This window comes from Methylophaga sp. UBA678 (assembly GCF_002299105.1).
GTDB lineage: Bacteria > Pseudomonadota > Gammaproteobacteria > Nitrosococcales > Methylophagaceae > Methylophaga > Methylophaga marina.
On the sequence record NZ_DBNG01000006.1, the window covers coordinates 1 to 215563 of the forward strand.

Sequence of the window (215563 nt, forward strand, 5' to 3'; positions counted from 1 at the left end):
TCCAGCTCCAGCTCCAGCTCCAGAAGTTAAAAACAACGAAACGTTATGGGTGTTACAGCTCGCCAGTTTCGGTGTTCGTGATAATGCTGACGCTTTATCAAAAGAACTTGAGTCTATGGGCTACAATCCTTTGATTGAAATACTCAAAACAGACGATAAACCTATCTATCGTGTTCGGTTACAACCTGTTTCAGACCGCGATAAATTAGAAGAAACGGCTAAAATATTGAACAAAAAGTTGAAGTTATCTACGCAGATTTTGCAATATTAACAAGTGTTTTCAGCGAACTATCCAACCATGAAATATAACTGTAAAACTTCTGGGTTGTTGATAGTTAATCTGTTAAAATTTCTCGTTTAGATCGCAGCTGATTGCGGGGTAACTATGGTTTGGGTTGACTATCTGATAATTGGTCTGATTTTTATGTCAGCCGCTATCAGTATTGTCCGAGGCTTCATGAAAGAAGTACTCTCATTGGCTAGCTGGATTCTAGCTTTTTGGGTAGCCATACTTTTTTACTCAAACCTCTCAACATTGTTAGCTGAATATATATCAACGCCTTCAATAAGATTGTTTCTTGCTTTTTTCGTTTTATTTGCTGTGACGCTCATACTCGGTGCGATGGTTAACCATCTAATATCACAAGTTGTCGAAAAAACTGGACTAACGGGGACAGACCGCGCCCTCGGTATCATTTTTGGACTAATACGTGGTGTGGCGTTAGTGACTATTTTGGTTTTAGCTGCTGGCGCAACCCCTATGCCGGCAGATTCTTGGTGGCAAAACTCGATATTATTAGAACATTTTATCAAGTTAGCAGTGTGGGTACGTGATCTGTTACCAGCAGATATCGCCCAGCATATCAACTACAATTAACTTCCTGACAGGGCAAATTATGTGCGGAATTATTGGTATTGTTGGTCATTCTGAGGTTAACCAGGCCTTATATGATGGATTGACCGTATTACAGCATCGTGGACAAGATGCTGCTGGAATAATGACTTGTGACGATGATGGCAAGTTTTTTCTTCGTAAGGATAATGGTCTCGTCAAGGATGTCTTTCATACACGCCATATGATTCGCCTAAAAGGAAAGATGGGTATTGGTCATATCCGCTATCCTACAGCTGGCTGTTCGACATCAGCTGAATCGCAGCCGTTTTATGTCAACTCTCCATTTGGTATTGCCCTTGCCCATAACGGTAACCTTACCAATACAAAAGTTCTGAAAGATGAATTATTTCAGACAGATCGTCGACATTTGAATACGGATTCTGATTCAGAAGTTTTGCTCAATGTATTAGCTCATGAGTTACAAAACAGCTCAAAATTAACACCTCAACCGCAAGATATTTTTAATGCGGTCGCACAGGTTCATCGTCGTTGCAGAGGCGCTTATGCTGCTGTTGCCATGATCTCAGGGGTTGGCGTCATGGCATTTCGTGACCCATATGGCATTCGACCAGCGGTCATCGGTAAACGCGAAACAGAGCAGGGTACAGAGTATGTTGTTGCCTCAGAAAGTGTTGCCGTTGATATTCTCGACTATGAATTAGTCCGTGATATTGAACCGGGTGAATGTGTCTTTATTGATACAAAAGGTAACTTCTATTCTCAGCAATGTGCTGAAAATCCAGTGAAATCACCTTGTATTTTTGAGTACGTTTATTTTGCTCGTCCTGACTCGATGATGGATGGCATTTCTGTGCATAAAAGTCGCATGCGCATGGGTACAAAACTCGCGCAAAAAATTAAACGTGAATTTCCTGAACACGATATTGATGTCGTTATTCCGATACCTGATACCAGTCGAAGTGCCGCTTTACAGCTTTCTTATGATTTGGGCGTCGTGTATCGAGAGGGCTTTATTAAAAATCGCTATATCGGTCGCACATTTATTATGCCTGGCCAAACCATGCGTAAGAAGTCAGTTCGTCAAAAATTAAATGCTATTGATTTAGAGTTCAGGGGCAAAAATGTTCTCTTAGTAGATGACTCTATCGTTCGTGGTACGACATCACAGCAAATTGTTCAGATGGCAAGAGATGCAGGCGCTAATAAAGTGTATTTAGCTTCTGCCGCGCCACCTGTTCGTTTCCCGAACGTTTACGGTATTGATATGCCATCAGCAAATGAATTTGTGGCTCATGATAGAAATGTTGAAGAAATATCAAAACAATTAGGTGTCGACTGGCTCATCTATCAAGATCTTCATGACTTGGTAGCGGCGATCAATAAAAAGTCGGACGTAGAGCGTTTTGATACATCATGTTTTGATGGTGAATACATTACAGGGGATATTGATGCGAACTACTTATATTACATCGATGCCATGAGAAACGATCTAAACAAACAAAACTCTGACAAAAGTAATGCTGTGATTGAGTTACACAATAATTGAATATGATTAGGCCAACAATGCATCCACTTTGCTGTTTTTCGATATTTCTTATATAATCCCGTCGATTATGCGCCAGCAATTACCAAAAGAAATTGATCCGTTTCGATTTGCTCATAATGGACGGGAACTTGAAGGTGAAATTGAACTGACAGAACTGTCACGTTTGAAGCCATCTTTATTTAGTGACTCAGGTACAGTCAAAATCAAAATGCGATTTGATATTGACCAAACCGGCACACCCTACATGCAAGGTAACTTTGTGACGACACTATCACTCACCTGTGAGCGGTGTATGGAAGAGTTACTCTACCCTGTAGAAGTCAATACGCTGTTAGGTTTGGTAAAGCATGAACGTCTTGTTAGCCGATTATCAGAGCAGTATGAGCCTTGGATAATTGACGAAACAGAGTTTGTGAACCCTGCTGACGTGGTTGAAGATGAATTAATCTTGGCACTTCCCCTGGTGCCTAAACATGATTTTGATTGTCTGCCGAAAGAAGTCTGGCAATCTGGGGATGAAGAGATAGAGGAGACACCTGAAAAACAGGCATCTCCGTTTGCAGTGTTATCTGCATTGAAATCAAAAAAATAATTTTGAATTTTTAAAAGGCTTAGGAGTTTTAGTCATGGCTGTTCAACAAAACAAAAAAAGTGCATCACGTCGTGGAATGCGTCGTTCACATGATGCGTTAACAGAAACAACATTATCTGTTGATTCTACATCAGGTGAGTTACACCGTCGTCATCACGTATCAGCTGATGGCTACTACCGTGGTCGTAAAGTCGTTGCGGATAAAAGCGAATAAGGCATAAACACAATTGAGCCTGACGATATCAATTGATGCAATGGGCGGGGATCACGGACCTCAAGTCGTGATCCCCGCTGCCATATCAGCATTAAAAAAACATCCAGATGTCACATTAATTCTTGTTGGTGATGAAGAAACTATTCATTCAAACCTTCAAAAGAATGGTGCTGATAACGAACCAAGATTAATTGTCCATCATGCTTCTCAGCAGGTAGAGATGGATGAATTACCCTCCCAAGCACTGCGCGGAAAGAAAGATTCCTCAATGCGAGTGGCTATTAACTTAGTCAAAGAAGGTCAAGCCGCTGCTTGTGTCAGTGCCGGTAATACTGGTGCCTTGATGGCTACAGCCAGATTTGTTTTAAAAACATTACCAGGTATCGAAAGACCCGCTATTGTTTCAGCTTTGCCAACGATGAAAGGGCATACCTATGTTCTGGATCTAGGGGCTAATGTTGATTCAAGTGCTGCACACCTGGTTCAGTTTGCTTTAATGGGCTCTGTTCTTGCTGAATTGGTTGATGGTAAAGAAAAACCAAAGGTTGGCTTACTTAATATCGGTTCAGAAGAAATCAAAGGTAATGAACGGGTAAAAGAAGCCTCTCGGCTGCTAGAGCAAACAGACCTGAACTACATCGGTTACGTTGAAGGTGATGGTTTATACCATGGTGAAGCAGATGTGCTTGTTTGTGACGGTTTTGTCGGCAATGTGGCGTTGAAAACGAGTGAAGGCGTTGTTCATATGATTCGTCATTACTTGCGACAATCATTTACCCGAAACTGGTTGACGAAATTGGCCGGATTAATTGCCTCGCCAGTATTAAAACATTTCCGTAACGAGTTAGATCCGCGTGCATACAACGGTGCGAATTTAATTGGCTTACAAGGTATCGTGATTAAAAGTCATGGTAGCGCAGATGAGTTTGCGTTCGCAAATGCCATTAACATTGCCATTGTAGAAGCCGCCCAGGACGTACCTAAAAATATAACAAAACACTTGGAAGTGTTACTGGAAGGACAAGTATTGTGATGTATTCTCGTATAGCGGGTACAGGCAGCTATCTGCCAGAAAAAGTACTCAGCAATCATGATCTTGAGTCAATGGTAGAAACCAGTGATCAATGGATTAAAGAACGGACGGGAATCAAAGAACGTCACATTGCTGCAGAGAATGAAACAACCACAGACCTAGCTTATCAAGCGTCTTTAAAAGCAATTGAAGCGGCTGGAATCAACAATGATGACATTGATCTGATCATTGTGGCGACGACGACACCGACACAAATATTTCCAAGTACTGCCTCATTATTACAAGCCAAACTTAACATCGCTGGCTGTCCTGCCTTTGATATTCAAGCTGTATGTACCGGTTTTGTTTATGCGCTGACTGTGGCCGATAAATTCATCAAATCTGGCGGTGTTAAGAATGTGCTTGTTGTTGGTGCTGAAACTATTTCACGCATCATCGATTGGACTGACAGAAATACATGTGTGCTGTTTGGTGATGGGGCAGGAGCGGTAGTGCTTCAAGCCTCAGAACAGCCTGGTATTATTTCAACACATATCCATTCAGATGGCAGTTTCAATCGTTTGTTACAAGTCCCAACGGGTCCCGGTTCAGTAGTGACTGATGAATCTCCATATATCGATATGCAGGGTAATGAAGTATTCAAGGTTGCCGTCAAAACGCTCAGTAGTATTGTTGATGAAACGCTTGAGGCTAATCAGCTTGATAAAAGCGATATCGATTGGTTAATTCCCCATCAAGCTAATATTCGAATTATCGCGGCTACAGCACGAAAGCTACAGATGTCTATGGATCACGTTGTGGTTACTGTAGATAAACATGGTAATACTTCAGCGGCATCAATACCGTTGGCGCTTGATGTAGCGGTGCGTGATGGTCGCATAAAACGTGGTGAGACTTTATTGTTTGAAGCCTTTGGTGGCGGATTCACATGGGGTTCAGCCCTTATTCAGTACTGATATTCAGGGGTAATGAATGAAATCAGCTTTTGTTTTTCCCGGTCAGGGATCTCAATCAATCGGTATGTTATCTGAGATAGCTACTGAACATGACATCGTTAAAGAAACATTCCAGCAAGCATCTGATGCACTTAATTATGATCTATGGGATTTAGTTTCAAATGGTCCTGAAGAATCGTTAAACCAGACAGACCGTACTCAACCTGCCATGTTAACAGCAGGTATTGCCATGTGGCGTGTATGGCAATCAGTTTCTGCTATCAAGCCAGATTATTTTGCTGGTCACAGTCTTGGTGAATATACAGCACTTGTCGCTGCAGAAGCTATCGATTTTAGTGATGCTGTCAAATTGGTTGAATTACGTGGTCAATATATGCAGCAAGCTGTCCCTGCTGGTGAAGGTGCTATGGCTGCGATTCTTGGTCTGTCAGATGATATCGTACGTGATGTCTGCAGCGAAGCATCCATTATCGGTGTTGTTGAGGCTGTCAATTTTAACTCGCCTGGTCAGGTTGTCATTGCTGGTTCGACAGCTGCGGTAAAAAAAGCCACTGAGATAGCAACAGAGAAAGGTGCAAAGCGCGCCTTAATACTGCCTGTAAGCGTGCCATCACACTGTGCATTAATGCGCCCGGCGGCTGAGCAATTAGCTCAAAAACTTGATGAAATTTCAATCCATATGCCAACAACGCCTGTTATCCACAATGCCAGCGTAACTGCAGCAGAAGATGTGGTGTCTGTTAAATCGCTTTTAGCTCAGCAGTTATACAGTCCTGTCCGTTGGGTGGAAACAGTGCAGTGGTTTGCAGCAGAAAATGTGAGTCAACTTGTTGAGTGTGGTCCTGGAAAAGTCTTAGCAGGCTTAACAAAGCGTATCGATAAATCAGTTAACGCAGTGCCATTATTTGATTTGACCACGCTTGAGAAAGCACAACAAGTATTAGGAGAATAAAATGAGCTTAGATGGAAAAATTGCTCTGGTCACTGGAGCTACACGCGGCATTGGTAAGGCGATTGCGATCAGTTTGGGAGAGCAAGGTGCAACTGTTATCGGTACAGCAACATCTGAAAATGGTGCCGCGACTATTTCAGACTTTCTAAAAGAAGCCAACATTCAAGGTCGTGGTATCGTTCTTAATGTCACCGATGCTGATGCTATTGATAATGTTGTCTCGACGATTGAGTCTGAGTTTGGTGCGCCGGAAATTCTGGTTAATAATGCTGGCATCACACGCGACAACTTATTAATGCGTATGAAAGATGATGAGTGGGATGACATCATTAATACAAACCTCACTCCGATTTATAAGCTTAGTAAACGTTGCCTAAGAGCGATGACTAAAGCGCGCTGGGGTAGAATTATTACGATCACGTCTGTAGTGGGTGCAATGGGCAATGCTGGACAGACTAACTATGCAGCGGCAAAAGCTGGTGTAATCGGCTTCAGCAAGTCTCTAGCTCGCGAAGTGGGTGCCCGCGGCATTACGGTCAATACTGTTGCTCCTGGCTTTATCGATACCGATATGACAAGTTCTTTGCCAGAAGCTCACAAGACTGCGTTACTTGAGCAAGTCCCATTAAAGAGATTGGGTTTACCTGAGGAGATTGCCGCTGCGGTGAGTTATCTTGCCAGTACCCATGCTGGATATGTGACGGGAGAAACATTGCACGTTAATGGCGGCATGTATATGAGCTAATAGTCTGTAACTGACTATTAATTAAGTAATTTAATTATGAGTCAAGTTATATGAATGCCATTTAGCTTGTCTCAATGGTGCAGGCACTATAAAATGCCTGCACATTGTTTGATGTATTAACCACCAAAGGAAATATTAGTTATGAGTGATATCGAAGCTCGCGTAAAAGAAATTGTTGTTGAACAATTAGGTGTCAACGCTGATGAAGTAACTGCGGATGCTTCATTTATCGACGACCTGGGCGCAGACTCTCTGGATACAGTAGAGTTGGTTATGGCTTTGGAAGAAGCTTTCGAATGTGAAATCCCAGACGAAGAAGCTGAGAAAATCACTACAGTTAAAGAAGCCGTTTCTTATATTAACGCACATCAGTCTTAATATAACTAAAAGCGCTTATGATAGCCGTCTAGTGTGTGAGAACATGCTAGGCGGCTATGTCATGTATACCTGTAGGTTTAAGGGGAAAACCTGATGTCGAAAAGACGCGTTGTCGTTACTGGTCTTGGAGCTGTCACGCCAGTCGGGCTGACAGTAAAAGAAAGCTGGGAAAATATTGTTGCAGGAAAAAGTGGTGTAGCACCACTGACGTTGTTTGATGTTTCAGAGTTTACTGTTCGCTTTGGTGCGAGCGTGAAAAATTTTGACGTCACATCAGTCATTCCTAAAAAAGACGCCAAAAAAATGGATACCTTCATTCATTACGGTATCGCAGCAGCCAAAGAAGCTATTGAAGACGCTGGACTGGTTATTACCGATGAAAATGCAGAAAGAATTGGTGTTGCTATTGGTTCAGGTATTGGCGGCTTACCCGGTATCGAAGCAGGTTACGACAGTTATTTGAATGGTGGACCTCGTAAAATCTCACCTTTCTTTGTACCGAGTAATATCATTAATATGATATCAGGCAATTTATCCATCATGTATGGAATGAAAGGGCCTAATACGGCTATCGTAACAGCTTGCTCAACGGGTACACACTGTATCTCTGCTGCGGGACGCATGATTCAATATGGTGATGCGGATGTCATGATTGCCGGTGGCGCAGAAATGGCCACATCGAAAACCGGTCTTGGTGGCTTCGCCGCAGCACGTGCATTGTCAACGCGAAATGATGATCCTGCAGCGGCTAGTCGTCCGTGGGATAAAGACCGTGATGGTTTTGTATTAGGTGATGGTGCGGGTGTCATTGTCCTGGAAGAGTATGAACATGCAGTGAAGCGTGGTGCCACTATCTATGCTGAACTTGTTGGTTCAGGCATGAGCAGTGACGCGTATCATATGACATCACCTTCTGAAGGCGGAGAAGGCGCTGCACGCTGTATGGTCAATGCGATCAAGGATGCAGGTTTAAATCCTGAAGCAATCGATTATATCAATGCACATGGCACATCGACTCCTGCAGGTGATGCCGCTGAGACACAAGCCATCAAAAAAGCATTAGGTGATGCGGCAAACAACGTAGCGATAAGTTCAACTAAATCGATGATTGGCCACCTATTGGGTGCTGCAGGTGGCGTAGAAGCGGTATTTAGCTTACTTGCAATACGTGACCAAGTTGCACCACCAACAATTAACCTTGATAATCAGGATGAAAGTTGTGACCTCGATTACGTACCTAACACTGCACGACAAATGAAAATTGATGTCGCCATGTCTAACTCATTTGGTTTTGGCGGTACGAACGGTACTGTAATATTCAAAAAGTTAAGTTAAGTTGAGTGAACCGGTGATTCTGATAAATGGTCAACCGGCAACAACGCTTTCAGTAGCAGACCGTGGCCTTCAATACGGCGACGGTCTGTTTGAAACTATCCCTTTTCGACATGGAAAACTAGAATACCTCGATGCCCATATTGAACGTTTACTTCGTGGGTGCAGTCGCTTACAAATCGACTTCACTGATTTAGCGTTACTTCAGCATGAGTTAGTCACACTTTGTGCGCAGACAGCACAAGATGCTGTGATAAAAATCATGATTACTCGTGGTAGCGGTGGGCGCGGCTATAAACCGCCTCTGGATGCATTGCCCCAGCGTATTATTGCTAGTCATCCTTTACCAGACTATCCCGCTCATTATTCCGAAGGCGTCACAGTTCAACTCTGTTCAATACGACTTTCTTCGAATCCACTATTGGCTGGCATAAAGCATTTGAACCGCCTTGAACAAGTGCTAGCGCGTAATGAATGGTCTACTGACGTGATTGCAGAAGGCTTGATGTTAGACTACCAAGACCGGCTTGTTGAAGGGACAATGAGTAATCTGTTTCTGGTCAAAGATGAACATTTATTGACACCGAACCTGAATGAGAGCGGGATAGAAGGGATTATGCGTCAGCGAGTAATAGAACTTGCCTCAGTTTTAAATATACCCACTGAAATAACGACCTTAAACATGGATGATTTGTACCAAGCGGATGAAGTCTTCCTCACAAACAGTTTGATTAACATATGGCCAGTCACTGCACTGAGCGGAACCAACAAAACATGGTCTCACGGCGCTATAACACAACGTTTGCAAAAGGCACTGAGCACTACTGACAATTGATATGAAGAATACGATTTTATTAAAAACTCTCATGCCGGCGTTGTTAGCTGCTGTCATCTGTACCTATATTGTTATCCAATACAACCGTTTTATGACCACACCGCTTTCCATTGCTGAGCCGGTAGCATTTGTTGTTGAACCGGGTAGTAATCTTAAGCGTGTCAGTCAGCAATTATACGAGCAAAATATTACTTCAATCACGCCGATACACTTGCGAATTTATGGAAGAGTCAATGACTTAGCCAGCAAAATTAAAGCAGGTGAATATGAGTTGTCCCCGAGTGATACCTTGCCAGAAGTCATGAATAAACTCGTCTCTGGCAAAGTGATAATGAACTCACTGACCATCGTTGAGGGAATGACAGCACAGTCACTTATTGATGTAGTAGCCGCTCATCCAAAAATCAAACACACCATAGAAAAGGCGGAACTAAGTGAGGTCATGAAAGCCTTAGGCAAACCAGATGTAGAAGGTGAGGGCTGGTTTCTTCCTGAAACATATCATTTTCCTACTGGTACCACCGATATTGAATTTTTGAAACGTGCATACGAACAGATGCAGACGGTCTTAAAACAAGCATGGGAATATCGCGCTAAGGACCTTCCATATGAATCACCTTATGAGGTGTTGATCATGGCGTCTATTATCGAAAAAGAAACCGCCGTGGCTGATGAGCGACCAGAAATTGCTGGTGTATTTGTGCGCAGACTAGAAAAAGGCATGCGGCTACAAACAGATCCAACTGTGATTTATGGCATCAGGAAAAACTTTGATGGTAATTTACGTAAGAAAGATCTGAGAACTGACACTCCTTACAATACCTACACACGTAGTGGTTTACCACCGACCCCTATTTGTTTACCAAGTAGAGAATCAATCAACGCTGCACTTCATCCAGCTAAAGGTAACAGCTTATACTTTGTAGCAACGGGTATAGATGGCAGACATATCTTTTCATCCAATCTGGCCGACCACAATAAAGCGGTAAGAAAGTATCAATTGAATAAACAATGATCGGTAAATTTATCAGTATTGAAGGTATTGAAGGTGCTGGCAAGTCAACGCAAATCCAGTTTATCAAAACCTATTTAGAGCGGTTCAATCAAACTGTCGTCGTCACACGCGAACCCGGTGGTACACCACTGGCTGAAGAAATTCGTGAGTTATTACTCAAACCACGAGAAGAGCGGATGAGTGATGATACAGAATTATTACTTATGTTTGCTGCACGTGCTCAGCATATTAATCAGGTCATTCTTCCTGCTGTATCAGAAGGAAAGTGGGTCGTATGTGACCGCTTTGTTGATGCCACGTTTGCATATCAGGGGGCGGGACGAGGTATTCATGAAGAACGCATTGCCGCTCTGTCTGAGTGGACGCTGGCAGGTCTGAAAACCGATTTAACGTTACTCTTTGATTTGCCTGTCGATGTGGGGCAGCAACGTGTTAACCAGAGATTGTTGCAGAAAGATCGGTTTGAGCAAGAAAAAACTGACTTTTTTGAGAAAATTCGTCATTGTTATCTTGAACGTGCAGCCGCTGAGCCTGAACGTATTCAGATTATCGATGCAGAGAAGTCTATTACGGCTATTGAACAGCAAGTTTCTAACATACTTGATAAATTACTGAAAAAAGTATGAAAACAGAGCTATATCCCTGGCATCAGCTTGCTTGGCAACATATTGTTTCACTTTATCAGTCTAAACGAATGCCTCATGCTCTTTTGCTAAACGGAATCTATGGACTAGACAATGATGTGCTTGCCAACAAGCTGACTAAAAGTCTGTTATGTCTAAATCCGACGGAGGACTTTGAGAGCTGCAATACTTGTCATAGCTGTCAGTTATTTTCAGCAGAAAGTCATCCAGATCATACTGTTCTAAAGCCAGAGGAGGCCGGTAAGCAGATAAAAGTCGATCAAATCCGGCAGCTGAAAGATTTACAGTCCTTAATGCCTAAGGTTTCTCCAGCTAAAACTGTTATTATCCAGCAAGCAGATCGTATGAATACCAATGCTTTTAACAGTTTGTTAAAGCTGCTTGAGGAACCGCAGGATAATACCATCCTAATTCTGGTGGCCAGCTCGCTCCACAGACTTCCAATAACGATAAAAAGCCGTTGTCAAACGATTACTATATCACGACCAGAATATGCTCTGGCTGCTGAATGGTTACAGAGCCAATCCGACTGGAATCAGCAGGAGATTGAGACTGTGCTGAAACTGGCTCATGGTGGGCCAGTAGCTGCACTAGATATAGGTGAAGAAGGGATTGAGCAGAGCAAACAGGTTTTTCGAGGTATGGCAGCATTAATGCGTGCTGAAGCCAATCCTGTGCAACTCGCCTCTCAATGGCAAGCGTTTGATCTGATTTCTGTGTTACATCAATTACAAGCCATGATACAAACCAAACTGGCTTCACTGTTAGATGGAAAAGAGCAGCTAGAATCCCATCTCCTCAAGCATTATTGGGCTATTTCAGATTGCATCATCCATACAATGAAGTTACTATCCTCTCAGAATAACCTAAATAAAACCTTACTTTTAGAAGATTTGATGGTGTCGATTATGCAACATGCACGTCAGATTCAGCAGCATCAACAATAAACAGGTAATACAATGGCTTCTAATCCAAGAAAAGGCATTTTGTCACTGAAAATTACCGATCAGAATATGCTGTATCACTCTTATATGCCTTATGTAAAAAATGGTGGTTTGTTTATTCCCACAACCAAAAGCTATCAGCTCGGTGAAGAGGTATTTATTCTTTTGTCACTGATGGATGAGGCAGAAAAGTTACCGGTGGCGGGAACTATCGTCTGGATAACACCACGTGGTGCTCAAGGTAATCAGGCAGCCGGTATTGGTGTCCATTTCAGTGATATTGACGGGAGTGCTGCTGTTGTCAGAGGTAAGATTGAAAACTATTTAGTCGATAAGCTTAAATCAGATAAAGCCACTTATACCATGTAAGCCTGTTCTTAACGGCTTCCATTCCCCTATTTCAAGTTGTTATTGTTTATGTATATTGATTCACATTGTCACCTCAATTTGCTTGCCGATGAAGAGGGCGGCATAGATGCTATGGTTTCCGAGGCAGAAAGTCAGGGAATAGATCATATTCTCTGTATCGCTATCGATAAAAAAAGCTCGCTGGATGTAAAAAACATTGCTGATCGTTACCCTAATGTCAGTGCCAGTGTCGGCATTCATCCTAATGTCGAAGCAGATGAGCAATATTCTGTGGAATCATTGGTAGAAGAAGCTACTCATCCTAAAGTCATTGCTATCGGTGAAACCGGTCTCGACTATTTCCGTAGTGAAGGTGATCTTGCCTGGCAACGTGATCGTTTTCGTGTGCATATTGAAGCGGGTAAACAAACGAAGAAACCTTTAATCATTCACACGCGTGAAGCACGCGAAGATACGATGACGATACTTGAAAATGAGAATGCACGAGATGCCGGCGGCATTATTCACTGTTTCACTGAAAATTGGGAAACGGCTCAGCGAGCACTGGATATTGGTTTTTATATTTCGCTATCAGGCATTGTGACATTTAAAAGTGCGAAAGAGTTACAGGAAGTCGCTAAAAAATTGCCATTAGACAGAGTATTGATAGAGACTGACGCACCGTATCTGGCACCAGTGCCACACCGCGGGAAAACCAATAAGCCAGTTTTTGTAAAACATGTGGCCGAGTTTTTAGCTGAGTTACGTGGTGATACGGTTGAAAATATTGCTGCTGTCACCAGTCAGAATTTTAGGTGCTTGTTTCCTACAGTGGCAGCTTAAGAGTATGAGACAGATAAATAGAAAATGGACATTTCTTCTATTAATCATCGCGCTTGTATTCCTTCAAGCTTGTTCAGATGAAAAACAGAAATTTGAACTCGCCGATTCCGATGTCATATTAGCGTTTGGTGATAGCCTGACGTTTGGCACTGGCGCTAACCCTGAACAAAGTTATCCTGCTCAACTTGCTAAGCTTACCGGTCGAACTGTTATTAACGCTGGTGTGCCCGGTGAGATAAGTGAAAAGGCACTGGAGCGACTACCTGAATTGTTAAATAAACATCATCCTCAACTGGTGATTTTATGTCATGGTGGCAATGACTTATTGAGAAAACTGAATGTAGGCGAACTGGAATCAAACCTGGGCAAGATGGTTGATCTCATCCAGCAAAGCGGCGCTAAGGTGCTTTTAGTCTCGGTGCCTAAACCGGGATTATTGATGCAAGCTTCACCTGTCTACCAACGTATAGCTGAAGCTAAGGACGTTGCCATTGAAGACGGCATCATCGCAAAAGTTGAAGGTGAAATAGAATGGAAATCAGATCCGATTCATCCTAATGCCATCGGTTATAAAAAGATTGCAGAGCAACTCGCTCTGTGGATTGATTAATCCGGAACGGTAACAATCTTATTACGCCCAGCGCCTTTCGCCTCATAGAGTGCTTCGTCTGCTTGTTTAATAAGATTAGCAACCTTGGAGTGCTGACTTGGCTGGTGAATACAAACGCCGATGCTCGTTGTCACATCGATAGCTTGATTGAATTCCATATCCATATTTTCAACAGTAGATCGGATTCGTTCAAAGAGTAGCTCACTTTCATCACGTTTCTTTAAACAGGCAGCGATAAGAAATTCTTCTCCACCATAGCGGCACAATACATCATATGGACGCAAAGTTTGCTGAACGTGTTTACTAAACTGTTTAAGGACTTTATCGCCTTCCGGGTGGCCGTAGAAGTCGTTAATGTGTTTGAAATGATCAATATCAAGTAAAGCCACAGCCAGTAATTCGTTCTTTCTAATACACCGTTCTATCTCAATATCTACCGCAACAATGCCTGCTCGACGGTTCATCACACCCGTCAGTTCATCATAATAAGCAAGCTTCTCAAGCATTTTGTTTGTATTGATTAAGCGATCCTGCACGCGCAGAATGCGCTCGGCTACAGCATATTTGGCTTTTAAAAATAAGCCATCGATGGGTTTGGTGATAAAGTCATCCGCGCCTGCAGCCAAGGCTTCAATAATCTGCTCTTTTTTATTGTTTGAAGAAACAATAATAACGTAAGGAGGGGAGTCGATCAGGTTTTGACGAATTAGGCTGGTAATCTCAACGCCATTAATACCTGGCATATTCCAGTCGAGAAAGATTAATTCAGGTGCTTCAGTTTGATTGATGACAGCCATGGCCTCGTGACCGTCTTTGGTAACGTGTAACTCACAGCCATAACCTTTAAGTAGGGAAGAGAGTGTGAGACGACTCACTTCATCATCATCAGCAATTAATACTTTCATCAATTAGACCTTGTGGTTGTCAGTTACAAGATGGCTATATATCTAAGTGGTATTGTGGTTGAGGTAATCAGTCATGGTCAACTGGATATCTGATATATCGTTCTTTAACAATGACATCTCACTTTCAATTCTTTCGATATCAGTCGCATTAGCAGCTTCTTCAATGGCAATACAATCATCTACAACTCTTAAAGCACCTACTGCAGATGCACTGCCTTTTAATTTGTGTGCATGGGCTTTTATGGATACGAAGTCTTTCTGTGATCGTGACGACTCCAGTACAGACATCGCTTTTTCAACATTATCTAAAAACATCTGCATCATCTTTTGTAGTAGGGCTTCATCATTCAGTAATCTGTTGTAAGCACCTTCACGGTCCCATAGTGCGTGTGTGGTTTCTCTCTCCATATTGTTACCTATATGACATTATTGTTGTGTTAAATGATGGTTATATTATTTTTTAATTATTGTTTAACTTAAATGTAACATTGTTCGCTTTATTCTGTATCGGCTAGAGCAAAATACCGCTCAAATACACGCTCTATATCTTCTACACTGACCGGTTTAAGAAGATAATCATTCATGCCCGAGTCAATGGCTTCTTGCTTATCTGTCGTTGAAGCATTAGCTGTTAGTGCCACAATCCAGGGATTATTATTGTTGAAGTGTTTTCTGATGCGTTTGGTCGCTTCAACACCATCACAATCCGGCATCTGCCAATCCATAAAGATGAGATCGTAGTGATGTTCATTTTGCAGATGAATGGCTTCAATCCCGTTTTCTGCTAATGCGGCATCCCCACCCAGTTTTTTGATAATCATTTGCATCATAAAGCGGTTCATTTCAAGATCGTCAACGACAAGAATAGATAGCTGAGAAATTTTGTTTTCAATAGCAAGATGGGGCGTTTCACTCACTGTCTGGTTTTTTTCTACCAACGATAGGGGTAAATCGAGCGTGAAAGAGGAGCCTTTATTGATGCTGCTTTGCACATGAATATCACCGTTCATCAACACGGCTAGACTTTTAGATATAGCCAGTCCTAAGCCTGTTCCGCCATATTTACGGTTTGTCGTCTGGTCCAGTTGATTGAAGTGTTCAAATAACCCTGTCATCTGTTTAGCACTCATCCCTACGCCAGTATCCGTGACTTTTATGATTAACCGTTGCTGTCCAAAATTTTCAATAGCATCGATATCGACTTTAATACTTCCTGATTGAGTAAACTTGACAGCATTGTTGAGCAAATTAAGCACAATCTGTTTCAGACGGATCTCATCGGTCATGATGAGTTGTTCCATAAGAACCGGTGCGATATTCACCGTAATAGGTAAATCTTTTTGCTCGGCCAGTGGGGTAGTAATACGTACACAATCCTCAATAGTGCTGGCTAGATTAACGGCTTGATAGTCAAGCTCTAACTTCCCGGCTGATATTTTTGAAAAGTCCAGTATGTCGCCAATGATAGAGGAGAGTTGTTTGGAGCTGATTGATAATGATTCAACCAGTTGACGTTGTTCTGTATCTAACGCTGTTTTATTTAACAAACTCGTCAAACCGATAACACCATTTAACGGTGAACGAAGCTCATGACTTACCATGGCTAAAAAAGCATCTTTAGCTGTTTCACGTTGTTTGGCGGAGCGATTTCTTTGACGCATGTATACCGCCACAAGTAAGGTAATCGTCAATAGCGTGCCAAGTGCAGCAAAGTTAAGCACTCTAGCAATGGGGTAAGTGCTGGTATTTTTGACTGCAAGCAGCCAACTACCGGAACGAAAATGGATAGGCGATATATGATCGGGCTTATCAAAAATAGCCGCTTGTCCCCAGAATACTTCGCCATCTTCACCCAAGCCATGCCTGCCTTTTAGCGCCAATTCAAAGCCATTCATGTCTGAGTCGAGTAAGCCCGCTTCATTGAGTAAGCTTTCCGTTGTAAAAAGAATCGTTGCCAAGCCCCAAAAGTCATTCCTTGGTTTAAGGCTTTTGTCAGCTAACAGGTGATGATCAATAAGCCTATCGGATGATGAGTTTGGCGATAATTCGCTAAAGATGGCCTTGCGGGCGATGATAGCGCTACCGCCTTGAATCAGGTTTATTGGTCCGGTTATGACTTGTTCGTATAAATAAATAGCACTGATGATCTGCTCTCTCCGAGCATCATCTTTAAATAAATCATAGCCTAATGCTTTTTTGTTATTTTCAGGCCCAGTTAAATAACGAATAACACCTTGTGGTGCCAGTTGTAGGCTCAAAAAACCATCTACGGATTGGTGAAGCTGATTGGCAAAACGATCGAAGCGCTTTTGGAATTGTTGCTCATCTTCTTTCACTTGCAGATTATAGTGTGCATTTTCAATCACAAATGCGTTTAAGGATTCCAGGCTCGATAAACGTTCTGATAATGTACTTTGTAATGATGATGCGTGTTTTGCGATAAAGGCACTGGCGATTTGTTCTCTTTGTACATCAATTTCATGCATTTCTTGCAGCATTAAATACGCAGTGGCCATGCTGCCTATCAAAAAAATTAATAGGTAACTGCGATAGACGTATATCCAAGCATAAAGTTGTTTCATTTTCTGCCTTAGCCTAGAAGGGAAGTAAAAGCATAACTTGTGGAACAGACTCAATCACACCATCCAGTCCGAATTTATTGTACCAGTACGAATACTCGATACCTGCATAGAATTGTTTGTCATGTTGCCAGTAATGACCGACATCAATGAGTAGTTGAGGTTGAGCCAACAGACTGGCATGCCCGCCTGTCGCTTCAGCACTTTGCCAGTCAATAAAGCCTTTAAATAAAAAGCGATGTTGAGCAATATCAAAAGTCATTCCCCAAATTGGAGAAACTTGTATGCCAGTGGTTTCAAGATGATCAGCCTTAAAAGCCATAACATCTAATTTGAGATAATCAAATACAGATGTTTTAAACTTGACACCGGCACCCAGTAGATAAGCCTTGAACGGGACTGATTTGGGTAAATTACCTGCATTGATACCAGCAACAATAGAGATATCATCCAATAGAGTGAAAGGGAGTGGCCGTGCTGTTAAGGCCTTCCAGGTAAGACGGGGATAAAACTCTGCATAGAATTCAGTACTTGTATCAGAACGATTAAAGACATTGGTGAAAAAATAACTCTCTCCGAACTGCCACGATGACGCATGTTCAATTGTTATTGACTCTCTTGATGAGGGGCCCAGTTCATATTGATTGCCATATAAAAACTGAATATTGCTGGCACGCCACTTAGGTCTGTCTTCGGCGAATGATATCGATGATGATAATAAAAAAACGATCAAGTACAAATAGCGGTGTGACATGTGCGTCTCGAGTCAATTATTAAACTGTTTATCGACTCGATGCAGACTTTATTGAACCTAGTTATGAGCCTGATGCCGTTTGTAATATCAGATCAAGCATGATAGGAGAGGAGCCTACGTGAGGTGTGACCTCAATAATGATGTCTGGGTGCGCCGCTTTGACATCTGCAATGATCTCTGGAATGTCTTCCGTGACATGTTTGCCCGAGTTTAGAAAATAAGGTGAAACAACAATCTGTTTAGCGCCTGATTTTACACAGTGTTCTATACCCTCAGGGATAAGGGGATAAGCCAACTCCAAAAAAGCAGATTCGACCATATCAAAGTCATGTTGTCCGTGTTCTCTTATTTGTGTAGCAATCTTTTTCACTTCATCATTTGATGCTTGTCGACGGCTGCCATGAGCAATAATGAGTAACGCTTTCATGCTTTTCCTTCTTTATTATTTAGGCCGTTATTATCGGGTATCTGACTAAAAATTTGTGTGAAGAAATTAAATCATTTCTTTTTAGTCTCAATGAGGGTGATAAGTCACTTAATGTGAGGATATGATGAAATTGAACGTCGCGCTGATGTTACTAGCTGTATGGTTTGCCCCCCTGGTCATGGCTGAAGATGAAGCTCATAAAGAGTGTCTGCAAATTTCAAGTTTAACCGGAGACTATTTCGCTCAACGATTAGAGGGTAAAACGAAAGCAGAGATGCAACAGGCAACGCCCTCCGAGTTTAAGCATACGGCGTTTTTGAGAAAGATTGAACTGGCGATAAACCTAGCTTTTACTTTCCCTGAATCGCAGTCAGAAGAGCAGATTGAGAAAGCCGTTTATGAAAACTGTCTGGAACACCGGAATAATTAATAGTACATCTCATATGAACGATGCTTTTCACATCGCGTGACCAGCGTTCTACCCAAACGGAATTGTGAGCCTTCGTCACCGCAAATCATGCAGCATTTAGTTGACCGCATTTGCGCTTGTTTGATGATGTGATTGATATCACGAGTGCCATTGATGACATCACATAGAATTTTGCCTTGATGTTCCTCGATGAAGACTATTCTTGGTAGAAACATGCGTTGCCGGTGTTTTTTATTGATCTCTTGAGCCACATCCTCGATAGCGGCACAGAGATTAAAAACCAGTTCGAACCAGCCTGATGGCACATTGATTTCATGTTGACGACCCAGAGTAATTGGGCAACGAAGTTTTAAGCGGGCTTTTTGTGCGTTTTTCATGGTTGATCTATCACAACATATTACTCATCGACACATAGACACGCGAAAGATGAAAAAAGATTCAGCGTTGACTGGTACAAAGAAAGATTGGCTGCCTGTGTGAACAGGCAGCCTGATGAATTAACCAATACGACGGTATTTGATACGTTCAGGTTGATGGTCTTTGCCAAAACGTTTCGCATAATCCTCAGCATACTCACTATAGTTCCCCTCAAAGAAGACAACCGAAGAGTCACCCTCATAGGCAATGATGTGTGTACATATTCTGTCAAGGAACCAACGATCATGCGATATCACGACGGCAGAACCAGGGAATGCAAGAATGGCTTCTTCTAGGGCACGAAGTGTTTCTACATCAAGATCATTGGTGGGCTCGTCAAGCAATAACACATTACCGCCAGACTTAAGCAGTTTTGCCATATGCAGACGGTTACGTTCACCACCCGATAAATCTTTAACAAACTTCTGCTGATCTGAGCCTTTGAAGTTGAAACGGCCGCAGTAAGCGCGAGAGGGGGTTTGATAATTTCCGACGGTAATCACATCAGCACCATCAGAAATCTCTTCAAACACGGTTTTTTTACCATCCAGCTCACGTGACTGATTCACATACGCTAACTCAACGGTACTGCCAATTTCGATTTCCCCGGAGTCCGGTTGTTCTTCACCAGAAATCATGCGGAAGAGGGTCGATTTACCCGCCCCGTTAGGACCGATAATACCGACAATGGCACCTGCTGGAATCGATAAGCTCAGGTTTTCAAAGAGCAGCTTCTCACCGTAAGATTTTGTCACGTTGTTGAGTTCAATGACTTTATCACCCAGGCGTGGACCGGGTGGAATATAAATTTCCTGTGTTTCATTGCGTTTCTGGAATTCACGTGAATTCATTTCTTCAAATGATTTCAGACGGGCTTTTGATTTAGTCTGACGACCTTTTGCCCCTTGTTTGACCCATTCCAGTTCTGCCTTAATGGCTTTTTGGTGAGACGCTTCTTCTTTAGCTTCTTGTTGCAAGCGCTGGTCTTTTTGCTCCAACCATGAAGAGTAGTTGCCTTCATATGGAATGCCACGACCACGGTCAAGCTCCAAAATCCAGCCTGCTGCATTATCCAGGAAGTAGCGATCATGGGTGATGGCGACCACGGTGCCAGGGTATTCCTGTAAGAACCGCTCAATCCAGGCAATGGATTCCGCATCTAAATGGTTGGTTGGCTCATCAAGAAGCAGCATATCAGGATGGTCGAGCAATAAGCGGCATAAAGCAACACGACGACGTTCACCACCGGATAAGACCGAAACAGGCGTATCCCATGGTGGGAGACGTAAGGCGTCAGCTGCACGTTCCAAAGCATTTTCAAGATTATGTCCATCTTTTGCCTGAATCAGATTTTCTAATTCAGCCTGTTTCTTGGCTAAGGCATCAAAGTCGGCATCAGGATCGGCATAGGCGGCATAAATAGCATCAAGTTCATCGAGCGCACTTTTCACATCGGAGACAGCTTCCTCAACCACTTCGCGCACGGTTTTGCTGTCATCCAGTTCGGGTTCCTGAGGTAAGTAACCGATATTCAAGTCAGGCATTGGACGTGCTTCACCAATGTAATCTTGATCGATGCCCGCCATAATACGAAGCAGACTTGATTTACCTGAACCGTTCAGGCCAAGCACCCCGATTTTTGCGCCAGGGAAAAAGGATAAAGAAATATCTTTAAGTATTTCTCGTTTTGGCGGAACAATTTTGCCCACCCGATTCATACTATATACGTACTGAGCCATGGTTAATCTTCCAAGAATTTGACGTGATAAGAAGCCGAAAATTCTACCTATTTCGACCTTAAATTGCGAGAGGCGTCACGGTTAGAAACGTTGATAAATCGACTCATACAACGACTTTTCAAATTTCATCACGGGCCAGCGTGACTGTTTTTCATCCGCAGGGTGAAAATTAGTGACGATTTGAACGAATAGCAAGTCCCGGTTACTTTTTGTGCGAATCTTACCCGCTAAATTATATGTACCATAGAGCGTACCGGTCTTGGCTTGTATTTGGCCTTTTAAGGGCGGTTTATTCACACTGCTTCTGAAAGCCAGTGTGCCACTCTCACCTGAGACTGGGAGATCACTAATTAGTCCAAGTTCAGGATGTTTGAATATATAAGACACCACTTGTATCAGTTGTGAAGCTGACAACCTGTTATTTCTGGACAGACCAGAACCATCCACTAACATGGCATGGCTGAGATCAATATTCGCCTGTTGTTTGAGTATGTGCTGCAGTGCCGCAATACCATTTTCGTAGCTACCAGATTGTTTATAAAACTGATGACCAATCGTTTTTAAGATATTGTCAGCAATAAGATTATCTGATCGCTTGAGCATTTGTCTGACAAGTGAATCAAGCGGTGCTGATTGATGTTCCGTGATGACGGCGCCATTTTTGTTGTCATCGCGGATGATTTTTCCTTTTAACTGAATACCGGCTTTATTTAACGCTTCTTCAATAGAAGATTTGGCATAGGCTGTGGTGTTTTGCAAAGCAAACTTCAACTTCACAGGTAGTGATGCTTCATTGATACAGCCACCGATTTGATAGTGATTCTGTTCATCAGCGAGTAATTTCATCTGACAGTAATCATCATCACTCACGTTTGTTTTGATGATTTGTAGCGATGAGGTATCGATATTGATGGGCTTTTTGGCTGACAGTAATACTCTTGCTTTGCTTGCGCCAGGTTTGACATATAAATTGCCCATGGCACAGTTTTTATCAATGGAAATACTGCTGGAAGGGGCGCTATAACATACACCAAGATTATCCCAGGGAAGCCCGATGGCCCGTTCGTAATCATCAAAAGCGGCACCATTAATATAAAGATTACCTTTGATAATCGACTGATTTGCTCGCAGGGTTTTAAATAATCCATCCAGGTCATCTGAGCTAAAGTTAGGATCGCCACTGAAGCGTATGATGACATCCTCTTTATTCCGCTCAAGTCGTGTTACAAAACGAAAGTCATCTTTCAGATAGAGTTTTGCGGCGAGGGCAGTGACTAACTTTTGTAAACTCGCTGGGGGCTGTAACTGATCTTCACGCTGAGCAATCAGGGTTTTACCGGTTTTCATATCAATTAATTGGAAAGCGACGTCCGTTGCCTTAGGTGTGTTCTTATTTGCTAAACCATCCACGGTTAAAGTTGTCGCCTGTATACTCATGCTGCTAAGCATAAAAAGCAGAAAAATGATGTTGACTAAATGGGTAAGCATGCTTGTTTCCTGATAAGAACGCTGAGTCACTAGGGTGTTGATGCTATTGGTATTGAAGCAGACCTTCAATACATAAGGCATTAAAATTTGAAACGGTAACCAACACCCTGAACGGTAATGATAAATTTAGGCTGCATAGGGTCGTCATTCAACTTCTGCCGAAGATGCCCCACTAAAATCCGCAAATAATGGGTTTCGGTCATAAAATGTTCTCCCCAAATTTGCTTGAGTAATTGTTGATGCGTCAGTATTCGCCCTGGTGTCGCTATCAGCTCATACAATAGGGCAAACTCTTTGCGTGATAGATGAATACTGTGGTCATCCAACCAGACTTCTCGAGTTTGCGTGTTCACTGCTAAATTATCAACATGGATAATCGCATGGGGGCTTGGCTGATTATCATGAATCCGTATCAATGCCCGTACTCTGGCCATGAGCTCACTGATACCAAAAGGTTTGGTCACATAATCGTTGGCACCTGAATCAAGTGCCCGTACTTTTTCATCTTCACTCGCTCTTACAGACAACACAATTATCGGAGCTTGAGTTTGTTTTCTCAATATCCGGATAACATCCTGACCATCTCTATCGGGTAGTCCCAGATCAAGGATAATGAGATCACAATGCTGCGACTCAGAGAAGGCAATCGCTTCTTTAGCAGTAACCGCCAAAGAAACATCATAGGTTTGGGCCTCTAGACTGATTCGTAAAAACTGCCTGATCTGTGGTTCATCTTCGATAATCAGAATTTTTTTTGATGACATGCTCATTCTTGAGGTCCGTACACAACAGGATGTTTCGGTAAGGTGATATGCATGATGGTGCCACCAGATGAATTATCTATTACCTCAATATTGCCACCATGAGCAGCAATCATACCTTTCGAAATCGCCAGACCAAGTCCTGTGCCTGTTTTGGTTTCAGAATCACCATGCGTCACGCTATAAAACATATCGAATATTTTTACTTTTTCATGATCAGCAATGCCCGGTCCATTATCACTAATATCAATGTCGAGACAGGTTGTGGTGAGCTTAACGGAAATATCAATATCACCGTCTGCTGGTGTCACTCTGGCAGCATTATCAATGATGTTGACAAGTGCTTGTTCTATTAATAAACCATGTACCCATATGATGGGAATATTATCTTGCACTGAGATATTCAAATGGCATGAATCTAATGCATCACGTAGTCGGTATAGCGCGCTCGCAATGATATCTCGGATATCAACCCAATCTCTATTCAGCGTGACTTTGCCCTGACCAAAACGTGTCATATCTAATAAATTCTGAATATGACGATCCAGACGCTGTGATTCATCCAGGACGGTGAGAAGCAGCTGTTGTTGATCATCAGCTGACAGTTTTTCCTGATACTCAAGCAGACTCGATGCCGAACCAATAATAGATGAAAGTGGTGTCCGTAAGTCATGTGATACAGAAGACAATAGTGCAGAGCGTAACTGTTCTGTTTCTGAAAGCCGCCTGCTTGTTTCCAGATCTTCAGCAAGCAGAATGCGTTGAAGCGCCAATGCTGCGAGATTCGAAAAAGTCTGCAGCGCCGCTGACTGCACCTCAGTTAAAGGCGATGGCACGTAGATAAGTGCCCGTGTTTTATTCTCTGTCCTAAGGGCAATAACTTCCCCATCTATTAGTTCGCTATTTTCTGGGTTCTCCCAGATTGTTTCAAATAGGCTGATGGAGTGAGATGGGGGTGTGGATGGCGTAAAAACGAGTTCTTGCTGGTTTTTTTCAATCAGGTAGAACGACGAGGATAACGTGTGTTGAAAAGCCTGCTGCAGCGTGTCTAATACAAGGCCTGTATTCATAGCTGATGTCATTTTCTGGCTGAATGAAAAAAAGCGATGCTGCCTCTCTAGTGCCTGTTTCGATTCAGCAATGGCCAGCCGCATTTTTGATGCTAAATTTCCGGTTATCAAGCTGACAAAGATAAATAACACTAAGGTCGCCACATCATGACGATGGGTGATATCCAGTGTGTAATAAGGCTCAGTAAAAAAGAAGTTAAAGATCGTAAAACTTAAAGCGCTGGCATAAATGGCGGGACCAAGCGCCGTTTTGGCGGATATAAATACAATCCCAGCCATAAACAGCATTAACAGGCTGGTGTGAAGAAATAGGGGAGTCAGCAACGCAGTGACAAGACTGATACCAGTCATGATGAGCGTCGCCAGTAAATACCCTTTTAAGGGAGAGATGGCCTTAGTCAATGTTAGCAGAGGCGTCATTTTTGCTCATGGATTTTTATATTATTTTTACAATCTTGTTATATCAGCGCGGCATAATTCCGTTAAGTTTTTTCAATTATGACAGGTAAAACGATTTGTTAACGGTATTTAGTTATTTATCACATTCTGTTTTTCGTCTGTGACACCCTCACAACAATAAGGATAATCGAGACATGCATTGGCGAGCGATACTGAGGTTATTTGGCATATTGTTGATGTTTTACAGTCTGAACTTTGTGCCTTCTATTCTTGTTTCGCTTTTTTATCAGGATGGTGAACTGAATGTCTTCTTGCTATCCATGTTATCTGTCATCGTTATCGGACTGGTGTTGTGGCAGCTGAACCGAAATCAGCGACAAGAGCTTTCGGTTCGGGATGGTTTTCTCGTGGTGACGCTGTTTTGGATTCTATTAGGATTGGTCGGTGCCTTACCGTTTCTTTTTGGTTTGCATCTGGATTTGACCGATGCCGTATTTGAATCAATATCCGGCTTTACCACAACCGGCGCAACGGTTATTACTGGCCTGGATCAATTACCCCAGTCAATTTTGTATCACAGACAGCAAATACAATGGCTTGGTGGTATGGGGATTATTGTACTTGCTGTAGCGATTATGCCGTTACTCGGTGTCGGTGGCATGCAGCTTTATCGAGCTGAAACATCTGGGGTTGCAAAGGATGAAAAACTCACCCCCAGAATTGCTGAAACAGCACGTTCTTTATGGATTATTTACCTGATACTGACAAGCCTGTGTGGTATTGCTTATTACTTTGCTGGCATGACGGCTTTTGATGCGGTTGGACACGCTTTTACGACGGTAGCAACAGGTGGTTTTTCAACCCATGATGACAGTCTCGGTTTTTATAACAGCCCACTTATTGAACTCATCGCGATTGTATTTATGCTGGCAGGTGGTGTTAACTTTGCTGTTCATTTCATTGTTTTCAGAAAAAAATTACTGTCTCCTTATGCTAAAGATCCTGAAGTCAGAACCTATGGTTTAGTGTTTTTATTTGCCAGCTTATTTGTTGCAGCAAGTCTTTACCTGTCAAATGCTTATGGCTCTGTTGCAGAGTCTCTGCGTTATGCGGTTTTCCAGGTTGCCTCGGTACTGACCAGTACCGGATTTGGCACTGCTACCTTTGCCAGCTGGCCATTGCATATTCCATTGATTATGGTGATTTTGTCATTTACTGGTGGCTGTGCCGGTTCGACAGCGGGGGGCGTAAAAGTGATGCGGGTAATGTTATTAGCCAAACTGGGCTTAAGACAGTTATTCCATCTCGCCCACCCCCGCGCCGTTGTCGTTGTCAAACAAGGTGAAAGAGCCGTCTCAGAAGAAGTGTTGTATTCAGTCTGGGGCTTTTATGTGTTGTATATCGTCACATCGCTATTCCTGACCGTCGCGATGATGGCGGCAGGATTAGACCTGGAAAGTGCATTTGGGGCCGTGGTCGCTACCATTAATCTACTGGGGCCAGGTTTAGGTGAGGTGGCGGTTAATTTTGTCAGCGTGAATGATGTAGTGAAATGGTTAGGTGTGTTTGGCATGTTAGCCGGAAGATTAGAAATATTCACACTATTAATATTGTTGATTCCCGCTTATTGGCGTCATTGATAGCTGTTGAGGAAAGCCGATGAAAATTATCATTTTAGGGGCAGGTCAGGTAGGTGGTTCGACTGCTGAGAGTTTGGTCAACGAGGGAAATGATGTCACCGTCGTCGACACAGACAGTTACTTACTGGAACGCATTCAGGATCGATTAGATATTCGTGCTGTGAATGGTCATGCATCCTCGCCTGAGACGTTGATCGCGGCGGGTATTGAGGATGCCGATATGCTGATTGCGGTGACACAAAATGATGAAGTCAATATGGTCGCGTGTCAGGTCGCCAATGCCTTATTCAAAACACCTAAAAAGCTGGCAAGAATAAGAGCTTCGGATTATGTTGAGTATCCCGCCTTATTCTCACCTGACGCCTTTGCAACCGATGTCATTATAAGTCCAGAACAACTGGTTACGGCTTATATACAACGACTAATTGAACAGCCTGAAGTGTTACAGGTTGTTGAATTTTTTGATGGCATGGCCCAACTTGTGGCGGTGGAAGTCAGTGAACAAAGCCCCATGGCTGGCAAGCCTATCAGTAAATTACTCGACATCCTTCCCGATATCAAAATGCGTGTCGCGGCGATATTCAGAGATAATCAAGCCATTCAAGCAACAGGCAGAGAGGCTTTGCAACCCGGTGATGAAATTTTCTTTTTAGCACTCACTCAGCATATTTCGAAACTGGTCAAAGTATTTCGTCATGCCTATAAAACGTATGAACGCATACTCATTGCCGGCGGCGGTAATATAGGGCGTCAACTGGCCAAACGGATAGAGACCAACCATAAGGTCAAAATTATTGAAATGGACCCAAAACGTGCTCGCTTTATTGCCGAGGGCTTGAAGAAGTCCGTTGTTCTGCATGGCGATGCGGGTGACGCTAACCTATTGCAGGAAGAGAATATCAGCAAAACAGATGTGTTCTGTGCTGTGACGAATGATGATGAAGTGAATATTCTTTCTTCTATGCTTGCCAAGCGAATGGGCGCAAGAAAAGTCATCTCGATAATTGGTAAAGCCAGCCATGTGGAACTGGTCAGAGGCACCAGCATTGATTTAGCTATTTCGCCGGCTCAGATCACGATAGGCAGTTTGTTAACGCACATTCGTAAAGGGGATGTCGTGACCGTGCATTCACTTCGACAAGGGGCGGCTGAAGCCATCGAGGTGATAGCACATGGTGACTTGACGACATCGAAAGTCGTTGGCCGTCATATTGAGCAAATAAAATTGCCAGCAAGCGCCTCGGTTGCGGCGATTTTAAGAAATGAGCACGTTTTATTTTCAGATAAATCACTTGTGATTGAGCCTGACGACCATCTGATTATTTTTATCTCCAATCAACGTGACATTATGGCTGTGGAGAAGTTGTTTCAAGTCGATTTCAACTATCCGATGTGAGCAATTATTTTTTTATACCGATTAATTCACAGTTTTCGTTGTTTAGGAGTAATTCCTAATAAAGCGAGCCCATTCATACGGTAGACTCTTCTGAAAACTCAGGATTGCTAAGCGCGATGCAAAGCAATGCTGACGTCTGAATGACTCTGAACAAATTTTATATTGCGCTATCAAATTGTATGTATCTAGTGTCATGTGAATACAGTATTCATAATTCATATCAATCATTTAAATGTGTTTTTTTATTCTCATTTTAGAAGTTCGAAATGCTATGGATATTTAGGTTTTTACTATTATTTGCAATTAATAAAAAAATCTGTTTTTAATAGTTTAGCCCGATTAAACAGTCGGCCATCATTATTGCTTTTGTTAATAACGATACTAATAAAAATGAGGAAAAGGATGCCATTAGGTTCAGAGTCTGGTTCATATATCTCGGCCAGAATTAGTGAGTATAAAATGCCCCCACTGAGAGATATGCTGGTGATGGGGAAGGATGCACCGATCGGCTGTATTGCCATGAAAAGAGCGTTAGATCTTCTGGTAAAAACACCCTACGAACACATTGAAGTAGATGATGAAGTGATAGGCGATATTCTCATTCGTCAATCATTGTTAAGAAGAATCAGTAAGGAGCAGCTGATGGATTTTGTGTTAACCCATACGAAATCGCTATTAGGTTCAGACGAGGTTCTCCATATGGAGCTTGATATTGATGTGCACCTATCAAGAGTAAAATGAATACGTTATTTGTCAGGGATTGTGTACAGACTGATTTGGTTCAGTATGTACTTGATGAAGAACGACCTCGGAAAATTGATAAAAACACGATTTTTGCTGTTTTTAATGACAATCCCAAAGACGGCAAATTTTGTGGTTTAGTCACATTACAAGAAGTCTCTAAACACCCTAACTGGATATTTGCCGATCTCTGTAAATCCAGCTCGCCTATTTTTGTTACCCCCGAAACACCTATAGAACAAAGTCTGGCTATGCTGGATATCAATGGGCAGGAATTATTGCCCGTACTCGATCAGGAACGCTTTGCCGGGGTTATCACACGCACAGCGATTTTTGAACGTATCGCCAGTCGTAAACAACATCTTCTCACACAGTCTCATACGTCACTTGAACAAATTGAGCAAGAACATCAACAACTCCTTTCCTGGTCTAAACGATTGGAAGAGCTGCATGATCGTTCTCGAGACTTATTAGCTTGTCTTGCAACAATTTCGGCAGAGCCAGAAGCAAAATATCAAGGCATCAACGCGCTAGCAAAGTTAGTGCAATGCCATTCCGCATCCGTACAGCTGATTGATAAGCATTATTCCATCACGGATTCAGTCGGTATTGGTTTCACAGATGAACAATTGTCGATACTTCATCACTGTTTAACGTTACACAAAAACACACTCCCAGAAACACCTCAGTTACTGAATGATTTATGCCTTGAATGCAAAGAAGGATCTCATAGCCTATCTTCGGTATTAATGGTGCCCATACGACGTGATGCACATACTTTTGGATATATTCTGCTAAGTGAAAAATTGTCAGGTCAGCAATTTGATAAAAATGATGAACTGTTTGCTTTAAGTTTTGCTCACACTCTGTCGCTTGCGTTGGATAACGCACAAAAACTGAAACAGGTAGAAAAAGTTAGACATGACTTGGATTATTTAGCCCATTTTGATGCCTTAACCGGCTTACCTAATCGTGCATTACTCACAGATAGACTCCAGCAGGCAGTTAAGCTTGCAGCTCAAAAAAAGGTGTCACAAGCATTACTGTTTATCGATCTCGATGATTTTAAACGCGTTAATGATTCACTCGGTCATATGGTGGGTGATGCACTTCTCGCTGAGGTGGCGAAACGACTTCCTGAGAGTCTCAGTAAAAACGATACTTTGACACGTTTTGCTGGTGATGAATTTGTCGTATTGATGACCTATATCAACGAACCTGTTGATGCAGCTAATATTGCTGAAAAGATCATCAGTAGTTTTCACCAGCCATTTGTGATCGATGAGCATGAAGTCTTTGTTTCTATCAGTATTGGCATCGCTTTCTTCAATGAAGGGATAGACAGCGTCGACCAAGCCTTGTCCGACGCGGATAATGCCTTACGCCATGCAAAGGCATTGGGTAAAAACCAGTATCATTTCTTCAGTGATGAAATGAATAATTCAGTACAAAATCATTTTGAGCTGGAAAACCGACTTCGACGTGCGATTGCTGACAATGAATTGCAGTTATATTATCAGCCCAAGATTGATATTGTGAATGGCGACACAGTGGGATTTGAAGCATTGCTGCGCTGGCATAATGCTGAGCATGGCGATATTTCACCTTCCATTTTTATTCCTATCGCTGAAAAAAGTGGTCTCATTGTTTCGATTGGCGAGTGGGTCATTGACCAAGCTTGTAAACAAGCAAAACAATGGCTGGATTCCGGTTTTCCTGCGCATATTTCAGTCAACCTCTCCGCAAGGCAATTTCTACACACTGGCAAACCAAACAAGCTTTTTGAGCTAATTGAAGCAAGTTTGAATCGATATCAGCTCCCAGCTGAATACCTTGAAGTCGAAATCACAGAAAACCTGATGATGCATCATCTGAATGAAAGTTTTGCCATATTAGAAAAACTCAAAAATATTGGTGTAAAAATATTCATCGATGACTTCGGAACGGGATACTCATCACTAAGCTATATCAAAAAATTTCCGATACATGCTTTAAAAATAGATAAATCCTTTATTGACGATTTGGTCAATGATGAGAACGATGCCGCCATAGTGACAGCCATCATTGCAATGGCTAAACAATTAAAGCTGGAAGTCGTCGTAGAAGGGGTAGAAACAGAAGAACAACTTGCCTTTTTCAGAGATAACGACTATGCGGTGACTGTGCAGGGCTACTATTTTTGTGCGCCGCTTCCTGCTAATGAAATCCGTTATATCTACCAATAACTGAATCCATCGACTCATACCTTTCTTTGTTAATGTCTTGATACCTGATTCAACGTATGATGTTTGTTCATATTTCTACTAGCAGGAGTCCTTATGATTGTTACATTTAAAACAAAAGCTTATGCTGATATCACCCTGTTTGGTAATGTGGCTGTTCATTTATTAAAACTGATGGGACATAGTGGAACTGTTCCAGGTGCTATCCAGGCAGAAGACGTTCATGACTATAAACAACGTCTAGAGCAAGCAGTGAACAATGCCAAATTAAGCGATGAAGACAATACTGAGAGTGAGGACGATGACAATCCTCCAGTGTCTATATCAAAACGTGCTCTGCCATTAATTGAATTGTTCGACGCAGCTGCAAAAGCCAATGCTGATATCATGTGGGAATAATGTTAAGCCCCAATTTTGCGCAAATAGACTTGTTATTCTTGTCTAAAACGTCCTGATTGTAGGTATATATAAAAATAATAATCCATACAAACACTTGTTTTGTATGTTTTTATTGCATACAAAATAAGTGAGGCATAGCATTTACTCCAAATTGTACGGTTAGCGTCAATGGAGAAAGCTATGTCCACCTGGTCAGCAAGAATAGATTCAAATGCTCGCGTTAAATACATCGGTATAGTTGATGCGATAGAAACAGACATCAAAAACCGTATTCTCAAACCGGGTGACAGATTACCCGCACAACGCCAAATGGCTGATGCACTCTCTGTCGATCTCACTACGGTAACAAGAGCCATTAATGAAGCAGCCAGAAGGGGATTAGTTGAAACCCAAAGAGGCAATGGCTGTTTTATTGCTCAAACCACTTTTTCTCATTACAACTCATCACAGCTTATTGAAGGTAAAACCCTGGATTTAAGCATGAACAACCCGCCTATACCTAATGAGCTGAATCTCGAGAAGAGCATTGCCGAAGCCATCAGCGAACTTAGTCTGTCAGGTATTTCTGCCTCACACCACCTGTGTTACCAGGAAACAGCTGGCCATCCGGATGACCGGCTTGCCGGCCAGCAATGGTTGTCACCGAAACTGACAGGGCTCAATAGCGATCAACTTCTGATTTCAAGCGGTGCTCACAGTGCTTTGTTTTGTTTATTAAGCTATCTCAAACGCAAAGGAGCAAAAACGATAGCCGCTCCTGAGTTTTCTTATCCTGGATTGAGAGCGATGGCAGATCAGTTGCAACTGGACGTCATCGGTATCAGCATGGATGAGCAGGGGATCATTCCAGAACAGTTTCAACTGCAATGCGAAAAACAATCAATCGATGTTTTATATGTTATTCCAAATATTGATAATCCCACCACGGCGACCTTGTCTGTAAAGCGAAGAGAGTCTTTAGCAGCGTTAGCAGATCAGTTCAACGTCACCATTATCGAAGACGATCCTTACTATCATTTTCTCGATGAGAAATTGCCGTCGCTATATAACCTTGCCAGACATCGCACTTGGCATGTTGCCACGATCTCTAAATGCCTTAGCCCATCGTTACGTGTTGCTTATATTGCATCACCGAATATTAATGATGCATTAGGTCTCACCGAAGAAATGCGAATCAGTCATTTAATGGCACCACCACTGATGACTGCCGTTGTCTCGCATTGGATAACACACCACAAAATCAATGAGATTACCCAGGCGATTAAGGCTGAAAATATCATAAGGCAATCATTAGCCAAGTCAATTTTCCAGCAAAGCGATGTATGGTCACATCCTGCTTCACCACACCTGTGGCTAAAGCTGCCTCATGGCTACAAAGCATTAGATTTTGCTGAACAAGCGAGCCGAATCGGCGTTTCTATTGTGCCTTCAACAGCATTTGTCATGTCTCGGAGCCATAGTCAGGCCGTACGCATTTCGCTTGGTGCCAGTAGTGATTTTGAGTCATTAAAACAAGGGTTAACCTTATTGTCGGATTTGTACCGGCCAGGCTTAATTCGTTCAAAAACCATCGTATAACTATGAAAAAACACCTCGTTTTCAGCATTTAGCCACAGAGGAGATCCTGTGATGAGCAAACTATCAGAAATACCTATTAAAGTTGAAGTTTATGATGCCTTATCCGACTGGGAGGTACATACAGGGGAAGGTGAGAATGTCGTTGCCAGGCGCATGAAAGGACGGTTTCGCACCTTAAAAAACTTTGGCATGTCGGTGTGGTTGATTTACTTTTTGGGGCCTTATCTACGTTGGGATGGTCATCAAGCTGTATTGCTGGACATTCCTGAGCAGCAATTTCATTTATTTGCTTTGACCCTATATCCACAAGATATATGGGTGTTGTCGTTAACACTGCTGTTCTTTGCCATATTGTTAGCGGCGGCAACCAGCATTGCAGGACGAGTCTTTTGTGGCTATTTTTGTTTCCAAACAGTCTGGACAGATATATTTACTTTTATTGAAGGGCAGTTTGAAGGAAAAACACCACAAAAACAGCGTAAGTTTAACAGTGAGCCTTGGACAGCATCTAAAGCCTTCAGAAAAGTCGGTAAGCACGGTGTTTGGTTAGCAATTGCCATACTGACAGGTATTACGTTTTCAGCCTGGTTTACAGATGCCTATCAATTGTGGGGTGATATCTTCTCTCTTCAAGCGCCCACGCCAGTCTGGGTGGCCATGGGTATCTTTACCTTTTTCACATATTGGTTCGCGGGGTTTATGCGTGAACAAGTGTGTTTTTGGTTGTGTCCCTATGCGCGTTTACAGGGTGTGATGTATGACCAGGAAACTGTATTACCTGCTTATGATGCGGTACGTGGGGAACCCAGAGGTAAGTTATCCCGTTCAGGTACACAAGATGCCAATAAAGGCTCATGTATCGACTGCAAACTCTGCGTGGCAGTGTGTCCGACGGGTATCGATATTCGTAAAGGTCAGCAAGAGGGCTGTATCACCTGTGGTTTATGTATCGATGCTTGTGACAGCATTATGGACAAAATCAATGAGCCCAGAGGCCTGATTCGTTACGCATCTCATAAAGAACTACATCAAGGTAAAGCTGAAGTTAGCCTATGGAAACGTCCGCGAGTGATTGTTTACAGTTTGATTATGGCTTTTTCAATTATGGGTGTGGGCTATGGCTTTACCCACTTTGAACCCACCGAGTTTAATGTGGTGCATGAGAGAAGACCGTTATATATCCAAATGAGTAACGGTGATATTCAAAATAAATACACCTTAAAGCTACTAAATAAAACAGATCAGCCACTCGTTGTGAACTATCACATTGAGGGTTTGCCATCAGCCAGTGTAGATGGTTTAGAACGGGGCATTACGATACAGCCAGGTAAAATCGTCCCTGTCACAGCCTTAGTAAGATTACCTTCGGATACGACCTCATCTGGCCTGCGTGAATTTCACTTTGTCGCCACGAGTGAGGGGAATTCAGCCATCAGTAACCGTTATAAAGCGGTGTTTATTGCCCCTTAATTTAGGTTAGATATCACAAAAGGTTAGTTATGTACCAGTATGATTCTTATGATAAAGCGCTCGTCTTAGAGCGTGTCAGACAATTCCGCGATCAAGTGAATAGATATATCAATGGCGAATTGTCTGATGAAGAGTTTATGCCGCTGAGATTACAGAATGGTTTGTACTTACAAAAGCATGCTTACATGCTACGCGTGGCGATTCCCTACGGCACTTTGTCTGCAAATCAACTACGCACACTCGCGGACATAGCCGATCAGTTTGATAAGGGGTATGGCCATTTCACTACGCGTCAAAACATTCAGTTCAACTGGATAACGCTAGAGCAAGTGCCAGATATCCTGCAGAAGCTGGCTGATGTGGAAATGCACGCTATTCAGACTTCAGGCAACTGTGTCAGAAATGTCACGACCGAAGCTTTTGCTGGAGTTTCAGCAGATGAAGTCGTTGATCCGCGTCCATATGCAGAAATTATTCGTCAGTGGTCGACGATTAATCCTGAATTTCTGTTTTTACCACGCAAATTTAAAATTGCTGTGTCTTCTTCAACCGAAGACCGTGCCGCAGTAAGAACACATGATATAGGTCTATATCTTTATCGTGATGCTGATGATGAGCAAATCAAAGTTAAAGTGATGGCCGGAGGTGGGCTAGGTCGTACACTCATCATCAGTGAATTATTAAAATCCGATCTGCCGTGGCAGGAAATGCTGACCTATCTGGAAGCTGTATTACGGGTATATAACCGTCATGGCCGACGTGATAATAAATATAAAGCCCGCATCAAGATTTTAGTAAAGAGTCTTGGCATAGAGGCTTTTGCTGCTGAAGTGGAAAAGGAATGGCAGAACCTGAAAGGGGGACCAGCTCAGTTAACGGAAGATGAGTTTCAGCGTGTTGCCAAACAATTTGGCATTGAATCTTATGTGACAACAGATAGCAAAGAATATGTAAACCTACTGAGCCAAAATAATGCCTTTGCCAATTGGATTAAACGTAATACACATGAACATAAACACCCAGATTATGCTTCAGTCGTGATTTCAACCAAACCCGGACCTGCAACCCCGCCAGGCGACGTAACATCTCATCAAATGCGTGCTGTTGCTGATATGGCTGAACAATATGGCTTTGCAGAAATTCGGGTCACCCATGAGCAGAATCTGGTATTACCTTCAATCAAAAAAGCCGAACTCTTTGTTTTATGGACTGCTCTTCAGTCAGAAAATCTCTCTGCACCCAATATCGGCCTGCTGACGGACATGATTACCTGCCCAGGTGCCGATTACTGCTCGCTGGCAAATGCAAAATCTATCCCCATTGCTGCGGCAATACAGCAACGCTTTTCAGATTTAGATTATCTACATGATATTGGCTCACTGAGTTTGAATATATCTGGATGCATGAATGCCTGTGCCCATCACCATATTGGAAATATTGGCATTTTGGGTGTCGATAAGAATGGTGTGGAGTGGTATCAAATTACCATTGGCGGTGATCAAGGCAAAAATGCACGTTTGGGCAAAGTCATTGGGCCATCATTTCTGGCGGATGATGTGCCCGATGTTATCGATACGCTTATCAATGTCTTTCTTCAATACAGAGAGCAGGATGAGAACTTCAGTGACACAGTTGATCGTATTGGGATACCACCTTTCAAAGAACGTGTTTATCAAACAGCGGAGATAAATTGATGAAAAACATTATTTGCCTTCGTGATACTGAGCAGCCACTGATTATCGAGCATGATAATTGGATTTTGATCAAAGAATTGGAAGATATCGATCAACATTCCCAGCATGAAAAACTGATCTTACCGTTTAGCGTGTGGGTCGAACCTATTGAACATGAGCCAGCCAACAGAGTAAAAGCCGTGTGGCTGCAGAATGATGCCGATATTTATACCTTATCGCCCTGGCTGGAACAGCTGGAGCTTATTGCACTCGATTTTCCTAAATTTACTGATGGTCGGGCCTATAGTCAGGCAGTAGAGTTACGAACACGACTGAAGTGGAAGGGAGAATTACGTGCGACAGGTGATGTATTACGAGATCAACTGAGCCATATGCATCGTTGTGGTTTCGATAGCTTTGCTATCAGGGAGGATAAAGATGTTTTTGATGCCATAAAAGGCATTTCTGGCATTAGTACGATGTACTCAGGTTCAGTGTTAAATCCAGAGCCTTTATTTAGACGACGCCAGGATATTCGCTGAATAGGGCAAAACACAGAGAGATATAAAATGGAAACAAAACCCTATAATTACAATATTGTGAAGTTTTTTACGATCATGGCGTGCATTTATCTGGTGATCGGCACTGGTGTAGGTGTATGGATCGCCTCTGAGCTTGCCTGGCCTGTTTTGAATTTTGATAATCCTTACCTGAGTTTTGGACGGCTGCGGCCTGTTCATACTAATACGGTGATTTTTGCCTTTGCCGGCAGCACATTAATGGCGACAGCCTATTATGTTGTTCAACGCACCTGCAGTGTCGCTTTATGGAGTAATAAACTGGCCTGGTTCACTTTCTGGGGCTGGAATGTTGTCATTATCGGCATGTTTATCACGCTGCCATTGGGTTATACCCAGTCAAAAGAATATGCTGAGATGGAGTGGCCTCTGGACGTATTAATCACAGTTGTCTGGTTGGCTTTTACTTTTAACTTTATTATGACTATCGCCATCCGTCGTATCTCACACATCTATGTGGCTAACTGGTTTTATCTGGCGATGATGATTGCGATTATTTATTTACATGTCGTCAATAGTCTGTCTATTCCAGTGGAACTATGGAAATCCTATTCTATTTTTGCGGGTGTTCAGGATGCGATGATTCAATGGTGGTGGGGTCACAATGCCGTTGGCTTTTTCCTGACAGCAGGCTTTCTTGCCATCATGTATTACTTTGTACCTAAACAGGCTAATCGTCCGATTTATTCTTATCGTTTGTCGGTTATTCATTTCTGGGCGTTGGTGTTTGGTTACGTCTGGTTAGGGGCTCACCATCTTCAATACACCGCGTTACCTGACTGGACTGGATCACTCGGTGCGGCTATTTCCCTTGCCATGATTATTCCTTCATGGGGTGGGGCGATTAACGGCATGTTTACCTTAAGTGGTGCCTGGGACAAACTGCGTACAGACTATATTTTACGGTTCCTGATTGTGTCATTGGCTTTTTATGCAATGTCGACATTTGAAGGCCCGGTTATGTCATCTAAAACGGTTAATGCCTTATCTCACTATACAGACTGGACGATTGGGCACGTTCATGCGGGAGCACTGGGTTGGGTTGCCATGGTATCTATCGGTGCTATCTATCATATGGTCGAAAAACTTTGGCGTGTGCCTTTGTATTCAACCAAACTGGTAAACACCCATTTCTGGATGGCGACCATCGGTACCGTTATCTACATCACGGCCATGTGGGTGTCAGGCATTATGCAAGGTTTGATGTGGCGTGCTTATGATGATTACGGCAATTTAGCGTATACCTTTGTGGAATCAGTCGCACAGATGCATCCTTATTATGCCATGCGTGCTGTGGGTGGTTTGGTCTTTTTCCTTGGCGCTGTTGTAATGCTGTTCAATGTGACCGTTACTATTCGACAAGCGGTGAAGCAAAACAACGCTGTTACTCAATCGGCAATGTCATAAGCTAAAAGGAGTACGAAATGAAATGGTTTATCAGTGAGTTTTTTGCGATGGATATCGCTGCAATGACCGCTTCAGATTGGCTGGCAACGATCATGAGTGTTCTATTAAGTGTGGCGATAGGTATAACGTATTACCGTGTTTTCCATCCCAGATATAAAGAATCACTCGAATCTCACCGGGATCACTTAATGCACGAAGATAGCTAGAACAGCCCAGCCCCACAAATCTAGTCGATTAGTTGACATAAATAAATTGGTCGGGTTGATATGATTTAGTGAATAACACTTTTTCCAAAGTATCTATTCTTTTTAATAAGTCATCACCACTTTATCAAGTGATACTATGCACGCTATTCATTCACTCTGATGATATACATGACACAGTTATCGATAGAATTACAGTTTCAACGAATAAAAGTGATTACAGCGGGTATCTGTGCAGTCATTCTAGCGGTGGGCATAGCACGATTTTCATATACACCGTTTCTTCCTTTAATGCTCAATCAGACAGACTTATCGCTGGTGAATAGTGGCTGGCTGGCGACATTTAACTATATTGGTTACTTGTTGGGTGTGGTATTAGTCTCGTTCACGAATAACCTTGCGTTTAAGTATCGTTTTTATCAGTGGTGTTTGGTGATTGCGGTGTTATCCACCATAGCCATGGGGATGACAACAGAATTGTATGGCTGGGTGATATTACGATTTATTGCGGGTATCAGTGGTACGGCTGGCGTCATATTGTCATCGGGATTTGTGCTCAGTTGGCTTAAACATCATCGATTTAAGCCAGAACTAGGTCTGCATTTTATGGGATTGGGTCTTGGCATTGCCATACCCGGTTCAGCAGTGGTGTTAATGAATCATTTTTTGCCATGGGATAGCCAATGGATTGTGATGGGGCTGTTTGGCATTCTCTTTTTTATTCCTGCCTGGTTCTGGATACCTCAGCCACAGCTGACGCAACATAAAACGAGCCAACCACTTATAGAGCCTCCCCGTAGCTGGATGATAAAGCTGATCCTGGCTTATGCCTGTGCCGGAGTAGGGTACGTTGTGAGTGCCACGTTTATTGTCGCGATACTTGAAGAAATGCCACAACTGAGCGGTAAGGGTGACTGGATATGGGTGATTCTTGGTCTTGCTGCAGCACCAGCCTGTTTCTTGTGGGATAAAGTGGCGAATAAGTTTGGAGAGTTAAACACTTTATTGCTGACCTATGCCTTACAGATGGTCGCAGTCATTATGCCGGTATTGTCTGATTCGCTGATCACTAACTTGATAGCAGCGGCCATATTTGGCGGTACATTCACTGGCATTGTGAGTCTGATGCTGACCTTTATTGGTCATAAATTCCCATTGAATCCGGCTAAAGCTATGGCCCGACTCACTATTTGTTATGGTACAGCACAGATCATTGCACCAGCAGCAGCCGGATATCTGGCCAGTTACTATGGTAATTATCACGTGGCATTGTGGGCAACGGGGTTAGTCATGCTGGTTGGCATGGGATTCCTGATAGCGGTAAAACAAGACAAGTTTACTCGTGTTTAGTCCGTCAGAAGTATCCAAGCAAGCCTGATTTTCCGGCTCTGATTATGTGTGTTAATTCATATTAATAACAAACACATATTGTGACTTTGGCAAACTTTAACTACACTCAGGCTTTCGCGATGGAAAGCACTCACAAAAGTACATTCAATTTTTTACTATAAATTTATGTCGTCCACTTGTGAGTGTTTTCCACCCTTTATGCTTACCCACAAACTCATTCATAAACTAAGCTAACAACACTTTAAGCTTTAGACGACCATTGATTGGAGCTGAATATCTTTACTCGGTGGTTGGCCAAAAAAACGACTGTATTCCCGGCTAAATTGTGACACACTGGAATAGCCTACATGCATACACGCCGTACTCACATCCATCATTTTCGACAGCATTAGATGTTTCGCTTCATAAAGACGTAACTCTTTTTGAAACTGCAACGGACTCATTGACGTTATCGCTTTAAAGTGATGATGAAACGATGAAATGCTCATATTGACCCGTTCAGCCAGCTCATCAACTTTCATTGGTTCAGAAAAATGCTCACGTAGCCAGGAAATCGCTGCAGAGACTTTTTGTAAATGGGAATCTGTAGTTGCAATCTGTACCACCAGTTTGCCGATATGGCTTTGTAACAAACGAATATAAATTTCTTCCATGACTAAAGGCACTAGTAGAGCTGATTGCTCATTTTGTGCCGATAAGCCAATCAATCGCGTTACGGCTTCAACAATGTAAGGACAAGCTTGTCCAATAAAAATAGGTTTGCTTGCAGTCGTTTTTGGTAGACCGTACGGAAAAACTTTTAATGCCGTTTCAGCCAGTTTTTGCTGATCAATATCGATGATAAGACACAAATAAGGTTCATCCTTACTGGCCTGAATAATCCTCGAAGAGACCGGCACTTCAGTTGAGTAAACAGCCATTCTGGAATCGTCATACTCATATACATCACTTCCGATAATGGCACGTTTTGCACCTTGAGCAATAATGCAAATACCGGGCTGGCTATTACCCCGTACAGCGACCTCGTCAATGTGTGATACGCGAAAAACACGGACACCTGTAATCGGCAAATCAAACAGGCCATCGTTTGGAGCATAGCGACTTAGCAGTTCAGCCAAAGGTTTTGTATTCATATGAGTTGTCAGAAAATGGAAAGGGCAGCCAGAAACTGACTGCCCGAATAAGCTAAGCGTCTAATGATGCCATATCTATGACAAAGCGGTATCTCACGTCAGAACGTTCCATGCGATCAAATGCTGTATTAATTTCATCCATTTTGATCATTTCACATTCTGGCAAAATATTCATTCGACCACAGAAATCCAGCATTTCCTGTGTTTCTTTAATACCACCAATTAATGAGCCGGCAATACGACGACGGCCGAAAACCATGGGTGCTGTATTGGGTCCTTCAATTGGCCCAATCTGACCGACCATAACCAGTGTCGCGTCATTATCTAATAAAGGAATGTATGGATTCAGATCATGGCTGACGGGAACAGTATCAATAATGACATCAAAACCAGAAGCTGCGGCAGCCATGGCGTCTTCATCTTTTGATACCAGAAAGTTATGCGCACCTAGTTCTCTGGCATCGACTTCCTTTTTAGGTGACGTACTAATCACCGTCACATCTGCCCCTAAACCTACGGCAATTTTAATGGCCATATGACCCAAACCACCCATGCCAACTACGCCAACACGACTGCCTGGACCGACATTCCATTCTCTTAGAGGAGAATAGGTGGTAATTCCGGCACATAATAGAGGCGCTGCTTTAGCCAAATCCAGATTTTCAGGCAGTCGTAATACAAACTCTTCTCGTACAACGATGTGTTTGGCGTAACCACCTTGCGTCATTTCGTTGCTAATGCGATCAGGTGAGCCATAGGTCAGTGTGAACGTATTACGGCAATACTGCTCATGATCATTATGACATTCATCGCATTCCAGGCAACTATCCACCATACAGCCGACAGCCACGTTGTCACCGATATTATATTTAGTGACATTTTTACCAATTGCAGTAACACGACCGACTATTTCATGACCGGGCACAACGGGATAAGAAGAGCCACCCCAATCATTTCTGGCGACGTGCAAGTCAGAGTGACAAACGCCACAATAAAGAATTTCCATTGCTACATCATTATCACGCAATTCTCTTCGTTCAAAATGGAATGGAGCAAGAGGGGTATCTGAAGAATGAGCGGCATAACCAACAGTTTTCATAGATGAAACTCCCGTGAGTAAAAGATTTAAAGGTGAGAATACTATAGGAGGAAAAACAATATGAGACTTGCCTGATTCTACAGCCTTTATGTGTATTACTACACGATTATGATGATTTTTCTCGTATATCAATAGTGACTTAACCTCAGTCAGAACGTTCCATCTATGTCTTGTTAAGTACCTATATCACGCCATCATTTTTAGTAATCAGAACCCGTGGAGGCACATGAGCATGTTTTGCCATTAGAAGCCGGGTAACTTAAGCTTGGATGGTGAATATATTGTTAGGGTGAAGAGCGCTATCGCGATATGAGACAAGTTAGTGTTCTGGACGATATGGTCATGTTATTAGATCACATCAATTATCAGAGGGAGCACGTTTTACACAAACGTTATCAGTAGTCGAGATTAGAGAATTTTGATACAGCGTTGTCTGATATTATTCAAAGTCAGGAAGTTTTACGATACCGAGGCTAACAAATAACAAGGGTTCTAATCGGGGGATAGCGACAATGAAAATAGAGAGCGACACATTTCGAGTTCATGCGGGAGATAAGGTGAACTTGAAAAAATGGCCTACTGACATTAATGCTATCTATGACTCTAAAAAAGACTACAAAAAACAATTAAAATCACATGTGACGCAGTTAAGTGAATTACAACGGCGACTTTATGCCTCCAACCGTTATTCCGTATTAATCATCTTTCAAGCGATGGACTCAGCCGGTAAAGATGGCACCATTCGTCATATTATGTCAGGTATTAATCCCCAGGGCTGCCAGGTTTTCAGCTTTAAGCATCCCAGCTATTCAGAGCTGCAACATGATTTTTTATGGCGCACTAACCAATGTTTACCTGAACGTGGCCGTATCGGCATATTTAACCGTTCCTATTATGAAGAGGTATTAGTGGTTCGCGTCCATCCTGAGATCCTGCATAGTCAAAACCTGCCCGATAAATTGCTGAAAGATGAGGCGATATGGCAACAGCGCTACAACTCCATTAATGATTTGGAAAATCATTTATTCCAAAACGGCACGCGGGTAATTAAGTTTTTCTTGCACTTGTCTAAAGAAGAACAGCGTAAGCGTTTTATTGCACGGATCGACAAGCCAGAAAAAAATTGGAAGTTCACCTCAGCCGATATGAATGAACGAGGCTATTGGGATGAGTATATGACGGCTTATGAAAAATGTTTAACTGAGACCAGTAGTGAGAAAGCGCCTTGGTATGTGATTCCGGCAGACGATAAAAAAATGCACGGTTAATTACCTCGCAAATCATTCTTGATACGTTTGAATCATTAAAAATGGAATATCCGCAAGTCAGTAATGAACACCGCGCTGAGTTACAAGCCTGTAAAAAACAATTGTTAAAAGAGAAATAAGGCCATTAGCTGTTTTTAACAAATGACACTAAAGGAGCGGCTAAGACAGAGAGTAGGCATGATAGGCTATTCAAAACCTATCATGCTAAAAGTATCTTTTTATTCAGTCGCTATGTACCAATTACACCGCCATCGTTTTTAGTGATTAGCACAGTTGTTGAGCGTGGGCGTGTTTGTCCATCAGAAGCAGGATAGCTTATGCCCGGATGTTGAATATTCACCCACATGGCTTTGTAATCAGGGCTCCAGGTAATCCCGGTCAATTCACAGCCTCTCGGGCCAACCAAAAAGCGTTTGATTTCTTGTGTTTGTGGATTAGCACATAAGACTTGGTTACAGCCCATATTAGCCATCACCGGATCGTCATCATCGTAGTCCGTCATAATCCATAAACGTCCATCACGATCAAAACCTAAGCCATCAGGCGATGAAAAAATATCCCCTTGAATATTACCGACTAAATGATCGGGTATCTTGTTGCCATTGGCGTCTGTAGAGCCCGGTTTTTCACCAGCCAATACAAATAATGACCAGTTAAATGCGGTTGCTGCCGGATCAGCTTGATCTTCCATGATTTTAATAATTTGGCCATGACGGTTATCGGGACGAGGGTTAGCCGCATTGATCTCAAATGCTTTACCTCGTTTATAGTTATTGGTTAAGGAGATATAAACATCCAGATTGTGTGGGTTCACTGTTGCCCACTCAGGTCTGTCCATTGGCGTTGCACCTAATATATCAGCTGCTGCACGGGCATTAACCAGCACTTCGGCCTGACTGAGGAAGCCATTTTCAGCGGTTAATCCTTCATTGCCATGAATTAATGGTAACCAACGTCCTGTGCCATCGTCATTAAACCGACCAACATAGAGTGTGCCTTCATCCAGTAGGTCGCGATTCTTGTGCATATCCGCTTTATCAAAACGTTGTGAAGGCACAAATTTATACACATATTCACCACGAGTATCATCGCCAGAATAGAAGGCCAGTTGGCCATTGTCAGCCATAGCTGGTGCGACACATTCGCGACAGAAACGTCCAAATGCCGTGCGTTTTACAGGTTTACTCTGTGGATCAAAGGGATCAATTTCCACCACCCAGCCAAAACGATTAGGTTCATTCACATAGCCTTGATGGGGTAAAGCGTCATTTGGCGTAGCGTCGAATCGCGCATCAATCGTGCTCCAGCCATAATAGTTATCTTCTTTACCTGTCGAGATGCCATAACGTTTATGTGAAACACGTGACTGATAATCCTTTTTGTCATGATTTACAAAATAGTTATGCCAGTTTTCTTCACATGCCAAATAAGTACCCCAAGGCGTGAAACCATTCGAACAATTATTTAAAGTGCCAATAATTTCCATCGCACTTGGATCAGAAGCCGTTTTAAATAAGGCATGACCCGCTAAAGGGCCGCTGACCTTCATTGGCGTTAATGTTGATATACGACGGTTATATAGGGAAGGGTAGACGCGTTGCCATTCACCGAGACTATCTTTTTTGACTTCGATAACACTGACGCCATGCGCCGCTTGTTCTTTTTTAACATCATCAAGCAAGCGTTTGTCTTGGACATCATAGCTCAGTCCGTTTTGGTGAAGTGTTGGGTTAATGTATTCATGGTTGATGACCATCAAGCCACGATTATTATCGTTGGGGAAGGCAAAGAAATGCATGCCATCGTGATTGTCACCCGCCTGCTTTAGCTGTTCCTGCCAGGTATTACTGGCATCGGCTTTCCATTTTGTTGCGCCTGTTTCAACAGGATCACCCCAAGAAAAGAAAGCCTTGGCCTGATAACCCTCTGATACTACAACCTGATCGAATAAGGCATCGGTGCGTGGCTGAATGGCTTGAAAACCAATATAAGGCACGGGAGGGTGAGCATGATCGCCAGCGAAGGCCAAACGACTGGAAAGGTTCAGCCCTAGAAAACCTAAAGCAGCCGCATTTAAACTGCCTCTTAATACATCACGTCGTGACATCGCGATTGAATTCAGGCTTTTCTCTTCAGAGTGATTAATAACCTCATCATCGTATGACGCCAGACGTTGATGAAAATCAGATGATGTTGGGTGTGTCATATGCGTTTATCTTCCATTAGTGAATACGGTATTCAAAAGTATTACGGACATCGGGCACTTTTACGGCTTTGCCATTGACCATGCGTGGCGTATAACGAAAAGTCTTAGCGGCGGCTAATGATGGCCGTTTGAATAAGGGATGGCAATCATTCATCACCTCAGGCGATTCAACCTGTCCTTGAGTGTTAACGGTATAACGAACCGTGCAATCACCTTCCAACCCTTTTCGTAAAGCGCCTCTTGGATAATCGGGTGTCTGTTTTTCTATCGGTTTATAGTGTTCTACAGAAAATGTGTCAGTTTCTACCTTATTCGTACTTATTTGTGTTTTTTGAGGTGAATTCGTACTTGTATTGGTGGCGACCACGGGTTTGTTCGTCGGAGGTTTTATTGGCTTTTCTTGAGTCAGCGGTTTACTCACCGGTTTCTCAGGCTTTTTCTCAACGGGTTTTATGACCTTCTCAACCTTCTTTTGCACTGGCTTTTTCGGCATAACTTTCTTTACCGGTTTTTCAACACGTTTGAATGCAAGATCATTTTCTACCACCGCCTTTTTAACGGGGGGCTCTGGCTTAATAACAGGCTCAGGCTCGATGGGCGGTGGCGTCTTTTCAATCACTTTTTCTTCAATGACCTTTTTCTGTTTCGGCAGTTCAAACATTTGAATATTGACTGTTTTTACCGCTGGCGCCATCTGGACTGCAGGCGTCCATGAGTGAAGCAATAAAGCGGCTATGGCTAAATGAAACACCGCCACTTCCACTAAAGCAGATTTGTTGAGTTTGGACGCAGAAAATGGTTCACTCAAGTAATTGTGTTGACGCATTGCTAATTCAGGCATCTGGTGACTCCGTAATCAGACCTACATCAGCAATGCCCACTTTTTGTAGCGCAGCGATGGCTTTTACTACGGAAGCATAGTCTGTGCTTTTATCACCACGGATAAAAAATAATAACGCCTCGTGTTGTTGTTTGATTTGTTCTATTTTCTCGACCATGTCATCTAAACTGACTGCCTGATCCGAACGAGATTGAATATCGACTTCAGGGCCGACATTCCAGTAGTAACTCCCATCAGACACGACGGATAAGGTCAGAATCGTCTTTTGACTGTCTGTCGGCAGCGCTTCAGATGCGATTTTAGGTAACTCCAGTTTGACACCTTGTACCAAAAGGGGAGCCGTCACCATAAAAATGACCAACAACACAAGCATCACGTCGATATAAGGCACCACATTCATTTCTGCCTTTAAGGCATGTTTAGCAACTGGTTTTCTTAGCATGACAACCTCACGCTGCCTTGGCTAGAGGCGCACGATGCATCACACGCTGTAAACGTGTGATGAACTCATTACCAAAATGATAATAAAGTGTACTTATAGCACCAGCGCGTTTACTCAGCTGGTTATAGGCGATAACCGCTGGAATAGCTGCAAACAAGCCGATAGCGGTAGCAATAAGGGCTTCAGCAATGCCCGGTGCTACGGTATTTAGTGTCGCTTGTTCTACCTGAGATAAGCCAATAAACGAGTTCATAATTCCCCAGACAGTACCGAATAAACCGATATAGGGACTGACTGAACCAATGGTTGCTAAGACAGAAAGTCCTTTTTCCAACTCAGCTTCCTGCTCACCAATATTGACCAACATGGCTCGTTCAATATTTTCCACTTTTTCATCTTGCGCCATGGTGCCGATATGTTGATATTTTTCATACTCTTGCCAGCCAGTCTGAAAAATCGCAGGAATGGCTTTATGTAAAGTCACATCCGTTTTGGCTGCTGGCAACGTGGTCATATCAGTTGTTTGTCTGAATAGTTGCTGAAACTGTTTATTTTGTTTCTCCAAACGACTGAGTACATTTGAACGCCAAAGAATCAGATACCAGCTCACCATCGATGCCAATACCAGAATTAACATGACGATTTTGACTAATATACTGGCATCACTTACCAGCCCCCAAATGGTCATTTCATGCATTGCTGTTTCCATGATTGACTCCTTATTTACTGATGTCTGTCAGGCCAAGCTGATCAGCAATGGCTGACCATGGCACATATTTGAAGTTCTGGTTTGCCCGAGGCATACGGTTACGACCATCTTGCACAACCAACATGCCTTGTTGCCATGGTTGGCCAAGGTTGATGCTAGTCACATCAAGGCCGTCTGTTTCCGATACGCCATCAATGCCTGCAGCCGTATTAAAACCAATACGAAACACACCACGGTAGGCAAAAGGAGGCAGGGCATCCAAAATCACATAACTGTTATTACCTTGACTGGATATCACTAAAAAGTTCTGCTGTTGTGTCTGATACAAACTGATGCCTTCAATATCTTCTTTGAGGTGCTCTCCAACTGGCATGACCTGTGTCATCACAGTCGGTTCATTAGCTCTGGCATCCAATGTCCAGACCGCTCTGTTTTCTTCACCAATAAATAGTCGATCGTGTTTATCATCTGCTACACAGCCTTCAGGTTGAGTAGCCACTCTAAACTCACGTACTAGTTCACCAGCGATATTGCCTTGCTTATCCTGCATCAGATATTGAAAAAAACGACCATCTTTATCATTAACAATGGTATAGATATCACCTTGTTTATTTTTATACATACACAGACCATAAATATCCTGTGCACGGGTAGTCACTTCACCTATTTCGCTGACTTTTCTGCTGTCGAGATCGATGGCAAATACATGAAGTGAGTTGTTATCTCGGTTGCTGGCAATCGCTAAATCAACTTGTTTACCGTTGAAGTGAAAGCCGTGACGAACATCGACATTGTTGAGTCTCCCCACTGCTAAAAAGGACTGTGTTTTACCATCTAGGTCGTAGACGCCCAGACCACCTTGCTTATCTGTACCCAATATCAGACTTTGTTCAGGATCTCGTTGATTCACCCAGATAGCAGGATCATCGGCGGCATCACCTAAACTGGGTACAGGGTCTGTTTGTTTTAAAGGTGTAACAAGTGGTATCGCTTCTGGTGACGACGTCTTTTTATGTGGCCAAGGCAGAGTATAAGAAGCCGTGCCCATATCGTGTTTGATAATAATATCTAACTTTTCGCCATCCATTCTGGCACTGATGGCTTCAGGTTCGATCAACTGCTTTAATGGAAAGCTTGTCTCAAGCTGCCATTGTTCTTGATGTTCTACATAAACAGATAAGCTAGATGATTCAGCATCAAGGACTAATAAACCACCTGGCACAATTGCCATACCTGCAGCGCTGTCTTTTAATTGGCCAAATGGCTCAACAAGCGCAACAGGATAGCGGCTGAGGTCGGCCTCAGGATGAGCATCATAAGCCCATATACCAACGCTTTCTTCGTTAATATAGAAACGTGAAAGAGCATCATCAACCTGGCAGTATTCACTTTCTGGTGGCGTGCTTATGTGGCGAATTAATTGAGGGAGAGCAATGGGAGAGGAGGCATCAGCCACCAGCCATTGCTCTCCTTGTCCCTGCTCACCAACCAGAAACAAGAACCCATTTTGTGCCTCATCTTGATATAAACAGACACTTTCAATTTTAAAATCAGGTTGCGGGAGATAGGTGCTAGCAACCCAATCTCGTGAAGTGTTATCAAACAATGCCACCATGGCCTGCTGTCTATCCAGATCAACGCTTGCCAATAACAGGCCTTGCTTTACCTGACGATGGTCAACGCTACCAAAGTTACCTTTAAGCAGGCTCATGGTTTTGCCATCTACAGATTCAAGTGCAATGCCTTTCTGTGAATAAGCAACAAGACGGTCAGCATGATTTATGACTGTTTTGTTAAGCAGTTGTGTTGACTCAATATGGCGGTTATGTTGATGATCAACTGTGTGTAGTGTCTTATCAGCCAATGCTGATAGCGGTAAAAAGGCCATCAGGCACGAGGCTAATAAGGTCGGTTTTAGTAGTAATTTATTCATGTTATATATCTATATATTTCAATATGTTTTAGAAGTTAGTTAATGTGAAACCAAGTTTAATGCTTGGCCCATATTCTTCATATTGAGCGTTGTAAGCACTGCTGCCGGTATAGACGTAATACTCTTCATCAGTAAGGTTTTTTGCTTCCAAAGTAATCTGAGCATTTTTGGTTACAAAGTAGCTGGTGCTAAAGTCGAGGAAGAGCTGTGAGTCGACATATTGATCATGTTCTTTATCATCAATACCTGCGACTTCTGATAGATAAGAAGACTTGTAGTTAGCCGATAAACGCATGCTGAGTTTGTCGTTTTCCCAACCAACCATCAGGTTGGCGACTTGATTGGATTGACCTGGTAAATCGATATCACGTTTTTGTCCTAAACCTTCGATTTCAGCATCGGATTGACTGAATGTGGCATTTGCCCCCAGTAACAAGCCATTCCAAGGGGCGGGCAGCCAACTCAGCTTTTGTGTATAGGCCAGCTCAAGACCATAGACTTTTGCTGTATCACCGTTATCAAAAGTTTCTGCCTGATCAAAGGCTGTAAACATACCTGTACCACCGAGGTCAGTGTTATAGACAAAATCAGAGATATCTTTATAGAACACATACGCCGACACCGCGCCCGCTCGTCCCATGTAATGTTCGATACCTAAGTCCAGATTTTTTGATGTCATCGGATCTAAATCAGGATTACCAAAGCTTGCTTCATCACCATCAATGGCAAAGCCTGGGGCTAAGGCTTCAAATGTTGGGCGGACAACACTATTGGTCCATGCGGCACGAACCTGAGTTTTATCGTCCAGGTAATAACGCAAATGTAAGCCTGGTAACCAGTTGTGGTAGCTGTTTTTGCTGGAGATAGCTTCAAAATTACCATCTCTGATACCTGTACCTTTTGCTTTAAACTCTGTTCCCTCATAACGAAGGCCGGCGATAATTGTCCAGTCGTCGAGGTCTAAGGTATTCATGACATAGGCAGCGTTAATATCTTCATTCATCACAAAGTCATTAATTTGTGACTCTTCTGTATCCACATTGCCTGCTTTATCTAGCCGACCGATAAGACGCTCTAATGCCGAGCTACTAATACCTTGACCATATCGGTTTAGACTGTAATCCACATTACCCGCACTATAGGCAGCAAGACTGGTATCGTTGGTACCAAAGTCTTCAAAAGCCCAGGCATCAAGTTCGTTATCTTTTTCACGGCGTGATAATTTACCGCCAAATTTCAATTGCGAAGCGTAACCTTGAATGTCAAAGTCTCTGGCAAGATCAATTTTGATATTCTTTTCGGTATCGGTGGTTTTTTGTTCTTCCCATTCCACTTCATCAAGTTCAAAGCTGGCTGGATCGTAATAATCTGATCCGGCATTTAATCTCGGTTTTGAGGTGCCGCTGTAGCTGACATTATCGAAATCACCAACAAACTTGGCACCGGCAATATGGCCTGGCGTGTCTTCACTGGCACGGCTATATCCAATCTGACCATCAATCTTCCATAAACCGATAGTTTTCTCACCACCGAATACATAAGACTGAATTTCTTGGGTCTCTTCACGATCTTTTAATTCACGGAAGCCTTCAGCGTCATCGCCTGATTCATTTGGGAGAAGGGGATCATCAAATTCAATACCAGCCGCGTTACGGGTTTCCGTATCTGTAAAACGACTGAATAAAGTACGCAGGTAGTAACTGGTATTGACGTCGGCTTTGTAATCAAAATTCACCCCTAAACCCAGACGCTCACGTGAAATGTCATAGTCACGTTGTTCCAGTTCCTCGAGACGTGGTTGACTACCATCGAAATCCCAGGCACCACCAGTTTCAACATTATCTGAACCAAAGTCCCGTTTTTGCCAACTCAAGGCAGCGGCCACACCAAAGTTATCGACGCCATCACCAATACTGAAAACATTACTGACTGCGCCTGAACCTTTAGGGCTGGTTTGGTCAGTATTATCGTCAAAACTACCTTCCGTTGAGAGCGTATAAAACAGGCCATCATGATCAAAGGCTGACAGACTTCTGACATTGATAGTGCCGCCCAGCGAGTTCGCATCCATATCAGGGGTTAATGTTTTTACCACTGAAAGAGATTGCACCAACTCACTCGGCAAAACATCCAGTGCTACAGCCCGGGTATCACTCTCAGGTGAGGGCACATTAGTACCATTGATTGTAACGGCATTCAGTTCAGGAGCCAGCCCACGAACGGTAACAAAACGTCCTTCACCCTGATCGTTTGCCACAGACACACCCGGTAAACGTTGTAACGCTTCAGCAGCGTTGTCATCTGGTAACTGGCCAATGCCATCCGCATGCACCACACTCTCAATACTGTTTGAGTTGCGTTGTTCAGTGAGTGCTTTGTCAATCTGTACTGCCTGTCCAATCACGCGAACAGTTTCCAGATTGAGATCATCCTCAGCGTGGACGCCATTACTTATAAAGCTACTTATCCCAAGAGCAATCAGACTTAACTTAAAACTGGGTCGCTCTAACATCAGGTTTGTCTTTTTCATAAATATCCTTGTCGTCATAGTGGTTCGATGGCGGCAAGTGTAGGTAGGCTAAATGACAGTTAGATGACAGAAAAATTTAAAATCATTTAAAAACAATAAGATAGATTAATGGTGGCCGCATATTTGAGCTGAAATGACCATGACGAAGTGAAAAATATTGAGTTGGAAACAAGCATATCCCACCTAGCTTAATTCTTTAAAAACAACGTCATATGACTATTTGGTGCACGGTTTAAACATAAAAAAATGATGAAATAGTCATTTTTTTGTGAGCTAAATTGACTGCATGTGATGTCACAACACTGTCATTTTTTTAGCGTAGTGTCGCCAACATTCAATTTTTCTAGCTGATATTTAGTGCACTTAAATCAATGAAAAAACGACCGTTTTTACAGACTTCTTATTTTTATGGCTTGGCGACAGCCATTGTTTCCGGGACCCTCATTTTACGAGCATGGGGTGATGTAAAGCCGATAACCGAGGTGAACTGGTTGGATGTTATGTCAGAGGGCGGCATGGTGATCCTAGCCTTTTTCTGGTTGGCCTTATTACTGCGGAGTCGACCTGCAGGCAGAGTAACGCGGCTGTTGGCATTTGGTTTATGCGCCATTGTTTTTTCCTGGTCGATGGACTTTATGGATGAGTTCATTCGTATGCCATCAACCTTAATCTGGCACAACTGGCTTGAAAGTATGCCGATACCGATTGCCTTAATATTATTAAGTATTGGTATCTATCATTGGCATCAGGAAGAAATTGCTATCAGTGCTCAAATGGTAAAACGTGAACGGTATTTTCGCGAGCACCGTTTGTTTGACAAGCTTATGCCTGTTGGCGGCGGCGCTTATTTAAAAAAACAGCTCAAGCTATCCTTGGCAGAGAGTAAAAAACAGCAACAACCATTGGCGCTCATCGCGATTGATCTTGATGATTTCAATGTGATTAATCGCTTGTATGGCATAAAAGAGGGCGATCACATCCTCCAGCTGGTCTGTCAGCTATTACTGTTAAACCTGCGTGATAAGGATTTGATCTGTCGCTTGGCTGGCGACCGTTTCGTTATCATCTTACATGACACCGATGAGGCTGAAGCAAAACAGCTGAGTCATGATCTGCAACATGCGGTAGCCAGTTTTGCTTACCGTACACAGGAATCACAGCAGCGTGTCTATTTAACAGCGACGACCGCCATTACCATGGCAAAAAGGGATGATTCTGATTCGTTAATTAAACGATTAAATCAACTTCTTAGCCAGCGTAAACAAACAGCTGCACCTGCCATCTGAACCATGGCAAAGCTGGTGAAAACGCTGGGATATGAGCTAGATACACCCTGTATCACACCTCATTATCAGCCCGCTGTATTAGTCGAATTGGCACTGTCACGTGATGTGTCTGAGTATCATCTACTGAAAGGAACGCGTTTACAGCTTGGTGATTTTGAGCAGGCTGAAGAGCGCATTAGTCCTGACCAATATCTGACGTTAATCAAAAACTGTCAGAAACTAGCGGATGCTGATGATATAAGCTTTTTATATGGTCAGCGTTTATTTCCTGGATTTTATGGTTCTGTGAGTCAAGCTTTACAGCAAGCGAGTAACTTACGTCAGGCAATAATGATTCTTTGTGAATATCATGCCATTTTGTCGCCACTATTCACGCCCCGATATTATGAAAATGACGATGAGCTATTTTTGTATTGGGTTGACAGTACAGGAAGCATAGAACAACACAGATTTATTATTGAGTCTTACATGTCCGCTTTTGTGTCGATGGTGGCGTGGTTAGCTGGTGAAAAAATGCCTTGGCAGTTTGAATTTAGCTACGATGAACCTGAATACGTTGAACAATATTGGGTCAACTTTGGACAAGATATTTGCTTTAATCAACAGATGAACCGAATACGGCTACCCAGATACTGTTTGGATACACCTTGGCCGAATGCATCTAAGTTTGGCATGCAGGGCGCCTTAAAAGAGAGTGACAAGCAACTATCTGAAGAATACAGCCCGTATAGTTTTCTTGATCAAATATACAGCCACCTTCAGTCACATATAGACGAACCGCCTAATTTGGATAAAGTGTCATTTTCATTTGGTCTCAGCCCAGCATCCATGAAACGAAAGCTCAAAAAGCATCAAACCAGCTTTCAACAACAATTAGACTTGGTCAGAAAACATACCGCTATTTATTTGTATGAGGTTAGGCAGATGAATAGCCAGGAAATAGCCGAGTACCTCTGTTTTAATGACATGAATAATTTTCGACGAGCCTTTAAGCGCTGGACGGGAAGTTCGCCATATCACTTGTTTGCACAATAAATAATCAAGAAACAGTTAGTTTTTTGATACGTCGCATCAAATCGCTTAATTCTGTTCAGCATAAATTCAGCCTGGTGAGGCTATAACTGAACTGTAGCTAAGTATTAGCTCAGTCAAATTAAGGAGTCATCCTATGAACAGATTAAATACCTTTCTCTCTATCAGTGCCCTAAGTATAGCTAGCTCAGCCTCTGTTGCCGTCGCCGATAACAAAGGCTTTGAGTCAAAAAAACTAGATAGTGTTACCAGTTCGAGTCTTATTGATAGCCAAGAGCAAACAAGGAATCACACAGATATCAATAAGCACCAAGAAATAACAAAAAAATAAATTGCTAATGATGAATCTACTAACTGTTACCGATTTCACTCCTCATCGGTAACAGTTTTTTTTTGCCTTTTATTCTTGTTTATATATTTACACTAAACGCCATAAACACTATTTTAAATAGCCAATAAGCCGCTTTTCTCGCTATCCTATACAGCCAATCTATATCAATCCTTCGATTTTATTGACATCGAAAAGTGGAGCAGGAAATGCAAATCGGTAGTTCAATTTACCTCGACTATCAGGCGACCACGCCGATAGAACCTCGCGTTGTTAGCGCGATGGCACCGTACAATAATGAGATTTTTGCTAATCCACATTCCACGGCCCATGTGCTTGGTCAGCAATCTGCGGCAGCGGTTGAGACTGCGCGTAGCACCATTGAAAAGTGCATTAATGCCTCAAGTGAAGAGGTCATTTTTACGTCGGGTGCGACTGAGTCGAACAATCAGGCGATTGCCAGTGTGTTATTTGGCAATACTACTGAACGTCGTGACATTCTTATCAGTGAAATTGAACACAAATGTATTAAAAATGCCGCCTATTTTTATGCCGCAAAACTAGGTTACAAAGTCAAAGAAATTCCAGTCGATAACACCGGGCTGATTAATGTAGACGCTTATCAATCATTATTGTCTGATCAGACATTGTTGGTCTGCATTATGGCGGTCAATAATGAAATTGGCACTATTCAGGATGTCAAAACCTTTGCTGAAATGGCACACTCGGCAGGCGCTCTGTTTCATTGTGATGCGGCTCAAGCACCGGAAGCGATGGATATTGACGTGAAAGACTGGAATGTCGATATGCTGAGTTTGTCTGCACATAAAGTGTATGGCCCAAAAGGTATTGGCGCGATATTTATCAAAAATGATCTGCAGGCCGAGTTACCACCATTTATTCAGGGAGGAGGGCAACAGTTTGGTATGCGTTCAGGCACCCTGGCCACGCCTCTCTGTGTTGGTTTTGCTGAAGCGATGCGTATCACAAAACAAGAAGCAAAAACTCACCGCGAACAATTAACGCATTTGAAACGTTTGTTTCTACAGCAACTGCAAGCGACGCATATTCCATTTAAATTAAATGGCACACAAAGTCATTGTCATCCCGGCAATATCAATGTGCAATTCATCGGTTGTGATGCGAATAAGCTATTAGAAAAACTCCAGCCGAATGTCTGTGCTTCTACAGGCTCTGCCTGTAACAGTGAAATGGTCTTGCTTTCACATGTATTAAAAGCGATTGGGTTGACGGATGAAGAAGCAGGATCATCCTTACGCATCAGTCTGGGACGTTTTTCAGATGAACAACAAATAACAAAGGCCATCGACTATATAAAAGCGGCTATCGAAAAATAATTCCGATTTTTTATTGTGATAACCATTTGTTAACTTTGACCGGCGTAATCTAAAAATCCCAACCAATACAAGAGGGATTAATGATGAAAACAGCACTTTTTTCAGTATTAGCCGCGATGGCAATGAGCACAGTGACATTCGCTGAACCAGCATCAACTGACGATATGGCTAAACATGATAAAAAAGGATATTTCGCTCATATCGACAGCAACGGTGATGGTGTTATTACAAAAGAGGAAGCCACAGCGGCAGCATTAAAACGCTTCGAAAAAATGGATACTAATGCTGATGGCAAGGTGACCAAGGAAGAAGCCGCAGCGGCCCATAAAAAACATAAGGGTGATAAACGCCCATCCTGCAAAGATAAGAAAGAAAGTTAATTTCTCTTATCACACCATATTTAGAAGGGAGTCAGTGACTCCCTTTTTTATTGCTTATTTATTTTTCTCACAAAATCATACTTTTGGCTGATAGTCGCTATAACCCCATTTCATTATGATCGGCGTGTTATTTAATCGGCCAAACTTGGTGTGAATCAGGGACGGAAAGCCACAGGCCTTGTTGTTTAACAAGGTGGCTGGGTTGCACAAACGCAAGGAATCCGAGTGATGATAAATAAACAACGACAGTTTCTGTCGCTCTCTACTACGTTGCTGTGCAGCTCATTTTTACTGGCGTCGTCAGTTGTGCATGCTTCTACACAACTAGATGGCACAAACACATCCCCAATCAGAGTTAGTGATGGTTATATCGCAAAGAATTTTGAGAATGCCAGTAAGTTGACTGTTGATGATGCTGGATCGCTTAGCCTGTCTGGAAAGAGTCATTTCGATAATCTTAAGTCAGGAACAGTCTTTAACAAAGGCAAAATAGATAATCGTGGTGAGATAAATAACTATGGCGTAATAGAAAACAACAGTGAATTTGATAGTGGAAAGGGGATGCTTAAGAACTATTATGGAGATATCCTAAATGCCACTAATTCTCGATTTATTACTGATAAGCTTATCAATAAGAAAGGTTACATTTCTAGTAATGGTCAATGGGGAGTAGGAAATAGGATAGACAACGAAGGTACAATTCGAATTTTATCTAAGGGGACAATGAGCGGCCTCAAAGCCAGTATTTATAATAATGGTAATAGTAAATTTATTAATCTTGGCACAGTAGAAAGTGGCAATTTTTACAATAGGTCAGGGTCAGGAAACAATGGCTTTCATAATGAACTCACGGGTATTTTTACAAGCCACAATATTTTCTATAATTTGAGTTCTGGCTTGGTCGTTAATGATGGACTATTCAGAAACGACGGTAGTGTTGCCAACGAAGGTAATTTCAATAACAACGGACAAATACTCAATAACAAATCATTTGAAACATATGGAACATTTACCAACACAGGTGTAATTGATAATACTTTCGCCACATTTAGCAATACATCTGGAAAGACATACTCAGGCGGATACAGGGTTGGCAGGCTCACTAACAATGGCACGATAAACAATAATGCCATCATGAATAATACTAAGTCGGCTGCATTCATTAATAATGGCATACTCAATAATAATAGCGGTTCGACATTTAACAATGCTAGCGGCTTTAGTAATCAATCAAATGGTGTTGTAAATAATCACTCTATTTTCAATAATCAAGAACACAGCACATTTAACAACAAGGATAACGCTAGTTTTGTCAATGATGAAACAGCGAGTTTGAATAATGATGGCACTCTCAGCAATCGGGCAGGAGCTACATTAACCAATAAGGGCATTATCACTAATAACGCAACAGGCACTCTCAACAATGCGGGTGCATTGATTAACTCAAACACCAGTGAATTTGCTAACGATGGTACGCTCAGTAATCAGGCAGGTGGTACGTTAACCAATCAGGGCATTATCCGAAATAACACAATTGCCACACTCAATAATACAGGTAACTTGATTAACTCAGATAGTGGTCAATTTGCTAATGCTGGCACTTTTAATAACAACGAAAATGGGCAATTTCTCAACAATGGTGTGTTTGCCAATGGCGGTGTTCTGAACAATAAGGGCACATTTACCTCCACCTTATATTCCACAATGGCAAATTATGGAGTTATCAATAATCAGGGCCAATTTATTGCTCAGGGTGAATTTATCAATGGCAGCGTCATGAATAACGGCCAGTTTTTGATTGATGACTATGCAGACTTTACTAACGTCAATACCCTCATCAATACATCTGATGGCACCCTTAACCTGAAGGGCAAATTGCTCAATCAAAAATATTCACCCTCGAACATCACCAATGAAGGTGAGTTTAATATGAGCTATTACAGTCAGCTTGATAATGAAACCTTATTCACCAACAGTGCTTCCGGCACTTTAACGAACGATGGCACGCTGAATAACTCAGGTACCTTAGCGAATAATGGCACCTTGATTAATCACCGACAAATAAATAATACGGGTGCGTTTTCAACCAGTGGCCAGTTAACTAACTACAATTACATCAGTAATACCGGTTCGGCTGAGATGACACTGTCTAGCACTGGCACGATGACAAATCGGGGAATGCTGTCAAATGACGCTCGGCTGATAAATTATGGTGTTATCAATAATGCGATTAACGGCACAATCAATAACACGGAAGAGTTTTTTAACAATGGCACCTTGAATAGTGATGGGGCAATTAACTCTGTCGGCCTTCAAAATACCGGAACTATTGTCAATGCCGGCACGCTGACAAGTTATTGGCTGCTGGATAATGAAAACACCATTACCAATACTGGTGTGATAAATAATAATGACACCAGTACGTTCAATAACTTCGCTACCGTGACAAACCTGGCTGGAGGCAATATTGTCAATACTGGCGTGTTTGTAAATAGCGGCACCGTTGAGAATGCTGGCACACTGACTAATGCCTCTGTCTTAAAAAATAAAGTCGGTGCAACACTCAATAATACCGGCGTGCTCAATAATAACGATGAGTTCATCGTTGAGGGGGTACTGAGCAATAGCGGTCAGCTGACTAACTCAACCTCAGGTGATCTGAATGTGGCTTCATCCGGCCAAATCAATAATAGCGGTCGATTTATTAGCGATAATAGACTCACCAATGCAGGTCGCATAACGAATAACACGGGGGCGCTTTTTAATAATACCGGGGAGTTTTATAACAACAACACATTCGCTAATGCCGGTGAGTTCAATACGCTGGCCATGGAGAATAACGGTGTCATCACTAACACCGGTGAGTTTAATAATCACTGGCTTATGTATAATAAAAATAGCCTCTCCAATGAAGGAAAACTGACCAATGTCTCCACTGGTTCGCTATCAAATACCTCAAAGATAAGCAATAAAAGTAGCGGTAACTTCACTAACTTTGGTGAGATCAACAACCAAGCAACGATTGAGAATGCCGGTGTCTTATCTAATCAAGGGACACTGAAAAATAACGGCATCATCACCAACTCTGGTCAATTTATTACGACGGATGGCCACATTGTGTCTGGCACTGGTGAGTTTATTCAAACCGCTGGCAGTACCACAGTAAATGGCAGCATGACCCAAAAGAACGTCAACATTAATGGCGGTAACTTGAACGGTCACGGCGTGATTAATAGCAATGTGTTCGTGAACGGCACCAGCTATAGCGATTATGCCAGCCTGACCCCAGGTAACTCTATCGGTAAACTGACGGTGAATGGCAACTACACCCAAGGTACATTTGGTGCAATGAATATCGAGTTTGATGGTAATAGCACGGATGTATTTGCTGTGAATGGCGTGGCGACACTAGCGGGTGTGTTGAGTTTTGACTTTATCGGTTCAGAACTTAAAGCCGGGATCTTTAATTTCATGACCTTCAGCAGCTTGGTCGGCAGTTTTGATAACATCATTCTGCCGCTGATGAGTGGCTTTGATTTTGATGTGATCTTCGGTGATACCTTTGCCAATCTGGTGATTACTGAAAGTGTCAGTGCGGTACCCGTACCGGCAGCCATTTTCTTGTTTGCACCAGCACTGCTGGGATTTATTGGTATACGCCGTCGTGTGAGCCAACGTTAAAGTCAATGTGAAACGCGAGGAAAAAGCCGTCGTTAATGACGGCTTTTTTTTCATTTAAACTAGGCTGATTTTTCAATTTTATGAATAATGACCTATAAAAATAATAAAAGGCAGGCGCAGACGTGAAACTATTACTAGTTGATGACCATCAGTTATTTTTAGATGGCTTATCAGCCTTACTCAGCAAGGCAGATAGCATTGATATCATTGATACTGTCAATAACGGTAAAGAGGCCTTTGATAAGTTAAGTTCGGGACAATATGACGTGGCCTTGATTGATCTTCGTTTGCCGATCATGGATGGCTTTCAGTTGTTAGCGTCCTTATCGGATTCATCGTGTCTGGTGCCGATTATTATTGTTTCAGCATCGACTGATCCGATAGATATTGATACTGCCTTTAACCTCGGTGCCATGAGTTTTATTCCTAAGTCGTCATCAGGAGAGACCATTCTTCAGACCATCGAGCAAGTGATGTTGGGTCAGAAAGTGTTTCCAGACAGTGACATGGACAAGCTAAAACCAAAAGCAGAGCAGTGGGCGAGTCAGCACAATCTTACCCAGCGTCAGCTTGAAGTGTTAAGGCTGATGAGGCAGGGATTCTCTAATCAGGCGATTGCTGAACAGCTCTCGATAAGCATGCCAACCGTGAAATCACACGTCAGTGCCATTTTTCAAGCATTGGGTACACAAAGCCGTAGCGAAGCCGGTAAAAAAGCTCACCAACTTGGTTTGGATTAATGTTTCGATTTACTAACCAACAATCGTCTACTGATCTGGGGCGATATCAACAAAAGATAGATATTGAAAAAATTCTGATTGCTCATCGTAATTGTCCCGCCACCCTTATCGGTAATGCACTTGGTGCCATCCCCATCACACTCGTCATGCAGAATACATCGTATTCGCTGGCCGCTATTGCCTGGTTTACTGTCTTATATCTATTAATCATCGTGAGATGGTGGCATTACCAAAGCTTAAATATTGAAACAGCGCAGACTACAGAGGTTTTCCAATATGGCAGAGTCCAGATTTTATTAGCCTTTTTTTCTGGCTGTATATGGGGGACGGCGGGCATCCTGTTTTTTGATCCGGCGCACATTTCTAACATCGCCTTTGTGATTTTGACATTAGTGTGCATGCTGGCAGGCAGCTTGGCTTCACTCTCTGCCAGACCTGTTGCTTATGCTGCTTTTTCTCTGCCTACCATGTTGCCTCTTAGCCTGATTATGCTGTTTCAGGATGAGCATTTTTATAATTGGATGGGGTTTGGCTCTATTGTCTATTTAGCTGCGACATTTGCCTTTTGTTTAAACCTGTATAAAGTCATCGTCCAGTCACTGAAATTACAATATGAAAACTTGGACCTTATTCGCGATCTACAAGAACAAAAAGAGGTCGCTGATAAAGCCAATCGTGATAAATCACGCTTTCTAGCCTCTGCCAGTCATGATTTACGTCAACCTTTACATGCCGTTAATTTATTCACCGAGCTACTCGGTCAAAAACTAACATCAGCATCTCAACAACAAGATATTCAAAATATTCAACAGGGCCTTCAGTCATTAAATGAGTTGTTGGATGTATTGCTCGATATCTCTCGGCTGGATGCGGATATCGTTCATGCCAATAAAGTCAGCTTTGATATAGGCAGTTTGTTAGAAAAAATAAAAGCGCCATTTGAAATTGATGCTGCAAGACATCAACTTAGTTTTGATATGCAAACAGCGTCTTATAACGTATTTACTGATCCCTTATTAATAGAGCGGGTGATAACGAATTTATTAGTGAATGCGATTCGTTATACAAAACAAGGCGGCGTCACTGTTTACCTTTCTGAGAAAGATAAAACACACATTCGTTTGCATATTGTCGATAGCGGTATTGGGATTCCTGAGGATTCGCTCAATGATATTTTTGATGAGTTTGTTCAGCTCCACAATCCTGAAAGAAACAGACAAAAAGGGCTGGGACTGGGCTTAGCCATCGTTCGTCGGATTCTGGATCTGCTTGAGCACTCTTTCCATATACAGTCTGAAGTAGGAAAGGGCACAGAGATTATTTTATGTCTGCCATTAAGTGATGAAGACAATAATGCTGTAGGGGCTACAACACCTAGCTTATCACTGCGTCAAAATAGATTAGAAAATCTTAACGTCATGATTGTCGATAATGAGCTAAGTATTGTTGAGGCGATGACTGAGTTACTCAATAGCTGGGGATGTGAATGCCGCGCATATACATCGACAGAAGCGGCAATTGAAGCCATTAAATCAGAGGCTCCTCCCGAGTTTCTACTCGTTGACTACAGGATGCCTGGTGATTACAACGGTTGTGCTTTTGTCTCTTATATTGAATCTATTATAGGAAAAACATCAGCCATTATTATCACCGGAGACACCAGTGAGTCTGTGATTAATGAGATTAAAGACCATGGCTTTTTACGACTACAAAAGCCTATCAAACCTGTGCAATTACGATTATTGATGGAAAAAATGCTCCATCATTAAAGCCATTTTTTTAGCATATCTAACAGGGTATTGGGCATTATCGGTTTGGTTAAATAGTCTGACATACCTGCTGAGAGACATTTTTCTTTTACACCTTCCATCACATCTGCTGTGAGGGCGATAACCGGGGTCGACAGATTGAACTCCCCGGCCTGACCTGAGCGAAGCTGTTGTGTGGCGGTAAAGCCATCCATGACCGGCATCATACAATCCATAAAGACAATATCGTATTGCTTCTCACGCAGTTTATTTAAAGCGACTTCACCATTTTCTGCAATATCAGCCATCATTCCATATTTCGCGAGGATACCGCTGGCCACCATCTGGTTGATTTCATCGTCTTCAACCAGAAGGACCTTACTTGATGAAAAGGTGGGTAACGAAGCAGTGTCTGCAGTAGGTTGTGCATGTTGCTCGATAAGCTGTTCTGATAATAAGCGGCTCGCATTAAATAACTCTGACGCACTGATAGGTTTGATCACGGTGACATCTGATAAATCACTTATCAGTGAACGACTCAAATCATCTGCCAATGATGACAGCAAAATAATCTTAATATTTTTGGATTTGAGTTGTTTGAGTTTATTTTCGTTGATGTGGTTCAGCATGGCGCTATCAACCATCAGCACCACATCGGTATCTTCCTCTCGAACCGTTGTCTCAATCAGCAGTAATGAAGAGGTGATATGTAGATGATTTCCCCATTTAGTAAATAAGCTTTCTAAATAGGTGCTTAATTTTTCATTACTGGTATAGGCAAAAAATTGTGTGAATTTTGTGGTCAGTACTCGAGGAGGTAAAACCTTATCTTTTTTCACCGTAATGGTGAAATAAAAATGACTGCCAGCCCCAACAGTTGAGTCAACTTCCAGTTGTCCTCCCAGCATGCTCACTAACTCAGCACTGATAGCTAACCCAAGACCGGTACCACCGGCTTTTCTGGTTGAAGCTGAATCAAGTTGGCTAAACCGCTCAAATAAATTGGTCAGCTCTTCTTCTGATATGCCGATGCCAGTATCAATAACAGAAAAATCAAGGTTAAGGCTGTTGTCATCGACTGACTTGATATCAATCATGAGTTCGACTGAACCATTTTCGGTAAATTTGACGGCGTTAGAAAGCAGGTTAAGCAGGATTTGTCTGAGACGAATTGGATCAGAAATAATTTGTACATTCTCAATTGCATTGGCAGGGCAGAGGACTTGAAGGCCTTTATTATGTGCATTGGGTTCAACCACTCTGCCAATATCTGAAATCAGTTTTTCTAAATTAAATGCCATTTCTTCAATAGAGAGCTTGCCAGACTCAATTTTTGAATAATCCAGAATATCATTAATGATTCGCATCAATGATTCGGCACTGATTTTAATGTTGTGGGCAAACTGATGTTGTTTTTCCGTAAGTTGGGTATCGCTTAGCAGATTAATCATGCCAAGGATGCCATTCATTGGTGTTCTTATCTCATGACTCATATTCGCCAGAAAAGCACTTTTTGCATCGGCGGCTGCATTTGCTTTCTTCGCAGACAGTTCCAGCTCCACTTCTCTTAAACTTAATTTTTCAGCTAATTCTTCTGTTTCTTTTAAGAGGCGTTTTGTTTCATCCGCACTTTGTTTAAATAAGGTAGCCGATCGGGCTAACTTACCTATTTCATCATGCCGATCGATACCAGGAATAGATAAGGTTTCTCGACCAGAACTGATATCTTCAAATGTCTTACTGATATCAGAAATGGGGACCGTGATAGCGCGACTGACCCTGCCAGAAATCATGAGGGCGATGGCCATCAGAAAAAAGGAACCGATAAAAGCGATAAACTTATATAGTTGCAGATTATTATTGGTGCTACTAAAAAGTGCTGTTTGTCTCTCAATGGAATAATCTTTTAATTGCACAGACAGGCTTTTTAATTCAGAGGCTTCCCCTGCAATCACCACATTGACCAGAAAAATAAAATTGCGATCTGCTTGAATCGTACGAAAGAAGGTATTTTTGATGGTATCAAGTTGATTGTTGAGATTAATGATTAATTGTCTTTCTTTTTCAGAGGTGGAAGCGAGCTCTGAATAGACAGCAATATCCGTTTTTGCTTGATTAAATGTGTCAACGAAATTTAAACGCGTTTTGTTGGTACGGCTCTGAAAGTATTGAATAATTTGATTCTGAGCAAAAGCGATCGAAGAACGAATTTCATACAATAAAATCACTTCTTCAGACTTCTTATGTTGCTTTGTCATGGTGTCGAGCATGTCATAAACAGAACTAAACTGTTGTTCCAGTTGACTATGTAACTGCTTTAACACCAAACGTTCATCATTCAATTTTGCCGTTTTCTCGTAGAGGTTCTCAAGTGAATCGGTAAATTTGGGATAAATGGCAGCTGATTCCTCACTGGACTCCGATGAAACAGAAAGACTATGAATACTCGTTTGTAGGTTTTTTAATAATCGTTGAATATCTGTAATGGATGACTGACTATCCGTGATGCGAAATACTAATATTTTTCGATTAAGTTCAATAATATCTGCTTCGACTTCAGACATCAGCCGTGTATAAGAAATAGACTTTGTATAGTCATTGAATAGTTTTTCAACATTTGTCAGAGAAAATAAATTCACAATGACAATAAACAAAGAAATCAACGCAAGGCTGGCGAAACCAATAAAGACACGCTTGCGTATCCCAAGCTGACTCATCAGTGTAGATTGATGCCATTTACTCATGCTAATAAAAACTCATACCATTTTTGTAGCGAATAATCATAATTTGGCATAACCGTATTCCAGACAGCGATATTGCTTAATCGTGTGGTGTAGGCTCCGCCGGTACGGATATCACCAGCCTTGACTGAAATCTTGCCATCCGTACCTTTTAGATCCGCTGTGGCCTCTTTTCCTTCATACCAGTAATCCCATTCATTTTTGTCTAATAAAGGTTTTGATCGTTCCGGATTTGAAATGTAATAACCTTGACGGGCAACATAAGCACCAGCCCAACCACTTAGCCACCAGTTCATATAATCATAAGCGGCATCTTTGACAAACCCTTGGCATTCACTGGATAAACACATCACACCATGCCAGGCACGGTAACCTTCTCTGGGGGCTGCATAAGTAACTGGTATGCCATCGCCATTGAGTGCTGATACTGCCGGTGAAAACATGCTTTCCAGGTGTACCCGACCTTGACGCATATAATCAATTGATTGAGGTACCGAATTCCAGAAACCTGCAAAGTGATGTTGTTTTTTGAAATCCAGCAAAATAGAAAAGAGGCCATCAATTTCGGTTTGCGTCATATCGCTCATATCATTGAAATTAATCAGACCTTTACTCTCTGCAGCCAGAGCCAAATCAAAGATACCGATGGTCGGAGAATTAACAATGCCCACTTTTCCGCGATATTGCTCATCTAGTAACCAGGACCAACTTTCCGTTTCATACGGAATGCCTTTTTTTATGGCATTCGTGTTATAGCCAAATGAATCCACATTGTGAACATAGGGTAAAAAACTAATCTTGCCGGTGAATTCAGTTCCTAAACTGCCATCAGCTTGAATATTTAAAATTTTATGTGGTGCATCACCTAAGCCAATATTAGCTTCAGGTGCAATTTTCCCTGTTTTTGATAGGGCATTGATTTCATCCCAGTAGTTTAAACGTTCCGTATCAATGGGCTGAATTACAGATGCCTGCCAGAGCTGTCGAATACTATCGGTCCATTGCTCATAGATATCAAAGGAACCTGGTTGTGTTGTGGCTTTTTGAATAAGCTCAGCCTCGCCACCTGGTTCAAAAACGATATTAATACCAAGATCAGCCATGGCTTGTTGTCTTATCTCTTCTTGTAGCGTCACGTGTGTGCCCATCACGCGTAAAGTTGGTGTCGTTCTGGCAAAGACAAAGGGCGCTTTGCTTGATAAAACGGATAGGCCAGCTAATACACCAGATTTTTTGATAAAAGAACGTCTCCCGACAGAGATATTATCTTTTGGTTGAGTAAAGATTTTTTCTGAATCCATGATCTTCCCTTAGCTATGCACTGAGAGTAACAGAGTTGGTATTTTTTATGTATCGACATAAAAAACAATCTATGAAGAAATTATTTTAATGATGTGTTGATCCTATAGGATTTGATAAAAAATGAATATTAAGGCTTGATAGTTAAGATTGAGAAGTAGAAACTTGGTATCAAAATTCACTGTCATGGAAAAAATGCACATGCATGTACTGATTGTTGACGACAATGATATCGATTGCATCACGACTAGTAGCTTTGTACAAAAAGCAGGTATGAATGCGTTAATAGCCAATAACGCCACTCAAGCGATTGAAATTATCTCAAACAGAGACACTAGTCCGGAAATCATTGTTGTTGACTGGATGATGCCAGAAGTCAATGGCCTGGAGCTATGTCAGAAAATCATAGCGCTGAACTTAAGTCTCACGCCATATATCATCATGATTACCTCCAACTCTTTTGGTCAAATCGAACAAAAAGCACTAGACGTGGGGGCTGATGATTTTATTGAAAAGCCTATTCATGGTGCCGTATTTATCGCTCGATTAAGAGTGGGTGAGCGTATTGTTAAGATGCAACAAAAGCTTTTATCACTGGCCGATACAGATGAGTTGACCGGCTTATTAAATAGACGCGCTGCCATTAAAGCCTGCGAAACACACCTTGCCAGACTAGCCCGTTCTGATAAATCGATCAGTCATTGTCTTATCATCGCTGATATTGATTTTTTTAAACACATTAATGATACCTACGGTCATCAAATTGGTGATCGCGTATTAATCGATGTATCCAATCGTATGCGAAATAGCATTCGGCCGTTCGAGACTGCTGCCAGGTTTGGTGGTGAAGAATTTTTAATTTATTGTGAAGCAACGGAGGCAGAAGCCGACATTATTTTAAGAAGACTACGTCAGGCGATTGCTTCATCCGAATATAGTTACAACAATATATCCATCAACGTGACGATGAGTTTTGGCTGTGTCGTCATCAACAAACACGATACCAAGCACACCATCAATCAATTTATAAAAAAAGCCGATGATTTATTGTATGAAGTGAAGAGTGGTGGGAGAAACAACTATAAATTGGCAGCTTATTCTAGTATAGAAGAAAGTGAAAAAACTAATACTGAATGTAACTGATGAGTGAATAGCATGAGTATGGAAACAAAAATTTTAATCGTTGATGATGATCCAGTCATTATTCTGGAATTATCAACTGTATTAAAAAGTTTAGGCGATATTTATGTGGCTAACTCAGGGGCGAGTGCCATAGCTACAGCCAGGGATATCGTTCCTGATATCATCTTGTTAGATATCGGACTTCCTGATGTCGATGGCTTTGATGTTTTAACTGAACTCAGCAACAATGAGCAGCTGAAACATATCAATGTCATCGTCATCACCGCCCATGGCGAATTTGATAATCACTTCAAGTCATTATCTCATGGTGCTATAGATTTTATTACAAAACCAGTAAACGAACTGTTACTTGAGAGAAAAATTCGTTCGATGCTGATCAATCGAACGCATATAGCTAATACCGTTAAATCAACTTCACAGACTCAACTAGAGCAATTGAAAGAGCAATTTGTACATCTATTAAGCATGCTGACTGAGGCCGTCATGATCACAGATGTAGAAGGCAACATAGAATTGGCTAACGATTATAGTCAGTCTCTCTTTGGATACGATGACCTGACCAATAGAAATATCAAAGATATTATTCCCGATGATCAACTTGCTCATCACCAAGAAACATCAACCATAACTGAGCAGCATGACTTCACGCCCATATTCAAACAGATGGATTTAAGCAAACAAAATAGTCAGACTATCGAAGTCGAAGTAGGCGTGTCTTTACATAAAAGCGAGCAGGATTTTCATTTCTTATATGTGATCCGTGATCAGTTTGAGAAGAAATTAACACAAGCTCGCTTACTCAAAGCCGCGCTATATGATTCTTTAACAGGCGTATATTCCAGAGAGGCGCTAGAACTTGATTTAGAAAAAATCTATGGTAAAAAAAGTAACAGGGCAAGCTACCTCGGCTGTCTGCTGAATATTGATAGGTTTAACGAATTGAATGCTGTTTATGGCCATGCCCACTGCAATCAGTTACTCGTCGATGTCGCCACCGAGCTCAAGCATTTGATGCAAAACCTACCCGTCAGAATATATCGTGTCGGTGGTGATATATTTATCATCAAATCAATTCAACCTATTGAAAAGGTTAACTACGCTAATATAAAAGATGCCGTTCAGGATGCCTTTTCTATTTTATTAGAGTCAGTTAGTCATCAACTTAAGCATAAATTATCGATTAGTGCGGTCATGTCTTTTTTTGAAAGTGACACCGTTAAAAATGGTGCTATGTTACCCATGCTGGAAGATGCACTGAAAAATCATAAACAAACAGGCAAATCTGGTGAGCTCATTTTTGTAGAAAACACAAACTATGGCAGGACTGTGAAAGTCGCTGCTCTTGCCCAATCTATGTTAAGTGGTCTGGATTTTTCTTCACTCAGTGTGGTTTATCAACCTAAAGTCAATTCAGTTAATCAGGTGGATTCTGCTGAAGCGTTATTACGCTGGGACAATGTGAATTCAGCACCACTTAATCTATTAGATTTTATCGGTGTGGCAGAAAGTACAGGTGTGATTGTGGATGTTGGGTATTTTGTGCTTGAGGAGGTCTGTGAAATGCTCAAATCGATTAGACAGCGAGTGCCTGATTTTCACAAAAAAATATCGGTTAATCTCAGTATTCGACAGCTCGCTGATACCAAATTAGTTGACACCTTCGAAGTCATATGTAAACAATATAATGTGCCCACTCACCAGATTATTTTCGAAGTCACAGAATCAGTGATGGCTGAGAATATCAATCTATTAACATCGGTTATCCATGCACTCAAAACAGCCGGGTTTGGGATCGCGATTGATGACTTTGGCACGGGACAATCCAATCTAAGCTATCTAAGTCAATTGCCTATTGATGAATTAAAAATTGATAAGTCGTTCATTGACAAAATCCATAGTGAAGATGGGGATTACCCGATTGTGGATATGGTGATATCAATGGCAAAAGCCCTGAAGTTAAAAGTGGTTGCAGAAGGTGTTGAGACGGTTACACAAGCGACGTACCTTCGCTCAAAGGCATGTGATCTGATTCAAGGTTATTACTTTTACAAACCATTATTACTAACAGACTGGCTTGAACTGAATCAGCAATCAGTGAACTAAACAAGCCACTATCATTGATGGTTTTGTATGGCGAACAATGCTTCTATCACCAGTCAATTATTAGGATAGATACATTATGGCTGGGGTTGAATTTTTGAATACTCGACTGGATAAAATTCATCACATATGACTGAGAGTCAAGGCGTCTTCGCTGACAGATGTCCCATATGTGGTGGTCCAAACGCTTGTGGCAATTTATCAGTTGATAATAATCCGGCTGATTGTTGGTGTCATAAAGCGGATATGATAATTAGCCAGACCCTTTTAGAGCAGGTACCTTCAACTCAGAGAGGCAAAGCCTGTATTTGTCAGCAATGCGTTATCAGACAAGCAGCAGATGCCCCTGACAATTAAGCATTTTTGGCCGTCTTGCTTGGCTGGCTTTGAGTTGTAAATTATTTAGCAGCAAAAATATCTTGTTAAAGAAAAAGGGCGCTAGTTACTAACGCCCTGATCATATTAACGCTGCTAAGGTTTGACTTGCCAGCCACCACCTAAGGCTTTGTAAATAGCGACTAAATTAAGCCCTGAAGTAATTTCGCTGTTTGCTAAGGTATCTTCTGCTTCCAGTAATGTTCGTTCAGCATCTAGCACATCAAGAAAATTATCATAGCCACTATCAAAGCGATTTCTGGCCATGGTGGCAGATTGTTTTGCCGAAGCCGCAGCTTCTTGCAATTCAGCACGCCGTTGTTCCTCGTTAGAAAAATCACTCATCGCGGACTGTAATTCTTCAAGTGCTGATAATACCGTCTTCTCATATTGTGCCAACGCAACTTCAGTTTGGGCATCAGCTTGATCGACATACGCTTTCAAGCGATCACGATCAAAGACTTGCCAACTGATCGATGGACCAATTGAGCCGGCGAGGGCAGTGGTACCAAAGCTACTCAAATTAGTAGAAATAAAACCTAAAGAGCCAAGAATACTGACCTTGGGAAATAAATCCGCCACGGTCAGATTATAATCCGCCACACTGGCTGCCAATGTACGTTCAGCTGAGCGGATATCTGGGCGTCGGGTAAGCAACTGTTGCACGTCGCCCACGGCTACTGTTAGCGGTAATGTCGGTAGAGCTTTAGTCTCAGACAAACGACTACGTAAAGCATCTGGTACTTGCCCTGTTAAAACAGAAAGACTGTTTATGGTCGAATCTATCTGCGCTCTTAATGGTGGAATCGTGGAGCGAGTCAGACTGAGTTGTGTTTTGGCACGACTCACATCCAGAGCACTGGCTCCGCCGGCATTCAATATCTTTTCTGTTAATTCAAAGGTTTCATTTTGATTTTCAGCATTTCGCTCAGCAATATCCAAACGATACTGTGCCCCGCGTAGAGTAAAGTATTGTCTTGCGACTTCTGCGGCGACACTGACATACATTTGTTGCAAGTCGGCAGCGATAGCTTGTTCCTGAGCCAGTTGTGACTCAATGCCATAGCTGACACGTCCAAAAATATCTAATTCCCAATTGGCATCAAAGCCTGCTTCATAGATATCAGCCGCGCGAGTGTTCGCATTTTGTGTTTCCTCAGAATACAGGTTACGACTATAACCACCGTTTGCATCGACTGTCGGGTATCTATCTGAACCCACTGCTCTGGATAAAGCACGAGCCGCCTGTAGGTTCGCCAGTGCAATCCGTACATCCAGATTATGGACTAATGCTTTTTCAACGAGTTGCGTTAATTGTGGATCCTGAAAAGCTGTCCACCAATCTGCGATAGGTTGCTGTGCATTAGCAAACTGGTAGGTGTCATCACTCAGTTGTGTCGCTTCAACCGTCTTATCCGTCGTGGGTGACTGATAATCACGAAATTGAGCACAGCCAGTGATGGACAGGCTAATTAAGGTACACAAGATCATTTTGTTCATGATTTTTCTCCTGTCGCCTGTTCAGGTTTGAAGTAAAGCGCAACCCGACGACAAATCACATAAAACACTGGGGTAAATATTAACCCGAAGAAGGTCACGCCAAGCATGCCTGAAAACACTGCGATACCTAATGCCTGACGCATTTCAGCACCCGCACCTTGAGCGATGGCCATGGGCACAACACCTAGAATGAAAGCGAAGGATGTCATCAAAATAGGGCGTAAACGTAGTCTGGCTGCTTCAACGGCTGCATCCCAGACAGAACGTCCCTGACGCTCCAGCTCTCGGGCGAACTCAACAATCAATATGGCATTTTTCGATGCTAAACCTACCAGCACGACCAAGCCTATTTGCGTCAGAATATTGTTATCCATTTTTGCCAGATAAACACCGGTGATCGCTGATAACAGACACATCGGTACAATCAGGATGATAGAGAACGGCAATGCCCAGCTTTCATATTGTGCAGCCAATAATAAAAACACAAACACAACAGCTAGTAGGAAAGCCAAAGCAGCAGTATCACCGGTTGCTTTCTCCTGATAGGCAATTTCAGTCCACTCATAACCAATGCCATCAGGCAGAATTTTTTCTGCTAGTTCTTCCATGGCATCAAGTGTTTGGCCACTACTGAAGCCTTCCGCACTACTGCCCATAACACCTGCTGCTGGATATAAGTTATAGCGTGGCACTCGAGAAGGGCCAGAGGTATCACGCACTGTGGCAAACGAGCCTAGAGGCACCATATCGCCATTAGTACTTCTGACACGGATTCGAAGTGCATCATCTACAGATAAACGATCTTCAGCTTCAGCTTGAGCGGTTACTCTAAATGTCCTTCCTAAGTAATTGAAATCATTAACATAGACTGAACCAATAAAGACTTCTAATGCCTCAAATACATCAGGCACAGGTACGTTCAGTCGTTCAGCTTTATTACGGTCAATATCCAAATAGATTTGCGGATTATTAGTATTAAAGAAAGAATAAACAGCCGTTGTAGCAGGGCTATCAGGGCTATTTGCCGCAGCGGCCATATCGGTTGCTGCTTGCTCTAATACTTTTAAGCCACGGCCACCACGATCCTGAAGCATCATCTTGAAGCCGCCAGCACTACCAATACCGGGCACAGGAGGGCGTTCAAATACCGCCACCTTGGCTTCTTTGAAGCTGGCAGCCACAGCACGCATATCACTTAAGATAGTCTGATATTCAATGCCTTTAGCTATACGATCTTCAAATGGGTCTAGTGGTGTAAATATCACGGCGGCATTAGATTGAATGGTTCTGGTCGCGCCAGAAAACCCTGTAAAACCAACCGCGTTTTTCAGACCGGGTACGGCTAACATTTCCTCAGTGACCGCCTGAACCACCTTGTCCGTAGCATCAAACGAGGCGCCGTCAGGCAATGTGATAGCCACGATCAACGAACCTTGATCTTGTGACGGAATAAACCCCGTCGGTACACGGTTAAACTGAAATGCGGTTAAGGTCATCAGGCCCGCATAAATCACTAACATGATCAGTCCCATGCGAATGGTTTTACCGACAAACCACCCATAGCGATTCGATAAGCCTTCCATACCACGGTTGAAACCATTGAAAAATGCTTTTACCGGTGAGCGGTACCATTTAACGGGTTTCTCTGGTTTATCCTGATCGTGAGACTTCATCAAAATGGCGGCGAGTGCTGGTGATAAGGTCAGTGATACAGCGACCGAGATCATGGTGGCAACAGCGATGGTAATTCCAAAGGCTTGGTAAAACTCACCTGAAATGCCTTCAAGGAACAGGGTTGGCAGAAAGACGGCAACCAATACCAGCCCCATGGCAATTAATGCTGAACCTACTTCATCCATAGTTTTACGGGCTGACTCACGAGGCGACAGTCCATTACGCAGGTTCCGCTCCATATTTTCAACGATAACAATCGCATCATCCACCACGATACCAATCGCCAAAACCAGACCAAATAATGTCAGGTTGTTTAACGAGAAACCAATGGCTGACATCACTGCAAACGTACCAATAAGTGATACTGGAATAGCCACAATAGGAATAATCGCTGCACGCCAGGTTTGTAAGAAAACCAGGATAACAATGACCACCAAAAAAACGGCTTCATAAACGGTCATTTTTACTGCATCAACCGATTGTTCGATAAAGTCCGTCGGGTTATAGGCAAATTCGTAAGTCATACCCGGTGGAAATTCAGCCGCGATATCTTCCATTTCAGCTTTGATCTGATTGGCTGTTTCAATCGCGTTGGTACCAGGACGTTGGAAAATAGGCAAGGCAACCGCCTGTTTACCACCCAAATAACCTTTGGTGATGTATTCCTGTGCGGCTAGTTCTATTCGCGCCACATCACGTAGTCGAACAATACGACTATCATCACTGGCTTTAACAATAACTTCACCAAACTCTTCAGGTGTCGTTAATCGACCTTGTGTCTGGACGATGTACTCGTAATAGTTCTGATCGGGTTGTGGTGCACGGTTTAAGGTACCACTGGCGACCTGGACATTTTGATTACGGATAGCAGAGATAACATCACCCGCCGCGATATCATAAGACTGCATTAAGTCAGGTTTTAACCAGATACGCATCGCATAATCTGAGGCACCATAAACAGGGACTTCACCCACACCATCAATACGACGAATACGATCACGTATATTCAATACGCCATAGTTAGCAAGATAATTTTGATCGTAGGTACCATCTGGTGAGGAGAGGTTGATAACGATCATCAGATCAGGTGAGTTCTTCTTGGTGGTCACACCTAAAGCACGAACACTTTCTGGTAATTTGGCTTCAGCTATAGCGACGCGGTTTTGAACTAATACTTGGGCTGTATCCAGATCCGTTCCCAGTTCAAAGGTAATGCTCAACGTCATTGAACCATCGGCAGAGGATTGTGAGTACATATAAAGCATGCCCTCAACCCCGTTGACTTCCTGTTCAATCGGTGTGGCCACCGTTTCAGCCACTGTTTCTGCGGTTGCACCAGGATACGTCGCTGATACTTGAATCGTCGGTGGTGCTACTTGTGGGTATTGCTCAATCGGTAAACTCAAATAGGCCATATAGCCAATAATGACAACGATAATGGAAAGTACCGAAGCAAAAATAGGCCTATCAATAAAGAATTTTGGAAAATTCACAGTCGCTTATTCCTTATCAGTTTTTGTGGTGTTCGTTGTGTCATCAGCAGCCTGTTTTCCTAAAACATTGAGTGGTTTCCACTCAAGTTCGACAACATTAGGCGTAACTTCCTGACCACTAGCTCGTATGCGTTGAATACCATTTACAACAACTTTTTCATTACCCGTTAAGCCAGTGCTGACCACAATCAAATCATTTTCAAGTAAATTGCCAACCGTGACATACTGACGTTTGATGGCATTGTTCTCATCGCTGATATATACGAACTTTTTATCCTGATCTGTGTTGATGGCATTCTCAGGCACCAGTATGGCGTCATAGTTAGCACGACCTAACAAGCGAGCACGGCCAAACAGACCTGGATAAATAATGCCTTCATCGTTGTTCACCGTAGCGGTGGCCTGAATCGTACCGGTGGCATCGTCGACCACATTGTCAACAAAGTGCATTTTGCCTTCGTGATAGAACTTATCTTCGTCCATCAGTTTGATATAGATAGGGTTAGGACTGGAATCGCTGCTGGGGCGTTGACCTGCACGATCAAGACGGAGATATTTTAATAAGTCGCCTTGCGAGCCTTCGAAGCGGAAGTGAATAGGGTTGGTACTGACGATGCGTGTCAAAATCGTCTCGTTTTCTTCAACCATATTACCGATATCAACATAACTATCACTGATTTTGCCGTCGATGGGCGAAGTCACTTCAGTAAAGCTTAACTGAAGTTTGGCATTGTTTAATGACGCTTCTGTAATTTGAAGTTCCTGGAAACGTCTGTCGACTTCTTCTTGTGAAATCGCGTTGGATTCACGCAACAGATGGGCGCGATCCAATTCTTTTTTGGCGAGTTCATGTTGCGCCTGAATTTGCTTTAGCTCATAACGAAAAGGTCGAGGGTCAATCACATACAATACATCGCCTTTTTTAACTTGCTGACCATCTTTAAATTTTTTCTCTATGAGATAGCCCGTTACCCGTGCTCTTAAATTAACGTTATTGATGGCTTCGAAACGGCCTGTAAACTCATCCCAATCCGTCAGTTTATGTTGAAGAGGAACAGCTACATCCACCTCAACTGGTGGGGGAGCGGCCTGTTCAGCAGGTTGATTCTCAGGCTCAGAACAAGCAACTAACATTAAGGAAAAAGCAGATATGAGTGTTAAAGGAATGACTCGCATGGTAAACATCTCTTATAAAAATTTAATTGGGTTACTGGTTCGTTAATCAGAGCAACATATACATAAAGCTGTGTAATTTACATCAAGTCTATGAGTCAAACGTTAGCTCTACATTATGTCGTTTTTAATATTCACTTAATGTTAATAACCATAATAAGTGTGTAATTATTGGGAATCATGTATGTATATTTTACTGGTTGAAGACAATGACATCGTCGGTGATGGCATCAAACAGGGGCTGGAAACATTAGGCCACAGCACCGATTGGGTAACAGATGCCCATACTGCCAATCAGGCTATTCAGCATGTGAACTATGATGTCGTGATACTTGATTTAACATTACCTGATTACGATGGCATGACATTACTGACCAAGTGGCGTCAAAATAAAATATTACTGCCTGTACTTATCCTGACTGCACGAGATGCTATCCCGGATAGAGTCACCGGTCTTTCTGCTGGTGCCGATGATTATCTGACGAAACCCTTCGACTTTGATGAGTTAGTGGCGCGATTACAATCCATCACACGCCGTATCGCTGGCCGGGCAGATAATGTGATTACTTTCGAGCACATTAGTTTCAATCCCACTAAAGGTGAAGTCAAAGCGAATGGTCTTCCAGTTAAGTTATCTAAAAGTGAACTGATTGTGCTTGAAGCCTTGATGCATCAACCAGGAAAAGTGGTGAACACGGAACAATTACAAGATAGACTCTATGGCTGGGCTGAGGGCGTGGCAAGTAACGCTGTCGCAGTACATATTCATAACTTGCGTAAAAAGCTGGGTACGGATCTCATTTGTACTGAACGCCGTTTAGGCTATTTTTTAGCCGTGGACAAACAATGAAAGGTAGCCTAAGAAATAAACTCCTGCTGTCGGTACTTCTGGTCACCGGTATTTTATGTTTGGCTATCGGTCCATTCATGTACCACACCATTAAAAGCGATGTGAAACAGATTCTTGATGATCGCTTAGCCGCCTCAGCAAAAATGTTGTCTCATATTGTTCATCAATACGATGTAAAGAATGAAAAGCCATCCTCATCATTGACCAATGAACTGATTCAACAAATAGAAAAAAATAGAGAAAATACAGAGGTCATTGTCTGTAATGTCACTCGTATTGATGGCGAATTAATTATCAGCACTGAAGATGATAACCGTGATGTCTTAACCTCTGTCAAAGATGGCTACAGCTTCGTTCGGGATAATGGCACTATCTGGCGCGTATTCAAATTAACCGAGCACGGCATTTCAGTCACAACTGCCGAGAAGCTGGATAAGCGTCGTCAACTCTTTAATATCGTCTTGATTGGGGTAGTGATTCCCTGGGTACTGGCTGTTTTGACGCTGATTATCTCTCTGTATTTTATTATTCAGCGCGTATTTAAACCCATGACACAGCTACAGGATCATTTTGATACCCATACGGGCAGCAGTTTGACACCCATCGAAATTGACGATGTGCCAAGTGAAGTCAAGGGGGTGATTGCCGGCTTTAATGCTTTGTTGGCTAGAGTCAAAGCCGTGCTGGAAAGTGAACGTCGCTTTACTGCAGATGCTGCTCATGAACTGCGAACACCGTTGGCAGGCATTACGACCCAACTACAAGTCGCCATGCTCAAACAAGGTGCGGAAGCGGACTGCAATCTGAAACAAGCCAACCTGGCGGTTAAACAGCTAACAGAACTGCTTGATCAATTATTAATGCTGGCAAGACTCGATGCCGAGCAGATGGCAGCGATCACGGTAAGCAGCAGCGCTAGCGAAATCACTAGCAAAGCATTAACGCCGCTTCACGCTATGATCAAAGAAAGTCAGGTAGAAATTCATAAAATTATTCATAGCGATCAGGATTTATTTTTGCCACAAGAACTTGTCGCTGTCGCTATCAGAAATGTGATAAAAAATGCCATTCAATTCTCGGTGCCAGAGCAGTCAGTGTCAATCCTGGTGACAGAACAAGATGATTTTGTGACCTGGAAGATAACGGATGAAGCAGGGGGCATTGATGCTGAGTTATTACCAAATGTGACTAATCGTTTTGTGCATGACAAGAAAAAAGGTAATTTTGGTCTGGGCTTGAGCATCACCAAAGCCATTGTCGATATTCTCAATGGCGAGCTAAAGATTGCCAATACAAAAACCGGTTTGCGTGTTGAAATCTCTTTACCACACTCCAGTCAAGGTTTAGATCGTGATGACACGTTTACTTAATGTGGTGACCACATTTATGTTGGTATTTGCCTTGAATGCTTGCACCTCTCAAGACTGGCGAACGGCTAGTCGTGAACCTGCTGGTATTGCAGCTGATCCGAAGGTAGAAAAACAAGCCATCATCGAGGTATATGCTGCTGATGCGTTTAGCTGGCGAGGCTGGTTCGCCGTGCATACCTGGATAGCGATAAAACCAGAAAATGCGGCGAATTATACGGTCTATGAAGTGGTGGGCTGGCGAGTAGAGCGTGGTTTGTCTGCTTTACGTGAGTTTCAAACTACGACACCAGACACCTATTGGTATGGTGCCAGACCCGAGAAAATATTGTCTCTAAAAGGGAATAAAGCCGCCGAATTAATTCCTGAAATTAAAACCGCAGTAGCCAATTACCCCTGGGCAGATGAGTATTCTTTATTACCTGGTCCGAATAGCAACACTTTTCCGGCCTGGGTAGGCTTACAAGTTAAAGAACTCGGACTAAAAATGCCATTTCGAGCCATTGGCAGTGGTTACGCAGACTAAGCTGTTTATCACTAAACAAACACACTATTCTTGTCGAAATTGTTTATCGTAGGCTTCCACAAAAGCATTATGCAGTATGGATAAGAAAGCTTGCCATGGACTAATATTCTCCTGATCCAAGCTGCCACTGATCTGAATCTCGGCAGCAATTCTGTCCTTAGGTTGATTACGGAAAATTTGTCCCAATGCGGCCATAACTGATTCCCACACAACATTAATGAGTCCTTCATCACTGTCTTCACTAAGATCTAAGATGGTCACGTTATCTAAAATGGGACGGGCGTATCCCTCTAGCTGTCCATCCACCGCTTTGAGGGACATTAACAACTCACCCTGACCTGACTCCATATTAAAGTTGGCATAAGCTTCAGTCAGATCATTGAGTTTGACGGCATCGACATTTTCTACTTTTAATTTAATATCAAAATTACGAAATCTTCCGAGCGGGTTCAGCTTTCCATCGATAGATAACTTAGCCGTTTCTAGCACTGTTCCTTTAAAAGATAATGCCGAATCTTTGGCATCATCCCGATTGCTCAAACCGCTAAACTGTCCATTTAAATCGCTCAATACAAGGTGAACGGGCGGTTCAGACTGAAAGTTGTGAAAGTGCAGCTGCCCTTGTTTTATAGCAAGACGTTCGATTCTAATTGGTAGCAGTTGTTGCAGCATCTCTCGCCAATCGGTGCCAGCACCTGTTTGCACCTTCTCATCATTTGCATCCACAAAATGTACTTCAGGATCGATAAGCTCTACATTAGCTACCACTGCACCACGGAGTAGTGCGGACCAGCTAATTGAGAGATCGATGCTATGCGACTCAAAGAAGGTGACGGGGATATCTCTGTCTGTTTTGACGATCTTAATGCTGTTTAAGGTATAGGCACCACGCCAGAGTGCGATATCAACATCCTCAATATGCGCACTGTAATCGCCCATATTGGCTAGCTTCTCATTGAGATAATTTTTGACTAAGGTTGGTAGTGCCAGTTGGGTAGCCACAAGTAAAGCTACAAATGCGATAGCAATAATGAGAATAGGCTGTGCCTTACCCGCTTGTTTGTTATTGGCTTGCGCTATTCCTGTGTGAATACTGTCCATTTGACGATATTGCATGTCCCACTCCTTAATGACACTACTATGTGAATCTCATTTAAGTTCAATTATTTAATAACAGAACAAAAAGCGACCCTTAGTTAAAATATAGCAATCTTGGTACTCAACCTGTTGTCTTGGCGCTGTTTCAATGACTTATTTCATATTACACGCGATGCCTAAAAGTGCTTAATGGCATCCGGCATTGGAGCAAGAAAATTGTCACAGTCTAAATATATTGAGACGACTTTCGCTCTCTTAACCTAGGTAAAGCCAAATACAAAATTAAGTTGTTAGCATCAGCTTGTTCTTCATCACTTAACAGCTGATTTTTCTTAACACTATTCACCATTAAGCTGTGCATTTCAATTTTGAGTATTCGTTTTTCAAGAGGTCAGTCAGTCATAGTTAAGATGCTGGTGAACAATCACAATGCAGTATTTATTCATAAATACTGATTCTAAAAAATATAAAGGACGCAATATGGACATTCTCAGAACGAATAACGACAGCAGTGTGTCATGGGCTTCAATTTTTGCCGGTGCCACCATCGCAGCCGCGATGACTTTACTTTTATTGATCCTGGGTTTTGGTCTTGGCTTCTCTGTTATTTCACCGTGGGAAAGTGAAGGCTTAAGTATGGAGACCATCGGTGTATCAACCATTGTCTGGTTAACCATTACCCAAATACTTGCCTCAGGCCTCGGTGGTTATGTAGCTGGGCGCTTACGAACGCGTTGGGTAGATATTCATGTAGATGAAAGCTATTTTCGTGACACCGCTCATGGTCTGATCAGTTGGGCGGTTGCGACCTTAATAGTTGCTACATTAGTTGTCTCAAGTGTCGGTGCGGCTATTACAGGAACCGCTAAAACAGGCGCTGCGATAACAACTGGTGCAGCCTCAGCTACCCCGGTGATCAGTAACGCGATCTCTGAGTCATCAGACTATGTTAGCAATGCACTTTTGCGTACGGAAACAGGCCAACAAATGGTTGAACGTGCCGATGATGATATACGTAATGAGCTCAGCACTATTGTTGTTCAATCACTACAGGATGGTGAATTGAATGAAAATGACAAACAGTATGTGGTTAGTATAGTGGCGAACTACACTAACCTGAACCAGCAACAAGCCGAACAACGTGTTAACGAAGTCATTGATCGTGCGTTAGCTAAGGCTGACGAGGCAGAACAAGCCGCACGTGAAGCTATGGAAGAGGCACTTTCAGCAGCAACCTTTGCGTCATTATGGTTGTTCATTGCCTTATTAATCGGTGCATTTATGGGCAGTCTGATGGCAACAATAGGTGGTCGTCAACGTGATGCGATCGTTCATTAAACCATATCGTTAATATCGAGCTTTCTTTTTAAGGAGAAATACTATGCGAGCTATTCTTTTATGGTTAATAGGTGTGCCTATCCCAATCATTATCTTATTAGCAATCTTGCTATAAATGAGTGATTAACAACGAAGAGGAGCCACACTAGTGGCTCCTTTTTTATTTAGAAGAGTCAGCTGGAATGTTCTATCAGTCCTTCATTGTGTCAGTACCAGCCGGGTTAGGTAACAGAGTGAGAAAGTTATCATGAGCAATCGCTTTTGCTACGTCCTCTGGTAGTGCATCTAATACTGGATCAAACCCATGCATAATTTTACCGATATTATCAAAGCTGCCGACCACATCACTACCAATCACAAACCGCGTTGGGTACTGCTTAAGTAATGCCAGCCATTTCGGACGAGGCTTGCCTTTTTCATTGAGTAAATACGGTTCAATCATTGTCCACGATAAATCGATGGTCAGATTATCGTACTTCTCTAGTAGCTCTTCTAGAAGCGGTCGGATAAAGTCCAGCTCCTCCTGATGACGATGCAGTTCTTTACTGGTACCAGCATGTGCCCAGATAAACTTTACATCAGGATTCTTGCCAAGAGCTTCTTCTAATTCTTCTAAATACAAGGGGTTACGCTCACGTTTTGATGTAATATTGCTATGTAGTAAAACAGGTAAATCAAACTCAGCGGCAAGTTTATAGACTTTCATCATCGCTTCACTATTGGCTCGAGGCGCGCTGCCATGTATTAAAGCGGTGAGATCGTCATGACGTGTAAACACTTCACCAATGCCTTGCCAAAATCCTGGGTTAAGCTCTAATGCACGACGGATATGGTTCACCGCATTTTTATCATCTGGGTTAAAGCCAGATAAGAAAGGAATAAAGCGTTTCTGTTGTTCAGTACTTAGATTTTTTATCGCAGCGTGTAGCTCAAGATCGGTGCCGCTATACCAATAAATCGGGGCATCATCCCCCGCATAATAGCGTGGTTTTTTGGGTTCATTTTCATCCCATGTCTTGGCAACGGGAATCCCCATAATGACAGCCTGGCTTATATCACTCTCATCCATCACCTTCAGTAAGGCCGGCATGCCATCTGTTTCCTGAAAAAAATCGACGTAATGTAAATGTCCATCTATATAGTCACGTGCTGAGACAAGCTGACTTATCAGCAAGCACGAAAAAGCGAATCCTGTTTTTAACTTCATTGTTATTGTTCATTCTATTTTTATTATTAAAGGTATTCAGAGTGTCAATTCAACAAAGAGTTCACAAAGAGTCGCCATGCCGTTGCTTATCCAATATGATTCATGTTAACAGGTCATGATAATCTTAAAGCGCCATAACAAGAAATGGAGTATTTCGATAATGGAAACCACCATTAAGAATGCGTTGAATGTGACACCTAACATTGCCAGTTCTGGACAACCCACTATCGACGAGTTTGAGCAAATTGCAGAGCAGGGGGTTCAAGTCATCATCAATCTGGCGATGCCTGATTCTACGTCAGCTATTGAAAATGAAGGCAGTATCGTCACCAGTCTAGGTATGACGTATATCCACATACCTGTGCCATTTGACGCCCCCAGTCAGACTCATTTAGAGCAGTTTCTTAATATTATGAAAGCATTTTCAGCGCATAAAATCTGGGTTCACTGTGCCATGAACTACCGTGCATCAGCTTTTTTATATCTTTATCTTCGTATTGTTGAAGAGAAACCAATTTTTGAAGCAAAACGTGCTTTATTAACTGAGTGGTTACCCAACGAAACATGGGCCACTTTTATCAAAGATTCAGAATCACTGTTATTGCCAGAGTGAAAAAAGCTCCGAACTAAAAGTCCGGAGCTGCTTGTTTATAAGTTTAAATCACTCAAACTTGGGTGGTCATCAGGTCGTCTACCTAATGCCCAATGAAATAAACGATCGGATTCTTTAATCGGCAAATCATTGATACAAGCAAAGCGACGCTGCATCAGACCTTGCTCATTAAATTCCCAGTTTTCATTACCATACGAACGAAACCAGTTGCCACTATCATCATGCCATTCGTATGCAAACCGCACAGCTATGCGATTTTGTTCAAATGCCCACAGCTCTTTTATTAGACGGTAATCGAGTTCTCTTGCCCATTTCTTTTGCAAAAAGTCTTTGACTTGTTCGCGGCCACGAGGAAATTCAGCACGGTTACGCCAGATAGTATCTTCGGTATACACCTGTGCCACACGATCCGGGTCACGGCTGTTCCAGGCATCTTCAGCCATACGCACTTTTTGTGTAGCCAAGGCTTCATCAAATGGCGGAAGAGGGGGCTTAATATCGGTTGTCATAGTGTTGTTCTCCAAAATAGATTTATAAATTAATGCCTGGCATGGATATATAGTTTGGTAAAGCTTCAAACCGCGTCAGCCACGCAGTGATGTTCTGATAGGGACTAAGATCGACCTGGCCTTCATGTGCTAAAGCCAGATAGGGGTACATAGCGATATCTGCAAGACTCAGTCTGTCGATGACTAGCCATTGTTTATCAGCTAAGTGACGGTCAATGATGTTCAGCAGTTTTGTCGTCGTATCTGTAGCGTGTTTAAGGTCGATAGGTCGGCCCATTTTATGATGCAGACGTAATCTGGCCGGGCCATTTTGTAGCTCATTGGCTGCTGTCGATAACCATGATGTGATATTAGCTAACTCAGCAGGATCATCCGACCAAAACCTGTCTTCACCATATTTTTTAGCTAAATACACCAAAATAGCCTGGCTATCACGAATGACAAGACCTTGATCATCAATCACCGGTGCCTGACCAAATGGATTTAACTTCAAGAAGTCATCACTTAATTGTTCAGATGTGCCTAAATCCAAATCATAGGTCTGATAATTCAAGCCTAAAAAAGCTAACATCAGTCGTACTTTATGGCAGTTACCCGATAATGCAATATTGTATAAGATCATTTTTTTGTCGCTCTTGTAAAAGGCAAATAAAATAGCTTTTTCAATCAATTACACGCTAATCATCAACTAAAAACTGTACAAACTCATCCTGAGTATAACGAGGCGTAATGTACTTCGGACAGTTCCAGTCCATCGCGTCAATGGTGATGACAATGCCTCGCTCAACAGGTGCTCTGAAATCAGCGAGTTCAAGTTGTGCCATCAAGCCAGCGTATTCGGCTTCCTGAATCACCTCAGCATGACCCCAGATTTTAAGGCGGCGAGTTTGAGCATAATCCATCAAAAACAGACAGACTTTATTATTACCCTGAATATTGCCTACAGTGAGGTACTGTCGGTTACCACGAAAGTCAGCAAAACCAATCTGTTTATCACTCAGTACCTTGAGAAAACCTTTGGGTCCACCTCGATGCTGAATATACGGCCAGCCATCATCGTTACTTGTGGCAATATAAAAACTATCCCGTTGTTTGATAAATTGCTCAGTTCGCTTATCAATACACACATCATCGGTATCACCTTGCTCGAATACCTGATACGTTTCCCGGCTACCCATTTCAGACTGTAACTGTTTTACATTGTCTGTGAACGCGATTTTTGCAAATGCTCTGGCCATAACACCTCCTCAGAATAGTTGCCCGATCGGCAAAAGACCGGGCAATATCCGTTAAGCCGCCTGATTCAGTTCAACTTTCGGGAAGTCGATATCTACCCGACTGGCCTTACTCAGAATATTGGTTAATAAATTCATGCCCGTGTGGGTAATGACTTCAACAATATCGGCATCAGTGAAACCAGCATCACGCATTTCCTGCACTTCCGCATTCGTCACTTCGCCTGTGTGCTCAGCTAATGTCCGTGCAAACTTCACAGCAACAGCGGCTTTGGCATCCTGACTGTCACCCTGACGGTTGGCATTGATTTCATCGGTATTTAAACCCGTCTTACGTCCAATAGCGGTGTGAGCTGATAAGCAATACCCACATTCATTTTTCTGAGCCAGCGTCAGCGCAATTCGTTCACGTGTGGCGGCGTCCAAAGAGCCATTGCCAGCAATATGATGAAAGCCCAGGAACGCTTTTAAGGCATCCGGTGAGTTAGCAAAGACCCGAAGGAAGTTTGGCACAATGCCCAGTGATGATTGGATAGCAGCAAATAATTCAGCTTGTTCATTGTTGGCTATATCATCAGTGATGGTTTTGATTCTGCTCATGTTTGTTCTCCTGTTATCAGTAAATAATGCTGTTGTGTTTCCAGCGAGAACATTATTCGCTATTATCAGAAATATAATAATCAGCCAAATGATTAATTAACTATTGCATAAAGTGGAATAATGAATGGACCGACTACATTTAATGACTGTCTTCGTGGCCGTGGTTGAGAATGAAGGCTTTGCCAGTGCAGCACGTAAACTCAGACTTAGTCCTCCAGCCGTTAGTCGTGCCGTTTCAGAACTGGAAACACGTCTCGGTGTAAAGCTATTGCACAGGACAACCCGCCACCTGCAAATCACCGATGCAGGCCAACGCTATTACAAAGATGCCAAGCAGATTGTCGCTCTATCAGAAGAAGCAGATGATGCCGTCAGAGGTAGAAATGCAACACCGAGAGGAATGGTCAGAATTACCGCCTCAGTATTATTCGGGCGGCTATATGTGATGGATGGCATTATCAGCTATTTAAAAAACTATCCTGACATGCAGGTGGATGCTTTATTCGTTGATCGTGTCGTCAATATGCTGGAAGAGGGTGTCGATGTCGCAATTCGAATTGGTGAGTTACAGGATTCATCCTATAAAGCCATCAAAGTCGGGGCTATTCGTCGTGTTCTCTGTGCGTCAACGGCATATCTGAAAGAATATGGCTACCCGAAAAAACCAGAAGATTTATCCAATCATAAAATCATTTTAGCCAGAGGACTCAGCCCCAGTAATGAGCTTAAGTTTATTGATAAAGGCAAAGCAAGCAGTGTCAGGGTAGACCCATTTTTAGCTGTCAGCGATAACTTCTCGGCAGAAAAAGCTGTATTAGCGGATATGGGGATATCACGTTTCCTGTCTTATCAAGTAGCAGAGAGCCTGGAGAGTGGGGCATTAAAAATCATTTTGAGTGATTACGAGCATCCACCCGTGCCCGTGCATGTGGTGCATAGAGAAGGTCGCTATTCTTCAGCCAGAACAAAATCCATGATTGACTGGATGGTAGATCACCTACGTTCACAAACATCATTGAACTAAAACAAAAGGAGGCAGTGACTCATTGTCACTCACCTCCTGATGCCGGTTGAATATTAGTGACTGTTAAAAACAAATCTATCCACGGCTATTTTTCCAGGGCCCCATAGTATTAAAGCAAACAGCAACCCACCCCAGATAACATGTAGTAATAACGCTGCCGGTGGCATGTCTGCGAGGCTAAAAACTGCCACAATATTAAAGATAAACAAGCCGATAGCGGCGACCGGAGTGATTAAGCCCATGAGCAGCAACACGGGTAAAGCAATCTCTGCGGCCGTGCCAAGATAAGCCGCAATATCATGTCTTAAAAAAGGCACCATGTATTCATATTCAAATAAAAACAGGGTCGACTCCCAGTCTTTTAATTTGTTAAAACCAGCAAAGAAAAAGACAGAGAACAAGTAAAACCTGACGCCCAGTAACGTTAAAGATTCAAGTACCGAACGTGCTTTTGTCAGATGTCCCAGATATGGGACGCGTAAATTAAGATAAGTCATCGTATTTCTCCTGATAGAAACCAGTGACAAGTCCTTCACTGGTGGATTGTTGTAACCACGTTTCAAAATCAAATTGAGGATTAACCTGGTCCAGTGCATCAGATATACCGTGACTAGAAAGCGTCAGCTTGATCCAATCAAGTTCTGTCTCATCCAGTTCACGAACATTGGCTTTCCAGTGTGGCCGCCAAACTAGAGCATGTTGACCTGCACCGTCTGTGAGTTTGTTTTTTGCCTGCTGAAGAAAGGATTGGCGTTGATTTTCATCTCGGGAGTGATGTGCCAGCCAGATATCCACAACAGGATAGCTGGATTCAAGTAGCGTCACTCCAGCACAATATTGAAGTTTAAGACTTGCCAATTCCGTCTCTGAGGCAATCTCAAATCCCATGACATTCTCGATATCACTGGCTCGTTCAGCGTGATGACAAAGCCAATCCAGCCGGGCACAATCAGCAATAAAAGCATAATCACCCAGGCTAGCTTGCTGCTCTAACCAGTCAGGAAATGTTTTGCCCCATACACCCCAGTCACCTTCCTCTAACATTTCATACTGGATAAAATCTTTAATCAGCGAGTTAAAGACGTCCTCACCAAGCAATGGCACAACGGTTGGGTAGGTAATAGCTAAGGCTCTGTTAGCATTCATTAGCAGATTATTTCTGTAAATAGACAGTACCTCAGAGCCAAAAGATGACTCACCCTGATGCCAAAGGGCCTGTAATAGGTCTGACTGATAATTAGCCATGACCTGACACCTGATTGGCATAATCTTTAGCCATGGCGGCTTGAGTGGTGAGCTCAGACCAGTCAGGCAACTTGGTATCCCATTCAATTAAGGTGGGCACCTTACCAAAACGTTTGATGGCTGCTGAAAATGCTGTCCAACATTCATCACTCACGGGTCCACTATGATCATCAATCCACATCTCAGCTGAGGGCTCAGCTATTCCGGCTAAATGGATTTCACCGACAATGCCAGTATCTAACTCAGATATGAATTCTAAAGCGGCCTCTAAAGGTGACCGGGACTGCTGATTGACAGCGTTTACTTGAATGTTATGAAGATCCAGCAACATCGCACAGCCGGTTGATTGACAAAGTAAATTGAAAAACTCTGCTTCGGGTATGACAGAGCCAGAGATGGGTAAATATGATGAAATATTTTCAATCAGTAGTTGCTGACCAAAAATATCCTGCACGCGTCGAATGTTACGACACATGACATTCAACGTTTCTTTATCAAACCGGATCGGAAGCAAATCACCAGCATGAACGGTATGGCCATCCTCATTCGACCAGCTAAAACAAGCGTGATCCGATACTAAAAAGGGTGAATAACGTTCAATCAACCGCCGCATCTTTTGGATATGGACGAGTGGCGGGGGAGCCAAAGACCCCAAACCGAGCGAAGTCCCATGAAAGCTTAGCTTATAATTCTCAGCAATCATCTCCAGGATGGCATGTGACACACCACCATCAGCAAAAAAATTCTCAGTATGCACTTCAACGAAGTCTACGGAGGCTGATTGCAAAGCCGCTTCATAATGTTTGGAGCGAAGCCCCACACCCACTTGCATCATCTCAGCCTCCATAGGTTCGCACATGGTCATTAGTTAGTGAGAAGCTTTTTCGCTTCATCTTTGGATAAGCCACCAAGGTCAGTACACGTACCTGCAGGTACTAATTTCCACTCCCCCGGATCATTATCCTTTTTAGACTGGGCTGCACATGAATGCGTACCCGCCAGATTGGCACAATCGTTTTGACCTGCTTTCGCTACGCCGTAGCATTTCTCTTTACTGGCAGCATAAGCATTAATCGGGGCTGTCACGCCAAGGGAAACAGTCGCAGCAATGGCGGCTGCAATAATTGCGTTATTTTTCATATCATCATTCCTTATATATAAGTATTAAGCTTCGATAGTGTGGTTAATCCACGTATGTACGTTTTCAACCGGCTGTGAACCCACGAGTGAATCAACCTCTTGGCCGTTTTTAAGCATGACCAGTGTTGGCACAGACCGCACACGAAAGGTCTCACGCACGTTCGGCATATCATCCACATCCACTTCAGCCACGCTGATATCACTACGTGATGCCGAGACTGACTCAATAATCGGGGTATAGATTTGGCAAGGGTTGCACCATGAGGCTGAAATTTTCAGTAATAAATACTCATGACGTTGTTTCTCAGCTTCTAGCGCTTCATGTGATCTGATTCGTTGCATTTTTACACTCCTTAATAAAAGCCCTGACTCAGCCAATTGAGTTAAGCCAGGGCTTATGCACTAGAACGTTTCAAGTGTTTTATCACTGAAGGTTTTGATCGTCGGCCAGGTGTCATTGGCGTTAGTGATGTAGCCTGGAATATCTTCAACCCAGATTTTTTGGACATCTTTATTCAGGTTCAGATAAAGCTTGCCATCCACCACTCGCCAAGCCATTGGGTCAGTATCAAACTTTCTACCTTTGGTGACACCGAAGGCACAAAAGCCACCATACTGAGGGGCATATTTGCTTGGCTCGGCACGGAATAAATCACGATTCTGTTCACTGCTAAAGTGATAGATCGCATTTTTATATGTCGCTGTATAGTCACTAGTGCCTTTAGTCGGTGCTGATTGAGTGAAATAAGCCACCGGGTCATAACCTTGAATAGCCAGGTCATTGGCATTGGCATTCATATCAATATCAGCAGCGAATGTCGCTGCTGACAGGCTAAGGGCAACCGCTGCTGAGGTACTTAATAAAATGTGTTTTAACATTGTTAACATCTCCATATAGGTATTTGTATTAATTACAGTTTTGATTCTTTAAACATTAAGTCACTGACGATTTTCGAATCAGTGGAGACATTATTTCTCATTCGGTTTTATAAAATAATAGGTCGAATGATTAAAAAACTATTACGCAAAATGAAACAATCAGGCAATGCACCCACTCAGTAACTACAGGCGACATTGGGCGTCATATTGTCTACGAAAACAAAACACGTTGATTTATAGATAACGATGAATAGTGATACTTTATGTAAATAGTCATAATTCGAAACAAAGATAAAACGTTTCTCACGTCACTCTTTATCAACCGGACTTATTGATAAACATGTCATTCAAAAGTAAACAACAACGATCTTTATTCAGCACAAAAAAGCAGAGGAAGGGTAAATGGCGTTGGCTATTGTTATTACTTTTGATATCTATTTCTGTCGCCGTCTATCACGTTTATAAGCCATTGCCTCCGGGCGTTGATTTCTCAGGCCCTCAACGAACGGCGAGCAACGTGCAGTTTCTAGCAGACAGAACCTTTACTGTCGGAGGTGAACGTCAAACACAGCAGCAGATTTTCGATGAAGTGTTCGAGATGATTGCCAATGCTCGCCACCTGGTGCTGGTTGAAATGTTTTTGTTTAATGACTATCAAGGCAAAGGTTCGGAACAACATAGAGCACTTTCAGATGAACTCACCCAAGCCTTAATTACACAAAAACAGCGTTATCCTGCTCTGGAAATACAGCTTATTTCTGATCCCCTTAATACTCTTTATGGCGGACTACCTTCCAAACATTTCACTCAACTTAAAGCGGCTGGCATACCTGTCACACAAACAAAACTGACCAAACTACGTGATAGCAACCCGGCTTATTCTGGTTTTTGGCGTTTATTTGTTCAGCCATTTGGCAATAGCGAAGGTGGCTGGCTGCCGAATCCTTTTGGTGAAGGAGAAGTCTCCGCAAGAAGTTATCTCAACCTAATGAATTTCAAAGCGAATCATCGCAAACTGATCATTGCAGATAATGGAGACGAATTAACCGCATTAGTCACCTCAGCTAATCCACACGATGGAAGCAGCGCCCACGACAATGTCGCCTTACGCTTTAATGGACAGGCAGCTTGGGATTTACTTGAGAGTGAAAAAGCGGTGCTGGCCATGTCAGCTAAAGCTTTACCTAAAGTCGAACTAGAGCAACCTTCTGATAACACAGACACCAACCTTACCGTTCAGGTCGTCACTGAACAGGCTGTAGAAAAAGCCGCATTAGCCATGATTAACCAAGCCAAAACTAAGGATAAACTGGATATGGCAATGTTCTATTTATCCGATCGGGAGATTATCGACGCTCTCAAATCAGCACAACAACGAGGCGTAATATTAAGAGTCTTACTAGATCCGAATAAAGACGCCTTCGGACGTGAAAAGAATGGCATACCTAATCGTCCGGTCGCTCATGAATTAACACAAGCCGGCATCACCGTTCGCTGGTGTGATACCCACGGCGAACAATGCCACGCTAAATGGCTGATGCGTCGCGGTGCTGGTGAAACGACGATGTTACTCGGCTCAACCAATTTCACCCGACGAAACCTGCATAACCTGAACCTTGAAACCAGTGTTGTACTTAAAGGTCCAGCCAACGCAGCACCTTTGCGACGTGGCCAAAGCTGGTTTGATGAATGTTGGTATAACCTCTATGGCCGACATTACAGTGTCGACTATGAAAACTATGCGGATGAAAGACTCTGGCCCAGATTGTTATATCGCACGATGGAAGCAACAGGGTTAAGTACGTTTTAGCTAAACGCAAAGAAGGGCTAATTTAAAGGTGGGCTATGCCCATATCCAGAGTGCCACACCCAAGCAGGGCATGACACTCCGGTAGGCAATGGTTTACTGAGCTTGCGGTTTTTCTAGATAACGGAAGAAATCAGAGTCAGCTTTAAGCATGAGCGTACTGTTCTGACCTAGAGCTCGGTAGCTTTCCAATGTACGGAAAAAAGAATAGAACTCAGCATCAGCACCGAAGGCATCACCATAGATTTGGGTGGCTTTGGCATCGGCCTCACCGCGAATTTTCTCGGCGTCACGTGCTGCTTCAGAGCGAATACGACGAAGATCGCGTTCCATATTACCAAGGATTTCCTGACTTCGGCCACGACCTTCAGAACGGAAACGTTCAGCAATAGACTGACGTTCTGCAATCATGCGACTTTCTACCTGACGACGAACAGATTCAATGTAATTAACCCGTTTAATACGTACATCATCTAGCTCAATTCCGAGTGCTGGCATGGAATCACGAGCCCGTTTGAGAATACCGGCTTCTAGCAGTTCACGACCTAGTTTAGGTTGTTTCTCCAGATTGACGTCACTACGTTCTGCCAAGGCCGGATCATCCAGCTCTTCAACATTAACCTCCCAGTCTTTCGAACGAACAATCTCTTCCAACTCAGTAGAGGAGACCATGTCTCTGACCACAGAGTCGATAATATCGTCGAGCCGTGTGCGTGCACCGGCTTCATCACGAACACTGGTCAAAAAGAGTAGGGGATCAGTAATTCTCCAGCGTGCTGTGGTATCAACAAGAATAAACTCACGCCCCAGCGTTGGAATCTGTGTGACATCACCATCCCAGACCAGAAGACGTTTATCGAAGTAACGTACATTCTGCCAGGGCAGTTTGAACTTAAGGCCGGGCTCATTAATGACGTCACCAATCGGTTCACCGAACTGGACCACAATGGCTTGTTCGGCTTCATCTACTGTGTAAAGCGTGAGGTTACCAATAATGATGACCAAGACGGCAACTAAAGCGAGTAAAGACGTTTTCATTTGTCACCTCCAATGGCGTTACGGTTTACGTCAAGTAATGGGAGGGGAGACATCTGGCCATCCTGAACAACCAATATTTGCCCGATATCTGGCAACATTTCATTTAAGGTTTCCAGATACAGACGTGAGCGTGTCACTATTGGCGCTTGTTGGTATTCATGCAGAACGGCACTAAAACGGGCGCTTTCACCCACGGCACGGTTTACTCGTTCTGTAGCGTAACCTTCAGCTTCTGCGACAGTACGAAGTGCAGCACCTTCAGCATTAGGGATTTCCTGATTCACTCGTTTTTGAGCTTCATTAATCATACGCTCACGTTCTTGGCGAGCTTCATTCACTTCATTAAAAGCAGGTTGAACGGCACGAGGTGGCACCACATCCTGCATTTCAACGGTGCTGATGCGAATTCCTGCATCATATTGGTCGAGTATTTCCTGAATCTCATCACCCGCTTTTTGTTGAATCTCTACCCGACCAATAGTCAGTACTTCAGAACCGAGCATATTACCGACGATACGACGCATCACTGACTCAGAAATATCGCGAAGGGTACGTGTCGGTTCACGCATTTGGTATAGAAACTTAATAGGGTCTTCAATGCGATATTGAACCACCCATTCAACATCGATCATGTTCAGATCGCCGGTGAGCATTAATGACTCATCTTCAAATTGTGCGGCACTATAAGTTGAACGCTCGCCTTGGCGGGTTTTCAATGTGCTAAAACCAAACTCTTGTTTCAATACGCGCTCGGTAGCGACCAGCTGTATTTTGTCTATGCCAAAAGGAATTTTGAAATGAAGACCAGGATCAGTAATACCCGTAACGGAACCGAAGCGTTTCACCACAGCACGTTGCTCGGGTTGCACCGTGTAAAAAGACGTCATGGCGCCCCAAACCAGCAAAACAACCAGGATAATGGCAATAACACCACCACCAAAATTGCCAGGTGAACGGCCACGGCCGCGCCCACCACCAGTCAACTTTTTCATTAATTCAAACAGGTCTGGCGGGCCATCAGGCTCTCGACCATTACCTTTTACAGATTGGATCATTTCTCTCTCCAGTTAAAAAGAGCGTCCAGTCTACTATTAAGGAGCGGCTATGTAAGGAAACGGATCAAAATCAATTTTTGAGTTTGGATAATCAGGTAAAAATAGACAGCCAATCAAATTTGATGGAAAACAGATATTCTTGTCAGCCCTGGCTTAATAATGGAAAATCATTCTCCTTCATAAATCATTCTAAAAAGTTGCTACATGCTCACCGGTGAAATCAAAAGCCAAGTCGATAAAATATGGGAAACATTCTGGACAGGTGGGATAAGTAACCCACTTACGGTCATCGAACAATTCACCTATCTCTTATTCATTCGTCGTCTGGACGAAATTGAACAACTTGAAGAAAAGAAAGCCAGTGTGGCTGGGAAACGAAGTCAAAAAGCCTTTTACGGTCCCAATCAACAATGCTTTCGCTGGCATAGCTTTCGTGAGCTAGAACCTCAAACGATGTTCAACTTATTTACTCAGCCACAGCCAGAAGCAGATGGCTTGACCGTATTTGAGCATATGAAACAACTGGGTGATCAAGCAGGCGTATTTGCTCAATATATGAAAGGTGCGACGTTTATGATCCCCACGCCAAAAGTGCTGGATCAAGTTGTGCAAATGATTAACAGTATTCAAATGGCTGATCGTGATACCAAGGGCGATCTCTATGAATACTTATTATCGAAAATCGCCACGGCTGGCACCAATGGTCAATTTCGCACGCCACGCCATATCATCAAAATGATAGTGGAAATGATGGAACCTAATCGTGAAGACACGATATGCGATCCCGCCTGTGGCACCGCAGGATTTTTAGTGGCTTCAGGCGAATATATTTACCATCATCATCCTGACTGGTTACATGACCAAACTTTCCGTGAACATTTCAATAGCGATATGTTCACCGGTATCGAGTTTGATAGCACCATGCTACGCATAGCGGCAATGAACCTGCAGCTCCATGCGGTTGAACGCCCGAATCTTATTGGTCAGGATGCTTTAGGTGAAGCCAATGCGGCCAGCCGAGATCAATACAGTTTGATTTTAGCTAACCCACCATTTAAAGGCTCTTTAGATTACGACGGCGTGGAAAGCTCATTACTCAAAACCGTGAAAACCAAAAAAACAGAGCTACTGTTTATTGCCTTGATGTTACGCATGCTCAAAATCGGTGGTCGCTGTGCTGTGATTATTCCCGATGGCGTGTTATTTGGTTCATCTAATGCCCATAAACAATTACGCCAAACACTCGTTGAAAAGCAACGCCTTGAAGCCATCATTTCAATGCCCAGTGGCGTGTTTAAACCATACGCAGGGGTGAGTACTGCAGTGGTAATCTTTACCAAAACCAATAATGGCGGCACAGACAATGTCTGGTTTTACGATATGCAAGCTGATGGTTATTCACTGGATGACAAACGTAGCCCGATTAAAAATAACGATATTGACGATATCATCCAACGCTTTAAACAGCGTGATAAAGAGATTAATCGTCAACGAGCCGATAAAAGCTTTATGGTGCCGTTTGATGAAATCAAACAAAACGACTGGGATTTAAGTATCAACTGCTATAAAGAAGTGGTGTATGAACAAGTCGAATATGATCCACCGGCAAAAATCATTGCTGAAATAGAGCAATTGGATAAAGAGCGTGGGCGAGCACTTCAAATGCTGAAGGAGTTGCTGGGGTGAATAATTATCTTCAACTAAGAGACTGTATTTCTCTTTTTGGTGGTGGTACACCTTCGAAGCAAAATCCAGAATATTGGAATGGGAAAATAGCTTGGGCATCAGTCAAAGATTTGAAATCATCACGATTACAAAACACTCAAGATTCAATAACTGAGTTAGGACTGAGTAATAGCTCCAGCAGATTAGTTAAGGCAGGCTCAATCATAATTGCAACTAGAATGGCTGTTGGGAAAGCTGTCATTACCGATATCGATGTGGCAATTAACCAAGACTTAAAAGCAATTGTTTGCAAAGAAACTATTGATGTTAAGTATCTTTTTTACTTTTTGTTATCGTCTGGGAGTGAGCTGGATAAAGTTTCGTCTGGAGCTACCGTAAAAGGAATAAAATTAAACCATATTTTAGATTTACAAATCCCACTCCCACCACTGACAGAGCAAAAGCAGATTGCCGCGATTTTGGATGCAGCGGATAAGCTCAGACAAAAAGACCAGCAACTGGTCCAGCATTACACTGCACTTAGCCAATCGCTGTTTTTGGATATGTTTGGTGATCCTGTTTCCAATTCTATGAGATGGGAAAAAAAGACGCTTTCCTGCTTTATTGAAAGTTTAGAGACTGGTACTAGCGTTAACTCTAGTGATGAAAAATATTCATTCAATAAATTTGGAATTTTAAAAACTAGTTGCGTATACACAGGTGAGTTTAGGGCGACTGAAGCAAAAGTCATTAGAGATGATGAATATGACAGAATGAAGTTAAACCCTCGCCGTGACTCGATCATTATAAGCAGGATGAACACTACGGAACTAGTTGGAAAATCAGCATATATTGCTCGTGATTATCCAAATCTATTTGTTCCAGATAGACTGTGGTTATCAAATAAAAGCAATTTAGATCAGAATGTTAGATGGCTATCATTCGCTATCAGCTTGAACAGTTTTATGCATGAAATTAGCAAAATATCATCAGGTACAAGTGGTAGTATGAAAAACATTTCAAAGAAAAACTTTTTAAGTTTACCGATGATTTACCCTCCTGCTGAATTGCAAAACCAATTCGCCGAGCGTGTTGAGGTGATTGAAAAACAAAAACAACAAGCACAGATGAATTTAGAAAAATCTGAAATGCTATTTAACAGTCTGTTACAACGTGCTTTTACTGGCGAATTAACGGTAAATAAGGCAGCATAGGCTTAGATTTCATGAGCAGGGACTAGGTGAGTGAGCAACTTTCAGTTTTTACAACGCGATTTTCCGGCTTTATATGCCGATGCGGTTGAAGCTGAACAATTCACTTTTTTATCGCCTAAAGCCTCGGCTATTTTTTGCCGCTCCAGCTTAGAAAATGCCATTAATTGGCTGTATGACCATGAACGCGCCTTAAGCCGCCCCTGGCGTACTGACTTAAGCACATTAATGCATGAGCATGGTTTTAAAGCTTTATTTAACAATACCTTATTTAATGAACTTAATCTGATTCGCAAAACAGGTAATCTCGCTGCCCATGGCAAGTCTGTCAGCCAACAGGATGCTTTAGCCTCACTGAAATACCTGTTTCGCTTTATGCGTCATCTAGCTATTTATTATGGTAAGTCTGTTCCCGATACGCAGCTGTTTGATGAGGCATTAATTCCCCGAGAAAATGCCGATACTGTTCAACCACCCAGCATTGAGACAACCCTAGCTGAAGTCGATACAAAGAATCAGTCAAAGCGTGAAAATGAACAACAAATACGTGACAAAGCACAACATAATCCAGCCATTAAACAAGCTATTGAACAGGAACAACAGCAATTAGCTGAACGTAAAGCCTCTCGTGAACAATCTGTTGATATCAACACAGCCATACCGTTGCTGGTATCCGAAGCAGAAACCCGCCTCCGATACATTGATTTATCACTGAAAGAAGCCGGTTGGGATAATCTGAAAGATGGTTATCATCTGGAATATGAAGTTACTGGTATGCCAGTCAGTACCAATAAATCTGGTATGGGTTATATAGATTATGTGCTTTGGGGTGATGATGGTTTACCGCTGGCTGTCGTTGAAGCCAAAAAGACGATGCATGACGCACGGAAAGGTAAACATCAGGCTGAGTTATATGCGAATTGTTTAGAAAAGATGAAAGGGCAACGGCCCATTATTTTTTATAGTAATGGCTTTGAAACTTATCTTTGGGATGACACCTTTTACCCCGAACGTGAAGTGCAAGGCTTTTATACGAAAGACGAACTGCAATTATTAATAGAGCGTCGGCAGACACGAAAAGACTTACGTTTATTTAAACCAAATGAGGCCATTGTTGGCCGACCGTATCAACTTGAAGCGATTACCCGTGTTGCTGAAAATACGGTCACAGAAAATAGTCAGGGTGAACTCAAGGGCAGGGCACGACAAAGTTTGTTAGTGATGGCAACGGGTAGTGGTAAAACTCGAACGGCTGCAGCGATTGTCGATATGTTGACCAAGTGTAACTGGGCCAAACGGGTTTTGTTTTTAGCCGATCGTAATGCGCTTGTTACACAGGCTAAGAAAGCCTTTAATATCCATCTTCCACATTTAACCGCTATTGATCTTACCAAAGAAAAAGAAGATAACGGTACCCGCTTGGTTTTTTCGACCTATCCCACCATCATGAATCGAATTGATGGCCTGCGAGATACGGATAACCGTTTTTACGGTGTTGGGCATTTTGACCTGATTATTGTCGATGAAGCTCACCGTTCGGTGTATCAGAAATACAAGTCTATTTTTGCTTATTTTGATGCTTTGTTGATTGGTTTAACCGCGACACCAAAAGCCGAAGTTGACCATAACACCTATGGTTTATTTGGCATTGAAGATAACAACCCCACCTTTGCTTATGAACTGAATCAGGCCGTTGCCGATAAGTTTTTAGTGCCACCCAAAGCGATGTCGGTGCCATTAAAATTTATGCGTGAAGGTGTTCACTACAACCAATTATCAGCCGCTGAAAAGACAGAATATGAAGAGAAGTTTGGTGACCCAACTCAAGGTGAAGCTCCCGACGAGATTGAAAGTGCAGCATTAAATAAATGGTTATTTAACACAGACACCGTGGATAAGGTGCTGGATCATTTAATGACGTCAGGTATCAAAGTGCAGGGCGGTGATAGATTAGGTAAAAGTATTATTTTTGCTAAAAGCCATGCTCATGCCGTATTTATCGAAGAACGGTTTAATAAAAACTACCCTGAATATTCAGGTAAATTTTTACGTGTTATTGATAACTATGAGAGTAAAGCCCAAAGTCTGCTGGAAACGTTCGCTGATGACTACGAAGAACATGATCCACAGATTGCTGTTTCAGTCGATATGATGGACACCGGTGTTGACGCTCCTCGAGTCGTTAATTTGGTGTTTTTTAAACCCGTAAAATCAGCTACTAAATTCTGGCAAATGATTGGACGAGGGACACGATTATGTCCCGATTTATTTGGTCCAGGTGTCGATAAGACCAAGTTTCTTATTTTTGATTACTGTCAGAACTTTGAGTTTTTTGATACCACGCCTGATGGTGAGCAAGGCAAGATTATTAAAAGCCTGATTCAACAAGTGTTTGAAGCGAAATTAGAAGTTGCCATGCTTATTCGTGATGATATTTCACGTACTGAAGAGCAGGGGACATTAGCTGAAAGTTATATCCAAGAATTACATCAAGCCATTTCAAGTTTAGATAGAAACCGTTTTGTTGTAAAAGCAAAACTTCGTCACGTCGTTGAGTTCAGTGATGAGCATCGATGGCAGAATTTATCTAAAGGTGATTTATTAGATATCAATACCGAGCTTGCCAGCTTAGTATTAGCAGAAAAAAATGATGATGAATTTGCACGTCGATTCGATATTCTGCTGCTGAACTTCCAGATAGCAGTATTAACTGGCTCACATAGTCTGGATCGCTTTATTAATCGTATTACTGGCAGTGCAAACGCGTTATTGAAAAAGCAAAATATACCTGCCGTGGCGCAACAAAAAGCGTTATTAATGGATTTGCAGACAGATGTGTTTTGGCAAAACATCAATGTTAATCGCTTAGATCATATTCGTTTAGCTTTACGTGACTTGATGAAGTATCTCGATAAAGATCAACAAAAAGTCGTGATGACCACATTTGAAGATACGCTCGATCACAGTGCTATTGTGGTACACGAACCTATCGGAACCTACGTTGCATTACAAAGTTACAAAGACCGCGTTGAATCTTATGTAAGAAATCACAGTGATCATTTAGTGATTCAAAAACTCAAAACCAATAAGTCAATTACCGAAACGGAAATACATCTCTTAGAAAGCATTTTGTTTGAAGATGAATCCCTCGGTACTAAACAAGACTACATAGATACTTATGGAGATAAACCACTAGGCGTGTTCATTCGTAATATCGTTGGTTTGGATATGGCCGCTGCACAAGCGCATTTTGCAGATTTTATACAGGCAGGGAATTTACGTGCAGATCAAATCACGTTTATCAACAACATCATCAGCTACTTGAATAAAAATGGGGTGATTGATAAATCACTATTATTTGAACCGCCATTTACCTATCTGCACGACCAAGGATTATTTGGTGTATTTGATGATGCCACTGCAAGTAAAGTGATTAAGTTAATTGATCGAGTTAATGACAACGCTTTAGTCGCAGCCAGTTAATATGATTGATTACTTGCTTAAGATCATTCAATTAGATCATCTTAGAGAATGGATTGAAGATAAACGTTTTGCCAAACGAGCTGGCTTGAGGTCAACGGCAAGAAGGGTGCTTCAAGTCTTTGATAAACATGACATTCCAGTCACTAGAATACCGCAGATATTTCCTCAATTTAATTTACAATTCAGTGACTTTAATAGTCTGGGTAGTTTAGTGAAAAAACTAAACACAGAGCTTCTTGAAACTATCTCAAAACATTTCTTCATTAAATACGATTGGTTAGAAACCGGGGAGGGACCAATTCAGCAGGTCTTTGAAACTGGCTATGACTTTGAAGCGGTATATGACTTTATTGTTAATTATCAAGATAGTAATGATATTTCTCTAATTGCATACTTCGTTGCACAAAAAGGCATCAAATTTGTGCCAGCATACGATCATGGTTCAGACGAGTATGTCGCTGTAATACTTGAAATAATCCATGGTGAAGGTGAAGAATTAGGTGTGAAATACAGCCGTTATTTACCTCTTTATATTGGATATTGGCATTACTATAAGACGAGGATGATGCTTAAATCTATCTCATTGCTATTGTTTCAAGCTCCGAAATCAATCCCTCAGAAAGGACTTTTTTGTAAGCATTTAAGTCATGAATATTTTGATAAGGAATTTTCTTCAACTCTAACAAACTCAAGCAATTGGGAATGGCATCCAGATGACTATATATTTTGTAATGGCCGAAGTGCTAAAGAAAAAGATCCTAAGGATGCAAAACGGATGCAAAACTATCTAAAAGAAATTGGTTTTTATACAAAATTAAAAACACTAAGAAATACGGAATTTCTTGGTTAATACTTATTTTGAGGCCGTTTTAATCATCCGGCCATTGAAGCGGCCAGAATAGTTATTATCAACCCAAGTTAGAATTTAAAATTCACCTGTTTTTTAATAGCTTGCAGTAGTTTTGCGATAGTCAACGAACCGGCCAAAATATTGATATTGAATAATAGTGAACAGTGAATTAGCAGATTCATTATCCACAATGAATGTCAGATTTTAAATTTTGAACGTCTAAAAACATTCTGAATAACACGATGTGGTGCTTACTAATCGTGTCTATTAATAATTAAAGAGACTTGAATAAAAACGTGATACGATTTCGCCATCCAGTTAACGGTATATCCCTGTACCTCTAATCCAGTCATGTGTAAATCCGAACCAGCTCTCACTCAACGCTATGTCTTATCCCTTTTGGGGATCTGCTTTTTGTCGTTGTTGTTGCTGACTCTGCCAATAGCTTCCTATGCTAAGAGTGACTCAAGCAATGAGGTTAATCACGGGCTTATCAGTCATCTTGATTCATTTAATACGCAGGGATACTTTCTTCGAATAGCTGAAATTAAACATCAGTCTGTTGAAGAGTTTTTTCCTGATATTGACTTACCTCTGTGGGCTATTTGTCACTCACAAAATCAACATCCGAAAAACTGGGGTTCAGTCTGTTTTGTATTTAAAGACATTACAGAAGCAACGCCTTTTTCTCGTTATTACCTCTATCCACCTTTGAGAGCACCCCCTCTAGCTTAGTTTCGTCCATACAAATCGGCCCTTTGGCTAGGGCTTTTTTATTTCGAAAACGTTAGAGGTTTTTCATGAAATCATTGTCTTCACGGACCATTGTTTATGGTTTGTTGATTGTGTTCGGGCTGCTGTGCAGTTTACCTAACATTCTTCCTTATTCTTTGTCTAAAAAACTGCCTGCCTGGTATACCGACACGACCATTTCTATGGGCTTGGACTTACAAGGTGGGTCGCACCTGCTTTTGGAAGCGGACACTAAAGAGTTATTAAATAAACAATATGACTTACTGCAGTCTGAGCTTACCAGCGAGTTGAAAAAGCAGGGGATTTATTATGCGAGTCCTGTCATTTCTGAGTCAGGCTTGTATATACCTATTCGTAAAATCGGGGACATCGATAAATCCATTGAACTCGCTAGTCAGTTAGCGCGTAATTCAACAGATGGCAAAAAACGTTTTGACATCAAAAAAGAAACTGACGGGATTCAAATAAGCTTAGATCAACGATGGGTTGAATCACTCGTCACGGATGTTGTTAACCAAAGTCTTGAGGTAGTCAGAAAACGCCTTGATGAAACGGGACTTGTTGATCCGAGTATTACCCGTCAAGGTAAGCAAGATATTCTGGTTCAAATGCCGGGTGTGGCAGATCCTACTAAGATTCGTGAATTGCTTGGCACCACGGCAAAAATGACGTTTCATTGGGCAGCCACTGATACAACAAAAAATACGGTGACTTACCCCGATATCAATACGGATAGCCGCTACCGTCTTGAAACTCAGGTGGCCATGGAAGGTAAACATATACGTGATGCTCAGGTAGGGTTTAATCAGAAAACCGGCGAACCCGTAGTTAATTTCAAGCTTGATAGTGAAGGGGCGAAATTATTTGGCAATATGACTCATAACAATGTAGGTCGGGCACTCGCTATCGTGCTTGATGGGAAAGTCATTACAGCCCCTGTTATTCGTAGTGAAATACCGGGTGGAAGCGGTGAGATTAGTGGTCACTTCACCACTTCTGAGGCAAATAATTTAGCGTTATTATTGAGGGCAGGGGCTTTGCCTGTTCCATTACATGTGATTGAAGAGCGAACAGTTGGTCCTGATCTTGGCAGCGATGCCATACAAATGGGGCTAACAACCGGTCTGTTAGGCGCAGCGATGGTCGTGATTTTCATGCTGGGAATCTATGGCAGATGGGGACTTATCGCGTGTACAGGTCTTGCTATTAACGTAGGGCTTATTTTTGGTGCACTGGGTTTACTTGGCGCAACACTAACGCTACCTGGTATTGCCGGTATTATCCTGACCATTGGCATGGCGGTGGATGCCAATATTCTTATTAATGAACGCATCAGGGAAGAATCAAAGCGAGGTAAAGCGGCTTGGAAAGCGCTTCGTGAGGGCTTTGACAAAGCATATACCACCATTCTGGATTCAAATTTAACGACGCTTATCGCGGTAAGTTTGTTATTTATGTTTGGTACAGGACCTGTTCAGGGCTTTGCTGTAACGATAGGAATCGGTTTGGTAACTTCAATGTTTACTGCCGTTGCCGTGACACGATTACTGATGGAATGGTCTATTCGAGGTAAAGAAAAACAACCTTTAAAGATCAACGGTTTCAATTTCTTAGATAAATTAAGCGACAAGGGCATTAATTTTCTGGGTGGGCGTTATGCAGGTCTTACAACGTCAGCCATTTTGTCTATTGTTGCTGTGGTGTTGTTCTTTAATCCCGGTCTGAAATATGGCGTTGATTTTACTGGGGGCACGTTAGTTGAGGTTCACGTCATGGATTTATCTGTTGAACAAATCAGAAATACGCTGGGAAATCACCATTTATCAGCTGCCCTTATTCAGGAAACAGGGAAGGCGGGGGACTTTCTGGTCAGACTGCCTGTGATATCAACTGAACCTGGTACCACATCACAGCAAGTTAATGATTTAAAAGAAGCCGTACTGACTATTCAGCCTGATGCTGACTTTCCTAAAGTCGATATGGTAGGCCCTAAAGTCAGTGGTAATTTCTCCGATAACACGATCCTGGCTATCTTGTTAGCTGGGGCAGGGATGTTAATCTACCTGACAGTGCGGTTTGAATCTCATTTTGCTATCGCTGCAACATTAACGATTGCTTTAGATTTAACTAAAACCATTGGTTTCTTTGCGTTAACAGGTGTTGAATTTAATCTGACGGCTGTGGCGGCTTTGTTAGCCCTTATCGGTTATTCCATCAATGACAAAGTGGTGGTGTTTGATCGGATCCGAGAAAACATCCGGGCCACACCGGACAAACCGATTATTCAACTGATGAATGAGAGTATTTCGTCGACATTAACCAGGACCGTATTTACGTCTGTTACCACATTTTTGGCACTTTTACCGATGGGTATTGCAGGAGGGTCAGCCGTTTCAAGTTTTGCCTTACCTATGCTTTTTGGCATAGTGATTGGTACAAGTTCATCAGTATTTATTGCGGCTCCTATTTTGTATTTCTTGAGTCAACGCAGAAGCCAAAAAGGTTTGGCACTGCTGAGACCAACTACAGAAGAAATGCGTGAGAAGTTGGCTCAAATTCCCTAGAGAGGATTAGGTTATGGTCTGGCTATTGCTGTTAAGTGGTTTAGTACTGCTCATTTTTGGAGCGGATATGCTAGTAAAAGGGGCTGCCAAGCTTGCCGGTAGTTTTGGTGTGCCGCCATTAGTCATTGGCTTAACCGTCGTCGCCTTTGGAACGAGTGCTCCTGAACTCGCTGTCAGCGTTAAATCTGCCTGGTCCGGCCAGGCAGAGCTGGCTATTGCAAATGTGATTGGAAGTAATATTTTTAACATTCTATTCATTCTTGGTCTGGCTGCACTCATATCCCCATTACTCGTTTCCAAGCAGCTTATCAGACAGGATGTGCCTATTATGATTGCTGTGTCTGCCATAGCGACGGTCATGGTATGGAATGGATTACTTGAGAGATGGGAATCAGCCATTTTGTTTTTAGCTTTACTTGCTTACACCGGTTTTCTGTTTATCCAAGGCAAAAAGCAAAACGATGAAGAGGGAATAGCTGAAATCGATGAATTGCTCTCCGTGAATACATCGACATGGAAAAGCGTATTGTATTTCATTGTCGGCCTCATATTACTGGTATTAGGTGCTCGCTGGTTAGTACAAAGTGCGATTAGCATTGCTACAGGACTAGGTGTTAGTGAGGCCGTTATTGGACTTACCATTGTTGCCGTCGGCACGTCATTACCCGAAGTTATGACCTCAGTTATGGCAACAATACGAGGGGAGCGAGACATTGCAATTGGTAACGTCGTCGGTAGTAATATTTTCAATATACTCTGTGTGCTTGGCCTGGCAGGACTCATCTCACCAGAACCATTAATTGCGGGCCCACAACTGGCAACATTAGATATACCTGTCATGTTGGCTGTTTCAGTTCTGTGTTTACCCTTATTTTTTGTGGGTGCCACATTAACCCGGTTTGAGGGGTTTTTATTCCTTCTTTTATATACATCTTATGTTTCGTACATGATTTTAGTGGTTACTCAGGCTAACTTCGCAACCACATTAGAACTGGCTTTAATATATGGCTTAATTCCAGCTGTATTTATTTATGTCAGTTTTACTTTAGTAAGAGATTTGATGCAGCGGGAGAAAAAATAACCAACGCTAGTAAGTCCGGTTTGAGACAAAATTACAGAATACAAAATCGTCCATCTGGACTTACTAACATTTATTAATGATTGGTTTGGATCTCTGAGTAACCAGAATTTGAGATTTAATAAATAAAACAAGCAGACAAAAAAGTGCTGAATAACCACTTTTTGAATTTAAAAATCTGCAGGGTAATTATCCGAAATAAATTCCAGATTTTAAATTCCGAACACCTTTAAAACGATATACAAAAACATCCTCAATGACAGCGATCGATTTGTCATAACGCATATTATAAGAACAGACCAGAAGCGGATTTGAACATCTTAAAAATTGAGTCATTCGGCTCTCGTTTTCACATCTACATAAGTTCGCATAGTATATATTATGTTAAATAGAATATCTAAGAACAATAAGAGTAAGAGATGTGAGTATTTACATGCTCTTATTAAAATTAGCCTCTTCTGGCAGTTGATAAACAGATATTTAAGATGAAAAAGACATTTAGACAGGCTCGATATGCTGCCAGAATGACAAAGAAACAAGTCGCAGAATATTTGGAATTATCACCAAGAACCGTGGCACGTTATGAGCAAACAAACTGTGCCCCTAAAGTGATTATTGAGTGTCTTTTATTGCTTGGTGGCAAGATGCCAACAATTGGAAGACGTCATTGTTTTGAAGGATGGTCTTTTGGAAATGGTTTTCTTTGGTCACCATCCGGAGAGAAATTTACCAGTGGTGAAATTCTGGCTTTGCATATCAATCAGCAGTTAGTGGATGAACTATATCGAGAGAATATGATACTCAGAAAAACAAAGAAGAAATGATGACTATAAAAAAAGGAGCATTTAATGAGTATAAACGCCCCCTTCTCTTTGTACGTTCAAAATTTAAAATCTGACATTTATTTCGGGTAATCACCCTGCAGATTTTAAAATTTGAAAAATACTGTTTTTAACGATGAGCGACCTTAACAGTCGTGTTTTGCCAGACTTTTTGAACCTGTCGTCTGATTTGTTCAAAGTGAGCGTGTTGTTCAGGCTGTTTGTGTAACTCAAGTATGATGGTGATACCATCAATCAAATAATCAGCCGCATTCATTAATAAACTGGCTAAACGATTGGTGTCTTCTGCACGGGTGGCAATACCAACGATAATTTGATGATCGTCCATTTCCAAGTCTTGTTCGACAGAATGAATTCGGCAATGTACCGTTTCGCTCAAAAACGCATATTCAGTTCGGTATTCGCTCATCAAACCAGCCATTTCAGCTTTGATGGCAGTGCTGACATCACCGCGGTTAATTTCATCAGCACTGTTAATCATGCGTTCCAAATCATTCATTTCAAGTTCTGTCAGGGCATGGACCTCAAGCTGTTTTAGATAAAACCGTGTCAGTACTTCCCTTCTTTGATCGGTGTCGCCATCTGTCATGGCTTCGAGAAAGTCTTCATGACGATAAAACGCTGCCAGATTAAATAAGGTTTCCAGCAAACAGCGTGACATGATTTCTGTTTCGTGGATCATGCCTCGTTCAGCCATTAGCAGAACGGACTGAAAGTGAGACAACATACGTTGGAAATAGAGACTTAGATAAACTTCGCTTTTATCATCAGGACGAATACGGCAGTGATTTAAAATTGATTGACCCAGCTGACTTAAATCTTCACAAACAAGGTATTGTGGGGTTTGGTGCATTTCTACACTGAGCGTGCCAGTTCTTGATTGCTCTGATAAAAACCCTGCATCCTTAAAACTTGTTTGCTCTGACATAAATTACCTCGTTGATTGCTTACTGACTCCCTATCTTACGCTTACCTGCTTTGCTTACAAACCCTGATCTGTTTTTGACTCATGATTTCATTTCTGTATAACTGGAGTGGATAGAAATAAACATAAGGAGCTAATTATGGGCTGGCGTGAAGATGGTACTGAAAAAACCTATACAGATGAAGAAGTTGAAGCGCGTTTAAAAGAAGAGCTTCCACATTGGTATTTAGAGAACGGCTGGATACGTCGCAAATATAAAACCAGTGGCTGGAAAAGTACTTTAATGGTAGTGAATACCATTGGTCATTTAGCTGAGGCGGGTTTTCACCATCCGGATTTAACGGTGTCTTATGCCTTTGTTATCGTCAAGCTGACTAATCATGCGGCAAAAGGTATTACCGATAAAGATTTTGAGTTAGCGAAAAAATTTGAAGAAGTGGTGATGTGGCAGCCTGGACTTGATGATGGCGCCTTAGTGGGCACACCTGATGATGCTCGCTTTAAATACATTAAATATGACTAATGGAAAGTTAGATGGATATTGATGAATCGCTGAATGTCTTTGGTGAGAAGTTAGAAAGCTGTAGTGAAGATCCTCTCACAGGTTTCTACCGTGATGGTTGTTGTAATACGAGTGATGCTGACTACGGTCAGCACACAGTCTGTGTTCAAGTCAGTCAGGCATTTCTGGAATATTCACGTTTTCGTGGTAATGATTTAACCACACCAATGAAAGAGTTTGGTTTTCCTGGCTTGAAACCTGGTGATCGGTGGTGTTTATGTGCTCAGCGCTGGCTGGAAGCTTATGAGCATGATATGGCCCCTAAAATTTATCTGGCTGCCACACACCAGCGTGCCACTGAAGTGATTCCTATGGAAGTGATAAAAGAATATGCAGCTGATCTAAATTAGTGGGTTGGCAAGGATTCGTCTATATAGTACCAAATATTATATAACATATTGAATTAATTAAGTTTAATTAATTCCTCAGCATCTGATTTTGGTATAACTATGGCATCAAGACCGAGAGGCACGATTTTCCGCTTTAGAGCTGGGGAGGCATGTATCAACCTCCCCATTTGCCTGAATTATGTAATGTTTCCAATACTTCGAGTACTCTGACTCTTAACTGCGCAGATTTATCTTGTGTCGCGCCCAAAGAGTTATCAAATTCCACTGCTTGTCGCGCTAAGGCTAACGTGTCATATTTTTCATTCGGATTAAAGTCTCTACTAGGCGGAGCTCTCATAGCTAAGCCTTCAGCTGGCGTTATCAAACCGCTTTCTTGTAAATTGAATGACATGCTAGTTAATTCATTATAAGAAATATTCGTCGGATCATATTGATTGGCTATTACCTGCCATTTATTTCCGGCATTACGTCCTGCTTCGCTGAGAGTTAATTTGTCAGCAGCTTGACCTTTAGTTGTATCACTCGAATGAGTTGATACAACAGCAGAAGTATCGTTGTTCATTCGATAGACTTGGCTGATTTGGTCACCGCTATTTATCTGCATATAAAGCCTCTGAAGTAATGAATTATTTACGAACAGTTAGCTGAATTAAGCAAAAAATAGACCAATATAATTAACAGAAAAATTTAATGTAAAAACAGACTTATAACGAATTAGTTCACGTTTTACCGGAAAATTATTGCCGGTATGGATGAAGGAGCGGCAAAAGACAGCGTTATGATCACAAATCTCAGAATATCTGATATTTAAGTTAACTCAGTCGGTTAGAGTTTTTTGGCTACTTATGCGTAAATCCCTGCCGATCCTCAATTAGTGCTTATCAAACGCGACTGGCAAAAAAAGTTTCCACATCTTCAATATTCTGACTGATTGGCATTGGCGGTAAACTCCGCATAAACACTTTGCCATAGGGTTTACTCAGAAAACGTGGATCACATAATACCAACACACCAGAGTCATGGGTGTCACGAATCAAACGGCCAATTCCCTGTTTTAGCTGAATAACTGCAGCAGGGATTTGGATCGTTCGAAAGGGATTACCGCCCCGCTCTTTTAAATCATTAATGCGTGCTTCCAGCACCGGATCGCCAGGTGAAGCAAAAGGAATTTTATCAATCAACACGCAAGATAACGCTTCTCCCCTAACATCTACCCCTTCCCAGAAACTATTCGTACCTAGCAAAATGGCATTGCCATGACTGCGAAACTCTTCAAGCAGTTGCGTTTTAGCACCAGAACCTTGAACCAGCACGGGATAATCAGATTCTTTTAAGGCTTCAGCGACTTCATGCATCGCTTTATAACTGGTGAATAATAAAAAGATTCGCCCCTGGCTGTGCTCAATGACTGATTTTGCGACTTCTGCCACATGGCTATTGTAATTCGGGTTGGATGGCTCAATTGGAATCGTCGGCATATAAAGCAAGCTTTGTTTGCCATAATCAAATGGACTTTGCCAGCTGGCTGTCACCGGATCTTCCAAACCTAGCTGATGAGTGAAGTTATTAAACTTGCCTGCTACCGTGAGAGTGGCTGAAGTGAAGACCCAAGCCTGTGGTTTATCTTTTATCCAGGCTTGGAAATACTGGCTGACTTCTTGTGGCGTGGCATGCAAAATAAAACTCGAATTACGGTTGTCCAGCCATAAAACTAAGTCTGTTTGTTCGTTTTGCTGAAATATGGACAAACGTTCAATCAAATCCTGACAGCGTTGGTGACATTGTTCTAAGCCTCTGCCCCGCTCGGAAGCTGCATCGAGTTGAATTTCTAATTTCTCTAATGATTCCAGTAAGATATCGAGCTTTTCTATAATATCTTGTGACTTTTCTAACACGGGTTGCCAGGGAACGCGTTGCTCATGTTCACCTAGAGCCAGATTAAATTGATGTAAACGATTATCCAATTGTTCTGCTGCAGTGCGGATATCGTTCATATCCGTTGCTTCAGCTTCCATTTCACGGATACTGTCGCGGCTTAATTCCTGGATTTGATGACTGCTGATCCGATGGCCGAGGAATTGACTGGCAATGGCAGGAAGTTGATGGGCTTCATCAATAATATAGGCATCGGCATCAGGTAAAACCTCGCCCTGGCCAGACGACTTCAATGCCATATCTGACATCAATAAATGATGGTTCACTACAACAATATCGGCTTCCTGCGCTTTACGTCTGGCCTCAACAATAAAGCATTCATCGTATTGCGGACATTGCTGCCCAAGACAATTATCAACCGTTGAAGTCACTTTAGGCCACAGCGGCGAGTTTTCTTCTAATAAATCCGTTTCACTTAAATCACCTGTGGTTGTTTTACCGCTCCATTCTCGTAAGGTTTGCAGGGTGTGTTGATGGTATTGCTGACCAGGTTCAGACTCAGCCAGACCAAGACGATGGTGGCATAAATAATTGCTTCGACCTTTTAATAAAGCGGTTTTTAATGGTACAGAAAGTACTTCACGAAGTTTTGGTAAGTCTTTGTTAAATAATTGGTCTTGTAAGTTTTTTGTACCCGTTGAGATAAACACTTTCTGCCCTGAAAGCATGGCTGGTGCAAGGTAGGCAAAGGTCTTACCTGTACCCGTGCCGGCTTCAGCGATGAGAATATCGCCATGCGTTAGCGCTTCACCGACCTGCCGTGCCATCTCCAATTGCTGGGTTCTACTGGTGTAACCTGAAATGTGTTTTGATAACAAACCATTGTCTGCAAATAGTTCATCAATGCGTTCGATCATGCTATCCCTATTCGTTGATTTATCATCCACACCAGACAGATACCCACGATAAAAAAGCCAAGTCCACATGCATAAGCAATGCTTTTGTGACGGTTGATCAAGTTCGCTTCTGATTCAGTAGATAAAATAAATGGCTGGTCTTTCTGTGTTGATGCTTTCAGTATACTCAGTGGTTTTTCATGTGCCATGGCACCGACTTTTACTTTCGCTTGCTGGTAAGCATCTTGTCTTGCTTGCTCCCACTCTTGCTGACTGAGCTGACCATCACGGTTGCTATCATAACGATGTAACAGATCATTAGCATCCTGTTTCCAATCTTTTAAGGTGGCGGTCATCATATTTTTTAAACTTGTGTCTTCAACACTGGCAACGGTTTGAAAATCACCCAATGCGTAAAGATAATCCCCTTCCAGTATGGTCCACTCGGTATAACGACGGGCAGGAAAAGTATCTCGTTTGTACCAGCGATTTTTACGTTTTGTAATGACATTGGCATCATCCGGATCAATTACACACTGATCCGAAGTATCATCTAACAAGAAAATATCATCACTGCTATGTTTTTTAATGACTTTCCAGCGCGACTTGATGCGCCCTTTCCCTTCATATTCAGTGACTTGTTCTTCAATCGTATAACGAAACCAGACACATCTTGTACCTGATACCGGCGAAATAATCGGTGGGCCATCCATTAATTTAGTGGTACCAATCAGTTCCACATATCCCTGTGGTGCGGAGCGGATTTTAGCCGTGGGTACATTTTCAATCAGTCTGGCATATTTATAGTGTTTGACCATCTGATAAAACACGACGATCACTATCGCCGATAAGACGCCCGTTGCAATATAAAACTCAGTAACAGTGAGCTTATTTATCTCAACAGAGAGCGAAGCCAACCAGTCCTGCATCTAGCGTTCAAACAAGCTCTTGATATCGAGATCAACCAGTTCTTCGGATGTAAATTCAAGCAAGGTAAACGATTTAAAGCCAAAAAAACGTGCCAGGATAACATCGGGAAATTGCTCGATACGGACGTTATTGATATTGACGCTTTCATTATAAAATTCACGTCGGTCTGCAATAGTGTTTTCTAACCCCGTAATCCGAGCCTGTAAATGCTGGAATGATTGATCTGCTTTCAACTCCGGATAGGCTTCAGCTACAGCGAATAAGCTGCCTAATCCCATGCGTAATGCCCCTTCGGCAGAACCTAACGCTGAAATATCACCATTTTGTTGAGCAGTGGCAACGGATGCGCGCGCCTGCATGACTTTTTCCAGGGTGTCCTGTTCGTACTGCATATATTGCCGACAGGTTTCGACCAGCTTGGGCAGTTCATCGTGGCGTTGTTTGAGTAATACATCAATGTTTGACCAGGCTTTACTGACATTGTGTTTGAGACTAACCAGATTGTTATAGATGATGATGAGGTAAACAACTAAAACAACAACGACAGCCCAAAATATAAATCCCGTAATAGTCATCCATTTACCCTCAAATGATTAGTCGTCCTGATTTTCCCATACGTCGGTTTCTAGACCGTTTTCGCGGGTCCATACCCGTTCACCAATAATCTTGAATTGTGCGATAGACATGGCACCGCGCTTTTTTCGGTTACTGTCTTTTTTATTATCTAATGCATCCGCAATAGCTTCACGGCTTGCTTCATAGATTTCATCGACGTCGTAGTGCTCATCAAACAGCACTAATACAGCCAGATCCCAATCCTGTTCAGGATTTAATTGTCCAATTCTGGGGCTGGCTTTACTGCTATCAAAAATGGCTCGGCCTTTGATAATAATACGTTTATCCTGCCGATGCCCTTCCTTGCCGGTCGCATCAATCGGACTGTTGGGGTCATTAATCAGTGAAAGGTTGAGCGCTCTTGCTGCATCAAAGCGGGCAATCTCGCCAGTAATCGGTAAGGTGCTCCCAGTAGCTTCACGGTATTTTGCCGCAAGCTGTCGGGTTTCATGCATTAATTTATCAATGGAATAGAGGTCCATATCTACCTTGAATGTTTCTTCATTTGCCACCGATTATACATGGCAAAAAAAACGGTCTGTCCAGTTTAAAAGACAGACCGTTTAAAACTTGAGGCTGTGAATATCTCCTCTTATACAGAGACCACAGCTAACTCATTGAGTTTCCAGTTTTTATTTTTTAGCATCAAGTTCTTTTTGGTAATATTTGTGAACCAATTTATCTTGATTTTCCAATAAATAATCGATGCTTGGCTCGTTATTCATGGCTTTTTCGATAGCACGGCGAGTGGCTTCGCGGTGAATGTTGAATAAAGCTTCGTGATCTAAGTCTTCAACAGTCACGATGCTTGGGTTCAACCATACAGAAACGATGATACCTAAATCGTTCGCTTTTTCTTTTGGAATAGTACCGTTACGAACAGCATCTAATACGCCGTTAGCGATAGCGCCTTGAACTGTACCCATCAGAATGTTGGTGTAAGCTGTTTTCTTAACAGTGACTTTACTGACCATTAATGTGGCAGGTTTAACTTGCATGTCAGTGTTCATCAGCGCTAATACGCGTGAGTGACCTTGTACTTGGTCGCCCATCAGGTTAGCAAATGCGGTACCAAATGGACCGTCTAATTCACCGATAACCACTTCTGGCTCAGCCGCTGTAAAAGCAGGACCACCGCCAACCAGTGCTTCACCTGTACGCATGACAATTCTATCGCTCATAGGATAATTCTCCTGTTTATTGCTAAAAGATGGGCCAATTATCCCGGTCTGTGGCCAAGCTCGCAACCTTGATTCGCTTTATCGTCTTGTTCAACAAGGTTAAACTAGTCTTTTTTTGTTGAATTCAATCATGGCTGAAATAGCAACTCCCTACGAACGTATCGGTGGCGAAGCCGGTGTCAGACATCTATGCAAAACTTTTTATGAGGTGATGTGTGAGACGCCTCAAACACAACATATTCGTGATTACCATCCAAAAGACATCAGTATCAGTGAAGAAAAATTATATTTGTTTCTGACTGGCTGGTTGGGTGGCCCGCCTTTATATACTGATAAATACGGTCATCCAAGACTGAGAGCTCGACACTTGCCCTTCTCTATTGGTATCGAAGAACGTGATCAATGGCTTTATTGTATGGCTCAGGCATTAAAATCGATGGATTTAGATCCCTTATTTTCAGAACAGCTGATGGCGTCGTTTGTACAGACAGCTGATTTTATGCGTAACCGTCCAGAGACTGAATAATGAATATTGGCGCGCTAATCATTGGTGATGAAATTCTGAGTGGCAAACGTCAGGATAAGCATTTCGCTCATTTACAATCCGTTCTGGCCAAACGTGATTTGGAATTAAGTTGGACATTAATTGTTGGTGACGATCCACAGCAATTGGAACGCGCCTTACGCTTTTCAATGAGCAGTCCTGATCTGGTGTTCAGCTTCGGAGGCATTGGTGCCACTCCGGATGATAGAACCCGCCAGACGGCTGCTTTAGTGAAAGGCGTTGAGATCAAACCTCACCCTGATGCAGTCAAAGCAATTGAAGATCAGTTTGGTAAAGATGCCTATCCTAATCGTATTTTGATGGGCCACTTACCCGAAGGTAGCCGCATTATTCCCAATACTATTAATCGCGTGCCGGGTTTTAGTCTGGATAACCATCACTTTATGCCGGGCTTCCCTGAAATGTCCTGGCCCATGCTGGAATGGATTTTAGATACCCATTACCCACACTTACAGGGCTTGCGTCCCAAAGCGGAAAGAATCATTACCATTACAAAAGGGCGTGAGTCAGATTTACTGCCGACAATGAATGAGATTGTCGCCCAATATCCGCAGTTAAAATTATCAAGCTTGCCCAAACTCGGCGATGAGCCTCAAATTGAATTCAGCTTGCGTGGTGACGCTGAACAAATTGAGCAAGCCATGCAACATGTGATTGCGGCCGTTGAAGCAGCCGGCTTTATCTGGTCTGACTACAGGCCGGGTAAATAATGAAACCATAAAGGTAACGTGACAACGCTTAATAAGGTCGTCAATGTGACTGCGGCAGCATAGAGTGGACTATCTAATTGGTAACGTTCACATATCACGACACCAAACACCATAGTTGGCATGGCAGCCAAAAGCACGACGGCCAATGCGATATCCGCAGGCAGTTCGAACCAGCCCCCCGTGAAAAACACAGCCACCGGAACTAATAATAAGGTAATCACAGCGACCGGCAATAAAAGCGGTAAATAACGTAATCTTAAGCTGTCCCAGCGAATACTCATGCCCAAGGCAATCAGCATCAGTGGCACCACACCACCAGATAATGTCGTTAATGTGTGATGAACCAGTTCTGGACGTGGCACATGCAGCACATTTAATAAAAGCGCGATCACAACCGCCCACAATGGCGGCACCTTGGTGAGTTCTTTTAAGGGATGGACTTTTTGCTGACCCGCCCCACCGAAATGATGCGCCATTAATATGCCAAAAGTCATCAACGCCGGTGTGCAGGCAAATAAGTCATATTGCAGCACAATGGCATTACTCCATGAGCCGAGTACCTGATTGGTGACCGGTAAACCAAGGTAGGTCACATTCGGAAAGATTGCAGCCAGCATCAGTGCGCCTTTTTGTTCAGGCGTGGTTTTGATAAATCGCAATAAACACCACATAACAATGCCTGCTGTTAGCAAACCAGAAAATGCCGTGAGAGAAATTTTAAGAGAGGTCTTATCTATGGGTGCGCCCCAGATGACATCTAACACCAGGGCTGGCAGTAAAATAAAGAAAACCAGATCGGTTAAGGCGCGGCGGTGTGCCAGAGCTGGAATATGCCTTGGTGCACATTGTTTCCAGGCAAAACCACAGGCAATGAGAAGCCCCATCTGCACTAATACTAATAACATCTGTATCGCCTATAAATGAAACGCTGATCGTAGCAATCTACCTGCTGAAACAAAAGACTTATTGCCCGCGCTGATGATGCTTGCTGTGATGTCGTGGTCAGGGTATTGTTAGCGTTTTGGTGATAATTCATCAGATTCCATCAAGTTAGCCGATATACATCAGGCAGTACTTAAAATGGCCTGAACATCGTAATAAGGAAATCAATATGTCACTTTCTAAGCAGTTGTTAATTCTAATCAGCTTACTTTTTCTGATTGTTTTTTCAGCAAGCTTTGTGATCAGCATGGGCAGTATCCGTGACTATCTCGAAGTTGAATCTGAAATACATATGCAGGATACCGCCACATCGTTGGGTCTCTCACTTAGCCCGCATATGGAAGATGAAAATGATCCGATATTACAAACAATGATGAGCGCCATTTTTGATATGGGCTATTACCGCGAAATGCGTTTAGAAGATATTGATGGTAAAACGCTGGTGAGTCTGAAAAATCCCGTCAAAATGGAAGGCGTGCCCCAATGGCTAATCAACTGGTTACCCATGAAGTCTGCCACAGCTTCATCAGAAATCAGCTCTGGCTGGTCAATATCCGGCACACTCTATGTCAGTAGCAACCCGGCTTATGCTTATTTGAAACTCTATAAACAAGCCAAAGAAACCTTATTGTATTCCGTGATTATTTTTGTGGGTGCATTTGCATTACTCATGCTGGTGTTACGGTTTACCTTACAACCACTTAAAGCGATACAAAGACAGGCTAATGAAATTTCTTCTGGTCAATTTACTACGATTGATCGTCTGCCCTGGACCAAAGAAGTCCGCCATGTTGCTCAGTCTATGAACAGTATGTCAGTCAAGATTGGCGATACCATCACTCGACTAAATCAACGGCTCGATGCCTTGAATGATAATCTCAAACGTGATGGCTTAACCCGATTACTCAATCAAGCCACTTTTACCGCCGACATGAAAAAGCGACTATCAAGCGGCCATACCGGGTATGTGAGTTACATCAAGTTTGTTGATTTAGCTGATATCAGTAAACAAAAAGGGAATCAACTGGCTGATACACTCTTAAAAGATATGGCCCGTATATTGAACAATGCCGTGGCCGGCAATGGTCATGCCTATCGTCTGTATGGTGCCGAGTTTGCCATTATTTATGATGAGTCTGATATCAATCTGATTCAGTCATTTGCTAAAAATCTGCAACAGGCAATGACAGAACTGGCTGAGCATTATGAAGTCGACGATCTGGTTCACATTGGTTTAGTTAAATTTGATCGCACCAGTGAGTTTGAACGTTTAATGCCTGCTTTAATTGAAGCCTATGAGCAGGCCAGTATTATTGGACAAAACGCCTTTTTCATTAAAGATGACTCCATCAGTTCTCTTTCTGAACAAGAATGGAAAGCCGCCATTACCCACGCTATTAATCGTGATACGCCAGAAATCTACTTCACAGCCGAAGCCTATAATTATGATGGTCCTAAGCCTGTCAAAGTGATGCAGGAAGCCTTTAGCTTTGTCAAAGATAAAGCGGGTAACACCCTGTCTGTCGGGACTTTTTTCTCTATGGCGCAAGAGTTTGGATTGTCGGAATCTGTGGACCGTTGCATTGTGAACAAAGTCCTACTCAAAATGGAGCAAGATCGTATTAGCTGTCCTGTCAGTATCAACCTGACGATGGACTCAATTGATTCAGCCAGTTTCCATAAATGGCTGGAATCTCGTATCGAGCAGTCCGTTATTTCTGCTGAGTTACTGACTTTTTCTGTCTCGGCCTATGCCGCCACTAAAAACCTCAAAGCCTTTACTAACTTCAGTCGTTTTGTGAAGTCATTGGGCGCAAATAGTCTTATCAAACGTTATTCTGCCGATATTATTGCCATTGATGAGTTACGACATTTGCATCTGGATTACATCAGACTCGCACGTGATTTGACACAGAACATTGGTAGTAACGCCAGTAAACCAGACTTTTTGGAAATTATGCATGAAGTCTCTCGCTTGCTGGATATCAAAGTACTTGCTGAGGCAGTCACAAACGATGAAGATTTTGCGATTGTTAAACAAGCTGGCATCTACGGTATCAGTCGTTAAAGTCTGAGCTATCCATGCTGTTTAAACGCCCTCTGTCGTTATTGCTGATACTGACATGTTTGATATTGTCGTTGCCGCTTGTCGCTGACCTCAATATCAGTTCACGCGTATTGGACAAGATTGAGGCGCAATATAATAAATTTGCCCGCAAGCGTGTTGAAGACTGGCAAAAACTGGTGGCAGAAAATAAGGACTTACCTGAAGCGGAAAAACTTGAGCTGGTGAATCAGTTTTTTAATACCAATGTGTTGTTTATCGACGATATCGACCTCTGGAACAAAAAAGACTATTGGGCAACGCCACTGGAAATGCTGTCAATTGGGGGTGGTGACTGTGAAGACTATTCGATCGCGAAATATTTCACGCTAAAAGAATTAGGCGTGGATGAAGATAAATTACGTATCACTTATGTTAAAGCGAAAGAACTCAATCAAGCCCATATGGTGCTGACCTATTTCAAGACAAAACGCTCTGTACCGTTAGTACTGGATAATTTAATCACCGACATCAAACCAGCCACTCAGCGTAATGACTTAACCCCGGTTTATAGCTTCAATGGTACCGGTTTATGGCTGGCAAAATCACGTGGGGAAGGCCAGCGTGTCGGAGGCTCTTCGCGTTTGTCTTTATGGCAAGACTTAGAAAAACGTATGCAAAAACAAGCAGAAGAAGCTACTAGCGAATAATGCCACTGGCGCTGAGAGGTAACTGCCAATAATGTATCTCGGCGCCAGCAAAACTCGACGATAAACCATCAAGAACCGTTTTTACTCGTTCATCATCAAGTTCTACCCAGTAAATCATTTGTTTGCGTTGCCCCTCTACCTGTTCGCTAATACTCATCGCATGACCAGCACCATGACCGGAGGCCCGTTGCGAGGTAAAGCCATCAATCTGCGGATGAAGTAATAACCAGTCGCTTAATGCTGCTTCTAACGAGGGTTTTACGATAAGAGCTAATAGACACTTCATTTTGCGACTCCAAATCGTCTGAACAAGAGTGGCAGTAACACCAGGGTTAATAAGGTGGCGCTAACTAAACCGCCAATCACCACAATAGCTAGCGGCCGCTGAATTTCTGAGCCGGGCCCGCTTGCGAACAGTAAAGGCACAAGACCAAAGGCAGCAATCGTCGCTGTCATCATCACTGGTCTTAAGCGGCGCATCGCACCCTCTCTGACCACGTCATCTACTGCCATACCTGTTTCTAACAGCTCATTAAAGTAACTCACCATTACCACGCCATTTAATACAGCAATGCCGAGTAAAGCGATAAACCCCACAGAAGCAGGCACAGATAAATATTCACCCGTCAGCCAAAGTGCAGTGATTCCGCCCACCATGGCAAATGGCACATTACTCATCACCAATGTAGCTTGGCGTAAAGATCGGAAAGTGGAAAACAATAATAAGAAAATTAAAGATAAAGCCACAGGAATGACCACCATTAAGCGTTTTGCGGCTCGCTGCTGGTTTTCAAACTGACCACCCCAGGAAAACTGATAGCCGCTCGGTAAATCGATATCTTTTGCCACAGCGGCCTGAGCTTCTTCTACAAAACTGACTAAATCACGATCGGCCACATTCGCCACCACCACCGACATTCGCTGTCCTTGTTCTCTGCGAATAGATACCGGTCCTTCGACCCGTTTTAAAGTGGCCAGGTCCGAAATCTGTACCTGTCTGTTGCCCGCCACGTTCAATCTCGCATGGGCAAATAAGCTCACCACTTTCTGTAAACTGCGTTCGCCTTGAATCACCAGTGGATAGCGTCTGGCACCCTGATAAATCGTGCCTACCTGACTTCCCTGAATTAACATTCGTAGTTGCGGCAGAACTTCTTCAACACTTAAGCCGAGACGGCCGAGCGTTAATGCATTCAGATCAATTTGATAATACTGAGCACCATCATTCTGACTGGTGATGACATCTTCCGCACCGCGAATACTGGACACAACTTGCACAACACGTTTAGCTAACTCATTGAGTGTGTCACCATCTTCACCAAATATTTTGATGGCCAGATCGCCTCTGACGCCGGTAAGCATTTCAGACACACGCATTTCAATTGGCTGCGTAAAGCCATAATTCAACCCCGGAAACTGCTCCAGAACCTGCCTTATTTTTAGCTTTAGCGCCTCTTTTGTTGCCACCTGCCATTGCTCACGAGGCTTGAGGATTAAAAACATATCCGTTTCATTTAGGCCCATCGGATCCAGGCCGAGTTCATCTGCACCGGTTCTGGCAACTACGCCGGTGATTTCAGGCACATTTTTTAATAATGCCTGTTGCACGCGCTTGTCTAAAGCAACGGATTGTTCCAGGGTAATTGAAGGCAGTTTTTCTAATTGCACAATCAAATCGCCCTCATCCATAACTGGCATAAAGGCCTTACCCACTTGGGTGTATAAAACAGCGGCAAAGGCGAGTAATAACAACGCAATCATCACCACACTTTTTGTATGATCCAGTGACCAGGCTAATACCGGCGCATAGAGCCTTTTTAATACTCTGGGTAAGAACGGCTCATCATGAGACACATGTTTCAATAAAAAAGAGGCCAGCACCGGAATCACGGTCAGTGATAAAACTAAGGAACCAGCCAATGCAAATACAATAGTCAAGGCCACGGGAATAAACAGTTTGCCTTCCAGGCCCTGTAAGGTCAGTAATGGCAGAAACACAATGACGATAATAATGATGCCTGAGGTGACTGGCACCGAGACATTTTTTACTGCACGATAAATTAAATGCAGTCTTGGCAGCACCGCAGCCCGTGATTTATCGGCTAATTGTGAGACGATGTTTTCAACCACTACCACCGCAGCATCAACCAGCATACCGATGGCAATGGTTAAACCACCTAAACTCATCAAGTTGGCTGATAAACCAAACTGACGCATCATGATAAAAGTGATCATGGCTGAAAGCGGTAATACCAGTGCAACCACAATCGCCGCCCTGAGATCACCCAGAAATAGCAGCAGAAAGACCAGAACCAGCACCACCGCTTCAATCAATGCTTTGTTCACACCATGAATTGCATCTGCGACTAGCTCACCACGGTTATAAAAAACATTGATGCTTACATCATCTGGCAAGGAGGCTTGTAATTCGGCGAGCCGTTTTTCAATACCGGCTACGACTTTTTTGGCATTCGCACCTCGTAAACCCAACACCAAGCCTTGTACCGCTTCGCCCTGTCCATTGGCACTGACTGCACCATAACGCGTCAGTGAGCCAATTCTGCATTCCGCGACCTGTGAGAGTAAAACAGGTTCATCGGCATCGGACTTCACCACCAGGCGTTTTATATCGTCCAGATTTTGCAGACTACCTTGAGCACGAACCAGTAACACTTCTTCGCCTTCATCAATGCGTCCCGCACCATCGTTACGGTTATTGTTTTCCAATGCCTGTTGGATATCAGCAAGGCTGATATTTAATGCGGCAAGTTTGGCTAAATCCGGGATAATTTCAAAGGTTTTGACATAACCGCCTAATGAATTGACATCAGCCACCCCTTCAACACTGCGTAAGGCTGGCCTGATGACCCAATCCAATAATTCACGCCGTTGCATCAAATCCAGCGTGGGACTGTTCACAGTAAACATGAACATTTCACCCAACGGAGTCGTTAACGGTGCCAAGCCACCCTGAATATCAGCAGGCAAGGTATCTTTGATAGCTGATAAACGTTCAGCCACTTGCTGACGTGCCCAATAGATATCCGTGCCCTCTTCAAAGTCCACGGTAATATCGGTCAGGCCATATTTCACTACAGACCGTAACATGCGTTGTTTGGGTATCCCCAGCATCTCAACTTCGACCAGGGCGGTAATGCGGCTTTCCACTTCTTCCGGTGTCATACCCGGTGCTTTGAGGATAATTTTTACCTGTGTTGTCGAGACATCAGGAAAAGCATCGATCGGCGTATCGTTAAAGGCCTTCCAGCCAAAACCAATCAGAACAACCACCAGAATCAGCATCATCAGACGCTGCGTCAATGAAAAACGAATCAGACCATCCATGTCTATTTCCCCTCAGCTTGCCAGGCAGACTTCAGCGATGACACGCCTTCATCAATCACATATCCGTTACTTAAAAAAGCATCTGATACCGTGACACTATTCTCTGATTGAGAAACAATATGTACTGGTCGCAGGCTGATAGATTGACCATCAAAATAAAAGATATGGGTTATGCCTTCGACACGTAATATGGCTTTATAGGGAATCTCATAAAGCACAGAGTTGTTATTTTGCACAAAACAAACCTGTACAAATTCACCAGGCGTCAGCAAATTAGTATTTTCAGAGGTTTCAGCACGTACTAAAACCCCCTGATCAATATCATGAACTTGCCTACCTACTGTCATCACAGCAGCTGAGATATCCCTGTCACAGACCATCACTTTTGAGCCAATATTGATGTTACTGGCGACCAGCAGTGGCACATGGATTTCAAGCCATAATGTTGATAAATCAGCCACCTCATACAACACATCAGAAGCCATCACGCGTTGGCCAATCACGGCATTTTGCGCCATGACCACCCCCTCACTGACCGCACGAACATGTAAATGGCTGTCCATGGTTTGTTGTTGCTTTAATGTTTTAATGGCATCTAAGGGCATTCCTGCTAACTGCAAGGTTTTTATTTGGCTATCAACCAAGGTTTTTTGCTGTTGATAACGCGTTTTAGCATCAAGATAACGGCGCTCGGCAATAATGCCCTCATTAAATAATTGCTTATCCCGTTGCATTTCAGTGAGTAATTGATTGAGCAGCCCCTCAGCCTGTAAATACTGGGCCTGTAACGATAACAAGGCCGGACTATTAACGGTGGCCAACACTTGACCTGCCTTAACAATATCGCCTTCAGCCACTAACATTTGCGTGACTACGCCTTCCTGACTGGTATGAACAATATGCCGATTCGCATTAGGAACAGACACTTTGGCGGGATAATGATGACTTTTTGTTTCGGAAACAGATACCGCCGCTTGATAGCTCACTCCAAGGTTGTCCATTTGGGTTTTATCCAATTGCAAACTTTGCGCATCTGCAGGGATCGATGATAAACCAAGAGTCATCGTCATCAATAAGGGGCGCAATATATTACTAAACATCATGTTTTCCTGAATAAAAGAGAGATGAAATAAGCGCAAAGACCAAAGTGTGTATGTGGGGAGCCAGAGCTTGTATGGTCGGTATCAGATAGCCGAATAGATGGCAGTTTTGAGGAAAAAACACTGGTGATTTATTCAAACGGAAGGTCAAAACTGTGTTTGTCAGATGTGGTATTTGAAGATGTGTGTTGATAAGGCTTGCCAGCCCACTGTCTATCTCGATCGGGTGTTTTATTATCCCTGTTTGCATCACTTGGCTCTACTCTCATGAGATAGTCGTCATATTAGTGATGGCTTATTAACAAAACCTTAAATGGTTAACAAAACTTTACATTGACTAAAATTCAAACTCAGTCAGAAAACGTAATGTGGCATCAGGGGACTGTTTGCCCACACCAAATAATACCCCGGTTTCCCAGTGAAGTTTTTTTCCTGCAGAAAAGCGAATATCGCCCAGTGCAACCGGACCAATAGCACGAGTTTCATCACCAGCATAATATTCGACAGCAGGTTCAAAGCTGGGGGATAAACGATAACGAGCTTGCATGCCTAAGGCTGTTTCAAACTCTTCCTCAATATCATCACCCCACTCGTATTCTAACCACAGATTCGCAGCGCCTACCCATCTACCCCATTGTTTTTCCATGAGTAGTCCAGTAGCTGCTTCCCATTGATCACGAATATTGGATTTTTCAAGCTCGGTGACCAGTCCCCAGTCTATCGAGTACTCTCCCTGCTCGCTTAGTTGCCACTTTGCTTCGAGTTCATAGCTATGCAAACGAAAATTATCGTTTTCTTCACTGGCGGTAAGATAGCCTTCAACATAGAGTCGATCAGACAATGACTGCCCATAACTGAGTTTTTGTAAACTGTCGCCTTCAGCGCTAATCATGCGCCACTCGACTTCTTTTTCTAATGGCTGCACATAGGGATGGTAGATTTTATCAATGGATGAACCATCAGCCTGCACCAGGAGAGGTGTAAGAAATAAAGCACTAGCAATGGTGATTAAACGGTATTTCATGAGTTTCGGTCTCGCTTTATAAAGCTGAACATCGCCACACAAAACAAGGTAGCCATACTGAAAAGGTAGGCAATAACCTGACTAATTTGAGGGGTGGCTTCATAGCCTACTAATGCAAACAGAAGTTGCCCGGCCACAGAATGTTCATCAATGATATTAGAGCTATTCCAGATAGGTTCTGATGAGGTGAATAGATCTGCCTGAATCAGGAACTCTATCGCTTGCGACATTAAGCTTCCCGCCACAAATAACAATAATAGATAGCCAACCCACACACCATGTCGGGGGATAAGGTTCACAATAAAATAATAAATGAACACCCCCACACTGACACCCAGACCGGCGCCAACCGCACCGCCCATTAATACTGGCCCTAGTAAATCCGGTACGCCAAAGAATCCAGTGATAAATAACAACACCTCAGATCCTTCGCGCATCATAGCCAAAATAACGGTGCTCATAATGGCCAGAATGGTCAAAACTCGACAACGTCTGTCATTTTGGTGAGGCACCACATAGACAAAAAAGAGCAAGGCTATAAAAATCAGAATATTTATCGAGGCATTGACAAGCTCCTGCCCAATACCACCAAAAGCCATTGATACATGACGAATCGTTAGCGCATAAATAACGCCGCTCATCAGCCCCAGGATTAATGCCAATAACATCCATTTTAAACTGCGATTCAAAATCTGACTCAGCGCCAGAAATACACTAATAATTAATGAGGCTTCTAACACCTCACGCAAGACTATCACCACTGCATTCAGTAACACGTCATTTACTCCGCTATGACCTTGCCTTGTGCCGTTTTAGGGAAAAATTCGCCAAAGAACGGATACACACCGGCTGGCAGTGGGCCAATAAAGATAAATGCCTGGCTATTACCGGCAATTACCTTCTCCCGGTTTAGTTCATAACTTTCAAACTCTTCAGCTGTCGGATCCATATTTTTCACCAACAGTTTGACTTTTGTATTGGCAGGGATTTTGACTTCATCGGGAAAGAAAAGATGATCACGAATTTCGATTTCAATCACGGGAGGGCCAGCCAACACCGGCATTACCAAAAACGATAAGCATAAAAACAAACCAACTCTACGCATAATTGACTGCTCTCAGAGGAAATATAACATCGACTTTTAATCCATGGCCCCAAGCGGATGTCCCCAACTGAATGTGGGTATGATGTAAATCAACAATATGTTTAACAATAGTCAAGCCAAGTCCACAGCCAATGACACCACTATTGTGCTGATCACCATGCAGGCGATAAAAACGTTCAAATACACGCTGATACTGTTCTTCAGGTATGCCTGGGCCAGAATCTTCGACTCGAAGTAACACCCCTTCTTCATGACGCCTCACCACCACATGAATACGACCTTTCTCCGGTGTGTATTTATTCGCATTATTTAGTAAATTGCTTATCAGCGTTTCCAGTGCAAACACATTACCTTCGATGATGTGTGACTCCCCATCCATTTCTATCTCTTGCTGTTTAGACTCAAAAGCATGATAACTTCGAGCGATAAGTGATTGAACTAATTTAAATAAATCCACACTCTCAAACTTGACTGCCGCCTGATCGGGTGATGTTCGGTATAAAGCAAGAATCTGTTCGATCAGATGTCCCATACGTTCAACACCATCACGCAATAAGATGATGTCTTCGTCATCATTACCCAATCTTGCTCGCAAATTATGTAAATGCACTTTGAGCACGCTGACGGGGGTACGTAACTCATGTGCCGCATCGGCTGAGAAACGCTGTTCTCGGTCAAAAGCCTCTGCCAAACGCAATAACAGACTGTTCGTATTATTCACCACAGTCGTTAATTCTTTTGGCACACGCTCCAGTTCGATAGGCCGGAGATCATCTGCTCTTCTCTCACTCAATTGGCTGGCAAAGGTGTTGAGCGGTTTAAGGCCAATCCCTACTGCAAACCAGATAATTAATGCGGCTACAGGTATTGCCATCACAATAGGCAGTAACGATTCCATCACCACATCTTCAGCCAGCATATAACGAATATCGATACGTTCGGCTACTACGATCCATCGCTGTAAAACCTTGTCACGGTATACATAATTTCGCCAGCGATAGCTACCAAAATTCGTATTCTGAAACCCTTCATCGAGGTCGCTAAGTACGCTATCGGGTGCATTTTCCGAACGTGTTAGCAAAGCCCCTTTATCATCAATTATCTGAAAAAAGGTATAAGGCGTTTGCTGATTGGTAACGGTTGTTTTACCAAGCTGACGAGAGTTGGCAGAGGCAATCAAAATCGCGGTACTTTCTAACCGGGAATCAAACAATGTTTGTGCTTTATGCATGCTTGATTGGTAGCCATGCAATAACGATACAAAGTTTACCAGCGTTATTGTGGCCAATAACGCCAATAATAAATACAGACGAATAGACTTCATTGCGTTTTAATTGTGTAACCCACACCACGCACGGTTGTGATGAAGTTCTCAGGGAGTTTCTTTCTTAAATGATGAATGTGGACTTCAATCGCATTACTGGCGATTTCCTCTCCCCAGCTGTAAAGCTTACTTTCCATGCTATCGCGGGTCTGCACTCGGCCAACATTCTCCATCAGCATTTTTAACAGCATGTATTCACGACGGAAAAAGTCGACATTCTCACCGTTAACTTTCACCTGCTGGGCACGAGTATCGATGGACACATTGCCTACGGTCAGATCAGCATGTTTCAGGCTACTGAGCCGGCGTTCCAGTACACGCAGGCGTGCAAGTAACTCATCCATTTCAAACGGTTTGGCCAGATAATCATCTGCGCCACTATCGAGCCCTGCGACTTTATCCTGAATAGAATTACGTGCCGTTAAAATTAATACCGGTAATTCAGCATTACGCCGTCGAATTTGTTTCAGGACTTCATTACCGTCCATATCTGGCAGGCCCAGATCCAATACCACAATATCCGGCTCAGAAGAAGCAATACTATTAATGGCTTGCTTACCTTCACTCAAATGATTAACGATAAAACCTTCGTTTTTCAGGCTGGTTTGTAAGCCTTTTGCGAGTGAAACATCATCTTCAATGAGTAATACCTGCATGTTGTTCATTCCCTAGTTTGTATCTGACCTGCTGTAAGGCTTTTTCGATTTCTTGCTGTCTTCCTTTATCTGCAAGGGGTCTAGTTAGTCTGGCAGGTGATTGTTGAGCTTTTAACAGATAAGTTTCTGCTTCTTTATACTGGTTATTATCTATTAAATACTGTGCATAGAAAAAATTACTATCTATGCCCGTTGGATTGATGGTCAAGGCTTTTTTCAACATCACTTCGGCTTTGTCATCATCGCCAAACCCAATAGGCCAACCAGGCACTTTTGCATACAAGGTTCCAAGGCTGGTATAAGCCGAACCGTCCAGTGCTGTATCATCTAGTTTCATCGCCTGTTCAAGGTCTGCTTTTGCGGCTTTGGCAAGTGATAAAGCACCAAGACCACCTTTGGCACCGGCATAACTTGATTCGATAATGCCACGCCAGATATGTGATTCCGCCGCATCTGGATATTGCTTCACCACGCTATTCGCTTTTTCAACCAAGCTTTCAAAGGCTTTTTCTTGTGCATCACCTGTTAAAGTGTAATTCACTTTAGCCCAGTCATGCTGCAAATCAGCAACACTTTGCATCACATCGGCACTGACAGGTAGACTCACCAGCCCCAGAATCATTGAGAATATATACGCTTTCATCATTTTCTCCATTAAAAATAACGTTTTATGATAGGTAGTTGTTTGATAATTGATTTATCAACAATGCCTGGCAGGATACTGTTGATTCTGACAAACAGTTTTTCAGGCCAGCCAAAATAATGTCTTCGTTTATCCGTAAGCAAAAAGTCGACAATGGCATTCGCTACTTGCTCAGGGCTGTCCATCGCACTGCCTAATGCTTTGTTCAGTTCATTGACATTGTCGTTATTAAGCGCTGTTTTTGTGGCGCGAGGTGCAAAGTAACGCACATCCACTCCGCTGCCAGCCAGTTCACGATGAAGGGCTTCACTAAAACCCCGCAAGCCAAACTTGGTAGCACAATAGACGCTATAACCGGGCATGCCGATACTTCCCAGAATAGAGCCAACATTGACGATGGTTGATGGTGCATTTTTTTCCAGTAAAGGAATAAAATCGCGTGTCAGTGCAATCTGTGAACTCAGATTAATTGTTAACATCCGTTCAATATCATTATCTGAATGATCAGTAATGGCAGCAAAACGGTTGATACCCGCCAGATTAATGATCATTTGCAGCGGATAAGGCAGATTTTCACAATAATCCACCAGTGACTGGCGCTGCGTTGTCTTGCTAACGTCAGCTACAAAGTCGTCATGCTTTTCGCCTAAGCTGACGTTCAGTTCAGTTAATTTGTCTGCATTGACATCCGTCAATATCAGCTTAGCCCCCTGATCGTGTAATGCTTTAGCTAACTTTTGCCCGATACCACCGGCGGCACCGGTAATCAGAATGGTGACATCTCTCATACTGTGCATGGCATCTTCTCTTCAGTCAGGCTACGGAAGATATTGCCGTAGAGATAATAAAAGCGTTTGGCACTGTGAATAATGAGATCTTGTTCGGCGGTATCGGTGATTTGATTCATCAGACCTTCGAAGAATTTGACATGATCCTGATCCAGCGCCCCATGTGAACGCAGATAACTAAAGGCTTTAGTCGGTAAACCTAGTGCATTTTGAATACTTTCTGCGGCTTTATCCGCTGTGGTGATACTAGTGCCTTCCAACACATGTACCATGCCAAAAAAACCTAGTGGATTGATGCGATGTACCATGTCATAAGCATAGGCGACCATCATTTCTGTCTGAAGATTTGGCTGACTGTGTCTGACCGCTTCTTTATCAGCACCACAGGCGGCAATATCGTTCAGTATCCACTCCTGATGACCTAATTCTTCTTCGATATATTCTGCCACGGCATTACGCAGCCATTCCTTCTGTTCCGGCAAAGCGCCACCGACACTCATCAGCAATGGAACGGTATGTTTAACGTGATGATAGGCCTGCGTCAGAAAGTTAATATAAAGCTCGGTAGTGATATCGCCTGTCATCGCTTTGGCAATGATCGGTGCACTGAATAATTGCTCACGTGCTGCTGCTGTTTCTGTTTGTAATCTATCGAAAAAAAGCATTTATGCCTGCTCCTTGTATAAAGCATTTATTTGGTGAGAGTAGCTGTCTAGAATTTGTGTTCTGACGGGACGACCATTTGCCGTCAACGTGCCGTTTTCCAGACTGAGTGGCCATTCAAAGCGCTGCCAGTCTGCTAGTTGCGCGTAATCTGGCAGGCGTTTGTTGACCAGGGCTATCCATTGGTCAATCATCGCATCGGTGATAGTGTCAAACCGAGGCTGAACTAAGACACTGCAATGTGATTTTGCATCTCCAATCACCATGCAATACGCCAGAATAGGATTTGCCAATAACTCGCTTTCCACCCACTCCGGATTGATATTTCTGCCAAAGCTACTAATTAATAGATTTTTACGGCGACCGTTAATATGCAAATAATGGTTGTCATCTATAAACCCTAAATCGCCGGTATTTATCTGCTGCGGATACCAACTCTCAGGGTGATTGATATAACCTAAAAAGCAGTTACCTTTAACAATGATTTCACCGGACTCAATACTGACTTTTACATGATCAAGACACTGACCAACACTGCCTATTTGACGTTGTTTTGGACTATTCAGACTGACCACCGAGCTACATTCAGATAAGCCATAACCCTCAAAAACCGGTAAGCCTAAATCATCAGCTTTCCGTAACAAGTCTGCAGATACACGGCTGCCACCCACGGCAATAAATTTCAAACTATCAGGTACTGGCCAGCCTGTTGCAGTGGCTGACACCAGGGTCAGTAATAATTCGGGTAATAACACCACACTTTCTGGCTGATGTTTGCTCAGCGTTTGTAAAAATTGCTGAACATCAAAACCTCGTCCACCATTAAAGCCAAGCTCGGCTGCTGGTAATAAGGTGACCGATCCTCTGCTTAGCAAAGGTGCGTAAATGCCGGCTAGGTTTTCCAATAAGGTGGTCAGCGGTAATACACACAGGTGTTTGATAACTTGTAATTCTGTACGTTGGATAATGGCATCAGCCACAGCTAATTGATTATCTGTGCTCAAACACACCCCTTTAGGCTGACCAGTAGAACCCGATGTAAAGGTAATTTTTTGGGTTTTCTCTGGAATTTGACTATGACCTTTCTTGGCTAATGGAAACAAAATCAGATTGTCCGTTAACGACAGATGCAACTGGTCAAACAGCTTGAGTGATTGAAATAATGTCGTGCCTTTCGATTCGATTAACGCTAATGCGCCACTTTCACTGATGGCATGATGTTGTTGTTCGGCCGAAAAAAAGGCTGGAATTGGCAAACTGATGACGCCGGCTTCATAACAGGCCAGATCAATACACGCCCAGTCGACACTGTTGTCGGCATATAAGGCAACGACATTCTGTGTATAAGGTAATAGCAGTTCAGTTAGTCTATCCACTTCGTCTATCATCTGACGCCAAGTCAGCTGATGATATGGGTCCTGCAAGGCCAGTGCGTTCGGCTGTTGTGTCGCAATCCGACGTAAACGTTCGACTAACTCAGTCATGACGAAAACTCGCGACAAATTCATTTAATTGATGTTGGTAGCTCTGACGCAAATACAACATAAGGGGGGTGTCGTTAAGTTTTGCCATGGTCTGGCGAATATGACTGGCCACCACAACAGGCTTATCATCGTAATAACTACCCCAGCTTGCCCCTTTATCTGGCAACCTGGTTGGGTCTGCAACACGGATGGCAATAGTCTCAATATCTAATTTCGCCAACCACTGAGAAACGGCTGAATTAGCCGTAAACACAACCCATTCATAACCGGCTTGATAGAACAACTCAGCAAGAAGTAAAAATAAGGTCTGAGTCGCACGTTGTCGTCCTGAGGCCAAGTTTCCGATTTCTACAATGGCGTCACGTTGAACGACTGTTTGGGTGAGAATACTGAGCGTCGTTTGAATATCATTATCAAGATAATATTCAAGAAAAAGATGTGATGAATAACTGGCTGGCTGGAAACCAAGTGCTGCTGAAACTAAACCGCCTGTCCTGGCAGACAAGATAAACGGCAGAAAATGGCTGATCTCTGCACCGTGTTGCTTTTCAAAGCGCTGATAAATAAATTGTTCAGCGTCCATTCGTCCCGGCTCATTCGCTTTTGCCAGCGTGAGTGGAAAAACAGGCTGAATAATTTGTCGCTCTGCGACGCGTTGAGAGCGACTTTTAGTGACAGACTGTGCAAATGATCTAGCTTCCATAAAATTCCCCTTTGGAGGTGGTATGGAGGCTAGATTAAAAAAGAAAGCTTAACGAAAAATTAAGCTTAAAAAGCTTTATTAATTATTAGACAGGATTATCCCATGCGATTGTTTTAATTCAGAAATCTGTTGCTTTATTTGTACTTCCAACAGGCGCTTTCTGCTCTCATTATCATTAGCCAACGCCTGACTGCGCAATAAATCAATCAAATTAATTTCACCTAAATCAAAGGCGCGCTTTTGTAATTGATAATACTGCTGGGTAGTTTTATTTTGTTCCGTGATCAAATCCAGCTGCTGCCGACTACTGTTTAATTCTTCATGAGCAGCGACTTGTCGTGTTTTTAGATCACGCCATAATGATTGACGTGTCACCTGAGCATCAGCTAGTTCGGCTGAGGCTTGAGCGATGGCAGGCTGCCTGTATGCCTTATCATCCAACGCCATGCTAAACCCGATACCCAAGCTATTGGTATAGTCTTCCGCTCTATCACCCCGTTCTCGTCTGACGCCTACAGACAGGCTGGGATTTACTGCGCCATCATACTGTGCCAGTCCCATTTGTGCCTGTAATCTGGCTATCAACTGATCCTGTAACTGCAACTGCGGATGTTGTTGTACGCCTCCAGAAGGGGTGATGACGGTTTCTTCGACCTGTTTTGGCAAAGTGTTTTCACCGGTAATCAGTTGATAAATTTTCAATCGTTGTTGAAGCAACGATGCTGCATTGACCATCTTGCTATGTGCTTCCAGCGTGTTACTGCTTGCCAGTAGTCGTTCAGTTGAAGCAAGATCCCCCGCTTTTACCCGGGACTCCACATCGTTTTGTAACTTTTTCGCGGTTTCCCAAGTCAGTTTCGCTTGTTCTAACTGCGCTTCAGCTAATTTTACTTGCCATATTTGCTGCCTCACTTCACCCGAGGCTTCCAGTTTCAATGCTTGCTGATAGGCAGGAAGTTCAGCCGCTATTTTTGCTGACAATGCTTGTTGCTGTTGTTTTTGGCCGGGTAACCAAAGCGGTAAGTCGACTCCCCCTTCCCACTCTTGAGAACCTCGTCCAGTACCAACTTCATCACTAAACAGACTTAAATTACCGGTGATAGGTTCTGCAAATAAGCTATTGCTGTATAAGTCATTTGCCTGCTGCAGCTGCTGATACTTACCTTCAGCTAGCAGGCCGGGTAGACGCTGATACACTTTATCAGTGAGTGAAGCCAGATCCAGTCCGGCAGAATAAGGCACTTTGCTGACGGATTCTGCATCATTTGCAAAACAAGTGAGCGGGCTAAAAGTGCTTATAAAAGCAGCCATCACAATAGGCGTATATCGTCGCATGTAAAATCCTTAACTCAATGCTGTTCACTCAAATTTAAGCAGCATGCACCGTGATTATTAAGTCAGACTTAATACAGTATCAAATTGTCACTGTTTGTGTTCGCTTCGGTAGAAACTTATCTGCCATCTGCTCATAAACAGCCAGCATCGCGGGTATGACCAATAACACTAATACTGTTGAAAACATCAAACCAAATGACATAGATACAGCCATTGGAATGAGAAATTGTGCCTGTAACGAGGTTTCAAATAATAACGGTGTCAATCCGGCAATGGTGGTCAGTGAAGTCAATAATACCGCGCGAAGTCGTTGTGTAGACGCTTCAATAATGGCTTGATGTGTCGCAAGGCCAGACTCTCTCAATTGTTTGAAAAACGTCACCAGAATGATGGAATCATTCACCACAATGCCTGACAGACCAAAAATACCAAACAAAGACAAAATGGTCAGATCAATACCCAATAACCAATGACCTATTAAAGCGCCGATAAGACCAAATGGAATGGCTGCCATGACAACCAATGGCCAGCCGTAAGAGGAAAAGACCCAAGCCAGTACCAGGTAAATCATCACAAAAGCCAGCAACGTGCCTTGGGCCATATCAGTCATGGTCTCTGCTTGTTCTTCGGCACGACCTTCGTACGCTACTTTCACACCATACTTAGAGGATAATGCCGGTAAAAACGAAGCTTTCATATCACTTAGAATGGCATTATTGTTATTCACCACAGCATCAACGGTCGCCGTGATATGTATGGCTAGCTGGGTATCGGTATGTCTGAGTACATCAAAGCCTCGCCGAGACTCAAACTCAACCACACTGGATAAGGGCGCACTGCCTCCATTGGGCAAACGCAACATAAAGTTCTCTAGTGTTGCCAGGGTGTTACGCTCGGCGTCAGGTAGCATTACGCGCACTTCCACTTCATCATCCCCATCCTGAAATATCTGAACTAACTGACCATCAAATGCTGCGCGTAATTGACGTCCCACATTTTCAACCGTCAATCCCAGCACATCGCCTTGCCCTTTGATGCGATAGATTAATTGTTCCTGACCATAGGGCATATCATCTTCAATCGCACTGACACCGGCATAGTTTTTTAACTTCTCGGCGATCTCATGTGAGGCTTTTTTTAACTGCTCAGCTGTCGCGCCACTCAGACGAATATCAATATCACTACCCGGTGGACCGCCACGCATTTCACTAATCGTAAACGTTTCAATCCCAGGCGGAAGCTCAATATATTGTCGCCAGTTATTAATGAACGCTTTGTTTCTAATATCGCGTTTATCAGGCGAAATCATCTCCAGTTGAACAGAGCCAAAACGCTCATCCGCCTGACTGCTACTGACATTAGAATTGGCAGAAGATGCACTCCCTAAACGTGTCACAGCCATCTTGACGATATTTTGCTCGTAATCAGCCTCTGCTTTATCCAAAGCCAGATTGATGTGCTGCAAAAATTGCTCAACATCTTGCTTGGGGGTGCCGGCCACAAAACGGGCATTCGCTGTAATGGTTGTGCCTTCTGGCGAGGGGAAAAAGTTAAATAAAATTCTACCACTGGCCAGCAGGCTGATAGACAGAATCAATATCGCCAATGTGAGACTGATCGTGACCACACTATTTTTAACAGCCAGAGTAACCAGAGGCCTAAAAAATTGTTCACGAAATTGTTCAAATTTATCATCAAGCCAGACTCTCAACTGACCTGGCTTATCATGATGCATACTGTGAAAAGTGTGGCGTAAGTGCCCGGGAAGTATTAAAAAACTCTCCACAAGCGAGGCAATAATCACACAGATCACCACAAAAGGAATATCAAACAGAATATTGCCAATCACACCGCTTATCAACATCAATGGCAGAAAAGCAGCGATAGTCGTTAATGACGATGAGATAACCGGCGCTAACATGCGTCTTGCACCACCTTCTGCAGCGGATAGGGATCGCTCTCCACTTTGGTAGTGAGATAACGCATCTTCGCCCACCACGATGGCATCATCGACAATAATGCCCAATGCCATGATCAAGGCAAACAAGCTAATCATATTGATGCTGCCGCCGAGCATGTACAAAACGGTCAACGCTGCCATGAAAGACACAGGAATACCCACGGCCACCCAGAAAGCGACTCTGCCATGCAAAAATAAAAAGAGAATCGCTAGTACCAGGAGAAGTCCGCCCAAACCATTACTGAGAAGCAGATTTATACGCTCCTGAATCAATGACCAACTGGCATCATAGACTCTAATATCCACGCCTTTGGGTAAAGTGGGTCTGGCTTGTTCTAGCCAGTTTTCCATAATCCTGGCAGAGGCCAATGCATCAGCATTTTCGGTTCGCTGCAGTTCAATCTCAACGGCGGGTTGGCCATGATAAAACACCTTGACCTGATCACGCATGGCACGACGCTCAACATCGGCCACATCCTCAATCAGTAAAACACGTCCCTCATAATCACTTTTTAGGGAGATATCACCAAAGGCATCAGCATCACGGCGTTGATCGAGACTACGGATTTGGCGTGCAGTTTCACCATTACCAATCTCCCCGGCAGGCAAATCCTGACTTTGATCAGCGACACGTTGACTGACATCACCAAAACTCAAACCCAATGACTCTAGTGTTGAAGTGCTGACTTTAATCGCCATTTCTTCATCAGGTAAGCCAGTGATATTGACTCTGGAAATGCCGGCATCAAGCAACTCATGCTCAATTTGATGCACCAGTCCACGTAACTCATCTAAGTGGCCATCTGTCGTCACCAATAATCTGGCGACGTTATCGTATCGCGTCACAATACTGATTTCAGGTGTTTCAGCATCACTAGGCAGATTTCGCAAACGAGCGACATGATCTTTTACCTGATCAAGCGCCTGTCCCATCTCTGTACCCTCTTCAAACTCCAGAGTCACCAGAGAGGAGCCGTAGGATGAAGTTGAGTTCATTTTATCGACGTAGTCGATGGTGCGGAGCTCTTGCTCAATGCGACTGGTCAACGCATCTTCCACATCTTCAGCACTGGCCCCACGCCAGACAACACTGACTGTAATCACATCAAGCGCAAAGTTAGGGAAAAATTGCGTATTGAGTTTACTTAACGACACAAACCCACCGATTAACATCATCAGCATGAGTAAGTTTGCCGCTACCTTATGCTGGGCAAAAATACCAATGATATCTGTGCGATGTGCCGGCAGGCTCACAGGGCAGTCTCAACCGCTAAACCCGTGATGGCATTAGGAAGCTGTGTCGTCACGATTAAGTCACCCGCTTGTATAGCATCACTTCGGATTAACAATTGCTGAATATTATCTTCCGTGATGACTTCCCCCACCCGCTCGATGGTCATGGCTTTTAAATGTCCATCCTCTATCACATAGATACGATCCAGCCCGTATAGCGCACTAAAAGGCAGTTTAATAACATGCTGTTGTTCTGCGAGTTGGAGATGCAGTTCGACAAACGTGCCTAAAGGTAATGTGTTGCTATGATTCATTAGCCGGAACAAGCCATCAACCCCTCCACTATCAAGTCTGACTTCTCCTGAGAGTCGCTTTAATTCTAACTTTATTGGCTCACCGTCAATGACAGTGAAGGCGATGATTTGCTGCCCGTTTTCCAACATCTTACGAATTTTCTGGCTGTAACGGCCGGGAATTTGGGCTCGCACCTCTAGATTATTTAGATCATAAACCTTAATCAGACTATCGCCTGGCCTAACACGATCGCCAATAGCAACATTCAATGTCGCAACACGACTCGCAAAAGGAGCACGTATATCGGTACGTCCCAGATTCACCTCACTCTGTTTGAGTAAGGCTTCAGCTCGTTTTTTAGCCGCTTCTAGCTGTGCCAGTCGTGAAGGATGCTCAGCGATATCATTCTGTAATTGTTTAAGTGCCAGCACTTGTTGTTGGTAAGCTGATAAGGACTCATCCAGTGTGGCGCGAGATGTCAGCTTGTTTTGCTCGAGTTTTTTAGCTCGCTGAACCGCATCATCTGCCAGATTGACTAACTGCTTCTGATTATCCAGCAAGTTAAGGTCGCGTTGATAACGCACATTTTCATTGGCAATTGAAGCAATAATTTCATCCACATCAGCTTGTCGCTGCTGCTTGACGAGTTCAACATCCGTTTTATCAAGCTGCAGTAGTAATTCACCTCGCTCAACAGTTTCACCTTCCAACACCATTACCGACTCAACATCAGCTTCAACAGCCGCTTTAAGATTGGCATCACGTGGTGTTTCAATCCGACCATACACCGTTATTTGTGGACGTATTGTTTGGAACTCAGCGGGAATGGCATTCACTAGCCAGGCTTTTTGTTTGGTGTTTTTGGCTGTTGCTTTTGGTTTAGTGGCAATAAGTGCAGCCACTATCAGAACAGTCAGGCCAAAAATAATGAGTGGTATGACAACTTTTTTCAGCTTGACCATTCTGATATCTGTCTCTTTAGTTAGTGGGATCAGTCACAATAGCAACCCGTATGGCATCCAGCGATAATGAGGCTGATTGAATGCCAGCATTCAACTTTTCCTGGCGCTGTTTCAAATAATCCAGTTCTTGTTGACGGATATTCGGGTTGACTTTTGCCAAGGCACTCAAACGCTGATATTCCTGCTCCAACTCATTATTCATATTAGCCAAAGCTTCCTGCTTTAATGTGTCTTCCATGTCTGTCACCGCATTTTTGGCCTGGGCGAGCAAGTTCTCGACAGGGCCACGGGCATGACGAATCAATTCCTGAGCTGTTGCTCTTGGGATGCGACCGGCTATTTTATTGAAATCATGCTCATCAAACACGGTTTGGTATTGTTTACCACGTTCATCCACTACCAGTCTAATATGGCTTTCAGAAATAAAGCGTTGAATCTGTAGATCCCGTTCCGAAATAGTGCGCATAACAAATATGGCTTCCAGCAATAAACTGCCGGCTTTCACCTCATCAGTTGCTAAGGTGCAAAATGCACTATTGCCTAAATCACTATTCAACACCATATCCATTGCGCCCAGCACCATAGGATGTTCCCATGTCAGAAAGCTCATATCCTCACGACCCAGTGCTTTGTGGCGTTGATAGGTCGCAGTCAGTCCTTCATCTGGCAGTTCAGGGAACTGTGTCTGCATATGCGTGCCAGGTTCGATGATAATGCTGTCTGTGCTATGAGGATGTTGATCTACGCCAAAGGCATCAAACACATCATCCATAAAACCGGCCAACTCAAGTGAACGGGATAACATTTCAACATCCGCCACAACTGATTCTGCCTGAGTCTCATTGAAGGAATGACGCTCAAGTAAGCGATGGCGCCCAGACTGAAGTTCTGTCAGCGTTTGCTCGGAAACTTCCTGTGTTTGTTGTATCAGACTATCTAATAAACCCTGGTTTGCTGGTTCAGCCATGGCGGCTTCCAGTGCTGGTTTTGTCACATTCGCAATACGCTGTCCTGCAGCCAACACCTGTTCAAACGCATTCATACCCTGGTGATACCACTGCAATAAAATGGATTGTGCTGTATCGGCGTAATAAGGGACATGGATATGCACATCATGATGCTGCCCGATACGATCCAATCGACCAATCCGTTGTTCCAACAAATCCGGATTAACCGGTAAGTCAAATAACACCAGATGATGTGAAAACTGAAAGTTACGTCCTTCACTGCCGATCTCGGAACAAACAAGGCACTGCGCCCCATCTTCATCATCTGCAAAATATGCTGCAGCACGGTCACGATTCACCAGGCTCAACCCTTCATGGAACACTGCTGAACGTATGCCTTGACTGATATTGAGATGGTTCTCAAGCTGTTGGGCGGTGTCAGCCTGAGCACAGATGATTAAGATTTTATCGTCGCGATGCGCTTTAAGAAAATCAACCAGCCAACTGACGCGGCTATCGTGTTTTAACCAGTCAACATCGGTGAAATGTTGTTCAGGCAAAATAATATGACTCAGGTCTTCATCTGACAAAGCATCTGGAAGTGACAATTCATATTGGTGAAGTAGTCGATTCGGGAAGCCTTTCACCACATCACGTGTATTTCGATACAGCACCCGACCGGTGCCATGTCTGTCGAGCAGTTGTTGAATGGCTTCCACTTTTGCATTGATGAACGCTTCTTCAGCACTTAACTGCTCAAATAACATCTCATCGAGATATTCATTAAGCTGTGACTGCTGCGCTGGTGATAATTGCGTCCAACTTTCTGCGGCATCAAGCTGTTCGATTAATTCGCTGACCGGTTGATATGCTGCTTCTTGCTTCACAAATGCATCAAAATCATAAAACTTATCAGAGTCGAGCAAACGTAGGCGCGCGAAATGACTTTCAATACCTAATTGTTCAGGGGTGGCCGTTAACAGTAATAATGCTGGAATCTGAGCCGCGAGCGTCTCAACCAGTTGGTAGCCCTCACTTGATTGTTCAGGTGACCATGCCAGGTGATGCGCTTCATCCACAATCAACATATCCCACTCTGTCGCCAACATGTCGACCTGCATCTGAGGGTTAGCCAATAGGTCATTTAACCCACACAACACCATTTGAGCACTCTCAAAGGGATTGCCTTCATCGAGTTCTTGCAGCGCGTCGTGCCTTTCGTGGTCAATCAAGGTAAAAGTCAGATTAAAGCGGCGGAGCATTTCCACTAACCATTGATGCAATAATGCATCTGGCACAACGATAAGTGCTCGTCTGACCTGACCGGATAAGACCTGTTTGTGTAAAATCAGACCTGCTTCAATGGTTTTACCGAGTCCGACTTCATCTGCCAGTAACACACGTGGTGCAAATCGTTGCGCTACCTGCTGAGCTATATATAGCTGATGTGGTAAAAGTTGAACACGGCCGCCTAATAAGCCATATGCCGGCGATTTTAGGAGTTCATGCTGATAATTGAGTGTTTTTGCACGTAATTCAAACTGACTGTTTTTATCGACCTGACCAGCGAAAAAGCGGTCTTGAGGCTGGTTAAAGTGAACACGGCTATCCAGATCCATTTCATGGATACTGATGGGTTCACCCGTCTCGGTATCGCCTTGATAGATATAACAACCATTAAAGGGTTGCACGGCGCTAATCACAAAACTCACATCCTCACGCGTGCTGACTTTATCCCCTTCAGAATAGATGACACGGCTTAAAGGCGCATTATCAGCAGCATAAAAACGACTCTCTGCCGCCGCGGGGAAGAATACTTCAATACGACGTCCACTGCTTTCCTGAATAATACCCAGACCAAGCTCTGCTTCGCTATTACTGACCCAGCGTTGGCCTACGATAAATGCACTTTCTGACAATGTGTTTTGCTCCGTTATCTCGATGTTTAATGTTCAACGGTTATCATCGCCAAACTGATTACTGAAGCATAATGATAACCGTCTGCTCAAACGCTTTTTATGACGGATAATATGTAGCCTCGTTGACGACAAAAATGTTGTTAGGCTCGATATGGTAAATTGTTGGCTTGTTTTTTCCTATAGCCGAGTGTTCATGGCCACAGAATTTTACACCGTTGAGACCACCACTGAGGTGGAATATGAAATAAAAAAGTCCCGTTTTATTGGCGTTATTATGCCCTGCCAGAGTGAAGATGACGCCCTACGTAAATTAGGTCAACTCGCTCGACAACATCCACAAGCCAATCACCTCGCTTTTGCCTGGCGAATCCGCCAACCAGAAGGCTTTTTAACTGAACGTTTTCATGATGCCGGTGAGCCATCAGGTACAGCGGGTCGTCCGATACTCGCTCCTTTGGAAGGACAAAGTCTTATCAATACAGTCATTGGCGTAATTCGTTATTTTGGCGGTGTAAAACTGGGCACTGGCGGACTTACCCGCGCCTATGGCGCAGCAGCAAAACAAGCGATTGCTGAGGCTGATATCGTTAAATGGGTAGAAATGGCAGAAATGACATTAGAGATTGATTACTCACAGCTACAACTCCTCGAATACCAGCTCAAACAATTACGTGGGGAAATTATCGATCAGAGTTTTACGGATAAAGTCGTGGTGAGCATCGTACTGCCTGCACAACATCAGCAAGCTATCCGACAACAATTTATTAGCGACTATTAGCCTCTAACATAATCAGTCGTCCATTAATATACGGTTTATTAAAGTGATATTTATCAGCAATATAGCTGATTGTATTACGGTGATATATGAATACATGCGTCGGATCATTCTTATAATTCCAGCGATGAAAATCGATCGCCTCGTGATAGATCTCCGTCATACAAAACAGTCGCCCGCCTGGTTTTAAACAATCTCTGAGCAGAGCAAAACTGTTTGCCGGTTGATGGAAATGCTCGATGACTTCACAGCTGCAAATATAGTCGTATTGTTGCTTCAACAGCTCATCATCATTAAAAAATAAAGGGTCATAGGCTGCAATGGTGAAACCTGACTGATTTAAGAGATGCGTAATCACCGGTGCATGTCCTGCACCGAAATCAAGCCCCTGATGATGCGATTTAAAAAACTGTTGAACAGCTTGGGTAATCGGAGAAACAAAGTGTTGAAAGCGTTTATCTTCTACATCATTTAAGTGTTCCAGATAACGGCACTGTTCTGCTTGGCGATCCGGCCATAAGGCCGGATCCATAAACACGCCATAACAAAAATCACACTGATGATATAAACGCTGTTTGAACTGATAAAACACCCCGGCCTGATGTTGGCAGAGTGGACAGGGCACCGTCATCTAAATCGGTAAAAAGCTGGTAATAAAACCAATCAAACCGCCAAACACCCCACCCCAGACCACTAGCCAGCCTAAATGAGTGCGTATCATGTCTTGAACCATATTCTTCACCATTAGCGGCGTGAGTTCATCAAGACGTGATTCCACTATATGTTCGATTTGCATATGGATATCATCAAACACGGCATGACTGTTGAGTTTTGAACGAATGCTTTGCTGAAATGAGTCACTGTGAGCAATATCATCCAAAGAACGTGTCATTTTTTTAATAAACGGCTCTCGCAGGGATTCGAGTGCAGACTTACCACCAAACATAGAGAGCATGCTGCCAAAAGACGACTCCATAATCGTCGCAACCAGACTATCGTAGACGGGTTCTAAATCCGTATTCTCAATAACATCCGAGAAGTCCAGCGGGTGTTGCGCATTATCAGCGACCAGTTCAGCCAGAAACCTATCGACATTTTCTTTGCTAAAAAACTGTTGCATGACCAGCTTATGGATACCGGCCTTAAACTCAGCAAAACGTTCTACCACGACACCTGAACCATAGAGTCCCGGTACTTTCTCGAATAGCATATGAATGGCTATCCAGTTTGTCAGACTACCGGCCAATGCAAACAAGCCGGTAGCCAGAATCGCCTTTGAGGCGTTTGAATCAATAAATAATCCGGTAGCAACAAATGTGGCTGCTACCAGGTGGGTTATTAAACTCTTATTCATCGGTCCATTTAGTGAGTGCGTTGATAATTTGTGAAGCTTGGTCACGGCTTGAAATATTAAATTTAGAACGCTGGTTGTACTCGCCATTGCGTTTTTGATAACGACGAATGGTGTATTTATCAGGACCAAAGTCACCGGTTTTACGATCAAGATCCTGATAACGGAACATTACTGTTGCCCATGCGCCTTTTGTCAGAATCACTTTGTCTAGCTCTTTAACCGTCATCGTGTCACCTTCATGGTATTCAACGGTTAATTCGTCCACTGTCTCAGCCATATGGATAAAAACTCCTCAATTATTTTTGATTGAAATAGGCGGTCAATACTTTATGTAGCATCACCGCATCCTGACTACCTGCTAATTCGCGAATGGAATGCATGGCAAATGTTGGCAAACCGATATCGATCGTCTTTACACCGATATGAGATGAAGTAATAGGCCCAATGGTACTCCCACAAGCCATATCTGTTCTGACCACAAAATCTTGAACCGGTACATCATTCTGTTCGCATAATTGTCTGAATAAGGCACTGGTCTGACTACTGGTAGCATAACGCTGATTGGCATTGGTTTTAATAACCGGTCCTTTGTTTAGTAAAGGACCATGTTCAGCATCATGTTTATCTGCATAGTTAGGATGAATGGCATGGGCATTATCCGCTGAAATCATCAACGACTGTTCGACCATACGCTGATACGCTTCATTGCCATCGACGACTCGTTGTAATACGGCTTGCAGGAAAGTGCCCTGTGCGCCAGAAACAGATTGACTACCAACCTCCTCATGATCATTACATACCAGTAATGCCGATCTTGTATTGTCTGCAGCAAGTAAAGACTGCAACCCAACATAACAGCTCAGTAAGTTATCCAGCCTAGCGCTTGTTATGAAATCCGCTGATAAGCCCATTACTGCTGCTTTTTGCGTGTCATAAAAACACATTTCATAATCCAACACCCGACCGATGTTGATCTCAGGATGCTGCTGTCGGCATTGCTGTTCTAATAGCGCCCGGAAATCAAGTTTATCTCCGTCATCCATCTGAGCAAGAATCGGGGGCAGATGCAATTGCGGGTTGATACTGCGATTTTGATTCGCCTCTCTGTCCAGATGAATGGCCAGACTGGGGATAGTGGCAATAGGGTCTTTGAAATCAATAATGACTTGAGAAATTTGGCCTTGCGGATCCTCATAACTCACTCTGCCAGCAAGTGACAAGTCACGATCAAACCATGGGTTTAATAAGGCACCACCATACACTTCAACACCAAGCTGAAACAGGCTTTGTTGCACTTTTTCTGGCTTAGGTTTCACTTTCAGGCATGGGCTATCCGTATGTGCTCCCACCATACGAATCCCCGTATTGCTTAAATCATCCCCAGTTAAGGTGAATGCAATAATCGAAGCCTCACGAATAACAAAATAATGGCCTGCATTTAACTGTCCCCAACTATCGGCTTCATGAAGCTGCTCAAAGCCCTTATCTTCTAATAATGTCTGCAGAGAAGCTACTGCATGGTACGGGGTCGGTGAAGCATCGAGGAATTGGCATAAACCCTGGTTAAAGTCGCTTGGCGAATATTTCATAATCAACGTCACATTACATGGGAGTAATAAAAGATTGGCTTATGATACCGATTTTCAAGCGGGCTTGTTACTGATGTTAATCATCAATTATCTGACCACGGTAGATTCGCAATGGCTTTTTGACTTTCGGCGATGGTGTTTGTGACACTACAGTTCGTTCATTTTCCTCAATTTCGACGCCGCGATAGATGCGTTTTTTACTGGCTGAAACCGGGTGAGGCACATCGTCACGAACAGAATCAAATGATACATTTAAAAAACGAAATATATTGGTGTCATCATCAAGAAAACTTCGGCCAGCCAATGGCATTTTGACGTTAGGTTTAAACGAATAACGCTCTACCTCCATCTCAGACCAATGTTTTAATACTTGTTCGCCACGATGAGGACCATGAGATAAAGCCACTACCCTGCCTTGTTCAAGCAAGATATGACAGGCACGATTTTGTATTGTGGTTATAAAGAAAGTCCCAGTCTGTTCTGCCTGAGACAGCGTGTAGAGTTGTTTGAGAACTTCCGTATTATCTATCATAGATTGCAGAGCGAGGGTTGATGAGTTCGGTTTAGCTTATTACAGCTCGTCATCCTCTTTCACTTTTTTTCTGGGCCGTTTCGATAAACCACCATGTAAACGACAGCGATCAGCGAGTGCGCCCATCCCCCATCCTTCAGGTGAACGGATGGCGACAGATCGTTTGCAACGCTTACCACCTGGCAGGCGCGCACCGCATTCTGGTCGATAACGTTTTACTTTTTCCCAGCCTTCTAGTGTTTGTGATGCTTTTCGAATCACTTTCACTTCTCGAGGTGCTAACTGGTTCTGGTCAACCGGATGCGTTTTCTGATCAGTTTGTCGCCACCAGTAACGCACAACAGGAACAGGGAGACCAAATCGGCGAGCCAGATCATCAGGTTTACGGTAAATCTCCATTTCAAGCAGCAGGATGGCTGCTTGCTCTAATCTGGCTGTAAACTCTCGGCTCTCTTGTGGTGTCATTTAACTAGTCAGCCTCGTAACTCAGCGAAATGATGGCTTCGGTTAACTCTTCTACATCATCTTCTGGCTGTGCAATTTCACGAACTGAGATGCCGGCTTGGTGAACACTGTCTGGGTTACCTGTTATAAGAGGATGCCACTCGGGTAAATCTTCGCCTTCGGCTAAGAGACGATAGGCACAGGTCGCGGGTAACCAATCGAAATAATGCGCGTTTTCAATACTTAATTGAATACAGTCAGGGACGATGGTTTGACGATTATCGTAGTCTTTGCATCGACAGCTGTTGATATCTAATAAAGAACAGGCGGCTTTGGTGTAATACATGCGCCCATCATCTTCATCTTCTAGTTTATGAAGACAACAACGTCCACAGCCATCACACAGGCTTTCCCATTCATCGTGTGTCATCTGACTGAGACGTTTATGTTTCCAGAACTCAGTAGATGTTTTATCCTGCTTAGTCATGACTGATTCAATCGCCCTATCCAGCTTACTGACACCTCTCATCGAGCAGTTTAATCCTAAAACGATTTTAACGGCTGGAGAGACAGCAGCAAGTTGTCTGCAAACCGATAATGATACTAGATTGCAGCATCTCGCGACACCGTTTACACAACAGCAGCTTCAACATATCGAAGCGGTAGACCTGGCTGTTATCAGTCATTTAACGGAGTCCATCGACAAACCTGCTGCTCAGGCATGGCTTGGCACAATCAAGAATCAATATGCGCCCCATGTTATCCTGATTAGCCACACTGAATTAGCGACGAAGAACCAATGGCAATTTACTGATTACCTGGCGATGGGATTTAAGCATATTGCGGGAACAGAAGAAGGTTTGCGTATCTTCAGTTATGCAATAGAAAACTACCAGCCCAAACGAGATTGGCTGAACAGTCGTTTTTGGGCAAATCCGGAAATGTATGACAAATACCGCTGGTAATTCATCGCATTGTCATAAAACTGCATTATTATAAAAAAATCTGTGTAATAACGATCTGCAAAGGCAATATGACTGAAGAAAACACTCTCGATTTAAATAACCCGGCTCTTTACATCAACCGTGAATTAAGTTTACTCGAATTCAACTGGCGTGTTTTACAGCAAGCACTTGATACCAATGTGCCTTTGCTGGAACGTCTCAATTATTTGTGTATCTCCAGCACCAATCTGGACGAGTTTTTTGAAGTACGTGTTGCTGGTTTGATTCAGCAGATTGAAATTGGTGATCCCTACATCGAATCCGATCAAATCACGGCTCAGGAATGCCTCAAATTAATCAACCAGCGCGCGCATGAGCTGGTTGAAGAGCAATATCGTGTGCTCAATGAAGTGCTTTTACCAGAATTAGAACAAGAATCGATTCAGGTTCTACCTCGTTCACAGTGGACAGACGAGCATAATGCCTGGCTGAAAAACTACTTTCAGGAAGAAATCTTGCCGATTCTCAGCCCAATGGGCCTAGATTCGGCACACCCCTTCCCTCGCTTACTCAACAAGAGTTTGAATTTTATTGTGTCACTGGTGGGTAAAGATGCATTTGGCCGTGACCGTGGTTATGCCATCTTGCAAGCACCTCGTGCACTGCCACGTGTGATTCAGCTTCCAGCTGAAATGCATGCTGAAGGCGAATATAAGTTCGTTTTCCTGTCATCCATCATCCATGCCTTTGCTGAAGATTTATTCTTTGGCATGAAAATAAAAGGCTGTTTCCAGTTCCGTGTCACACGTAACAGTGATTTAGCCATTGATACAGAAGAAACTAGTGACCTGCTGGCCACCATTGCTGACGAACTCACCCAGCGTAACTACGGTGATGAAGTTCGTTTGGAAATTGCACACAACTGTCCGGAAGATATGGTGGAATTCCTGCGTAATGAATGTGCGATGGAGCGTGATAATGTCTACCTGGTGAATGGTCCTGTCAATTTGAGTCGAATTCAAACTGTCTGCTCATTAGTTGATAGACCTGATCTGAAATTCAGACCATTCACACAAGGTCGGCCAAGTGGCTTAACTCTGGATGTCGATATCTTTGATGCGCTGCGTAAACAAGATATGCTTTTGCACCATCCTTACCAATCGTTTACCCCCATCATCGACATGATTCGTCAAGCAGCGGCGGACACCAGCGTGCTTGCAATCAAGCAAACCCTCTACCGTACAGGCGCTAAATCACCGATCGTGGATGCCTTGGTCAGTGCCGCTCAGGCGGGGAAAGAAGTCACGGTTGTGGTGGAATTACGCGCTCGCTTTGATGAAGAAGCCAACGTCGCGCTGGCATCTCGCCTACAGGAAGCTGGCGCCCATGTGGTGTATGGCATTGTGGGTTATAAAACACATGCCAAAATGCTGCTTATTCTAAGAAGAGAAAATGGTAAGTTACGACGCTACGTTCACCTAGGTACCGGTAACTATCACCGCAGTACCTCACGCATTTATACCGATTACGGTTTACTGACCTCTGATAAACAAATTGGTGAAGATGTAAACAATCTGTTTATTCAGCTCACCAGCCTCGGTAAAATTCCGCAAATGCATAAACTGCTGCATGCCCCCTTTACCTTGCATGAAGGCTTACTGGCCAAAATTGAAAAAGAAATCGAATCTGCCAAGGCTGGTAAACCGGCCAGAATCATTGTAAAAGTCAACGCGGTTGTTGAGCAGGAAATGATTCAGGCGTTCTACCGTGCATCAATGGCTGGGGTAAAAGTCGATTTAATCGTCCGTGGTATCTGCTGTCTCAAGCCTGGTGTTGAAGGCTTGTCTGACAATATTCAGGTCAGAAGTATTATCGGACGTTTCCTGGAGCATACGCGGGTTTTCTACTTTGAAAATCAAGGTTCACCTGAAATCTGGGCTGGCAGCGCCGATTTAATGAAACGAAATTTATTACGTCGTGTGGAAACCTGCTTCCCAATTGAATCCAAGAAATTACGTAATCGTATCTTGGACGACTTGGAAATCTATCTTTCAGATAATTCACAGGCGTGGATTTTAAATGCTGATGGCCGTTATCATCGTGTTGAAAAAGAAGATGACGCTCCATCAATTTCTGCGCAAACGACCTTATTAGAGCAAATGGCTAAGTCGTTCTAATCTCGTTATGGAAACCATTGCTTTTTTCAATCTGAAAGGCGGCGTCGGTAAAACGACGTCCGCCGTCAATATCGCCTGGCATGCCGCTAATGAAGGTATCCCCACACTGATATGGGACTTAGATCCACAAGGCGCATCCAGCTGGCTGTTGAATACCGATGCTCAATCGGAAACAAAACCCAAAAAATTACTCTCGGGCAAAACGCCTATCGGTGATTTGGTCAGAACGACCGAGTTTGACCACTTGGATATCATTCCCGCTGACTTTTCTTTCCGTCACTTGGATAAGCAATTGAGCGAACAAAGTGATCAGGGTAAAAAGAACCTGATTGCCAAACTGGTAGAACCGTTCAGTGAAAATTATGCATTGATGATTTTGGACTGTCCGCCTAGTTTTTCCCTACTGACAGAACAGATTTTTGCTACAGCTGATTCCTTGTATCTACCGTTGATTCCGACGCATCTGTCGTTAAGAACATTTGAACAAACCCGTGACTTCTTTAAAGAACATAAATTAAAGCCTAAACGTCTACATGCTTTTTTTAATATGGTGGACAGACGTAGAAGCATGCATCGCGTGATGCTTGCCCATCCACCTAAGATGCTAAAAAATGGATTAAAAACAGCGATCCCCTATGCTGCTGTGGTAGAAAGAATGGGGGATCACCGTCAACCATTACCGGCATTTGATAAACAATCAAACGTCAGTCAGGCGTATGCTGAATTATGGCAAGAAATCAAACAAACCTTGTCTGAATTTTAAAATCATACGGCAATTTTGATTCGCCAGCATCGATGAATCTTTTTATTTCGCTCAAAATCACGCGGTATGGTCGTTACGCTGATATCGTCGATCGTCAGTTGACTCAAAGCATCAGTATCTAATTCAAAATCACGACGGTTAGTCGAAAATATCAATTCGCCGTCTATTGTTAATAATGCCGCTGCTTGTTTGATAAGCGCGACATGATCACGCTGAATATCAAACACGCCTTCCATACGGCTTGAGTTAGAAAACGTCGGTGGGTCCAGAAAAATCAGGCCATAACGTTTGTCATCTTCTATCGCTTGTTGCAACCACTCAATACAGTTCGCACGAACATATTGATGTTGTCCACTGACGAAACCATTTAAGTGCATATTATCTTCTGCCCAAGACAAATAGGTATTAGACATATCGACACTGGTCGTTGATTTTGCTTGACCTGCAGCCGCATAAACACTGGCTGAACCGGTATATGAGAACAGGTTGAGAAAGTCTTTACCTTTGGCTAAGTCTCTCACAAGTTGTCTGGTATCACGATGATCCAGAAACAAGCCTGTATCTAAATAATCGGTTAGGTTGACCCAAAAACGCAGTCCATTTTCACGCACTTCAATACGTTGATTTTTGGCTGCCTGAGCTTCGTACTGCTCTTTACCACGTTGTTTCTTCCTGACTTTCAGTGCCACCTGAGTAACAGGGACTTCGAATACTTCAGGAATGATCTGCATGGCTTCCTGTAGTCGCTCTATCGCTTTCTCAGGATCGATTTGTTTGGGGGGAGCATATTCCTGAACATGGATATGTTCGTCATAAAGATCAATCGCCAAAGCATAATCAGGCAAGTCAGCATCATAAACACGATAGCAACTGATATCTGATTTACGCGCCCATTTGGCCAGATGCTTTTTGTTTTTCTTTAAGCGATTAGCAAACATCGCTCCCTGCTCTGTCATCTCAACAGGTGCATGTTCTTTATCATCGAACTCTTCGTCCACAAATTGTGTAGGCGTTGAGCTTAACTCATTAAAACGAACAGGTCGTGGCGCACGGTAAAACAGGACATCACAGGCAATTGGCCCGTTATCAAACGGCACACTGTCGAAAAGTGTTAAGCCCGTAAATTTACCTAATTGTGCATTATCGGTAATCAGTGCAGTTCGCCAGCCTGAAAACGATTCATTAATAATATTGCCCAGGCTTTCATACAGATAATGTAACTCATCAGCACGACCGATTCGTTCACCATAGGGAGGGTTACATACAAACAAACCTGCTTTAGGTAAATCTGCAGCCAGTTTCGGCCATTCAGTTAAATCGCGCTGATTAACCTGAATACGGTCATCTAATCCTGCTTCAGCAATATTATTTTTGGCCGCTTCAATGGCTCTCGCATCAGCATCTCCGCCGACAATAACTGGACATCTGGCCAGGCCAGACTGTCTTCTTCGCTCGGCATCGGCTTTGAGTTGTTTCCAACTATCTTTGTCGTGTTGTTTCCAGGCGGTAAACCCGTAATAGTCACGCAAAATACCGGGAGCGATGTCGGCAGCTATCATGGCAGCTTCTATCAAAAAAGTGCCAGAGCCACACATCGGATCAATCAATGCCCAACCCTGCCTGGCTAATTTTTGCCACTCCGCACTGAGCAGAATAGCGGCAGCTAAATGTTCTTTTAATGGTGCAGTCGTATTGCTGACTCGATAACCACGCTTATGCAGGCTGTCACCGGATAAATCGATACTCACAGTGGCTTGATTGTGTTTGAGGTAGACATTAATTCGCACATCCGGCTGGTATAAGTCTACCGAAGGTCGCAGACCAAACAGTGTACGAAAGCGATCGACAATCGCATCTTTCACGCGCTGTGCACCGTATTGGCTGTGTTTTATTTTTGACCGGAAACTATTGAAATCAACAGCAATGGTGCTATCAAGTTCGTGAATATGTTCTTCCCAGGGAAGTGCATTCACCCCTTCGTATAACTGCTCTGGTGTCTCAGCATGCAAATGGGCAATAGGTAATAATACCCTGATGGCTACACGGGACCATAAACAGACCATGTAAGCATCAGCCAACGTGCCGGTGAAACGGATATTCCCCTGATCTTGCTTGGTATTTTTGATACCTAATTGTTTTAGTTCATCCGCAAGCAGTGGCAACATACCTCTTGCTGCTGTTACCGTAAACTTGTGTTGTTTAGCCATATTGCCTTCCTGATATAATCAGATCATTTTAATACAGGTGAGCACACTAATGGCAGTTACTGACAAACAAAGACGTTATCTAAAAGGGCTTGCCCACACATTAAAACCGGTTGTTATGATTGGTAACAGTGGTTTAACAGAATCTGTTCTTGCTGAAATCGATAATGCACTGGAACACCACGAGCTCATAAAGGTCCGAGTGAGTGGGCAAGAACGCGCAGATAGAAAAGCCATGTTAGACAAAATTGCAGAAGAAAGTGGCGCAGATTTAGTTCAAGTGATCGGACATATTGGCGGTTTTTATCGCCCATCAAAAAAAGCTTTAATTCAACTACCAAGGTGATTGTATGATTCAAAAACCCGCTGACACAGCTCAACCCATCGAAAAAGTCATGGCAGAACGCTGGAGTGGTCGTGCATATGACCCTACCGTTATGGTGTCCCAAGAAGAAATCACTGCACTTTGTGAAGCTGCACGCTGGGCCCCTTCATGTTTTGGGGATGAGCCATGGCGTTATCTGGTTTGCGATAAAAATACTGACCGCACTGCATGGGAAAAACTGTTATCAGCCTTGGCCCCCGGCAATCAGGAATGGGCAAAGAACGCCCCAGTGTTAATTTTAGCGGCTTCAGTCCCTCTCTTCAGCCAAAATGATAAACCTAACCGCTGGTCAGGGTATGACACCGGTGCTGCCAGCATCAGCCTTTGCTTGCAAGCAACATCTATGGGGTTAATGAGCCATCAAATGGGCGGCTTTGACGATAAAAAAATCCGTGAGGCATTTGCCATTTCTGAAGATATTCATATGTGGTCAGTGATCGCCATTGGTCATCAGGCGGCACTGGACAATTTGACCGAGGAACAGTTAGAAAGAGAACTTTCTCCTCGTCAACGTCGTCCTTTAGAACAAGCATTTTTCATGAATAAGTGGTCATAAAAAATAACCTTATTAGGAGAGAGAAAATGAAAAAAATGCTGATTGTGCTTGGTTTATCCATGATAGCCACCACGGCTTCTGCTTATGAAAAAGTCTATCTGGATAGATTACTTAAATCCTTACAATGTAATTATTGTAATCTGAGCGAAGCCGATCTAAACGGCCATGAATTAAATGGTGCTGATATGAGTGAAGCTAATCTCAAGGGAATCAATCTAAGCAACGCTAAACTACATGGTGTTTGGTTCACACATTCCAGAATGCAGGGTGCGATTCTCGAAGGTGCGACCGTTACCAATGCACTGATGGATTATGCTGAATTGAATGGTGCAAACCTAAGAAAGGCCAATCTCTCTGGTGCTCAGCTCATTTTCGCGGATCTCACTGATGCGGATTTAACCGGTGCAAAGCTTGAAGGCGCAAAATTACGTGGCGTGATGTACTGCAACACTACGATGCCAGATGGTGAAGTCAACAATAGCGGATGCCCATAACCGCACAACAGTATGAACGTTCAAGCAGCCTGATTCAGGCTGCTTTTTTATGTAGGATGCGGAGGAATTCGCTAGTGTCGCCAATCAGATATCTATTATTAGCTATTTTGTTAACACCACTAGTTACGCATGCAGCCCTAAGTAAAATTGAATTGATTAACGGTGATACGCTTACCGCTGATGTCGTCGCTGAAACAGACGACACATTAAAACTTAATCACCCCTTGCTTGGTGTGATGGTTATCCCGAGAGCACGTATAAAAAGCCTTGTCTCATCGACAGATACAACGCCTACACCGCCGCCACCAGAAAAAAAACCAGAAGTGAAACATGTAGAGGCTGACAGAGGTTTGTTCGGAACCGGGCTTTACACCAACTGGAAACGTCGGCTTGACCTTGGCTTTGGTGGTACTGCCGGTAAGTCCAGCACAAACCAACTGAACGTTGGATTTAATGCCGATTATGAATCAAAACAAATGCGGACTGCGCATAAAACCGCGTTCTTCCGAGCCGAATCTGATCATGAATTATCTTCACAAAGTTTTTTTACTTCAATGAACCGAGACTGGTTAAGACCCAACTCTCCCTGGTTTCAGTTTGCTGGTGGACGTTTTGATCTGGATGAATTCAAAGACTGGGATTACCGTGCTAATGCCAGTTCTGGATTTGGTTATGAGTTTGTGAATACAGATTCTTGGTTATTCGTGGGGAGAAGCGGTCTCGGTTTTAATAGAACCTTTGGCGGTGAGCAGCAGGACTTTACACCAGAGGGAATGTTAGGAATTGAAACCAAGTGGAGTATGAATCAATATCAGCATGTAGAGTTTTCTAATACGTACTACCCCAGCCTCAATGACCGCGATTACCGTAATCTCACCTCTTTCGACTGGATTCTGGACTTAAATAGCTTCGTGGGTGTGGCACTTAAGCTTGGTATTACCAACGAATATGACTCCACCGTACATGATGATACTGAACCCAATGATTTTAAATATACTGTCTCGTTAGCCTGGAAGCTGTAGAATACCTGCTTTTTGCTGTAAACATACTGTGAATAACGCTGAGCAAAACTTAACGCAACTTATCCAGTCCTCCATGCTATCTGATCGTTACCGTCTTCAACGTCAGTGGCAGCAATTACGTAAAAATAAGGCAGATGCTGAAAAAATCAGCGCCTTCACTCAGCGTGTGTTGCGATCCGTTGAGCGTGCGCAACAGCGCTTGAACCAGATACCCAAACCGGATTTCAGTGCTGACTTACCCGTTATCGAACGTCGACATGAAGTCGCCAAAGCTATTGAAGAAAATCAGGTCATTATTCTTTGCGGTGAGACCGGCTCAGGTAAAACCACTCAGTTACCCAAAATTTGCCTGGATTTAGGCCGTGGTGTTACTGGCATGATAGGCCATACTCAGCCACGCCGAATCGCAGCCAGAACGGTAGCGACACGTATTGCTGAAGAGTTAGGTTCAGAAATTGGGCAAACCGTGGGTTACAAAGTCCGTTTTCATGATCAAGTGAATGCTGAAAACAGTTATATCAAACTGATGACAGATGGTATTTTACTGGCTGAGACACAAAATGATCGCTTCCTGAATCAATACGACACCCTGATTATCGATGAGGCCCATGAACGCAGTCTCAATATTGATTTTTTACTCGGTTATATCAAACAGCTGTTACCCAAACGCCCTGATTTAAAAGTCATTATTACTTCAGCAACAATCGATACCGAACGCTTTTCCAAACATTTTGAGCATGCCCCGGTGATTGAAGTCAGTGGTCGTACCTACCCAGTAGAAATTCGCTACCGCCCTCTCCTCACAACCGATGAAGACTCACCCGATTATGATATGGTCTCAGGTATTGTGGCAGCAGTTGATGAGCTCTGCCGAGAAGGGCCCGGAGATGTATTGATATTCTTGGCCGGCGAGCGTGATATTCGTGATGTATCAGAAGCTTTACGCAAACATCATCCGCCACAAACTGAAATTTTACCTTTATTCGCCAGACAATCTGCTGCTGAACAAAACCGGGTGTTTAAGACCGGTGGGCAACGACGAATTATCTTATCTACTAATGTTGCTGAAACCTCATTAACAGTGCCAGGCATTCGCTACGTTGTTGACCCAGGAAATGCACGTATCAGTCGTTACAGTGTTCGCAATAAAGTACAACGTCTCCCGATAGAAAAGATTTCCCAATCCAGTGCCAATCAACGATCAGGGCGTTGTGGCCGTGTAGCCGCTGGCGTGTGTATACGGTTGTACGACGAAGAGGATTTTAATAACCGCCCGGCATTTACTGATCCAGAAGTTCTTCGCACTAATCTGGCATCAGTCATTCTACAAATGTCAGCGTTGAAACTGGGTAATCCAGCTAAGTTTCCTTTTATTAATCCGCCGCCACAAAAAATGATCAACGACGGTTATCGGCTTTTAGATGAATTGGGTGCCGTCGATAAACAACGTCGTATTACTGACATTGGCAGACAGTTATCCAAGCTGCCCATCGATCCTAAAATAGCCCGGATGTTGCTTGCAGGTGCGGAAGAAAACAGTCTGACTGAAGTGCTCATTATTGCCAGTGCTTTGAGTATTCAGGATCCACGTGAAAGACCGATGGACAAGCAGCAGGCGGCGGATGAGGCCCATTCTAAATATAAGGACGAACGTTCTGATTTTATTGCTTTTATTAAACTCTGGAATCATTATCACGATAAGAAAAAACACCTTAGTCAGAATAAACTAAGAAGGTATTGTAAAGAGCAATTTCTCTCCTTCTTACGCCTTCGTGAATGGCATGACATCCATCAACAACTGCATGTGCAACTGGCTGAACTGGGCTTAAAATTCAATCAACAAGAGGCCAGTTATGACAGTATTCATCGCGCACTGCTCGCTGGTTTACTGAGTCACATCGCCACAAAAACAGATAAGTTTGAATACACAGGCGGACGAAACCTCAAGCTACAAATATTTCCTGGCTCAGCTTTGCATAAAAAAGGGCCTAAATGGATCATGGCGGCTGAGCTGGTTGAAACCGGTAAATTGTATGCGCGCATTGTGGCTAAAATCGAACCCGAATGGATTGAGCCAATTGCTGGTGACCTGGTCAGACGTCAATACACTGACCCACACTGGGAGAAAAAACCCGCCCAGGTGGTTGCCTTTGAGTCAGTCACACTGAATGGCTTACCCATTGTTAATCGCAGGCGTATTCACTACGGACCTATTGACCCTTCTTTATCAAATGAAATTTTTATTCGCTCAGCATTAGTTGAAGGTGACTGGCATTGTCAGGCAAAATTTTTCCAACATAACCAACGTCTCATTGAAGAAATTGAGTTACTTGAACAAAAGTCTCGTCGTCGAGATGTGTTAGTCGATGACGATACCTTGTTTGATTTCTATCGCAGCAAAGTACCGGATAACATCATTAACGGTGCCGGTTTCGATAACTGGCGTAAGCAAGCAGAAAAGAAAGACCCTAATCTGCTCATGCTAAGCAAAGAGATTCTGATGCAACATCAGGCTGAACAAGTCACCGTCGATCAGTTTCCCGATCAGATTCTTATCAATCGTGTTCCCCTGCCGCTTGAATATCATTTTGAACCCGGTAAAGCCGAAGATGGCATCACCCAGACAATTCCGCTCTCTCTGTTGAATCAGACAAGTAAAGAACGTTATGAGTGGTTGGTACCAGGCTTACTTCGCGAGAAAGTGATTTTCTTGATTAAAGCGCTACCTAAATCATTGCGTCGTCATTTTATTCCAGTACCTCAATATGCCGACCAATGCATCAAATCCATGTCGGCTGACTCGGGCGCTCTATTACCAGCGCTCAGTGAACAACTGAGAAAACTGACAGGTATTGAACTTGATGTGACGGATTGGCGTACTGAAGATCTGCCGCTATATCTGCAAATGAATTTTAAGCTGGTAGATGAGCAAGGTGAACTATTAGATGAAAGTCGTGACCTGGATAAACTAAAAGAAAACTGGGCACGAGAAGCCGCTGCCAGTTTCAGGCAAATTCCTGACAGTGACTATGAAAAGAAAGGACTGACAACCTGGTCATTTGACTCACTACCAGAACATATCACACTAGAACAAAACGGCTTACAAGTCACCGCTTATCCAGCGCTTGTCGATAGAGGGGATTGCGTTGATTTAACCTTAATGGATACAAAACCTCAGGCTCAGGCCTTAACACGACACGGACTTCGCCGCCTTTTCATGTTAAATCAGGCAGATGCAGTCAAGTATTTACATAAAAATCTACCCGATATCAAACAGATGTGCTTGCACTATGCCAATGTGCCGCCATCGCCATACTCAGATGATGCACAAACAGACCTGACGCCGTGTGAGCAACTTAAAACCGACTTAATTCATGTGGCCTTTGACCGCTGCTTTATTTTGGATAAACCGGCCGTCACAGATAAAAATGCATTCGAACAACGTATTGCCGAAAGAAAAAGTGATCTGATTAATCTAGCCGCTAAACTCGCTCAGAGTATTGCTAAGCCGCTTGCTGAATATCATGCAATTGCAAAAAGACTGTCTGGCAACATCCCACTGGCCGCCATTAACTCTGTAAACGATATCAAACAACAATTAAGCTTTTTGATTTATCAGGGGTTTGTGCATGATACGCCAGATGAAGCCTTGACCAGGTTGCCCGTATATTGTCAGGCTGCAGGTATCAGATTGGATCGTCTATTGACCGATCCCAATAAAGACAAACAACGCATGTCCGAAGTCATGCCTCACTGGCAAAAGTTCATCAATAAGGTCAATAAAATCGAAACACCAGCCTTTAGAGAATATCGTTGGATGCTGGAAGAATTTCGTATTTCAGTCTTTGCTCAAGAGCTTAAAACCGCTTACCCCATCTCGGGTAAGCGCCTGGAAAAGCAGTGGCAAGAATGTTGATTATTCTTAAATAATCCATGGTGCGGGGCGCCCCACATGGTAGCCCTGCACAAAATCAACACCAATATGTTGCAAGCTGATTAGCGTCGTATCATCCTCAACAAACTCGGCGACCGTTTTAAGCCCCAGTACCTGACCTATACCGTTGATAGAGTTGACGATTTCCAGGTTAACTGAATTCTCCACACAATCTTTAACAAACATGCCATCAATTTTGAGGAAATCAATGGGTAATTGTTTCAAATAAGCAAAAGACGACAAACCACTACCAAAATCATCCAAGGCAAATAAACACCCTACTTTTCTCAGTTCATTAATAAAATAAAGAGCACTGTGCATATTGGTAATGGCAGCTGTTTCTGTAATTTCGAAACACAGCACCGCGCCAGAATCAACTAAATCAGCAGCATGGATTAACGAGATAATTTTGTCATAAAAGCGTGTATCGCCCAGAGATTGGCCTGATAAGTTAATACCATATACACCACTGACGTCTCGCCCTTCACTACGGGCACGCTCAATACGTGACAAAACATGACTCACTGTCCACATATCAATCGATGCTGCCAGGTTATAACGCTCAGCTGCAGGTAAAAAGTGGCCTGGTGGAATAATTGCGCCATCATCATCAAGCATTCGTATCAATAACTCACAGTGAGGTAAGGTACTGTTTTTCTTTTGTGTAGCCACAATAGGTTGACTGTAGAGTACCAGCCGGTCATTACTTAATGCCTGTTGTATTCTTGAGACCCATCGCATTTCGCCACTACGTTGTACGATTTCCTGATCATGACTGCTAAACACATGGATACGATCTCTGCCTGCTTCTTTTGCGGCGTAACAGGCGTTATCTGCTTGTTTAAAGATATCAGTCATCGTGCTCGTGGGCGTGATGTTGACCATGCCAACACTGATAGAAGAGTTAAACGATAAATCATGATCGATAAATTCAAAATGACGAATTTTATCCATCACTTTGTTCAACTTCGCTTGTGCCTGTGTTGCAGACGTATCCATGAAAAGAATGGCAAACTCATCCCCACTCAGCCTGGAAAGCACATCAGAAGGCTGAAGTTCACATTTGATGAGGTGCGCGATTTGTATCAGTAATTTATCACCTGCTTTATGACCACAGGTATCGTTGATAACTTTAAACTGATCAACATCGATATAACAAAACACATGATTAGGTTCTGTTTGCTCCTGAAGTAGCAGTTGTAGGTGTTTCTCTATGGCAAATCGATTAGGTAATCCTGTCAATGTGTCATGTAGCGCAAGATACTGAAGATCTTCTGAAAGTAATTTCTGCTCCGTAATATCTTGCGCATGAATGACAATGTAATCGACTTCGTTTTTATTATTTCTTACTGCTGAGACGGTGCCTGATAACCATAATGGTTTTTTGTCACGACCCAAGCATTTTTTGGTGATCTGATATTGCTCAACATCCCCTTCAACTAATTTATAAAAATCATTTCCTGGTTGATCAGGTTCATCATCATGCAGTAGTTGCAGCATATTGATGCCTTTGAATTCTGTCTTGCTATAACCAAATAAATCGCAACCCGCTTTATTCACATCAAGAATAATTAAATCAGCATTGGTGACAAAAACGGGAACACCAGCATTTTCAAAAGTCTGTGTCAGAAATACTTCTTTATTTTGTAGCGTTTCAACAAGGTGGGTTTGTGCTTCATTTATCTGAGTTAAATGTTCTACTAGGTGTTCATTTTCTTGACGCAACTGCAGACTTTCCATGACCCTTGCATGCAGATTTCTAAATAACATTGTGCAGGCGATCATATAGGTGATTAATGTCAGCGCTTCTACTTCTAAATCGACATAAAACATAGCGCCTATGATGCAGATTAGCATCGGATAGACATAAGCGACATAACTGGTGAGGCTACTGAGCATTGAATAAATTGCACCAGAACAGAGACCGGCAATGACCAGAGGAATAATCAATTGATGATTAAATTGTGAATCACCATCAAAAGCAAATCCCAGACTGCCCCATGCCAGTCCTGATAACAGCACACCAGCGGCGTATATTTTCTCGTAACGAGCAACTGTCGATGCCGTTTGTTCATGTTCAGTAAAATGACTCTTGAGATAGTGAACAAGCAACATCCTAAAAAGGATGGCCAAAAAAGTAAGCATTCCCCAAATGAAGAGCGAACTTGCATTTTCTGATGAATGTAAAGCAAGCAAAGTCAGAATAAGGATGACAATATTTGTCATACTGGCGATAAAGCCCTGCTGTAACAAAATGCCGACTCGCATTTTGTTAATTTTAAATTTCTGAGCATGTCGCTCTAAGTGAGTTTGGCTAACCGTTTCCAACTTTATTCCAGAATCGTAAATGTATTTAATTATTTGAACTGATTCACACGATGACACAGTTAATCATACTTATTGATGATTTACGTGTGAGACAGTTCACGAGAATACGAAAAATTGATATTCAACACCAGCTTTATTCAGGAGTAGTTCAGTTTAAGTCTGTTATTGTTTTCTTAATGACTGAGACGAGATGAATACGTTTTGATGGTATCTTTTGTTATTGCTATCAGGCATGAGCAATTGTATCAATTCTGCAGCCGAAGTTAAGCAGGTACACTTAGTATTGAAATGAATAGAATAATCATGACCTGTGTCATGGCATGAAAATACGCATTAAACGAAGATAGATGGCGTCAATAAACAGTTCGCCTAGTGAAACAATACCATGCACATTAATGGTAATGACCATTGAGTTGAACGTATAAATAAGACAGGCTGTTGATGTTCTTTATCACTTCAATAACCATATTAAGAGCGGCTATGAACCCTATAAAATCAGTTGCCATTTTGCTTTCATTCGCCAGCACACTATTAGCATCATGTCCATTGTTTGCGGATGGTAGACCATATACAGTGAAAGCAATTAACAAGGTAGACTCTGATACTTTTATTGGCTACAAAGTCTATCGAACCTGGTGTGCACGATGTCATGGCACCTTCGGACAAGGATTGGCAGCCAGTGACTTAACAAAAACCTTAAAAACAACGGATAGAGATGAGTTTTTTACTGTTGTTGCCAGAGGAAAAAAAGGCCGAATTGGGGTAATGCCTGCTTGGCAATCGAATGATAGCGTTATGAAAAACAGAGATAGAATTTATAGTTACTTAAGAGCCAGAGCTGATGGCGCGCTTGGGGCTGTAACACCCGAGTTGATCGACTGATGTCAGTGTTTATGATGAACCTTTACCATTCAATTCAGCTGCTTATATTTACTCACGGAATAGTAAGGCCAAGCCATGTATAGAGTTTTATTAATACTTCTTTTTACCTGTCCACCACTACTTGCATTTGCGGATGAACATCGACCTTACGAACAAGAGCCGGGCAACAACATTAATGAAATTTCTTTACCCTTAACGACACATACAGCAGCTGAACTGGCAAAAGTTGAAACAGGCGGAAAAATCCTTTCCGTTGAAGAAGAGCACTACGGTAGCAAAACGATATTTCGTGTTAAAGTGCTGCATAACGATGGAAAAGTAAAAAATCACCGATTTGATCGTGACTCCGGCCATTCAGTTCCATGAGGTTGCATGCGCGTTTTATTAGTAGAAGATGAGAAACATCTTCGTGAACAAATTACCCAACAATTAAAACAACAAAATCTCACTGTCGATGCTGTGGCAGATGGTGAAGAAGGCCTTTTCATGGGGGCAGAGTATCCCTACGATGTGGCTATTATTGATTTGGGGCTGCCGAAACTATCTGGTATTGAACTGATTCAGTCATTACGCAAACAAGGATTTGACTACCCTATCCTGATATTAACAGCACGTGGTCGCTGGCAAGATAAAGTTGAAGGCCTTGAATCTGGTGCTGACGACTACCTGGTCAAACCATTTCATTTTGAAGAGCTTATCGCACGTATCAACGCACTTAGCCGCCGCGCATCAGGTTGGTCAAATCCAACACTAAGCTGTGGTCCAATCACACTCAACCCGGCCACGCAAGAAGTCACCAAAAACGGTCAGCTAATTGAACTAACAGCTTACGAATATCGTTTACTTCATTATCTATTGCTGCATGCGGGCGAAGTCATTTCAAAAACAGAACTCACCGACCATATCTACGAACAAGATCAAGATCGTGATAGTAATGTCATTGAGGTATTTGTAAAACGTTTACGTAGTAAATTGGATCCAGATAAACAACTTAATCCAATAGAAACATTACGTGGGCGTGGTTACAGGCTTAACCTGCCCCGTGAAAGTCATTAATTTCTCTTTATCCAACCGGGTTCTTGTTGCTGTCAGTCTCGTACTAACAGCGTTTCTGGGTATCTCTGCCATCAGTCTGAATAATGCATTTAAAACCAGTGCAGAGCTGGAACAAAAGAAACGTTTAAAAAACTATGTTTATACTCTACTCACAGCCGCCGAGATCAATGATAAAGGTGAGTTAAAAATGACTCACGATTTGGCAGAACCGAAATTTTCTATACCTAACTCCGGTCTTTATGCACAAATCACCAGTAACGGTAAGATTGTCTGGCAATCTCCTTCAGCAATCGGTCATTTTTTATCTCTGCCTTTTCAACCCGGGCCATCGAATGAACACTACACTGTCGTTGAAATAGATGCAGGAATGAAATTACAAAACCTGGCTTTCGGCATCGTCTGGGAAACTGAAACCGGTAAAGAGCTTGACTACACCATTAATGTGGCTGAAGACATGTCTAACATTAAAGAAACCACAGCCAGTTTTCAGCGTAGTTTGTGGTATTGGTTAGGGGGAACGGGATTAATGCTGTTATTAGCACAATGGTTAATCCTCAAGTGGAGTTTGCGCCCATTACATGACGTTGCCAAAGATTTGCATGCGATTGAAACCGGTGAGCATGATCGTTTAAATGATGAGTACCCACGTGAACTCAAGCAACTCACCAACAATATTAATGCGCTGCTTGATCATGAACAATCACGCCGTCAACGCTACAAGAATTCACTAGCTGATCTTGCACATAGTTTAAAAACGCCCTTATCTGTTTTTCGTGGCGAACTGGCTAATAACCACGAGCTGGAAAACTTGAAGAAAACAGGCTACGAGCAGCTCGACAGGATCAGTACCCTGGTTGATTATCAACTACAAAGAGCATCAACAGAAGGTAAGAGCAGCCTGCTCGCTCCCGTTTCTGTCGGTGAGATTATTCATAAAATCATAGGCAGTCTTGATAAAGTCTATAAAAGCAAAAACATACATGCACAATGTGAGATTGAGCGTGATGCGTACATTCATGCAGACGAAGGTGATATGTATGAGTTATTAGGCAACTTATTGGAAAATGCTTACAAGTACGGTAAGCAAGAAGTGCATGTCATTGCCACCAGTTCAGGGAACATGGTCAAAATCCGTGTCGAAGATGATGGGTCTGGAGTTCCGACCCGTGCAGAAAGCTATATTATTAAACGCGGACATCGTATCGATACCCAGGCTGAGGGACAAGGCATTGGCCTAGCCATCGTCAGCGATATCATCATGGCCTATGAAGGTAATATCCACCTAGAACGTGGCCGCCTAGGTGGGGCAAGTTTTATTGTCGAATTACCGAGAATTTAATCTTGCTGCTGTGACTGAAGGTACTGAAATAACTGCCTCGCTGACTTTGGAGGCTTGTCCTGTTTCGCTTCACGCTGTGCATTTCTGACGAGTTGTCTGACATGCTGAACATCAAAGTCATCAAAGGCATGAATAAGTTCAGCATAGACTTCATTTTCACCAGCCAGCAAACGATCACGCCATTGTTCTAGTTGATGAAACTGCTTTACCTGGCCCTGATGAGGTTGCTTTAATTGCTGTAACTTCGTATTTATCGCTTCGTGATCACTGTTTGCAATCAAGCCACCGATATAACCAACTTGTCTTTTTAATGCACCTTTGCTCATTGATTGTGCACTCAGAATGGCATCATAAAGATCTTCAGATAAATCTAACTTTTGTAGATCTTTTACAGGTAACGCGATTAACGCACGGCCCAGCTCTTTTAACGCATTAAGCTCCTGTTTTACTTGCGTTTTACTTTTCTCAAACTCCCAGTCAGCCGGCCAATCTGCATCCTGATCATGTTCAAAATCTGACATAAATTTTACTCACCTATAATGGTCACGATCACGCGACGCCTCTGTTGATGGGCACGATGTTCCCATAAATAAATACCTTGCCAAATACCGAGATCACACTGTGCAGCACTCACAGGCATGGTCAGATCTGGATTGGTTAATACCGTCCGAATGTGAGCACTCATATCGTCAGGTCCTTCGTCTTGATGTCTGAACATGGGATCACCATCCGGCACTAAATGCTGCATAAAGGTTTCAAGATCGTGACGAACATCGGGATCGGCATTCTCACAGAGCATTAATGAGGCACTGGTATGTTGAACAAAGACATGGCAAGTACCTGTGCTTATTGCGGACTCTGCAACCAATTCTTGTATATCGCGGGTGATATTGGTGGTGCCACGTCCTAGCGTTTTGAATGTTAATGTACGTTGAAAAACCATTATACGAGTCCAGCCTCAAAGTGTGATTTGGCCTGACCACTATCAATGACTTGTCTGACAACATCAGCGGCTTTTCGCTGTGACTCAATCAGGCCACAATGCCAAAGTATGATCGCCGCACCATACACTAAACTGTCGTATGCCGCCCCTTTCTCACCGGCTAGGGCTTGCAGCCCTTCATCCAATGTTCGTTGAGCTGTGACCGTATGATCCGTCTTAACACCACGCGTATCTTGTTCGATGCCAAAGTTTTCAGGTTCCAGTGTGCAGGCCTCAACTGCGCCATTCACTAATCGATGATTATTTGATGCTTCTCTCAGCGTCGGGACTAGACCACCTTCCAGACCCCGTGCAATAAACGCAGAATCATAACCAAAAGCTTTTGCTAACCAAGCTAAAATATCGGGATATTCTTTATGAACAAAGCCGATACCTAAATGTGTTTTTTGCTTTGCTTTGAGTGGCATAATCATTTTTTCTAATGTTGCCAAGCTCGGACGTTTAATCATTTGTGTCCGTAGCGTTTCTAATGCAAATAATGCAGGACTTGCCTGAGCTTGATCTAAATAGGCCCAGCCAATCTGATTGTTCACTACCGCTTCAGCTGCTTCAGCTGTCGACTTTTCAGTACTATAGCCAGCCAGCTTTAAAACCTGAGCATGGGTAACACCAAATTTTGGCCCCATTTCAAATACGCCTTGTGACATTGCAGGTAAACCACAGGCTGCCAGAACAGCCGGTAAAAAGGCTGTCATCGGACAATGACGATTAAAACCATTGAATGGGTCAGAAAAAATAAATAACTGGTCGACATTGACTGATTGGCTATCGGTAATGGACTGACAGGCTCTGAGAATGCCTAAGTTCTCTTCATTAGTCTCCCGTTTCATTCGCATGGCAATAAAAAATATAGCTGCACGAACAGGGTCAGCCTGACCAGACAGAATTTCCATCATGACATCAAATGCTTCTTGCTCCGTCAGATCTTTACTGAGATGCGGTCCAGTGGCAACTTTTTTAATTGCGTCTGCGAGTGCTGTCATTATTTTTCCTGTGTTAACCAGTCTTGTAATGTTGCTTCATCAACTACATCAATACCTAATGATTCTGCTTTGGTGAGTTTCGAGCCGGCATCAGCGCCGGCAACCACATAATCGGTTTTTTTCGACACGCTCCCGGCTACTTTTGCACCGAGTGCTAATAATTTTTCCTTGGCTTCACTGCGCGATAAAGTCTGTAGCGTTCCAGTTAGCACAATAGTCTTACCACTCAAAGCCGTATTAGTCTGTTTTTTCTCTTCGTTTTGCCAGTGAATACCCACGCTTAACAAACGTTCAATCACTTCACGATTATGCGTTTGTTGGAAAAAGGTCTCAATGTGGTGAGCCACAACAGGGCCCACATCTTCAATCTCCATAAGACTCTCAGATGAGGCCTGCATCAATTCTTCCAGCGATGCATATTGCAAAGCCAAAGCACGTGCCGTGGCTTCACCCACTTCACGAATACCAAGCGCATACAGAAACCGTTGGAAACGTGTTGATTTTGCTGCATTCAAAGCATTCACCAGATTTTCAGCAGATTTCTGCCCCATACGTTCCAAACTGGCGATAGTGTCGACATCTAATAAAAATAAATCGGCGACATCTTTGATGTGTCCGGCATCCACCAGTTGTTCAACTAACTTATCCCCAAGACCGTCGATATCCAGGGCTTTTCTCGATGCAAAGTGTTTGATCGCCTCTTTCCGTTGTGCGGCACAAAATAAACCACCACTGCAACGCGATACCGCTTCCCCTTCTTCCCGCTCTACATCCGAGCCACAAATGGGACAAGCTGTTGGCATGACAAACTCACGTGCGTCATCAGGACGTTTAGTGATGATTGTCTTCACGACTTCCGGAATCACATCACCTGCACGTCGAACAATCACTGTGTCGCCGATACGCACATCTTTACGACGAATCTCATCTTCATTGTGTAATGTGGCATTAGACACGGTTACACCACCGACAAATACCGGCTTCAAGCGTGCAACCGGAGTCAAGGCACCTGTTCGACCGACCTGGATTTCAATATCTTCTACCGTAGTCATCTCTTCCTGTGCAGGAAATTTGTAGGCAATTGCCCAGCGAGGCGCTCGCGAAACAAAGCCAAGTCGTTCCTGCAAAACGGTATCATCGACTTTAAACACCACACCATCGATATCATATTCAAGGCTGTCGCGACGTACTGCCAGCTCATCGATATATTGCTGGCAGGCTTCTAAACCCTCTAATACTTTGAGTTCAGGTGAAATTCGACAGCCCCACTCTGCTATCAAATTCATAGCGGCAGAGTGACTGCTGGGACGCGACATACCTTCAATCACGCCAAGGCCATAACAGTAAATTTCCAGCGGTCTGGATGCGGTGATCTTTGAGTCAAGCTGACGCAACGATCCGGCTGCAGCATTGCGTGGATTCACAAATGGTTTTTTATTATTTGCCAACTGAGACTGGTTCAACTTTTCAAAACCAGCTTTAGGCATAAAAATCTCACCACGAATCTCAACAACCGCAGGAATAGGTCCACCTTGTAACTTCAATGGCACAGAATTGAGGGTGCGCACATTGGCAGTCACATCCTCACCTGTGGAACCATCGCCTCGCGTTGCTGCTTGAACCAGGACACCATTTTCATAACGGATACTGATGGCAAGACCATCAAGTTTGGGTTCCGCCGCATAGGTTTGTTCTTTATCAGTATTCAACCAATCCCGCACACGTTTATCAAATGCAGCTAACTCTTGCTGATCAAACACATTGTCCAAAGACAACATGGGGATGGCATGCTGAACTTCATCAAACTTATCTAACGCTTGACCACCAACACGCTGTGTAGGCGAATCGGCAGTGAGTAACTCAGGATGCGTTTGTTCTAAGCTCTGCAGTTCCCGAAATAAACGGTCATATTCACTATCCGGTACTTCTGGATTATCCAATACGTAATACTGGTAACTGTAGTGATTGAGAGTATCGCGCAACTCGGCAGCACGCTGCCTAACATCAATTGAAATAGTCATTCGACAGGTGATCACTTTCAGCTTGAACGGACATTTGGTACTCGAAAATTTTCGTACGCATCGACTCTATGGCGGCATCACTCACAGGCTGTCGAGTTTCATCACACAGCACGCCACCTAATGATTGCGTCATATTTTTAGCGGTATCCAGTAGGTCATCAAATAATGCCAAACCACTTATTGGTGCGGGTAATCGCGCAAAAATCAGTAAGCCCGGGGTCGACATGGACACAAATTTATCAGGTAAAAGTGTGCCAGGATCAATGATATTCGCCACACTGAATAACGACTGTTTGCGTGAACCTTGGGTAAACCGATGATAAATCTGCATATCACCAAAATGTAAGTCCTGATTTTCCAGCGCGGCCTTGACCTGCTTACCTGAAAACATCGTGCCTGACTCAGCCATAATCGTAAACGCAATAACCATGTCCCAGTCTTGCGCTGGCGCAGGTTCTGGTTTGGCTTTCTTAGCTGGTTTTTCTTGCTGAATATCCTGGAGTGGTGGCTCTGGTTCTGCACTCACAGCTTCTTCATTGGAGAGTGGCTCATCAAACAAGTCCATGTCGACTTCGCTGGATTCTGTTTCACTAAACGACGAAGTTGGGTGTGGCGTCTGTTCATGCAACTCTTGTTCAAAAAGTGCGTCAAAGCGTTCTTTGAATTCGTCGTCTTCATCGTTGTGAAGATCCAGTTCACGCTCAAATTCCCTGGCACGTTGCTGGCTCTTGTAATTAGCGTACCAACTGACGCCAACAAACGCGATGATAATAACGATAATGAGGATAATTATTTCAGACACTTAATATAATCTTTCACTTAAGAGATAATAGTCATTTTATTTTATTACTTTAGAGAGCATCCATGTCTACACAGCCAAGCAAACAATTAGAAACTTTCGATAATGCAACACCGGAGCGCGATTATACCATTCACATCGAAACATCTGAATTTACCTGTCTGTGTCCCAAGACCGGACAACCCGATTTTGCCACCATCAAACTGGACTATGTACCAGATGAAAAATGCGTTGAATTAAAGGCCTTTAAACTTTATATGTGGTCATACCGCGATCAAGGCGCATTTCATGAAAAAGTGACCAATACCATTCTTGATGATTTGGTAGCGGCATGTCAGCCAAGATTCATGCGCATCACAGGGATATTTAACGTTCGTGGCGGCGTTTACACCACAGTCGTAGCGGAATATCGTAAAGAAGGCTGGGTCGCACCAGAGCCTGTCACACTTCCATAAATGCATAATGAGCGATACTGATTCCAGCCAGTATCGCTTTTTTCTATATGACGCTAGTTATCAAATCTAAACACTGAATGAGGCCATTATGCGAAAAATGATCCAGGGCGCACGATACTTGATTCAGGGGTTTAGCTTAATTAATCAGCCTGGCATCAGACGATTTGCCTATTTGCCGATGCTCATTAACACCTTGCTGTTTAGTGGTGCCATCTGGTTTGGCTTATCTCATTTTGATGGTTGGCTTGAGGCGTTGATGCCCGACTGGTTACCGTCATGGTTGGAAAGTGCTCTGACTTGGATCATCTGGCCGCTGTTTGTTGTGCTACTGGCATTAATTATGTTTTTTACCTTCTCCATAATCGCCAATATCCTAGCGGCACCTTTTAATAGCATTCTCGCTGAAATGGTTGAAACCAAGATGTCAGGAGCCAGTCCACCCGATATGCCATGGACGCAAGTCATCAAAGACACACCAAAAATGGTGATGAATGAACTGCGTAAAACCGCTTATTTATTACGATGGATGCTGCCATTATTACTGTTGTCTTGGATACCCGGTTTAAACCTTATTGCGCCAGTCTTATGGTTTTTCTTCTCAAGCTGGACGCTTGCACTTGATTATCATGACTACCCCATGGGGAATCATTTATTAGGTTTTAAAGAACAACGTGACAAACTTCGCCAACACCGAAGTCTGGCGCTGGGATTTGGTTTTGCTACGTTGCTTGCCACCATGATTCCTATCGTTAACTTTTTAGTGATTCCTGCCGCAGTCGCTGGGGCAACGATGCTTTACATAGAAAACCTAAAAACTTAATCATCTAAGCCCTGAACTAATTCATCCAACAATGTTTCAAGATCCCATTCGCAAGAACCACAGCCAGACACTGCACCGGTTTTGCGAGAGATAATATCAATATCAACTATTCCCTGTTCAAACAGGCTTTCTACTTTGGCTCGGGTTGTGCCACTACAATCGCAAATGACTTCATCCAGACGCGTCTGGCTATCATCACTCATATTTATCTCTTCCACCTCTGTTTGATACTCATATCGATGTGAGTTGCTAACTAATTAAACTGACTCAGAACCATATCCACAGTTAGCCATAATGCAATTAGACACAAAATGACTGACATGAACCGATAACTTTTTTGCAAAACGACAGCACCTTGAACATGCTTGGCAAGCAAGACATAAGCTAATTTTACCCAAGCTACGGCAATCGCAGTAGTACTTAACAACATAAGCAATGAAGATAATGTGATATCGCTGCTACCGAGATAAACAGGCAAGATGCCAAGGTAAAAAAATATCGCCTTATAATCGACTAAGGTCAAAGTAAAACCAGCCATAAAGCTAGCCAAGCTAGTTCTTTTTCCTGAAGTTGCCATAGCAGCATAACGATAAGGCGAGTGCCAAAGCTGATAACTGAATAGCACTAAAATAATGATTGCCATTATTTGCAGTAGCCACCGGTGTTGCTCAAGCCACATAGCCACTATCGTCAGTCCAAACATGGCTAGTAACAGATACAGCAAGTCTGCCGCTACAATTCCCAAGCAGACCATAACACCCTGTGATACGCCGCCTGATAAGGTACGTGATACAACCAGCATCACACTGATACTTGGCAAAGCCGCCATTGCAGAAAGCAGAAAAAATAAGGCGATGCAATCTAATATCGTCATAACGCTGTCATAGGGATAAACATAAAAAAGCCCCGATGAAATGTCGAGGCTTCTTCATCATTACGTGTTTTATCTCATGGTGTTAAATTAATACTGGTACCAAATAAGCCAACTAAACCAATAATAATCAGATAAATCGCAACAATGTAACTCAATAGTCGCGGTACCATCAGAATTAAAATACCGGCAATTAATGAAATCAGTGGGGTTAAAGCTAAAGTCATTTCTCTCTCTCCTTGTTATTGGAACAAATGAGTATGCCTGTGAGGTTATTCAGTGGCAACTTCCGCCGCATCATCAGCTAACAACCACCCCTGTTGAGTAGCATAATCAATCTTCTCACTCAGCCATTGGTGTAGTTCTGGAAAATCATCAGCAATAAAGGCATGCGCATTTTTAACTTGTGAAGCCCTAATCTGGTGTGACTTCCAGGTTTTACCTTCAGCGGCGATATTCAATAAAAATGGCAGTAGCCTGTCTACTGTTTTCATGAGTTTTGCTTCAGTACTGTGACCAAACTCCTGCTCATCCCATAATGTAAGCAAGTCTTGAATATGATTACCGCTATGTTCTGAAAAACGTTGTACACACAGCCTCTCAGCTTCATTGGACGTTTTTCTTTCTTTTGAATATAGAAAAGTATCACCGGCATCAACTTCACCTAAGTCATGCACTAATGCGTATTGCAGCAATTTAGCCATATCGACATCAAGCTGGAAATACGCCGCTATATTCCAGCAAGCCATAGCAAGATGCCAGGAGTGCTCAGCAGAATTTTCTAAACGCTCACCACCCGTAATATAACTACGACGTTGAATGTGTTTTAAGGCATCCAACTCCAGAAAAAAGTTGGTTACCTGAAGCATATCCATCATACCCATACCCGTTATTGAACAGCGTGTGCAGCAAGTTTTTTTGCTGCATTCAAATCAGTCTTGCCCGTCCCCAGTTTTGGAATGTCTTCGACATATAGCAGTTTACTAGGCTGCATCAGCGGTGATAACTGCTCACTGATAGCTTGTTTTATATCAGCCTCCGCCTGTTCTTGCGTGTATAGCAGCACCACTTTTTCGCCTTTTTTCTCATCAGCGACTGTCGTGGTCAGAATATCGACCTCCTCACTGAGGTGAGGTTTTAAAGCCGACTCAATGGCACCAAGACTAATCATTTCACCGCCGACTTTGGCAAAACGGGAATAGCGATCAACAATGACCAGAAACCCATCCTCATCAAGATGACCTTTATCTCCTGTGTGATACCAACGCACACCATCTTGTTCAGTAATGACAGACTCCGTTTTTTCCGGATCATCAAGGTAAGCAATCATCACTTGATTACCACCAATCAAGATTAAACCATCTTCACCAGCGGGTAAGTCTTCGAATGTGTCTGGATTAACAATTCTGAAACGTGTGCCCGGTAATGGCATACCAACGGTACCTAGTTTGCTGCCAATCTGTGTGGTTAGAGTATCGGGAGCCAGTTTATCTGGAATATTGACACTAGCGACCGGGGTTGTCTCCGTTGCACCGTATCCTTCATAAATGGTTTTATTGAATTTGATTTTGAAGCTATCACGTACTTCCGGATTCAGTTTTTCTGCGCCAGAAACCACAATCCGCAAAGAGTCCAACATCAAGGGTTCGACTTTACGGTTGCGGACATACATACGCAAAAATGTCGATGTACCACAAAGTATGGTGCCACGGAATGTCGCAATCCCTTTAGCAATATTCCTGACATCTGTTGGGTCGGGATGACATATCACGGGTAGCGACTCTACCAGCGGCAAAAATGTCGTGACCGTCAATCCGAAAGCGTGAAATAAAGGTAAAACAGACATCACGACATCATCACGTTCAGTATTAAGAACATCAGCTACCTGCCTGATATTACTCATAACATTTCGATGGGAAAGTAATACCCCTTTTGGTGTACCTTCACTACCGGATGAAAATAAAATGACAGCCGGGTCTTCTGCTTTGACGGCCTTCATATAACGTGCTTTGATAACTTCCAACGGCATTAACCGAACAAAAACCATCATACTAATGAAGTCGCGCTTTTTAATGTTCTGACGCAAATCTTCCATATATAGTACATGTTTGGCCGTATCCAAAAGACTCGCATCAAACCCTTTATTAGCCAGTTTTTCAATAAATTTTCTAGACGTGATAATGGTATTAATATCAGCTTTCTTGCTGGCTGCTGCTAGTGCCTCAGCCGATGCAGTGAAGTTAAGGTTCACCAGTGTTTTGCCACTCAATAAACTCGCAATATTGGCTATCACTCCGGCACTGGAGCTTGGCATTATGATGCCAATGTTTTGATGGTAATCAGCAGGTAGCTGCTTAGAAAATAAAATAGCGGCACTTAACATCCGGTGACCACTGGTGGCTGATCCAATAATATCCGCCGCAGCCATTTCACTGCCCTGCCGCTTTAAACCTTTAATGATGGCTTCAGGCAACGTTTCCAGACTTTCGGTATAGTTTGTCCAGGCATCTACCGACAGTTGTAAAACGGCTTGTTTCACAGCAAAGCGATCTGAATTAATCGCGAGAGGTTCGCCAAAGGCCACAATTAAGTCCGAAAACGACTGCTTACTACGTAAGGTTTTCAAACGATCACTGGAGCGTGAGAAACGACTTCCCCATAAACCACGAAGATAGAACGGTACTATCACCGCATCAGCATCAGCAGCAGCCACTTCAAAACCACGTTGAAACTCACCTAGGTGCCCGTTACGGCTAATGGCGCCTTCGGGAAATAAACAGACGACTTCCCCTTTATTTAAACTTTCTCTGACCGCATCCAAGGCCTGTTTACTTGCGCCCGTCCCTACAGGAATAATGTTAAAAAACTCAAAGATAAAGCGCAGATACCAACGCTCATATATGGATTTTGCCATCACAAACCGTAGCGGACGTGGACTGGCCATTTGCACAATTGCCCAGTCAATCCAACTGATATGGTTGCCCAGCATTAATACGCCACCACTCGCTGGAATTCTTTCCATATTTAATACAGTGAGCCGATAACGAAGCGAAAACACCAATGAAACAACCAGACGCGCTAATGATTGTGGTAATTGTGTGATGGTATAGATGGCACCGATTATGGCCACCGCTAGTAAAATCGCAAAAATCCCGAGGCTATTCATGCCTGCATAAGCAGCCAGAATCGTTAGCAACAAGAAAGACAGCATGGCAATGTTTTGAACAAAGTTATTGCCCGCCAGTATTCGGCCCATCTGCCCAGACTTAGCGTGATATTGAATCAATGCATTAAGTGGAACCAAATAAAGCCCACCGAATACGCCAAGTAAAAAGAAATTAACCGCTTGTAAAAAAGGTGTAATGGCAAAACTGACAAACGCTACACTCAATGCCACGCCCATCGCGCCAAGAGGAACAAGCCCGGTTTCGATATAGTTGGACGACATCTTACCCGCTAAAAAAGCCCCAATAACGATGCCGATACCGGCAAAGGCCATCGTACCCTGAATAATGACCGTATTATCGATACCAGCAATATCTTTAGCAAAAGCAGGAAAAGTGGCCAGCATGACCTGGCAAAGAGACCAGAACACGGCAAGCCCAATAACAGACCGAAAGATTACTTGGTTGCTAGTCAAATCCTTCATAATGCCCACGGCTGAACGACCACTCAGATACGCTTTAGTATCAAACTCTTGCTCTTTGCGTACAGATGACTTCGGCTCAAGTTTTAAGGCTGCTAACCACTCGATTAGGGAAAGAGCCACTAAGACCCAACCTAGAGGCGCAATCAATGGCAAGATATCTTCTGCTTGATAATAATAGTGTTTGCTGAGTAAAGACTCGAAACCAAAACTAAAAGCCAGCGTCCCCAGCAAAATCGCGGTGGTGGTCACAGATTGAATAACACCATTACCCGAGGCTAGGTTTTTAACACCGACCACTTCCCTGATATAACCATATTTGGCGGGAGAATAAATGGCACTTTGAATCGATAAGGCCAGCGTCATCAGAAAAGCGGCCCAGAACCAAGCCATATAATAAAAAATCGTAATTAGAACCGTCGCAACAACTGCAGATAAGGCACTGTATTGCATGACTTTATTTTTCGGATATTTATCCGCAAGAAAAGATGATGGCGTCATCATCAATATGAACGGTAATAAAATTAAAGCATTCACCAATGCTGACAGCATGATTTGTACATCACCATCATAGGTTTTAAAGATAGTGTTTTGAATCAGAATCTTATGCCCCAAATCAACAAAGGCATTTAAAAAAGCAATCAGGCTGAATAATAAAAATCCTTTAATAGCAAATAATGCTCGCATGCACAGTCCTTTTGATAAATCATGAATGACAGGCAACACAATACAACAGCTATTTAGTATTAGGGAAGTGTCGTACCCTTGTTGCTGATACTGGACAAATGACAGTTATCTAGGCGAGTATCGACTATAACTTTATTAATGAGTTACGCAACGTTGCGGAGACACAATGACTGAACTCAAACCCTTTGTTTATCGTGATAAACGCCATATCTTTTTGTTATTGATAATTTGTTTTGCTGCCTGGGGTGTAGCCGCCAATATGACGGATCCCCTGGTGAAAGTATTCAGCAAAGTATTTGTCATGAGTCAGGTGGAGGCAGCATTGGTTCAGTTTGCCTATTATGGTGCCTATTTCTGCCTAGCCCTGCCAGCTGCTTTCATTAATCGTCGTTACTCATACAAGACAGGTGTACTGACGGGGTTAGGTTTAGCCACATTAGGGGCTTTTGCTTTTTACCCAGCAAGCCAGGTCATGGATTATCACTTTTTTCTGATGGCCCTATTCATGCTTGCCGCCGGCCTTTCAATATTAGAAACGTCAGCCAACCCATTTGTGATGTCGCTTGGCCCGGAAGACAATGCCACGCAACGGCTGAATTTGGCTCAGGCTTTTAACCCGGTGGGTACCAACATAGGTGTGTTTCTTGCGGCGACGCTGATCCTCCCCAATCTTAATGTCGCTGATGCGACTGCACGCGCCATGATGCCACTGGAAACCTTACAGCAGGTTCAAGCAGAAGAACTAACAGCGGTCATGTTTCCTTATGTCGCCATGGCGTGCATTTTATTCATTATCTGGCTACTTATTTTGCTGATAAAAATGCCGACAGCGAGCAGCGTTAACCCGCAGGAAACACGCAGTAATATACAGGGCTGTTTCGGGCGCTTATATGGTAATAAACATTATCGCTATGGCGTTATTGCCCAGTTTTTTAATGTGGCCGCACAAGTCTGTATCTGGACCTATACCATTCAGTATGTACAGGAAGCCATTGGTGGAACTGAAACCCAAGCAAGTCGCTATTTACAATACAGTTTGCTTGTTTTTTTGATAGCCAGGTTCACCATGACTGGCATTATGTCACGCTTTAACCCGTCAAAGTTAATGCTGATTCTGGCATTAACAGGATCGATTTTGTGCGTCTATGCGGCTAATGTGCCTGACATAACAGGAATATGGGCTGTGGTGATGTTATCCGCTAGTTTATCGCTTATGTTTCCAACCATTTATGGTGTGGCACTGCAAAAGCTGGGGGGAGATACAAAATTTGGCGCGGCAGGATTAGTCATGGCTATTTTAGGTGGAGCCATAGTGCCTCTTCTGCAAGGCAGTTTGGTTGATAATTTTACAACGGCACTCTCATATCTGGTGCCAGCAGGTTGTTTTTTAGTTGTTGCAGCTTATGGCTATTTTGATATTCGGTATTATCGCATATAAAAACGGCTTAACTTGATGAGCAATTCGAAATCAGGGCTTATTCTTTAACGCCCTTATGTATCGTCAAAATTAGTTTTTACAGGCCAGTTGATTAGGATTAAACTTACTGCGATTTCTGAACGGCTGGTGAAGTTCAGAGCAGAAGTAGTATGGTTCCACATCTCAATTTGTTTGTTAGCAAATTCCAATATTGGCGTCACTTCTATCATAGTATGGCGCTGACATCGTTAGTAGGACTATCTGTGTCATTGCCAGCTCTTCATACCATCAGTTTTATCACTATTTAAGTACTGTTCTCACAGTGGCGTTGGGTCGTTTGCTCTGAAAACAGATCTTAAAATTTGGAGCAACCCATGAACGCTTGGTATTTCCTCTGCTTTTTATCGGCGGTGTCGGTATTTATTGCTTTTGCTAATCAATACTTGCTCAGGTTGCAAACCACTATAGCTATCACCACAGGTTCTGTGGCCATGTCTCTGCTTTTAATCGCCTTGATTAAGTTTGGTGGCAACGATCTTGCCACGTCTATCAGTGATGCCTTCGAGGGATTGAACTTTAACCTCTTATTATTAAAGGGGATGTTAGGATTTCTGCTCTTTGCTGGTGCCTTGGAAATTGATCTCCACCTGTTGCGTCAGCAGCGCTGGGAAATCACTATCATGGCGTTATTTTCCACGCTACTCTCCACGGTGTTGATTGGCTATGCCAGCTTTTGGGTGTTAGGACTCTTGGGCTGGGACTTGCCATTGATTTACTGCATGTTATTCGGTGCCTTAATTAGCCCAACAGATCCCATTGCTGTGCTGGCCATTATCAAAAAAATGCATGCACCAGAAAAAATATCGGTGCAGGTGGAAGGCGAATCCCTGTTTAATGACGGTGTGGGCCTAGTTGTTTTCACGACTATTTTTGCCTTAGCTTTCTCTGGTGCTGAGCCGACTTTTTCTGGCGTTGCAGAACTATTTTTAGTGGATGCTGTAGGCGGTATTGTGTTCGGTGCCGTACTGGCTTTTTTAGCTCACTGGTGTATCTGTAGAAGTAATGATTCCAGTATCGAATTACTCATTACTCTCTGTATTCCCAGCGCTGGTTATGCTCTGGCGAATGTGATTGATGTATCTGGTCCTTTGGCTATGGTTGTCAGTGGTATTGTGATTGGTAATATCACACGAACAGTTGGATTCTCTGAGCACAGCCAGTTCACCCTATCTCATTTCTGGCATACCGTTGATGCTTTCCTAAATGCCCTTTTATTCCTGTTAATCGGTCTGATGCTGGTGATTTTACCAGTCAGCTGGACAGAGATTGGATTAGGACTGGTCATGATTCCACTGGTACTGCTTGCCCGTTTTGCCAGCGTTGCCTTGCCATACATCGGCTTCAAACGGTTCCGCAGCTATGACGCACATGCCATCAAGATTCTGACTTGGGGTGGTTTGCGTGGTGGTCTTGCTCTGGCCATGGCCGCATCGACACCCAAAGACGTGCTATATATCAATGGCGTTGATTATCACACTTTGTTGTTAATGATGACGTATGTGGTCGTGATTTTCTCTATCGTTGTACAAGGCTCAACAATTGCGCCACTGATTAAACGTAGTATAGAAGCGCAGAAATCAACTTAGATATGACACGGCACGACTTTGACTCCGTCGTGCCGTGATTTACCTACCCAGCTTCTGGCTTAGAAGCTAGCATCCGTTAATTGAATTATTTACTGAATAAGCTGTTAAGTTTTCCAGCTTTCAGATGGTATGTCTCAGCCTAACCGTAGTGGCTACGGACATCAGGTTCAGAAGCGTGTTTGAGCAAATCGATAAAGTGAGTGAGAAATGGTCGGAAATCAGAGAAGATGGCTTCATGTTTCCTTTCTGTGACAGCATCATTCAAGAGCTTTAATGCTGAGGCCAAGGAGGTAGCGGATTCAGTATTGAAATCCCCTCTCTTTTGCAGAGACGCTGCCATCTGTAATAACTCATCCTGATTATCAATGTGAAAAGACAGTGGTGAAAGACTATAAATAGTCGCTTCATCATTTATGTTCGGCTGCAGCATGACTTTCATTGGTTTATTCATCAGCAATGACTCCTTAGGTCGGCTTAGTGCTGATGAGATTTCCTGTATTACTGAAACACAGTCAACCTCATCTTTAAGCAAGAGTATTGCTAAAACCCAGTTAAGGCTGGGTTAAAACTGAAAAAAATGTAGGGTCAGTGCATTAACATCCAACCCACTAACTCATATCAAACCGGCTCACTAACAGGAGCTACTTCGCTTCTTTTTTGAGGCGCTCAGCTTCCGCTTTAATCATCGATTCAAGTTCACCAATATGCGCCTGAACGCGCTTAGCACCAATTTCTCCGCCCTGACGCATAAGTTGAGGCATCAATTTAATCGCTTTTTGTCCGGTTTTACTGCCATAAAACTCACGAATATCTGTTAATTCCTGTGCAGTAAAAGCATCGGCATAGATACGAATAATGTCCGGTTTTAAGCTTTCATAACTCATATATTTACTGAAAAATTCCTTCATGACAGAGCGAAATGGCGACAAGGAAGGGTTATTATTGATTTGCACATCTAACATCTGCTGCATTGACTGCTCAAGTGCCGACTGCATACCGACGGCATCCATTAGTTTCGCCGCTTCTTTTTCTGACTCGGTATCGGCAAGCGTGATCTGTGTGCTGGCTAACAATAAGGCCAATGTGCATATTTGTATAAATTTCATTTTATCTCCATGGGTAAAAATTGGTGTTTAATTAATCAAACAAAGTCGGTCTTGAAGGGTCACATAGAAACTCCCAGGCATGTTCGATATCTGAGGCAATCACCCTGCCTTGAGATAAGGGTGGGAGATCATCGATAGCAAAATAGCCGACATCATCCGTTTCCATTCCTGCTTTGATCTCCTGCTCTGGCATAGCCTCACACAAGAAAAAGAGCTTATAGAAATCCCGGATATCTGGCTTATAGTCACCTTTTGCTTTATGTCTTACTGCATATAAATGTGAGGCTTTGACCAAAATACCCGCTTCTTCAAACATTTCTTTTTCAGTATTTTCTGCCGCTGATAATCCCAAGTCGGCATAACCACCAGGTAAGCTCCACAAACCATCCATTTTCTCTTTCACGAGTAAGACTTGTTTCTCTTTGAAAACCACACCACGCACATCAATTTTGGGCGTAATGTAACCGCCATCATCCACATCAGGGCGGAATAAATTTTCAATGGCAGCAAGGGGGGTATTGGCTAATGAAGCAAGCAATTGCTGAGCTAAGCCTGAAATATCCCGATAACGTTCCAGGTCATATTCGTTATGACTAAACTCACGGCCTGTCTCGGCAATGGCATGTATACGTTTTACAGCTTGTAGCCAGATATCTTCCATCCGTCTCTCCTTCCCATCACTCATATTTTTATGTCAACACGACTGATACGGCTAGCCACCAGAAGGTATACCAAACATGAAAACACTAAAACAAATCAGCGCGATCAATGTAAAAAATACACTATGCCACATGACTTTCTTTTGATAAGCCAGTATCGCTGCCACCAGGCTTTGGATGAAATAAAACAGAGCAAACGCACGCGAGGCATAAGCGATAATCTCATTCACATTTGTAGCCCATGTCAGCAAAACAGTCACAAGGGTAATAGCTATATAGACATACCGCACGGGTAGTTTATGTTGCAAAATATCCTGAACCAAACCACCGGCACCAGAGGTGTCAGCAACAGCCGCACTGAACTGACTCCCCACAGCAGCAATCGATATCAGCATTGGTAAGACTACCGCTACCGGCAACATAATATTGGTAATCGCAGTAACATCGGCATCTAATCCGGAATGGAATAAGACGGTGGACAAGCCAATAAACAATAGATAGATAACGGCTGAAGCTAATTGCGCCACTCGCATTGTTTGAATACGCTCATCAGCCGAATGCTCAGCCTGCAAATAGCGCGAGGTTTCAAAGCCTTGCACAACAATCAATAACCCCAGCAAGACACGAAAGTCATCCAAATTAATTGCAGATGAAATGTCGGGTAGCTGCCACTCTCCCCCGCTCAATAAATGAATGTTGTAAACCAACAAGGCAAACAACAATCCCACAATCATGCCCAAGTTCAAACTGACAGCATAGGTTTCAACTTTCTCCAATTCCCCCAGTCCACGCCAAATACCGATACCACCAATAAGGATGAGCAAACTGCTTGTGATGACATTAGCGTACATTTCATCATCAAGCCCCATTGCTTTCAGAACAAAGGCAGCGAGTAATTGCAAATAATAGGTGACAGAAATGAAATAAGCGGCAGCTAACACAATTCGTGATATGAAAGCAATATTTTGAACAGTACCCTTTTCGTGTTCTATAGGCTCAAAATGACGAATATTAAAGCGAATAGCATGACCCACGGCATACGCTAATAACAACAGTAAAGCCATGCAGAACACAGCAAAATTACCGACAGTATTCGCCAGCAATGGTGCGCTAATCAGAAAACCACTGCCCATAATCGATGCCAGCGGTGTGACAGTTGCTTTCCAACAGGAAGAACTTCTCAGTCGTTTAGAAAAAGCGAGATATAACGCCACCGCCAAAGCGATAATAATGATCGAGCTATTGAGTATCATCAAAAAAACTACGGACGTTGTGGAAACTGAGGCAAGTCATCACAAATCTGATGCCATGGCGCTTTTGAACTCACAAAGATGTGTGCTTGTACTTGGATATCTACCGCCGTATCTAGTGTGCCCAAACGTAGGCGTATGAGCTCGGGCATGCTGGCTCGTTTGCTGTAAAGTTGTGATCCACAATGCTGACAAAAAACTCGAAAAACACCAGGTGAAGATTCATATTCAGCTAGAGCAGCCTGACCTTTCTTGAGTTTAAAATGTTCAGTCTCCACTGCTGCATTGATAGCGTAAGCTGAGCCACTGGCTTTTCGACAATTTTCACAATGACATATCATTGTGGGCCCAAGTTCTGCTTCAATCTCATACTGTACAGACTGACACAGGCAGCTGCCTTGCAACATGAATAACCTCTAGATAGTAATTGAATCACAGCGAATATCGGTGATCCGCTGTAGACGTTCATAAAAGCCTAGCTTACACCATCCCCTTTTCTTTCTGAATTGAAGATTTCCATTATTTCTTTTTATTCACGGATAGTTTTCAGATTTTACCCATCCAAGTACGCAACGATGATCAATTTATGGCTTTAAAAGGAGATAGGTATGATGAGATTTGTTATGAGTGTGGTGCTCACTATTTTGTTTATCCCACTAGTGCACGCCGACCAAGCTAAAACAAAATTAGAGAATGAAGCACTACACATTGATCATCAGACTTTTCGAACGGAAATCGTTAACTATGTGAGAAGTGTTGCTTTAGACAATGAAGATAATTCAACAAAAACAGCGCTGGTCGACATAGAAAACGCGTGGCGTAATCATTATCAACAAACGCACTGGCAGATTCACATCAACAGTTACCACAATGGCGAGCAGATTGGCGCTGGCAGCGCAGAAGGTCCATCGCTGACGGATGTACTGCAACAAGCCACGAAGTCTTCGCTGGGTGACACGCTTGTTAAATCGAAAACAGATCTAGATGATTATTTCTTCAAAATCAGTTTTGACTATCACCCTAACCAGGTCTACGCCATGGTCAATAATCATAATCAGGCGTATGAAATTCAGGGGGATCGCGTCATTGTCCGCCATGTCGACAGAGAACGTGTCAAGACACAAATAAAACAGAGTAAAGCGTATTTGCTACGCGCGATTAATAGAGACTACTCAGGCGTTTATAAATTTTATGATGCCGATCAAGATACTTCTGAGAAATTGCTGCGGACCACATACTCAGCCACGACACTCAATACGCTCATTCGTTTAAATCAATTTCAAAAAGACATTGAGTTACAGTCATATTTTGATGGAATGGCACAATTTTTACTCGATAGACAGTTAACTTCTGGTCCCAATGCCGGCGGCTTTGATTATGGTGTCGATCCGCAAACGAACGAAGAAACCTGTCGTGTAGTGGTCGGCACCACATCAAAAACGCTCTTTACATTATTACAGTTACATCAAATGACACCGGAGGAAGAAAAATACCTTAAAGCTGCTCAATCTGCTGGTGATTGGCTATTAAAAATGATTCAGGAAGATGGCAAAGTGACCCCTGTGGCAGAGTGCACAAATAACGAGTGGACCTACTCCGATAAACAATCTATTCTCTATTCAGGCCAAGTGGTCTCAGCGCTCTCACGGCTCTATGCCATTACAAACAATACAAAATACCTCGATGCGGCCAAACTCGTAGCCGGTCATTTAATACGTGAAGTCGGATTACATGGTGCGCTGGTTGGCGATGACTATCGCCCTGCCAACTCCGTTTCATCGAGCTGGATCATGATGGCATTAATCGATCTGGCCAAAGTAGACCCCACACCGGTCTATAAAAAAACCATTCTACAAATTGGTGATGTGTTATTGGAACGCCAGATCAACCAGGCAGACGATGCTTATAACCATGGTCGATATCTTGATGCGATGACCACCAGTGGTAATGGCTGGATCAATGAAGTTATGGGGGAAATGGTACCGTTTTGTGAGCAGCAGAACCTCGGCAACTGTGACCAATATCGCGATGCAGTTCGTAAAACCAGTCGCTGGTTATTACAAAACACCTATAACGAAAACAATACTTATGCGCTTGCTAACCCCAAGCAGGCTATCGGTGGTTTCATTAATAACTTCACCACACAAAAAGTCAGAACAGATGCCGTCAGCCATGGTCTGAATAGCTTACTGAGTATGCTGGAAAATGAACCCGAAGACGTAAACGTTTTCATTGATTTACCAGAACGTGATCTGGCTGAACTGATGCCCTTGCTTCGAGCAGGTGAAAATAACTAATCCAATAAATAAGGCGGCCATTGGCCGCCTTATTTCTATGCGTTTAATTTTATTTATGGATTACGCAAGTCGCGTTCATCTTGTGGCGGTGGTGTCCACTGATAAATCCAGGTTTCCGTCAATGGTTGACCATTGGCTTCTAAATACACACGAAGATTGATAGGGTCGGTTGTATTATCAGGTGGAACCACATCAAACATAGCACGATAACCATCAATCGCATGTTGTGGTCGAGCTGATGTGATTTCGACCTTACCGGCAGAAGTGGTAATGACGGGCTTAACATTTATATCATCGCCCAGCATAGATAAACTGCCACCAGCAAAGTCAATCACAAAACGTTTACTATAATATTCACGACGTTGACCAATTACACCGCCAATGCCTGTAAATGTGTCCACCACTTTGGCACGTTCTGGTTCAACAGGTGGCACACCTCCCCAATACATTTTATAGCTGTAAAGTAATTCCTCACCGGCTTTCACAGGTTGTTCTGGATTCCAGAAGGCAACAATATTATCAAAGGTTTCATCCATGGTTGGAATTTCAACCAGTTGAATCGATCCTTTACCCCAGTTGCCTTCAGGCTCAATCCACAGGCTGGGACGACGGTCATAAAATACGCCATCATCCTGATAATGATCAAAATTACGATCACGTTGCATCAGACCGAACCCTTTTGGATTGTTATCAGCATAGGCATTAAATCTAAGATGTCGTGGGTTGGTCAGTGGTCGCCAGATCCACTCGCCATTGCCCATATGTACTGACAAACCGTCAGAATCATGAATTTCAGGCCGCCAATCCCAAGCAGTACGTTTGTCGTTTTCACCCACCATATACATACTGGTCAGTGGAGCAATGCCGAGACGTTCAATAGCTTTACGTGGATATAGCGCCGAATCGACTTTCACTTTCAATCGGTCACCCGGCTGAATATCGAAGCGATAAGCCCCTGTAATACTCTCAGAGTCTAGTAAGGCATATACCGTCGTGATATCACTGCCAGGTTTAGGCTCTTCTAGCCAGAAATGGGTAAACATGGGAAACTCTTCGGCTCTAGGCAAAGCTGTATCAACCGCTAAGCCCCTTGCAGATAATCCGTACTGCATTTCTTTACCTACTGCACGAAAATAGCTGGCCCCCAGAAAAGCAATGACGTCACGTTTCCAATCGGTATGAAATTGCATTCTGAACCCTGCATAACCAAGATCCTCAGGCAAGGCTTTACCATCAATGCTTGTCTTACCGTAGTCAAACATCGTTGATGTGTATTCGATAGGTGTCGTCTCGCCATCTTTGAGTTCTGAAATATGCACCGGTGTATCAAAATATAAGCCTAAGTGAAATAGCTCAGCACGAAACTCACTGTCATCATCACGCCATAAAGCTTTATCTTTGTTGAACTGTAGCTGCTGATAATCATCCCAGCTCATACCTTTAATGCTCTCAGGTAACTCACCTTTATGACTAACATAGGCTTTTTCTGACAAGGCCCTTGCATAGCCTTTTAGCCAAGCATAGGTGAATTTTTCTCCTGAGGGAGGAGATACCGGATCCGTCATGGCAAAAACCGCTGGGCTAACAGCGAGACCAATGACTATTGAACAGCCAACGATCAGCTGACTGAATATTGTGTTAACTGATTTGGTCAGTGTTTTCTTATCATTCTTATATTTGGGGATTAGGTTCGATTCCATAAACTCACTCATCATTAACAATTCCTGACACATTAAATAGTGGTGTTCAGTTAAGTATCTCTGTTCAGAACCAGCCTGAAACCTGACACTTAAACTTACCGAGATTAAGTTCTACCTTGCAGCCACTTGAGTGTGCAATAACGCGCGTTAAACCATTAGTTAATACCTAGCTTAAACACATATTATGTGAAGCTGCAGTTATGTCACAACACATAACAGTTCATGCATAAAAAAAGGCCCCATTAACCGTTGATTATGGATTAAATGGAGCCTTTAAATGGTATTCGCCAGCTGACTATGCGGCGTTTAATGTGTATTCAAGCTCAATGTCTGCATTGAATAATTTACTGACGGGACAGCCCAATTTCGTTTCATGGGCAATACGGTCAAACTCTTTTTCATCAATCGCTTTCACATTCGCTGTTAAGGAAAGCTTTGAGCGGCTTATCTTAAAACCATCACCGTCTTCGTCGAGATAAATGGAAACATCCGTATGCAAATCGCCTTCTTTGTAGCCTTCGCCTTCAAGGGCAAATGAGAGAGCCATGGTAAAACAGGCGGCATGGGCTGCAGCAAGGAGTTCTTCCGGGTTAGTCCCTTTGCCACCTTCGAAGCGGCTGGTGAAACCATAAGGGTGCTCATTCAGTGCTGGCGTTTCTGTACTAACGCTGGCTTCACCTTTTTTGCCTAAACTTTTATAAATGGCTGAACCCGTTTTCACAATACTCATACTATCTCCTTATATGAATTAAAAAACTTGATAAACAAATCAATCGCTTGTCAAAAACAAATCGACATTTATTTCATCAAGTGTATAAGTTGACAGTGATCACACCCGGAATAGTTCCTAAACTGACCTGCGCTCTACCTGACAATTGTTCCTTCCCTGTCCTTTGGCTTCGTATAACGCTTTATCTGCTCGCTTGAATACATCCTCGATCGTGTCACCTTTTTCAAAACAGGCTAACCCTGCTGACGCGGTAATCGGTACAGAGATACCATTATGCTGGAACTGTGTTTTTTCAATGGTCTGACGGATTTTATTCGCCATGTCCAGAGCCTGTTCTAAATCAATTTCAGGAAATAGACCAACAAACTCCTCTCCGCCATAACGCGCAATAAAATCAGCTTGTCTTGTGGAATCCTTAAAGATACGAGCGATAGTCTTTAACACCACATCACCCGCACTATGACCAAACTTATCATTAACGGATTTAAAATAATCGACGTCCCAAATGACCATGGTTAGTGATTTTTGGTAACGCGTCCAGCGGCTGTATTCTGTCTGTAAAACCTCAGTCAGCGCCTGACGGTTCCAGATACCTGTCAGCGGATCCTTCATCGCCAATGCCCGAGCCTTACTGGTGGCCAATCGCAGTTCGTTAGCCTCAGACTCCATTTCATGTAATCGTTGCGTCAGTGCTTCAATTTGTTTTTGTGAATTGGCAAAACGGGTATTGTCAGCGTGTTGATAATGCGTGATTTGTTCATTGAGGTGATCTAGTCGTTGGCTGAGTAGATGTTTGATATCATCGAAGTCTGCCGCACTCTCAACATCTGTTCTCAGCCCAACCATGGTCTGTTCAACATCACCAGCTAACTTGTGTCGCTCTTCGTAGGCAGAGAGATCTTCTTGTACAACTTCGTATAGGTACTTATCCAGTGAGGTAATTTTTTTTGTTAAATCCCTAAGAAAGCTTTCATATTCTTTCTTCTCTGCCATCACCGATGAACTTAACTGACTGACTATGTCAGCTATGGATGAAATCGTTTTCGGGACATCCTCTGCTTTGAGACCATCATGAATTTTCAATCTGAGCTCTGAGGCTTTTGAACTAAACTCTGTTGGTAAAGATAAACGCTCCAGTAGCTCGATCAGAAGCGCTTGAGGCGTGATAACCTTATCCTCTATCGCTTCTGACGGTGTAGTATCTGCTTTCTCATCGGATGTAGCAGATAGATTGGCGTGCGAAACGCGCGCTGTAATGGTTGTTTTATTAAGATTATGTTGGCTTTGTTTATTCTGGAAAAATCTGGAAAACAGACCTCGTTCTTCATCCTCTTTTGATGTTGATGTCATGCACTCATCAATCAGTTCAGTGAGTTCATCAAGCATTTGTGGTAGGGCATCGTCAGCTTTTTTTACAGCGCGCTTACGTAATTTCAGCACATGCTTTTTCTTATTATCTGGCCAGTCAATTTTATCTATTAGACTAATTAGTAAGGTCGTTAATGTTGATTGGGAGAGTTTATCCTCATCCATGCGACTGATAGCCGTTTCGATTTCTTCAAGGATGCTTTCAACAAGCGTCTTATCTCTGACTGAGGTGCGAAGATGTTTTCTAAGCTTATCAAGCTGGTCATCCAACGCCATATCCAAACCATGTGAGACCAGTGCTAATCTGGAAAGACCGCGCTCAAGTAAGAGTTCGTAGGCTTTTTGCTTATCTAAAGTCTGACTTAACTCCGTGAACTTTTCTTTCCACTTTTCTGCATCTTTATGATTGGTTTTCATATCCTTGGAAATACCTTTTCCCGCTTTTCGAGTTATTCTCTCATACTAAACACGGTATTGAATGCACACAAGCATTTATATACCAAAGATAAACATTTATATGGCAACGGTTATATCCATTAAGCGGGCATAAACCGTTTATGAATAACATGACTAAAGCGATGATGCTCACTCTCAATAGTTTTCATTGATTGCCCTAAAACACTGACATAGACTAACTATGAACTTTTATAGGTGAATATGTTGCTGTCTCTATCACACTTACTGACAATTGCTGGCTTGTGCTTGATGCCCACCGCCGCATCTCTAGCTAATGCCGCCACATCACTATCAGGAAAAAATGTCCTCATTCTCTACAAACAAGGCGATGTCTTATCTGAAAAGATTGCTGACTTCTATGCTGAAAAACGTAGTGTGCCAGCCGAACAAATGCTCGGACTATCTATCAAGGAAGCTTCATCGACGCTTTCGCCCGAACAATTTGCAGTGATTGAGTCTCAAATCAAACCGCATTTGACAGAGAACATTAAGGTTTTGTTACTGACATGGCATGCCCCCTATCGCGTCGGCTGTATGTCACTAACCAGTGCATTGAGTCTGGGCTTTGATGAAAGCTATTGTAGTCATAACAAGCAGCGGCCATCGGGTTGTCACCCTACCGCAGACAGCCCTTTTTATAATGCTAAATCAGAACATCTCTGGCAAAACACTGATAGACCTTTGAGTATGATGTTGAGCGGACGTCATCTTATCGATGCCAAAAAACTGATTGAACGAGGCATCAGAGCTGATAAAAGTGCGCCTTCAGGTCATGCTTATCTTGTCCGTACACAGGATAATCAACGTAGCACGCGTTGGCGGATGTTTAAAAAAATTGCCGATATCTGGCCAGAAAGAAACGGCATAGAAATTCATTATGTTGATGACCGCAAACGAACAAAAGGCACCAGCATAAGAAACAAACGCGATGTCATGTTTTATATGACGGGCTATGTTCAGGTACCCGATATCAGTAGTAATCTCTTTTTACCTGGTGCGATTGCCGATCATTTAACTTCTGTCGGTGGTGCAGGCATCCGCAAACAAGGGCAAATGAAAGCGTATCGTTGGCTTGAGGCTGGAGCAACAGGGAGTTATGGCACGGTGGTTGAACCCTGCAATTACCCACAAAAATTTCCTAATCCCTATATCCTAATTCCCAGTTATATGGATGGTGACACACTTATTGAAGCCTATTGGAAATCAGTTCAACAGCCAGGTGAAGGCATTTTTATCGGTGAACCTCTTGCCTGCCCTTGGTGTCAATAATGACTGTTTGAAGAAATCAGTTGGTTTCCAAATTTCACCAGATGAATTAACATAGCGTTATGAATACATTAACAACAACAGCAAAATCCGTTCTACTCTCCTTGACCCTGTCAGAGAGTGTTGTGATGTATTGGTGGTTTGCATATGGCTATTTTTATAGCCAAAAGCCGGCGCACCTCTAACACTTAAAATCGTTAAGGTAGTCCGGCATCATGCTGACTACCATTAAAAAACCCCGGATGGTCAGTCAGCCAACGGGGTTTTTTAATGCGTAGAGAAATAACAGATGCACCATTTGACTCAGTCTCGTCCTGACTGCTTAAAAGGACCATTATCATGACCGCTTCTATCGATACGTTACAACATGAATGCGATTCGGAGAGCCTCAGACTACCCACACCTGCTGAGCTCAAAGCGGCCCTTCCTATCAAACACAATCTGGAACATCAGATAGCAGAACAACGTCAATCCATCCGGCGGCTACTTAACGATGCAGACGATCGAGTGATGATCATTGTGGGTCCTTGCTCAATAGACTCTGAGGAAGCCGCTCTGGAATATGGTCGACGACTGGCACAACTCTCGGCTGAACTTAAAGACGAGTTATTCATAGTGATGCGTGCGTATGTTGAAAAACCCCGAACAACGCTTGGCTGGAAAGGGCTAGCCTATGATCCATTACGTAATGGTCAAGGTAATATGGCATTGGGTTTACACAGCTCAAGACGTATTTTGCTGCAATTAGCTGAACTTGGCTTGCCGATTGCCACTGAAGCACTTCATCCACTTGTCATGAACTACATCAGTGATCTTGTGAGTTGGGTAGCCATTGGAGCACGTACTTCAGAATCACAGCCTCATCGCGAACTCGTCAGTGACTTACCCTGCCCCGTCGGTATTAAAAATGGTACTGATGGTCGTATTCACAATGCCATCAATGCTATGCGAGCTTCTTCAAGTCAGCACCACACGTTGACAGTCAATGGTGATGGTCAAATTGGTATGAAAAATACAGCTGGAAACATAGACACACATCTCGTTCTGCGCGGGGGGAATGGACTGACAAACTACGATAAAGAGTCGATAGAACAAGCCATATCTTTGCTCTTATTCAATCAGTGTCGCCCCAAGGTTTTAGTTGACTGTAACCATGACAACTCGCTCAGACAACATCGCAAACAAACGACTATTTCACACGATGTCATCGACCAACGAATAGCAGGCAATGTCAATGTGTTGGGGCTAATGCTGGAGAGTTACATTGTGGACGGTAAGCAGGAAGATGGTCATCCCCCCATATTTGGCCAATCTATTACTGATCCATGTCTGAGCTGGGAGGACACAGAGAATTTATTGAGATCCTTACATACAAAATTAAAATCAGGACGTGCTTAATAAAGGGTTGGGTGATTTTATTACTGTACATTGACCAGTAATAAGTCCCCTTCCTGATTGACTCGAAACTCAGCAAACTGTGCATCCTGATAGTTTGACGCCGTGCCCTCCTCAAAAAAGAAAGCATTCGTACCAAATTTGATGCTGTTGTTACGTACCCGAAAAAAGAGACGGCGTTCGTTGCCGGCTAATGGCTGATCATTATCGATTCGGACAAATTCTGCCACATTGTCTTTATCGACTTTGACGACCACAAACGCATCTTGAGGGCGCAATGGCCTGTCCACATCATGACGCTGTTCTGCCAAGTGCATACGAATCTGTGCTGCCAGTTCATAATCCAGGGCCATGTAGTCACCCTGCATCAACGAGCGAGGGTCCACCACTCTCAACTTCAACAATATCTTTTCACCATCAGACAATAGCTTTTCCTGCTGATACACCAATGCATTAACCGTGAGTAAAATCAACAACAAGGACGTGACAGCCATCGCTTTATGCAGTTTCATGTTGATTCTCCAAACAGTTTGGGCAAACACCAACGTATGCCGAGCAATACTCCCCCTAAGATGGCTAGACTTAACGCTTTCAATAACAATGTTGTATCAAGTGAATAGTAATAATGGCTAATACTGAATAAAAGGTATAGGCTGCCAAGTCCAATCAATATTCGATGTGTTGTCGCCAGCCCCAGAGCCAAAACAACCATGCTTGTGTGCATACCATTGATTGACCACGTGATGCCTGAGAGCACCAACACAAAAGCTAATATATACCAAGAGCTTTTCATCATTAATGATTGATATTTATTAATAATCATTATTGAGGAATATATAACAACCGCGCCAGTCATCATTGCACTCAAATAGTAAAAATAGCTATGCTGGTTAACTGCTACCTGATGACCCCAATAAAATAAACCGGACTGAAAAAATGTGTTTGTTTCGATGAGCAGTAAAGAAAACAGAGAGCCATAACCTAAAGTCGTCACATATCGATACCACTTTGCATTTTTAAACTCATGAATCCAGCACCAGGCAAAAATAAACAGGATCAGTGGCGAGCACATACTAAAGAGACCGTATTGAGCTAAACTACCCGCTAGACAAATACAGGCAAGAAATGAAGAAAGCACACTATGTACAAAATTGGGTATCAGAAAAATAAGAAATATATTTAAACCAAGCGCAATAAGCCACTTGAGATGATTGACATCACTTCCCCAATGCAACATAGCCATAATTAACAAAATCTGCCCAGCAATACTGAACGCTAGTCCCAAATGCTCGACGAAGTCCGACTGCTCACTCTTAAGCACGTGATATGCGATTAATATAAAAACACTACCAATCAGTGTATCTGCCAATACTGAATCTAATAGTCCATTAAACAGCACGGCCAGAAAAGCAAACAAAAATACTGCCGCTAACCAAGCTGATACTGCCAGTAATGTTTTGATATACCAAGGCGTGGATATGCTCAGGCCTTCAGGTCTAGCCCCCGAAACGAGACCAGATTGGCTTAATGTAAGCCAGACTTTGTCCTCAGTGCTCATGACTCACTCTCCCTGTGCACCTGTTTCAGCCAATAGGCTGCACCCGCCCCCATGGCCATGATCAATACCGACAACAGTAATAGTGCGGCCTCGTCGCCTGACTCAATAATATGCTGGCCTAGCAGTGTCATGATGACCAAAATGGCTGACAAGCAACCACCAGCCAACATAAAAATATCAAGCCGCAATTGACGATAAGCGAACATAAAAATAACCAACCAAGCTACCCAGATAAGCAAGGGCAGCAGCTGTTCTTCCGGTTTATCCAGACTGACATAAATCGCTAATGCCGTAATAGCCCAACCACTTATGATGGCAATAACCCGTTGTGGCCAACGCTCAGTCAGCGCCACCATTTTCTTACTGCACCACTCCCATATAAGCAATGCCAGACTATTAAGGCCAAACAAACACCAAAATAAAGTATTTTGAGCGTCAAAAACCAAACCAAAAATTGAATGAAAAGTATCAAAATACAACACTAAAGCAAGATTCAATAACATCAACCAGAGTAGCCATAAACTGGAGAATCTCGAAATAACTACCCATGGTGTGATCGCTAAGGCCCAGTAGAAAAACAGCTGCCAACTATCTGCCCCCGTTTGATAGGTTTGACCATAAAAGGCCATTAATGCCCCCACCAATAAACTGGCTAGCAATAAAGCCATTCTGCTGACCAGTTTTCTGGCCACAAAATAGCAATAGAGCATGACAGATAAAATGATGCTGGCTTCCAGCAACAAGAATTTGCTGAACCGGCCCATATCAGACCAGTTATAAGCGATAAAGAAAATCATTGATAAAGCCATCGCCACTATGCCAGAGGCCAGTAAAATCTGCTCAAACAGCCGCAACCAAACGCGTTTGTCAGGCATTAAACCTAAGCGTCTTAGTGCCATTGGTATATGCTGTTTATCTATGGCACCTGCTGCAAAAAATGTGGCAACGGCACGTCGTTTTTGACTATTCAATGTGTCTTCCTTGTTAGCTATTCATGTTCTAGCGATGTCAATTAATCAACATCTTTAACGAATACGTCAGCAGCGTGATCAGTTTAGAATGAAGTATGCTAACTTACTGTTAATTTGCAAACCATGGTCAGGGACACTCCATGTCAGGTCAATCGCACGCCCATCTCAACCATAAACTGATTTTACAATTTACATTAATATCATTGATTGCTGTGGCCTCAGGTACAATTTTCAGGCCTCTTTTTGTAGAACTACCCAGCTACTTTACAGTGATGGGCAGTATCAATACGGTGCTTATATTTTCGGTGTATTTATTCATACGCAGTCATCGTTTTCCTGCCTATGAAATGGCGGCGCTTTTTTTTGTTGCTGTTATTTCCATTATTCCCCTGATTGCCATTTCTGGTGGCGTGAACAGTCAGTTTGCTTTTTTACTTCCACTCTATCCCATCATGGCTACATTATTCGGCAGCAAGAAACAATCTATTATTATCGGAATGGGATTGCTGATAGCAATCATTCTTTGTACGGCTTTGGGTAAATTCTTTGTGGATTTGACTGGTGAAGCCTACAACCAGAGTAAGTCTATTTCTCGAGGTTTTTGGTTGGCAATGAGCGTCCTTGTCAGTACCTATTTTGGTCTTTTCTTTCAAAACAGATACCGAGCACTGACAAACGAACTTGAACAACTGGCTCAGCAGGATCCTTTAACCTCACTCCTTAATCGTCGCGGCTTCGACATCAAGCTTAAAGCCAGTCTTGCTGAGGCAAAACGGCAGCATGCAGTTCTCAGTATCTTACTCATTGATATTGATTTTTTTAAAAGCATCAACGACCGCTATGGCCATGATATCGGTGACACTTGTTTGAAATACGTCGCCGATTGTTTAAAGCACCATATTCGTCAAACAGATGTTTTAGCTCGATTTGGCGGTGAAGAATTTATCCTGTTATTACCTGACACATCACATAAAGCCGCTTTCACTCTCGCAGAAAAACTAAGACATGTTGTATCAGATCTTAATTTGGATGAGCTTGATCAGCCACTCACCGTCACCATCGGTATTGCTTCCACCCAGTTACCTCATCAACATATCGACGACATTATTAAAGCAGCCGATCTTGCACTTTATCAAGGAAAAATGAACGGGCGTAATCGCAGTGAGTTAGCTACTGATTTATCGAATGACTAAGCACTTTGCCGCCACTTCAGCAGAAAATCATGTTTCACGCCCATAAATTAAGGATTAGTGCTTTTCACCTCGGTCCGAATCAGGCAGAAATAACATTGATTAACAGCACGTTAGAATATGTATTCCAGGCTAATTTTCATACTCCAGATAAAGCCAGAATAAGGCTTATAAGTCCTCAGACTTTATGGCATGATATCGTTCAGAACAGTGAGATGTTCGCGCCTTTTTATTTCCATTTTTTATTTATAACACGTTGTCGCAGTACAGCTACATCTTAATGTTGAGAGGTTATTAAATGAATGTATCACAACCGAATATTATTGTTTCAGAGCTAGACTTACACCGTTTAGAACATATTTTGGATGGGTTAACGCCTGTCGAAGCTGAACGAACATCCTATCTGGAAGCAGAACTGGATCGCGCCGACATTGTTGAACCTACGGCAATCCCACCTAATGTGGTAACGATGAACTCCACCGTTAAATTTTCGGTATCTTCCTCAGATCAAACTTTTTGCCTGACGCTGGTCTATCCAAAAGACATGACAACAGATGGCAAGACGATATCGATACTGGCGCCTGCTGGCAGCGCCATGCTGGGCTTAGTTGAGGGTGATGAAATTGATTGGCCAGGTCGTGATGGTCAAACCATTCGCGTGCACGTCGATGAAATCCTATACCAGCCAGAACGAGCAGGTGAATACCATCGTTAAATGACAACATAGGCTCTGGATAAACTCCAGAGCCTTGCTAAAGCATAGAATCAAACAATCCTGGACAAGATAACACTGGATACTCGCTTACTGGAAGGTAAGAAACTATGGATTACAGGCAACTGAATCTGGTCTTGAATCCAATCCGCACTGACTTCAGACAAAGACACCACCCCATCATTTAACTCATCTCTAAACGGACTGCTTTTCCCATTGATGCCTTTTACGCCAACAACAGCCGTTGCTGGGCAATCACTCGCAGGAATATCCAGCATCCGTTCACTCGAGGCTAATAGCTCACCGCAGTCTTGTGTTAAGAAACGAAACATCCAATATCGGCGGAAATAAACGGCTAATCTGGATTTTTTAACAGGCGAGCCGAGCAGAAAAAGCTGTTTGGGTGCTTTGACTGAGTCGTCCATATTTGCCAGAGCAGCCCTAAGTAACACACCACCTAATGAATGCCCGATCAGAATATATTCACCGTCACTGGCTATAGCTTCGATACGCTTTTCCAGTCGAGACTGAATCGACGCAAAGGATTGTCTTGACACACAGTAACTGAATGATTGTGTTCGTATTCCATGCTGTCTGAAGCGGCGCAGCATTGGCCAGCCAGATAAGGGGGAGCGGCCCATGCCATGTACAAATAACACCTGCATCATGGCATGACCCATTTGGCGTAGGTGATTAGATACCTAACACTGATAGGGACTTTCACTTTCTAACTCTTCCCCTGTTTCTACATCGATAATGGTAATTGTTGCCCCAGGATAAGCGTTGCAGACGGAATTTCGTAGGGAATAAATTCCAGAACCACTCGCTCTAAGAATTAAGTTTTGATTGAGCTGCTTGCCATCGGCATCAAAAACAAAGGCTTGGTATTCACCTGATAAGGTCAGGCAGCCAGAGATGAGAAGAATAATGCTTCCTAGAAGAAATTTGTTCATTTTATTTTCCTTAATCATTTTCAATTGCCCACATCCTTGGGGCAATCCTATTAAATCATGACAGCAACATAATGAGAAAGGCAAGATTGAAGTTAATCTACAAGCAGGCAAGAACACGACAACGATGTCCGAGCCCAATATACACGTCGTCAAGTATCGATATACTTCGCTTCGTAGCCATCTGAAATCATATGACAACCGTGATGTTTAGTACTCTCCTTCTGTGGTGATATGGATGACTTCACCGCAATGTTTACAGTGAATCGCATCATGATCATGACGGTTTAAGCCGCATGATGGACATTCATAACGTACTTTGCCTGGACGAAAAATAGTCTGAATGAGCCTTAAAAATAATGAGATACCAAAGATCATGATGAGAACCGCCAGAATATGTCCATCATGTCCCACCAGCGTTATATCACCAAACCCGGTCGTCGTGAGTGTGGCTATAGTGAAATAAAGTGCATCGATATAATCATTAATATCGTCGTTGATGTGTACCTGACTCACATAAACAATGGCAGTAATCACAAAGATAAACACAAATAGATTGACGATACTGAACAACACATCTTCATGCATTCGCACGAAACGTGACTGTTTACGAAGATTTTTCAGCATGTGGTAAGAGCGTAGTAATCGCAGCGTACGGATCACTCGTAAGAAACTAAAATTCTCGGCCAAAGATGGTGCCAGCAGGGAAATAATAACAATAATATCGGCCAGTCCAACCGGGTGAATGAGATAACGTAGTTTTGATTTACAGATATATAATCTGGCCAATAACTCCAGCAAGTAGATAACACCAATCGCCTCTTCAAGCACATGAAAATCATCAATATGATGATAAAAAGAGGCTAATAAGAAATACAGGATGGTAATGGCATCAAATGCTAATAAGCCCCAACGAAATCGTCGGGCACCGGTGCTTGAGCCATGATAAAGATGGTCAATTTTATGATGTAATCGCTGCCAGAAAGTTGAATCTGGTGATGTTGCCTGCCCCATTCTGGGCTCCTGTTAGTAATGTTTGCCTGAGTCTAAAACAATAACGAATTCAGAGATAACTCTGTTTAGATAATATTTTTTCCTTCCTCAGGATCACGTGCATTTTTTGCCTGCTCAATAATATCTTGTGTATCACTGGCCAGTTCTTGTGTACTCACATCAGCATTGTCAGTATGTAGAGATTTTGTACTAGACGGCTCTGACATCACTGCTTGTGGCTGCCCCGTTTGCACAACAGGCAATCCTTGAGGAAAGATGACCTCTCTAGCATCATCCGGCATATTGATACCTGCCGCTTCCAATTTTCGTACGGTTTTGTGCATCAGCACTGAAGCCACCTTATTTAAGGCATATTGGTGGCCATCGACCCAAAAATTAATCACGATATTAATCGTGGATGAGCCTAATGAGTCAATCAGCACCTGTGGTTCAGGATCTTTTAGCACTTCATTTTGTTCATTTAATACCGACAAAATGGTCTGCCTGGATTGCTGGATGCTGGCATCATAGGCAATGCCTATAATAAAACTGCCTCTTACCCAGGGATTCGCCGAGAAGTTTTTAATCACATTTTTATAGATGGTCGCATTGGGTATTTGAATATGATTGCCATCGAAATCAACCAAGGTTGTGCCACGGGCCGTCACCTTATTTACAACGCCTTTCAACCCTTGTACTTCGATGACATCACCAATTAAAAAGGGTCGTTGAACACTCAGCAGCAAACTTGAAATGAAATTTTCGGCGATATCTCTGAACGCAAAACCAATGATAATACCCAGCAAACCAGTACCACTGACAATGGCGAGTGCGGCCTGCGTTAAGCCAACAATATTCAGAAAGATATACAAGCCGACTAAGATAATAAATAGACTGATAATGCGCCTGATCACGTTCTGAACCAGATTACTGCTACTGATATAAGCAATGGGATGCACCAGCAGAGCAGAAAATGGCTTTGCCAGTAAAAAGAAGATAAGAAAGACCAGTAGACCAATAATAAAAGAAGGCATCACCCTTATCGTGGCCTCCCATAGTTCCCTCATCTGTGCCGACAATATGCTGATCGTGTCCGTTAATCCCACTGCGTCCTGTTCCATAGTGATGCCAAGTCTTATCAATAAATCAATGTTAATTAGAATGGAGTTGAAACCATAAGGAGTAGACTTTGCTTGTCTGTATCCACCTTAGTTAGTACCCCAGTTTTATCAATGCTTTTTATTTTGCATTGATGGAATCATCTTATAACTATTGCGTGTGGCTAAATGCACTTCTCGCAAAAAAAAAGCCAGACCAATAACCAAGGCCATCGTCGAGCCCATAAATAACGCGCCTATCATCCAACGTAAATTGAAATCAAGCAGGGCTTCTAAAAACATCACTGAGACAACGGAGCAGATTAACAAAGCAGACAACACACACATGGTAATAGCATTACTGGCGGCTCTTCGGCGTAAACCCAATACGGCTATTTCTTCTCGACAAGGCTCAGACAGTTCCTTCCCTGAGGTCATTTTATCGGTTAACACTCTTGCTCGGTCTATGATACGCGCGAGCCGGTTCGCCATTACATTGAGAATACCGGCCATGCCGGTAAGAAGGAAAGCTGGTGTCAATGCCAACTGTACAGCATGGGTGACATCACCAAGATTGGCTAACCAGTTAATCATCGTAATGAGTTCTCTTAATTATCATGCGTTTTTTATGTTGAGAGCTTGTGAGACCGTACTCTATGTAAGCTATCGTTCATGCCTGTGTTTAGCGAACATATACTGTTGTTGAATACAGCCCGCTCATGAATCATTGGCTGGCCTGTCGGTAATGCCCATGATCTATTTCAGGTAAGCTTTCAAAACCAGGTTTGGCAAAATAATATCCCTGCATGAGTTCAATTCCGGCATCTCGTAACCAGGCATATTCTTCATAGGTTTCAATGCCTTCCGCCAAGGTTGTAATATTCAACTCATCGAACATGGTTATACAGTTCTTGATAATAGCTTGACGTACCTTATTCGAATCAATATTTCTGATGAGCGCCATGTCGAGTTTAATGATATCTGTTTGGAAGTCAGCAAGCAGATTGAGACCAGAGTAGCCAGAACCAAAATCATCCACTGCAGTCTTGAACCCTAGCGACTGATAATAATCAACGATACGTTTGACATGTTCTGTATCATCTATTTTTTCCACTTCTGTAAACTCAAACATGATTCTCTCTGTGGGAAAATCATATTGTTTTGCCGCTTCGAAGGTGGTGCGAATACACCGTTCAGGTACATAAACCGCGTTGGGCAGAAAATTAATGCTCAGCATGGAAGTAATATTTAATTTTGATGCCAGCGAGATAGCTTTCACCCGGCAGAGCTGGTCAAAAAGATAACGATTACTATCATTGACTCGAGAGATTACAGAATATGCCGACTCGTTATTGATACCTCGGACTAGAGCCTCATACCCATAAATCGTCTCATTGCTGCAATTAATGATAGGTTGAAAGGCCATGGTAAAGTCAAAATCCAAATTATTGTCTTCTGTACAGCTTTGGCAGATTTTCTCTTCTAAATTCATGGTCTATCCCCTCCTTACTTTGGTTATGGCTTGTTACTGAGTTCTGTTAGTATTTGCGCCCCACAGAAAACAACTTAGCTTCACAACCTTATCTTTTTAAGACTTAATTTTATGGCCTTGACTCAAACTCAATGCGCTACACCTACACATACTGAAGTACCTTGAAAAACTTGTCCATTACATGTCACTAACAGCAGGGCTTATACCGTTGCCAGGCTTTTTCTGAATAAGAACAGTGCCATCAAAAAAAAGACACTACCTATCATTAAGTTAGCCAATAAATCCGGCCAGATAATGGCAAAATCAGCGCCCCGGTAAAGCACAGCCTGACTGGTACTGACAAAATGTGAGGTCGGAGCGAACTGCATAATATGTTGAACAATGTCGGGCATACTATCAAAAGGTGTCATGCCGCCCGATAACATTTGTAAAGGCAATATCAATAACAGCAATAAGAGACCGAGCTGGGGCATACTACGAGCCAGTGTGCCTAATAAAATCCCTAACGATGTGGTCGAGAATAAAAAGCAAGCAGTGCCCAGCTGAAATAACGCAATAGAACCCGCAATAGTCATATTCAGCCAGCCCTGAATAACCACATATAGTGAAAAGGTACTGGTGATTAGCACCACCAGTCCCATCGACCAAATCTTGGCGATCATAATTTGAAAAGGTGTAATGGGCATCACTAAGAGATGCTCCAGCGTGCCGTGTTCACGTTCACGAATTAATGCAGCACCTGTCAGAATGACTGACAGTAAAGTGATCATATTGATCAGCTCCATCACACCACTAAACCAAGCACTATTCAGATTGGGATTAAATCGCATGCGAATAATTTGTTGCACAGCTGTTGACGATGCTGTGTTAGAAGTTTTCAGCAAATGTTGCACTTCTCTATCAATGATTTCACTAATATAACCAGCGCCAATAAACGCCTGACTCATCATGGTGGCATCTATAGCCAGCTGAATTTCAGGCTGGCGACCAGCTAATAAATCTTTTTGAAAATCAGGGGGAATATCTAATACAAAGGTATACATTCCTGTATCAAGAGATTGATTCATCTGTGCGAGCGATATCTGTTCTGCCGGTTTAAAATGCGGTTCATAGAACGCCTCTGCAATATTGATAGATATCGGTGATTGATCCTCATCTACGATGGCAATGGGTGTGTTCTGGAGTTCTGTTGAGACGCTTTTGCCTGCTGAGTAGACCATCAATGTAAAAGCGATCAAAATGACCATCACCATTACGGGGTCCTGCACCAATGTCCGTAACTCTTTTACGCCAAGATTGACAATATTTTTCATACTACTCATTCAGCGATCCTGTTTCTTGAGTAATACAAAACTCAGACACATGATGACGACAATAGCCATGATCATAGGCCAATAAAAAGCTGTTAATTCCTCAAAACCCAATCCTTTGGTAAACGCGCCACGACATATCAACAAATAATAAGAGGCCGGATACATATGCCCTATGACATAGCCAGCGCCTTCAAGAGAGTTAATCGGATTGATAAGTCCTGCGTAATTCACACAAGGCACAATACTGCTAATCATGGCCAGAAAGATGGCTGCTATCTGGGTTTTGGTAAAGGCAGAGATAAACTGCCCCATGCAAGTAGCCACAATAATATAAAGAAAAGTCCCCACCAGTAAGGCCCAAAAACTACCCGTTAAGGGCACATCAAAGACCATATAGACCAGCCACATCAACATCAGAAAGTTCATCATGCCAATAATGATGTATGGCAATTGTTTACCTAATAAAAACTCAAGTCTATTGACCGGCGTGGCGTAGAAATTAGTGATGGATCCCAATTCTTTTTCTCTGACAATCGACAAGGCGGTGAGCATTGAGGTAATCATCAACAATAAAATGGGCATCACACCAGGCACCATTGAAATCAGACTCTCAACCTGAGGGTTGTAGCGATACCTCGACACTAACTGATAGCTAGGGGTTACCTGAATACCTGACTCTCTGATACTGAGTTCTGACAAATAGCTGAGATGAAAGCCCTGCATATAGCCTTTGATCGTTTCAGCACGATATGGCATCGAACCATCAACCCAAACACCCACACTGGGCTGCTTACCATGACGCATATCTTTGCCATAGTCAGGCGGTATTTCGATAGCCACACCCAGTTCACCACTTCGCATGCGTTCATCCATGTCAGTGTCACTATAGAGTGGCTTTTTTTCTTCAAAATAGCGCGAGCCCGCCAGGCTTTGAATGTAATCTCGGCTCTCAGGAGACTGATCCCGATCCATCACCGCAAAGGGAATATCTTCCACATCAAGGCTGATTCCATATCCCAACACAAAAAGCAGAATCACCGTCCCTAAAAAAGCAAAGACCAAACGCACCGGATCGCGTGTAATTTCTAAAGCCTCACGCAGACTATAGGCGAGTAATCGTGTTAATGAAAAACCACCATGATGGATTTTATCTTGTTGGCTAGACATCGCTTTATCGGATAACAACTCGCTATCATCACTCTCTTCAACTTGCTGCTCTGTCAAGTAGGCAATAAACGCATCTTCAAGATTATCGCCCCCCTTGCTCTTACACAGTGCGTCGGGTGAATCCGTGGCAAGTACCGTTCCCGCATGCATGAGCGATATTCGGTCACAGCGCTGGGCTTCATTCATAAAATGAGTTGAGACAAAGATGGTCACACCCTGCTCTCGTGACAAGCTAATCAATATCTGCCAAAACTCATCACGTGCAATCGGATCAACACCAGATGTGGGCTCATCGAGAATGAGAATTTCGGGTTCATGAATGATCGCAACGGCCAGTGATAAACGTTGACGGATGCCTAATGGTAGATCCTTAGCGACATGAGCCTGATAACGTTTAAGGTCAAAATCGTTCAGCAACTTATCAATACGTTGTTGTTGGTAAGCTTTTGCCAAATCAAACAACCTGGCATGTAATACCAGGTTTTGTATGACCGTCAGCTCTTCATACAGAGAAAAGCCTTGTGACATAAAACCAACACGTTGGCGTATAGCGATATCTTTAGCATCGACAACTTCACCAAACAAGCGTGCTTCACCAGAACTGGTCGGCAATAAGCCTGTTAACATTTTCATGGTCGTGGTCTTACCACAACCATTTGAACCCAGGAACCCGAAAATCTCACCACGCTCTATTTCAAAACTGACCTGATTAACCGCCGTAAAATCACCAAAGGTCTTTGATAAGTCTTTGGCTGAAATCGCGATCTTCTCAGACTCTTGTCGTGGCGGAACAGTGATTGTTTTATGGCCCTGCCGCTTATTCTCAGGTAACAGAGCGATGAATGCCTCGTCGAGATTACTTTGTCCGGTGTGTTTGATAAGTTCGGCAGGACTGCCAGTACCGAGTACTTGCCCCTCATCCATCGCAACCAAAAAATCAAAATTAGCCGCTTCATCCATATAAGCTGTGGCGATCAAGACACTCATCTGTGGTCGCTGGGCACGAATACGATCAATCAATGTCCAGAATTGACGGCGAGATAGCGGATCAACACCCGTGGTAGGCTCATCCAGAATTAATAAATCCGGGTTATGAATCAACGCGCAACATAAACCCAGTTTCTGTTTCATGCCGCCAGATAATTGACCAGCAGGTCGATCACGAAACTCATTCAATCCCGTGCTTTTTAATAAAAGCGTGATACGTGCCTCACGTTCATGAGGGGCTAAATTAAACAGACGAGCAAAGAAAATCAGATTTTCATGCACAGACAAGGTCATATAAAGATTTTTACCCAGACCTTGTGGCATGTAAGCGATTCTTGAGCAAATAGCATGACGCTCGCGATTATCAGCCATATCAGCAGCTAAGACCTGACATTGCCCGCTTTGTATCTTTTTTACTCCCGCAATAAGTCCTAGTAATGTGGACTTGCCAACACCATCAGGCCCAATAAACCCAACGCGTTGACCAGCTGGGATATCAACTGACATCGATGCCAATGCCTGTGTCTCACCATATCGATGACTGACATTATCAAGACTAACGACTATATCGGCTGACATAAGGTGTTAGTAAGTGGCGAGAGGTGGCACTTTTTCTGGCCACTGTGCATTGTCATCCAGCTTGACATACGCCACACCGGGAACGCCGGTTTTCACCTGCTCTGCATATTTCCTTAGAATGTCTTCTTCAATTTTGACTTTCACCCGAAACATCAGCTTTTCACGTTCTTCCTCTGTCTCAACAGACTTGGGGGTAAACTGCGCTTGTGGTGCGACAAAAGACACATGAGCCGGAATAGATACATTGGGATAAGCATCCAGGACAATTCTGACTTCTGCCCCTACACGGGTTTGTCCTGCTTGGTCTGTGGGTAAAAACAGATACATATAAACATCACTGACATCAATCAGCGTAATGACTTTACCACCAGCAGGCAGAACTTCACCCGGTTCAGCCAAGCGATAAAGCACTCGACCGTTACGAGGTGTGGTGAGTTGGCTGTCAGCAATCACTACTTGTGCTTTTGTCACCTCGGCCTTAGCTGCTTCAATTGCTGCTTGAGCTTCGGCAACTTGTACCGATGCAGCTTGCATGGCGGCTTGAGCCGTCGCTTTTTGTGTTTCTTTCTGATCCATCACTTCCTGACTCAGGTGACCTTTTTTGACCAAAACCTGAGTCCGTTCAAGCTCTTTTTTTGCCAGGGTCACTTCACTGCGCCGCTGTGCCAGAATAGCCTGTGCGTATTTTTTAGATTCATTCGCTTTATTCAGATTCGCATTAGCGACTGCCAGATTCGCCTCAGCTTGCTCGGTATCCATGACGGCTAGCACCTGACCTTGCTTTACCCAGTCACCTTCATTCACCTGAATATGCTCAACTTTCCCCGCCGTTTTTGTCGCCACATCAACTTCGGTCGCTTCAATTCGGCTATTTCCAGCAGCAAAGCCAGTAGGTAAACTCAACTCTTGTTCAGACTTCCAGTAATAGCTGGCCGCAGCGACGGCAACCACTATCAGTAATAAAATCAAATTTCGTAGTCGCAGCATGTGTTGTCTTTGTTATTGAAGAAGGATTGGCGTAAACATTACCCCAATAATACACAATAGCGAAATAACTGAAATGACAGAGATCAATCTATTGATCAAAATGACCTGGTTTCAGTTCCTTAACAGGCCAGAACTTCCATAACAAGCAGGATACTGTCCAGCAGATAAATGCCGAGGTGATGTCATGACTGATGTAATGGGCGCCACGTAATTGTTGGGCGATACCGAAGATAACGCCAAAAGAGATGACGCCATACAACACTTTTTTAGCATGCTGAGGAAAAAGCTGCGTGCTGACAAAATACAAGCCAAAAAACATATAGGCCGAACTGGCATGCCCAGCAGGAAAGCAATGATCTGCACCTTGCAGTGGCGACCATATACTATGCAACCAAAACTGATAGGGTCGTTCGCCACCAAATTCCACTACAGACCAGGGACAATCCACCTGAGTCAGCCTTTTTATAGCACTTACCATGAGTGTCGATACAGGAATACTGATACTGAGATACGCTAAAGCATGACGATAGCGTGAAAAATAACGGTTCCCAACACTCATCCCATAACTTAGTAATACAGCAATGAACAAAATGACGGCCAGGTCATGACCACCATCATGTAACCACGTTTGCGTCAGCCAAAAATGCTTCAATTGCCATTGACCACCTTCAAGCTGATACCAGATGGTGGCAACTAATTTATCCAGTTCTGTGATGGCAATCATGCTCATCAGAACAAAATACAGCCCCCATAAACGTACTAAATGATGCAGCATAGATTTAGCTATGCTGACAGCTGGCAAAGATATCTAAATCTAGATCGTATTTACCTGGCAGTAAGACATTGTTCATCCCTAATAATGAATGGAAAATATTGTCGTGGCTGACCGCTTTGCCGGTTTCATTTTTCATACATACTGGGTCGATGTGATAGTCTCGTTTATAGTTTTCTGACAACCACACCACCATAGGTACATGGGTTTGCTGGCTGGGTGCAGCGAAATAAGGTGTACCGTGTAAATACAGATTATGTTCACCTAAAGACTCGCCATGGTCTGAGACATAAATCATAGCAGTATCAGTGGATTGTGAAGATAAATCATCCAGATACTGAATCAATTGAGCTAACACATGATCAGTGTATAAAATCGTGTTGTCATAGGCATTTCTTAGTTCTTCATTTGAACATTTCTGTAGTTCAGCGGTTTTGCAGATTGGTTTAAATTTCTCAAATGCAGACGGCACACGTTTGAAATAAGCAGGTCCGTGACTACCCTTCTGATGTAAAACAATCAACTGGTCATCATCTGACTTAGCCACCAAGGCTTTTAGATTAGTCAATAATACTTCGTCATAGCATTCACCATCAGGACATAAATCTGTCAGATTAACGTCAGTCACTTTCTGGTGTTCTACACGATCACACACGCCTTTACAGCCGCTGTTATTATCCAGCCAGCTGACCTTCATACCGGCAGCAGAAATAGCATCCAGCACACTTTCATAACCATGGCCTTTTTCATCATCATAATCATCACGAGAAAATGGTGAGAACATACATGGCACTGAAGTCGCCGTCGCTGTGCCACAAGACGAGGCATTATTAAAATACAGACTATTCGTTTTCTCTAACTCTGGTGTTGTCTCACGTTCATAACCATTCAGGTGAAATGATTCTGCTCTCGCCGTTTCACCGACGACCATCACGGTCACTGTACGACGCTTTTTCTCATGCGCTAAGCTGCCAAGTGCGGCATTTTGTGAAATAGGGATTAATGGTTTATCCGCCTCTGCAAATTGCTGTTTGGCAATTTTAGTGACCGCATAGATATAGCTTGTGGGATTGATTAAATAACGTAAATCCCGGTGATTTCGGAATGTTGAAGCGTAGTCCTGATAAAAAAAAGCAGCCACCAACCCCATGGCTAAAATACTCATGGTGATAGAAAACGAGCTCATCAATACCTGTTTGGTCCAGCGGACGTGAGCAATCCGTACTTTAGCTATCAAAAATGCTGGCAAAACACCCCATAGCAAGAAATGAATAATAAAATCTTTACTCAATAATTCCTTTGTTTCTGCTGTATCGGTTTCTAGCACGTTTTGAATCATCGAGCTATCGATATGCACACCGTAGCTATCCATAAAATAGCTGGCGGCGGCAGAACACAACACAATGAAAATCAATATCGGTTTTATCAGGTATCGGGATGACACTAAATTAAATATCAGATTAAACAACGCCGTCATAAAGATGGCGCATGAGCCTAAAAACAATAGATTATGTTGGGTGATTAATTGATTGGCCTGAATGATGCCATTCCATAAACCATTGTTATAAGCAAGCATCAAGAGCACTGAGAACAGTAATACTAGATACTGAGAAGAAATCGCACGACGCATGATAAACCTCAACCAAATTAATTTCGGCCAAGATTAATCCCTGCAACTTAAAAAATACTTAAACAAAAAAGCCACTGACGAATCAGTGGCTTTTTCTTAGCAAAATAAACAAAACTTAAGTGAAACGGCCATGACGATAATCATCAAAGGCTTGTTCAATCTGTTCCCGCGTGTTCATCACAAATGGACCGCCTCTGGCGATAGGTTCCTTCAAAGGCTGTCCAGATACGAGCACAAACTCCGTATCACGTTCACTGTTGACACGGACTTTTGATCCGGTCTCCAATACGGCGAGTTGGCCAGCATTAAGTGGTCGCTGTTTATCGCCGATCTGTAATTGACCTTTCATCAAATACAGAAACGTGTTGTCTGTTTCCTTCACTGTCTGTTCAAACGTGACATCTGCAGGTAAAAACACATGCAGATAAAGTGGATTAATAAACGGGTTATTAATCACACCATTCACACCACTATCAGTCTGACCAGCAATGACCTTGATTTCGGTGCCATTATCGAATCTGGCGACCGGAATCTGTTCAGCATCAAACTCCTGATACCTGGGCTCACTCATTTTTTCTGTTGCAGGCAAGTTCACCCACAACTGGAATCCGGCTAAGCGTCCTTCTTTCTGCTCTGGCATTTCGGAGTGGATAATGCCTTTACCTGCTGTCATCCATTGCACGCCCCCCGTTTCAATGACACCGGCATTACCCGCACTGTCTTCATGACGCATACGACCTTCTAACATGTAGGTCACTGTCTCAAAACCACGGTGGGGGTGTGGCGGGAAGCCAGCAATATAGTCCTGAGGTTTATCGGAACCAAAGGCATCGAACATCAGAAAAGGGTCAAGCATATTAAGCTGTGGGGAGCCGATAATACGAGTGAGCTGTACTCCTGCACCATCTGAGACCCGGTCTCCGTTGATGATTTGTCTTAATTCCCTTGTCTGAGTCATCACATTCTCCTGATAAATATTAGCTGACGAGATCAGCAACTTTTTGAGTCAATATTTCTGTGTCCTGAATCAGGCTGCCAGCATCTACCACAGTGACATCATGAATACCCAGAAAATTCATGACCTGCTTCAGGTAAGTAGAAGCGTAATCCACTTCGCTCCCCAAAGGCACACCACCTGAAGCCATGACTAAATACGCTTTTTTCGCTTTTAGCAAACCTTCCGGACCATTTTCAGTGTAACGAAATGTCACTCTTGCTCTGGCCACTTGGTCAATCCAGGCTTTTAATACGGCTGGCACACTAAAATTGTAGATGGGCGATGCAATCACCAGAATCTCGGCAGCCTGCAATTCTTCTACTAATTGATCAGAAATTTTTAACGCTTGTTTGTTTTGCTCAGTACGTTGCTCGGGGTCGGTAAAATTGGCATGAATCCAATCTTCATTAATAAATGGAATACCCTTCACTAGATCACGAGATTTGATAGCTAGCCCAGACTGCTTTTGTAATTGCGAGACGAGTTCAGCAGAGACTTGGCGTGTCACAGAGTCCTGAATACGTTCACTACTATTGATATGTAAAATGGTGTTATTCATGTTTATTCTCCTGTTTTCGATAACATTATTTAATATTGTCGATAGCCAAATTACCCGCACCATTAGCCACCAGTAACAACAAACCACCGGCAATGGCTAAATCTTTCATAAACAAAATACTCTGCATTTGATCAGCAAAATTATTATGGAAAATAGCTGCCGCTATCAGCGTGAAACCTGCTAGCAAAAACGCAGCAATACGTGTTTTAAAACCAACTAAGATAGCTAAGCCACCAAGAATTTCAGTGGCAATCACCACTGGCAGCAGTGATGTAGGGACGCCCATCATGCTCATATAGCCTTGTGTCGCTTCATAACCTGCACCAAGTTTTCCAATGCCGGCTGATATGAACATTAAGCTCAATAAAAACCGACCTGTGACTGTTGATAATCCTGTGACTGCATTCATGTCATTTTTCCTTTTTGTTGTGTTGTTAAGATGGTTCACAGTTTATCGTTTCCATATTTTTATAAAACAGTGTATTAATGAACTTATTGTTACCAAATAGAGAACAATAGAGATGAGTCAGTTAGAAGAAATGCAGTGTTTTGTGCGGGTAGTGGAAGCTGGCAGTATTACGAAAGCAGCTGAGCAAATGAATACGGTGAAATCGGCTATCAGCAAACGGTTAACCGATTTAGAAAGACGACTGGGTATCAGCTTGCTCAAAAGAACAACACGTAAACAAACGCTCACTGATGCCGGTCGAAGTTATTATCAACACTGTGTTCGTATTCTCGATGATATTTATGAGGTTGAGCATGCGTTAGGTAGTGAGCAAACCTCATTATCTGGTCGTATCAGATTGTCTGCCCCCATTAGCTTTGGTTTGCTGCACTTGAGTCCAGCTTTACGCGAGTTTAATCAAATGCATCCAGACATCATTTTTGATATTGATTTCAGTGACAGACATCAGGATTTAGTTGCCGAAGGTTTAGATTTGGCCATACGCATATCTAATCTCACTGACTCAAGTATGATCGCCCGTAAACTGGCCTCTACCCGCCTTTATATCTGCGGCAGTCCTGATTACTTTGCTCAAAATGGCTTACCTGAACAAACTGAAGACTTGTTGTACGGGCACGTGAAGCTACAATATTCACATGTCAGTAGCAGTTGGTCATTACTGGACCATCAAGGTGAGGTGATGTCTGTTAACTTGCCTACAGTGCTGTCTTCAAATAATGGCGAATATCTACGGGATGTCTGTATAGACGGTAAAGGGTTAATTTTGAGCCCTGATTTTATTGCATTTTCTGCACTCAAATCGGGCAAGTTGATCACTGTTCTCGATAAGGCACTTGTTCAGAAAGATATTGGTATTTATGCCATCTACCCACAGACACGTTTTTTATCACACCGCGTCAGGATTCTGATTGATTTTTTACAAGAATATTTTAGCCAGCTAAAAGACTGGGATAGTCCGTGTCTGTAATTACTTATCCATTGAGAGATAATAACTCAGCTCGGTTTGCTGACGCTTAACACAGGCGATCCCTTCTTTGATGGCTTCATCTGCACGATAAAACTCCAGAATACCGATATGAGAAAGGCGAGGATTTAAAATAATTTCGGGTGGATCACCGGCCATTCGGCTGCGGGTAATTCTGTCCTGTGTGATATTAATCGATGCGGCAATGGCATCTAATAAAGCAGGCGCTTCTTCTTTTTGTTCGCGACGTTTAGGAAATAAATTATTAGTGTAGTCCGTCACCATATGACTGACTTTTCCAGTCCAAGTCTTTGGTGGTTCTGATGCTATTGATGGCTCGACTTCATCAATATCTGTTCTGAAATGTTTGCCCACAATGCCACTATTGAGGTTCACAGCAATCACCACATCCGCGCCCATGGCTCGGCATAAAGACACCGGCACAGGATTAACGAGCCCTCCATCAATCAACCATCGATTATTATGCTTTATTGCCGGAAACAAGCCAGGTAAAGACATGGAAGACCATACTGCATCCATCATATTGCCACGTGTATTCCATATTTCGCGGCCACTATACAAATCTGTTGCAACCGTAGCAAAACGGCTCTGCATATTATCTATCTCAAGCTCCTGTTCCACCACATATTCATTAAGAAATGTACGCAGACGGTTTTTGTTTACAAAACCTTGCAGAGACCGGTTAATGGCAAAGTATTGAGCCGTTTTTAATTTATCCAATTGCAACACCCAGTCATTCAGTTTGTCGAGATTGTTAGCGACATAAGCAGCCCCAACCAAAGCGCCTATTGACGTACCCGTTACAATGTCTGGAGTGATGCCAAGTTTGTCTAGTTGTTTGATAATACCAATATGCGCCCAACCACGTGCAGCGCCGCTACCCAAAGCAAGACCGACCTTTAACTGACTGCTCAACTTAACACCTATTTGTTATATTTTTCATATAAATAAAGAGTATTTTTAAAGTAATGACCGAACAAAGTGAACTGTTATTCGTATACGGCACATTGATGAAAGATACACATCATCCCATGGCAAAGTTACTTGCAGAACACAGCGAGTTCATCTGTCGTGCCACCTTGCAAGCACAACTCTATCTCATTGACTATTATCCTGGTGCCATTTTATCTAATAATGAACACGACATCGTATACGGTGATTTATATCAATTGTCTTCGGCTGGCTGGCTACTGAATCAGCTCGATGATTATGAAGAATGTTCTTCAGCTTTTCCTGAACCACATGAATATCAACGTCAACGGGTACACATTCAGCCGTTAAATAGCACGCTCAAAATATCAACGGCTTGGACCTATCTTTACCAATACCCTGTTGAGAATAAACAGCGAATCAGTGATGGACAATTCAATATGCACTTTACTGATGGCAAATAATATCTAAAGCTTTTTCAAACTATTCCGATAATTAAGTATATAAATTGACTTATCAACACCATGAACGAGATACCTAAGCTTTATCACAATGCGATGATCACTATCAGTCCACCATCCCAGGTTGAACCCGCTCGTCCTGCCACACAGGAAACGAAACTCGCCAAAGATACGGATCGTCGCCAACGTTATGACCGTAGAAAGCGTAATCAAAAACCATTTATAGAACGTCGTGTTTCTTCAGACCGTAGAGCACACAGGTTTGAAGCAAAAGCCTAGCCGCACTAATCAGTTATAGGTGGAAAATCCGCTGCATATTTTTGAATCCATTCCTGTGCCGCCTCATCACTTGTCAGTTGACGCCCTGTTTTAACTTTAATGCGTTTTTTATAATCTTCGATATAACAAATTTGTTCGACCATCCTGAGTGCATACCGGACGGCTTTATTCTGAAATGAAATACCTACTAGGTACTCATCTCCTTCCGGCTTACACCAAGTCACTATGCCTTTTGCAGTAAAAGTGGGTTTTGGGGTAAGAATATTTACTTCAACGACATTGCCTGTAGCTAGCGACACTTGTGAACGAAAACATAGGCCACCCTTGCTGACATCTTTCAATGGCACCTGTTTTTTCTCGTCGCCGCGTTTAACCTGAATCGGTACGCTACTGGGGTGACGAATAAATCGTCTGATTTCTTCGATCATCTCAAAACCGTTTAATCCTTAATGCATTTTTAAAACAATTTTTTCAGTTTATCCTGAACAAGCCCCAAACGGCCTGTTTTTACCGCTCCGCGTCGTATTCCTTTGACAGGGGCAATATAATATAAATCACCATTTTTCCCTTCAAGCTGCTCGGGCACTCCAACTGACTTTGCCAGCCTGGCATTCGCTCTAAGGTGTTGAAACTCACCATGAACAGGAATAGCACAAGCAGGTTTAACCCAGCGATACATGGCTTTCAATTCTTCCATAGCAGGATGACCTGAAGCATGAATTTCCAGTCGGCTGTTATCCACTGTAATCACATCCACCTGCATGGCTTTGAGACGTTCAATTAAAGCTTCAATTGGTAATTCATTACCAGGAATCACTTTGGAACTGAAAATAACCGTATCCCCAGCTTCTAATTCAATATCACGGAAACTGTTCTGACTGAGTCGGTTTAGCGCCGTTCTAGGTTCACCCTGACTTCCCGTTGCAACTAATAGAACGGTATCTCGCGGCAGAAAACCTAAATGATGCGGGTCGACAAAGGTTTCAATGCCATTCCATAGACCCACACGTTTGGCAGCAGAATACGTGTTTAATAACGAGCGACCTAATAAGCCGAGATGTCTGCCCGTTTCTTTGGCTATATCCGCCACCGTACGTAAACGCGCAATATTACTGCCAAAGCAGGTGATTACAACCCTCCCTTTTGCCTGTTCGACATGATGTTTCAGGCCTTTGTATAACGTTGCTTCAGATGTCGACCACCCTGGTACATTGGCATTAGTTGAGTCACACACCATCGCATCAACTTCCAGCTCACCCAGCCGCGCATAATCTTCTTCTTTATAGGGTTCGCCCACCACCGGTGCGGAATCAAGCTTCCAGTCAGCGGTATGAAACGCTTTACCAACAGGTGTGGTGATCAATAAAGCAAACGGATCAGGAATGGAATGTGTTAGCTGGATCCACTGCACATTAAAGACCCCTATTTGTCTTGATGCATGTGCCTCAACCACATGGACTTTCACTTTTTTGATTAACCCGGCTTCAGCCAGTTTTCTGCGCAGAATTTCTGCCGTATAAGCTGTGGTGTAGATAGGACAACGAAATCGTTCCCACAAATAAGGAACAGCACCGATGTGGTCTTCATGAGCATGGGTGATGACCAGAGCATCCAGTTGTTCTTTCCGATCGACAATAAACTGTGGATCAGCCATCTGCACATGGGCTTGAGCACCCTCTACTGGTTCACCGTCAATATCTGTTTTTGCCTCAAACGTCACCCCACAGTCCACCATTAACCAACGGCCATCATGGCCATAAAGATTCAGGTTCATGCCTATTTCGCCGGTTCCTCCCAGTGGCAAAAACCAGAAGTCAGACTCATCAGGTGTCATACGTGTCCTTTTGTAGCTTGCTATCGTTTACAGTTAGTTTGGCAGGGTTTTGTCAGATAGGAAAATATCATACGCATTCTGAATCGATTGCGGTTACAACAGAATCGTATTTTTTACTATTACTCTTTTAAAAATAAGGAGTTCCGGCTCAGTGATTCGTTCGAGGTTCAACAATGGTATAATTGCCGGCTGCTTTTTTGTAAGTCATTGATTTAATGACCTAAGAAAACCAATGGAGAGAGACCATAATAATGACAACATCAAACTTAATGACAGAAGGTTTAAACCTGATGCTTATCGGCATGAGCTTCGTCTTTATATTTCTGACTTTGCTGGTGTTTGCCACCACCATCATGTCACGCATTATCACCAGTTACGAAAAAAATGTAGGTGTCTTACCCGAAGAAGGTATTTCCTCACCTACGGCCGTCATCAGTCCGGCGATGAATCAATCCCAACATGCTAATGATGACAAAAACCTCATTACTGTGCTCTCAGCGGCAGTACACAAATTTCGTTCACGCCACAAATAACTCCAGATTTAGGCTATTTCGAACCAATTAAAAGGCCATGAATATGACCGAAGTAAAAAAACCTCTAGGCATCACAGATGTCGTTTTACGTGATGCCCACCAATCACTCTTTGCAACACGTCTTAGACTCGATGATATGTTACCCATCGCTGATAAGCTTGACCAAATCGGCTTCTGGTCAGTAGAAAGCTGGGGTGGTGCCACATTTGATGCCTGCATTCGTTATCTTGGTGAAGATCCTTGGCATCGCATTCGTTCACTGAAAGAAGCCATGCCTAATACTCGTCAGCAAATGCTGCTACGTGGTCAGAATTTATTAGGCTATCGTCACTATGCAGATGATGTCGTCAGAAAGTTTGTCGAAAGAGCCGCGATCAATGGTGTTGATGTCTTCCGTGTGTTTGATGCTATGAACGATCCGCGTAATCTGGAAACAGCCATCAAAGCCGTGCTGGAAAACGACCGCCACGCTCAAGGCACTATCGCTTACACAATCAGTCCTGTTCATGATCTGAATTTGTGGTTGGATATGGCTAAGCGTATTGAAGACATGGGTGCCCACTCTTTATGTATTAAAGATATGGCTGGTTTGCTTAAGCCTTATGTAGCTTATGAATTAGTTCAAAGCCTTAAGCAAACTATTGATATCCCAATTCACATGCAATCGCATGCCACCACTGGCTTATCAACTGCCACTATTATGAAGTGTGTGGAAGCCGGTATCGATAATGTTGATTCGGCCATTTCATCGATGTCGATGACCTACGGTCACTCGGCAACGGAATCTGTGGTGTCGATTTTTGAGGATACGGATCGCGATACGGGTCTTAATATCGAACTCCTTGAAGAAGTTGCCGCCTACTTCCGTGATGTGAGAAAAAAATACGCTCAATTTGAAGGCTCATTACGTGGTGTAGACTCACGTATTTTGGTCGCTCAGGTGCCAGGCGGTATGTTGACAAATATGGAAAGTCAGCTGCGTGAGCAAAATGCGTTAGATAAAATGGATGCAGTTTTAAAAGAAATTCCACGTGTTCGTGAAGACTTAGGCTTTATTCCTCTAGTTACGCCTACCTCACAAATTGTCGGTACACAGGCCGTTATCAATGTGCTGACTGGCGAACGTTATAAGACAATTGCAGCAGAAACCGCCGGCATTTTGAAAGGTGAATATGGTGCAGCGCCAGCGGCATTCAATAAGGAGCTGCAAGATCGCGTTCTGGAAGGCGCCGAGCCTATCAGTTGTCGTCCTGCTGATCTCATTGAAGCAGAGATGGAAAAACTCACCACCGAACTCCTTGCTGTCGCCGATGAAGAACAAATTGACCTGGCAGAAGGCGAACACCAAGTCGATGATGTTTTAACGTATGCCCTGTTTCCACAAATTGGTCTTAAATTTCTTAAAAACCGTCACAACCCAGACGCATTTGAACCTGTTCCTGTTATCGATAACACACCATCAGCCAACCGTTCTGCAAGTCAGGAACAAGAAACTTATACCATTAAAGTCAATGGCCAAAGCTACGTCGTTCAGGTGAATGAAGGGGGTGATATCAGTCATGTTGAATCCTCATCACCTGCACCGACTCAGAGCACACCCGCAGGCGAAGGTGATCCCGTTGAAGCGCCGCTGTCAGGCAATATCTGGAAAATCGAAGTCAGCGTAGGTCAACAAGTCAACGAAGGTGACACCCTATTAATTCTCGAAGCGATGAAAATGGAAACACAAATTGTGGCTTCCAAGTCCGGGACGGTATCGTCCATTTTTGTTAAACAAGGTGATTCCGTCAAAGTCGGTGATCAGCTGGCCACTATCGCTTAATTGGGGGATATCATGGATAAACTACTTCATCTCTGGCAAGTAACAGGTTTTAACCAAATGACACCAGGCCAAGGCGTCATGATTCTTATTGGTATGTTGCTGCTGTATTTGGCCATCAAGAAAAACTTCGAGCCGTTATTACTGGTACCTATTGGTTTTGGTGGTGTGTTAGCCAATATTCCAGGTGCAGGTTTGGCAGAAGCCAATGGTATTTTGCATATTTTCTATAGTGTCGGTATTGAAAGTGGTGCCTTCCCACTAATTATATTTATGGGTGTCGGTGCCATGACGGACTTTGGTCCATTGCTTGCCAACCCCAAAACGCTGTTTCTCGGGGCCGCCGCTCAGTTTGGTATTTTTGCGACATTGATGGGCGCTGTAGTTTTAGCTCATTTTGGTATTTTTGACTTTAGTCTGGCTGACGCAGCAGCGATTGGTATCATTGGTGGTGCAGATGGACCGACGTCTATTTATGTGGCGAGTAAGCTTGCCCCAGACTTATTGGGTGCTATTGCCGTAGCGTCATATTCATACATGGCATTAGTGCCATTAATTCAACCCCCCATCATGCGTGCGCTGACTACCGAGGCTGAACGCAAAATAAAAATGGTACAACAGCGTCACGTTTCACAACGTGAGAAAATCGTCTTCCCATTGTTATTACTGATTCTTGTCGCCTTTTTACTACCCGATGCAGCGCCATTACTCGGCATGTTCTGTTTTGGTAACTTAATGAAAGAATGTGCGGTAGTGGATCGTTTAAGTAATACGACTCAAAACTCGCTGATTAATACAGTCACCATCTTTTTAGGATTAGCTGTAGGCTCGAAATTAAGTGCTGATAAATTCCTGGATTTACAAACTCTAGGGATTTTGGTTCTGGGCATGGGCGCGTTTGCTATTGGTACGGCATCAGGTGTCATCATGGCAAAAGTGTTAAACAAGCTGATTAAAGAACCTATCAACCCACTGATTGGTTCAGCGGGTGTTTCTGCTGTACCTATGGCAGCACGTGTATCGAATAAGCTTGGCTTGGAATCTGATCCGCATAACTTTTTGTTAATGCACGCAATGGGACCGAACGTTGCCGGTGTCATCGGCTCAGCCGTGGCTGCTGGTATTCTGATTAACTACGTTGGTGCATAAAACACTAATAGACACCTTATCTCTTTGATAAGGTGTCTATTCTTCATCGATGATTCTGGCATTAGCGACTTTATTGGCTATACCGCTAATCGCACAACGGTAATCAGAAAAGGTCGACTTGGCTCTAACTTCGGCCAACCAATGCCCTTCCTCTACATATCCTTCTTCCAAACCGCTCAGCTTGAGATGATATTCATCAGCAACTTCCATCAGTCTTACATCTGTCATGCCTGGTTTGATTTCACGACAGAAATTATCAATATGCTCCGTCTCCCATATATAAAAGATGGGATAAATGATCACGCCAATCACCAAAATTTGTATTAGGGGTCCTAGGGATTTTGCCTCC

At 43.0% G+C, this 215563-nt stretch carries 203 protein-coding genes and 1 riboswitch; of the genes, 92 read left to right on the forward strand and 111 right to left on the reverse strand.

The annotated features are described in order from the left end of the window. The 18 genes from B3014_RS01880 to B3014_RS01965 form a co-directional block, all read left to right on the forward strand. Window positions 1-271, forward strand: a 271-nt coding sequence (locus B3014_RS01880; protein WP_289286895.1) for an SPOR domain-containing protein, incomplete at its 5' end; no start/stop codon positions are given. Between the two features lie 114 nt (window positions 272-385). Beyond that, entirely contained in the window at window positions 386-877 is a 492-nt protein-coding gene (locus tag B3014_RS01885) for a CvpA family protein (RefSeq protein ID WP_286304672.1), read from the forward strand. A gap of 19 nt (window positions 878-896) precedes the next feature. Then, window positions 897-2402, forward strand: a complete 1506-nt coding sequence (purF, locus tag B3014_RS01890) for an amidophosphoribosyltransferase (RefSeq protein ID WP_289244226.1) — start codon at window positions 897-899, stop codon at window positions 2400-2402. Window positions 2403-2469: 67 nt separating this feature from the next. After that, window positions 2470-2994: a YceD family protein gene (locus B3014_RS01895; protein ID WP_289244227.1), complete on the forward strand. Its 525-nt coding sequence runs from the start codon at window positions 2470-2472 to the stop codon at window positions 2992-2994. Between the two features lie 34 nt (window positions 2995-3028). Further along, window positions 3029-3208: a 50S ribosomal protein L32 gene (rpmF, locus tag B3014_RS01900; RefSeq protein WP_007145145.1), complete on the forward strand. Its 180-nt coding sequence runs from the start codon at window positions 3029-3031 to the stop codon at window positions 3206-3208. A 13-nt stretch (window positions 3209-3221) separates the two neighbouring features. Next, window positions 3222-4241, forward strand: coding sequence for a phosphate acyltransferase PlsX (gene plsX, locus B3014_RS01905; protein WP_289244228.1), 1020 nt, complete (start codon window positions 3222-3224; stop codon window positions 4239-4241). Next, the gene (locus tag B3014_RS01910; protein ID WP_414673345.1) at window positions 4241-5197 is read left to right on the forward strand and encodes a beta-ketoacyl-ACP synthase III; all 957 of its coding nucleotides are present in this window, start codon (window positions 4241-4243) and stop codon (window positions 5195-5197) included. The genes plsX and B3014_RS01910 overlap by 1 nt, the downstream gene beginning before the upstream one ends. Before the next feature lie 16 nt (window positions 5198-5213). Continuing rightward, window positions 5214-6149: an ACP S-malonyltransferase gene (gene fabD / locus B3014_RS01915; RefSeq protein ID WP_289244230.1), complete on the forward strand. Its 936-nt coding sequence runs from the start codon at window positions 5214-5216 to the stop codon at window positions 6147-6149. A gap of 1 nt (window position 6150) precedes the next feature. After that, window positions 6151-6894 carry a 3-oxoacyl-ACP reductase FabG gene (gene fabG, locus B3014_RS01920; protein ID WP_289244231.1) on the forward strand — a complete coding sequence of 248 codons (744 nt, stop codon included), beginning with the start codon at window positions 6151-6153 and terminating at the stop codon, window positions 6892-6894. 141 nt (window positions 6895-7035) lie between these two features. After that, complete coding sequence (acpP, locus tag B3014_RS01925; RefSeq protein WP_007145140.1) at window positions 7036-7272, forward strand: acyl carrier protein; 237 nt, start codon at window positions 7036-7038, stop codon at window positions 7270-7272. A 93-nt stretch (window positions 7273-7365) separates the two neighbouring features. Next, on the forward strand, window positions 7366-8607 hold the full coding sequence (fabF, locus tag B3014_RS01930) for a beta-ketoacyl-ACP synthase II (RefSeq protein ID WP_289244232.1): 1242 nt from the start codon (window positions 7366-7368) through the stop codon (window positions 8605-8607). 1 nt (window position 8608) lies between these two features. Then, window positions 8609-9439, forward strand: coding sequence for an aminodeoxychorismate lyase (gene pabC, locus B3014_RS01935; RefSeq protein WP_289244233.1), 831 nt, complete (start codon window positions 8609-8611; stop codon window positions 9437-9439). A gap of 1 nt (window position 9440) precedes the next feature. Beyond that, entirely contained in the window at window positions 9441-10454 is a 1014-nt protein-coding gene (gene mltG, locus B3014_RS01940; RefSeq protein WP_289244234.1) for an endolytic transglycosylase MltG, read from the forward strand. After that, a complete protein-coding gene (tmk, locus tag B3014_RS01945) occupies window positions 10451-11080 on the forward strand; it encodes a dTMP kinase (RefSeq protein WP_289244235.1) in 630 nt (209 codons plus the stop codon). Before mltG ends, tmk begins: the two co-directional genes overlap by 4 nt. Beyond that, the gene (locus tag B3014_RS01950; protein WP_289244236.1) at window positions 11077-12045 is read left to right on the forward strand and encodes a DNA replication protein; all 969 of its coding nucleotides are present in this window, start codon (window positions 11077-11079) and stop codon (window positions 12043-12045) included. Before tmk ends, B3014_RS01950 begins: the two co-directional genes overlap by 4 nt. Before the next feature lie 12 nt (window positions 12046-12057). Beyond that, window positions 12058-12411 (forward strand): PilZ domain-containing protein, encoded by a 354-nt coding sequence (locus tag B3014_RS01955; RefSeq protein ID WP_286304661.1) that lies wholly within the window; start codon window positions 12058-12060, stop codon window positions 12409-12411. Window positions 12412-12459: 48 nt separating this feature from the next. After that, window positions 12460-13233 carry a TatD family hydrolase gene (locus B3014_RS01960; RefSeq protein ID WP_289244237.1) on the forward strand — a complete coding sequence of 258 codons (774 nt, stop codon included), beginning with the start codon at window positions 12460-12462 and terminating at the stop codon, window positions 13231-13233. A gap of 4 nt (window positions 13234-13237) precedes the next feature. Next, a complete protein-coding gene (locus B3014_RS01965; protein WP_289244238.1) occupies window positions 13238-13843 on the forward strand; it encodes an arylesterase in 606 nt (201 codons plus the stop codon). On the opposite strand, the gene B3014_RS01970 is transcribed toward B3014_RS01965, so the two are convergent. The 5 genes from B3014_RS01970 to B3014_RS01990 form a co-directional block, all read right to left on the reverse strand. Further along, window positions 13840-14748, reverse strand: a complete 909-nt coding sequence (locus tag B3014_RS01970) for a GGDEF domain-containing response regulator (RefSeq protein WP_289244239.1) — start codon at window positions 14746-14748, stop codon at window positions 13840-13842. The two genes, B3014_RS01965 and B3014_RS01970, sit on opposite strands and share 4 nt — an antisense overlap. Window positions 14749-14790: 42 nt before the next feature. After that, window positions 14791-15156: an Hpt domain-containing protein gene (locus B3014_RS01975; RefSeq protein ID WP_289244240.1), complete on the reverse strand. Its 366-nt coding sequence runs from the start codon at window positions 15154-15156 to the stop codon at window positions 14791-14793. Between the two features lie 89 nt (window positions 15157-15245). Next, window positions 15246-17330 carry an ATP-binding protein gene (locus B3014_RS01980; protein ID WP_289244241.1) on the reverse strand — a complete coding sequence of 695 codons (2085 nt, stop codon included), beginning with the start codon at window positions 17328-17330 and terminating at the stop codon, window positions 15246-15248. A gap of 13 nt (window positions 17331-17343) precedes the next feature. Then, window positions 17344-18081, reverse strand: a complete 738-nt coding sequence (locus B3014_RS01985) for a DUF5020 family protein (RefSeq protein WP_289244242.1) — start codon at window positions 18079-18081, stop codon at window positions 17344-17346. Window positions 18082-18142: 61 nt separating this feature from the next. After that, window positions 18143-18508: a sirohydrochlorin chelatase gene (locus tag B3014_RS01990; protein WP_289244243.1), complete on the reverse strand. Its 366-nt coding sequence runs from the start codon at window positions 18506-18508 to the stop codon at window positions 18143-18145. A gap of 121 nt (window positions 18509-18629) precedes the next feature. Here B3014_RS01990 and B3014_RS01995 point away from each other — a divergent pair, with 121 nt between their 5' ends. Continuing rightward, window positions 18630-18938 carry a hypothetical protein gene (locus B3014_RS01995; RefSeq protein ID WP_289244244.1) on the forward strand — a complete coding sequence of 103 codons (309 nt, stop codon included), beginning with the start codon at window positions 18630-18632 and terminating at the stop codon, window positions 18936-18938. Here B3014_RS01995 and B3014_RS02000 read toward each other — a convergent pair. From B3014_RS02000 to B3014_RS02020, 5 genes are all read right to left on the reverse strand, one after another. Continuing rightward, window positions 18935-19315, reverse strand: a complete 381-nt coding sequence (locus B3014_RS02000) for a hypothetical protein (RefSeq protein ID WP_286304652.1) — start codon at window positions 19313-19315, stop codon at window positions 18935-18937. The genes B3014_RS01995 and B3014_RS02000 overlap by 4 nt on opposite strands. 120 nt (window positions 19316-19435) lie before the next feature. Continuing rightward, window positions 19436-21094: an energy-dependent translational throttle protein EttA gene (ettA, locus tag B3014_RS02005; RefSeq protein WP_289244245.1), complete on the reverse strand. Its 1659-nt coding sequence runs from the start codon at window positions 21092-21094 to the stop codon at window positions 19436-19438. Window positions 21095-21175: 81 nt separating this feature from the next. After that, complete coding sequence (gene dacB, locus B3014_RS02010) at window positions 21176-22582, reverse strand: D-alanyl-D-alanine carboxypeptidase/D-alanyl-D-alanine endopeptidase (protein ID WP_289244246.1); 1407 nt, start codon at window positions 22580-22582, stop codon at window positions 21176-21178. 80 nt (window positions 22583-22662) lie between these two features. Then, window positions 22663-23346 carry a response regulator gene (locus B3014_RS02015; RefSeq protein WP_289244247.1) on the reverse strand — a complete coding sequence of 228 codons (684 nt, stop codon included), beginning with the start codon at window positions 23344-23346 and terminating at the stop codon, window positions 22663-22665. A 2-nt stretch (window positions 23347-23348) separates the two neighbouring features. Then, on the reverse strand, window positions 23349-24833 hold the full coding sequence (locus B3014_RS02020) for a DUF4118 domain-containing protein (protein ID WP_289244248.1): 1485 nt from the start codon (window positions 24831-24833) through the stop codon (window positions 23349-23351). 173 nt (window positions 24834-25006) lie between these two features. Between B3014_RS02020 and B3014_RS02025 the strand changes: the two genes are divergently transcribed. The 12 genes from B3014_RS02025 to B3014_RS02080 all read left to right on the forward strand — a co-directional run bounded on the left by B3014_RS02025 (window position 25007) and on the right by B3014_RS02080 (window position 39469). Beyond that, complete coding sequence (locus B3014_RS02025) at window positions 25007-26452, forward strand: TrkH family potassium uptake protein (RefSeq protein ID WP_289244249.1); 1446 nt, start codon at window positions 25007-25009, stop codon at window positions 26450-26452. Window positions 26453-26471: 19 nt separating this feature from the next. Next, on the forward strand, window positions 26472-27848 hold the full coding sequence (trkA, locus tag B3014_RS02030; RefSeq protein ID WP_289244250.1) for a Trk system potassium transporter TrkA: 1377 nt from the start codon (window positions 26472-26474) through the stop codon (window positions 27846-27848). Window positions 27849-28250: 402 nt separating this feature from the next. After that, window positions 28251-28589 carry a hypothetical protein gene (locus B3014_RS02035; protein ID WP_286304645.1) on the forward strand — a complete coding sequence of 113 codons (339 nt, stop codon included), beginning with the start codon at window positions 28251-28253 and terminating at the stop codon, window positions 28587-28589. After that, window positions 28586-30814, forward strand: coding sequence for an EAL domain-containing protein (locus tag B3014_RS02040; protein WP_289244251.1), 2229 nt, complete (start codon window positions 28586-28588; stop codon window positions 30812-30814). Before B3014_RS02035 ends, B3014_RS02040 begins: the two co-directional genes overlap by 4 nt. 93 nt (window positions 30815-30907) lie before the next feature. Then, on the forward strand, window positions 30908-31210 hold the full coding sequence (locus B3014_RS02045; RefSeq protein WP_289244252.1) for a DUF1840 domain-containing protein: 303 nt from the start codon (window positions 30908-30910) through the stop codon (window positions 31208-31210). A 180-nt stretch (window positions 31211-31390) separates the two neighbouring features. Beyond that, a complete protein-coding gene (locus B3014_RS02050) occupies window positions 31391-32788 on the forward strand; it encodes a PLP-dependent aminotransferase family protein (protein WP_289244253.1) in 1398 nt (465 codons plus the stop codon). 51 nt (window positions 32789-32839) lie between these two features. Next, complete coding sequence (gene ccoG / locus B3014_RS02055; protein WP_289244254.1) at window positions 32840-34258, forward strand: cytochrome c oxidase accessory protein CcoG; 1419 nt, start codon at window positions 32840-32842, stop codon at window positions 34256-34258. 29 nt (window positions 34259-34287) lie between these two features. Beyond that, window positions 34288-35952 (forward strand): nitrite/sulfite reductase, encoded by a 1665-nt coding sequence (locus B3014_RS02060; protein WP_289244255.1) that lies wholly within the window; start codon window positions 34288-34290, stop codon window positions 35950-35952. Beyond that, window positions 35952-36473, forward strand: a complete 522-nt coding sequence (locus B3014_RS02065; RefSeq protein ID WP_289244256.1) for a DUF934 domain-containing protein — start codon at window positions 35952-35954, stop codon at window positions 36471-36473. The genes B3014_RS02060 and B3014_RS02065 overlap by 1 nt, the downstream gene beginning before the upstream one ends. Before the next feature lie 27 nt (window positions 36474-36500). Continuing rightward, complete coding sequence (gene ccoN, locus B3014_RS02070) at window positions 36501-37916, forward strand: cytochrome-c oxidase, cbb3-type subunit I (RefSeq protein ID WP_289244257.1); 1416 nt, start codon at window positions 36501-36503, stop codon at window positions 37914-37916. A 17-nt stretch (window positions 37917-37933) separates the two neighbouring features. Further along, window positions 37934-38122, forward strand: a complete 189-nt coding sequence (locus B3014_RS02075; RefSeq protein ID WP_289244258.1) for a hypothetical protein — start codon at window positions 37934-37936, stop codon at window positions 38120-38122. Between the two features lie 168 nt (window positions 38123-38290). Next, a complete protein-coding gene (locus B3014_RS02080; protein ID WP_289244259.1) occupies window positions 38291-39469 on the forward strand; it encodes a YbfB/YjiJ family MFS transporter in 1179 nt (392 codons plus the stop codon). Between the two features lie 248 nt (window positions 39470-39717). Here B3014_RS02080 and B3014_RS02085 read toward each other — a convergent pair whose 3' ends face one another. Together B3014_RS02085 and B3014_RS02090 are read right to left on the reverse strand one after the other, a co-directional pair. Next, a complete protein-coding gene (locus B3014_RS02085; RefSeq protein WP_289244260.1) occupies window positions 39718-40602 on the reverse strand; it encodes an AraC family transcriptional regulator in 885 nt (294 codons plus the stop codon). A gap of 52 nt (window positions 40603-40654) precedes the next feature. Continuing rightward, window positions 40655-41701 (reverse strand): NAD(P)-dependent alcohol dehydrogenase, encoded by a 1047-nt coding sequence (locus tag B3014_RS02090; protein ID WP_289244261.1) that lies wholly within the window; start codon window positions 41699-41701, stop codon window positions 40655-40657. A gap of 512 nt (window positions 41702-42213) precedes the next feature. Here B3014_RS02090 and B3014_RS02095 point away from each other — a divergent pair. Further along, a complete protein-coding gene (locus B3014_RS02095) occupies window positions 42214-42969 on the forward strand; it encodes an ADP-polyphosphate phosphotransferase (protein ID WP_289286896.1) in 756 nt (251 codons plus the stop codon). Between the two features lie 229 nt (window positions 42970-43198). On the opposite strand, the gene B3014_RS02100 is transcribed toward B3014_RS02095, so the two are convergent. Genes B3014_RS02100 through B3014_RS02125 form a run of 6 tightly spaced genes read right to left on the reverse strand, consistent with a single transcriptional unit; the run spans window position 43199 to window position 51630 of the window. Continuing rightward, a complete protein-coding gene (locus B3014_RS02100; RefSeq protein WP_289244263.1) occupies window positions 43199-45175 on the reverse strand; it encodes a PhoX family protein in 1977 nt (658 codons plus the stop codon). A gap of 16 nt (window positions 45176-45191) precedes the next feature. After that, window positions 45192-46016 carry an energy transducer TonB gene (locus B3014_RS02105; RefSeq protein ID WP_289244264.1) on the reverse strand — a complete coding sequence of 275 codons (825 nt, stop codon included), beginning with the start codon at window positions 46014-46016 and terminating at the stop codon, window positions 45192-45194. Next, window positions 46009-46458 (reverse strand): protein TolR, encoded by a 450-nt coding sequence (gene tolR / locus B3014_RS02110; protein ID WP_289244265.1) that lies wholly within the window; start codon window positions 46456-46458, stop codon window positions 46009-46011. The genes B3014_RS02105 and tolR overlap by 8 nt, the downstream gene beginning before the upstream one ends. Before the next feature lie 7 nt (window positions 46459-46465). Further along, on the reverse strand, window positions 46466-47167 hold the full coding sequence (gene tolQ / locus B3014_RS02115) for a protein TolQ (protein WP_289244266.1): 702 nt from the start codon (window positions 47165-47167) through the stop codon (window positions 46466-46468). 10 nt (window positions 47168-47177) lie between these two features. Beyond that, window positions 47178-49100 (reverse strand): phytase, encoded by a 1923-nt coding sequence (locus B3014_RS02120; protein ID WP_289244267.1) that lies wholly within the window; start codon window positions 49098-49100, stop codon window positions 47178-47180. A 28-nt stretch (window positions 49101-49128) separates the two neighbouring features. Beyond that, window positions 49129-51630: a TonB-dependent receptor gene (locus tag B3014_RS02125; protein WP_289244268.1), complete on the reverse strand. Its 2502-nt coding sequence runs from the start codon at window positions 51628-51630 to the stop codon at window positions 49129-49131. Between the two features lie 371 nt (window positions 51631-52001). On the opposite strand from B3014_RS02125, the gene B3014_RS02130 reads away from it, so the two are divergent. From B3014_RS02130 to B3014_RS02165, 8 genes are all read left to right on the forward strand, one after another. Next, the gene (locus B3014_RS02130) at window positions 52002-52916 is read left to right on the forward strand and encodes a GGDEF domain-containing protein (RefSeq protein ID WP_289244269.1); all 915 of its coding nucleotides are present in this window, start codon (window positions 52002-52004) and stop codon (window positions 52914-52916) included. 15 nt (window positions 52917-52931) lie between these two features. After that, window positions 52932-53951, forward strand: a complete 1020-nt coding sequence (locus B3014_RS02135) for an AraC family transcriptional regulator (RefSeq protein ID WP_289244270.1) — start codon at window positions 52932-52934, stop codon at window positions 53949-53951. Between the two features lie 133 nt (window positions 53952-54084). Continuing rightward, window positions 54085-54279 carry a hypothetical protein gene (locus tag B3014_RS02140; protein WP_289244271.1) on the forward strand — a complete coding sequence of 65 codons (195 nt, stop codon included), beginning with the start codon at window positions 54085-54087 and terminating at the stop codon, window positions 54277-54279. 206 nt (window positions 54280-54485) lie between these two features. Next, on the forward strand, window positions 54486-55634 hold the full coding sequence (locus B3014_RS02145) for a cysteine desulfurase family protein (RefSeq protein WP_289244272.1): 1149 nt from the start codon (window positions 54486-54488) through the stop codon (window positions 55632-55634). An 80-nt stretch (window positions 55635-55714) separates the two neighbouring features. Beyond that, window positions 55715-56014, forward strand: a complete 300-nt coding sequence (locus B3014_RS02150) for a hypothetical protein (RefSeq protein ID WP_289244273.1) — start codon at window positions 55715-55717, stop codon at window positions 56012-56014. 128 nt (window positions 56015-56142) lie between these two features. Next, window positions 56143-56224, forward strand: a riboswitch (cyclic di-GMP riboswitch). Between the two features lie 18 nt (window positions 56225-56242). Then, window positions 56243-59695, forward strand: coding sequence for a beta strand repeat-containing protein (locus tag B3014_RS02155; protein ID WP_289244274.1), 3453 nt, complete (start codon window positions 56243-56245; stop codon window positions 59693-59695). A gap of 122 nt (window positions 59696-59817) precedes the next feature. Beyond that, the gene (locus B3014_RS02160) at window positions 59818-60435 is read left to right on the forward strand and encodes a response regulator (RefSeq protein ID WP_289244275.1); all 618 of its coding nucleotides are present in this window, start codon (window positions 59818-59820) and stop codon (window positions 60433-60435) included. Beyond that, a complete protein-coding gene (locus tag B3014_RS02165) occupies window positions 60435-62204 on the forward strand; it encodes a hybrid sensor histidine kinase/response regulator (protein ID WP_289244276.1) in 1770 nt (589 codons plus the stop codon). Before B3014_RS02160 ends, B3014_RS02165 begins: the two co-directional genes overlap by 1 nt. Here the strand turns inward: B3014_RS02165 and B3014_RS02170 are convergent. Further along, window positions 62201-64927, reverse strand: coding sequence for an ATP-binding protein (locus B3014_RS02170; RefSeq protein WP_289244277.1), 2727 nt, complete (start codon window positions 64925-64927; stop codon window positions 62201-62203). The genes B3014_RS02165 and B3014_RS02170 overlap by 4 nt on opposite strands. Next, complete coding sequence (locus B3014_RS02175; protein ID WP_289244278.1) at window positions 64924-66225, reverse strand: ABC transporter substrate-binding protein; 1302 nt, start codon at window positions 66223-66225, stop codon at window positions 64924-64926. Before B3014_RS02175 ends, B3014_RS02170 begins: the two co-directional genes overlap by 4 nt. A 199-nt stretch (window positions 66226-66424) precedes the next feature. Here B3014_RS02175 and B3014_RS02180 point away from each other — a divergent pair, with 199 nt between their 5' ends. The 3 genes from B3014_RS02180 (at window position 66425) to B3014_RS02190 (ending at window position 69823) form a co-directional block, all read left to right on the forward strand. Further along, window positions 66425-67366 carry a GGDEF domain-containing response regulator gene (locus B3014_RS02180; RefSeq protein WP_289244279.1) on the forward strand — a complete coding sequence of 314 codons (942 nt, stop codon included), beginning with the start codon at window positions 66425-66427 and terminating at the stop codon, window positions 67364-67366. Window positions 67367-67378: 12 nt separating this feature from the next. Further along, window positions 67379-69469: a putative bifunctional diguanylate cyclase/phosphodiesterase gene (locus B3014_RS02185; RefSeq protein WP_289244280.1), complete on the forward strand. Its 2091-nt coding sequence runs from the start codon at window positions 67379-67381 to the stop codon at window positions 69467-69469. Window positions 69470-69595: 126 nt separating this feature from the next. Beyond that, window positions 69596-69823: a cysteine-rich CWC family protein gene (locus B3014_RS02190; RefSeq protein ID WP_289244281.1), complete on the forward strand. Its 228-nt coding sequence runs from the start codon at window positions 69596-69598 to the stop codon at window positions 69821-69823. Between the two features lie 114 nt (window positions 69824-69937). Here B3014_RS02190 and B3014_RS02195 read toward each other — a convergent pair whose 3' ends face one another. From B3014_RS02195 to B3014_RS02205, 3 genes are read right to left on the reverse strand one after another with little or no spacing between them, the layout of a single operon-like run. Beyond that, complete coding sequence (locus B3014_RS02195) at window positions 69938-71341, reverse strand: efflux transporter outer membrane subunit (RefSeq protein WP_289244282.1); 1404 nt, start codon at window positions 71339-71341, stop codon at window positions 69938-69940. Then, the gene (locus B3014_RS02200) at window positions 71338-74508 is read right to left on the reverse strand and encodes an efflux RND transporter permease subunit (RefSeq protein ID WP_289244283.1); all 3171 of its coding nucleotides are present in this window, start codon (window positions 74506-74508) and stop codon (window positions 71338-71340) included. The genes B3014_RS02195 and B3014_RS02200 overlap by 4 nt, the downstream gene beginning before the upstream one ends. A 6-nt stretch (window positions 74509-74514) precedes the next feature. After that, entirely contained in the window at window positions 74515-75684 is a 1170-nt protein-coding gene (locus B3014_RS02205; protein WP_289244284.1) for an efflux RND transporter periplasmic adaptor subunit, read from the reverse strand. Window positions 75685-75865: 181 nt separating this feature from the next. Here B3014_RS02205 and B3014_RS02210 point away from each other — a divergent pair, with 181 nt between their 5' ends. Genes B3014_RS02210 through B3014_RS02220 form a run of 3 tightly spaced genes read left to right on the forward strand, consistent with a single transcriptional unit; the run spans window position 75866 to window position 78424 of the window. Then, window positions 75866-76531: a response regulator gene (locus B3014_RS02210; protein ID WP_289244285.1), complete on the forward strand. Its 666-nt coding sequence runs from the start codon at window positions 75866-75868 to the stop codon at window positions 76529-76531. Next, on the forward strand, window positions 76528-77901 hold the full coding sequence (locus B3014_RS02215) for a sensor histidine kinase (RefSeq protein WP_289244286.1): 1374 nt from the start codon (window positions 76528-76530) through the stop codon (window positions 77899-77901). Before B3014_RS02210 ends, B3014_RS02215 begins: the two co-directional genes overlap by 4 nt. Further along, the gene (locus B3014_RS02220; RefSeq protein WP_289244400.1) at window positions 77885-78424 is read left to right on the forward strand and encodes a DUF3750 domain-containing protein; all 540 of its coding nucleotides are present in this window, start codon (window positions 77885-77887) and stop codon (window positions 78422-78424) included. Before B3014_RS02215 ends, B3014_RS02220 begins: the two co-directional genes overlap by 17 nt. A gap of 24 nt (window positions 78425-78448) precedes the next feature. On the opposite strand, the gene B3014_RS02225 is transcribed toward B3014_RS02220, so the two are convergent. Then, a complete protein-coding gene (locus B3014_RS02225) occupies window positions 78449-79540 on the reverse strand; it encodes a DUF748 domain-containing protein (RefSeq protein ID WP_289244287.1) in 1092 nt (363 codons plus the stop codon). A 462-nt stretch (window positions 79541-80002) separates the two neighbouring features. Between B3014_RS02225 and B3014_RS02230 the strand changes: the two genes are divergently transcribed. Further along, window positions 80003-80860, forward strand: coding sequence for a hypothetical protein (locus tag B3014_RS02230; RefSeq protein ID WP_289244288.1), 858 nt, complete (start codon window positions 80003-80005; stop codon window positions 80858-80860). A gap of 190 nt (window positions 80861-81050) precedes the next feature. Here B3014_RS02230 and B3014_RS02235 read toward each other — a convergent pair whose 3' ends face one another. Next, window positions 81051-82067, reverse strand: a complete 1017-nt coding sequence (locus B3014_RS02235) for an amidohydrolase family protein (protein WP_289244289.1) — start codon at window positions 82065-82067, stop codon at window positions 81051-81053. A gap of 160 nt (window positions 82068-82227) precedes the next feature. Here B3014_RS02235 and B3014_RS02240 point away from each other — a divergent pair, with 160 nt between their 5' ends. Further along, a complete protein-coding gene (locus B3014_RS02240) occupies window positions 82228-82680 on the forward strand; it encodes a protein tyrosine phosphatase family protein (protein ID WP_289244290.1) in 453 nt (150 codons plus the stop codon). Between the two features lie 35 nt (window positions 82681-82715). Here B3014_RS02240 and B3014_RS02245 read toward each other — a convergent pair whose 3' ends face one another. Genes B3014_RS02245 through B3014_RS02260 form a run of 4 tightly spaced genes read right to left on the reverse strand, consistent with a single transcriptional unit; the run spans window position 82716 to window position 85024 of the window. After that, window positions 82716-83189: a nuclear transport factor 2 family protein gene (locus B3014_RS02245; protein WP_289244291.1), complete on the reverse strand. Its 474-nt coding sequence runs from the start codon at window positions 83187-83189 to the stop codon at window positions 82716-82718. A 22-nt stretch (window positions 83190-83211) separates the two neighbouring features. Next, window positions 83212-83811: a glutathione S-transferase family protein gene (locus tag B3014_RS02250; protein WP_289244292.1), complete on the reverse strand. Its 600-nt coding sequence runs from the start codon at window positions 83809-83811 to the stop codon at window positions 83212-83214. A 55-nt stretch (window positions 83812-83866) separates the two neighbouring features. Next, window positions 83867-84427: a pyridoxamine 5'-phosphate oxidase family protein gene (locus B3014_RS02255; RefSeq protein ID WP_289244293.1), complete on the reverse strand. Its 561-nt coding sequence runs from the start codon at window positions 84425-84427 to the stop codon at window positions 83867-83869. A gap of 51 nt (window positions 84428-84478) precedes the next feature. Beyond that, on the reverse strand, window positions 84479-85024 hold the full coding sequence (locus B3014_RS02260) for a carboxymuconolactone decarboxylase family protein (RefSeq protein WP_289244294.1): 546 nt from the start codon (window positions 85022-85024) through the stop codon (window positions 84479-84481). Window positions 85025-85148: 124 nt separating this feature from the next. Between B3014_RS02260 and B3014_RS02265 the strand changes: the two genes are divergently transcribed. Continuing rightward, the gene (locus B3014_RS02265) at window positions 85149-86048 is read left to right on the forward strand and encodes a LysR family transcriptional regulator (RefSeq protein WP_289244295.1); all 900 of its coding nucleotides are present in this window, start codon (window positions 85149-85151) and stop codon (window positions 86046-86048) included. A 53-nt stretch (window positions 86049-86101) separates the two neighbouring features. On the opposite strand, the gene B3014_RS02270 is transcribed toward B3014_RS02265, so the two are convergent. Genes B3014_RS02270 through B3014_RS02295 form a run of 6 tightly spaced genes read right to left on the reverse strand, consistent with a single transcriptional unit; the run spans window position 86102 to window position 89312 of the window. Then, the gene (locus tag B3014_RS02270) at window positions 86102-86545 is read right to left on the reverse strand and encodes a DoxX family protein (RefSeq protein ID WP_289244296.1); all 444 of its coding nucleotides are present in this window, start codon (window positions 86543-86545) and stop codon (window positions 86102-86104) included. Continuing rightward, window positions 86532-87293 carry a DNA-binding domain-containing protein gene (locus B3014_RS02275; RefSeq protein ID WP_289244297.1) on the reverse strand — a complete coding sequence of 254 codons (762 nt, stop codon included), beginning with the start codon at window positions 87291-87293 and terminating at the stop codon, window positions 86532-86534. The genes B3014_RS02270 and B3014_RS02275 overlap by 14 nt, the downstream gene beginning before the upstream one ends. Beyond that, the gene (locus B3014_RS02280) at window positions 87286-88128 is read right to left on the reverse strand and encodes a DUF692 domain-containing protein (RefSeq protein ID WP_289244298.1); all 843 of its coding nucleotides are present in this window, start codon (window positions 88126-88128) and stop codon (window positions 87286-87288) included. Before B3014_RS02280 ends, B3014_RS02275 begins: the two co-directional genes overlap by 8 nt. Before the next feature lie 29 nt (window positions 88129-88157). Then, a complete protein-coding gene (locus tag B3014_RS02285; RefSeq protein WP_289244299.1) occupies window positions 88158-88433 on the reverse strand; it encodes a DUF2282 domain-containing protein in 276 nt (91 codons plus the stop codon). Window positions 88434-88457: 24 nt separating this feature from the next. After that, window positions 88458-88775, reverse strand: a complete 318-nt coding sequence (locus B3014_RS02290) for a thioredoxin family protein (RefSeq protein ID WP_289244300.1) — start codon at window positions 88773-88775, stop codon at window positions 88458-88460. Between the two features lie 60 nt (window positions 88776-88835). After that, window positions 88836-89312 carry a YHS domain-containing (seleno)protein gene (locus B3014_RS02295; protein WP_289244301.1) on the reverse strand — a complete coding sequence of 159 codons (477 nt, stop codon included), beginning with the start codon at window positions 89310-89312 and terminating at the stop codon, window positions 88836-88838. A gap of 340 nt (window positions 89313-89652) precedes the next feature. Here B3014_RS02295 and B3014_RS02300 point away from each other — a divergent pair, with 340 nt between their 5' ends. Further along, window positions 89653-91122: a phospholipase D family protein gene (locus tag B3014_RS02300; RefSeq protein WP_289244302.1), complete on the forward strand. Its 1470-nt coding sequence runs from the start codon at window positions 89653-89655 to the stop codon at window positions 91120-91122. 93 nt (window positions 91123-91215) lie between these two features. Here B3014_RS02300 and hflC read toward each other — a convergent pair whose 3' ends face one another. Together hflC and hflK are read right to left on the reverse strand one after the other, a co-directional pair. After that, window positions 91216-92157 carry a protease modulator HflC gene (gene hflC, locus B3014_RS02305; RefSeq protein ID WP_289244303.1) on the reverse strand — a complete coding sequence of 314 codons (942 nt, stop codon included), beginning with the start codon at window positions 92155-92157 and terminating at the stop codon, window positions 91216-91218. Further along, window positions 92154-93212: an FtsH protease activity modulator HflK gene (gene hflK, locus B3014_RS02310; RefSeq protein WP_289244304.1), complete on the reverse strand. Its 1059-nt coding sequence runs from the start codon at window positions 93210-93212 to the stop codon at window positions 92154-92156. The genes hflC and hflK overlap by 4 nt, the downstream gene beginning before the upstream one ends. A gap of 204 nt (window positions 93213-93416) precedes the next feature. Here hflK and B3014_RS02315 point away from each other — a divergent pair, with 204 nt between their 5' ends. The 8 genes from B3014_RS02315 to B3014_RS02350 all read left to right on the forward strand — a co-directional run bounded on the left by B3014_RS02315 (window position 93417) and on the right by B3014_RS02350 (window position 105640). After that, on the forward strand, window positions 93417-94898 hold the full coding sequence (locus tag B3014_RS02315) for a type I restriction-modification system subunit M (RefSeq protein ID WP_289244305.1): 1482 nt from the start codon (window positions 93417-93419) through the stop codon (window positions 94896-94898). Beyond that, window positions 94895-96091: a restriction endonuclease subunit S gene (locus tag B3014_RS02320; protein WP_289244306.1), complete on the forward strand. Its 1197-nt coding sequence runs from the start codon at window positions 94895-94897 to the stop codon at window positions 96089-96091. Before B3014_RS02315 ends, B3014_RS02320 begins: the two co-directional genes overlap by 4 nt. A gap of 30 nt (window positions 96092-96121) precedes the next feature. After that, complete coding sequence (locus tag B3014_RS02325; RefSeq protein ID WP_289244307.1) at window positions 96122-99571, forward strand: DEAD/DEAH box helicase family protein; 3450 nt, start codon at window positions 96122-96124, stop codon at window positions 99569-99571. A 1-nt stretch (window position 99572) separates the two neighbouring features. Further along, window positions 99573-100421 (forward strand): hypothetical protein, encoded by an 849-nt coding sequence (locus tag B3014_RS02330; protein WP_289244308.1) that lies wholly within the window; start codon window positions 99573-99575, stop codon window positions 100419-100421. 414 nt (window positions 100422-100835) lie between these two features. Further along, the gene (locus B3014_RS02335) at window positions 100836-101156 is read left to right on the forward strand and encodes a hypothetical protein (protein WP_289244309.1); all 321 of its coding nucleotides are present in this window, start codon (window positions 100836-100838) and stop codon (window positions 101154-101156) included. Window positions 101157-101221: 65 nt separating this feature from the next. Then, a complete protein-coding gene (gene secD / locus B3014_RS02340; RefSeq protein ID WP_289244310.1) occupies window positions 101222-103738 on the forward strand; it encodes a protein translocase subunit SecD in 2517 nt (838 codons plus the stop codon). A gap of 13 nt (window positions 103739-103751) precedes the next feature. Further along, window positions 103752-104819 (forward strand): calcium/sodium antiporter, encoded by a 1068-nt coding sequence (locus tag B3014_RS02345; RefSeq protein WP_289244311.1) that lies wholly within the window; start codon window positions 103752-103754, stop codon window positions 104817-104819. 482 nt (window positions 104820-105301) lie between these two features. Further along, window positions 105302-105640, forward strand: a complete 339-nt coding sequence (locus B3014_RS02350; protein ID WP_289244312.1) for a helix-turn-helix domain-containing protein — start codon at window positions 105302-105304, stop codon at window positions 105638-105640. Between the two features lie 127 nt (window positions 105641-105767). Here B3014_RS02350 and B3014_RS02355 read toward each other — a convergent pair whose 3' ends face one another. Then, entirely contained in the window at window positions 105768-106586 is an 819-nt protein-coding gene (locus B3014_RS02355; RefSeq protein ID WP_289244313.1) for a DUF5677 domain-containing protein, read from the reverse strand. A 136-nt stretch (window positions 106587-106722) separates the two neighbouring features. Between B3014_RS02355 and B3014_RS02360 the strand changes: the two genes are divergently transcribed. Next, window positions 106723-107106 carry a 4a-hydroxytetrahydrobiopterin dehydratase gene (locus B3014_RS02360; RefSeq protein ID WP_286304588.1) on the forward strand — a complete coding sequence of 128 codons (384 nt, stop codon included), beginning with the start codon at window positions 106723-106725 and terminating at the stop codon, window positions 107104-107106. Between the two features lie 17 nt (window positions 107107-107123). Continuing rightward, window positions 107124-107495 carry a DUF2237 family protein gene (locus tag B3014_RS02365; protein WP_289244401.1) on the forward strand — a complete coding sequence of 124 codons (372 nt, stop codon included), beginning with the start codon at window positions 107124-107126 and terminating at the stop codon, window positions 107493-107495. A 154-nt stretch (window positions 107496-107649) separates the two neighbouring features. Here the strand turns inward: B3014_RS02365 and B3014_RS02370 are convergent, their stop codons facing one another. The 6 genes from B3014_RS02370 to fae form a co-directional block, all read right to left on the reverse strand. Then, window positions 107650-108099 (reverse strand): hypothetical protein, encoded by a 450-nt coding sequence (locus tag B3014_RS02370; RefSeq protein WP_289244314.1) that lies wholly within the window; start codon window positions 108097-108099, stop codon window positions 107650-107652. A gap of 277 nt (window positions 108100-108376) precedes the next feature. Then, a complete protein-coding gene (locus tag B3014_RS02375) occupies window positions 108377-110287 on the reverse strand; it encodes an ATP-dependent DNA helicase (RefSeq protein ID WP_289244315.1) in 1911 nt (636 codons plus the stop codon). Beyond that, window positions 110284-111195, reverse strand: coding sequence for a hypothetical protein (locus B3014_RS02380; protein ID WP_289244316.1), 912 nt, complete (start codon window positions 111193-111195; stop codon window positions 110284-110286). The genes B3014_RS02375 and B3014_RS02380 overlap by 4 nt, the downstream gene beginning before the upstream one ends. Then, window positions 111196-111771 (reverse strand): LemA family protein, encoded by a 576-nt coding sequence (locus B3014_RS02385; RefSeq protein WP_286304585.1) that lies wholly within the window; start codon window positions 111769-111771, stop codon window positions 111196-111198. It lies immediately after the preceding gene. Window positions 111772-111789: 18 nt separating this feature from the next. Continuing rightward, complete coding sequence (locus B3014_RS02390) at window positions 111790-112323, reverse strand: hypothetical protein (protein ID WP_286304584.1); 534 nt, start codon at window positions 112321-112323, stop codon at window positions 111790-111792. 120 nt (window positions 112324-112443) lie between these two features. Then, the gene (gene fae, locus B3014_RS02395; RefSeq protein ID WP_286304583.1) at window positions 112444-112992 is read right to left on the reverse strand and encodes a formaldehyde-activating enzyme; all 549 of its coding nucleotides are present in this window, start codon (window positions 112990-112992) and stop codon (window positions 112444-112446) included. Window positions 112993-113122: 130 nt separating this feature from the next. On the opposite strand from fae, the gene B3014_RS02400 reads away from it, so the two are divergent. After that, window positions 113123-113518, forward strand: a complete 396-nt coding sequence (locus B3014_RS02400; protein ID WP_286304582.1) for a group II truncated hemoglobin — start codon at window positions 113123-113125, stop codon at window positions 113516-113518. Next, window positions 113518-114267, forward strand: a complete 750-nt coding sequence (locus tag B3014_RS02405; RefSeq protein WP_286304581.1) for a competence/damage-inducible protein A — start codon at window positions 113518-113520, stop codon at window positions 114265-114267. Before B3014_RS02400 ends, B3014_RS02405 begins: the two co-directional genes overlap by 1 nt. Here B3014_RS02405 and B3014_RS02410 read toward each other — a convergent pair. After that, window positions 114249-115172, reverse strand: coding sequence for an AEC family transporter (locus B3014_RS02410; protein ID WP_289244317.1), 924 nt, complete (start codon window positions 115170-115172; stop codon window positions 114249-114251). The genes B3014_RS02405 and B3014_RS02410 overlap by 19 nt on opposite strands. 206 nt (window positions 115173-115378) lie before the next feature. Here B3014_RS02410 and B3014_RS02415 point away from each other — a divergent pair, with 206 nt between their 5' ends. Together B3014_RS02415 and B3014_RS02420 are read left to right on the forward strand one after the other, a co-directional pair. Further along, window positions 115379-117277: a bifunctional diguanylate cyclase/phosphodiesterase gene (locus B3014_RS02415; RefSeq protein ID WP_289244318.1), complete on the forward strand. Its 1899-nt coding sequence runs from the start codon at window positions 115379-115381 to the stop codon at window positions 117275-117277. 14 nt (window positions 117278-117291) lie between these two features. Then, a complete protein-coding gene (locus B3014_RS02420; RefSeq protein WP_289244319.1) occupies window positions 117292-117963 on the forward strand; it encodes a transglutaminase-like cysteine peptidase in 672 nt (223 codons plus the stop codon). On the opposite strand, the gene B3014_RS02425 is transcribed toward B3014_RS02420, so the two are convergent. The 17 genes from B3014_RS02425 to rapA all read right to left on the reverse strand — a co-directional run bounded on the left by B3014_RS02425 (window position 117953) and on the right by rapA (window position 139448). Beyond that, the gene (locus B3014_RS02425; RefSeq protein WP_289244320.1) at window positions 117953-118249 is read right to left on the reverse strand and encodes a DUF3240 family protein; all 297 of its coding nucleotides are present in this window, start codon (window positions 118247-118249) and stop codon (window positions 117953-117955) included. The two genes, B3014_RS02420 and B3014_RS02425, sit on opposite strands and share 11 nt — an antisense overlap. Beyond that, window positions 118246-121308 (reverse strand): efflux RND transporter permease subunit, encoded by a 3063-nt coding sequence (locus tag B3014_RS02430; RefSeq protein ID WP_289244321.1) that lies wholly within the window; start codon window positions 121306-121308, stop codon window positions 118246-118248. Before B3014_RS02430 ends, B3014_RS02425 begins: the two co-directional genes overlap by 4 nt. 2 nt (window positions 121309-121310) lie before the next feature. Further along, entirely contained in the window at window positions 121311-122411 is a 1101-nt protein-coding gene (locus B3014_RS02435) for an efflux RND transporter periplasmic adaptor subunit (protein ID WP_289244322.1), read from the reverse strand. A gap of 334 nt (window positions 122412-122745) precedes the next feature. Further along, window positions 122746-123432, reverse strand: a complete 687-nt coding sequence (locus tag B3014_RS02440; protein ID WP_289244323.1) for a hypothetical protein — start codon at window positions 123430-123432, stop codon at window positions 122746-122748. After that, window positions 123429-124208: an FTR1 family protein gene (locus tag B3014_RS02445; RefSeq protein ID WP_289244324.1), complete on the reverse strand. Its 780-nt coding sequence runs from the start codon at window positions 124206-124208 to the stop codon at window positions 123429-123431. Before B3014_RS02445 ends, B3014_RS02440 begins: the two co-directional genes overlap by 4 nt. A 5-nt stretch (window positions 124209-124213) precedes the next feature. After that, window positions 124214-124537: a cupredoxin domain-containing protein gene (locus B3014_RS02450; protein WP_286304572.1), complete on the reverse strand. Its 324-nt coding sequence runs from the start codon at window positions 124535-124537 to the stop codon at window positions 124214-124216. Continuing rightward, on the reverse strand, window positions 124530-125861 hold the full coding sequence (locus B3014_RS02455) for an ATP-binding protein (RefSeq protein WP_289244325.1): 1332 nt from the start codon (window positions 125859-125861) through the stop codon (window positions 124530-124532). Before B3014_RS02455 ends, B3014_RS02450 begins: the two co-directional genes overlap by 8 nt. Further along, a complete protein-coding gene (locus B3014_RS02460; protein WP_286304570.1) occupies window positions 125858-126517 on the reverse strand; it encodes a response regulator in 660 nt (219 codons plus the stop codon). The genes B3014_RS02455 and B3014_RS02460 overlap by 4 nt, the downstream gene beginning before the upstream one ends. Further along, window positions 126498-127163, reverse strand: a complete 666-nt coding sequence (locus tag B3014_RS02465) for a tetratricopeptide repeat protein (protein WP_289244326.1) — start codon at window positions 127161-127163, stop codon at window positions 126498-126500. Before B3014_RS02465 ends, B3014_RS02460 begins: the two co-directional genes overlap by 20 nt. Before the next feature lie 8 nt (window positions 127164-127171). Then, the gene (locus tag B3014_RS02470) at window positions 127172-127957 is read right to left on the reverse strand and encodes an SDR family oxidoreductase (protein WP_289244327.1); all 786 of its coding nucleotides are present in this window, start codon (window positions 127955-127957) and stop codon (window positions 127172-127174) included. Then, on the reverse strand, window positions 127945-128613 hold the full coding sequence (locus B3014_RS02475; protein WP_289244328.1) for a TenA family transcriptional regulator: 669 nt from the start codon (window positions 128611-128613) through the stop codon (window positions 127945-127947). The genes B3014_RS02470 and B3014_RS02475 overlap by 13 nt, the downstream gene beginning before the upstream one ends. Then, window positions 128614-130095, reverse strand: a complete 1482-nt coding sequence (locus tag B3014_RS02480) for an AMP-binding protein (protein ID WP_289244329.1) — start codon at window positions 130093-130095, stop codon at window positions 128614-128616. It lies immediately after the preceding gene. Continuing rightward, window positions 130088-130798: a thermostable hemolysin gene (locus B3014_RS02485; RefSeq protein WP_289244330.1), complete on the reverse strand. Its 711-nt coding sequence runs from the start codon at window positions 130796-130798 to the stop codon at window positions 130088-130090. The genes B3014_RS02480 and B3014_RS02485 overlap by 8 nt, the downstream gene beginning before the upstream one ends. A gap of 78 nt (window positions 130799-130876) precedes the next feature. Beyond that, window positions 130877-132133: a TolC family protein gene (locus tag B3014_RS02490; protein WP_289244331.1), complete on the reverse strand. Its 1257-nt coding sequence runs from the start codon at window positions 132131-132133 to the stop codon at window positions 130877-130879. Window positions 132134-132212: 79 nt separating this feature from the next. Beyond that, window positions 132213-135347 carry an efflux RND transporter permease subunit gene (locus tag B3014_RS02495; RefSeq protein ID WP_289244332.1) on the reverse strand — a complete coding sequence of 1045 codons (3135 nt, stop codon included), beginning with the start codon at window positions 135345-135347 and terminating at the stop codon, window positions 132213-132215. Beyond that, the gene (locus tag B3014_RS02500; RefSeq protein WP_289244333.1) at window positions 135344-136582 is read right to left on the reverse strand and encodes an efflux RND transporter periplasmic adaptor subunit; all 1239 of its coding nucleotides are present in this window, start codon (window positions 136580-136582) and stop codon (window positions 135344-135346) included. Before B3014_RS02500 ends, B3014_RS02495 begins: the two co-directional genes overlap by 4 nt. 16 nt (window positions 136583-136598) lie before the next feature. Beyond that, window positions 136599-139448, reverse strand: a complete 2850-nt coding sequence (rapA, locus tag B3014_RS02505; protein WP_289244334.1) for an RNA polymerase-associated protein RapA — start codon at window positions 139446-139448, stop codon at window positions 136599-136601. A gap of 193 nt (window positions 139449-139641) precedes the next feature. Between rapA and B3014_RS02510 the strand changes: the two genes are divergently transcribed. Then, window positions 139642-140226: a YigZ family protein gene (locus tag B3014_RS02510; RefSeq protein ID WP_289244335.1), complete on the forward strand. Its 585-nt coding sequence runs from the start codon at window positions 139642-139644 to the stop codon at window positions 140224-140226. On the opposite strand, the gene B3014_RS02515 is transcribed toward B3014_RS02510, so the two are convergent. The 7 genes from B3014_RS02515 to B3014_RS02545 all read right to left on the reverse strand — a co-directional run bounded on the left by B3014_RS02515 (window position 140213) and on the right by B3014_RS02545 (window position 144629). Further along, complete coding sequence (locus B3014_RS02515) at window positions 140213-140854, reverse strand: class I SAM-dependent methyltransferase (protein ID WP_289244336.1); 642 nt, start codon at window positions 140852-140854, stop codon at window positions 140213-140215. The two genes, B3014_RS02510 and B3014_RS02515, sit on opposite strands and share 14 nt — an antisense overlap. Continuing rightward, complete coding sequence (locus B3014_RS02520) at window positions 140855-141577, reverse strand: DUF445 family protein (protein WP_289244337.1); 723 nt, start codon at window positions 141575-141577, stop codon at window positions 140855-140857. Further along, entirely contained in the window at window positions 141570-141854 is a 285-nt protein-coding gene (locus B3014_RS02525; RefSeq protein WP_289244338.1) for a hypothetical protein, read from the reverse strand. Before B3014_RS02525 ends, B3014_RS02520 begins: the two co-directional genes overlap by 8 nt. 19 nt (window positions 141855-141873) lie before the next feature. Continuing rightward, window positions 141874-143166, reverse strand: coding sequence for a M18 family aminopeptidase (locus B3014_RS02530; protein WP_289244339.1), 1293 nt, complete (start codon window positions 143164-143166; stop codon window positions 141874-141876). 76 nt (window positions 143167-143242) lie between these two features. Next, entirely contained in the window at window positions 143243-143698 is a 456-nt protein-coding gene (locus tag B3014_RS02535) for a hypothetical protein (protein WP_289244340.1), read from the reverse strand. Between the two features lie 39 nt (window positions 143699-143737). Next, the gene (locus B3014_RS02540) at window positions 143738-144163 is read right to left on the reverse strand and encodes a hypothetical protein (RefSeq protein ID WP_289244341.1); all 426 of its coding nucleotides are present in this window, start codon (window positions 144161-144163) and stop codon (window positions 143738-143740) included. Between the two features lie 4 nt (window positions 144164-144167). After that, window positions 144168-144629 carry a YcgN family cysteine cluster protein gene (locus B3014_RS02545; protein ID WP_286304552.1) on the reverse strand — a complete coding sequence of 154 codons (462 nt, stop codon included), beginning with the start codon at window positions 144627-144629 and terminating at the stop codon, window positions 144168-144170. Between B3014_RS02545 and B3014_RS02550 the strand changes: the two genes are divergently transcribed. The 3 genes from B3014_RS02550 to B3014_RS02560 all read left to right on the forward strand — a co-directional run bounded on the left by B3014_RS02550 (window position 144628) and on the right by B3014_RS02560 (window position 148026). Next, a complete protein-coding gene (locus tag B3014_RS02550) occupies window positions 144628-145107 on the forward strand; it encodes a DUF6231 family protein (protein ID WP_289244342.1) in 480 nt (159 codons plus the stop codon). The two genes, B3014_RS02545 and B3014_RS02550, sit on opposite strands and share 2 nt — an antisense overlap. Before the next feature lie 68 nt (window positions 145108-145175). Further along, complete coding sequence (gene ppk1 / locus B3014_RS02555; protein ID WP_289244343.1) at window positions 145176-147263, forward strand: polyphosphate kinase 1; 2088 nt, start codon at window positions 145176-145178, stop codon at window positions 147261-147263. A gap of 7 nt (window positions 147264-147270) precedes the next feature. Next, window positions 147271-148026 carry a ParA family protein gene (locus B3014_RS02560; protein ID WP_289244344.1) on the forward strand — a complete coding sequence of 252 codons (756 nt, stop codon included), beginning with the start codon at window positions 147271-147273 and terminating at the stop codon, window positions 148024-148026. Window positions 148027-148028: 2 nt separating this feature from the next. Here B3014_RS02560 and rlmKL read toward each other — a convergent pair whose 3' ends face one another. Beyond that, a complete protein-coding gene (gene rlmKL, locus B3014_RS02565; RefSeq protein WP_289244345.1) occupies window positions 148029-150233 on the reverse strand; it encodes a bifunctional 23S rRNA (guanine(2069)-N(7))-methyltransferase RlmK/23S rRNA (guanine(2445)-N(2))-methyltransferase RlmL in 2205 nt (734 codons plus the stop codon). Between the two features lie 49 nt (window positions 150234-150282). On the opposite strand from rlmKL, the gene yhbY reads away from it, so the two are divergent. From yhbY to hrpA, 5 genes are all read left to right on the forward strand, one after another. Beyond that, window positions 150283-150576 carry a ribosome assembly RNA-binding protein YhbY gene (gene yhbY / locus B3014_RS02570; protein ID WP_286304546.1) on the forward strand — a complete coding sequence of 98 codons (294 nt, stop codon included), beginning with the start codon at window positions 150283-150285 and terminating at the stop codon, window positions 150574-150576. A 4-nt stretch (window positions 150577-150580) separates the two neighbouring features. Next, the gene (locus tag B3014_RS02575) at window positions 150581-151171 is read left to right on the forward strand and encodes a nitroreductase family protein (RefSeq protein WP_289244346.1); all 591 of its coding nucleotides are present in this window, start codon (window positions 150581-150583) and stop codon (window positions 151169-151171) included. A gap of 26 nt (window positions 151172-151197) precedes the next feature. After that, complete coding sequence (locus B3014_RS02580; protein ID WP_286304544.1) at window positions 151198-151665, forward strand: pentapeptide repeat-containing protein; 468 nt, start codon at window positions 151198-151200, stop codon at window positions 151663-151665. A gap of 74 nt (window positions 151666-151739) precedes the next feature. Beyond that, window positions 151740-152687, forward strand: a complete 948-nt coding sequence (locus tag B3014_RS02585; RefSeq protein WP_289244347.1) for a DUF481 domain-containing protein — start codon at window positions 151740-151742, stop codon at window positions 152685-152687. Between the two features lie 28 nt (window positions 152688-152715). After that, window positions 152716-156603, forward strand: coding sequence for an ATP-dependent RNA helicase HrpA (gene hrpA / locus B3014_RS02590; protein WP_289244348.1), 3888 nt, complete (start codon window positions 152716-152718; stop codon window positions 156601-156603). A 6-nt stretch (window positions 156604-156609) separates the two neighbouring features. On the opposite strand, the gene B3014_RS02595 is transcribed toward hrpA, so the two are convergent. Beyond that, window positions 156610-158949 (reverse strand): putative bifunctional diguanylate cyclase/phosphodiesterase, encoded by a 2340-nt coding sequence (locus tag B3014_RS02595; protein WP_289244349.1) that lies wholly within the window; start codon window positions 158947-158949, stop codon window positions 156610-156612. 480 nt (window positions 158950-159429) lie between these two features. On the opposite strand from B3014_RS02595, the gene B3014_RS02600 reads away from it, so the two are divergent. From B3014_RS02600 to B3014_RS02615, 4 genes are all read left to right on the forward strand, one after another. Continuing rightward, a complete protein-coding gene (locus B3014_RS02600; protein ID WP_289244350.1) occupies window positions 159430-159831 on the forward strand; it encodes a c-type cytochrome in 402 nt (133 codons plus the stop codon). 75 nt (window positions 159832-159906) lie between these two features. Continuing rightward, the gene (locus B3014_RS02605) at window positions 159907-160197 is read left to right on the forward strand and encodes a PepSY domain-containing protein (RefSeq protein WP_289244351.1); all 291 of its coding nucleotides are present in this window, start codon (window positions 159907-159909) and stop codon (window positions 160195-160197) included. A 6-nt stretch (window positions 160198-160203) separates the two neighbouring features. Continuing rightward, on the forward strand, window positions 160204-160887 hold the full coding sequence (locus B3014_RS02610) for a response regulator transcription factor (RefSeq protein WP_286304537.1): 684 nt from the start codon (window positions 160204-160206) through the stop codon (window positions 160885-160887). Continuing rightward, a complete protein-coding gene (locus B3014_RS02615; protein WP_289244352.1) occupies window positions 160874-162226 on the forward strand; it encodes an ATP-binding protein in 1353 nt (450 codons plus the stop codon). Before B3014_RS02610 ends, B3014_RS02615 begins: the two co-directional genes overlap by 14 nt. Here B3014_RS02615 and yjgA read toward each other — a convergent pair. Genes yjgA through B3014_RS02640 form a run of 5 tightly spaced genes read right to left on the reverse strand, consistent with a single transcriptional unit; the run spans window position 162223 to window position 167035 of the window. Then, window positions 162223-162747, reverse strand: a complete 525-nt coding sequence (gene yjgA / locus B3014_RS02620) for a ribosome biogenesis factor YjgA (protein ID WP_289244353.1) — start codon at window positions 162745-162747, stop codon at window positions 162223-162225. The genes B3014_RS02615 and yjgA overlap by 4 nt on opposite strands. 5 nt (window positions 162748-162752) lie before the next feature. After that, a complete protein-coding gene (locus B3014_RS02625; RefSeq protein WP_286304534.1) occupies window positions 162753-163169 on the reverse strand; it encodes a secondary thiamine-phosphate synthase enzyme YjbQ in 417 nt (138 codons plus the stop codon). After that, window positions 163169-164212, reverse strand: coding sequence for an anthranilate phosphoribosyltransferase (locus B3014_RS02630; RefSeq protein ID WP_289244354.1), 1044 nt, complete (start codon window positions 164210-164212; stop codon window positions 163169-163171). Before B3014_RS02630 ends, B3014_RS02625 begins: the two co-directional genes overlap by 1 nt. Then, window positions 164212-166233, reverse strand: a complete 2022-nt coding sequence (gene ligA, locus B3014_RS02635) for an NAD-dependent DNA ligase LigA (protein ID WP_289244355.1) — start codon at window positions 166231-166233, stop codon at window positions 164212-164214. The genes B3014_RS02630 and ligA overlap by 1 nt, the downstream gene beginning before the upstream one ends. Next, the gene (locus B3014_RS02640) at window positions 166217-167035 is read right to left on the reverse strand and encodes a cell division protein ZipA C-terminal FtsZ-binding domain-containing protein (RefSeq protein ID WP_286304532.1); all 819 of its coding nucleotides are present in this window, start codon (window positions 167033-167035) and stop codon (window positions 166217-166219) included. The genes ligA and B3014_RS02640 overlap by 17 nt, the downstream gene beginning before the upstream one ends. 62 nt (window positions 167036-167097) lie before the next feature. On the opposite strand from B3014_RS02640, the gene queF reads away from it, so the two are divergent. Then, window positions 167098-167487 carry a preQ(1) synthase gene (gene queF, locus B3014_RS02645; protein WP_091713966.1) on the forward strand — a complete coding sequence of 130 codons (390 nt, stop codon included), beginning with the start codon at window positions 167098-167100 and terminating at the stop codon, window positions 167485-167487. 88 nt (window positions 167488-167575) lie between these two features. Then, window positions 167576-168307: a sulfate transporter CysZ gene (gene cysZ, locus B3014_RS02650; RefSeq protein ID WP_289244356.1), complete on the forward strand. Its 732-nt coding sequence runs from the start codon at window positions 167576-167578 to the stop codon at window positions 168305-168307. Here the strand turns inward: cysZ and B3014_RS02655 are convergent. The 5 genes from B3014_RS02655 to B3014_RS02675 all read right to left on the reverse strand — a co-directional run bounded on the left by B3014_RS02655 (window position 168304) and on the right by B3014_RS02675 (window position 173511). Continuing rightward, window positions 168304-168510, reverse strand: a complete 207-nt coding sequence (locus tag B3014_RS02655; protein WP_289244357.1) for a (2Fe-2S)-binding protein — start codon at window positions 168508-168510, stop codon at window positions 168304-168306. The genes cysZ and B3014_RS02655 overlap by 4 nt on opposite strands. Before the next feature lie 50 nt (window positions 168511-168560). Next, window positions 168561-169181: a LysE family translocator gene (locus B3014_RS02660; protein ID WP_289244358.1), complete on the reverse strand. Its 621-nt coding sequence runs from the start codon at window positions 169179-169181 to the stop codon at window positions 168561-168563. 74 nt (window positions 169182-169255) lie between these two features. Next, window positions 169256-169405 carry a DUF3096 domain-containing protein gene (locus B3014_RS02665; RefSeq protein WP_286304528.1) on the reverse strand — a complete coding sequence of 50 codons (150 nt, stop codon included), beginning with the start codon at window positions 169403-169405 and terminating at the stop codon, window positions 169256-169258. A gap of 45 nt (window positions 169406-169450) precedes the next feature. After that, a complete protein-coding gene (locus B3014_RS02670) occupies window positions 169451-170056 on the reverse strand; it encodes an HD domain-containing protein (RefSeq protein WP_289244359.1) in 606 nt (201 codons plus the stop codon). Window positions 170057-170067: 11 nt separating this feature from the next. Continuing rightward, the gene (locus B3014_RS02675; protein ID WP_289244360.1) at window positions 170068-173511 is read right to left on the reverse strand and encodes an acyl-[ACP]--phospholipid O-acyltransferase; all 3444 of its coding nucleotides are present in this window, start codon (window positions 173509-173511) and stop codon (window positions 170068-170070) included. Between the two features lie 166 nt (window positions 173512-173677). Here B3014_RS02675 and fucP point away from each other — a divergent pair, with 166 nt between their 5' ends. Together fucP and B3014_RS02685 are read left to right on the forward strand one after the other, a co-directional pair. Then, window positions 173678-174949 carry an L-fucose:H+ symporter permease gene (gene fucP, locus B3014_RS02680; protein WP_289244361.1) on the forward strand — a complete coding sequence of 424 codons (1272 nt, stop codon included), beginning with the start codon at window positions 173678-173680 and terminating at the stop codon, window positions 174947-174949. Window positions 174950-175302: 353 nt separating this feature from the next. Continuing rightward, window positions 175303-176574, forward strand: a complete 1272-nt coding sequence (locus B3014_RS02685) for a cation:proton antiporter (protein WP_286304524.1) — start codon at window positions 175303-175305, stop codon at window positions 176572-176574. A gap of 139 nt (window positions 176575-176713) precedes the next feature. On the opposite strand, the gene B3014_RS02690 is transcribed toward B3014_RS02685, so the two are convergent. From B3014_RS02690 to B3014_RS02710, 5 genes are all read right to left on the reverse strand, one after another. Next, window positions 176714-177025: a DUF3861 family protein gene (locus tag B3014_RS02690; protein ID WP_289244362.1), complete on the reverse strand. Its 312-nt coding sequence runs from the start codon at window positions 177023-177025 to the stop codon at window positions 176714-176716. A gap of 190 nt (window positions 177026-177215) precedes the next feature. Further along, a complete protein-coding gene (locus B3014_RS02695) occupies window positions 177216-177680 on the reverse strand; it encodes a DUF2059 domain-containing protein (RefSeq protein ID WP_286304522.1) in 465 nt (154 codons plus the stop codon). 31 nt (window positions 177681-177711) lie between these two features. After that, entirely contained in the window at window positions 177712-178341 is a 630-nt protein-coding gene (locus tag B3014_RS02700; RefSeq protein WP_289244363.1) for an NUDIX hydrolase, read from the reverse strand. A 51-nt stretch (window positions 178342-178392) separates the two neighbouring features. Beyond that, complete coding sequence (locus B3014_RS02705) at window positions 178393-179592, reverse strand: hypothetical protein (RefSeq protein ID WP_289244364.1); 1200 nt, start codon at window positions 179590-179592, stop codon at window positions 178393-178395. An 8-nt stretch (window positions 179593-179600) separates the two neighbouring features. After that, the gene (locus B3014_RS02710; RefSeq protein ID WP_289244365.1) at window positions 179601-179996 is read right to left on the reverse strand and encodes a GFA family protein; all 396 of its coding nucleotides are present in this window, start codon (window positions 179994-179996) and stop codon (window positions 179601-179603) included. Window positions 179997-180197: 201 nt separating this feature from the next. On the opposite strand from B3014_RS02710, the gene B3014_RS02715 reads away from it, so the two are divergent. Next, window positions 180198-181886, forward strand: coding sequence for a glycoside hydrolase family 76 protein (locus tag B3014_RS02715; RefSeq protein ID WP_289244366.1), 1689 nt, complete (start codon window positions 180198-180200; stop codon window positions 181884-181886). Window positions 181887-181939: 53 nt separating this feature from the next. Here B3014_RS02715 and B3014_RS02720 read toward each other — a convergent pair whose 3' ends face one another. The 3 genes from B3014_RS02720 to B3014_RS02730 all read right to left on the reverse strand — a co-directional run bounded on the left by B3014_RS02720 (window position 181940) and on the right by B3014_RS02730 (window position 186101). Continuing rightward, entirely contained in the window at window positions 181940-183586 is a 1647-nt protein-coding gene (locus B3014_RS02720) for a glucan biosynthesis protein (protein ID WP_289244367.1), read from the reverse strand. A 295-nt stretch (window positions 183587-183881) separates the two neighbouring features. After that, window positions 183882-184316: an OsmC family peroxiredoxin gene (locus B3014_RS02725; RefSeq protein ID WP_289244368.1), complete on the reverse strand. Its 435-nt coding sequence runs from the start codon at window positions 184314-184316 to the stop codon at window positions 183882-183884. Between the two features lie 117 nt (window positions 184317-184433). Continuing rightward, entirely contained in the window at window positions 184434-186101 is a 1668-nt protein-coding gene (locus tag B3014_RS02730; RefSeq protein ID WP_289244369.1) for a GGDEF domain-containing protein, read from the reverse strand. A 240-nt stretch (window positions 186102-186341) separates the two neighbouring features. On the opposite strand from B3014_RS02730, the gene B3014_RS02735 reads away from it, so the two are divergent. After that, window positions 186342-187409, forward strand: coding sequence for a TIGR03790 family protein (locus tag B3014_RS02735; protein WP_289244370.1), 1068 nt, complete (start codon window positions 186342-186344; stop codon window positions 187407-187409). A gap of 194 nt (window positions 187410-187603) precedes the next feature. Here the strand turns inward: B3014_RS02735 and B3014_RS02740 are convergent, their stop codons facing one another. After that, window positions 187604-187747 (reverse strand): hypothetical protein, encoded by a 144-nt coding sequence (locus tag B3014_RS02740; RefSeq protein WP_289244371.1) that lies wholly within the window; start codon window positions 187745-187747, stop codon window positions 187604-187606. Here B3014_RS02740 and B3014_RS02745 point away from each other — a divergent pair. Continuing rightward, entirely contained in the window at window positions 187746-188804 is a 1059-nt protein-coding gene (locus tag B3014_RS02745) for a 3-deoxy-7-phosphoheptulonate synthase (RefSeq protein ID WP_289244372.1), read from the forward strand. The genes B3014_RS02740 and B3014_RS02745 overlap by 2 nt on opposite strands. Window positions 188805-188824: 20 nt before the next feature. Here the strand turns inward: B3014_RS02745 and B3014_RS02750 are convergent, their stop codons facing one another. From B3014_RS02750 to B3014_RS02760, 3 genes are read right to left on the reverse strand one after another with little or no spacing between them, the layout of a single operon-like run. Continuing rightward, complete coding sequence (locus B3014_RS02750; RefSeq protein WP_289244373.1) at window positions 188825-189313, reverse strand: GDYXXLXY domain-containing protein; 489 nt, start codon at window positions 189311-189313, stop codon at window positions 188825-188827. After that, window positions 189310-190359 carry a DUF4401 domain-containing protein gene (locus B3014_RS02755; protein WP_289244374.1) on the reverse strand — a complete coding sequence of 350 codons (1050 nt, stop codon included), beginning with the start codon at window positions 190357-190359 and terminating at the stop codon, window positions 189310-189312. Before B3014_RS02755 ends, B3014_RS02750 begins: the two co-directional genes overlap by 4 nt. Continuing rightward, window positions 190356-191330, reverse strand: coding sequence for a DUF2157 domain-containing protein (locus tag B3014_RS02760; protein ID WP_289244375.1), 975 nt, complete (start codon window positions 191328-191330; stop codon window positions 190356-190358). Before B3014_RS02760 ends, B3014_RS02755 begins: the two co-directional genes overlap by 4 nt. Before the next feature lie 140 nt (window positions 191331-191470). Here B3014_RS02760 and B3014_RS02765 point away from each other — a divergent pair, with 140 nt between their 5' ends. Together B3014_RS02765 and rnk are read left to right on the forward strand one after the other, a co-directional pair. Next, window positions 191471-192523 (forward strand): GGDEF domain-containing protein, encoded by a 1053-nt coding sequence (locus B3014_RS02765; RefSeq protein ID WP_289244376.1) that lies wholly within the window; start codon window positions 191471-191473, stop codon window positions 192521-192523. Window positions 192524-192818: 295 nt separating this feature from the next. Then, on the forward strand, window positions 192819-193235 hold the full coding sequence (gene rnk / locus B3014_RS02770; protein ID WP_286304506.1) for a nucleoside diphosphate kinase regulator: 417 nt from the start codon (window positions 192819-192821) through the stop codon (window positions 193233-193235). A 50-nt stretch (window positions 193236-193285) separates the two neighbouring features. Here rnk and B3014_RS02775 read toward each other — a convergent pair whose 3' ends face one another. From B3014_RS02775 to B3014_RS02840, 14 genes are all read right to left on the reverse strand, one after another. After that, the gene (locus B3014_RS02775; RefSeq protein ID WP_289244377.1) at window positions 193286-193900 is read right to left on the reverse strand and encodes an esterase/lipase family protein; all 615 of its coding nucleotides are present in this window, start codon (window positions 193898-193900) and stop codon (window positions 193286-193288) included. A gap of 33 nt (window positions 193901-193933) precedes the next feature. After that, a complete protein-coding gene (locus B3014_RS02780) occupies window positions 193934-194185 on the reverse strand; it encodes a hypothetical protein (RefSeq protein ID WP_289244378.1) in 252 nt (83 codons plus the stop codon). A 207-nt stretch (window positions 194186-194392) separates the two neighbouring features. Next, the gene (locus B3014_RS02785; protein WP_289244379.1) at window positions 194393-195196 is read right to left on the reverse strand and encodes a potassium channel family protein; all 804 of its coding nucleotides are present in this window, start codon (window positions 195194-195196) and stop codon (window positions 194393-194395) included. A gap of 65 nt (window positions 195197-195261) precedes the next feature. Continuing rightward, window positions 195262-196296 (reverse strand): mechanosensitive ion channel family protein, encoded by a 1035-nt coding sequence (locus B3014_RS02790; protein ID WP_289244380.1) that lies wholly within the window; start codon window positions 196294-196296, stop codon window positions 195262-195264. Between the two features lie 108 nt (window positions 196297-196404). Beyond that, on the reverse strand, window positions 196405-196866 hold the full coding sequence (locus tag B3014_RS02795) for a DUF2721 domain-containing protein (RefSeq protein ID WP_289244381.1): 462 nt from the start codon (window positions 196864-196866) through the stop codon (window positions 196405-196407). Window positions 196867-196996: 130 nt separating this feature from the next. Next, a complete protein-coding gene (locus B3014_RS02800; protein ID WP_289244382.1) occupies window positions 196997-197764 on the reverse strand; it encodes an EAL domain-containing protein in 768 nt (255 codons plus the stop codon). A gap of 200 nt (window positions 197765-197964) precedes the next feature. Continuing rightward, window positions 197965-199086, reverse strand: a complete 1122-nt coding sequence (locus B3014_RS02805; RefSeq protein ID WP_289244383.1) for an ABC transporter permease — start codon at window positions 199084-199086, stop codon at window positions 197965-197967. Continuing rightward, a complete protein-coding gene (rbbA, locus tag B3014_RS02810; RefSeq protein ID WP_289244384.1) occupies window positions 199087-201810 on the reverse strand; it encodes a ribosome-associated ATPase/putative transporter RbbA in 2724 nt (907 codons plus the stop codon). Window positions 201811-201816: 6 nt separating this feature from the next. Further along, window positions 201817-202797 (reverse strand): HlyD family secretion protein, encoded by a 981-nt coding sequence (locus B3014_RS02815; protein ID WP_289244385.1) that lies wholly within the window; start codon window positions 202795-202797, stop codon window positions 201817-201819. 88 nt (window positions 202798-202885) lie between these two features. Beyond that, the gene (locus B3014_RS02820) at window positions 202886-203572 is read right to left on the reverse strand and encodes a phosphatase PAP2 family protein (RefSeq protein ID WP_289244386.1); all 687 of its coding nucleotides are present in this window, start codon (window positions 203570-203572) and stop codon (window positions 202886-202888) included. Between the two features lie 4 nt (window positions 203573-203576). Then, a complete protein-coding gene (locus tag B3014_RS02825; protein WP_289244387.1) occupies window positions 203577-205199 on the reverse strand; it encodes a phosphoethanolamine transferase in 1623 nt (540 codons plus the stop codon). A 115-nt stretch (window positions 205200-205314) separates the two neighbouring features. Further along, entirely contained in the window at window positions 205315-206157 is an 843-nt protein-coding gene (locus B3014_RS02830; RefSeq protein ID WP_289244388.1) for a pirin family protein, read from the reverse strand. 19 nt (window positions 206158-206176) lie between these two features. Further along, the gene (locus B3014_RS02835) at window positions 206177-206755 is read right to left on the reverse strand and encodes an FMN-dependent NADH-azoreductase (RefSeq protein ID WP_289244389.1); all 579 of its coding nucleotides are present in this window, start codon (window positions 206753-206755) and stop codon (window positions 206177-206179) included. A 25-nt stretch (window positions 206756-206780) separates the two neighbouring features. Continuing rightward, on the reverse strand, window positions 206781-207164 hold the full coding sequence (locus tag B3014_RS02840) for a DoxX family protein (RefSeq protein ID WP_289244390.1): 384 nt from the start codon (window positions 207162-207164) through the stop codon (window positions 206781-206783). A 112-nt stretch (window positions 207165-207276) separates the two neighbouring features. Here B3014_RS02840 and B3014_RS02845 point away from each other — a divergent pair, with 112 nt between their 5' ends. Further along, complete coding sequence (locus B3014_RS02845) at window positions 207277-208191, forward strand: LysR family transcriptional regulator (RefSeq protein WP_289244391.1); 915 nt, start codon at window positions 207277-207279, stop codon at window positions 208189-208191. Here the strand turns inward: B3014_RS02845 and B3014_RS02850 are convergent, their stop codons facing one another. Then, window positions 208192-209124, reverse strand: a complete 933-nt coding sequence (locus B3014_RS02850; protein WP_289244392.1) for a patatin-like phospholipase family protein — start codon at window positions 209122-209124, stop codon at window positions 208192-208194. Window positions 209125-209177: 53 nt separating this feature from the next. Here B3014_RS02850 and B3014_RS02855 point away from each other — a divergent pair, with 53 nt between their 5' ends. Continuing rightward, window positions 209178-209603, forward strand: a complete 426-nt coding sequence (locus tag B3014_RS02855) for a gamma-glutamylcyclotransferase family protein (protein WP_289244393.1) — start codon at window positions 209178-209180, stop codon at window positions 209601-209603. A 60-nt stretch (window positions 209604-209663) separates the two neighbouring features. Further along, complete coding sequence (locus B3014_RS02860; RefSeq protein WP_289244394.1) at window positions 209664-209879, forward strand: hypothetical protein; 216 nt, start codon at window positions 209664-209666, stop codon at window positions 209877-209879. A gap of 5 nt (window positions 209880-209884) precedes the next feature. Here B3014_RS02860 and B3014_RS02865 read toward each other — a convergent pair whose 3' ends face one another. Together B3014_RS02865 and B3014_RS02870 are read right to left on the reverse strand one after the other, a co-directional pair. Continuing rightward, window positions 209885-210307 carry a PilZ domain-containing protein gene (locus tag B3014_RS02865; protein WP_289244395.1) on the reverse strand — a complete coding sequence of 141 codons (423 nt, stop codon included), beginning with the start codon at window positions 210305-210307 and terminating at the stop codon, window positions 209885-209887. 29 nt (window positions 210308-210336) lie between these two features. Next, window positions 210337-211713 (reverse strand): ribonuclease J, encoded by a 1377-nt coding sequence (locus B3014_RS02870; RefSeq protein ID WP_289244396.1) that lies wholly within the window; start codon window positions 211711-211713, stop codon window positions 210337-210339. A gap of 251 nt (window positions 211714-211964) precedes the next feature. Between B3014_RS02870 and B3014_RS02875 the strand changes: the two genes are divergently transcribed. From B3014_RS02875 to B3014_RS02885, 3 genes are read left to right on the forward strand one after another with little or no spacing between them, the layout of a single operon-like run. Then, complete coding sequence (locus B3014_RS02875; protein ID WP_286304488.1) at window positions 211965-212246, forward strand: OadG family protein; 282 nt, start codon at window positions 211965-211967, stop codon at window positions 212244-212246. Window positions 212247-212289: 43 nt separating this feature from the next. Next, window positions 212290-214068, forward strand: coding sequence for a sodium-extruding oxaloacetate decarboxylase subunit alpha (gene oadA, locus B3014_RS02880; RefSeq protein WP_289244397.1), 1779 nt, complete (start codon window positions 212290-212292; stop codon window positions 214066-214068). A gap of 12 nt (window positions 214069-214080) precedes the next feature. Further along, the gene (locus tag B3014_RS02885; RefSeq protein ID WP_289244398.1) at window positions 214081-215214 is read left to right on the forward strand and encodes a sodium ion-translocating decarboxylase subunit beta; all 1134 of its coding nucleotides are present in this window, start codon (window positions 214081-214083) and stop codon (window positions 215212-215214) included. Window positions 215215-215250: 36 nt separating this feature from the next. Here B3014_RS02885 and B3014_RS02890 read toward each other — a convergent pair. Beyond that, window positions 215251-215563 (reverse strand): hypothetical protein (locus tag B3014_RS02890; protein WP_289286899.1); only part of this gene is annotated, 313 nt, incomplete at its 5' end.

Bases quoted from the DNA above. Each gene is read 5' to 3' on its own strand.
- B3014_RS01885 (WP_286304672.1), top strand. From the start codon at position 386: ATGGTTTGGGTTGACTATCTGATAATTGGTCTGATTTTTATGTCAGCC.
- purF (WP_289244226.1), top strand. From the start codon at position 897: ATGTGCGGAATTATTGGTATTGTTGGTCATTCTGAGGTTAACCAGGCC.
- B3014_RS01895 (WP_289244227.1), top strand. From the start codon at position 2,470: ATGCGCCAGCAATTACCAAAAGAAATTGATCCGTTTCGATTTGCTCAT.
- rpmF (WP_007145145.1), top strand. From the start codon at position 3,029: ATGGCTGTTCAACAAAACAAAAAAAGTGCATCACGTCGTGGAATGCGT.
- B3014_RS01910 (WP_414673345.1), top strand. From the start codon at position 4,241: ATGTATTCTCGTATAGCGGGTACAGGCAGCTATCTGCCAGAAAAAGTA.
- fabD (WP_289244230.1), top strand. From the start codon at position 5,214: ATGAAATCAGCTTTTGTTTTTCCCGGTCAGGGATCTCAATCAATCGGT.
- fabG (WP_289244231.1), top strand. From the start codon at position 6,151: ATGAGCTTAGATGGAAAAATTGCTCTGGTCACTGGAGCTACACGCGGC.
- acpP (WP_007145140.1), top strand. From the start codon at position 7,036: ATGAGTGATATCGAAGCTCGCGTAAAAGAAATTGTTGTTGAACAATTA.
- fabF (WP_289244232.1), top strand. From the start codon at position 7,366: ATGTCGAAAAGACGCGTTGTCGTTACTGGTCTTGGAGCTGTCACGCCA.
- mltG (WP_289244234.1), top strand. From the start codon at position 9,441: ATGAAGAATACGATTTTATTAAAAACTCTCATGCCGGCGTTGTTAGCT.
- tmk (WP_289244235.1), top strand. From the start codon at position 10,451: ATGATCGGTAAATTTATCAGTATTGAAGGTATTGAAGGTGCTGGCAAG.
- B3014_RS01950 (WP_289244236.1), top strand. From the start codon at position 11,077: ATGAAAACAGAGCTATATCCCTGGCATCAGCTTGCTTGGCAACATATT.
- B3014_RS01955 (WP_286304661.1), top strand. From the start codon at position 12,058: ATGGCTTCTAATCCAAGAAAAGGCATTTTGTCACTGAAAATTACCGAT.
- B3014_RS01960 (WP_289244237.1), top strand. From the start codon at position 12,460: ATGTATATTGATTCACATTGTCACCTCAATTTGCTTGCCGATGAAGAG.
- B3014_RS01965 (WP_289244238.1), top strand. From the start codon at position 13,238: ATGAGACAGATAAATAGAAAATGGACATTTCTTCTATTAATCATCGCG.
- B3014_RS01970 (WP_289244239.1), bottom strand. From the start codon at position 14,748: ATGAAAGTATTAATTGCTGATGATGATGAAGTGAGTCGTCTCACACTC.
- B3014_RS01975 (WP_289244240.1), bottom strand. From the start codon at position 15,156: ATGGAGAGAGAAACCACACACGCACTATGGGACCGTGAAGGTGCTTAC.
- B3014_RS01980 (WP_289244241.1), bottom strand. From the start codon at position 17,330: ATGAAACAACTTTATGCTTGGATATACGTCTATCGCAGTTACCTATTA.
- B3014_RS01985 (WP_289244242.1), bottom strand. From the start codon at position 18,081: ATGTCACACCGCTATTTGTACTTGATCGTTTTTTTATTATCATCATCG.
- B3014_RS01990 (WP_289244243.1), bottom strand. From the start codon at position 18,508: ATGAAAGCGTTACTCATTATTGCTCATGGCAGCCGTCGACAAGCATCA.
- B3014_RS01995 (WP_289244244.1), top strand. From the start codon at position 18,630: ATGATGAAATTGAACGTCGCGCTGATGTTACTAGCTGTATGGTTTGCC.
- B3014_RS02000 (WP_286304652.1), bottom strand. From the start codon at position 19,315: ATGAAAAACGCACAAAAAGCCCGCTTAAAACTTCGTTGCCCAATTACT.
- ettA (WP_289244245.1), bottom strand. From the start codon at position 21,094: ATGGCTCAGTACGTATATAGTATGAATCGGGTGGGCAAAATTGTTCCG.
- dacB (WP_289244246.1), bottom strand. From the start codon at position 22,582: ATGCTTACCCATTTAGTCAACATCATTTTTCTGCTTTTTATGCTTAGC.
- B3014_RS02015 (WP_289244247.1), bottom strand. From the start codon at position 23,346: ATGTCATCAAAAAAAATTCTGATTATCGAAGATGAACCACAGATCAGG.
- B3014_RS02020 (WP_289244248.1), bottom strand. From the start codon at position 24,833: ATGACGCCTCTGCTAACATTGACTAAGGCCATCTCTCCCTTAAAAGGG.
- B3014_RS02025 (WP_289244249.1), top strand. From the start codon at position 25,007: ATGCATTGGCGAGCGATACTGAGGTTATTTGGCATATTGTTGATGTTT.
- trkA (WP_289244250.1), top strand. From the start codon at position 26,472: ATGAAAATTATCATTTTAGGGGCAGGTCAGGTAGGTGGTTCGACTGCT.
- B3014_RS02035 (WP_286304645.1), top strand. From the start codon at position 28,251: ATGCCATTAGGTTCAGAGTCTGGTTCATATATCTCGGCCAGAATTAGT.
- B3014_RS02040 (WP_289244251.1), top strand. From the start codon at position 28,586: ATGAATACGTTATTTGTCAGGGATTGTGTACAGACTGATTTGGTTCAG.
- B3014_RS02045 (WP_289244252.1), top strand. From the start codon at position 30,908: ATGATTGTTACATTTAAAACAAAAGCTTATGCTGATATCACCCTGTTT.
- B3014_RS02050 (WP_289244253.1), top strand. From the start codon at position 31,391: ATGTCCACCTGGTCAGCAAGAATAGATTCAAATGCTCGCGTTAAATAC.
- ccoG (WP_289244254.1), top strand. From the start codon at position 32,840: ATGAGCAAACTATCAGAAATACCTATTAAAGTTGAAGTTTATGATGCC.
- B3014_RS02060 (WP_289244255.1), top strand. From the start codon at position 34,288: ATGTACCAGTATGATTCTTATGATAAAGCGCTCGTCTTAGAGCGTGTC.
- B3014_RS02065 (WP_289244256.1), top strand. From the start codon at position 35,952: ATGAAAAACATTATTTGCCTTCGTGATACTGAGCAGCCACTGATTATC.
- ccoN (WP_289244257.1), top strand. From the start codon at position 36,501: ATGGAAACAAAACCCTATAATTACAATATTGTGAAGTTTTTTACGATC.
- B3014_RS02075 (WP_289244258.1), top strand. From the start codon at position 37,934: ATGAAATGGTTTATCAGTGAGTTTTTTGCGATGGATATCGCTGCAATG.
- B3014_RS02080 (WP_289244259.1), top strand. From the start codon at position 38,291: ATGACACAGTTATCGATAGAATTACAGTTTCAACGAATAAAAGTGATT.
- B3014_RS02085 (WP_289244260.1), bottom strand. From the start codon at position 40,602: ATGAATACAAAACCTTTGGCTGAACTGCTAAGTCGCTATGCTCCAAAC.
- B3014_RS02090 (WP_289244261.1), bottom strand. From the start codon at position 41,701: ATGAAAACTGTTGGTTATGCCGCTCATTCTTCAGATACCCCTCTTGCT.
- B3014_RS02095 (WP_289286896.1), top strand. From the start codon at position 42,214: ATGAAAATAGAGAGCGACACATTTCGAGTTCATGCGGGAGATAAGGTG.
- B3014_RS02100 (WP_289244263.1), bottom strand. From the start codon at position 45,175: ATGACACACCCAACATCATCTGATTTTCATCAACGTCTGGCGTCATAC.
- B3014_RS02105 (WP_289244264.1), bottom strand. From the start codon at position 46,016: ATGCCTGAATTAGCAATGCGTCAACACAATTACTTGAGTGAACCATTT.
- tolR (WP_289244265.1), bottom strand. From the start codon at position 46,458: ATGCTAAGAAAACCAGTTGCTAAACATGCCTTAAAGGCAGAAATGAAT.
- tolQ (WP_289244266.1), bottom strand. From the start codon at position 47,167: ATGGAAACAGCAATGCATGAAATGACCATTTGGGGGCTGGTAAGTGAT.
- B3014_RS02120 (WP_289244267.1), bottom strand. From the start codon at position 49,100: ATGAATAAATTACTACTAAAACCGACCTTATTAGCCTCGTGCCTGATG.
- B3014_RS02125 (WP_289244268.1), bottom strand. From the start codon at position 51,630: ATGAAAAAGACAAACCTGATGTTAGAGCGACCCAGTTTTAAGTTAAGT.
- B3014_RS02130 (WP_289244269.1), top strand. From the start codon at position 52,002: ATGAAAAAACGACCGTTTTTACAGACTTCTTATTTTTATGGCTTGGCG.
- B3014_RS02140 (WP_289244271.1), top strand. From the start codon at position 54,085: ATGAACAGATTAAATACCTTTCTCTCTATCAGTGCCCTAAGTATAGCT.
- B3014_RS02145 (WP_289244272.1), top strand. From the start codon at position 54,486: ATGCAAATCGGTAGTTCAATTTACCTCGACTATCAGGCGACCACGCCG.
- B3014_RS02150 (WP_289244273.1), top strand. From the start codon at position 55,715: ATGATGAAAACAGCACTTTTTTCAGTATTAGCCGCGATGGCAATGAGC.
- B3014_RS02155 (WP_289244274.1), top strand. From the start codon at position 56,243: ATGATAAATAAACAACGACAGTTTCTGTCGCTCTCTACTACGTTGCTG.
- B3014_RS02165 (WP_289244276.1), top strand. From the start codon at position 60,435: ATGTTTCGATTTACTAACCAACAATCGTCTACTGATCTGGGGCGATAT.
- B3014_RS02170 (WP_289244277.1), bottom strand. From the start codon at position 64,927: ATGAGTAAATGGCATCAATCTACACTGATGAGTCAGCTTGGGATACGC.
- B3014_RS02175 (WP_289244278.1), bottom strand. From the start codon at position 66,225: ATGGATTCAGAAAAAATCTTTACTCAACCAAAAGATAATATCTCTGTC.
- B3014_RS02180 (WP_289244279.1), top strand. From the start codon at position 66,425: ATGCATGTACTGATTGTTGACGACAATGATATCGATTGCATCACGACT.
- B3014_RS02185 (WP_289244280.1), top strand. From the start codon at position 67,379: ATGAGTATGGAAACAAAAATTTTAATCGTTGATGATGATCCAGTCATT.
- B3014_RS02190 (WP_289244281.1), top strand. From the start codon at position 69,596: ATGACTGAGAGTCAAGGCGTCTTCGCTGACAGATGTCCCATATGTGGT.
- B3014_RS02195 (WP_289244282.1), bottom strand. From the start codon at position 71,341: ATGAACAAAATGATCTTGTGTACCTTAATTAGCCTGTCCATCACTGGC.
- B3014_RS02205 (WP_289244284.1), bottom strand. From the start codon at position 75,684: ATGCGAGTCATTCCTTTAACACTCATATCTGCTTTTTCCTTAATGTTA.
- B3014_RS02210 (WP_289244285.1), top strand. From the start codon at position 75,866: ATGTATATTTTACTGGTTGAAGACAATGACATCGTCGGTGATGGCATC.
- B3014_RS02215 (WP_289244286.1), top strand. From the start codon at position 76,528: ATGAAAGGTAGCCTAAGAAATAAACTCCTGCTGTCGGTACTTCTGGTC.
- B3014_RS02220 (WP_289244400.1), top strand. From the start codon at position 77,885: ATGACACGTTTACTTAATGTGGTGACCACATTTATGTTGGTATTTGCC.
- B3014_RS02225 (WP_289244287.1), bottom strand. From the start codon at position 79,540: ATGCAATATCGTCAAATGGACAGTATTCACACAGGAATAGCGCAAGCC.
- B3014_RS02230 (WP_289244288.1), top strand. From the start codon at position 80,003: ATGGACATTCTCAGAACGAATAACGACAGCAGTGTGTCATGGGCTTCA.
- B3014_RS02235 (WP_289244289.1), bottom strand. From the start codon at position 82,067: ATGAAGTTAAAAACAGGATTCGCTTTTTCGTGCTTGCTGATAAGTCAG.
- B3014_RS02240 (WP_289244290.1), top strand. From the start codon at position 82,228: ATGGAAACCACCATTAAGAATGCGTTGAATGTGACACCTAACATTGCC.
- B3014_RS02245 (WP_289244291.1), bottom strand. From the start codon at position 83,189: ATGACAACCGATATTAAGCCCCCTCTTCCGCCATTTGATGAAGCCTTG.
- B3014_RS02250 (WP_289244292.1), bottom strand. From the start codon at position 83,811: ATGATCTTATACAATATTGCATTATCGGGTAACTGCCATAAAGTACGA.
- B3014_RS02255 (WP_289244293.1), bottom strand. From the start codon at position 84,427: ATGGCCAGAGCATTTGCAAAAATCGCGTTCACAGACAATGTAAAACAG.
- B3014_RS02260 (WP_289244294.1), bottom strand. From the start codon at position 85,024: ATGAGCAGAATCAAAACCATCACTGATGATATAGCCAACAATGAACAA.
- B3014_RS02265 (WP_289244295.1), top strand. From the start codon at position 85,149: ATGGACCGACTACATTTAATGACTGTCTTCGTGGCCGTGGTTGAGAAT.
- B3014_RS02270 (WP_289244296.1), bottom strand. From the start codon at position 86,545: ATGACTTATCTTAATTTACGCGTCCCATATCTGGGACATCTGACAAAA.
- B3014_RS02275 (WP_289244297.1), bottom strand. From the start codon at position 87,293: ATGGCTAATTATCAGTCAGACCTATTACAGGCCCTTTGGCATCAGGGT.
- B3014_RS02280 (WP_289244298.1), bottom strand. From the start codon at position 88,128: ATGATGCAAGTGGGTGTGGGGCTTCGCTCCAAACATTATGAAGCGGCT.
- B3014_RS02285 (WP_289244299.1), bottom strand. From the start codon at position 88,433: ATGAAAAATAACGCAATTATTGCAGCCGCCATTGCTGCGACTGTTTCC.
- B3014_RS02290 (WP_289244300.1), bottom strand. From the start codon at position 88,775: ATGCAACGAATCAGATCACATGAAGCGCTAGAAGCTGAGAAACAACGT.
- B3014_RS02295 (WP_289244301.1), bottom strand. From the start codon at position 89,312: ATGTTAAAACACATTTTATTAAGTACCTCAGCAGCGGTTGCCCTTAGC.
- B3014_RS02300 (WP_289244302.1), top strand. From the start codon at position 89,653: ATGTCATTCAAAAGTAAACAACAACGATCTTTATTCAGCACAAAAAAG.
- hflC (WP_289244303.1), bottom strand. From the start codon at position 92,157: ATGAAAACGTCTTTACTCGCTTTAGTTGCCGTCTTGGTCATCATTATT.
- hflK (WP_289244304.1), bottom strand. From the start codon at position 93,212: ATGATCCAATCTGTAAAAGGTAATGGTCGAGAGCCTGATGGCCCGCCA.
- B3014_RS02315 (WP_289244305.1), top strand. From the start codon at position 93,417: ATGCTCACCGGTGAAATCAAAAGCCAAGTCGATAAAATATGGGAAACA.
- B3014_RS02330 (WP_289244308.1), top strand. From the start codon at position 99,573: ATGATTGATTACTTGCTTAAGATCATTCAATTAGATCATCTTAGAGAA.
- secD (WP_289244310.1), top strand. From the start codon at position 101,222: ATGAAATCATTGTCTTCACGGACCATTGTTTATGGTTTGTTGATTGTG.
- B3014_RS02345 (WP_289244311.1), top strand. From the start codon at position 103,752: ATGGTCTGGCTATTGCTGTTAAGTGGTTTAGTACTGCTCATTTTTGGA.
- B3014_RS02350 (WP_289244312.1), top strand. From the start codon at position 105,302: ATGAAAAAGACATTTAGACAGGCTCGATATGCTGCCAGAATGACAAAG.
- B3014_RS02355 (WP_289244313.1), bottom strand. From the start codon at position 106,586: ATGTCAGAGCAAACAAGTTTTAAGGATGCAGGGTTTTTATCAGAGCAA.
- B3014_RS02360 (WP_286304588.1), top strand. From the start codon at position 106,723: ATGGGCTGGCGTGAAGATGGTACTGAAAAAACCTATACAGATGAAGAA.
- B3014_RS02370 (WP_289244314.1), bottom strand. From the start codon at position 108,099: ATGCAGATAAATAGCGGTGACCAAATCAGCCAAGTCTATCGAATGAAC.
- B3014_RS02375 (WP_289244315.1), bottom strand. From the start codon at position 110,287: ATGATCGAACGCATTGATGAACTATTTGCAGACAATGGTTTGTTATCA.
- B3014_RS02380 (WP_289244316.1), bottom strand. From the start codon at position 111,195: ATGCAGGACTGGTTGGCTTCGCTCTCTGTTGAGATAAATAAGCTCACT.
- B3014_RS02385 (WP_286304585.1), bottom strand. From the start codon at position 111,771: ATGACTATTACGGGATTTATATTTTGGGCTGTCGTTGTTGTTTTAGTT.
- fae (WP_286304583.1), bottom strand. From the start codon at position 112,992: ATGAGCGATAGAATTGTCATGCGTACAGGTGAAGCACTGGTTGGCGGT.
- B3014_RS02400 (WP_286304582.1), top strand. From the start codon at position 113,123: ATGGCTGAAATAGCAACTCCCTACGAACGTATCGGTGGCGAAGCCGGT.
- B3014_RS02405 (WP_286304581.1), top strand. From the start codon at position 113,518: ATGAATATTGGCGCGCTAATCATTGGTGATGAAATTCTGAGTGGCAAA.
- B3014_RS02410 (WP_289244317.1), bottom strand. From the start codon at position 115,172: ATGTTATTAGTATTAGTGCAGATGGGGCTTCTCATTGCCTGTGGTTTT.
- B3014_RS02415 (WP_289244318.1), top strand. From the start codon at position 115,379: ATGTCACTTTCTAAGCAGTTGTTAATTCTAATCAGCTTACTTTTTCTG.
- B3014_RS02420 (WP_289244319.1), top strand. From the start codon at position 117,292: ATGCTGTTTAAACGCCCTCTGTCGTTATTGCTGATACTGACATGTTTG.
- B3014_RS02425 (WP_289244320.1), bottom strand. From the start codon at position 118,249: ATGAAGTGTCTATTAGCTCTTATCGTAAAACCCTCGTTAGAAGCAGCA.
- B3014_RS02430 (WP_289244321.1), bottom strand. From the start codon at position 121,308: ATGGATGGTCTGATTCGTTTTTCATTGACGCAGCGTCTGATGATGCTG.
- B3014_RS02435 (WP_289244322.1), bottom strand. From the start codon at position 122,411: ATGATGTTTAGTAATATATTGCGCCCCTTATTGATGACGATGACTCTT.
- B3014_RS02440 (WP_289244323.1), bottom strand. From the start codon at position 123,432: ATGAAATACCGTTTAATCACCATTGCTAGTGCTTTATTTCTTACACCT.
- B3014_RS02450 (WP_286304572.1), bottom strand. From the start codon at position 124,537: ATGCGTAGAGTTGGTTTGTTTTTATGCTTATCGTTTTTGGTAATGCCG.
- B3014_RS02455 (WP_289244325.1), bottom strand. From the start codon at position 125,861: ATGAAGTCTATTCGTCTGTATTTATTATTGGCGTTATTGGCCACAATA.
- B3014_RS02460 (WP_286304570.1), bottom strand. From the start codon at position 126,517: ATGCAGGTATTACTCATTGAAGATGATGTTTCACTCGCAAAAGGCTTA.
- B3014_RS02465 (WP_289244326.1), bottom strand. From the start codon at position 127,163: ATGATGAAAGCGTATATATTCTCAATGATTCTGGGGCTGGTGAGTCTA.
- B3014_RS02470 (WP_289244327.1), bottom strand. From the start codon at position 127,957: ATGCACAGTATGAGAGATGTCACCATTCTGATTACCGGTGCCGCCGGT.
- B3014_RS02475 (WP_289244328.1), bottom strand. From the start codon at position 128,613: ATGCTTTTTTTCGATAGATTACAAACAGAAACAGCAGCAGCACGTGAG.
- B3014_RS02480 (WP_289244329.1), bottom strand. From the start codon at position 130,095: ATGACTGAGTTAGTCGAACGTTTACGTCGGATTGCGACACAACAGCCG.
- B3014_RS02485 (WP_289244330.1), bottom strand. From the start codon at position 130,798: ATGGAAGCTAGATCATTTGCACAGTCTGTCACTAAAAGTCGCTCTCAA.
- B3014_RS02490 (WP_289244331.1), bottom strand. From the start codon at position 132,133: ATGCGACGATATACGCCTATTGTGATGGCTGCTTTTATAAGCACTTTT.
- B3014_RS02500 (WP_289244333.1), bottom strand. From the start codon at position 136,582: ATGGTCAAGCTGAAAAAAGTTGTCATACCACTCATTATTTTTGGCCTG.
- B3014_RS02510 (WP_289244335.1), top strand. From the start codon at position 139,642: ATGGCCACAGAATTTTACACCGTTGAGACCACCACTGAGGTGGAATAT.
- B3014_RS02515 (WP_289244336.1), bottom strand. From the start codon at position 140,854: ATGACGGTGCCCTGTCCACTCTGCCAACATCAGGCCGGGGTGTTTTAT.
- B3014_RS02520 (WP_289244337.1), bottom strand. From the start codon at position 141,577: ATGAATAAGAGTTTAATAACCCACCTGGTAGCAGCCACATTTGTTGCT.
- B3014_RS02525 (WP_289244338.1), bottom strand. From the start codon at position 141,854: ATGGCTGAGACAGTGGACGAATTAACCGTTGAATACCATGAAGGTGAC.
- B3014_RS02530 (WP_289244339.1), bottom strand. From the start codon at position 143,166: ATGAAATATTCGCCAAGCGACTTTAACCAGGGTTTATGCCAATTCCTC.
- B3014_RS02535 (WP_289244340.1), bottom strand. From the start codon at position 143,698: ATGATAGATAATACGGAAGTTCTCAAACAACTCTACACGCTGTCTCAG.
- B3014_RS02540 (WP_289244341.1), bottom strand. From the start codon at position 144,163: ATGACACCACAAGAGAGCCGAGAGTTTACAGCCAGATTAGAGCAAGCA.
- B3014_RS02550 (WP_289244342.1), top strand. From the start codon at position 144,628: ATGACTGATTCAATCGCCCTATCCAGCTTACTGACACCTCTCATCGAG.
- B3014_RS02545 (WP_286304552.1), bottom strand. From the start codon at position 144,629: ATGACTAAGCAGGATAAAACATCTACTGAGTTCTGGAAACATAAACGT.
- ppk1 (WP_289244343.1), top strand. From the start codon at position 145,176: ATGACTGAAGAAAACACTCTCGATTTAAATAACCCGGCTCTTTACATC.
- B3014_RS02560 (WP_289244344.1), top strand. From the start codon at position 147,271: ATGGAAACCATTGCTTTTTTCAATCTGAAAGGCGGCGTCGGTAAAACG.
- rlmKL (WP_289244345.1), bottom strand. From the start codon at position 150,233: ATGGCTAAACAACACAAGTTTACGGTAACAGCAGCAAGAGGTATGTTG.
- yhbY (WP_286304546.1), top strand. From the start codon at position 150,283: ATGGCAGTTACTGACAAACAAAGACGTTATCTAAAAGGGCTTGCCCAC.
- B3014_RS02575 (WP_289244346.1), top strand. From the start codon at position 150,581: ATGATTCAAAAACCCGCTGACACAGCTCAACCCATCGAAAAAGTCATG.
- B3014_RS02580 (WP_286304544.1), top strand. From the start codon at position 151,198: ATGAAAAAAATGCTGATTGTGCTTGGTTTATCCATGATAGCCACCACG.
- B3014_RS02600 (WP_289244350.1), top strand. From the start codon at position 159,430: ATGAACCCTATAAAATCAGTTGCCATTTTGCTTTCATTCGCCAGCACA.
- B3014_RS02605 (WP_289244351.1), top strand. From the start codon at position 159,907: ATGTATAGAGTTTTATTAATACTTCTTTTTACCTGTCCACCACTACTT.
- B3014_RS02610 (WP_286304537.1), top strand. From the start codon at position 160,204: ATGCGCGTTTTATTAGTAGAAGATGAGAAACATCTTCGTGAACAAATT.
- yjgA (WP_289244353.1), bottom strand. From the start codon at position 162,747: ATGTCAGATTTTGAACATGATCAGGATGCAGATTGGCCGGCTGACTGG.
- B3014_RS02625 (WP_286304534.1), bottom strand. From the start codon at position 163,169: ATGGTTTTTCAACGTACATTAACATTCAAAACGCTAGGACGTGGCACC.
- B3014_RS02630 (WP_289244354.1), bottom strand. From the start codon at position 164,212: ATGACAGCACTCGCAGACGCAATTAAAAAAGTTGCCACTGGACCGCAT.
- ligA (WP_289244355.1), bottom strand. From the start codon at position 166,233: ATGACTATTTCAATTGATGTTAGGCAGCGTGCTGCCGAGTTGCGCGAT.
- queF (WP_091713966.1), top strand. From the start codon at position 167,098: ATGTCTACACAGCCAAGCAAACAATTAGAAACTTTCGATAATGCAACA.
- cysZ (WP_289244356.1), top strand. From the start codon at position 167,576: ATGCGAAAAATGATCCAGGGCGCACGATACTTGATTCAGGGGTTTAGC.
- B3014_RS02655 (WP_289244357.1), bottom strand. From the start codon at position 168,510: ATGAGTGATGATAGCCAGACGCGTCTGGATGAAGTCATTTGCGATTGT.
- B3014_RS02660 (WP_289244358.1), bottom strand. From the start codon at position 169,181: ATGACGATATTAGATTGCATCGCCTTATTTTTTCTGCTTTCTGCAATG.
- B3014_RS02665 (WP_286304528.1), bottom strand. From the start codon at position 169,405: ATGACTTTAGCTTTAACCCCACTGATTTCATTAATTGCCGGTATTTTA.
- B3014_RS02670 (WP_289244359.1), bottom strand. From the start codon at position 170,056: ATGATGGATATGCTTCAGGTAACCAACTTTTTTCTGGAGTTGGATGCC.
- B3014_RS02675 (WP_289244360.1), bottom strand. From the start codon at position 173,511: ATGCGAGCATTATTTGCTATTAAAGGATTTTTATTATTCAGCCTGATT.
- fucP (WP_289244361.1), top strand. From the start codon at position 173,678: ATGACTGAACTCAAACCCTTTGTTTATCGTGATAAACGCCATATCTTT.
- B3014_RS02685 (WP_286304524.1), top strand. From the start codon at position 175,303: ATGAACGCTTGGTATTTCCTCTGCTTTTTATCGGCGGTGTCGGTATTT.
- B3014_RS02690 (WP_289244362.1), bottom strand. From the start codon at position 177,025: ATGAATAAACCAATGAAAGTCATGCTGCAGCCGAACATAAATGATGAA.
- B3014_RS02695 (WP_286304522.1), bottom strand. From the start codon at position 177,680: ATGAAATTTATACAAATATGCACATTGGCCTTATTGTTAGCCAGCACA.
- B3014_RS02700 (WP_289244363.1), bottom strand. From the start codon at position 178,341: ATGGAAGATATCTGGCTACAAGCTGTAAAACGTATACATGCCATTGCC.
- B3014_RS02705 (WP_289244364.1), bottom strand. From the start codon at position 179,592: ATGATACTCAATAGCTCGATCATTATTATCGCTTTGGCGGTGGCGTTA.
- B3014_RS02710 (WP_289244365.1), bottom strand. From the start codon at position 179,996: ATGTTGCAAGGCAGCTGCCTGTGTCAGTCTGTACAGTATGAGATTGAA.
- B3014_RS02715 (WP_289244366.1), top strand. From the start codon at position 180,198: ATGATGAGATTTGTTATGAGTGTGGTGCTCACTATTTTGTTTATCCCA.
- B3014_RS02720 (WP_289244367.1), bottom strand. From the start codon at position 183,586: ATGGAATCGAACCTAATCCCCAAATATAAGAATGATAAGAAAACACTG.
- B3014_RS02725 (WP_289244368.1), bottom strand. From the start codon at position 184,316: ATGAGTATTGTGAAAACGGGTTCAGCCATTTATAAAAGTTTAGGCAAA.
- B3014_RS02730 (WP_289244369.1), bottom strand. From the start codon at position 186,101: ATGAAAACCAATCATAAAGATGCAGAAAAGTGGAAAGAAAAGTTCACG.
- B3014_RS02735 (WP_289244370.1), top strand. From the start codon at position 186,342: ATGTTGCTGTCTCTATCACACTTACTGACAATTGCTGGCTTGTGCTTG.
- B3014_RS02745 (WP_289244372.1), top strand. From the start codon at position 187,746: ATGACCGCTTCTATCGATACGTTACAACATGAATGCGATTCGGAGAGC.
- B3014_RS02740 (WP_289244371.1), bottom strand. From the start codon at position 187,747: ATGATAATGGTCCTTTTAAGCAGTCAGGACGAGACTGAGTCAAATGGT.
- B3014_RS02750 (WP_289244373.1), bottom strand. From the start codon at position 189,313: ATGAAACTGCATAAAGCGATGGCTGTCACGTCCTTGTTGTTGATTTTA.
- B3014_RS02755 (WP_289244374.1), bottom strand. From the start codon at position 190,359: ATGAGCACTGAGGACAAAGTCTGGCTTACATTAAGCCAATCTGGTCTC.
- B3014_RS02765 (WP_289244376.1), top strand. From the start codon at position 191,471: ATGTCAGGTCAATCGCACGCCCATCTCAACCATAAACTGATTTTACAA.
- rnk (WP_286304506.1), top strand. From the start codon at position 192,819: ATGAATGTATCACAACCGAATATTATTGTTTCAGAGCTAGACTTACAC.
- B3014_RS02775 (WP_289244377.1), bottom strand. From the start codon at position 193,900: ATGATGCAGGTGTTATTTGTACATGGCATGGGCCGCTCCCCCTTATCT.
- B3014_RS02780 (WP_289244378.1), bottom strand. From the start codon at position 194,185: ATGAACAAATTTCTTCTAGGAAGCATTATTCTTCTCATCTCTGGCTGC.
- B3014_RS02785 (WP_289244379.1), bottom strand. From the start codon at position 195,196: ATGGGGCAGGCAACATCACCAGATTCAACTTTCTGGCAGCGATTACAT.
- B3014_RS02790 (WP_289244380.1), bottom strand. From the start codon at position 196,296: ATGGAACAGGACGCAGTGGGATTAACGGACACGATCAGCATATTGTCG.
- B3014_RS02795 (WP_289244381.1), bottom strand. From the start codon at position 196,866: ATGATTAACTGGTTAGCCAATCTTGGTGATGTCACCCATGCTGTACAG.
- B3014_RS02800 (WP_289244382.1), bottom strand. From the start codon at position 197,764: ATGAATTTAGAAGAGAAAATCTGCCAAAGCTGTACAGAAGACAATAAT.
- B3014_RS02805 (WP_289244383.1), bottom strand. From the start codon at position 199,086: ATGAGTAGTATGAAAAATATTGTCAATCTTGGCGTAAAAGAGTTACGG.
- rbbA (WP_289244384.1), bottom strand. From the start codon at position 201,810: ATGTCAGCCGATATAGTCGTTAGTCTTGATAATGTCAGTCATCGATAT.
- B3014_RS02815 (WP_289244385.1), bottom strand. From the start codon at position 202,797: ATGCTGCGACTACGAAATTTGATTTTATTACTGATAGTGGTTGCCGTC.
- B3014_RS02820 (WP_289244386.1), bottom strand. From the start codon at position 203,572: ATGCTGCATCATTTAGTACGTTTATGGGGGCTGTATTTTGTTCTGATG.
- B3014_RS02825 (WP_289244387.1), bottom strand. From the start codon at position 205,199: ATGCGTCGTGCGATTTCTTCTCAGTATCTAGTATTACTGTTCTCAGTG.
- B3014_RS02830 (WP_289244388.1), bottom strand. From the start codon at position 206,157: ATGACTCAGACAAGGGAATTAAGACAAATCATCAACGGAGACCGGGTC.
- B3014_RS02835 (WP_289244389.1), bottom strand. From the start codon at position 206,755: ATGAATAACACCATTTTACATATCAATAGTAGTGAACGTATTCAGGAC.
- B3014_RS02840 (WP_289244390.1), bottom strand. From the start codon at position 207,164: ATGAATGCAGTCACAGGATTATCAACAGTCACAGGTCGGTTTTTATTG.
- B3014_RS02845 (WP_289244391.1), top strand. From the start codon at position 207,277: ATGAGTCAGTTAGAAGAAATGCAGTGTTTTGTGCGGGTAGTGGAAGCT.
- B3014_RS02855 (WP_289244393.1), top strand. From the start codon at position 209,178: ATGACCGAACAAAGTGAACTGTTATTCGTATACGGCACATTGATGAAA.
- B3014_RS02860 (WP_289244394.1), top strand. From the start codon at position 209,664: ATGAACGAGATACCTAAGCTTTATCACAATGCGATGATCACTATCAGT.
- B3014_RS02865 (WP_289244395.1), bottom strand. From the start codon at position 210,307: ATGATCGAAGAAATCAGACGATTTATTCGTCACCCCAGTAGCGTACCG.
- B3014_RS02870 (WP_289244396.1), bottom strand. From the start codon at position 211,713: ATGACACCTGATGAGTCTGACTTCTGGTTTTTGCCACTGGGAGGAACC.
- B3014_RS02875 (WP_286304488.1), top strand. From the start codon at position 211,965: ATGACAACATCAAACTTAATGACAGAAGGTTTAAACCTGATGCTTATC.
- oadA (WP_289244397.1), top strand. From the start codon at position 212,290: ATGACCGAAGTAAAAAAACCTCTAGGCATCACAGATGTCGTTTTACGT.
- B3014_RS02885 (WP_289244398.1), top strand. From the start codon at position 214,081: ATGGATAAACTACTTCATCTCTGGCAAGTAACAGGTTTTAACCAAATG.